Origin of the sequence: Rhodococcus sp. 14-2470-1a (assembly GCF_002259425.1) — a bacterium.
In the GTDB taxonomy this organism is placed as follows: domain Bacteria; phylum Actinomycetota; class Actinomycetes; order Mycobacteriales; family Mycobacteriaceae; genus Rhodococcoides; species Rhodococcoides fascians_E.
This window is the reverse complement of the sequence record NZ_NPFZ01000024.1, coordinates 1-230,686: the sequence shown is the minus strand read 5'-3', so window position 1 is coordinate 230,686 and position 230,686 is coordinate 1. Positions and strand designations below refer to the sequence as shown.

The 230,686-nt window shown below is 64.9% G+C and carries 210 protein-coding genes, 1 tRNA gene and 1 riboswitch (1 of these 212 cut by a window edge); of the genes, 107 read left to right on the top strand and 104 right to left on the bottom strand.

Going from position 1 to position 230,686, the window contains the following annotated elements:
• The 5 genes in view from CH292_RS12440 to merA are tightly spaced (at most 37 nt apart) and all read right to left on the bottom strand, a layout consistent with a single transcriptional unit that may run on beyond the window.
• Window positions 1-280 carry the 5' end (the start) of a cytochrome c biogenesis CcdA family protein gene (locus tag CH292_RS12440; RefSeq protein WP_048472691.1) on the bottom strand. 599 nt of this gene lie to the left of the window's left edge, so only the first 280 of its 879 coding nucleotides appear in the window; it begins with the start codon at window positions 278-280; its stop codon lies beyond the left edge, outside the window.
• Between the two features lie 3 nt (window positions 281-283).
• The gene (locus CH292_RS12435; RefSeq protein WP_006246580.1) at window positions 284-808 is read right to left on the bottom strand and encodes a redoxin family protein; all 525 of its coding nucleotides are present in this window, start codon (window positions 806-808) and stop codon (window positions 284-286) included.
• A complete protein-coding gene (locus CH292_RS12430) occupies window positions 805-1,110 on the bottom strand; it encodes a hypothetical protein (RefSeq protein ID WP_040538777.1) in 306 nt (101 codons plus the stop codon). The genes CH292_RS12435 and CH292_RS12430 overlap by 4 nt, the downstream gene beginning before the upstream one ends.
• A 19-nt stretch (window positions 1,111-1,129) precedes the next feature.
• On the bottom strand, window positions 1,130-1,789 hold the full coding sequence (gene merB / locus CH292_RS12425; protein ID WP_006246582.1) for an organomercurial lyase MerB: 660 nt from the start codon (window positions 1,787-1,789) through the stop codon (window positions 1,130-1,132).
• Window positions 1,790-1,826: 37 nt separating this feature from the next.
• The gene (gene merA / locus CH292_RS12420) at window positions 1,827-3,251 is read right to left on the bottom strand and encodes a mercury(II) reductase (protein ID WP_006246583.1); all 1,425 of its coding nucleotides are present in this window, start codon (window positions 3,249-3,251) and stop codon (window positions 1,827-1,829) included.
• Window positions 3,252-3,356: 105 nt separating this feature from the next.
• Here merA and CH292_RS12415 point away from each other — a divergent pair, with 105 nt between their 5' ends.
• Window positions 3,357-3,746 carry a heavy metal-responsive transcriptional regulator gene (locus CH292_RS12415; RefSeq protein ID WP_006246584.1) on the top strand — a complete coding sequence of 130 codons (390 nt, stop codon included), beginning with the start codon at window positions 3,357-3,359 and terminating at the stop codon, window positions 3,744-3,746.
• 125 nt (window positions 3,747-3,871) lie between these two features.
• On the opposite strand, the gene CH292_RS12410 is transcribed toward CH292_RS12415, so the two are convergent.
• Window positions 3,872-5,719, bottom strand: coding sequence for an HNH endonuclease signature motif containing protein (locus CH292_RS12410; protein ID WP_094654861.1), 1,848 nt, complete (start codon window positions 5,717-5,719; stop codon window positions 3,872-3,874).
• Between the two features lie 232 nt (window positions 5,720-5,951).
• On the opposite strand from CH292_RS12410, the gene CH292_RS12405 reads away from it, so the two are divergent.
• Genes CH292_RS12405 through CH292_RS12395 form a run of 3 tightly spaced genes read left to right on the top strand, consistent with a single transcriptional unit; the run spans window position 5,952 to window position 8,874 of the window.
• Window positions 5,952-7,226 carry a sensor domain-containing protein gene (locus CH292_RS12405; protein WP_256978071.1) on the top strand — a complete coding sequence of 425 codons (1,275 nt, stop codon included), beginning with the start codon at window positions 5,952-5,954 and terminating at the stop codon, window positions 7,224-7,226.
• A 4-nt stretch (window positions 7,227-7,230) separates the two neighbouring features.
• Window positions 7,231-7,884: a response regulator transcription factor gene (locus CH292_RS12400; protein ID WP_020112485.1), complete on the top strand. Its 654-nt coding sequence runs from the start codon at window positions 7,231-7,233 to the stop codon at window positions 7,882-7,884.
• A gap of 60 nt (window positions 7,885-7,944) precedes the next feature.
• Window positions 7,945-8,874: a TIGR03564 family F420-dependent LLM class oxidoreductase gene (locus CH292_RS12395; RefSeq protein WP_094654859.1), complete on the top strand. Its 930-nt coding sequence runs from the start codon at window positions 7,945-7,947 to the stop codon at window positions 8,872-8,874.
• Here CH292_RS12395 and CH292_RS12390 read toward each other — a convergent pair.
• Both CH292_RS12390 and CH292_RS12385 read right to left on the bottom strand, forming a co-directional pair.
• Window positions 8,861-10,381, bottom strand: a complete 1,521-nt coding sequence (locus tag CH292_RS12390) for a metallophosphoesterase (RefSeq protein WP_094654858.1) — start codon at window positions 10,379-10,381, stop codon at window positions 8,861-8,863. The two genes, CH292_RS12395 and CH292_RS12390, sit on opposite strands and share 14 nt — an antisense overlap.
• A gap of 72 nt (window positions 10,382-10,453) precedes the next feature.
• A complete protein-coding gene (locus tag CH292_RS12385) occupies window positions 10,454-11,251 on the bottom strand; it encodes an IclR family transcriptional regulator (RefSeq protein ID WP_019667005.1) in 798 nt (265 codons plus the stop codon).
• Between the two features lie 151 nt (window positions 11,252-11,402).
• On the opposite strand from CH292_RS12385, the gene CH292_RS12380 reads away from it, so the two are divergent.
• From CH292_RS12380 to CH292_RS12360, 5 genes are read left to right on the top strand one after another with little or no spacing between them, the layout of a single operon-like run.
• On the top strand, window positions 11,403-12,275 hold the full coding sequence (locus CH292_RS12380; RefSeq protein ID WP_019667004.1) for an oxaloacetate decarboxylase: 873 nt from the start codon (window positions 11,403-11,405) through the stop codon (window positions 12,273-12,275).
• A 29-nt stretch (window positions 12,276-12,304) separates the two neighbouring features.
• Complete coding sequence (locus CH292_RS12375) at window positions 12,305-13,549, top strand: aconitase family protein (protein ID WP_019667003.1); 1,245 nt, start codon at window positions 12,305-12,307, stop codon at window positions 13,547-13,549.
• A gap of 1 nt (window position 13,550) precedes the next feature.
• Window positions 13,551-14,135: a 3-isopropylmalate dehydratase gene (locus tag CH292_RS12370; protein WP_094626539.1), complete on the top strand. Its 585-nt coding sequence runs from the start codon at window positions 13,551-13,553 to the stop codon at window positions 14,133-14,135.
• The gene (locus CH292_RS12365) at window positions 14,132-15,457 is read left to right on the top strand and encodes an MFS transporter (protein WP_019667001.1); all 1,326 of its coding nucleotides are present in this window, start codon (window positions 14,132-14,134) and stop codon (window positions 15,455-15,457) included. The genes CH292_RS12370 and CH292_RS12365 overlap by 4 nt, the downstream gene beginning before the upstream one ends.
• Window positions 15,458-15,481: 24 nt before the next feature.
• Entirely contained in the window at window positions 15,482-16,321 is an 840-nt protein-coding gene (locus CH292_RS12360) for a DUF72 domain-containing protein (protein ID WP_094654857.1), read from the top strand.
• Here CH292_RS12360 and CH292_RS12355 read toward each other — a convergent pair whose 3' ends face one another.
• A complete protein-coding gene (locus CH292_RS12355) occupies window positions 16,322-16,906 on the bottom strand; it encodes a giguanylate cyclase (RefSeq protein WP_094654856.1) in 585 nt (194 codons plus the stop codon). It abuts the gene before it with no gap.
• 113 nt (window positions 16,907-17,019) lie between these two features.
• Window positions 17,020-17,775, bottom strand: coding sequence for a GTP pyrophosphokinase family protein (locus CH292_RS12350; protein ID WP_037140036.1), 756 nt, complete (start codon window positions 17,773-17,775; stop codon window positions 17,020-17,022).
• Window positions 17,776-18,270: 495 nt separating this feature from the next.
• Here CH292_RS12350 and CH292_RS12345 point away from each other — a divergent pair, with 495 nt between their 5' ends.
• From CH292_RS12345 to CH292_RS12335, 3 genes are all read left to right on the top strand, one after another.
• Entirely contained in the window at window positions 18,271-19,365 is a 1,095-nt protein-coding gene (locus CH292_RS12345; RefSeq protein ID WP_019666997.1) for a serine hydrolase, read from the top strand.
• Window positions 19,362-19,835 (top strand): helix-turn-helix transcriptional regulator, encoded by a 474-nt coding sequence (locus tag CH292_RS12340; protein WP_019666996.1) that lies wholly within the window; start codon window positions 19,362-19,364, stop codon window positions 19,833-19,835. Before CH292_RS12345 ends, CH292_RS12340 begins: the two co-directional genes overlap by 4 nt.
• A gap of 77 nt (window positions 19,836-19,912) precedes the next feature.
• On the top strand, window positions 19,913-20,344 hold the full coding sequence (locus tag CH292_RS12335; RefSeq protein WP_019666995.1) for a DoxX family protein: 432 nt from the start codon (window positions 19,913-19,915) through the stop codon (window positions 20,342-20,344).
• Window positions 20,345-20,390: 46 nt separating this feature from the next.
• On the opposite strand, the gene CH292_RS12330 is transcribed toward CH292_RS12335, so the two are convergent.
• Window positions 20,391-21,146 carry an SDR family NAD(P)-dependent oxidoreductase gene (locus tag CH292_RS12330; protein ID WP_019666994.1) on the bottom strand — a complete coding sequence of 252 codons (756 nt, stop codon included), beginning with the start codon at window positions 21,144-21,146 and terminating at the stop codon, window positions 20,391-20,393.
• 169 nt (window positions 21,147-21,315) lie between these two features.
• On the opposite strand from CH292_RS12330, the gene CH292_RS12325 reads away from it, so the two are divergent.
• Window positions 21,316-22,008 (top strand): hypothetical protein, encoded by a 693-nt coding sequence (locus tag CH292_RS12325; RefSeq protein ID WP_256978070.1) that lies wholly within the window; start codon window positions 21,316-21,318, stop codon window positions 22,006-22,008.
• On the opposite strand, the gene CH292_RS12320 is transcribed toward CH292_RS12325, so the two are convergent.
• Complete coding sequence (locus CH292_RS12320; protein ID WP_094654854.1) at window positions 21,998-25,309, bottom strand: BTAD domain-containing putative transcriptional regulator; 3,312 nt, start codon at window positions 25,307-25,309, stop codon at window positions 21,998-22,000. The two genes, CH292_RS12325 and CH292_RS12320, sit on opposite strands and share 11 nt — an antisense overlap.
• A gap of 45 nt (window positions 25,310-25,354) precedes the next feature.
• Window positions 25,355-25,780, bottom strand: a complete 426-nt coding sequence (locus CH292_RS12315) for a PPOX class F420-dependent oxidoreductase (protein WP_094654980.1) — start codon at window positions 25,778-25,780, stop codon at window positions 25,355-25,357.
• A 115-nt stretch (window positions 25,781-25,895) separates the two neighbouring features.
• Between CH292_RS12315 and CH292_RS12310 the strand changes: the two genes are divergently transcribed.
• Genes CH292_RS12310 through CH292_RS12300 form a run of 3 tightly spaced genes read left to right on the top strand, consistent with a single transcriptional unit; the run spans window position 25,896 to window position 32,679 of the window.
• Window positions 25,896-30,812 carry a DEAD/DEAH box helicase gene (locus CH292_RS12310; RefSeq protein ID WP_094654979.1) on the top strand — a complete coding sequence of 1,639 codons (4,917 nt, stop codon included), beginning with the start codon at window positions 25,896-25,898 and terminating at the stop codon, window positions 30,810-30,812.
• On the top strand, window positions 30,809-31,732 hold the full coding sequence (locus tag CH292_RS12305) for a protein NO VEIN domain-containing protein (RefSeq protein ID WP_094654853.1): 924 nt from the start codon (window positions 30,809-30,811) through the stop codon (window positions 31,730-31,732). Before CH292_RS12310 ends, CH292_RS12305 begins: the two co-directional genes overlap by 4 nt.
• Entirely contained in the window at window positions 31,729-32,679 is a 951-nt protein-coding gene (locus CH292_RS12300; RefSeq protein WP_094654852.1) for a restriction endonuclease, read from the top strand. Before CH292_RS12305 ends, CH292_RS12300 begins: the two co-directional genes overlap by 4 nt.
• A 112-nt stretch (window positions 32,680-32,791) precedes the next feature.
• Here the strand turns inward: CH292_RS12300 and CH292_RS12295 are convergent, their stop codons facing one another.
• The gene (locus CH292_RS12295) at window positions 32,792-34,711 is read right to left on the bottom strand and encodes a DEAD/DEAH box helicase (protein ID WP_256978066.1); all 1,920 of its coding nucleotides are present in this window, start codon (window positions 34,709-34,711) and stop codon (window positions 32,792-32,794) included.
• 87 nt (window positions 34,712-34,798) lie between these two features.
• Between CH292_RS12295 and CH292_RS12290 the strand changes: the two genes are divergently transcribed.
• The 5 genes from CH292_RS12290 to CH292_RS12270 all read left to right on the top strand — a co-directional run bounded on the left by CH292_RS12290 (window position 34,799) and on the right by CH292_RS12270 (window position 40,301).
• Window positions 34,799-35,557 (top strand): type 1 glutamine amidotransferase, encoded by a 759-nt coding sequence (locus tag CH292_RS12290; RefSeq protein WP_094654850.1) that lies wholly within the window; start codon window positions 34,799-34,801, stop codon window positions 35,555-35,557.
• On the top strand, window positions 35,544-36,704 hold the full coding sequence (locus CH292_RS12285; protein WP_037140027.1) for an alpha-hydroxy-acid oxidizing protein: 1,161 nt from the start codon (window positions 35,544-35,546) through the stop codon (window positions 36,702-36,704). Before CH292_RS12290 ends, CH292_RS12285 begins: the two co-directional genes overlap by 14 nt.
• Window positions 36,701-37,984 (top strand): alpha-amylase family protein, encoded by a 1,284-nt coding sequence (locus tag CH292_RS12280; protein ID WP_094654849.1) that lies wholly within the window; start codon window positions 36,701-36,703, stop codon window positions 37,982-37,984. Before CH292_RS12285 ends, CH292_RS12280 begins: the two co-directional genes overlap by 4 nt.
• Window positions 37,985-38,080: 96 nt before the next feature.
• Window positions 38,081-38,175: riboswitch (TPP riboswitch) on the top strand.
• Between the two features lie 99 nt (window positions 38,176-38,274).
• A complete protein-coding gene (locus tag CH292_RS12275) occupies window positions 38,275-39,030 on the top strand; it encodes a 3-oxoacyl-ACP reductase (RefSeq protein ID WP_037109586.1) in 756 nt (251 codons plus the stop codon).
• Window positions 39,030-40,301: an LLM class flavin-dependent oxidoreductase gene (locus CH292_RS12270; RefSeq protein ID WP_094654847.1), complete on the top strand. Its 1,272-nt coding sequence runs from the start codon at window positions 39,030-39,032 to the stop codon at window positions 40,299-40,301. The genes CH292_RS12275 and CH292_RS12270 overlap by 1 nt, the downstream gene beginning before the upstream one ends.
• Here the strand turns inward: CH292_RS12270 and CH292_RS12265 are convergent.
• Window positions 40,289-40,897 carry a TetR/AcrR family transcriptional regulator gene (locus CH292_RS12265; RefSeq protein WP_019666984.1) on the bottom strand — a complete coding sequence of 203 codons (609 nt, stop codon included), beginning with the start codon at window positions 40,895-40,897 and terminating at the stop codon, window positions 40,289-40,291. The two genes, CH292_RS12270 and CH292_RS12265, sit on opposite strands and share 13 nt — an antisense overlap.
• Before the next feature lie 112 nt (window positions 40,898-41,009).
• Between CH292_RS12265 and CH292_RS12260 the strand changes: the two genes are divergently transcribed.
• Window positions 41,010-41,942 carry a zinc-binding alcohol dehydrogenase family protein gene (locus CH292_RS12260; RefSeq protein ID WP_020112468.1) on the top strand — a complete coding sequence of 311 codons (933 nt, stop codon included), beginning with the start codon at window positions 41,010-41,012 and terminating at the stop codon, window positions 41,940-41,942.
• 23 nt (window positions 41,943-41,965) lie between these two features.
• On the opposite strand, the gene CH292_RS12255 is transcribed toward CH292_RS12260, so the two are convergent.
• Window positions 41,966-42,862 carry an alpha/beta fold hydrolase gene (locus CH292_RS12255; protein ID WP_094654846.1) on the bottom strand — a complete coding sequence of 299 codons (897 nt, stop codon included), beginning with the start codon at window positions 42,860-42,862 and terminating at the stop codon, window positions 41,966-41,968.
• Between the two features lie 70 nt (window positions 42,863-42,932).
• Here CH292_RS12255 and CH292_RS12250 point away from each other — a divergent pair, with 70 nt between their 5' ends.
• Window positions 42,933-43,415 (top strand): hypothetical protein, encoded by a 483-nt coding sequence (locus CH292_RS12250; protein WP_019666981.1) that lies wholly within the window; start codon window positions 42,933-42,935, stop codon window positions 43,413-43,415.
• 81 nt (window positions 43,416-43,496) lie between these two features.
• On the opposite strand, the gene CH292_RS12245 is transcribed toward CH292_RS12250, so the two are convergent.
• Window positions 43,497-44,048 (bottom strand): alpha-isopropylmalate synthase regulatory domain-containing protein, encoded by a 552-nt coding sequence (locus tag CH292_RS12245; RefSeq protein ID WP_020112465.1) that lies wholly within the window; start codon window positions 44,046-44,048, stop codon window positions 43,497-43,499.
• A 296-nt stretch (window positions 44,049-44,344) separates the two neighbouring features.
• On the opposite strand from CH292_RS12245, the gene CH292_RS12240 reads away from it, so the two are divergent.
• Window positions 44,345-45,535 (top strand): ATP-binding protein, encoded by a 1,191-nt coding sequence (locus CH292_RS12240; RefSeq protein ID WP_019666979.1) that lies wholly within the window; start codon window positions 44,345-44,347, stop codon window positions 45,533-45,535.
• 10 nt (window positions 45,536-45,545) lie between these two features.
• Here CH292_RS12240 and CH292_RS12235 read toward each other — a convergent pair whose 3' ends face one another.
• The gene (locus CH292_RS12235; protein ID WP_094626553.1) at window positions 45,546-46,664 is read right to left on the bottom strand and encodes an alkane 1-monooxygenase; all 1,119 of its coding nucleotides are present in this window, start codon (window positions 46,662-46,664) and stop codon (window positions 45,546-45,548) included.
• Between the two features lie 150 nt (window positions 46,665-46,814).
• Here CH292_RS12235 and CH292_RS12230 point away from each other — a divergent pair, with 150 nt between their 5' ends.
• Together CH292_RS12230 and CH292_RS12225 are read left to right on the top strand one after the other, a co-directional pair.
• Window positions 46,815-47,687, top strand: coding sequence for an alpha/beta hydrolase (locus CH292_RS12230; protein WP_037140009.1), 873 nt, complete (start codon window positions 46,815-46,817; stop codon window positions 47,685-47,687).
• 56 nt (window positions 47,688-47,743) lie between these two features.
• Window positions 47,744-48,607, top strand: a complete 864-nt coding sequence (locus CH292_RS12225; RefSeq protein ID WP_256978118.1) for a patatin-like phospholipase family protein — start codon at window positions 47,744-47,746, stop codon at window positions 48,605-48,607.
• Between the two features lie 22 nt (window positions 48,608-48,629).
• Here CH292_RS12225 and CH292_RS12220 read toward each other — a convergent pair whose 3' ends face one another.
• A complete protein-coding gene (locus CH292_RS12220; protein WP_179277959.1) occupies window positions 48,630-49,577 on the bottom strand; it encodes an amidohydrolase family protein in 948 nt (315 codons plus the stop codon).
• Window positions 49,564-50,244, bottom strand: a complete 681-nt coding sequence (locus CH292_RS12215) for a dienelactone hydrolase family protein (RefSeq protein WP_094654844.1) — start codon at window positions 50,242-50,244, stop codon at window positions 49,564-49,566. The genes CH292_RS12220 and CH292_RS12215 overlap by 14 nt, the downstream gene beginning before the upstream one ends.
• Window positions 50,245-50,338: 94 nt before the next feature.
• On the opposite strand from CH292_RS12215, the gene CH292_RS12210 reads away from it, so the two are divergent.
• Entirely contained in the window at window positions 50,339-51,328 is a 990-nt protein-coding gene (locus tag CH292_RS12210) for an NADPH:quinone oxidoreductase family protein (protein WP_179277958.1), read from the top strand.
• 19 nt (window positions 51,329-51,347) lie between these two features.
• Here CH292_RS12210 and CH292_RS12205 read toward each other — a convergent pair whose 3' ends face one another.
• A complete protein-coding gene (locus CH292_RS12205) occupies window positions 51,348-52,700 on the bottom strand; it encodes an AarF/ABC1/UbiB kinase family protein (RefSeq protein WP_094654842.1) in 1,353 nt (450 codons plus the stop codon).
• On the bottom strand, window positions 52,697-53,245 hold the full coding sequence (locus CH292_RS12200) for a TetR/AcrR family transcriptional regulator (protein WP_020112458.1): 549 nt from the start codon (window positions 53,243-53,245) through the stop codon (window positions 52,697-52,699). The genes CH292_RS12205 and CH292_RS12200 overlap by 4 nt, the downstream gene beginning before the upstream one ends.
• A 23-nt stretch (window positions 53,246-53,268) precedes the next feature.
• Between CH292_RS12200 and CH292_RS12195 the strand changes: the two genes are divergently transcribed.
• Together CH292_RS12195 and CH292_RS12190 are read left to right on the top strand one after the other, a co-directional pair.
• Window positions 53,269-54,180: a DUF998 domain-containing protein gene (locus tag CH292_RS12195; protein ID WP_094654841.1), complete on the top strand. Its 912-nt coding sequence runs from the start codon at window positions 53,269-53,271 to the stop codon at window positions 54,178-54,180.
• Between the two features lie 9 nt (window positions 54,181-54,189).
• Window positions 54,190-54,549: a helix-turn-helix domain-containing protein gene (locus CH292_RS12190; RefSeq protein WP_019666969.1), complete on the top strand. Its 360-nt coding sequence runs from the start codon at window positions 54,190-54,192 to the stop codon at window positions 54,547-54,549.
• A gap of 26 nt (window positions 54,550-54,575) precedes the next feature.
• Here the strand turns inward: CH292_RS12190 and CH292_RS12185 are convergent, their stop codons facing one another.
• Both CH292_RS12185 and CH292_RS12180 read right to left on the bottom strand, forming a co-directional pair.
• Window positions 54,576-55,166, bottom strand: a complete 591-nt coding sequence (locus CH292_RS12185; RefSeq protein WP_020112455.1) for a ClpP family protease — start codon at window positions 55,164-55,166, stop codon at window positions 54,576-54,578.
• Window positions 55,163-55,807, bottom strand: a complete 645-nt coding sequence (locus CH292_RS12180) for a ClpP family protease (protein ID WP_094654840.1) — start codon at window positions 55,805-55,807, stop codon at window positions 55,163-55,165. The genes CH292_RS12185 and CH292_RS12180 overlap by 4 nt, the downstream gene beginning before the upstream one ends.
• Window positions 55,808-55,967: 160 nt before the next feature.
• Here CH292_RS12180 and CH292_RS12175 point away from each other — a divergent pair.
• A tRNA-Met gene (locus CH292_RS12175) sits at window positions 55,968-56,041 on the top strand.
• 63 nt (window positions 56,042-56,104) lie between these two features.
• On the opposite strand, the gene CH292_RS12170 is transcribed toward CH292_RS12175, so the two are convergent.
• The 5 genes from CH292_RS12170 to CH292_RS12145 all read right to left on the bottom strand — a co-directional run bounded on the left by CH292_RS12170 (window position 56,105) and on the right by CH292_RS12145 (window position 64,070).
• Complete coding sequence (locus CH292_RS12170) at window positions 56,105-56,737, bottom strand: LON peptidase substrate-binding domain-containing protein (protein WP_094654839.1); 633 nt, start codon at window positions 56,735-56,737, stop codon at window positions 56,105-56,107.
• 2 nt (window positions 56,738-56,739) lie between these two features.
• Window positions 56,740-57,657 carry an alpha/beta fold hydrolase gene (locus CH292_RS12165; RefSeq protein WP_051127775.1) on the bottom strand — a complete coding sequence of 306 codons (918 nt, stop codon included), beginning with the start codon at window positions 57,655-57,657 and terminating at the stop codon, window positions 56,740-56,742.
• Between the two features lie 272 nt (window positions 57,658-57,929).
• Window positions 57,930-60,521 carry an alpha/beta fold hydrolase gene (locus CH292_RS12155; protein WP_094654838.1) on the bottom strand — a complete coding sequence of 864 codons (2,592 nt, stop codon included), beginning with the start codon at window positions 60,519-60,521 and terminating at the stop codon, window positions 57,930-57,932.
• Window positions 60,522-60,678: 157 nt separating this feature from the next.
• Window positions 60,679-63,186 (bottom strand): ABC transporter permease, encoded by a 2,508-nt coding sequence (locus CH292_RS12150; RefSeq protein WP_094654977.1) that lies wholly within the window; start codon window positions 63,184-63,186, stop codon window positions 60,679-60,681.
• A 20-nt stretch (window positions 63,187-63,206) separates the two neighbouring features.
• Window positions 63,207-64,070 (bottom strand): ABC transporter ATP-binding protein, encoded by an 864-nt coding sequence (locus CH292_RS12145; protein WP_256978065.1) that lies wholly within the window; start codon window positions 64,068-64,070, stop codon window positions 63,207-63,209.
• Window positions 64,071-64,141: 71 nt separating this feature from the next.
• Between CH292_RS12145 and CH292_RS12140 the strand changes: the two genes are divergently transcribed.
• Entirely contained in the window at window positions 64,142-64,906 is a 765-nt protein-coding gene (locus CH292_RS12140) for a deoxyribonuclease IV (protein WP_019666961.1), read from the top strand.
• Between the two features lie 3 nt (window positions 64,907-64,909).
• Here the strand turns inward: CH292_RS12140 and CH292_RS12135 are convergent, their stop codons facing one another.
• The 6 genes from CH292_RS12135 to CH292_RS12110 all read right to left on the bottom strand — a co-directional run bounded on the left by CH292_RS12135 (window position 64,910) and on the right by CH292_RS12110 (window position 70,691).
• Window positions 64,910-65,563, bottom strand: coding sequence for a hypothetical protein (locus CH292_RS12135; protein WP_033189029.1), 654 nt, complete (start codon window positions 65,561-65,563; stop codon window positions 64,910-64,912).
• Window positions 65,564-65,658: 95 nt separating this feature from the next.
• Entirely contained in the window at window positions 65,659-66,129 is a 471-nt protein-coding gene (locus CH292_RS12130) for a DUF309 domain-containing protein (protein WP_037159054.1), read from the bottom strand.
• A 7-nt stretch (window positions 66,130-66,136) separates the two neighbouring features.
• Window positions 66,137-67,492, bottom strand: coding sequence for a multidrug effflux MFS transporter (locus tag CH292_RS12125; RefSeq protein ID WP_094654837.1), 1,356 nt, complete (start codon window positions 67,490-67,492; stop codon window positions 66,137-66,139).
• Window positions 67,493-67,596: 104 nt separating this feature from the next.
• The gene (locus tag CH292_RS12120; protein WP_037139995.1) at window positions 67,597-68,538 is read right to left on the bottom strand and encodes an aldo/keto reductase; all 942 of its coding nucleotides are present in this window, start codon (window positions 68,536-68,538) and stop codon (window positions 67,597-67,599) included.
• Between the two features lie 98 nt (window positions 68,539-68,636).
• On the bottom strand, window positions 68,637-69,593 hold the full coding sequence (locus CH292_RS12115; RefSeq protein ID WP_371828037.1) for a DNA-3-methyladenine glycosylase: 957 nt from the start codon (window positions 69,591-69,593) through the stop codon (window positions 68,637-68,639).
• Window positions 69,594-69,653: 60 nt separating this feature from the next.
• Window positions 69,654-70,691: an acryloyl-CoA reductase gene (locus tag CH292_RS12110; RefSeq protein ID WP_094654836.1), complete on the bottom strand. Its 1,038-nt coding sequence runs from the start codon at window positions 70,689-70,691 to the stop codon at window positions 69,654-69,656.
• Between the two features lie 322 nt (window positions 70,692-71,013).
• Between CH292_RS12110 and CH292_RS12100 the strand changes: the two genes are divergently transcribed.
• Window positions 71,014-71,565: a ribonuclease H gene (locus CH292_RS12100; protein ID WP_094654835.1), complete on the top strand. Its 552-nt coding sequence runs from the start codon at window positions 71,014-71,016 to the stop codon at window positions 71,563-71,565.
• Between the two features lie 32 nt (window positions 71,566-71,597).
• Here CH292_RS12100 and CH292_RS12095 read toward each other — a convergent pair whose 3' ends face one another.
• From CH292_RS12095 to zapE, 4 genes are all read right to left on the bottom strand, one after another.
• The gene (locus tag CH292_RS12095; protein ID WP_094654834.1) at window positions 71,598-72,560 is read right to left on the bottom strand and encodes a pirin family protein; all 963 of its coding nucleotides are present in this window, start codon (window positions 72,558-72,560) and stop codon (window positions 71,598-71,600) included.
• A 13-nt stretch (window positions 72,561-72,573) separates the two neighbouring features.
• Complete coding sequence (locus CH292_RS12090) at window positions 72,574-72,957, bottom strand: MarR family winged helix-turn-helix transcriptional regulator (RefSeq protein WP_371828043.1); 384 nt, start codon at window positions 72,955-72,957, stop codon at window positions 72,574-72,576.
• Window positions 72,958-73,012: 55 nt separating this feature from the next.
• Complete coding sequence (locus CH292_RS12085) at window positions 73,013-74,104, bottom strand: LLM class flavin-dependent oxidoreductase (RefSeq protein ID WP_094654833.1); 1,092 nt, start codon at window positions 74,102-74,104, stop codon at window positions 73,013-73,015.
• 218 nt (window positions 74,105-74,322) lie between these two features.
• Window positions 74,323-75,255 carry a cell division protein ZapE gene (gene zapE / locus CH292_RS12080; protein ID WP_094654832.1) on the bottom strand — a complete coding sequence of 311 codons (933 nt, stop codon included), beginning with the start codon at window positions 75,253-75,255 and terminating at the stop codon, window positions 74,323-74,325.
• A 48-nt stretch (window positions 75,256-75,303) separates the two neighbouring features.
• Here zapE and CH292_RS12075 point away from each other — a divergent pair, with 48 nt between their 5' ends.
• A complete protein-coding gene (locus tag CH292_RS12075; protein WP_020112438.1) occupies window positions 75,304-75,825 on the top strand; it encodes a TetR/AcrR family transcriptional regulator in 522 nt (173 codons plus the stop codon).
• Window positions 75,826-75,865: 40 nt separating this feature from the next.
• Entirely contained in the window at window positions 75,866-76,936 is a 1,071-nt protein-coding gene (locus CH292_RS12070; RefSeq protein ID WP_037139988.1) for a glycerophosphodiester phosphodiesterase family protein, read from the top strand.
• 16 nt (window positions 76,937-76,952) lie between these two features.
• Here the strand turns inward: CH292_RS12070 and CH292_RS12065 are convergent, their stop codons facing one another.
• Window positions 76,953-77,855 carry an oxidoreductase gene (locus CH292_RS12065; protein WP_094654831.1) on the bottom strand — a complete coding sequence of 301 codons (903 nt, stop codon included), beginning with the start codon at window positions 77,853-77,855 and terminating at the stop codon, window positions 76,953-76,955.
• Between the two features lie 34 nt (window positions 77,856-77,889).
• On the opposite strand from CH292_RS12065, the gene CH292_RS12060 reads away from it, so the two are divergent.
• Window positions 77,890-78,090 carry a hypothetical protein gene (locus CH292_RS12060; protein WP_020112436.1) on the top strand — a complete coding sequence of 67 codons (201 nt, stop codon included), beginning with the start codon at window positions 77,890-77,892 and terminating at the stop codon, window positions 78,088-78,090.
• A gap of 40 nt (window positions 78,091-78,130) precedes the next feature.
• Here the strand turns inward: CH292_RS12060 and CH292_RS12055 are convergent, their stop codons facing one another.
• A complete protein-coding gene (locus CH292_RS12055) occupies window positions 78,131-80,173 on the bottom strand; it encodes an HNH endonuclease signature motif containing protein (protein WP_094654830.1) in 2,043 nt (680 codons plus the stop codon).
• Window positions 80,174-80,277: 104 nt separating this feature from the next.
• On the opposite strand from CH292_RS12055, the gene CH292_RS12050 reads away from it, so the two are divergent.
• The 4 genes from CH292_RS12050 (at window position 80,278) to CH292_RS12035 (ending at window position 86,265) form a co-directional block, all read left to right on the top strand.
• Window positions 80,278-81,135, top strand: coding sequence for a hypothetical protein (locus tag CH292_RS12050; RefSeq protein ID WP_094626569.1), 858 nt, complete (start codon window positions 80,278-80,280; stop codon window positions 81,133-81,135).
• An 11-nt stretch (window positions 81,136-81,146) separates the two neighbouring features.
• Complete coding sequence (locus tag CH292_RS12045) at window positions 81,147-81,920, top strand: putative protein N(5)-glutamine methyltransferase (RefSeq protein WP_094654829.1); 774 nt, start codon at window positions 81,147-81,149, stop codon at window positions 81,918-81,920.
• A 91-nt stretch (window positions 81,921-82,011) separates the two neighbouring features.
• Window positions 82,012-84,345, top strand: coding sequence for an endopeptidase La (lon, locus tag CH292_RS12040; RefSeq protein WP_094654828.1), 2,334 nt, complete (start codon window positions 82,012-82,014; stop codon window positions 84,343-84,345).
• A gap of 51 nt (window positions 84,346-84,396) precedes the next feature.
• Entirely contained in the window at window positions 84,397-86,265 is a 1,869-nt protein-coding gene (locus CH292_RS12035; protein ID WP_020112433.1) for an ABC transporter ATP-binding protein, read from the top strand.
• On the opposite strand, the gene CH292_RS12030 is transcribed toward CH292_RS12035, so the two are convergent.
• The 3 genes from CH292_RS12030 to CH292_RS12020 all read right to left on the bottom strand — a co-directional run bounded on the left by CH292_RS12030 (window position 86,266) and on the right by CH292_RS12020 (window position 91,070).
• A complete protein-coding gene (locus CH292_RS12030) occupies window positions 86,266-87,261 on the bottom strand; it encodes an iron-siderophore ABC transporter substrate-binding protein (RefSeq protein ID WP_019666938.1) in 996 nt (331 codons plus the stop codon).
• Window positions 87,262-87,384: 123 nt separating this feature from the next.
• Entirely contained in the window at window positions 87,385-88,599 is a 1,215-nt protein-coding gene (locus tag CH292_RS12025) for a lipase family protein (RefSeq protein WP_094654827.1), read from the bottom strand.
• Between the two features lie 170 nt (window positions 88,600-88,769).
• Window positions 88,770-91,070, bottom strand: a complete 2,301-nt coding sequence (locus tag CH292_RS12020; RefSeq protein ID WP_094654975.1) for an ATP-dependent DNA ligase — start codon at window positions 91,068-91,070, stop codon at window positions 88,770-88,772.
• Between the two features lie 49 nt (window positions 91,071-91,119).
• Between CH292_RS12020 and CH292_RS12015 the strand changes: the two genes are divergently transcribed.
• Complete coding sequence (locus tag CH292_RS12015) at window positions 91,120-91,548, top strand: SRPBCC family protein (RefSeq protein ID WP_026348109.1); 429 nt, start codon at window positions 91,120-91,122, stop codon at window positions 91,546-91,548.
• Between the two features lie 11 nt (window positions 91,549-91,559).
• Here CH292_RS12015 and CH292_RS12010 read toward each other — a convergent pair whose 3' ends face one another.
• Both CH292_RS12010 and CH292_RS12005 read right to left on the bottom strand, forming a co-directional pair.
• Window positions 91,560-91,994, bottom strand: coding sequence for a hypothetical protein (locus CH292_RS12010; RefSeq protein WP_019666934.1), 435 nt, complete (start codon window positions 91,992-91,994; stop codon window positions 91,560-91,562).
• Complete coding sequence (locus CH292_RS12005; protein ID WP_019666933.1) at window positions 91,987-92,367, bottom strand: hypothetical protein; 381 nt, start codon at window positions 92,365-92,367, stop codon at window positions 91,987-91,989. The genes CH292_RS12010 and CH292_RS12005 overlap by 8 nt, the downstream gene beginning before the upstream one ends.
• A gap of 261 nt (window positions 92,368-92,628) precedes the next feature.
• Here CH292_RS12005 and CH292_RS12000 point away from each other — a divergent pair, with 261 nt between their 5' ends.
• The 8 genes from CH292_RS12000 to CH292_RS11965 are packed head-to-tail and all read left to right on the top strand — an operon-like array spanning window position 92,629 to window position 99,955.
• A complete protein-coding gene (locus CH292_RS12000) occupies window positions 92,629-93,153 on the top strand; it encodes an MSMEG_0572/Sll0783 family nitrogen starvation response protein (protein ID WP_026348108.1) in 525 nt (174 codons plus the stop codon).
• A 9-nt stretch (window positions 93,154-93,162) separates the two neighbouring features.
• Window positions 93,163-94,218 carry an MSMEG_0568 family radical SAM protein gene (locus CH292_RS11995; RefSeq protein WP_094654826.1) on the top strand — a complete coding sequence of 352 codons (1,056 nt, stop codon included), beginning with the start codon at window positions 93,163-93,165 and terminating at the stop codon, window positions 94,216-94,218.
• Complete coding sequence (locus CH292_RS11990; RefSeq protein ID WP_094626624.1) at window positions 94,218-95,621, top strand: MSMEG_0567/sll0787 family protein; 1,404 nt, start codon at window positions 94,218-94,220, stop codon at window positions 95,619-95,621. Before CH292_RS11995 ends, CH292_RS11990 begins: the two co-directional genes overlap by 1 nt.
• Window positions 95,618-96,499, top strand: a complete 882-nt coding sequence (locus tag CH292_RS11985) for a carbon-nitrogen hydrolase family protein (RefSeq protein WP_019666929.1) — start codon at window positions 95,618-95,620, stop codon at window positions 96,497-96,499. Before CH292_RS11990 ends, CH292_RS11985 begins: the two co-directional genes overlap by 4 nt.
• On the top strand, window positions 96,492-96,782 hold the full coding sequence (locus CH292_RS11980) for an MSMEG_0570 family nitrogen starvation response protein (RefSeq protein WP_019666928.1): 291 nt from the start codon (window positions 96,492-96,494) through the stop codon (window positions 96,780-96,782). Before CH292_RS11985 ends, CH292_RS11980 begins: the two co-directional genes overlap by 8 nt.
• On the top strand, window positions 96,779-98,035 hold the full coding sequence (locus tag CH292_RS11975; protein WP_094654825.1) for an MSMEG_0569 family flavin-dependent oxidoreductase: 1,257 nt from the start codon (window positions 96,779-96,781) through the stop codon (window positions 98,033-98,035). Before CH292_RS11980 ends, CH292_RS11975 begins: the two co-directional genes overlap by 4 nt.
• A gap of 4 nt (window positions 98,036-98,039) precedes the next feature.
• The gene (locus tag CH292_RS11970; RefSeq protein WP_094654824.1) at window positions 98,040-98,894 is read left to right on the top strand and encodes a carbon-nitrogen hydrolase family protein; all 855 of its coding nucleotides are present in this window, start codon (window positions 98,040-98,042) and stop codon (window positions 98,892-98,894) included.
• A complete protein-coding gene (locus tag CH292_RS11965; protein ID WP_020112424.1) occupies window positions 98,891-99,955 on the top strand; it encodes an MSMEG_0565 family glycosyltransferase in 1,065 nt (354 codons plus the stop codon). Before CH292_RS11970 ends, CH292_RS11965 begins: the two co-directional genes overlap by 4 nt.
• Window positions 99,956-99,957: 2 nt before the next feature.
• On the opposite strand, the gene CH292_RS11960 is transcribed toward CH292_RS11965, so the two are convergent.
• From CH292_RS11960 to CH292_RS11945, 4 genes are all read right to left on the bottom strand, one after another.
• Window positions 99,958-101,001: an adenylate/guanylate cyclase domain-containing protein gene (locus tag CH292_RS11960; RefSeq protein ID WP_019666922.1), complete on the bottom strand. Its 1,044-nt coding sequence runs from the start codon at window positions 100,999-101,001 to the stop codon at window positions 99,958-99,960.
• Window positions 100,994-102,424 carry an HAD-IB family hydrolase gene (locus CH292_RS11955; RefSeq protein ID WP_094654823.1) on the bottom strand — a complete coding sequence of 477 codons (1,431 nt, stop codon included), beginning with the start codon at window positions 102,422-102,424 and terminating at the stop codon, window positions 100,994-100,996. Before CH292_RS11955 ends, CH292_RS11960 begins: the two co-directional genes overlap by 8 nt.
• Window positions 102,424-104,748 carry a glycerol-3-phosphate 1-O-acyltransferase gene (locus CH292_RS11950; protein WP_094654822.1) on the bottom strand — a complete coding sequence of 775 codons (2,325 nt, stop codon included), beginning with the start codon at window positions 104,746-104,748 and terminating at the stop codon, window positions 102,424-102,426. Before CH292_RS11950 ends, CH292_RS11955 begins: the two co-directional genes overlap by 1 nt.
• Window positions 104,749-104,937: 189 nt before the next feature.
• The gene (locus tag CH292_RS11945; protein ID WP_037159008.1) at window positions 104,938-106,080 is read right to left on the bottom strand and encodes an SGNH/GDSL hydrolase family protein; all 1,143 of its coding nucleotides are present in this window, start codon (window positions 106,078-106,080) and stop codon (window positions 104,938-104,940) included.
• A 72-nt stretch (window positions 106,081-106,152) separates the two neighbouring features.
• Between CH292_RS11945 and CH292_RS11940 the strand changes: the two genes are divergently transcribed.
• The 3 genes from CH292_RS11940 to CH292_RS11930 all read left to right on the top strand — a co-directional run bounded on the left by CH292_RS11940 (window position 106,153) and on the right by CH292_RS11930 (window position 109,954).
• Window positions 106,153-106,917, top strand: a complete 765-nt coding sequence (locus CH292_RS11940) for a DUF6319 family protein (RefSeq protein ID WP_094654821.1) — start codon at window positions 106,153-106,155, stop codon at window positions 106,915-106,917.
• An 88-nt stretch (window positions 106,918-107,005) separates the two neighbouring features.
• Window positions 107,006-107,662 carry a S1 family peptidase gene (locus CH292_RS11935; RefSeq protein WP_019666917.1) on the top strand — a complete coding sequence of 219 codons (657 nt, stop codon included), beginning with the start codon at window positions 107,006-107,008 and terminating at the stop codon, window positions 107,660-107,662.
• A 213-nt stretch (window positions 107,663-107,875) separates the two neighbouring features.
• Window positions 107,876-109,954, top strand: a complete 2,079-nt coding sequence (locus CH292_RS11930; RefSeq protein ID WP_256978061.1) for an MFS transporter — start codon at window positions 107,876-107,878, stop codon at window positions 109,952-109,954.
• Between the two features lie 91 nt (window positions 109,955-110,045).
• Here the strand turns inward: CH292_RS11930 and ilvD are convergent, their stop codons facing one another.
• From ilvD to CH292_RS11915, 3 genes are all read right to left on the bottom strand, one after another.
• Window positions 110,046-111,752, bottom strand: coding sequence for a dihydroxy-acid dehydratase (ilvD, locus tag CH292_RS11925; RefSeq protein ID WP_019666915.1), 1,707 nt, complete (start codon window positions 111,750-111,752; stop codon window positions 110,046-110,048).
• Between the two features lie 225 nt (window positions 111,753-111,977).
• Window positions 111,978-113,468: an MFS transporter gene (locus tag CH292_RS11920; RefSeq protein ID WP_094654819.1), complete on the bottom strand. Its 1,491-nt coding sequence runs from the start codon at window positions 113,466-113,468 to the stop codon at window positions 111,978-111,980.
• A 48-nt stretch (window positions 113,469-113,516) separates the two neighbouring features.
• Window positions 113,517-114,134 carry a hypothetical protein gene (locus tag CH292_RS11915; protein WP_019666913.1) on the bottom strand — a complete coding sequence of 206 codons (618 nt, stop codon included), beginning with the start codon at window positions 114,132-114,134 and terminating at the stop codon, window positions 113,517-113,519.
• Window positions 114,135-114,319: 185 nt separating this feature from the next.
• Between CH292_RS11915 and CH292_RS11910 the strand changes: the two genes are divergently transcribed.
• Complete coding sequence (locus tag CH292_RS11910; RefSeq protein ID WP_033189778.1) at window positions 114,320-115,363, top strand: ATP-dependent DNA ligase; 1,044 nt, start codon at window positions 114,320-114,322, stop codon at window positions 115,361-115,363.
• A 1-nt stretch (window position 115,364) separates the two neighbouring features.
• Complete coding sequence (locus CH292_RS11905) at window positions 115,365-116,444, top strand: DNA polymerase domain-containing protein (protein ID WP_094654818.1); 1,080 nt, start codon at window positions 115,365-115,367, stop codon at window positions 116,442-116,444.
• An 11-nt stretch (window positions 116,445-116,455) separates the two neighbouring features.
• Here CH292_RS11905 and nhaA read toward each other — a convergent pair whose 3' ends face one another.
• Window positions 116,456-118,351 carry a Na+/H+ antiporter NhaA gene (nhaA, locus tag CH292_RS11900; RefSeq protein WP_094654817.1) on the bottom strand — a complete coding sequence of 632 codons (1,896 nt, stop codon included), beginning with the start codon at window positions 118,349-118,351 and terminating at the stop codon, window positions 116,456-116,458.
• A gap of 288 nt (window positions 118,352-118,639) precedes the next feature.
• Here nhaA and CH292_RS11895 point away from each other — a divergent pair, with 288 nt between their 5' ends.
• Window positions 118,640-119,683 (top strand): putative zinc-binding metallopeptidase, encoded by a 1,044-nt coding sequence (locus tag CH292_RS11895; RefSeq protein WP_026348104.1) that lies wholly within the window; start codon window positions 118,640-118,642, stop codon window positions 119,681-119,683.
• 20 nt (window positions 119,684-119,703) lie between these two features.
• Window positions 119,704-120,510, top strand: a complete 807-nt coding sequence (locus CH292_RS11890; RefSeq protein ID WP_094654816.1) for a GAF and ANTAR domain-containing protein — start codon at window positions 119,704-119,706, stop codon at window positions 120,508-120,510.
• A 10-nt stretch (window positions 120,511-120,520) separates the two neighbouring features.
• Here CH292_RS11890 and CH292_RS11885 read toward each other — a convergent pair whose 3' ends face one another.
• The 5 genes from CH292_RS11885 to CH292_RS11865 are packed head-to-tail and all read right to left on the bottom strand — an operon-like array spanning window position 120,521 to window position 124,914.
• Entirely contained in the window at window positions 120,521-121,795 is a 1,275-nt protein-coding gene (locus tag CH292_RS11885; protein WP_020112413.1) for an EAL domain-containing protein, read from the bottom strand.
• Window positions 121,796-121,806: 11 nt separating this feature from the next.
• Window positions 121,807-122,481, bottom strand: a complete 675-nt coding sequence (locus tag CH292_RS11880; RefSeq protein ID WP_094654815.1) for an SAM-dependent methyltransferase — start codon at window positions 122,479-122,481, stop codon at window positions 121,807-121,809.
• Complete coding sequence (locus CH292_RS11875; protein WP_019666905.1) at window positions 122,478-123,254, bottom strand: PIG-L deacetylase family protein; 777 nt, start codon at window positions 123,252-123,254, stop codon at window positions 122,478-122,480. The genes CH292_RS11880 and CH292_RS11875 overlap by 4 nt, the downstream gene beginning before the upstream one ends.
• Window positions 123,248-124,210, bottom strand: a complete 963-nt coding sequence (locus tag CH292_RS11870; RefSeq protein WP_037139952.1) for an acyl-CoA/acyl-ACP dehydrogenase — start codon at window positions 124,208-124,210, stop codon at window positions 123,248-123,250. Before CH292_RS11870 ends, CH292_RS11875 begins: the two co-directional genes overlap by 7 nt.
• Window positions 124,207-124,914, bottom strand: a complete 708-nt coding sequence (locus CH292_RS11865) for a glycosyltransferase family 2 protein (RefSeq protein ID WP_371828327.1) — start codon at window positions 124,912-124,914, stop codon at window positions 124,207-124,209. The genes CH292_RS11870 and CH292_RS11865 overlap by 4 nt, the downstream gene beginning before the upstream one ends.
• Window positions 124,915-125,138: 224 nt before the next feature.
• Between CH292_RS11865 and CH292_RS11860 the strand changes: the two genes are divergently transcribed.
• From CH292_RS11860 to CH292_RS11830, 7 genes are all read left to right on the top strand, one after another.
• Window positions 125,139-125,669 carry a DUF6764 family protein gene (locus CH292_RS11860; RefSeq protein ID WP_094654814.1) on the top strand — a complete coding sequence of 177 codons (531 nt, stop codon included), beginning with the start codon at window positions 125,139-125,141 and terminating at the stop codon, window positions 125,667-125,669.
• Between the two features lie 16 nt (window positions 125,670-125,685).
• Complete coding sequence (locus CH292_RS11855) at window positions 125,686-126,357, top strand: HdeD family acid-resistance protein (RefSeq protein WP_094654974.1); 672 nt, start codon at window positions 125,686-125,688, stop codon at window positions 126,355-126,357.
• A gap of 133 nt (window positions 126,358-126,490) precedes the next feature.
• On the top strand, window positions 126,491-127,381 hold the full coding sequence (locus tag CH292_RS11850; RefSeq protein ID WP_020112410.1) for a L,D-transpeptidase: 891 nt from the start codon (window positions 126,491-126,493) through the stop codon (window positions 127,379-127,381).
• Window positions 127,382-127,493: 112 nt separating this feature from the next.
• A complete protein-coding gene (locus CH292_RS11845; protein ID WP_019666899.1) occupies window positions 127,494-128,402 on the top strand; it encodes a carbohydrate ABC transporter permease in 909 nt (302 codons plus the stop codon).
• The gene (locus CH292_RS11840; protein ID WP_019666898.1) at window positions 128,399-129,286 is read left to right on the top strand and encodes a carbohydrate ABC transporter permease; all 888 of its coding nucleotides are present in this window, start codon (window positions 128,399-128,401) and stop codon (window positions 129,284-129,286) included. The genes CH292_RS11845 and CH292_RS11840 overlap by 4 nt, the downstream gene beginning before the upstream one ends.
• Window positions 129,287-129,317: 31 nt before the next feature.
• Window positions 129,318-130,637, top strand: a complete 1,320-nt coding sequence (locus tag CH292_RS11835) for an ABC transporter substrate-binding protein (protein WP_019666897.1) — start codon at window positions 129,318-129,320, stop codon at window positions 130,635-130,637.
• Window positions 130,637-131,776: an ABC transporter ATP-binding protein gene (locus CH292_RS11830; RefSeq protein ID WP_094654813.1), complete on the top strand. Its 1,140-nt coding sequence runs from the start codon at window positions 130,637-130,639 to the stop codon at window positions 131,774-131,776. Before CH292_RS11835 ends, CH292_RS11830 begins: the two co-directional genes overlap by 1 nt.
• On the opposite strand, the gene CH292_RS11825 is transcribed toward CH292_RS11830, so the two are convergent.
• Together CH292_RS11825 and CH292_RS11820 are read right to left on the bottom strand one after the other, a co-directional pair.
• A complete protein-coding gene (locus tag CH292_RS11825; RefSeq protein WP_037184036.1) occupies window positions 131,754-133,064 on the bottom strand; it encodes a cytochrome P450 in 1,311 nt (436 codons plus the stop codon). The genes CH292_RS11830 and CH292_RS11825 overlap by 23 nt on opposite strands.
• 94 nt (window positions 133,065-133,158) lie before the next feature.
• Window positions 133,159-135,138 (bottom strand): M13 family metallopeptidase, encoded by a 1,980-nt coding sequence (locus tag CH292_RS11820; RefSeq protein ID WP_371828337.1) that lies wholly within the window; start codon window positions 135,136-135,138, stop codon window positions 133,159-133,161.
• A gap of 61 nt (window positions 135,139-135,199) precedes the next feature.
• Between CH292_RS11820 and CH292_RS11815 the strand changes: the two genes are divergently transcribed.
• The 3 genes from CH292_RS11815 (at window position 135,200) to CH292_RS11805 (ending at window position 138,809) form a co-directional block, all read left to right on the top strand.
• Window positions 135,200-136,084, top strand: coding sequence for an ABC transporter ATP-binding protein (locus tag CH292_RS11815; protein WP_094654812.1), 885 nt, complete (start codon window positions 135,200-135,202; stop codon window positions 136,082-136,084).
• Window positions 136,081-137,670 (top strand): ABC transporter permease, encoded by a 1,590-nt coding sequence (locus tag CH292_RS11810; protein WP_094654811.1) that lies wholly within the window; start codon window positions 136,081-136,083, stop codon window positions 137,668-137,670. Before CH292_RS11815 ends, CH292_RS11810 begins: the two co-directional genes overlap by 4 nt.
• Before the next feature lie 74 nt (window positions 137,671-137,744).
• The gene (locus CH292_RS11805) at window positions 137,745-138,809 is read left to right on the top strand and encodes a GGDEF domain-containing protein (RefSeq protein WP_256978057.1); all 1,065 of its coding nucleotides are present in this window, start codon (window positions 137,745-137,747) and stop codon (window positions 138,807-138,809) included.
• Window positions 138,810-138,845: 36 nt separating this feature from the next.
• On the opposite strand, the gene CH292_RS29335 is transcribed toward CH292_RS11805, so the two are convergent.
• Complete coding sequence (locus CH292_RS29335) at window positions 138,846-139,448, bottom strand: DUF4190 domain-containing protein (protein WP_256978056.1); 603 nt, start codon at window positions 139,446-139,448, stop codon at window positions 138,846-138,848.
• 48 nt (window positions 139,449-139,496) lie between these two features.
• Window positions 139,497-140,282, bottom strand: a complete 786-nt coding sequence (locus CH292_RS11795) for a pirin-like bicupin family protein (protein WP_037139933.1) — start codon at window positions 140,280-140,282, stop codon at window positions 139,497-139,499.
• Between the two features lie 212 nt (window positions 140,283-140,494).
• Here CH292_RS11795 and CH292_RS11790 point away from each other — a divergent pair, with 212 nt between their 5' ends.
• Window positions 140,495-141,874 (top strand): hypothetical protein, encoded by a 1,380-nt coding sequence (locus CH292_RS11790; RefSeq protein ID WP_033189951.1) that lies wholly within the window; start codon window positions 140,495-140,497, stop codon window positions 141,872-141,874.
• A gap of 7 nt (window positions 141,875-141,881) precedes the next feature.
• Here the strand turns inward: CH292_RS11790 and CH292_RS11785 are convergent, their stop codons facing one another.
• Window positions 141,882-142,841 (bottom strand): pirin family protein, encoded by a 960-nt coding sequence (locus CH292_RS11785; protein ID WP_020112398.1) that lies wholly within the window; start codon window positions 142,839-142,841, stop codon window positions 141,882-141,884.
• A 123-nt stretch (window positions 142,842-142,964) separates the two neighbouring features.
• On the opposite strand from CH292_RS11785, the gene CH292_RS11780 reads away from it, so the two are divergent.
• The 10 genes from CH292_RS11780 (at window position 142,965) to CH292_RS11740 (ending at window position 153,844) form a co-directional block, all read left to right on the top strand.
• The gene (locus CH292_RS11780) at window positions 142,965-143,561 is read left to right on the top strand and encodes an MSMEG_1061 family FMN-dependent PPOX-type flavoprotein (protein WP_094654810.1); all 597 of its coding nucleotides are present in this window, start codon (window positions 142,965-142,967) and stop codon (window positions 143,559-143,561) included.
• Between the two features lie 10 nt (window positions 143,562-143,571).
• Window positions 143,572-145,716 (top strand): molybdopterin cofactor-binding domain-containing protein, encoded by a 2,145-nt coding sequence (locus tag CH292_RS11775; RefSeq protein WP_094654809.1) that lies wholly within the window; start codon window positions 143,572-143,574, stop codon window positions 145,714-145,716.
• 45 nt (window positions 145,717-145,761) lie between these two features.
• Entirely contained in the window at window positions 145,762-146,220 is a 459-nt protein-coding gene (locus CH292_RS11770; protein ID WP_026348098.1) for a (2Fe-2S)-binding protein, read from the top strand.
• Window positions 146,221-146,322: 102 nt separating this feature from the next.
• Complete coding sequence (locus CH292_RS28890; protein WP_019666883.1) at window positions 146,323-146,493, top strand: hypothetical protein; 171 nt, start codon at window positions 146,323-146,325, stop codon at window positions 146,491-146,493.
• 72 nt (window positions 146,494-146,565) lie between these two features.
• Window positions 146,566-147,018 (top strand): GtrA family protein, encoded by a 453-nt coding sequence (locus CH292_RS11765; RefSeq protein WP_019666882.1) that lies wholly within the window; start codon window positions 146,566-146,568, stop codon window positions 147,016-147,018.
• A 44-nt stretch (window positions 147,019-147,062) separates the two neighbouring features.
• Window positions 147,063-149,294, top strand: a complete 2,232-nt coding sequence (locus CH292_RS11760; RefSeq protein WP_094654808.1) for a DUF2254 family protein — start codon at window positions 147,063-147,065, stop codon at window positions 149,292-149,294.
• Window positions 149,295-149,623: 329 nt separating this feature from the next.
• Complete coding sequence (locus CH292_RS11755) at window positions 149,624-150,586, top strand: acyl-ACP desaturase (RefSeq protein ID WP_026348097.1); 963 nt, start codon at window positions 149,624-149,626, stop codon at window positions 150,584-150,586.
• Between the two features lie 49 nt (window positions 150,587-150,635).
• Window positions 150,636-152,186 (top strand): acyl-CoA carboxylase subunit beta, encoded by a 1,551-nt coding sequence (locus CH292_RS11750; RefSeq protein WP_179277963.1) that lies wholly within the window; start codon window positions 150,636-150,638, stop codon window positions 152,184-152,186.
• Window positions 152,187-152,194: 8 nt separating this feature from the next.
• Window positions 152,195-153,094, top strand: a complete 900-nt coding sequence (locus tag CH292_RS11745; RefSeq protein ID WP_256978054.1) for a triacylglycerol lipase — start codon at window positions 152,195-152,197, stop codon at window positions 153,092-153,094.
• A gap of 45 nt (window positions 153,095-153,139) precedes the next feature.
• Complete coding sequence (locus CH292_RS11740; protein ID WP_019666877.1) at window positions 153,140-153,844, top strand: M50 family metallopeptidase; 705 nt, start codon at window positions 153,140-153,142, stop codon at window positions 153,842-153,844.
• On the opposite strand, the gene CH292_RS11735 is transcribed toward CH292_RS11740, so the two are convergent.
• The 3 genes from CH292_RS11735 to CH292_RS11725 form a co-directional block, all read right to left on the bottom strand.
• A complete protein-coding gene (locus tag CH292_RS11735; RefSeq protein WP_094654806.1) occupies window positions 153,789-155,240 on the bottom strand; it encodes an NAD(P)/FAD-dependent oxidoreductase in 1,452 nt (483 codons plus the stop codon). The two genes, CH292_RS11740 and CH292_RS11735, sit on opposite strands and share 56 nt — an antisense overlap.
• Window positions 155,241-155,473: 233 nt before the next feature.
• Window positions 155,474-155,785, bottom strand: coding sequence for a hypothetical protein (locus CH292_RS11730; RefSeq protein WP_230594019.1), 312 nt, complete (start codon window positions 155,783-155,785; stop codon window positions 155,474-155,476).
• A 90-nt stretch (window positions 155,786-155,875) separates the two neighbouring features.
• Complete coding sequence (locus tag CH292_RS11725) at window positions 155,876-156,658, bottom strand: SDR family NAD(P)-dependent oxidoreductase (RefSeq protein WP_094654805.1); 783 nt, start codon at window positions 156,656-156,658, stop codon at window positions 155,876-155,878.
• 68 nt (window positions 156,659-156,726) lie between these two features.
• Between CH292_RS11725 and CH292_RS11720 the strand changes: the two genes are divergently transcribed.
• The 3 genes from CH292_RS11720 (at window position 156,727) to fabG (ending at window position 159,238) form a co-directional block, all read left to right on the top strand.
• Window positions 156,727-157,662, top strand: coding sequence for a lysophospholipid acyltransferase family protein (locus CH292_RS11720; RefSeq protein WP_033190333.1), 936 nt, complete (start codon window positions 156,727-156,729; stop codon window positions 157,660-157,662).
• Window positions 157,663-157,676: 14 nt separating this feature from the next.
• Entirely contained in the window at window positions 157,677-158,411 is a 735-nt protein-coding gene (locus CH292_RS11715) for a 1-acyl-sn-glycerol-3-phosphate acyltransferase (protein WP_019666872.1), read from the top strand.
• Between the two features lie 68 nt (window positions 158,412-158,479).
• Window positions 158,480-159,238: a 3-oxoacyl-ACP reductase FabG gene (gene fabG, locus CH292_RS11710; RefSeq protein ID WP_019666871.1), complete on the top strand. Its 759-nt coding sequence runs from the start codon at window positions 158,480-158,482 to the stop codon at window positions 159,236-159,238.
• A gap of 43 nt (window positions 159,239-159,281) precedes the next feature.
• Here the strand turns inward: fabG and CH292_RS11705 are convergent, their stop codons facing one another.
• The 4 genes from CH292_RS11705 to CH292_RS11690 form a co-directional block, all read right to left on the bottom strand.
• Complete coding sequence (locus CH292_RS11705) at window positions 159,282-160,193, bottom strand: SDR family oxidoreductase (RefSeq protein ID WP_020112382.1); 912 nt, start codon at window positions 160,191-160,193, stop codon at window positions 159,282-159,284.
• Window positions 160,194-160,336: 143 nt separating this feature from the next.
• Window positions 160,337-161,182, bottom strand: coding sequence for a 3-hydroxybutyryl-CoA dehydrogenase (locus CH292_RS11700; RefSeq protein ID WP_026348093.1), 846 nt, complete (start codon window positions 161,180-161,182; stop codon window positions 160,337-160,339).
• A gap of 5 nt (window positions 161,183-161,187) precedes the next feature.
• Window positions 161,188-162,345, bottom strand: a complete 1,158-nt coding sequence (locus CH292_RS11695; protein ID WP_094626600.1) for an acyl-CoA dehydrogenase — start codon at window positions 162,343-162,345, stop codon at window positions 161,188-161,190.
• Between the two features lie 133 nt (window positions 162,346-162,478).
• Window positions 162,479-163,174: a TetR family transcriptional regulator gene (locus CH292_RS11690; RefSeq protein ID WP_020112381.1), complete on the bottom strand. Its 696-nt coding sequence runs from the start codon at window positions 163,172-163,174 to the stop codon at window positions 162,479-162,481.
• A gap of 123 nt (window positions 163,175-163,297) precedes the next feature.
• Between CH292_RS11690 and xylB the strand changes: the two genes are divergently transcribed.
• Window positions 163,298-164,686, top strand: a complete 1,389-nt coding sequence (xylB, locus tag CH292_RS11685; protein ID WP_094654804.1) for a xylulokinase — start codon at window positions 163,298-163,300, stop codon at window positions 164,684-164,686.
• Window position 164,687: 1 nt separating this feature from the next.
• Here xylB and CH292_RS11680 read toward each other — a convergent pair whose 3' ends face one another.
• From CH292_RS11680 to CH292_RS11650, 7 genes are read right to left on the bottom strand one after another with little or no spacing between them, the layout of a single operon-like run.
• A complete protein-coding gene (locus CH292_RS11680) occupies window positions 164,688-165,761 on the bottom strand; it encodes an SDR family oxidoreductase (RefSeq protein WP_037184070.1) in 1,074 nt (357 codons plus the stop codon).
• A gap of 35 nt (window positions 165,762-165,796) precedes the next feature.
• A complete protein-coding gene (locus CH292_RS11675; protein ID WP_170947496.1) occupies window positions 165,797-166,513 on the bottom strand; it encodes a sulfite exporter TauE/SafE family protein in 717 nt (238 codons plus the stop codon).
• A gap of 28 nt (window positions 166,514-166,541) precedes the next feature.
• Window positions 166,542-167,552: an ABC transporter ATP-binding protein gene (locus tag CH292_RS11670; protein WP_020112378.1), complete on the bottom strand. Its 1,011-nt coding sequence runs from the start codon at window positions 167,550-167,552 to the stop codon at window positions 166,542-166,544.
• Window positions 167,545-168,570: an ABC transporter ATP-binding protein gene (locus CH292_RS11665; protein ID WP_020112377.1), complete on the bottom strand. Its 1,026-nt coding sequence runs from the start codon at window positions 168,568-168,570 to the stop codon at window positions 167,545-167,547. Before CH292_RS11665 ends, CH292_RS11670 begins: the two co-directional genes overlap by 8 nt.
• Window positions 168,567-169,550: an ABC transporter permease gene (locus CH292_RS11660; RefSeq protein WP_019666861.1), complete on the bottom strand. Its 984-nt coding sequence runs from the start codon at window positions 169,548-169,550 to the stop codon at window positions 168,567-168,569. Before CH292_RS11660 ends, CH292_RS11665 begins: the two co-directional genes overlap by 4 nt.
• Before the next feature lie 8 nt (window positions 169,551-169,558).
• Window positions 169,559-170,488, bottom strand: coding sequence for an ABC transporter permease (locus CH292_RS11655; protein ID WP_094654803.1), 930 nt, complete (start codon window positions 170,486-170,488; stop codon window positions 169,559-169,561).
• Between the two features lie 9 nt (window positions 170,489-170,497).
• On the bottom strand, window positions 170,498-172,078 hold the full coding sequence (locus CH292_RS11650; RefSeq protein ID WP_037140225.1) for an ABC transporter substrate-binding protein: 1,581 nt from the start codon (window positions 172,076-172,078) through the stop codon (window positions 170,498-170,500).
• Window positions 172,079-172,421: 343 nt separating this feature from the next.
• On the opposite strand from CH292_RS11650, the gene CH292_RS11645 reads away from it, so the two are divergent.
• The 3 genes from CH292_RS11645 to CH292_RS11635 all read left to right on the top strand — a co-directional run bounded on the left by CH292_RS11645 (window position 172,422) and on the right by CH292_RS11635 (window position 174,959).
• Window positions 172,422-173,417: a 2-hydroxyacid dehydrogenase gene (locus tag CH292_RS11645; protein WP_027498917.1), complete on the top strand. Its 996-nt coding sequence runs from the start codon at window positions 172,422-172,424 to the stop codon at window positions 173,415-173,417.
• Window positions 173,414-173,809: a universal stress protein gene (locus tag CH292_RS11640; protein ID WP_037184075.1), complete on the top strand. Its 396-nt coding sequence runs from the start codon at window positions 173,414-173,416 to the stop codon at window positions 173,807-173,809. The genes CH292_RS11645 and CH292_RS11640 overlap by 4 nt, the downstream gene beginning before the upstream one ends.
• Window positions 173,810-174,113: 304 nt before the next feature.
• Window positions 174,114-174,959: a DUF559 domain-containing protein gene (locus CH292_RS11635; RefSeq protein WP_094654802.1), complete on the top strand. Its 846-nt coding sequence runs from the start codon at window positions 174,114-174,116 to the stop codon at window positions 174,957-174,959.
• Between the two features lie 67 nt (window positions 174,960-175,026).
• Here the strand turns inward: CH292_RS11635 and CH292_RS11630 are convergent, their stop codons facing one another.
• From CH292_RS11630 to CH292_RS11605, 6 genes are all read right to left on the bottom strand, one after another.
• Window positions 175,027-175,920, bottom strand: coding sequence for a LysR substrate-binding domain-containing protein (locus CH292_RS11630; RefSeq protein WP_020112370.1), 894 nt, complete (start codon window positions 175,918-175,920; stop codon window positions 175,027-175,029).
• Between the two features lie 84 nt (window positions 175,921-176,004).
• The gene (locus tag CH292_RS11625; RefSeq protein WP_094654801.1) at window positions 176,005-177,285 is read right to left on the bottom strand and encodes a glucarate dehydratase family protein; all 1,281 of its coding nucleotides are present in this window, start codon (window positions 177,283-177,285) and stop codon (window positions 176,005-176,007) included.
• The gene (locus CH292_RS11620; protein ID WP_020112368.1) at window positions 177,285-178,211 is read right to left on the bottom strand and encodes a 5-dehydro-4-deoxyglucarate dehydratase; all 927 of its coding nucleotides are present in this window, start codon (window positions 178,209-178,211) and stop codon (window positions 177,285-177,287) included. Before CH292_RS11620 ends, CH292_RS11625 begins: the two co-directional genes overlap by 1 nt.
• A gap of 31 nt (window positions 178,212-178,242) precedes the next feature.
• Window positions 178,243-179,841 carry an aldehyde dehydrogenase (NADP(+)) gene (locus CH292_RS11615; protein WP_094654800.1) on the bottom strand — a complete coding sequence of 533 codons (1,599 nt, stop codon included), beginning with the start codon at window positions 179,839-179,841 and terminating at the stop codon, window positions 178,243-178,245.
• A gap of 160 nt (window positions 179,842-180,001) precedes the next feature.
• Entirely contained in the window at window positions 180,002-181,018 is a 1,017-nt protein-coding gene (locus CH292_RS11610; RefSeq protein ID WP_094654799.1) for an ABC transporter substrate-binding protein, read from the bottom strand.
• A gap of 23 nt (window positions 181,019-181,041) precedes the next feature.
• Window positions 181,042-181,866 carry a siderophore-interacting protein gene (locus CH292_RS11605; RefSeq protein ID WP_094654798.1) on the bottom strand — a complete coding sequence of 275 codons (825 nt, stop codon included), beginning with the start codon at window positions 181,864-181,866 and terminating at the stop codon, window positions 181,042-181,044.
• A 192-nt stretch (window positions 181,867-182,058) separates the two neighbouring features.
• On the opposite strand from CH292_RS11605, the gene CH292_RS11600 reads away from it, so the two are divergent.
• Entirely contained in the window at window positions 182,059-183,408 is a 1,350-nt protein-coding gene (locus CH292_RS11600) for an enolase C-terminal domain-like protein (RefSeq protein WP_094654797.1), read from the top strand.
• A gap of 11 nt (window positions 183,409-183,419) precedes the next feature.
• Window positions 183,420-184,355 (top strand): 2-hydroxyacid dehydrogenase, encoded by a 936-nt coding sequence (locus tag CH292_RS11595; protein ID WP_256978115.1) that lies wholly within the window; start codon window positions 183,420-183,422, stop codon window positions 184,353-184,355.
• Window positions 184,356-184,368: 13 nt separating this feature from the next.
• Here the strand turns inward: CH292_RS11595 and CH292_RS11590 are convergent, their stop codons facing one another.
• From CH292_RS11590 to CH292_RS11565, 6 genes are all read right to left on the bottom strand, one after another.
• A complete protein-coding gene (locus CH292_RS11590; RefSeq protein ID WP_179277957.1) occupies window positions 184,369-185,172 on the bottom strand; it encodes an IclR family transcriptional regulator in 804 nt (267 codons plus the stop codon).
• 44 nt (window positions 185,173-185,216) lie between these two features.
• Window positions 185,217-186,377 carry an enolase C-terminal domain-like protein gene (locus CH292_RS11585; RefSeq protein WP_033190312.1) on the bottom strand — a complete coding sequence of 387 codons (1,161 nt, stop codon included), beginning with the start codon at window positions 186,375-186,377 and terminating at the stop codon, window positions 185,217-185,219.
• Window positions 186,378-186,389: 12 nt separating this feature from the next.
• A complete protein-coding gene (locus CH292_RS11580) occupies window positions 186,390-187,715 on the bottom strand; it encodes a sugar ABC transporter substrate-binding protein (protein WP_019667800.1) in 1,326 nt (441 codons plus the stop codon).
• 3 nt (window positions 187,716-187,718) lie between these two features.
• Entirely contained in the window at window positions 187,719-188,600 is an 882-nt protein-coding gene (locus tag CH292_RS11575) for a carbohydrate ABC transporter permease (protein ID WP_026348247.1), read from the bottom strand.
• A gap of 4 nt (window positions 188,601-188,604) precedes the next feature.
• Window positions 188,605-189,546 carry a carbohydrate ABC transporter permease gene (locus CH292_RS11570; RefSeq protein WP_033190310.1) on the bottom strand — a complete coding sequence of 314 codons (942 nt, stop codon included), beginning with the start codon at window positions 189,544-189,546 and terminating at the stop codon, window positions 188,605-188,607.
• 268 nt (window positions 189,547-189,814) lie between these two features.
• Window positions 189,815-190,885: a dienelactone hydrolase family protein gene (locus tag CH292_RS11565; protein ID WP_094654794.1), complete on the bottom strand. Its 1,071-nt coding sequence runs from the start codon at window positions 190,883-190,885 to the stop codon at window positions 189,815-189,817.
• Between the two features lie 45 nt (window positions 190,886-190,930).
• On the opposite strand from CH292_RS11565, the gene CH292_RS11560 reads away from it, so the two are divergent.
• Window positions 190,931-192,109 (top strand): hypothetical protein, encoded by a 1,179-nt coding sequence (locus CH292_RS11560; RefSeq protein WP_033190308.1) that lies wholly within the window; start codon window positions 190,931-190,933, stop codon window positions 192,107-192,109.
• Between the two features lie 82 nt (window positions 192,110-192,191).
• Here CH292_RS11560 and CH292_RS11555 read toward each other — a convergent pair whose 3' ends face one another.
• On the bottom strand, window positions 192,192-193,004 hold the full coding sequence (locus CH292_RS11555; protein ID WP_094654793.1) for an NAD(P)-dependent oxidoreductase: 813 nt from the start codon (window positions 193,002-193,004) through the stop codon (window positions 192,192-192,194).
• A gap of 161 nt (window positions 193,005-193,165) precedes the next feature.
• Here CH292_RS11555 and CH292_RS11550 point away from each other — a divergent pair, with 161 nt between their 5' ends.
• Window positions 193,166-194,245, top strand: a complete 1,080-nt coding sequence (locus CH292_RS11550; RefSeq protein ID WP_019667807.1) for an ABC transporter ATP-binding protein — start codon at window positions 193,166-193,168, stop codon at window positions 194,243-194,245.
• Window positions 194,246-194,406: 161 nt separating this feature from the next.
• Window positions 194,407-195,621: a mandelate racemase/muconate lactonizing enzyme family protein gene (locus CH292_RS11545; RefSeq protein ID WP_020112357.1), complete on the top strand. Its 1,215-nt coding sequence runs from the start codon at window positions 194,407-194,409 to the stop codon at window positions 195,619-195,621.
• A gap of 43 nt (window positions 195,622-195,664) precedes the next feature.
• On the opposite strand, the gene CH292_RS11540 is transcribed toward CH292_RS11545, so the two are convergent.
• On the bottom strand, window positions 195,665-197,137 hold the full coding sequence (locus CH292_RS11540) for a mannitol dehydrogenase family protein (RefSeq protein WP_094654792.1): 1,473 nt from the start codon (window positions 197,135-197,137) through the stop codon (window positions 195,665-195,667).
• Entirely contained in the window at window positions 197,134-198,156 is a 1,023-nt protein-coding gene (locus CH292_RS11535) for an NAD(P)-dependent alcohol dehydrogenase (RefSeq protein WP_033190329.1), read from the bottom strand. Before CH292_RS11535 ends, CH292_RS11540 begins: the two co-directional genes overlap by 4 nt.
• Window positions 198,157-198,248: 92 nt before the next feature.
• Here CH292_RS11535 and CH292_RS11530 point away from each other — a divergent pair, with 92 nt between their 5' ends.
• From CH292_RS11530 to CH292_RS11505, 6 genes are all read left to right on the top strand, one after another.
• Window positions 198,249-199,289 (top strand): sugar-binding transcriptional regulator, encoded by a 1,041-nt coding sequence (locus CH292_RS11530; protein ID WP_143545752.1) that lies wholly within the window; start codon window positions 198,249-198,251, stop codon window positions 199,287-199,289.
• A 14-nt stretch (window positions 199,290-199,303) separates the two neighbouring features.
• Window positions 199,304-200,638: a sugar ABC transporter substrate-binding protein gene (locus CH292_RS11525; RefSeq protein ID WP_019667812.1), complete on the top strand. Its 1,335-nt coding sequence runs from the start codon at window positions 199,304-199,306 to the stop codon at window positions 200,636-200,638.
• On the top strand, window positions 200,635-201,585 hold the full coding sequence (locus CH292_RS11520; RefSeq protein ID WP_019667813.1) for a carbohydrate ABC transporter permease: 951 nt from the start codon (window positions 200,635-200,637) through the stop codon (window positions 201,583-201,585). Before CH292_RS11525 ends, CH292_RS11520 begins: the two co-directional genes overlap by 4 nt.
• Window positions 201,585-202,466 carry a carbohydrate ABC transporter permease gene (locus CH292_RS11515; protein ID WP_019667814.1) on the top strand — a complete coding sequence of 294 codons (882 nt, stop codon included), beginning with the start codon at window positions 201,585-201,587 and terminating at the stop codon, window positions 202,464-202,466. Before CH292_RS11520 ends, CH292_RS11515 begins: the two co-directional genes overlap by 1 nt.
• Window positions 202,467-202,484: 18 nt before the next feature.
• Window positions 202,485-203,591, top strand: coding sequence for an ABC transporter ATP-binding protein (locus tag CH292_RS11510; protein ID WP_094626613.1), 1,107 nt, complete (start codon window positions 202,485-202,487; stop codon window positions 203,589-203,591).
• Window positions 203,592-203,706: 115 nt separating this feature from the next.
• A complete protein-coding gene (locus CH292_RS11505) occupies window positions 203,707-205,389 on the top strand; it encodes an AMP-binding protein (RefSeq protein WP_179277956.1) in 1,683 nt (560 codons plus the stop codon).
• Window positions 205,390-205,403: 14 nt separating this feature from the next.
• Here CH292_RS11505 and CH292_RS11500 read toward each other — a convergent pair whose 3' ends face one another.
• Window positions 205,404-206,555, bottom strand: coding sequence for an LLM class flavin-dependent oxidoreductase (locus tag CH292_RS11500; RefSeq protein ID WP_094654971.1), 1,152 nt, complete (start codon window positions 206,553-206,555; stop codon window positions 205,404-205,406).
• A 101-nt stretch (window positions 206,556-206,656) separates the two neighbouring features.
• Here CH292_RS11500 and CH292_RS11495 point away from each other — a divergent pair, with 101 nt between their 5' ends.
• Window positions 206,657-207,973, top strand: a complete 1,317-nt coding sequence (locus tag CH292_RS11495) for an MFS transporter (protein WP_033190304.1) — start codon at window positions 206,657-206,659, stop codon at window positions 207,971-207,973.
• Window positions 207,974-208,101: 128 nt separating this feature from the next.
• Here CH292_RS11495 and CH292_RS11490 read toward each other — a convergent pair whose 3' ends face one another.
• Both CH292_RS11490 and CH292_RS11485 read right to left on the bottom strand, forming a co-directional pair.
• A complete protein-coding gene (locus CH292_RS11490; RefSeq protein WP_094654790.1) occupies window positions 208,102-208,887 on the bottom strand; it encodes an alpha/beta fold hydrolase in 786 nt (261 codons plus the stop codon).
• Between the two features lie 4 nt (window positions 208,888-208,891).
• Complete coding sequence (locus CH292_RS11485) at window positions 208,892-209,785, bottom strand: NAD(P)-binding domain-containing protein (protein WP_094654789.1); 894 nt, start codon at window positions 209,783-209,785, stop codon at window positions 208,892-208,894.
• Window positions 209,786-209,863: 78 nt separating this feature from the next.
• Between CH292_RS11485 and CH292_RS11480 the strand changes: the two genes are divergently transcribed.
• Window positions 209,864-210,187, top strand: coding sequence for a helix-turn-helix domain-containing protein (locus CH292_RS11480; protein WP_230594018.1), 324 nt, complete (start codon window positions 209,864-209,866; stop codon window positions 210,185-210,187).
• Window position 210,188: 1 nt separating this feature from the next.
• On the opposite strand, the gene CH292_RS11475 is transcribed toward CH292_RS11480, so the two are convergent.
• On the bottom strand, window positions 210,189-211,874 hold the full coding sequence (locus CH292_RS11475) for a SulP family inorganic anion transporter (RefSeq protein ID WP_094654788.1): 1,686 nt from the start codon (window positions 211,872-211,874) through the stop codon (window positions 210,189-210,191).
• 9 nt (window positions 211,875-211,883) lie between these two features.
• The gene (locus CH292_RS11470) at window positions 211,884-213,446 is read right to left on the bottom strand and encodes an ABC-F family ATP-binding cassette domain-containing protein (RefSeq protein WP_094654787.1); all 1,563 of its coding nucleotides are present in this window, start codon (window positions 213,444-213,446) and stop codon (window positions 211,884-211,886) included.
• 269 nt (window positions 213,447-213,715) lie between these two features.
• Here CH292_RS11470 and CH292_RS11465 point away from each other — a divergent pair, with 269 nt between their 5' ends.
• The 3 genes from CH292_RS11465 to CH292_RS11455 all read left to right on the top strand — a co-directional run bounded on the left by CH292_RS11465 (window position 213,716) and on the right by CH292_RS11455 (window position 218,011).
• Complete coding sequence (locus CH292_RS11465) at window positions 213,716-215,515, top strand: penicillin-binding transpeptidase domain-containing protein (protein ID WP_094654786.1); 1,800 nt, start codon at window positions 213,716-213,718, stop codon at window positions 215,513-215,515.
• A gap of 124 nt (window positions 215,516-215,639) precedes the next feature.
• On the top strand, window positions 215,640-217,262 hold the full coding sequence (locus CH292_RS11460; protein ID WP_371828041.1) for an NTF2-like N-terminal transpeptidase domain-containing protein: 1,623 nt from the start codon (window positions 215,640-215,642) through the stop codon (window positions 217,260-217,262).
• Window positions 217,263-217,273: 11 nt separating this feature from the next.
• Complete coding sequence (locus CH292_RS11455; protein ID WP_020112342.1) at window positions 217,274-218,011, top strand: sulfite exporter TauE/SafE family protein; 738 nt, start codon at window positions 217,274-217,276, stop codon at window positions 218,009-218,011.
• Here the strand turns inward: CH292_RS11455 and CH292_RS11450 are convergent.
• From CH292_RS11450 to CH292_RS11440, 3 genes are all read right to left on the bottom strand, one after another.
• Complete coding sequence (locus tag CH292_RS11450; RefSeq protein ID WP_020112341.1) at window positions 218,008-219,456, bottom strand: peptide MFS transporter; 1,449 nt, start codon at window positions 219,454-219,456, stop codon at window positions 218,008-218,010. The genes CH292_RS11455 and CH292_RS11450 overlap by 4 nt on opposite strands.
• Before the next feature lie 45 nt (window positions 219,457-219,501).
• Complete coding sequence (locus CH292_RS11445; RefSeq protein WP_094620583.1) at window positions 219,502-219,885, bottom strand: DUF3054 domain-containing protein; 384 nt, start codon at window positions 219,883-219,885, stop codon at window positions 219,502-219,504.
• A gap of 157 nt (window positions 219,886-220,042) precedes the next feature.
• A complete protein-coding gene (locus CH292_RS11440) occupies window positions 220,043-220,594 on the bottom strand; it encodes a YceI family protein (protein WP_019667830.1) in 552 nt (183 codons plus the stop codon).
• A gap of 145 nt (window positions 220,595-220,739) precedes the next feature.
• Between CH292_RS11440 and map the strand changes: the two genes are divergently transcribed.
• Window positions 220,740-221,510: a type I methionyl aminopeptidase gene (gene map, locus CH292_RS11435; RefSeq protein WP_020112339.1), complete on the top strand. Its 771-nt coding sequence runs from the start codon at window positions 220,740-220,742 to the stop codon at window positions 221,508-221,510.
• Here map and CH292_RS11430 read toward each other — a convergent pair whose 3' ends face one another.
• Window positions 221,511-222,656 (bottom strand): YbhN family protein, encoded by a 1,146-nt coding sequence (locus tag CH292_RS11430; protein WP_371828036.1) that lies wholly within the window; start codon window positions 222,654-222,656, stop codon window positions 221,511-221,513.
• Window positions 222,657-222,686: 30 nt separating this feature from the next.
• Window positions 222,687-224,141 (bottom strand): adenylate/guanylate cyclase domain-containing protein, encoded by a 1,455-nt coding sequence (locus CH292_RS11425; RefSeq protein WP_019667833.1) that lies wholly within the window; start codon window positions 224,139-224,141, stop codon window positions 222,687-222,689.
• Window positions 224,142-224,427: 286 nt separating this feature from the next.
• Between CH292_RS11425 and CH292_RS11420 the strand changes: the two genes are divergently transcribed.
• The 4 genes from CH292_RS11420 to CH292_RS11405 are packed head-to-tail and all read left to right on the top strand — an operon-like array spanning window position 224,428 to window position 227,676.
• The gene (locus CH292_RS11420; RefSeq protein ID WP_033190294.1) at window positions 224,428-225,621 is read left to right on the top strand and encodes an AI-2E family transporter; all 1,194 of its coding nucleotides are present in this window, start codon (window positions 224,428-224,430) and stop codon (window positions 225,619-225,621) included.
• On the top strand, window positions 225,614-226,762 hold the full coding sequence (gene macS / locus CH292_RS11415) for a MacS family sensor histidine kinase (RefSeq protein WP_019667835.1): 1,149 nt from the start codon (window positions 225,614-225,616) through the stop codon (window positions 226,760-226,762). The genes CH292_RS11420 and macS overlap by 8 nt, the downstream gene beginning before the upstream one ends.
• Window positions 226,759-227,409 (top strand): response regulator transcription factor, encoded by a 651-nt coding sequence (locus CH292_RS11410; protein ID WP_020112333.1) that lies wholly within the window; start codon window positions 226,759-226,761, stop codon window positions 227,407-227,409. Before macS ends, CH292_RS11410 begins: the two co-directional genes overlap by 4 nt.
• A 42-nt stretch (window positions 227,410-227,451) precedes the next feature.
• On the top strand, window positions 227,452-227,676 hold the full coding sequence (locus CH292_RS11405; protein ID WP_230594016.1) for an autophagy-related protein 2: 225 nt from the start codon (window positions 227,452-227,454) through the stop codon (window positions 227,674-227,676).
• 38 nt (window positions 227,677-227,714) lie between these two features.
• Here the strand turns inward: CH292_RS11405 and CH292_RS11400 are convergent, their stop codons facing one another.
• A complete protein-coding gene (locus tag CH292_RS11400; protein ID WP_019667838.1) occupies window positions 227,715-228,104 on the bottom strand; it encodes a hypothetical protein in 390 nt (129 codons plus the stop codon).
• Between the two features lie 171 nt (window positions 228,105-228,275).
• Between CH292_RS11400 and CH292_RS11395 the strand changes: the two genes are divergently transcribed.
• The 3 genes from CH292_RS11395 to CH292_RS11385 all read left to right on the top strand — a co-directional run bounded on the left by CH292_RS11395 (window position 228,276) and on the right by CH292_RS11385 (window position 230,385).
• On the top strand, window positions 228,276-229,382 hold the full coding sequence (locus tag CH292_RS11395) for a glycosyltransferase (protein WP_218829499.1): 1,107 nt from the start codon (window positions 228,276-228,278) through the stop codon (window positions 229,380-229,382).
• A gap of 36 nt (window positions 229,383-229,418) precedes the next feature.
• Window positions 229,419-230,087 carry a DUF1707 domain-containing protein gene (locus CH292_RS11390; RefSeq protein ID WP_019667840.1) on the top strand — a complete coding sequence of 223 codons (669 nt, stop codon included), beginning with the start codon at window positions 229,419-229,421 and terminating at the stop codon, window positions 230,085-230,087.
• A 70-nt stretch (window positions 230,088-230,157) separates the two neighbouring features.
• On the top strand, window positions 230,158-230,385 hold the full coding sequence (locus CH292_RS11385) for a hypothetical protein (RefSeq protein WP_033190291.1): 228 nt from the start codon (window positions 230,158-230,160) through the stop codon (window positions 230,383-230,385).
• Window positions 230,386-230,686: the final 301 nt, after the last annotated feature.

Genomic DNA, 230,686 nt, shown 5'->3' with positions numbered 1-230,686 from the left:
CCACCAGCAGGATGCCGACGGCCAGGCCAAGCGACGGCGCGGCGCGAATCAGCCCTCGGGCGCCGGCGCTGACTACCAGGCCAGCTGCCGCGAGGGTGCCGGCGAACCCCACCGCCAACACGAGACCGGCCCGCAGCGCCCGCAGCAGCCGCACCGGGACCGTTGAGGCATCGGTGTCGCCGAGGGTGTGGGTGATCCAGGCCGGGAGTAGCGCGAACCCGCACGGGTTCACGGGCGCGACCATGCCGGCCGCGAAGGCGAGGGTGAGCAGTCCGCCCATGGGTCAGGCTCCGGCCTTTGCCAGTTCGGCGGTGATCGTCGCGGCGTCGGGGTCGGTGGCGCGGAAGGTCACCGTGCCGTCGGCGTCGACGACGATCAGGGTGGACAGAGCGGCCACCTCGAATCGCCGGGAGAGTGCCGCGCCATCGTCGATTGCGGCCGGTACGTGTTCGGCGTCGACGGACTCCATGAAGTCGCCGATCAGGGCCTTGGATTCGCCGGGGTCCATGTCGACGGCGAGGAAGCTTGCCACGGTGCCGGCGTTCTCGGCGGTGGTGGCGGCCTCGCCGAGGGACCGGACGCCGTTGACGCATTCGCCGCACCCGACGGAGAAGAAGAACACCGCGGTGGGCTTCCCGTTGGCGGGCAGGCTGATCTGCTGGCCATCGACGCTGGTCACGGTGGCGGGTGAACCGGAACCGGCGGTCGCGGGGTCGGCACTGTTGCCGCAGGCGGTCAGGGTCAGCGATCCGGCGGCGAGTACGGCGGCGATCGAGAGCGCGGCGTGGTGGCGGCGGGTGATTCTCATCGGTTCTGCTCGTCCTTCGGGTCGACGTTTTCGTTGGTGGGCATGGGCGGGCAGCAGCCGTGGCCGGCGGTGCCGCCGCCGCGGCGGGAGATGGCAATCAGCGCGAGGATCGCCAGGGCGATCCCGGCGCCGATGACCCACGGGTTGCGGAGGAACGCGCCGATACCGGCGATCGCGCCACCGGCGATGAGGATGGGGAGCAAGGCGCAACAGGCGACCATGAGCAGCGCGGCGCCGGCTCCGAGGAGCAGGCCGCTGCCTCCCGGGCGATCGTCGTGGTTGGACATCATCGGTGTTCTCATTCCCTTCAGTGGGTATGGGTCAGCAGCAGCTGTGGCTGTCGTCGGCCGCGGCGGGCGCCTGGAGGCGGTTGAGCAGGCCGGTGGCGAGGGCGGCCCCGATCCGGCACGCCTCGGCCACCGGGACCACCTCCGCGCCGGGGTGCTCGGCCAGCCAGCCCGCGGCGTCCTCGGGGGAGGTGAAGTAGTGCACCTGGTTGCAGAAGGAGGAACGGATCGAGGTGATCTGCTCCGGGTTCACCAGCGACACCACCGCGGTGGGCGGATCGACGCTGGTTGCACCTTCTGTGGGGTCGACGTTGACCCGAACCGGCTCGCCGCTGACCGGGGAGGCCGACTCCACCTTTGCCGGGCGGTCCAGCAGGGCGGGGAAGATCAGCGTGTCCAGCGCACACCAGGTGTAGAGCTCCTCACCGGCCACGGTGAACCGGTGCGGGGTGGGGCGCAGGGTGAGGCCCTGGCCGATGATCCGGCCCTGATCGTCGTACTCGGTGTCCGGCACCGCCGCGAGACCGCGCCGTACGTCATCGAGGGTGCGGCTCGCAGCCGCGGCGAGTTGCTCGACGGTGACGGGGTCGCCGTCGACGAGCAGCCGCAGCAGCGGGATCAGCAGGCCGGCGTCAAGGCCGGTCTCCTCGGGTCGGGTGAGTCGTTGGGGCAGTTGGGTGCTGAGGTCCGACATCGCGGATGCCTCCTTCGTTGAGTGGGGTGGGTGCGGGTCAGGCGCAGCAGGAGAGCTTGGAGACGTCGGTGGTGAAGGCCTTCGCGACGATCCGGATGCCCTCGGTCATGGTCAGGTAAGGCGCCCAGGCGTCGGCGACCTCGGCGATGGTCTTGCCGATGATGTGGACGCCCGCGGCGGCCAGTTCGCCGGCGTCCTTGGCGACCGCGGTCAGGCCGAGGATCTCGCCGGTGTCGGCGTTGGCGACCATCTTGATGAAGCCGCGGGTGTCCCGGTTGACCAGCGTTCGCGGCACGTATTCCAGCGGGAGCACCCGGCAGTCGCAGCGGATCCCGGCCGCGAGGACTTGGGCCTCAGTCATCCCGACTGCGCCGATCGCGGGACTGGTGAACGTGACCCGGGGCAGCCGCATGTAGTCCACCGACCGCTCGGCGTCGGTGAAGGCGTTCTCGGCGACCACGGTGCCGTGGTGGGCGGCGACATAGACGAACTCGGGGTGCCCGGTCACGTCACCGGCCGCCCAGATCCGCGGGTTGGAGGACTGCAGCTGGTCGGTGACCACGATCTCGCCGACCTCGCCAGTCTTCACCTCGACCGCGTCGAGGTTGAGCCCGTCGGTCACCGGTCGGCGGCCGAGAGCGACCAGAACCTCGTCGGCGCGGAACTCCTGCGCGCCACCGGAGACGTCCGCGGTCACCACCACCTGGCCGGTGGCGGCGTCGCGGGTCACGCGGGTCGGGACCGCTCGGCGGACCACCCGGATGCCCTCATCGGCGAAGACCTCCTGCAGTGCCTTGGAGACCTCCGACTCCTCCTTCGACGCGAGCCGGGACCGAACCAGCAGGGTCACCGTCGACCCGAGCCGGGCGAACAGCTGCGCCTGCTCCAGGGCCACGTAGCCACCACCGAGCACCAGCAGCGAGTCGGGGACCTCGGTCAACTCCATCGCCGTAGTCGAGGTCAGGTACCCGGCCTCCTCCAACCCTTGGATCGGCGGGGCCCAGGGACGGGACCCGGTGGCCACCAGGTACTGCGCTGCCTCGATGGTCTCGACGCTGCCATCCGCCGCGGCGACCTCGAGCAGGGGCGAATCCGGAGTGCCGGCGAACGCGGCGTTGCCGCGGCGGACCTGCCAACCGTAGGAGTCGGCGACGTCGACGTACTTCTCACCCCGCAGGGCCTCGACGAGATCCTGCTTTCCGCCGATCAGGGCCGGCATGTCCACCGCGCCCGCGACGCTGGCGATGCCCGGGAACCGGGTCGGCGCGTCCGCGGCCACGTGCCGGGCCTCCGCGGCTGCGATCAGTGCCTTCGACGGCACGCAGCCGGTGTTCACACACGTGCCGCCGAACGTGCCACGCTCGACCATCACCACCGACTTGCCCAGAGAGGTCGCACGAATGGCCGCCGCGAACGCACCGCCGCCGGATCCGATGATCGCGAGGTCGTACCTGGTCTGCATCCCGATTCCTCCCAGAACTGTTGGGAAACGCTCCTGATGCAGCGATACTGGACCTTCCAGTAAAGGGGAAGGTCAAGCGAGACCTGCGACACGATGGAGGCCGGGATGCGGATCGGAGAACTCGCCGAGGCGGCAGGCACGACCACCAAGACTCTGCGGTTCTACGAAGAGCAAGGGCTGCTGCCCCCGGCCGAACGCACACCGGCCGGCTACCGCGACTACACCCCCGACGCGGTCAGCCGGATCGACTTCGTCCACCGCGGCCAAGCGGCCGGGCTCACCCTCGCCCAGATCAAGCAGATCCTCGACATCCGCGACCACGGCCAAGCTCCCTGCGGCCACGTACGTGACCTGCTGGACGCGCGCCTTGCCGACATCGACGCGCAGATCGCCGACCTCACAACACTTCGCGACAACGTGGCTGCGCTCCGCGACGATGCAGCCCTCCCAGAGCCCGAAACCTGTAGCCCCGATCAGGTCTGCAGATACCTATAGCCCTCGCCACTCGGCAGTGACCACCGAGACCAAGGGCGTGATTAGCCGGTGCCAGGTGGGTCCCAGTCAGGCCGTCATCGTGGTCCCAGATCGGGTTGACACAGCCACTGGCAGCCTGCTGGTGGTCATCGACCTGGTGGTGGGTCCTGTTCCGGTGGGCTCGCTTCAGGGGTCCTTGGTGTGGGGGTCCTTGGTGTGGGGGTGCTTGGTGTGGGGGTGCTCGGTGTGGGTGGGTGTGTGGGTTGTCCATCCTGGGGTCGGATGGCGCCGTTTCGAGTGGTGCCGGTCGTGTCGGTGATGCCGGTGGTGTGGGTCGTGTTGTTTTCGAGTCCGGGTAGGGGTGTGTCGGAGGAGACGATGTACTCCCCCGGGTGATGGAAGTGATTGACCCGCCCGCGGCGCTGGGGGTCGACCGAGACCGGTGAATGCCACAGTGTCCGCCCGGGGTAGGGGTGATCGGGTCCGGCTTTCGTCGTCGCCCACTCGTTGTCTCCCGGTCCCACGAGTGGGTGGTGGATATCGCAGCCGAATGTCAGATCCCCGATGTCGGTGCGCCCGCCCTGCGCCCATTCTTCGATGTGGTGGGTTTGCGATCGCGTCGCCGGACGGGTGCAGCCGGGGAAACTGCAGCCGCGGTCGGCGGCGATGAGCACGATGCGTTGATCAGCGGAGGCGAGTCGTTTGGTGCGGGCCAGGTGCAGGGGCCGACCGTCGTCGTCGAAGAGCGCGAGGTACTGCTCCGCGTGGGAGGCCATTCGGATCGCATCACGCATCCGGATGGTGGTCCCGGCCGCGGTCACTGCATGCCCGGTACCCGCTTGCAGATCCTTCCACTGCATGACGATCACCGCGGTGACCGGCAGCCCGCGGTGACTACCGAGCTTGCCGGACGCCAACATCTGCCGCGTGATCGCCTTGAGCGCATCATGCTGTCGACGTCCCACACTGCGACGATCCCGCCGCGCCCGCTCGACCACCTCAGGATGGTCCTCCGAACTCGCCGAACCCTCGACGTTGCCGCCGCCGCCACTACCGCCGTCATCACTGCCCTCAGTGTCTTCGTCGCTGCCGCCGCCGAACAGTGTCGGTTCGGTCGATGCTGCGTCGGCTGTGCCAGCCGTTGGTGTGGGTTCGGGTGGGTCGGTGAGGGGTGAGGCGTCGTCGGGGTCGAGCATGCCGGGTTTGGCCCATTTCTCGAAGATCGCTTCCATGTACGCACCGGTTTCGGGGTCGACGACGAAGCTGCCTTTGCGTAGACCGTCGGGTCCGGGTTTGCCCATCTTCACGTAGCAGCGCTCGGCGAGAGTGCTCTCGTCGGTCAGATCCCCGTCCGGGTCGAGCAGGTCGTACAACCGGCGCGCGGCGGCCGCGAACTCGTCCGGACCGAGCTCGCGAGCCAGCTGCGCCAACTGCCGCTCCGCGCTCGCCCGCGTCTCGACATCGGTTTTGCTGCCCAGGCGCCGGAAGAACTTGCGGATCACCTCCTGCGGTTCCTCGTCGAGCACCCCCTCCTGCGCGGCAGCAGCTGTCGCGGGCAGTTCCGGGGCCAGACGTTCCCCCGTCATCGCTGTGCGGGTACCGAGGGTCTCCGCCAAACGGATACGCTGCCCAGCCCGCCTGCGGGAGATCCGCAGCAACACCGCCAGAGCGTCGGGGACCGATCCCCAGATGTCGTCGAGACCACGCAGATCCATCAGATCCGCCAGCCAGGTGTGCGACTGCCCGAACAACGACCGCGTCACCGCCTCGGTACGCACCAACACCGCACGCTGATCCGCCGTGCTGGCGCCGCGCATGTTCATCCGACTCAGAATCTCCACCTGACGCTCCAACGTCGCCACCACCTGAGCCAGATACGCCGCCTCGATCGGCAACACCGACCCCGTACTGTCGACCGCCGGGTCACCGACCGCCGAGTCACCGACCGCCGAGTCGTCGACTGCTGTCCCCGAACCCTCATCCCCCATGAGCATGACACCACGATAACCAGACCCACCGACAAGTTTTCGAACACACGTTCCCATGAATAACGCTGTGCAAGTTGAACTTTGAACGACCCGTGGTGTAGCTGGCCACACCTTCGGCATGGTGGCCCGCACCCTCGATTCGTCGGCCCTGACAGGCAAGGCTGAGTGCATGACAACTCTGGTGGAGATCGAGGCAGTGGATACTGAATCAGCCGGAACGGGAGAGAGGGCGAGATCGATGACGAGCCTGATACTGCGCGCGCCGATCGACGGCCGCACCTGGCGCGAGGGCGGCTATCTTCTGGTGAGCTCGATGCTGGGAGCGCTGGGTGCTGCGTATCTGTTCGTCGGGTTCATGTTCGGAACGGTCCTCGTCGTACTGCTGGTGGGTATTCCGATCTTGGCTGTGGTCATTGTCGGAGCGCGTGCGTGGGGTGTTGCGTTCCGTCTGCTGTCGGATCGACTTCTGGGTACGCACGTGCCTGCGCCGCAGCCGTTTCGGTGGCAGGGCGTGGTCGGGTCACTGGCCGCTGCATTGACCGATCGGGCGGGATGGCGCGCGATCTTGTTCATGGTCATTCAGTCGGTCGTGGCGCTGGCGAGCGCATTCGGAGCATTTCTCTTTCTTGTCATCGCGCTCGCGATGGCGTTGTCTCCGGTCGTCGGAGTTGTCTTCGATCCGACTCAGCTCGACAGCGACGGCAACGTGCGGCTTTCGTTCGTGTCGTTCGGCTCCGTCTACTTCGACACCTGGCCGCAGATGATCGTGCTCGTTCTGCTCGGAATCGTGTGCCTCTTCGTTGCACCGTGGCCGATCAGACTGCTGGCCGCTGTCGAGCGCTTCCTGATCGAGGCCTTGCTCGGTGAAAGCGAGTACGACGTACGGGTCGCACAACTGGAGACGACGCGCGCTGTGGCGGTCGATGATTCGGCCGCGACGTTGCGCCGGGTGGAACGAGATCTGCACGACGGAACCCAGGCACGTCTGGTGACGATGGCAATGGCCTTGGGGCGAGCAGAGGACAAACTCGCACGAGGCGAGGACGCGACAGAATTGATCACCGCCGCCCACGGCACGGCAAAGGACGCGCTTCGCGAACTCAGGGAGGTCGTTCGCGGTATCCACCCGCCGGCATTGGATCTCGGGCTCGAGGCGGCACTGAAGACACTCGCGGCTCGGTCGGCCGTGCCGACCGTGCTCTCGGTTCACCTGGGGTCCAGGCCCAGCAGGAGTGTCGAAACGATCGCGTACTTCAGTGTGGCGGAACTCCTGACCAACATCGTCAAGCACGCTCATGCGTCGACCGCATGGATCTCGGTCCGTGAGGAGCAGAACCGGGTTGTCGTCGCCGTGCGGGACAACGGAATCGGCGGAGCCGTACCCGGTGCCGGAACAGGAATCACCGGGCTGGAGTCGAGAGCATCGACGGTCGACGGAACGATGACAGTGGCCAGTCCGGCAGGTGGACCGACGGTCGTGACCCTGGTGCTGCCGATGACCGAGAAAGGATGATGTCGTGAGAATCGTCATCGCCGAGGACAACGTCATCCTGCGGGATGGTCTGGCGCAGCTGCTGATCGAACGTGGCAACGAGGTGTGTGCGGCAGTCGGAAACGCCGAGGCGCTGGAGGCCGCCGTCGACGAGCATCGTCCCGACGTCGCGATCATCGACATCAGGATGCCGCCGAGCTTCACCGACGAGGGTCTCGTCGCGGCAGTGGCACTTCGACGCCGACGCCCGGAGACGGGGGTCATGGTCTTCTCCCAGTGGGTCGAGACGCGCTATGCGGCAGAACTGTTGGCGGACAGGGCGTCGGGAGTCGGGTATCTGCTGAAGGATCGTGTCGCCGACGTCGGCGAATTCGTCGAGGCGTTGGCTCGCGTCGCGGCGGGCGGCACCGCTCTCGATCCCGAGGTGATCACCCAGTTGATGGGCGCCAGCAAGCGGCGGACGTCGTTGGACAGGTTGACACCCCGTGAACGGGAGGTGCTCGCATTGATGGCACAGGGTTTGACGAACTCTGCGGTGGCGTCCAAGCTGACAGTCTCCGAGCGGGTCGTCGAGAAGCATGTGGGCAATGTCTTCGCCAAGTTCGATCTGCCTCCCTCGGATGCGCAGCACCGTCGAGTGCTGGCCGTGCTCGAGTATCTGGACGGTGTTCGGACGTGAACGCGGATTGAAATCAGGCTGAGCGAAAGTCGCGAACCGGGAATCCAGGGGCCTCGCCGACTGGTTGTCGGAAGAAAGACTATCGGAGTTGCGCTCAGCACCAGTGACGAGGGAAATGCGGTCGACGACGTGGTCCGTCAGGCGACGGTCGCGGCGTCCGCGGGATTCGATTCCGCGTGGTTCGGGCAGAGGTTCGACTACGACGCGATCACCCTGGCCGGAATCGTCGGACGGGAGGTTCCCGCGCTGAAGGTCGGTACCTCGGCTGTCCCGATCTTCGCGCGTCATCCGCTGTTGGTGGTGTCGCAGGCGCAAACCGTACAGGCTGCGACTCAGGGGCGGTTCCAGCTCGGTCTGGCATTGGGCGCACCCGACCTCGTCGAGCGAGCGTTCGGCGTGACCTACTCGAAACCCGTCGACCGGGTTCGTGAATTCCTCACCGTCGCCAGATCGCTCGTGGAGACGGGAACCGCCGATCATCACGGCGAGTTCATCACCGCCGCGCCGCCGTTGCCGACCACCGTGGCCGGCGCCGGCACGGATCTACCATTGCTCGTCGCTGCGATGGGACCGCGGGCGCTACGGGCCAGCGGGGAACTCGCCGACGGCATCCTGCCCTTCCTGGCCGGTCCGCGGGTACTCGAGACGAGCATCGTTCCCCAGGTGAACAGGGCTGCCTCCGGCGCAGGCCGGAAACCGGTCCGCGTCATCGCGTTCGTTGCCGCGCTCGTCACCGACGACGTGGACGCCGGCCGGGCCGCCGCCGAGGATGCCATGTCCTTCTACGATGCCATCCCGTCGTATCAGCGGGTGGTGGCCGAGGAAGGGGTGGAGCGGGCGGCCGAATTGGTACTGGTCGGATCCGCAGCCGACGTGAAGGCAGGAATTCAGCGCTACTACGATGCAGGTGCGACGGAAGTCGTTGTCACGCAATCAGGTCTGCTCGGCCCACGTACACAGGAAGACACCTGGGCGGCTATCGCGCGCTGACGGCTCGGGGAACGTCGGCGCGGAGTGTGAAGTCGGTGACGAATTCTCCGTCCTCGGGGACGAATCGGCGTCGGGGATCGTAGTTCTCCGCGTCGAACCGATTCAGAGCAGGTGAATGTGTCGTGACGGCCATCTGTCCGCCGTCGACGTCGAATTGCAGGAGGCGTTGGAAGCCTGTGGCGCGTTCGCCGTCGACCTCGAAGTACTGGTAGTCGGCGAGGAGTTGGACGACGGTGCGGCCGGTGTCGTCGACCTCTCTGTCGACGACGGTGGCCTGCCCGTCGACATGCCCCGACAACACGAGGAACACCGATTCGTACGGCTTCACGAGGCGGTTCCAGATCTGTTGACCCGAGCTGGCGCCGATGTCGCCGAAGGCCATCAGCTTCTTCTCGCCGCCTTCTTCCAGGTAGTAGTGGGTGCCGATCACGACGTTCCGATCCGGATGATCGTCGAGAACCTGCTCGGCCCACTTCATGACCTTCTCGGGCGGGTTGTATCCGATGTAGAGCATCAGGAACTTCGCGCCTGCGATGTCGATCAGGTCGTAGTGTGCCGAATTGTCCTCGGCCGTGAACGAATCACCCCACCACGGCTGATCTCGGTATCGCTGAGGGCCGAAGTATTCGTTGTACAGAGCGTGGTTCTGCTCGTGCATTCCGGGCACCAGTTTGCCCGCGACATTCCACAGGTTGTCGTGGTTGCCGGGGAGCACCCCGTGCGGAACACCCGCATCCTCCAGCCGCTTCATGGACTCGCTCGCAGCCTCGAATTCGATGCGCGACTGCGCATCCGGACGGCCGGGGCTGATCCAACTCTGGATGATGTCCCCCGTGTGCATGCTGTAGTCGATGCCGTGCTTCTCGGCATTGTCGACGGTCCACTGCGTCATGTCGTCGTAGACGGTGGGATCGTCCCGCGAGATGTACTGGGTGTCACTGATGTGTTGCAGCGCGAAGTCGTAGGTGCCCGGCTCGGCGAAAGCGCCGTCGGGAGAGGCGTTGTCGTCGACGAAGGACCGATCGGCGCGGGGGCTGTCGATGATCATCACCTCGACGTCGCCGTCGATTCCCGTCACGGGCGCCGCGAGAGTGATGTCGCCCCCGCTGGTGTCGGGGCGGGCGACGGCGACGGCCTGCCCCCAGGAGTCCGACCCGGGTGCGCGCACATGCATTGCAAGATCGTTGGTGTTGACGGAGGTGCCGTTCCACGTGAGAACAGCGGATTCGACTCCGGGGGCGAACGTCGCGGTGTAGCGGAGGTACGGGAATTCGTCCCACGCCGATGTGCGGGAGGCGGAGCCCGACGACTCCTCGACACTCGCGGTGCCGTCGCCCACTCCGGCGACCATGTCGGCGGACACCGCCTCCGGAACGGAGGTGAGTCCGAGGGCGGGTACCGCCGTGGCGGGTGCCTGCGACCGGATCTCGCCGGGGGCGGACACGGCGTCGGCGCCGACGAGAGCACACGCGAGCAGGAGAGATCCGATGGTCGGGGCGGCCTTCACTCTGTCCAGGCTACCGACGCTCGGGAGTAGGTGTCGGGGGCGAGAGTGACGGCCCGATCACGGACCGAAACGTCACGTTCGCTGAGGTAACGCCTCGGCAGCACGCGTCAGCCGGGTGGCAGCGTCGCGAACGCGTTCGATCTTCCGGTCCAGGGCTTCGCCCTCGAATGCCTCGACTCGTCCGCCGATGCTGATGGAGGCCACGACGGCTCCTCCTCGTCCGAGGATCGGGGCGGCGACAGCGGCGACGCCGGTCAGGTAGTCGGAATTGCTCACGGAATATCCGGCAGTTCTGACGGCGTCGAGGTGCTCGCGCAGGCGGGTTGCGTCGGTGACGGTGTGTTCGGTGAATGCGTGCAGATCGCTCTGTATCCACTTGTCACGCAACGTGTCCGAGTTGGCGAGCATCACGATGGGGCCTGCAGCAGCGTGGTAGGGCAGCACCGAGCCGATGTTGATGCCCGCGACCACCAACGGATTGTTCCCTTCGAGCCGATCGATGCACACGGCACCTTCCTCGGCGGGAACCATCAGGTAGGCGGTGTCCCCGAATGCGTCGGCGAGTTGGGTCATGTACGGCCGCGCTGCCGTTCGGATGTCCAGGTTCACCAATGCCGCCGAGCCGATTTCGAACACCGGCATCGCGACGCGGTATGCCCCGTCCGCCGTCCGGTCGATCCACCCAGCGTGAACGAGAGTGGTCATCAAGCGATGCACCGTCGTCTTGTTCATCTCGCTCGCCGCTGTGAGATCTCCGAGAGTCCAGACCGGGCGGGAGGCGTCGAAATGCTCCAGCAGAGTGCATGCCTTGAGGACGGCTCCGACGATGTCCCGTCCCGCCTGGGTGTCGGACTGGAAGGGCGCAGCCACTGGTTACTCGCTTTCGGGGGTAGTCCGTGATCGGTCTGGCCATCATACGAACCGGCGTCTTCGGGGTGCCGTGTTGACATGTGACCCGGACCACTCTAGCTTCGTATCACGAAATACGGAACTCATTCCGCAATACGGAACGGACTCAGTGATGACGGCTTCGACTCCCACCCTCAAGGACCTCACCTCCGCCGGACTCGTCTACGCCCCCGGGGTGTGGGACGGTCTGACGGCCAAGCTCGCCGAGCAGGCCGGATTCGACGCACTGTGCGCGTCGGGATTCGCGGTGTCCGCTGCGCTCGGACTCCCCGATGCCGAGCTGTACACCATGACGGAGAACCTTCAGGCCATCAGGACCATCCGGGAAACCTCGAAACTTCCCCTGGTCGCGGACATCGACACCGGCTACGGCAACGCCGTCAATGCTGCACGAACCGCGACGAAGTTCGTCGACGCAGGCGTGCAAGGAATGTTCATGGAGGACCAGGTGTCTCCCAAGTCCTGCCCCATCTGTGTCGGCGACCCGGTGGCACTCGTCGACGTCGAAGAGGCGACGGGCAAGATCCGTGCCGTGCGAGACTCCACACCCGACACGGTGCTGCTCATCGCGCGCACCGATGCTCGGGGCGACGACGCGATCCGTCGTGCGCAGGCATACGTCGAGGCGGGCGCGGACATGATCATGCCCGTCACCAAGACGTTCGAGACCATCGAGGAATGGGAGCGTTGCCACGACGAGGTAGGCGTTCCACTGATGGCCACGCTGACGGCGTCGACCTGGACCGAACGCGACTTCACTCCGGAAGTGCTGGAGCGCATCGGAGTTCGACTCGCCCTCTTGCCGACGCAGGTTCTCATGGCGGCAACCGGCGCCGCGCAAACGGCACTGCGGCGCCTCGCCGGGGGCGAAGCTCCCGCCGCGGTCAGCGCCGACGCACTGTCGCACCACGAATTCGTCGACCTCATCGGCTTCTCCGACGTCGAAGCCAAACAGCGCAAATACCTCCCCGAGGCTGCCAAATGAGTCCCCACCCGACGAGTCCCGGCTACACCATGACCGAGAAGATTCTGGCTCGCACCTGCGACAGCGAGACGGTACGCGCGGGTGAGAATCACCCGGTCCGTCCGGCCCGCATGATCGCCTACGACTTCCCCGGGTACACCGACGTGATGTTCCGTCAGATGCGGGAGGACTTCGGCATCACCGAGCTCGAGGATCCGAGTCGGTACGTCGTGTTCATCGACCACATGTTGACGAAGAACAACGACAAAGAAGCCGAGGTCCACAAGGTCACGCGTGACTGGTGCGAGTTCTACGGGATCGAACTGCACGAAGGCCGCGGAATCGGCCACCAGCTGACGGCCGAACTGGGACTGGCGATTCCGGGCGACTTCCTCGTTCATTTCGACGGCCACATCAGCGGCGTCGGAGCGTTCGGAGCGCTCGGGTGGGGAATCCGACGCGATCTCATCGAGGCATGGGTGACCGGGAAGGTGTACGTCGACATTCCAGCCACCACACGGTTCGATCTCGTCGGTGAATTCTCCCCGGGCGTGGACAGCAGAGACCTCGTCCACACCATCATCGATCTCGTCGGCGCCGACGGATGCGCGCACCAGGTCATGGAATTCGGCGGTCCCGGCGCTCGGTCGATGAAGATCGATCACCGTCAAGGACTGTGCGGCATGGCAATGTTCACCGGTGCAGTGTCCGCTGTGTTCGAGCCGGACGAGACGTCGTTGGCGTACGCGAACACGGTTGCACGCCAGAGCTTCGAGCCGGTTCACCCCGACGCCGACGCCGTGTACGCGGCCCGGCACACCATCGATCTGTCGGAGGTCGTCCCCCGCGTCGTACAGCCAGGCTCGGCGCGCGCCGCGAACACCATGACCGCGAAGGAGGCCGCCGGAACGCCGATCACCAAGGCCTTCATCGGATCCTGTGCGAGCGGGCGTATCGAAGACCTTCGTGCCGCTGCCCTGGTGCTCGACGGCAACACCATCGCCCCCGGCGTCGAACTGAACGTCGTCCCGACCTCGCAGCAGGTACACGAGCAGGCCGAGCGCGAGGGAATTCTGGACGTACTCCGATCCGCAGGGGCCACCATCGCGGTGTCGAGCTGCGACTTCTGCTTCGGCTATCAGAAGCCACTCCAGGCAGGTGAGAACTGCATCTCCACGGGAGTTCTCAACATCTCCGGCCGGATGGGTAGTTCCGACGCGAACATCTACATGGGATCGCCGTACACGGTTGCGGCGAGTGCCCTGGCCGGAACCGTTCGAGAATGGAGTTCATGACGTGAGTGCCTATCCACCACCACCCGACGTCATCGAGGGACGAGTCGCCTGGATCTTCGGCGACGACTTCGACATCGACCTCGTCGTCGGGGTCTCCAACATCAAGTCCTACGACCCCGACCACCTCAGGTCCGTGTGCATGCACGCCTACGACCCGGGGTTCGTCGACCGAGTTCGGCAGGGAGACATCATCGTCGGTGGCCGGAACTTCGGATACGGTCACCCGCACTACCCGCCGATGGTCGCGCTGCGCAACGCCGGAATCGCAGCGATCGTCGCCGAGTCGTTCTCGCCCGGATTCTGGCGAGGCGAAACGTTCAACGGGATGCCGCTCATCACCGTTCCCGGAGTGTCCACCGCCGTGGCGACGGGTGAATCCGTGACGCTGGACTGGCGCTCCGCGACCCTCCGCACCGACGACGGAACCGAACTCGTCGGCTCGCCCCCGAACCCCAGGACCGTCGCCGTCATCGAGGCCGGCGGATCCTACGAACTCCTCATCGCCGAGCACCAACTCGCACAGCAGTCACTCGCACAGCAGTCACTCGTACAGCAGTCACTCGTACAGCAAGGACAGCCGACATGACCAATGCGCCGCACCCATCCACGAGGACCGACGTGGCAAGCCCCGGAAAGTCGAACACCACCGCCAGACGGGCCGCGATCGCCGGCGGCGTCGGAACTCTGATCGAGTACTACGACTTCGCGGTGTACGGGTTCCTCGCCGTCGTCATCGCTCCGCTGTTCTTCCCGTCCACCAGCCCGGGAGTGTCGATCCTGGCAACACTCGCCGTGTTCGGCGTCGCCTACGTCGCACGTCCCCTCGGCGGCATCTTCTTCGGCCGCCTCGGCGATCGACGTGGTCGGCGATCCGCTCTGGTCATCACCGTCGTCTGCATGGGCATCGCCTGCGGCATCCTCGGGCTGCTTCCGACGCACTCGTCCGTCGGCTACCTCGCTCCGGTTCTGCTGGTGATCATCCGCCTGGCGCAGGGGTTCTCGGCCGGGGGTGAGATCGGCGGCGCCGCAACGTACATCGCCGAGTCCGCGCCGCCCAACCGTCGGGGATTCTTCGGATCGTTCACGCCGATCGGTTCGACACTCGGATTCGCCGTCGCCGCAGCGGTTGTCGGTCTGGTCGCCCTTGTCACCACCGACGAGCAGATGTCGTCCTGGGGATGGCGAATTCCGTTCCTTCTCGCTCTGCCCCTGGCTGTCGTCTGCCTGCGGGTGAGGTTGAAGCTCGAGGACAGCCCCGAATTCGAGGAGATGGCCGAGAAGAACCAGGTCACCAAGAGCCCGCTGTCCGACGTGGTGAAGCGCAACCCGTGGTCGGTGCTGCGCGTCGTGGGTATCGCGATCGCGATGAACGGGTCCGGGTACATCGGCCTGACGTACTTCAGTGTGTACCTGATCAACGATCTGGGGTTCTCCAAGGACGCGGTGTACTGGACATCCGCGATCAGTATTGCGTTGGCGTGCGCCACGTTCCCCCTCAGCGGCATGATGACCGACAGATTCGGCCGCAAACCCGTGCTGCTCGCCGGATACCTCGCGTACATCGTGATCGCATTGCCCGCGTTCATGATTCTCGGTGCCACGGCCAGCATCGTCGTCGTCGGAATCGTGTACTTCGTCTACATGGTGCTCAACGGCGTCGTCCAGGTACCCGCGTTTCCTCTCTTCACCGAGCTCTTCCCGAGGTCCGTTCGCTACACCGGAGTCTCGCTCGGTTTCAACATCGGCACCATCGCTGCCGGTGGTACTGCTCCGTACGTCGCGGCGCAGCTCGTCGAATCGACCGGCAACGCCATGTCTCCCGCATACTGGGTCATGGGTGTCTGCGCGATCGGCGTCGCCACGGTTCTCACCATTCGCGAAACCGGAAAGACAGCCCTGCCGGTCTGATGCGGTGAGGGCATACTGATTCGCATGACGCGACGGGTACCGGACACATCGACGCCGGCGGTCAGGGTCGGCATCTCGGGTTGGACGTACGCACCGTGGCGTGGTGACTTCTACCCCGAAGGTCTGGCACACCGCCGAGAGTTGGAGCACGCGTCGGAACGGCTGTCCTCCATCGAGATCAACGGAACGTTCTACGCAATGCAGAAGCCGGCGAGCTTCGTGAAGTGGCGTGACGAGACGCCGGAGGACTTCGTGTTCTCCGTCAAGGGCGGGCGGTACATCACCCACATCAAGAGGCTCGTCGGCGTCGAATCCGCTCTCGCCAACTTCTACTCGACGGGTGTGTTGAGCTTGGGACCGAAACTCGGTCCATTTCTGTGGCAGTTGCCGCCCAACCTGCAGTTCGACGCCGGTGCGCTGGCTGCGTTCTTCGATCTACTGCCGCGCACGACCACGGAGGCCGTGGCTCTCGCGGGCCTACGGGACGACAAGCTGCCCGACGACAGGGTCAGTCTCGTGATCGACGGTGACCGCCCGTTGCGTCACGCACTCGAGGTACGGCACGACAGCTTCCGATGCGACGAGGCCGTCGAATTGTTGCGAGAGAAAGATGTTGCGTTCGTCGTCGCCGACACTGCCGGACGCTACCCGTTCATCGATACGCCGACGTCGGACTTCATGTACCTCCGATTGCACGGCGACGAGGAACTGTACGCGAGCGGTTACGACGATGCCGCCCTGGACAAGTGGGCTCATCGCATCGCGCAGTGGACGGCCACGGGCCGAGACGTCTTCGCGTACTTCGACAACGACGTCAAGGGCTTCGCTCCGTTCGATGCGATGAGGCTGCGTGAACGTATCTGACTACTCGAACTCCATTCGGACCGATCTGGCGCAGAAGTACAGGAGAAGCACGAATCCGTTGATCGACACGACGATCGGGGCCCATACGAACACGGTCATCATGGGGCTGAGACCGTCTTCGACCACCACCCAGACGGCAATCACCGTCGTGAACAGTGTGCAGAGCGCGACGTGCGTCGCGAGCATCCACCGGCCCAGGAAGAAGCCGACGAACATGCCGATCTCGATGAAGAACGCAGTCTTGGCCAGGGTGATCGCGGGTGGTGTGGTCGAGGAGAAGACTGCGAGGAAGATGGCGATGTCGGATCCGATGACGAATACGAAGGCCGGGCCGATGCGAGGCCACGGCGACACCCACCACCACACTGCGGCGGCGAAGGCGAACAGCATCGATGCCCACGTGACGGCTACTCCGGCCGTGGTGGCGGGGGCGTACCCCGACGCGAGTTCCAACGCCGGGATGATAGCCATGCTCAGGGTCGCGAACGCCAGCACACGTTTGACGATCGTCGTGATCGCGAGCGACGCCATCGCGTCGACGACCCACTCGTACCGCTCTTCCAGCGTGTCGCCGGCTGCCGACATCCCGATCCCCCGATTCTGTACGGTCCCGCGATCGGAGTCTGACACACCAGGAGGGGGTCCTACGGCGAAACCGGTTCGGTATCAGTCGATCACGTCCACGATTCTGTGACGTGTCACAGTGATCGGGTGCCGTCGAGCATGGCGATCAACAGTTCGCGGGGCAGAGCCAACGGCGGCATCGAGTTGAGGTGGATGGCGTCGTCGGACTTGTCGTTCTTGAACTCGGCCACCTCGTCGTGCAGCCGCTCCATTGTGACGTCGAGGCGGTTGGCGCTGTCCGCGGCCTCGGTGAGCTCGGCCAGCAACGGCGCCGGAATGGTCCCGGAGTACTTGTAGAAGATCTTGTGTTCGAGGCTCGCCCAGAAATCCATCGCGATGGTACGGATCTGCAGCTCCACCGGCACCGGTTGGATACGGTCGCTCATGAACACCGGAATCTCGACGATGAGATGAAGGCTCTTGTAACCGTTCGGTTTCGGCGTCGCGATGTAGTCCTTGACCTCGAGTACACGCACGTCGGTCTGGCTGCCGATCATGTCCGCGATGCGGTACGTGTCGGAAATGAAGCTGCACGTGATGCGAATGCCCGCGATGTCGACGATGGTCGACCGGATGTCGTCGAGGGTCAGCGGGCAGTTCTTTCGTCGAGCCTTGGTGATGATGCTCTCGGGGGTCTTGAGCCGTGAACCGACGTGTTCGATCGGACTGTACCGATGGATGTGGGTGAACTCCTCCTTCAAGATGTTGATCTTGGTCATGAGTTCGTCGATGCCGAACTTGTACCCCATCATGAATCGGGTGAAGTCGTTCCGGAGCCGGTCGAAATCCGGCACCGCCTGGGGTTCGTCGCCCGTGGCATCGCGTTCCATGCCATCGATTGTCCCTTACCGGGCCGGCGGCCCTAGGTGCGGTGGGATCCGCGTGAGTCGAAGCTCGCGTCCGCGCATCTCGGGCCGAGTGGCGGGCTGAAGGTGACATCTCCGCAGGTGCGGCACGCGTGGGTTCGGTGGTGCCCTCGTCCGCAGGAACACGCCCTCGACCCGACCAGTACGGTCCGTGGGCCGAGGGCGTGACCGCGAGCGCACCTGCACGGTGCGTTCTCGACCCATCGATCGCCCAATCGATGGAGGGTTCCGCTGCCGTCATCACCCTCCGCTGTCGTCATGCGCCGCCGCGTTCTTTCCGGGTGAATCCATGCTTGCCACCGCCTGCTCGACGTTTGGACCGTCCGGAGCCGGGGGACTCCAGGACGGCCTACTCAGAGTAACACGCATTCGAACATATGTTCCCATTGAACTCGCCTTCGCTGTGTCCTAGTCTGAAATTACGAAATTACGAAATTACGGAATCACAGAGGGGTCACGATGCGTCGAACCATTGCTGTATCCGCGAGCTGCCTGGCTCTACTCGTGTCGACGGGGTGCACATCCACATCCGGCACCGACAGTGCGCCGGAGCCGGACGAGTGCACGCCGGTGACGTCGACGGATCTGAACACCGAAGACGGGTGGTTGGGTCTGATCGGTCAGGCGCCGGAGTCCGTGAGCCTGCTGGTCGACGACGGCAGTGGACGCACCGTCGAACATCGCGCAGAGGAGCAGCAGCCGCTGGCATCGGCCGTGAAAGTGGTCCACCTCGGCGCCTACGCTCGCGCAGTCGCCGCAGGGGAACTGGACCCGGACGAGCAAGTGCCGCTGTTGGATTGGGAGCGGTGGTACGTACCGGGAACGGACGGCGGAGCGCACCCGGCGGCGCTGGAACGGCTGGGGATCGCGAGCGACGGCACCAGCGCGACCGATCTTGCCGGCACCGTTCGGCTGGACGACATCGTCTCCGCGATGATCCAGGAAAGTGACAATGCCGCGCCGGACTACCTGCGCTATCGGCTGGGTGACGACGCGCTCACGCGTGCTGCCGCGGCCGGAGGGTGGGAGAATTTCCAGGCTCCGACACTCGTGACGCAGACGCTGTCGTTGTTCGATCCCGCGTTGGGCGACGGTGACACGTGGGCGACGGCGGAGAGGTGGGCCTTCGATCAGCAGTTCCGTGTGGACGTGAGCGCAGGCCTCGAAGTGCCGTCGTACGATCAGCAGGTCGACGGGGTGCAGGAGCGGTCGGCGCAGGGATCGGCTGCCGAACTCGCCGGGTTCTATCGCGCGATCGCCGACGGAACCTTCGGTGACGGTAGCGATGTCGCACTGCGGCAGCTCGAACACCGACCCGCGCCCGACGGTGCCGCCGGAATCGGGTTCAAAGGAGGAAACCTGCCGGGCGTCCTGACGCAGGCATTCGAGCTACGGCGGGACGACGGCACCGTGGCGACGGCGGTGTGGCTGATCGACTCGTTGCCTGCCGATCGGTACGAGGCAGCTCTCGCCGGCTTCGGGAACCAGCAGACGCTGATCGTCGACGCGCTGAGCTCACCGTCGGGCTTCGACCGAATTGCCTGCGCAGTGTGAGCGGGGAGTTCGAGGCCAGACTCGCCGAGTTGGAGGCCAGGGTCGCGGAGCTGGAACGCCGCGAAGTCGGTGCTCCGACAGAGAAAGCTGCCCCGACGGGCGGTGAGATCGCGTACCGCGGCGACGTCCATCTTCACGGGGACGTGACATGGGACATCGGGTATTCGCCCGACGGGGTCCTGGACCTCTCGGTCGCGCGTACGACTGATGTGCTTGCTGCCCTTGGCCATCCCGTCCGATTGCAGATCGTGAAAGTGCTCCTGCGGGGACCGGCCAACGCGTCGGAACTGCAGGAGGCCGTCGGGCTCGGGTCGACGGGGCAGGTCTACCACCACCTCAAGGTGCTGGGCTCGGCCCACATCGTCGAACAGCATGGGAGAGGTGAGTACCGAGTCGGAGCGAAGAAGGTTGTGCCTCTGCTCGTGTCGATGCTCGCCGCGGCGGACATTTCGGGCGAACTGGGTACCTGACCGCGTCGTGCGATGAGTTTCCGAGCCGGGCGGTGTCGGTACGGGCACACACTCCCCCGCGGGCATCGGAGAAGACAATGGCCTCGAACAACACACAGACCGAGAACGTGACACCGACCGTCCCGTCCGGCTCCCGCACTGCCGCACGCGCCGGGTGGGTGCTGACGGCACTCCTCGCGATCTTCCTGATCTTCGACGGAGTGACCAAGTTGATCAATGTGCAGCAAGTGCGGGACGCGACGGTCGATCTCGGTCTACGCGAGGAGATGACGCCGGTCATCGGTGTCGTTCTGCTGGTCAGCCTTGCATTGTTCCTGGTGCCGCGCACGGCATTTCTCGGCGCGGTACTGCTCACCGGCTACCTCGGTGGAGCGGTCCTGACCAATTGGAGGGTCGACAAGCCACTGTTCAGCACGGTGTTGTTCGCGGTGTACTTCGGGGTCGCGGTGTGGGCGGCGCTCTACCTCCGCGACCCCAAGGTGCGTCAGGTCATGCCGTTCGTGCGCTGATGCACCGTCGAGCGGACGGAATCGACTGCGGTGACACGGCCCGGAGCTACTGGGCTGCGTAGCCGCCGTCGACGAGGTGGTAGCTGCCGGTGATGAAGCCTGCGGCGTCGCTGGCAAGGAAGGCAACGAGGCTGGACACCTCTTCGGAGGTGCCGAGACGACCGAGAGCGTGTTTGGCCTCCAACGCCTTTCGCGCATCCTCGTCCATGTTGGCAACGAGGAGCGGCGTGCGGATGAAGCCGGGGCCGACTGCGTTGACGCGAACGCCCTGTGCGCCGTACTCGAGCGCAGCGTTCTTCGTCAGACCGAGCAGGCCGTGCTTGGATGCGACGTAGCTGGCCGAGTTGGCAATTCCGACGCTGCCGAGGACCGAGGCCATGTTGACGATGGATCCACCGCCTGCTGCGGCGATGGCCGGGATCTGGGCCTTCATTCCGTAGAACACCGCGTTGAGATTGACCTCGATGACCTTGCGCCAGCTGTCCACCGACACGTCGCCGACGGGGAGGGGTTCGCCTCCGATGCCTGCGTTGTTGACGGCGATGCGAAGCGGAGCCAGGTCACCGGCCGCAGCGACCATGGCCTTCACGTCGTCCAGGTTCGCAACGTTGCCGACGAAGGCTGCCGCGGTGCCTCCGGCTGCAGTGATCTCGTCGGTGACGGCCGTGGCGTGGTCTCCGTCGAGATCGGCGACCAGTACCGATGTTCCGTTCGCCGCCAATTCCAGTGCAACCGCGCGGCCGATTCCGGAGCCTGCTCCGGTGACGATCGCCGAGCGATCTGCTACATCGTACGTGGCCATGACAACCCATCTCCTCGTGAATCGAAACTAGTGGTAGTTGAACCTAGAACTACCTTTCTGTAAAGGTACAATAGTTACGTCGGCTTACTTATTCCGGGTTGCGGCTGACGTGAGCTGCCGAAAGTTCTCGCCAAGTGGCGACCAAGTGCAGTGGGCGACGCTGTCGACCATGAACATCACACCTTCGCTCCTGTACAGGCTGAGCGGTATCGCCGTCGTCGTCGCCTTCGTCTTCAACTTGATCGGCGGAACACTGCATCCGGTCGTCGGCGGATGGGCGCATTCGGTGGAAGCGCTCAGCGAACCCTTCAACCCGTACGCGCAGTACTTGCTGCTGATCGGGACGCTGCTGCAATTCCTCGGGCTGCCCGCCGTCTACGTCTGGGTGTCCAGGAAGACAGGACTGCTCGGCCTGATCGGCTTCGCTCTCTACTTCTTCGGTGGGATGCTCGTGATCCTCCCGCATCTGACCGTCGAAGCATTCGTCTCGGTACCGATAGCCGCCAAGCACGAGACCGCTCATTTCCTCATCCCGACGGACGATTCGCTGTTCGCCGATCCGGCATTCCAGAACCTGCAGTTGTTCGCGGGCCTGGTCTTCATGGTGAGCATGCTGATCATCGGAATCGCGCTACTGAAGTCTCGTGCAGTACCGCTGTGGATCGGTGCGGTGATGACGCTCGGCGGACTGATTCTCCTGACGCCGATCCCTCAGGCCCCGGTTCTGTCCGGGCTCGTCATCGAGATCCCCCGGGGCCTGGCCATCGCAGCAATCGGAGTCCTGATGATCAAAGGCAACAGCTCAGGAGCGGACACACGCAGCCTGCAGGCGAGTTCACGAGTCGACATAGCTACCCGATGACATAGCTACCCGATGACGTAGCTACCCGATGACGAAGTGACTCGAGGAGGGCATCGGAACGCGCTCGGAGTTCCTCGGCGGCAGCGGTGTCGCCGAGGGCTTCGGCCGTTGCCGCCAGGGCGGAGTCGACCGTGCCCGCGTAGAAGGCGCCCGAGTCGAACCCCGCGATCCGACCCGAGAACGGTGAGAGCTCGTCGTGCAGTTTCGTGGCCGCCTCCAGGTCACCGAGCCTCGCTGCGGCGCGGGCCGCGTGGGCGGTCATGCCGAGCCAGTAGTAATCCCTGTCGTACGGCTCCGCGTCGAGCCAGAGTTCGCGTGCCCTGTGCTTGTCGCCCGAGTCGAGCAATGCCACGATCAGCGGGTACCGGACGCTCTGGGGGCGCATGTTCTCGATGGCGCTCAGCTCGTCGACCATCGGTGCCAGATCGCCCAGATACGTTGCCACGCCCAGTCGTCCGATCATGGTGATCAGATGGGCGATCGCGCTGCCGCCGGCGACCATCTGGGCCGCTGCCTCGGAGTATCCGCGCAGCGCACTGTCGGTGCGGCCGGACGCGATGTCGCAGGCGGCTCGGTAGATCCGGACGACGCCCAGCATCTCACCCAGCTGCTGCCCGCTGGCGTGGATGATGACGGCGGCGGCGCTCGCGTCTGCTTCATCCAGTTCCGTTGCGGCACAATGAGACAAGAATGCATAGTAGTGACCGAGAGATTGATATGCCGGGTCGGCTACCGCCGCACGCAGCAGTTCCTCGCTCGTCGCGAACAGAGTGTGCGCCAGATCAGGACCGAGGGTTGCGTAACCGTACGCATTGAGTGCCCGGCACAGAACGGCGTCGTTCTGGGACAGTCGGGCGTGACGCAGCGCATCCGACGCCGCGGCGACTGTCTCGGCGACATCGTTGCCCTCTATCTCGAACACGAGCGTGCTCAGCAACAGTGCGCGATCAGCCACACCGATATCGGCATCCAGCAACAACGCTCGAACGGGGTCGACGATGGACGCATCGACGACGACATCGGGCCGGATGGACCACACGACCGGTGCGGACCAGGATGTGAGAGCGTCGATCGACCGGCGACGCCCGAGGTGCGTTGTGGTCCCCGGTGCCGACGCGATGTCCACCGCTCGGCGCCGTCGACGTCGCGCCGACGCCGTATCGCCCGCCCGCGCCAACGACCCGACGTAGGGAATCAGGATGTCCAGCAGGTCCGTCTCGGACCCGTCGACGGCGCTCTCGTGCAGTTCGACGGCGGAGCTCCACAGTGCGAGCGCCTCTCGGTGCGAACCGAATGCTGCAGCCCGCCTGGCCGCGTCCACGACGAAGGGCACGAGCGTGAGTGCTGTTGTGGGAGTTGCGGACAGTGCAGCATGGTGAGCGAGAAGTGCGGGATCGTGTGGTGTTCGGGCTGCGAGCACTTGTAGCGCATTGCCGTGGAACCGCGTGCGTCGCATCAGCGGCAGTTCCGTGTACAGCGTGTCGCGGACGAGCGCATGGGTGAAACGTAGTCGCTCCGAGTCGGTCTCGGTGAGAAGGCCGGCAAGGACTGCCGGCTCCAGTGCGTCGATCAACTCGTCCTCGGTCCTGTCGCTCATCGCCGAGAGCACGGAAAGATCGACGTCGCGGCCGAGAACCGATGCGCGCCTGAGTGTCAGCACGCTGTTCTCGGGAAGTCTGGTGATGCGCCGCCGGAGGACTTCACCGATCTCCACCGGAATCGAGGAGCGCGCCGCGGCTGCACCTTCCGACACGATCAATCGAGCGAACTCACGGACGAACAGTGGATTGCCGTCCGTTCTTTCGGTGAGCACGTCGAGTACGTCCGCGTCCATGTCCGTGTAGCCGGATTGCTTCGCGACTTCCGCTACACCACCGGGAGTCAACCCCGTCAAGCGCATCTTGGTCGACGGAGTGCCCGCCGTTGCTGCCCACACCGTGTCCAGCTCGGCCGATACCTCGGAGGTTCGATACGTCGCGACGACGAGCACCCGCGCACCCCTCGGAGCGAGAATCAGGTGCCGGAGCAACTGCATGGTCAGCTCGTCCGCTCGGTGGCAATCGTCGACGACGAGTACGAGCGGTGCAGTTGCCGAGAGACGGGTCAGATAGTCGATGAGAGCCCGTGCCAGCCAGAATGTCTCGACGGCGACATCATCGGACGCCGAAGCGGGATCGAGTATCTGCCGCAGCTCTCCGGGGACTGGCGCCTGCGACCGAAGGGACGCGAGAACTTCGGACCACGGCCAGCCCGGCGGTGTCCCGTCGACCTCCGGGCACGACCCCCATGCCGCTGTCCATCCGCGGGCAGCCAAGTGGTGCGCGACGGTGTCGGCAAGTGTCGACTTGCCCTGGCCCGGCTCGCCTCCCAGCCAGACGATGTCGAACGAGCCGTGTTCGACACCACGGGCAGCATCGAGGACGACCTGCGTTTCCTCCGGTCTGCAGTTCACCACCGGGGCCTTGGGCGCGGGCGCAGGGAACGACACACGGGCGGTAGCGGCGTCGACCACGTGCGGTGCATCGAGCGCGGGATCCTGGGCAAGGATGGCGCGTTCCAGTGTGCGCAACTCGGGGCCGGGGTCGATGCCCAGTTCGTCGGACAGGTATCTCCTCGCCCGGCTCAGGGTATCGAGGGCGTCGGCCTGTCGCCCTGCGCGGTACTGCGCCAGAGCGAGGATGTGGACGGGGCGCTCACGTCCTGGACTGTCGGCGACGTGCCTCCCGAGATCGGCGATGACGACCGTGGGTGCAGCACCGAGATTCAGCAGCGTATGCGCCCGTTCTTCGACTGCCGTGCTTCGTAGTTCGTCGAGACGTGCGATCTCCACTGCAGCCCAGTGCGTGTCTGCGAGACCCTGATACGGGCTACCCGACCACGACGCGAGCGCACGATCGAACCTTCCGAGCCGAGATGTCGGGTCGCTCTCGCGTATGCCGCCGACGACCAGGGATTCGAAATGCCAGACGTCGACCTGCTCGGTCGGAAGGACCAGCCTGTATCCCGGCGCGGAGCTGACCAGAACCGTCGCCGGCGTGCGAGGCCTGCGGTCGGGCTCGAGGGTCCTGCGAAGATTCGACACGTGAACCTGCAGGGCTGCCAGCGCTTTGGGGGGAGGTTCACCCGACCACAGATCCTCGATCAACAGATCCGTCGACACCACCGAACCCCTGGCGAGGACGAGTCGCGCCAGTACTGCGCGTCGGCCGGGGCCGGCGAGGTCGATGTCGCGATCGTCGAGGCGCGCATGCATCGGACCCAGCACGCCGATTGTCAGCGTGTGGGTGGGCACAAGACTCATGTCGCGGAAGTCAACGCAGCCGGTTCCCGACGGGCAGCTGGTTCGTCAGCCGATTCGCTGGCCGTAGACGTGCTCGACGGCAAGCTTCAGCAGCACGCGGCGGTCGGACACCATGACGGACCGGTACTCGTCCCAATCGGGGTGCTCTCCGGCGGCGGCTCGGTAGTAGTCGACCAGTGCGTCGACTTCTGGGCTCGACGCGTCCGCTCCCGGCCCGACCAGCGTCCCGGTCCCGTCCACCGTGGCCCACGACCTGCCGTCGGCGCTGGTGACCTCGATGGACACCCGAGCATCGCGCCGGATGTTCTTGGTCTTCGCGCGACCGTCGGTCATCGACACGTAGACGATTCCGGCGTCGCGGTCGTAGTACGGCGTCACCGGCGACAGCTGCGGCCTACCGTCGGACTTGATGGTCGCCAGGACGCCGAGACGTGCCTCGGCCAACAGATCGTGCGGATCGAACTCGCTCATTCTCACTCCCCTGTAGACGGTCATCCCTGCGCAGGGTAGTACGGAAGTAATCGGTGGGGTGGCCGAGTCGGAGGGAGCCGGAACAACCGCAGTCCACGTCTGGCAGATTGTTTATATGGCATCAGTTCATCAGGTGATCGAGGCATTCCGCGACGAGCGCACGAATTCCGAGCGAGGCACGCGATTCGAAGAGCTGATGGTGCGATATTTCCAACTGGATCCCACGCTGCGCCAGCAGTACGAGGATGTCTGGCGCTGGACGGATTGGCCGGATCGCGGAGGAAAGACCGACACGGGCATCGACCTGGTAGCACGTGAACGTGAGACGGGTGAGCTGACCGCCATCCAGTGCAAGTTCTACGAGCCAGAGCACACCCTGTCGAAGGGCGATATCGACTCGTTCTTCACAGCGTCCGGGAAGGGTTCGTTCAAGAATCGCGTCATCATCTCCACGACGGACAAGTGGGGTAAGAACGCAGAGGATGCGATCGAGGATCAGCAGATCCCGGTGCAGCGCATAGGTTTGGCCGAGATCGCCGAGTCGCCTATCGACTGGGACATCGCCTGGCCGAACCAGAGACTCCAGGTCGAGCTGAGTCCGGCTGTACGCCACGAACCACGTCCGCATCAGCAGCAGGCAATCGACGCGGTGTTCGACGGATTCGCGGCGGGCAACGACCGCGGCAAATTGATCATGGCCTGCGGCACCGGCAAGACCTTCACCGCATTGAAGATCGCCGAACGCACCGCTGCCGAGAACGGCGGTTCCGCCCGCATTCTGTTCGCGGTGCCGTCGATCTCGCTCCTCAGCCAGACACTGCGTGAATGGACTGCGCAGACCCAGACCGATATCAGGGCATTCGCAGTGTGCTCGGACACCAAGGTTTCGCGCGCAGCCGAGGACGTCAGCGTCGTCGATGTCGCCATCCCGGTGACAACCGATGGCGCCACGCTTGCGCAGCACATGGAGTACCGCAAGCGCGCCAAAGGTTTGACTGTGGTCTTCACGACCTACCAGTCGTTACCAGCTATCGCCGACGCGCACGTAAACGGCATCGACCCGTTCGATCTGATCATCTGCGACGAGGCACACCGTACGACGGGCGTCACGGTCGCGGGTGGCGACGAGTCGAACTTCGTCAAGGTCCACGACAACGACTTTGTGAGGGCGTCACGTCGCCTGTACATGACGGCTACTCCCCGCATCTTTGCCGACGCAGTCCGCGAGAAGGCGGACGAGCATTCGGCCGAAATCACGTCGATGGACGACGTGGAGGTCTACGGGCCCGAATTCCACCGCCTGTCGTTCGGGGATGCTGTCGAACGCGGCCTGCTCACCGACTACAAGGTCATCGTGCTGACCGTCGACGAAGAACTGATCGCAGCGCCGATGCAGCAACAGCTCGCCGGTCACTTTTCCGAGCTTCAACTCGACGACGCCTCTCGCATCGTCGGTTGCTGGAACGCGTTGGCCAAGCGAGCAGGCACTGCAGCTGACGGCACAGGCTTTGCCGCCGGTGAGCCTCCGATGAGACGAGCCGTCGCCTTCGCAAAGGATATTGCCGCCTCGAAACAAGTCTCCGACGTCTTTCCGTCCGTCGTCGACGCCTACCGAGACATCCTGCTCGACGAGGACGCCTTCGGTGAACCGTCGACCAATCGCAGCTTGCAGGTCGAAGCGCGGCACGTGGACGGCACGATGAACGCGTTGCAACGCAATGCGGCGCTTCGTTGGCTGCGCGCCGGTTCGATGACAGACGACGAGTGCCGCATCCTGACGAATGCGCGTTGTCTGTCCGAGGGCGTCGACGTCCCCTCCCTCGACGCAGTGCTGTTTCTGCACCCACGTAATTCGGTGGTCGACGTTGTTCAGTCAGTCGGGCGCGTGATGCGCCTGTCACCCGGCAAGGACTACGGCTACATCATCCTGCCCGTCGCGGTACCCGGCGGAGTCAGCCCATCACAAGCGCTGAGCGACAATCGTCGGTTCAAAGTGGTATGGCAGGTCTTGAATGCGCTTCGCGCGCATGATGATCGGTTCAACGCGATGGTCAACTCGATTGCGCTGAATGCCCAGACTCAGGAAGCCAAGCTGGGCAAGGGAAACGACCGGCTCCTCGGTGGACACCTCGGGGCCGTCGCGGGTGGCGATGAAACAATCGCCGACGGCGCCGAGGCCAGTCCCGCGGGCGAGCAGGGTGCGGGCAACGACACCGCGACCCAGATGGCCTTGTTCTCGCTGTCCGAGTGGCAGGAAGCCATCTATGCGCGCATCGTCGACAAGGTCGGCACCCGCGTGTACTGGGAGCAATGGGCCGAGGATGTCGCCGACATTGCAGCCGCGCAGATTGCACGAATCAACGTTCTGCTAGCCAACGCCTCATCCGCAGTGGCGGAGCAGTTCGAAAAGTTCGTTACGGGGCTGCGAGACAACCTGAACGACTCCATCGTTCGCGACGACGCAATCAGCATGCTGAGCCAGCATTTGATCACCAAGCCAGTGTTCGACGCCTTGTTCGAGGGGCACGACTTCGCCTCGCACAACCCAGTTTCGATCGTGATGCAGCAGATGGTCGACGCACTGAACGATGCGAACCTCGAATCAGAGACCGCAGGTCTGGAGAAGTTCTATCACTCGGTGCGTGTCCGAGCATCAGAGGTGAACAGCGCCGAGGGCAAACAGCAGGTCATAGCGGAGCTGTACGAGCGGTTCTTCCGCGTCGCGTTTCGCAAGCAGTCCGATCAGCTCGGAATTGTCTACACACCAACAGAAATCGTTGATTTTATCCTTCGGGCAGCGGACCACGTCTCGAAGGAGACCTTCGGACGTGGGTTGACCGACGAGGGTGTGCATGTTCTGGACCCGTTCACCGGGACTGGCACGTTCCTGACGCGTCTGATGCAATCAGGACTGATTCTCCCGGAGGATCTCTCGCGCAAGTATCGAGATGAGCTGCATGCCAACGAAATCATGCTGTTGGCCTATTACATTGCTGCCGTCAACATCGAGACGACATACCACGCGCTCACGACTCCCGACGGCGAAACGGGCGTCTACGAGCCGTTCGAGGGCATCGTCCTCACTGACACATTCCAGATCACCGAAGGTGGTGACTCAATGGATTCGATCATGTTCCCGCAGAATAACACTCGGATCAAGAAGCAGCTCGACGCGCCGATCAACGTCATTGTCGGTAACCCGCCTTACTCAGTGGGGCAGGACAGTGCCAACGACAACAACGCGAACGTCAAGTACCCGACCCTGGACGGCCGGATCGGGGAGACGTACGCGGGCCGTTCCACAGGTACGAACAAGAACAGCCTCTACGACTCGTACTACCGCGCATATCGTTGGGCCACCGACCGCATCGGCGATACCGGCATCGTCGCCTTTGTGTCGAACGGTGGGTGGATTGATGGCAACACCGCCGATGGGGTCCGTCTCACCTTCGCCGACGAATTCGCGCACCTGTGGATCTACAACCTCCGAGGCAATCAGCGAACAGCGGGTGAGCTGTCCAAGAAGGAGGGTGGCAAAGTCTTCGGTAGTGGAAGTCGTTCCACTATCGCGATTTTCGTGGGCGTGAAAGACCCCGCACATTCTGGACCTTGCCGAATCCATTACCGCGACATCGGTGACTACCTCAGCCGTGAGCAGAAGCTTCACATTCTCGAGGTTGATCGACTCGACACCGTCGAGTGGGAGTCGATTACACCCAATGCGGATGGTGACTGGACCAACCAGCGGAACGAAGAATTTGGAACCTGGCCGGTGATCGGTGATCGGGCGCATCCGTCGAATGCAGTCTTCCGGACGTATTCCGCCGGTCTCCAAACTAACCGGGACGCGTGGGTGTACAACTACTCTCGCGACACGCTCGGTGAGTCTGTTGAGCGGCTGATCGGCAACTACACTGCGCTGCATGAGCCGTTCTCACGGTACGTTGCAGAGAACGGCATTACCCGCCCGGCCGAGGCCGATGTCACCAACTTTCTCGCTGAGAATCCGGACGCCGCTGCAAGTAGCCAGATCAAATGGTCCGCCTCGCTGAAACAGCATCTCGCCCGCCGCACGCACTCACGGTTCGCGCAAACCCAGGTCGTGCGTGGAAGCTATCGACCGTTCGATTCAGAGAACGTCTACTTCGACCGGTTGTTGAATCATCGACGCGGCGAGCTGCCGTCGATGTTCCCGACGCCGCAGCACTTGAACTACGGATTTTATGTGGTCGGCACGGGGTCGGATAAGCCGTTCTCGGTAATTGCAACGCAATCAATTCCTGATCTGTCTTTCTGGGGTTCGGGAAGTGGGCAGTACTTCCCGCGTCATACCTATCAATGCCTCGACGCCGGCGGCGATTCGAGTGAACTCGACTATGGCATTAACACCGACGTTCTCGACCCCGACGAGCATTGCTATCGACGGCTCGACAACATCACCGACGAGATCCTCGATCGCTATCGCACCGCGCTCGGTGATTCGGTGACCAAGGATCAGATCTTCTGGTCTGTATATGGGCAACTACATGTACCGAGCTATCGCAAGGCGTACGCAGCGGACCTGAAAAAGATGTTGCCTCACATCCCCACTCCGGGCTCCGCTGAGAGATTTACACAACTCGCCACTGCGGGTGAACGCCTCGGCTACCTTCACATGCGGTACGAGGAGGTGGACCCGTATCCACTCGATGTTGAACTGAAGCCAAACGTGGATCCGGCTGACCGTGAAACCTGGCGAGTTCAGAAGATGAAGTGGCGCAGCCGCACCGACCACACCGCAATCGTCTACAACCCCAAGGTGACGATTTCCGGTATCCCCGCGGAAGCCGAGGAGTACATGCTCGGATCACGAACTGCGCTTGCATGGATCATCGACCGATACCAGTTCAAGACCGACAAGGCGTCGGGCATCGTCAACGACCCCAACCTGTGGTGCGACGAGCACGATGACCCGACCTACATCATCGACCTGATCAAGAAGGTCACCACGGTCTCCGTGGAGACGATGAAGATCGTGAAGGAGTTGGCATGACTGAACGGCGGGTGACGTCGGAGACTCTCGGCGCCTGGGTTTTCAAGTGCAACCCCGAGGTCTACGATCTGCCAGCCGAGATTGCCGATGGCGAAACCTTCGTCGACAATTGGAGCGTCTTCGACAATTATCGCTCGGAAATGATCAAGGCGGGTGAGAGGGCAGTTCTGTGGATGTCCGGTTCCCGCGACGGGTCCGCGCCCAGGGGGATCTGGGGAATTGGTTGGACGGCAGGTCGACGATTCGACGTCAACGGTTTAAGCGGTGGTTACTGGATCGACGACTCAGATGCGGCTGCGGTTAGATGGATGGCTCCACTCTCCGTCCACCTCCTCGAAGAACCAGACCGTCTTCGCGTGGACGACATCGAAGCAGTGTCTGCACTTCGGGATCTGGAAGTCTTGACTCAACCGCAGGGCTCGAACCCATCCTGGTTATCACATGGTCAGCTTGCGGCGATCCAGAGGCTACTTCCTGCCTGGCCGGACCCTGAGGATGTCCCAACCACCACCGTTACGATCGGTAAGCACGGTGCCGGGTATGGGTCGCCGGAGCAAAACGCGGAAGTAGAGTCGGCTGCGATGTCGGCGGTTGAGAACTATTACGAAACGCGACTGCAGGCAAAAGTTGAAGATGTCTCGAAACAAAATCTCGGCTGGGACATTACGGCCACGCTGCCGGATGGCGAGGTCTGGCACGTCGAGGTGAAAGGCGTCAGCGGTTCGCGGCCGATCGTGTTGCTGACGGCGAACGAGATGCGCGCCGCGCAGAGCGACAGCTCGTGGGAGTTAGCCACTGTTACAAGTGCCTTGAGTGATTCTCCGATGGTCACAGTCTATTCGTCCGAACAGACGCTGCGACAGGCGTCGCCTCATACTGTTCGAGTTGACTTCCGTAGTGAGAAAGGTTGGACAGCATGACAATTCCCGATTATCAGACTTTGCTGCGTCCGGCCTTGGTGGTACTGACGGACGGCCGAACCCGTACGATGCGCGAGATGCGCGAGCAGCTGGCCGGCGAGTACAACCTGACTGACGAAGAGCGAGCAGAGTTCCTACCCAGTGGCAAGGTCCGCACGTTCGACAGTCGGGTTGGTTGGGCCTTGACGTACCTGTTTCAAGCGGGACTCACCGAACGCCCTTCGCGGGGATCCGTGCGGATCGCTGATGCTGGACGCGCGTTTCTCAGCACGCATCCGGTGTCGATCTCGACGCAGAATCTGCAAGAGATCGGTCAATTCCAGGACTTCCAGGCCAGAGGACGTGATCAGCCTCGCTCGAAGAACGACCTCACTGCGTCAGGCGACGATGACGCAGGCAACCACGAACTGGATGATCACGACTCTGTGTCGACACCCAACGAACTTCTGGAGCGTGCTGTTTCGGCCAATCGCGCCACCGTCGTCACAGACCTCCTCGATCGGCTGCAATCGGTGACTCCGTACGAGTTCGAACGAATAGTTCTCGATCTGCTCAGTGCTATGGGATACGGGCAGTCGGGCTCGATAGAAAGGACCTCCGCGTCCGGTGATGCAGGTGTAGACGGGATTATAAGTCAGGATCCGTTGGGTCTTGACCGGATCTACGTACAGGCCAAGCGATATGCAGACCACCGCACAATTCAGCGGCCTGCGATTCAGGAGTTTGCCGGGGCGCTCCAGTATCGGCAGGGCGATCGCGGAGTGTTCATCACTACTTCGTCGTTTACGAAGGGCGCGGCAGAAGCTGCCGAGCGAATTTCTGCCCGCATCGAGCTGATCGACGGTATTCGACTGGCTGGGTTACTTGTGGACCACGGCGTCGGGGTGCAAGAAGAGCAGACAGTCACCTTGTACCGGATCGACGAGGACTACTTCGAACTGCCGTAACTCCATCCGAGACTAGGGACGCACGAGGTACTGGTGGGGCAACCAGGGTGTGCCGTGGTTCAACCGAAGTTCTCAAACCACGATCATTTTGTTTGCGTCGGTCGATACCGGACTAGCTCCCCTCCGCCCGCGCCGCCAGGAATGCTTCCGGGTCGATGAGGTCGGCCTGACCGACGATGGAGCCCAGGTCCGCGATGCGCTCGATCCCGGTGAGCACCATTTCCTCCTCGACGGTGCCCTCGGCGTAACCGTAGTAACACGTCGACGTCGTGTGCTCGTGGTCCTTGTCGATGCGGTTGGCCCGTCCTTCGATCTGACGAATCTCGATCGGTGTCCATCGTGGATCGTGAATCAAGGTCACACGCGGCGCCGACGTCGACACCGTCCGTTCCGGAAGCAACAGCTCGTTCGAGTGCAGGTTGATCGCACTCGTCGTGGTCGAGATGATCACGCGGGCGGCGCCGGTCTGGAAGCGTCGGATCTCGTGCTCCTGGTCCTGACTGCTCATGCTGCCGTCGACGACGGCGACCTCCTGGCCTTCGTCGCGGAGCGCCTCCGCGAGGCCGGCGACCGACTCGCGGTAGAACATGGAGACGAACACCTGGTTGCCGTCGCGAATCCACGCGCGAACCTGATCGGCCGTCGACGGGATCCGCAGGTAGGAGCATTTCTGACGGAACCGCAGTGCCGCAGCTCTCGTGCTCGGGTTCTTCTGCAGCACACGCTTGCCGCCGACGGACTTCCACAGTGGTAGGCCGAGCTCCTTGCGGTAATCCACCCACGCCGAGTTGTACAGGCGTTTCTGCGCGGCAGTGAGTTCCTGGCCGAGCGGCTCACGCGGCGTCGGGGGCGAGGGCCGCGAGATCGACCACGGCACAGCACCTCCGGAGAGCCACCGGTGAATGGTGTCGATGTCGCGCGTACGCTGCGCGGCGTCCTCCGGTTCCCACCTCCACGTCTTCAGCCCGGTGGTCGCCTTGCCCTCCTTCAGTGCGAATCCCTGCTCGATCAGGAATTCTGCCCACTTGGTGGTCACGCCGTACCCGAGGACCTCCTCGTCGCCGACGATGGGACCGGCCGCCCGGCTCTGCTCGATCGCGCGAGCCATGTACGCGAAGTGCATCGGCTGATACCCCGGTGTCGCCGACATCCACACGACCGCACGCGCGGCCTCCTGATACCGCCACAGAATCTGCGACTGTTGCGACTCGATGTTCATCAGCGCATGCGACTCGTCGGCGATGACGACGTCGATGTCGAAACGTAACTCGCCCAATGTGATCGTGCGTTTGTTCTGAGTCTTCTTGCGCTTGCCCAGGTCCGTGTCCTCGGGAACCGTCAACAACTTCTTGGTGGACTGATACGTCACCAGCAGCCAACGCTTGCGATCCGCGGGATCGAGATCCGCCTCGGTATCGGCGATGGTCCGTCGCCAGCCCGGAAGCGCGCCCTTGGGTGCGACGACCAGAACCGTGCCGATGTCCGGAGTGGAGCCTGCCTGCCGGACGGCCTCGCAGACGGCGAGAGTCTTACCGAGACCCGTCGAGTCCATCTGCGCGAAGTACGGGAACCCAGCGTTCATCGCGCCCAGCTGCCGGCGCACCGATTCGAGTTGCGTCTCGCGAGGCGTCAACGACCGTTCGTGGACGACCTCCGGTCTCCACTCTTCGTTCGCGTCGTCCTCCACCCACCGCTGGAGGCTGTACGGCATGGACTCGAACGAGGCCAACCCGTCGGGCAGATCGGTTCCGTAGTACGCGAACACGCGTGGGCCCGGATACCAGCGGGCGCCCGACGCCGATGCCAATGCGCGATCCTCGAACGGGACGTCGAGTACCCAGACGCGCTCGCCTGGATCGGGAAGGGGCAGATCCGGCGACGCCGTCTTACGGACCGGCTTCTTGCGTGTGGTGGTGCGTTTCTTCGCGGTGGTGGTTCCCGACGACGCCTTGAACTTACGTGCGGCAGCGCTCTTGCCCGCGCCGACCGTGCGGGCAGTGGTGGAAGCGGGTTTGCGTCGACGTGGTGGCACGGAGAACAACCGTAGAGCACACGACCGACACGGCAGTATCGGTACAGAGGACGTCCCGTTCGGCACCGTGTCCTAACCTCGTCCCTCATGACGTTCGATTCTCGACAGGATTCCGCGACCGACAAGCGCGCAGTCGTTCTGGTCCACGATCGTGACCCGGCGCTGGGCCGACGCAACATCGGTACGCTCGCGCCCGAGTTGGAGAGTCGCGGATACCGACTCGCCGTGCATTCCTTCGACTACAGGCACGCCGATACCCCGCCGTCGCTGGACGACGCCGGGATGGTGGTCGTCATGGGATCGCCGGACGCCGCTTACGGAGAGTCGTCGTGGATCGGCCCGGAGATCGACTATCTCGAGCGTGCCATCGAGAAGGACGTACCGATTCTGGGTGTCTGTTTCGGTGGGCAGTTGCTGGCGCGAATCCTGGGCGGAACCGTCACGCGGTCGCAGTTCCCCGAACACGGCCTGACCGAGACCCGCTCGACGCGCCCGGATCTGGTCGGGCCCGGACCGTGGATGGAGTATCACGACGACACCTTCGTCGCGCCGGACACCGCGACGGTGATCGCGAGCAACAGTGCCGGCCAGCAGGCTTTCGTGCACGGCAGGCACCTGGGACTGCAGTTCCACCCCGAGATCGACGTCGACGTCTTCGACTCCTGGGCCGACGCGTGGGTGCGCGACGGTATCGAGCAGGACCAGGACATGGTCGATGCCATCAGGAAAGACCTGGTGGATAACGAAGCCGACCTGCGTGCACGCTGCGCTGCGCTGCTCGACGGGTGGATTTCGTGCCGTCCACTTCCCGCCGCCCACTACGGTGGGGAGCATGAACTTCAGTGACCATCAGATCGGCATCTATGCCCAGGGCATGTTCACCGATCAGAAGCCGAAGATCACCACCAACCTCGCGAAACTCGAGGATCAGGCCGCGGCGAGGCTGACGCCCGAGGCGCTGGGGTACATCGTCGCCAGCGCCGGTAGTGGTTCGACGGCCCGGGCCAATCGAGAAGCGTTCGACCGGTGGCGCATTGCACCGCGTATGTTGCGTAGTGCGGCCGAGCGGGATCACTCGGTCACGGTGCTCGGTACGGAACTACCCGCGCCTGTGTTGATCGCTCCGGTGGGAATTCAGACCCTCGCCCATCCGGACGGTGAGCTCGCCACCGCACGAGCCGCAGCGGCGCTCGGCATTCCGTACATCCACTCGACGCAGGCGTCGCACTCGTTCGAGCAAGTGGCGGAAGCCGGTGGCGACGCACCGCGGTGGTACCAGTTGTACTGGCCCACCGATGAATCGGTGCTTCTGAGCTTTCTGGATCGGGCCAAGACCACCGGGTTCACGACGCTCGTGCTCACCCTGGACACGACCCTGCTGGGATGGCGTCCGGCGGACCTCGACCGCGGTTATCTCCCCTTTCTCGCCAACCTCGGCATCGAGAACTATCTCACCGATCCGGCGTTCAAGGCCGGTCTCGAGCAGCCCGTGGAGACCAATCCCATTGCTGCGGCGATGCACTGGGCCAAGATGTTCCCCAATCCGGGGCTGAACTGGGGTCAGCTGAAGTTCCTGCGGGATCACTGGGACGGTCCGATCGTCCTCAAGGGGATCTGCACCGTCGGAGATGCGAGGTCGGCCGTCGAGCACGGAGTCGACGGCATCGTGGTGTCCAATCACGGTGGGCGCCAGATCGACGGCGCACGAGCATCGTTGGACGCGCTGCCTGCCATCGTCGACGCCGTCGGTGACCAGGTGACGGTCTTGTTCGACTCCGGTGTGCGCACGGGTGCGGACATGGCCAAGGCGCTTGCGCTCGGAGCGGACGCGGTACTGCTCGGCCGGCCGTTCCTGTACGGCCTTGCGCTCGGCGGGCAGGAGGGCGTGGAGCACGTACTACGCTGCATCCTCGCCGAATTCGATCTGGTCACCAGCTTGTCCGGGCACACCGGTGCCGGCGAACTCGGCCGCGAATCCGTGGTGCGCGCATGAGTCCGTCCTGGGTCGAGCACGCAATCTGGTGGCATGTCTATCCTCTCGGATTCGCCGGTGCGCCGGTGCGAGAGTGGGACGGAACCTCCTTGGCCGAGGAGCATCGGTTGCTCAAGGTGGTCGAATGGCTCGACTACGCACTGGAACTCGGGGCATCCGGTGTCGCACTCGGTCCCATCTTCGCCTCGGAAGGCCACGGGTACGAGACCGTCGACCACCTGCGCGTCGATGAGCGGCTCGGTACCGACGAGGACTTCGACACTCTGATCGACCGAGCGCACGGCCGGGGAATCAGGGTCATGCTCGACGGTGTCTTCAATCATGTGGGGCAGAGCTTTCCACGGTTCCAGAGCGCTCTTGCCGGGGACTCCGACGCGGCATCCTGGTTTCATCTCGACGCCTCCGGGCGTCACCGCAACTTCGAAGGTCACGACGAACTCGTCGCGCTCGACCACAGCAGCGCGGCAGTGCAGGACTACGTCGTCGACGTCATGCAACACTGGCTCGGCCGCGGCGCCGACGGATGGCGTCTGGATGCGGCATATGCTGTGCCGCCGGAGTTCTGGGCGACCGTACTACCGCGGGTCCGCGAACGGTTCCCCGACGCGTATTTCCTCGGCGAGGTCATCCACGGTGACTACGCACAGATCGTGCAGCGGAGCTCGCTGGACTCGGTGACCCAGTACGAGCTGTGGAAGGCGACGTGGAGTGCAATCGCGGAGCAGAACTTCTTCGAGCTCTCGCACGCCCTCGGTCGCCACAACGAGTGGCTCGACACCTTCGTGCCCGCCACGTTCGTGGGCAACCACGATGTCAATCGCATCGCCAGCACCATCTCCGACGAACGGCATCTCCCCCACGCGCTCGTCACGCTGTTCACCACTGGTGGAACACCGATGATCTATTACGGCGACGAGCAGGGATTCCGCGGCGTCAAGGAGGAGCGCGTCGGCGGCGACGACGACGTCCGGCCCGAGTTCCCCATGACCCGTGAGCAACTCGATTCGGCGGGATGGTCGACGTTCCACCTGCACCAGGAACTGATCGGACTACGTCGACGCGCTCCGTGGCTGCACACTGCGAAAACCGAGACCGTCGAGCTGGCCAACACCGCGATGCTCTATCGGGTCCACAGTGGCGACAACGCACTGCACGTCGCGCTCAATCTCGGCGACGACACCGTCGACTACCGCATCTCCGGTGAAGTCCTGGTAGGTGTTGCCTCCGTGGACGGGGGACGGACGATGGTGCCGGCACACGGATGGGCGGTCATCGGCTAGCTCGACCGTAGGACGATCTATAACTCTCTACAAATTTCGATAGATGTCCGTAGAAGCAGTGATAGACGGTAGTGCCCAGCGAAGGGACTACAGTGTGCAGTCGACACGGGGTGCCGCACCGATGCGGCTGAGAACACACCCGTCGAACCTGATCTGGTCAGCACCAGCGGCAGGCGTGGAGCCTGCGGAATGCCCCGGTATTCCTAGGGATGTCAGCGCGGATCGAAAGTGGTATCTGGGTGTCCGTGCATCCTCACGTTCGTGGTGTCCGCCGAGCGAGAGGCACACGCATGAACTTCGATCGTCAGACCGTCGTTGTCACCGGAGCCGGACGGGGCCTGGGAACTGCAGTGGCCCGCGCGTTCGCTGCGCAGGGAGCACACGTCGTCGTCAACTATCGGCGTAGCCGCGAGGCTGCGGAGGCACTGGCGTCGGAGATCGGCGGTATTGCGGTCGCGGCTGACGTCACCGATCCTGCCCAGGTCGATGCCCTGTTCACGGCAGCCGAGCAGCATTTCGGCACGTCGGTCACCACCGTCGTCAACAATGCTCTCGCCGATTTCTCGTTCGACGGTGACGCGCGCAGCAAGGCGGACACCATCTCCTGGGCCCAGTTCGACGCCCAGTTCCAGGGCGCAGTGCGCGGTGCTCTCAATACGACTCAGCGCGCGGTGCCGGGTATGCGGGCCGCCGGATCGGGCCGGATCGTCAACGTCGGCACCAACCTGTTTCAGAACCCCGTGGTGCCGTACCACGACTACACAGCGTCGAAGGCCGCTCTTCTGTCGCTGACCAGGACGCTTGCGGCCGACCTCGGCGGCGACGGCATCACCGTCAACATGGTGTCCGGCGGCCTGTTGCGCACGACCGACGCGAGCGCCGCGACGCCGGAGGAGGTCTTCGACTTCATCGCCGCCTCCACTCCATTGAAACGTGTGGTGACGCCCGAGGAGTTCGCCGATGCGTTGCTGTTCTTCGCATCGCCGTGGTCCCGTTCGGTGACCGGCCAGAATCTCGTCGTGGACGGTGGATTGGTCAAGGACTGATGATGCATCTGAACGCCTTCCTGTACAACTGCGGTCACCACAGCGCCGCCTGGCGACATCCGCGTTCGCGCGTCGAGGACCTGGGCGATATCGGGTACTACGAGAAGCTCGCACGGACGGCGGAGCGCGGCAAACTCGACGCGGTGTTCTTCGCCGACGGCCACTCGGTGCGTGACCCGGCAGGAGCGGGAACATGGTTTCTGGAACCGATCACCGCGCTGACGGCGATGGCGCGGGCGACGACGCACATCGGCCTGGTGACCACGGTGTCCACCACGTTCTACACACCGTTCCACGCCGCGCGGCTGCTCGCCTCCCTCGACCACATCAGCGGCGGACGGGCAGGATGGAACGTCGTCACCTCGATGTTCGACGCCGAAGCGCGCAATCACGGCTTCGGCGAGATCCCGCCTCGGGGTGAGAGATACGCGCGTGCCGAGGAGTTCGTCGACGTCGCCCTCGCTCTGTGGGACACGTGGGACGCCGATGCTCTCGTACTCGACCGTGGCGGCATGTACGCCGATCCGGACAAGGTGAATCGGATAGACCACTCGGGCAAGCATTTCCGGGTCGACGGTCCGCTGACGGTCCCTCGTTCACCGCAGGGCCGGCCGGTGCTGTTCCAGGCAGGTGCGTCGGGGCAGGGCCGGGATCTGGCCGCCCGCTACGCAGAGGCGATCTATGCAGTCGCCTACGATATCGAATCCGGCGCAGCGTATTACGCGGATGTGAAGGCTCGGATCCGCAGTGCTGGACGGGAACCCTCGTCCGTCGGCGTCATGCCCGGCCTCGTGACCTACGTCGGATCGACCACAGCCGAGGCGAGAGCGAAGAAGGACGAGCTCGACGCCTTGTTGCCGGTGGAGCAGTCGTTGAAACAACTGAGCACGTTCATCGAACAAGACTGCAGTGCGTGGGAACTCGATGCTCCTGTCCCTTCACTGCCTCCCATCGAGGAATTCACCGGGCCCCACGGACGGTACGAGACCATCCTTCGGATCATCGCGAAAGACTCTCCGACCGTCGGTGAGCTGCTCGGCACGCTCGCCGCGGGCGGCGGCCATGCGACGATGATCGGCACTCCCGAGTCCATCGCCGACGAGATCGAGGCCTGGATCGACGGCGGTGCAGCGGACGGCTTCAACCTGATGCCCCCGCTGTATCCGGACGGTTTGGATGACTTCGTCGACCATGTAGTACCTGTCCTGCAGTCGCGGGGGCTCTTTCGTCGGGACTACACCTCCGACACGCTGCGTGGTCACCTCGCCTGATCGGGGCGTGTGTTCACGAGTGGACCGAAGACTGCGCGATCGACGAAGTCGACGAGCGCATCGAGTCCGTGCGACGGTTCGCCCGTCCATCGGCGTGCGAACGACTCGGCGGCGCCGGCTACGAGCTGCGCCGTCACCGCGGGTGACGCCGGCAGCTCGACGCCGTCGCTCTCGAATCCGCGCAGTCTGTCGACCCACGGCTCGAACTGCAGGATGGTGAATTCTTCGACACGGGAGGAGAGTTCGTCGTTGACGAGGGCTGCGTCGCGGAGCGCGTCGATGACTGTTCGATTCTCGCCGAAGATCCGCCAGAACACCTCGAGGTGGGGACGCATGGTTCGCGCGGTTCGTGCGACCGGATCCTGCGCGGCGACTATCGCGTCGGCTTCCTCGCCGAGCCGTTCGGCGAGGGCGAGCAGTAGTGCGTCCTTGCTGTCGAAATGGTTGTAGAACGACCCCGTCGACCGGCCGGCCTCGCGCGTGATGTCGGTGATCTTGGCCGCGAGGTATCCCGTCCGCGCGAACACGACGCGCGCGGCGTCCTCGAGTTCCGTGCGGGTTCGGGCGGCTTGAAGCTCGCGTGAAGTGGTCGGCACATGCGCCCTTTCGGTTGACAGCTACGTGTGTAGCGTACAGACTGAATCTAGATTCAGTGAATACCGATTCAGTCACCCGCGTGAGGGTGCGGACGATGGGTGGAGGCACGTCGTGAAAGCAGCAGTTCTGACCGAGTACGGGATTCCGAGGTTCGCCGATCACGAGGACCCGACGGGTGCGGAGGGCATCGAGGTGCTTCGGGTGGAAGCGGCCACGATCAATGCCGTCGATATTGCCATCGCCTCGGGCGGGCACTACCTGAGCCCGCGAACCCTGCCCGTGATCGCAGGCATCGAAGGCGGTGGCGTCACCGCCGACGGACGTCGGGTGTACTTCTCCCTGCCGCGGGCTCCGTTCGGTTCGATGGCCGAGTTCGCGCCCGTACCCGTGGGCAACCTGATCGACATTCCGGACGGCCTGGACTTCGGAACCGCCGCGACCTTGGGAAACGCAGGCCTGGCGGGAAGTATGCCGCTCGTCGAGGGGGCGCACCTGAAGGCAGGCGAGAGCGTCGTCATCCTGGGCGGCACCGGCGTGGTCGGGCGCATCGCCGTGCAGGCTGCGTCCTTGCTCGGCGCCGGGTCCATCACGGTCGTCGGACGCGACCGGCAGGCATTGGAGGCGACGCTGGAACTCGGCGCCACCGGTGTGGTCGCCGTCGGCTCGACCGAAGGCGACCTGACGGCAGCGATCCGCGACGCGTCCGGAGGCGTCGACGTGATCCTCGATTACACCTGGGGGACTGTGGCACTCGCCGCGCTTCGGGCGGGAAACCGAGGCGTGCGGTCCATTCAGATCGGCGACCGAGCCGGAGCCGACATCACGATCCCGGCACAGCTCATGAGGGCACTGGGAGCGACGGTCGCAGGGTTCATGCCGATTCACCACGGGCCGCAAGCGGTGGTCGACGCCTACCGTCGGATCAGTGACTGGGCAGCCGAAGGCAAGCTTCGGATCGAGTACGAGGAAGTTCCGCTGTCCGACGTCGAGAAGGCATGGAGCCGAGCATCATCGGTGCGGCACAAGCTGGTTCTCGCGCCCTGAGATGTTCTTCGGTCGACGGCCGGCTACTCAGCGGCCAGTCCGGCGATGTATGTCTTGGTGAGTTCCGCGATGTCGCGCGCGTGGGAGATCGGCGACCAGTGGCCTGCTGGAATGTCGTTGCGAGTCAAGTTCTTCACCCACTTGCCTGTGTCCGCGTAGTGGTACGGGCGCACGGCGACGTCTTCGGTGTTCACGATCAGTTGGACGGGGATGTCCACGTAGCGTTCCCGCGGCTTCGTCAGTCGTGGAACGATGTTGGCGCGATAGAGGTTGGTGCCGTTGGTTGCATCGGACCACAGGGTCGAATTCTGTGTCACCAGAGCAGGATCGACGCCCGAGAACTCCTGCAGGAACGCGGGCCACCCTTTGGCGAACTGGCGTTTGATTCGCAGCGTCGACAGTCCGGGGATGTGGAACGTGACCGTGTACCAGGAGGCGCGCACCTGGGCGAGGACGTGTCGGATGCCCTCCGCCGTCGGTTTCGCGAGGCGCGAGCGCGACCATTTGCCGAGGTGGTCGAGGTTGGGACCGGAAATGGATGTGTAGGAGGCGATGCGGTCGATGGCGTGTGGCTCGGCCGCTGCTTCCCAGGCCTGGACTGCGCCCCAGTCGTGCGCGAGGACGTGGACTTTCCGGTCCGGGCTGACGGCGTCGATCACTGCATAGAAGTCGGAGGCCAGGTTGCGGAGCCGGTATGCCGACCGCTCCTGAGGAATCGTGCTCTCGCCTGCTCCGCGCACGTCGTAGGACACGACGCGATAGTCGTCTTCGAGGAGCGGGACGATGTGGCTCCACAACTCGTGCGTGTCGGGCCAGCCGTGAACCAGCACGATCGTCTCGCCGTCCGGTTTGCCGGTCTCGAACACGGCGAGGTGCATACCCTCGTTGACGACGATTCTGCGGTCCATGGCGGTGCTCATTCAGTCGACTTTAGTATGAATCCGGGTTACATGTACACGAACTGTCGGTCCTGCCTGCGAGAATCGACCGGTGATCGAGAACTCCGACTGGCCGCCGACCGTACGCGCGATCGCCGACGCAACCGATGACGCAATCACCGCGGCACGCGCCCGCTCGAAAGGCGACTTCGACGACGCCGCGCGGAGTCTCGACTCCGAGGACAGAGCCCAGGTCTCCTCGATCCACGCCGAGATGGTGCGTTCGCTACTCGAAGAATTGCATCCCGACGGTCTCACCGGCGAAGACGTCCAGGATGCGTTGACGAGCGCGGTCCGGGCGTCGGCCGCGTGGTACGAGGATCTGGACGTTCCCGGCTTCGTCGAGGTGCTGACGGGGGCGCTCGGCGTCGCCGATCACATGCAGGAGGCCGCGGAGCAACGGCCGTTTCCCCGGCCGGAGCACGCGATCCTGATCATCACCGACTTGCTGGTCAGGCGAAAGGTCGCGGCCCAGGGCTACATCCAACGCGCGGTCGGCGAGATTCGGCGGGCCCAGACGATGGAAATGCCGTAGCGCTTTCTACATGTTTCTAGTGTCCATGGAAGAAAGCCGTAGAAGGCGATAGTGAGCGTTGCTATCGCCTTCTACGCATATCTAGCGCGCAGCCGATAGAGGTGTAGAACCATCCAGAGACGGACGTGCAGCCCTGCGCCGGTCGAGTAGTAGGTTGGCTGCGCCGATGACGGCCCTGATCGATGATTCGACGCTGCTCGCGTCGATGGCCATCGCCCATTCGCGTCGACCGTCGATGTCGCACTGGACGAAGGTCGCCGTCGAGCCGTGCAGAAGCTCATGCAGGCCCAGCGGTTGCTGGTGGAACGCGGTGATCTCGATGTGGATGCCTGCGTCGTAGAGCATCGACGTCAACGCGTCGATCGGGCCGAAGCTGGTTGCCGTCGTGGAGTGAATGGAGTCGCCGATCCCGAAGGTCGCATCGAAGGTCTTCCGGCCGCCTCGCGCGTCGGATTCCTGCCAGCTGCCCAGGCGGATCGGACCCGAGGCGCCGCTGAACTCGGCACGGAACTCCGACCAGGTCATGGCCTGCGCGGAGGCCGTCAGTTCCGGCGGGAGAATGCCGCCGAAACGCGACGCGAAGGACTCGCTGGCAGACGACGGGGCGGAAGAGGTGCAGGGGAGAGCGTTCATGGAAGTGGTCTTTCCGAATGTGAAGGAAGGACCGAGATAGGTAGCACAACGACCCGCAGCGGGGGTCGGTCCGAATCAGACCCCGCTACGGCGGTGTACTACGAGAAACTTCTGCACGAGTGTCAAAGTACTCTCGCCTGCCCGTGCAGAGCAAGAATTCGGTCGTCTAACGGTGTCTAGCGGCCAGCCGATAGTGCCCGATACGGCGCGATGAAGTTGCTAGGCCTCGATAACACTCTCTAGGACACGGCCTAGATGTACCCATAAAGTGCAATCCCACTTGTTACTTTGACCCCATGGACCCCGTGCGTAACCCCTACGCTCCCGGCGCAGGTCAACGTCCGCCCGAACTCGCCGGGCGAAAGAAGCAACTCGACGCCTTCGACGTCGTACTCGAGCGCATCACCCGTGGCCGTCCGGAGCGAAGCGTCGTACTGACGGGTCTGCGAGGCGTCGGGAAAACGGTATTGCTGAATCACTTGCGTTCGGCGGCCGTCGCGCGAGGATGGGGCACCGGCAAGATCGAAGCGCGGCCGGACCAGGAGCTGCGACGGCCACTGTCGTCGGCACTACACATGGCCGTCCGAGGAATCGCCGCGTCGCACCGGGATCCCGAGCGCGTCGACGAGTTTCTCGGAGTGCTCAAGGCGTTCGCGCTCCGAGCGTCGGCGGACAAGGGCATGCGCGAGCGTTGGCAGCCCGGCATCGACGTTCCGGCGAAGACCGGACGAGCCGACTCGGGTGACATCGAGATCGACTTGGTCGAACTGCTGCTCGACGCGTCGGCGCTGGCCGGGGACGTCGGCGTAGGCATCGCCATCTTCATCGACGAAATGCAGGATCTCGGGCCTGCCGACATCTCGGCGCTGTGCGCGGCCTGCCACGAGCTGAGTCAGGACGCGGCGCCGCTGATCATCGTCGGCGCAGGGCTGCCGCATCTGCCTGCAGTCCTCTCCGCGTCGAAGAGCTATTCGGAGCGGCTGTTCAGCTATCACCGCATCGGCAGGCTGGAACGGACCGCGGCTGATCTTGCGCTGATCGCTCCTGCGGATCGCGAGGACGTCGAGTTCACCACCGAGGCACTCGACGCGCTGTACGACGCCGCGGACGGATACCCGTACTTCGTGCAGGCGTACGGCAAGGCGACGTGGGATCTCGCGGCCGAAACACCGATCACCGCCGAGGACGTTCGTGTCGCGGCGCCGACCGCGGAGGAAGAGCTGGCGGTCGGATTCTTCGGTTCGCGGTACGAGCGGGCAACCCCAGCGGAGCGCGAGTACATGCGCGCGATGGCCGATCTTTCGGGCGACGATGCGTCGGTGCCGACATCCGCGGTGGCCACCGAGCTGGGCCGCAAGCCCGCGTCGTTGTCCCCCGCACGGGACGGGCTCATCAAGAAGGGCCTGATTTACTCCGCCGAGCGGGGAACCATCGCCTTCACGGTCCCCCACTTCGGGCGGTACCTCCGGGCGCAGACAGACGACTAGGGCACTCCACTCACAAGGAATTGATGCGCGACATGTCCCCGTCGTAGTAGTCGATCAGCCTCTGATCCATCACCTTTCGCCACAGCGGAGGCACGAGTGCGCAGAAGATCATCACTGCGTACCCGGCTGGGAGCTGCGGGGAATCGTCCATGCTGCGCAGGGATTGGTACCGCCGCACCGGGTTGGCGTGGTGGTCGCTGTGCCGCTGGAGGTGGTACAGAAACAGGTTGCTCCACAGGTGATCGCTGTTCCAGCTGTGGGTGTGGTTGGTGCGCTCGTACCGCCCGCGCTTCGTCTTCTGCCGCAGCAGCCCGTAGTGCTCCAGGTAGTTCGCGGCCTCGAAGAGAATCACCGCGATCACTGCCTGCAGCACCAGGTACGGCGCCACGATCCAGCCGAAGCCTGCGATCAGAGCCGCGAACAACACGACCGAGATGGCCGCCGCGTTGAACAGGTGATTGTGTGCGGTCCAGCGTGACTTGCCGATGCGATGGAGCCGTCGCTGCTCGAGCTCCCAGGCGGAGACGATGCCGCCGATCATGCTCCGCGGAAGAAACCTCCAGAAGCTTTCGCCGTACTTGGCCGACGCAGGATCCTCCGGCGTCGCGACGCGTACGTGGTGACCGTGGTTGTGCTCGACGTAGAAGTGCCCGTAGAACGACTGCGCCAATGTCACCTTGGACATCCAGCGCTCGACGTTCTCACGTTTGTGGCCGAGCTCGTGGGCGGCGTTGATTCCGACTCCGCCGACGATTCCGATGGTGATCGCCAACCCGATGCGCTCCGGTACTCCGAGAGGTCCGTGCGCCCACAGGTAGCAGGCCAGGACGAGTCCGGCGTACTGCAGCGGAATCAGCAGATACAGGCACCAGCGGTAGTACTTGTCCTTCTCGAGTGCCTCGGCGGCTTCGACGGGCGGGTTACGACGGTCGACGCCGGAGAAGGCGTCGACGAGCGGGATGACGATGCCCATGATCACCAGGCCCAGCAGCCAGAACGCGCCGGGACCGAGCCAGCTGACCAGGCCCCAGGCCATGAACGGGCTGAGCGGGATCACGAGACCGAGAGGCCACAGGTATCTCTTGGGATCGCGCCACGTGAGCGGCACGCTCGGAGTCGGCTGGGTCATGAGGGTCGTATACCCCCTCTCGAAAAAACGACCGCAAGAAATTTACTCTGACTAAAGGTAACAGTTATTTTCGGGCAAAGATGCTCACGACTGTTCTTCGAACCCGCCACGTGATCGGATGGGCCCACACCCGACGTGAGGAGCACCACTGTGGACAGAGCCGAGTTCTCGCTCGTTGGCCGGCACGGAACCGACATCGTGTACGACGTCTGGACGCCCGATGCCGAGATCACCGGGCTGGTGGTGTTGTCCCACGGACTGGGTGAGCATGCCCGACGCTACGACCACGTTGCCGCCGTCCTCGGCGACCTCGGTCTGGTCGTGTACGCGATCGACCACCGAGGGCACGGGCGGTCGGGTGGCAAACGGCTCGAGTCCAAGAGCTGGTCGGACTACGTGAGCGACCTGCACGAGCTGTTCCGCATCGCCCGCGCCGCGCACCCGAACACCAAGACCTTCCTGCTCGGGCACAGCATGGGCGGCGCTATCGCGCTGTCGTACGCACTCGAGCATCAAGCCGAGCTCGACGGTCTGATGCTGTCCGGACCGGCCGTGGTGCTCGGTGACGGAACACCCAAGATCCTCGTCCCGATCGGAAAGATTCTCGGCAGAATCGCGCCTTCCGTTCCGGTTCAGGCACTCGACTCGGCCGACGTCTCGCGCGACCCCGCCGTCGTCGCCGCGTACGACGCGGATCCTCTCGTGCATCACGGGAAGGTTCCTGCCGGGTTGGCCAGCCACCTCGTCGGCGCGATGGACAGTTTCCCGGCGGCTCTGCCGTCGTTGACGCTGCCGGTGCTGCTGCAGCACGGCAGCGAGGACAAGCTCGCCGACGTGGCAGGCAGCCGGATGATCGCCGAGAGAGCCGGCTCCACCGACCTCACCCTCGAGGTGTACGACGGCTTGTTCCACGAGGTCTTCAACGAACCCGAACGTGAGCAGGTCCTCGCCGATCTGGTCGCTTGGCTGGCTCCGCGGGTGAATCGACAGTCTGGCTCCGCGAGTGAGTCGACACCGAGGTAGTAGGTTCTGTGCCTGGGGCTCGAAGAACGTAGCCGGGGATGTTCGTATCGAAGGGGATGAATGTGTCGCGCACAGCGTTGGTTCTCGGCGGCGGTGGGGTCGCCGGAATCGCATGGCAGACGGGACTGCTTCACGGACTGGCCCACGCCGGCGTCGACGTGACCGGCCCCGACTGGTCGGACATGCTGCTCGGCACCTCGGCGGGCGCAGCCGTCGCAGCCCAGGTCAGCAGTGGTGTGTCGCTCGCGGACCTCTACGACAAGCAGGTTCGGCCCGAATTGCAGATCGACGAGCCGCGCCCGAACGTGTCGATCGATTCGTTGAACGAGCTGCTCGACACGGCAGCCGAGCGGGCCGCCGGCGACCGTCAGCGCTTCGCCCGCTACGTCGGTACCGCCGCACTGGCGGCGTCGACACCGTCCGAAGCCGAACGGCGTGCGGTGATCGCACACCGGCTGCCGTCGCACGAGTGGCCGGACCGCGATCTCAGGGTCGTGGCGGTGGACGCGGAGTCGGGCCGACACCGCGTGCTGAACCGTGATTCCGGAGTGCGATTGGTCGACGCTGTCGCGGCCAGCTGCGCCATCCCGGGAATGTGGCCACCGGTGACGATAGGCGTGCACCGTTATGTCGACGGAGGCGTTCGATCCAGCGAGAACGCCGACCTCGCAGTCGGTTTCGCGAAAGTCCTGATCCTGCAGGTCGGCGTCATCGATGCCGGGCAGGATCCGTCGGCGGCCGAGCGTGAACGCTTGATCGCGGGAGGTTCGAGCGTCGAGGTCATCCGGCCCGACGCCGAAACCCTGTCCGTCATCGGACCCGACCCCACGGACCCGGCTGTGCGTTCTGCAGCCGCCGAGGCGGGCTTCCGTCAAGGCAGTGCGGCCAGCGAGGCGCTTCGCAGTTTCAAGCGGGCCTGACCTTCGGTTCAGGTGCTTCGGCTCAGGCGTCGTGCAGTCCGAAGAGGGTTGCGCCGTTGTGGTAGCAGACATCTCGAACCCAGTCGTCGCCCAGATCGAGTCGACGGACGGCCCCCAGCGCATCGAGATACGGGTACGGGATGTTGGGAAAGTCGCTTCCGAACAAGATGCGGTCCTGCAGATCCAGTAGACGCGATCTCTCGGCGACCGGAAACGGCCACGCCGACTCGGAGAAATCGGTGAAGGACATGGTGGTGTCCAGCCGTACCTCCTGGTGAAGCGTCGCGAGATCGAGGAATTCGGTGTACTCGGGCATGCCCATGTGCGCGATGATCAACGGCAAGCGCGGAAAGCGTCGAAGCAGTGCCGCGATCGGCTCAGGCCCGGTGTGATCGCCGGGTGCAGGGCCGGAACCGCAGTGGATGACGACGGGTATCGCCGCATCCTCGATGGCGCCCCATACGGGATCCAGCATCGAATCGCCGGGAGAGTAGTTCCCGACCTGGATGTGCGACTTGAAGATTCGGGTCCCGGAGGCAATCGCGTCGGCGACATACCGTCCCGCGTCGGGCTCGGGATAGAACGTTGCCGTCCGAAGGCAATCCGGTGTGCGTTGCGCAAAATCTGCACCCCACGAATTCAGCCACGCGGCCATCCCCGGCTTGTGCGGATAGATCATCGACGTGAAACCGCGTACGCCGAACTCGCGCAGCCGGTTCAGCCGCACCTCCTCGTCCTCGCGGTAGGTGATCGGCCAGTCCATGCCCACGAGCGGCCCCGCACTGTCGAAGTACGCCCACACCTTGTCCATGACGTTCTTCGGCATGAAGTGGGTGTGGACGTCGAACAGCCCCGGAAGTTCGAGCTCCTGCCAGAACGCTCGGACCTGCTCCGTCTCGTCCGTTCCTGGTTCGTCCGTTCCTGGTTCGTCCGTTCCTCGTTCGGTCGAGCTCGGTTCAGTGGGCGACATGGCCGTCGAACCAGTCGAGAGTGCGGACCCAGGCGTCGGCGGCGGCGTCGGGGTTGTAGACCGCGGGCCGGTCGTTGCAGTTGAAGCCGTGCCGGCCTTCTGCATAGCGAGTGATCTCGGTCGACACAGGGGCCGTTGCTGCGGCGGCACGCAGTTGTTCCACCTGTTCGACGGGAATGCCGGTGTCCAGGCCGCCGAAGAAACCGTGCCACGGTGTCTGGAGTGCGTCGGCGACGGACAGCATTGTCGGATAACCGAAGCGGGCTTTGTCGATACCGCCGCCGTAGTAGGTGGCGGCTGCGCCGAGCGTGCGTCGAACAGCGGTGTGGAAGGCAACCGATCCGCCCATGCAGAACCCGATGATCGCGGACTGGGCCGGTTCGAAGCCTCGGGCGGCGATGTCACCGAGGGCCGCGTCGACGTCGGCATCGACCTCGGTGGCCTGCAGCGCGCCGATGGACGCCATCGCCGAGTCCATGTCGGTGTAATCGTGAATCTGCTTGTCCTGGCGGTGGAAGAGATGGGGTGCGACGGCTACCCAGCCGGCGTCGGCGAGGCGCCGGCAGATGTCGACGATGTGGGTGGTCACTCCGAAGGCTTCCTGGACGACGACGATGCCTCCGCGCGCCGGCCCGGACGGTGTTTCGACGGTGAGGGGGGTACTCATGAGTCGATTCGATCACATCGACTTGTACGGTGGGATCGAGGTACGTAGATCGTCGGCATTCCCCCTGGCAGCAGATCTTCCGAGAGGACAGCACATGCGCGCGGTACACATCACGAGTCTCGACGGCCCGGAATCGGTGCAGATCGTCGACATCGACGAACCCGCGGTTCGCGACGACGCGTTGGTGATCGACGTCGAGGCGGCGGGCGTCGCGTACCCGGATGCGCTGCTGACCAGGGGGCTGTACCAGTACAAGCCGGAACTACCGTTCGTTCCCGGCAGCGAGATCGCCGGGATCGTGCGCTCGGCGCCGGAGGGATCGGGGTTCGCCCCTGGCGACCGTGTCGCCGCGCTGACCGGACTGTCCGACGGTATGGCGGAGGTCGCCGTCGTCTCGCCCGACACCGTGTTTCCACTACCCGACGCCGTGTCGCTCACGGCAGGGGCGGGTGTGCTCTTCAACGACCTGACGGTGCACTTCGCGCTTCGCGAACGAGGGCGATTGGCCGAGGGCGAGACCGTGCTGGTGCACGGCGCTGCAGGCGGTATCGGAACGTCTGCGCTGCGGTTGGCGCCGGTACTCGGAGCGTCGCGCGTGATCGCGGTCGTCAGCACCGAGGCAAAGGGTGAGATCGCGAGGGCTGCAGGCGCCACCGACGTCGTGCTCACCGCGGACGCGGACGGAACAGGATGGAAGGACGCCGTCAAGAAGCTGACCGACGGCAGAGGCGTCGACCTCGTCGTCGATCCTGTCGGCGGTGATCGGTTCACCGACAGCATCAGGAGTTTGGCGCCGTCGGGACGCATCCTGGTGCTCGGTTTCACGGGCGGCGAGATCCCGACAGTGAAGGTGAATCGCCTGTTGCTCAACAACGTCGACGTCGTCGGTGTCGGTTGGGGCGCATGGTGGATGACGCGGCCGGGGTACCTCGCGACTCAGTGGGCGGAGCTGGAACCGCTGCTGGCGTCGGGAGAACTGACCGCCCCGGAGCCGACGGTGTTCTCGATCGACAAGGCATCCGATGCCATACTGTCACTCGAAAATCGCACCGCCGCAGGAAAAGTGGTTCTACAACTGAAGTAGCCGGCAGTTCCACTCCGGTTCAATCGGGAAGTTCCACTCCGCGTGCTGTGGACAACGCAGCGATCTCCGCGGGGAAGACGTTCTTGAAGACGAACGGGTCGGTCCCGAGCGCCCAGTTCGGGGCCAGTTCGATCGCGTACCGCTCGAAATATCCGAGTTGCTTGCCGACGAGAATGAGTTCCTCGGGACTCGACGTTCGGTACTGCTTGCCCATTCCGACGAGAGCCTTGATGAAATCGGTCAGGCTGAAGTGCGCCAACGTGTCCGACAGCATCGGTGCGAACACGGCCTGAAGGATGAGTCCGACCTCGGCGTCGGTGCCCACGTCGTCGGTGACGATGCCGAGACGCTTGACGCTGCCCGCGAGGCGGGTGAAATCGCCGTCGACGACAGTGGCGTGGAACAAGTCCTGCAGGAGCATCCGCCACTGTTCGTCGAGTTCGCCCATCACGCCGAAGTCGAGGAAGGACACGCGTCCGTCGTCGAGCACCCAGACGTTGCCCGCATGGACGTCGCCGTGGAAGAGGCCGTGCAGCACAAGCGCTTCCATCCACACCTTCGCGGCTCGCCGGACGACGAGTTCCGACGCGTCGCCCGGCGTGCACTGGTCGAGCGGTGAACCGTGCATTCGTTCCATGCAGATCACGCGGCTGCCGCAGTATTCGGTGAACACCTCTGGCGCGGTGACGTACTCGTTGTCGCCGAACGCGGAGATCGATTCGCGGAAGCGTGCTTGCCTGCGCGCTTCGACCACACTGTCCAACTCGGCGAATGTGGCGGCGTGGAGGTCGACGATGATCGCGGATGCGTTGGCGGTCTTGAAGAACACGATGAACTTCTCGAGCGCCCGGGCGAAGATGTAGGCGATGCGCAGGTCCACCTTCATGCGGTGGTAGATACCCCGGCGCTGGACCTTCATGATCACTTCGCGGCCGTCGCGCAGGACGCACAGATGCACCTGCGCGACCGATGCAGAGGACAGCGGGACGTCGTCGAAGCGGCTGAACAGTTCCGCCGTCGGCCGTCCCAGGTCGGACTCGATGGTGGCGCGGGCCTGCGCACCCGGGTAGGGCGGGACCTCGTCGAGACATCGGAGGCAGGTGTCGGCCAGGACCTTGGGAAACAGTCCCGGGGACGAGCCCATCAACTGCCCGACCTTGACGAACGTCGGTCCCAGGACGAAGAAGGCGTCGACGACGCCCTCCGAGGCGTGAAGCGGCCAACCGCGACGCGGTGCGATCGCCCACTTTCCGACAGCCAGCACCTGATAGAACACCAGGACCGCGCCGATGACGAGCAGGCGCAGAAATTCGCGAACTCCGAATGTGCGCAGCGGCGGAGCAGGTCTGGTGGTGATGGGTCCGGTGGTCATCGCGCCATCTCCAGCGAGCCCGTGCCGAGCGCGGCGGTCTCCAGGCGGGACATGAGACGCTCGAAGCTACGGGTGTCGCCGGACGTGCGGGAGAGCACCAACGCTCCCTGTATCCCGGCGACGATCTCCTCCGCCAAACCCTGGGCGTCGTCGCCGTGTCCGAGTTGCCGCAGCACCGGCGTCAGCGCGTCGATCCAATCGCTGAAGTACTTGGCGACGCGGGAGCCGAAGAGTGCCCGCTCCTCACCGAGCGAGAACGCCGCGAACAAGCAGACCCGACGGCCTGACTGGAAGTACTTCGAGGTCTGCGCAAACATGTCGTGGGAGCGCGCGCGGGCGTCCGTCGCGGCACGCAGCGGTGCGAACACGTTGCTCTGGAACCACCGCTCGACCTCGTCGAGAACTGCCTCCGCCATCTCGGTCTTTCCGCGGGGAAAGAAGTGGTACAGGCTGCCCTTGCCGAGCCCGGTTCGCTTGCTGATCACCGACAGCGAGGACCCGTTCCAGCCCAGGTCTCCGAAGACACCTGCCAGGACGGGCACCACGTCCCGCCTGTCGGCGGTGGTTCGTGACGCTGCTGTTCGTGACGCTGCTCTTCGTGACGCTGCTGTTCGTGGCACAGTTGCTCCTCGAGGGGGTGCTCCCGCGCCGCGCTGCGTGGGAACGACCCCGACTGTACCTACCGGTACAGGCTGTTCACCCGGACCCCTTGGTTCCGGATCGTTCGTACAGGGAGACAGTCATCGGGACACTGCGTACTGCCTGGGCACGCGGCGCATCGGTAGGTCGACGATGCCGCATTGCCGGCGCTCTGTTCGGAGTGGCCGGTGTGCAATATCTGCTCGCGGAGGCGGCTACAGCTCTCCGGTTCGACGGCTACAGCCCACTGCACGACACCGTCAGCGAGCTCGGGGTGCCGGAGGTGTCCGAGTGGCACGGACTGATGAACGCCTCGTTCTGCGTGTCCGCGGCGTCGGTGCTCACGGCGGGACTCGTCGCGGCTCCCCTGCTGAGAAGGGGACGGGCGCAGCTGATGCGTGGCAGTGTCCTCGCCTACGCGGTCGGGAGTGTGCTGGTTGCCGTGGTGCACACGGGCGAGGGCAACCTGCACACCCTGGGGGCGGTTCTGGCCATCGGCGCAGGAAACGTCATCGCCCTCACTGTCGGTTCGGCACGGACTGTCGGTTCGGCACGGACTGTCGGTTCGGCACGGACTGTCGGTTCCGATGCGACGAGATTCCCGCGCTGGTACTCGCGCGCTTCCGTCGGGCTGGGGACGGTGGGGTTCGCGGCGTCGGCGTTGCTCCTCACGGGTATCGGGCCGGTCGGCGCGGTGGAGCGTGGCTCGATCTACACCTTCGTGGCGTGGGAGCTCATGACCGCGGCGACAGTATGGCGACGACCAGGACGGACGGGACCGATTTCTGCCGACAGCAGAATAGGTTCGGAAGATCGAGCGAAGGGTCCACACAGCTCCTAGCCTGGCTGCATGGCAGACGAACGAGCTATCGCGAAGGTTCTCCCGCTGCGCCCCGCCGCAGGTCGTACGCCGCCCGGCCCCGAACCGCTGGTCCGTGAGGGTATGGGCCGGGTTCTGCGTCGAATCCGCACGGAACAGGGCCGCACTTTGCAGGAGGTCTCGTCCGAGGCGCGGGTGTCGATGCCCTACCTCTCCGAGGTCGAGCGGGGACGAAAGGAAGCGTCGTCCGAGGTGCTCTCGGCTCTGTGCGGCGCGCTGGAGATCGCCCCGTCTCGCCTGCTGATGTTGACCGGGCGAGAACTCGCTGGAACGAACTCCGTCCAACGAGTCTCGCGCGGTCCCGCTCCCGTCACCATGCTGGCCGCCTGACCGGGGCGGAGTGGTCTGCAGCGCAGTCAGTTCCGATTGGTCGCGATCAGGTCTGCCAACCCGTAATCGACTGCCTCGGTGGCGGTGTAGATCCGATCGCGGTCGGTGTCGAGCCGTAGTGTCTCGGGTTTCTGACCGGTGTGATGGGCGAGGATCTTCTCCATCTCCGAGCGCACGCGCACTATCTCGTCGCGTTGCAGCGTGAGATCGGAGATGGTTCCCTCACCTCCACCTGACGGCTGGTGAAGCAGAATCCTGGCGTGGTTCAGCATGATTCGCTTACCTGGTGCTCCCGACGCCATCAGCACTCCCGCGGCCGACGCTGCCTGCCCGACGCAGAAGGTGGACACGTCGGGTTTGATGTATTCCATCGTGTCGTAGATGGCGGTCATCGCGGTGAACGATCCGCCGGGTGAATTGATGTACAAGCTGATGTCGGCATCGGGGTTGTCCGATTCGAGGTGGAAGAGCTGCGCGATGACGACGTTCGCGACGCCGTCGTCGATCTCGGTTCCGAGGAAGATGACGCGTTCGGACAGGAGTCGGCTGTAGATGTCGTAGGCGCGCTCGCCGCTGTGAGTCCGTTCGACGACGGTGGGGATCGTGTACTGGCTCATGATTGCTCGACTCCCAGTCCTACCTTGTGGTGCGGTGCCGATGGTCGTATGTCGTCGAGGGTGGTGACGATGTGGTCGATGAGGCCGTAGTCCCGAGCCTGCCCGGCCGTGAACCAACGGTCGCGTTCGCTGTCCGCCGTCACCGTGGACACGTCGTGGCCGGAGTGTTCGGCATTGAGGCTGTGCATCAATGCTTTCGTGTATTCGAGGTTCTGCGCCTGGATCTCGATGTCGACGGCGGTGCCGCGGATGCCTGCGGACGGCTGGTGCATCATCACGCGGGCGTGCGGGAGGCTGTAGCGTTTTCCCTTGGTGCCCGCGGTGAGCAGGAACTGGCCCATGCTGGCGGCGAAACCCATTGCGAGGGTGGATACGTCGTTGGGTATGAGCCGCATGGTGTCCATGATCGCGAGGCCCGCGCTCACCGAACCTCCAGGTGAGTTGATGTAGAGGCTGATATCGCGGCGAGAGTCGTTGGCGGACAGGAGGAGCAGCTGCGCGCAGATCCGGCCGGCGATGGCGTCGTCGACGGCGGCCCCCAGTACGACGATGCGTTGATCGAGCAGTCGGGACGCCAGTTGGTCGTCGAACGGTGACACCGCGGCGGTGTCGCGTTCGTTCATGGTGGTGTACATGTGCATTCCTCACTCGTGAGTGTCGTCGGTCCCCATCAGGCTGCGCGGTGGGTCGGCGGGAAGAAAGGATTCTCTGCTCCGAGCAGAGATCGCTGTGGGCATAATGCGTCTGACCAGGCGATTGGGTGTTCGGGCCCGTGGAGAGGTACGGTAGTGAAGCACCCGACGCGGGGTGGAGCAGCTCGGTAGCTCGCTGGGCTCATAACCCAGAGGTCGCAGGTTCAAATCCTGTCCCCGCTACTGAAAGAAGAACCCCCAGAAAGCACTGCTTCCCGGGGGTTCTTCCTTTGTGCGCTGAATGTGCTACTGCAGTCGAAACCGGACTATGTCGCTGACGTTGTCGATGGCGTCGGTCAGGGCCTGCAGTCGATCCGACGCGCCGAGTGCCTCGAGGACGTCCTGGCGGTCGGATTGGCCCATGGGAACCTGTGCGGCGAGGCGGAACAGGCGTTCCCCCGACGCGGCGGGAAGCTCGGAGAATTCGGGATCGTCCGGCGGCGTCGAGCCTTCCGCTTCGGCGAGAGTGCCGATCAGTCGATACAGCGCCCTGATCTGCTCCTGGAGTTCGGCGAACTCGGATTCGGCGACCGAATCCTCGGGATGATCGGGCCACGGCCGTACGTCGGCACGAGGGTACGGGTCGTCCTCGAGCCAGGCGTCGACTCGGATTCTTTCCCCTCCTACGCATTCCACGAGAAAGCGGCCGTCGCCGATGTCCTGGTGCGCGACGATGTGCGCCCTGGTGGCGACATCGTGCCGAACGTCTCCGCCCCCGGCCTCGTGGCCGCGGGCGATGAGCACCACCCCGAAGCTCGGGTCCTCGGTAGCGAGGCAGTCTCGCAGCATCTCCTGGTAGCGCGGTTCGAAGATGTGCAGAGGAAGCGGCTCACCCGGGAGCAGAACGCTTCCCAGGGGAAACATCGGAATCACTGCCACGGTCAGTCCGACGAGGCCGGCCGCGTCGACTGCGGAATCGGTGCGAGCTCGGACACCGCTGCCGTGCCGAGGAACTGGTCGAGCACCCGGAAGAACAGATCGGGCTCGTCCAGTTGTGGGAAATGCCCTGCATCGGAGAAGATCTCGACGCGCGAGTTCGGAACCTCGCGTCGAATGTTGTCCGCGTGCGACGCTGGGATCATGCGATCCTTCCCGCCCCAGACCAGGAGCGAGGGCAGCGATTCGAACTTCTCGAAATGCTGCTTGGCGCTGACGGTTTGACCGCGTGGACCGACGACGGCGCGGGTCGACGCCAGGAAAGCGGAGCGGGAGCCGTGGTCCGCCACCGTCTTGAACGCGCGCCACGTCTCGGTGGTGCTCTTACCGGGACGCACAGGCAGCCCCCATTTACCGAGCTGAGTCACCACGTTCTCGGTGTTCCTACGGACCCAGTCCGACGCCAACACCGGCAGCACCAGTTCGCTGCCCGGCAGAGTCGCAGCCTTCAGGAACAAGCTGACTTCGCGTCCGAGGCCGCCACTGCTGACGAGGGCGATCCGCTCCACGCGCTCGGGGAACAGGTAGACGGTCTGCATGACGATTCCGCCGCCGAGCGAATGCCCCACCATCGGTGCCGAACGAATGTCGAGGTGGTCCAGTAGATCGCGGATGGTCGCCGAGTGCGCACTGAGCGAGTAGTCGCCGGGTGGCTTGTCCGAGTCGCCGTGGCCGAACAGGTCCGGTGCGATGACGCGGTACTTCTCCGACAGCCGCTCGATCTGACCTGCCCAGGACTCGTGCGAGCCGAGAAGGCCGTGAACTAGGACCACAGGTGGACCGTCCCCGGCGTCGACGTACCGCAGGGTGTCCCGATGGAACTCGACCGACTCGAGCTCGTAGGGCGACGTTCGGTCTGGCATCGATCCTCCTCGCGCAGTGACTCTGGTCGTTCCGCCGGCTCCACTCCTGCCGACTCTGGTCGTTCCGCCGGCTCCACTCCTGCCGACTCTGGTCGTTCCGCCGGCTCCACTCCTGCCGACTTGGGTCGTTCCGCCGGCGGCTTCGATGCCCAACGTACGCGGATCGGCGTCCTCGGGACAGTCGATGCCCCGGTGAGCAGCGATGGAGGCCGTCAGTGACCGTGAGGCGGCACGACGAGAGGAGTGTCGTCGTTCCGGGTCGAGGTGCTGCACTAGTGGATGATTCCCTCGGTTGCTCGGCGTAGTTCGTGGTCGAGGATTCGAGCGACGTCCTCGGCGACCGGTTCGCGGACCATGTCGACGTGGCGGCCGTCGACATGTGTGATGGACAGGTCACCGGTGGCTATCGCGGCCCACGACCGGCGATCGTCGGTGTTCTCCGCCGTGACGATGACGCTGACCGGCCCGTTCCATGGCTTCGGACGATGGAAGCGCAGAGCGAGCGAGCCGATCGCCGCGAATGCCAGCCACCTCTCGGTCGTCGAATAACGTGCGATGCCCGCGGTGACCACCCGCGCTGCGATACCGACGCGGGTTGCGACGGTGATCTTCGGCGACGCGGCTGCACCTACGCCCGCCGGTGCAGCTTCGAGGGAGCTTCCGCCAGGAAAGCGGTCGAGCAGATGGCGGTACAGGCGGGGGTCCAGGAGAGTCAACCGCGCCACCGATCCGCCGCCGGCCCGAAGCTGGTGTGCCATCTCGAGTGCGATCCATCCGCCGAGCGAGTGCCCGGCGAGAAGGTACGGGCCCGTCGGCTGGATTCGCGTGATCTCTCGTACGTAGGTGCGGGCTGCGGCGCGGATGGTGCGGTCGGGAAGTGCCCGGGTGTCCATTCCCTTGGCCTGGATCACGTAGACGGGACGGTCCGGATCGAGCCGCCGAGCAAGCGCGGCCAGACCGACGGCGGGCACCCCACCACCTGCGACGACGAAGAGAGGCGTGAGCGCACCCGCGGTGCGCAGTGGCACCGCGATCGACTCGGCTCTGGAACGGGCCGAGTTGTTGTCGATGGACGCGAGCTTGGTGTCCACGATCGAGGCCAGACGGCGGACGCTCATGGCCCCGACCAGTTCCTCCGCCGACAGCACGATGTGGAAGGCGCGCGCGACCCCCACCGAGATACGAGTCAGAGCAAGCGACGTAGCGCCCATGGCGGTGAAGTCGGTGGTGGACCCGATGTCGTCGATCCCGTCGACCTCGTCCCGAAGGGCATCGTGGACGATGTTGGCGATCCACATCTCCGTCGCGCCGCGCGGCGCTTCCGTCACCGTGGCGGACTCCAGGTCTGCACCCTGCTCCGGCAGCCGCTGCCGGTCCACTTTGCCGCGTTCGTTGCGTTCGATCGTGTGTGTGCGCGTGATGTTCCGGGGAACCATCCACGTGGGGAGCTGGTCCTGAATGCGCGCCCGGACGTAGGCACTGTCCCGTGTGTCGCTGACGAAGAACGCATCGAGGTGAGGTTCGTCGTCGGTCGAGCGGGGAACGATCGCCACGTCTCGGACGCCGTCGAGTCCGCGGATTGCTGCTTCCACCTCGGCGGGTTCGACGAGGTATCCGCGGATCTTGACGGCGTCGTCGGCTCGGCCGAGCAGGTGCAACTGTCCGGTCTCGTCGAATCGGCCGAGATCGCCGGTTGCGTAGCGCATGAGCGGCCCGTCGCTCGCGAAGCGGGATTCCGTCAGGTCCGGGAGACCGAGGTAGCCGTCGGACAGGCATTCCGCGGAGACGCGGATCTCCCCGGCCACTCCGGCCGGTGCGAGCGTGCCCGCCGGGTCGACGACGTCGACGATCTTGCCCTTCGGAAGGGTCGTCGCGGTGAGGAAGCCCGACGGCAGGGGGTGGTCCGATCGGTACTCGCCGTACGCCACGCCGCCTGCTTCCGTGGTTGCGTACCAGTTGACGAAGGTGGCGCCGCTGCCGAGTGCGCTACGGAATCCGATGACGTCCCGCGAGTGCAGGGCTTCGCCGTAGGTGGTCACGACGCGCAGCGACGGCACGGCGTTGTCCGGGAGCGGGACGATGGCGTCGGACGGGCTTTCCCCTGCTCCCCCTCGGAAGCTCCGTACCAGCGACGGTGAGCAGTGCAACGTCGTCAACGACGACCGTTCGATCCACTCGGTCAAGGTGGTGGGCAGGACGGTGCGTGGGTCCGTGCAGTAGACCGTCGCACCGCTGAGGATGCCGGCGAACAACGTGTTCAGGCCCGCGCCGAAGCTGACCGGCAGGGCGTTGCCGACGCGATCGCGGGAGGACAGGCCGAGTGCCGAGCTGACCTCGTACGCCTTGGTCAGGCACATGCGGTGGCTCAGCAGCACGCCTTTGGCGGCACCGGTGGAGCCCGAGGTGTATGCGATCAATGCCGTCCGGCTGCCGGTGAGGGAGGGCAGCGGCATCGCGGAATCCTGCGTGGTCGCCAGGTCCGCCCGCTCGAGGCGGAGCGCCGCTGCCGACTCCACGATGCGATCCGCGCGGTTGGCCGGCAGGTTGGAATCCAACGGAACCAGAGCGTGGCCCGACGCCATCACCGCGAGCATCGTGGCGATCGACTCCGACGTGGAGGCGGCCTCGACGGCGATCGGGCGAGGATCGTCCCCTGCGAGCTGCGCGATCTTCCTCGCCGACGCATAGGTGCGGTGCAGGAGTTGGTCGAACGTGACCGCCCCGTCCTCGGTGTGGACGGCGACGGCGTCGGGCACCGCGTGAGCGACCTCGCAGAGTCGGTCGAGAAGGGTGTCCCTGGTGCCGGGTTTGCACAGCGGTGCGAGCGGCGCGTGGGCGGGCGCTTCCAGCTTGTGCACCGACATGGTTGCTCCTCGAGTACGGCGTTCCTTGCGATCGCTCTACCGGGAAACCACCCTGAAAACAATCGTAAAGTCTGTTTTACTCCGTACAAGGTAACTCTGCGGTCCTTTTGGCTGCAACTTTTCGTTCGATCGACCGACGAGGCCGCCACGACCCGTCTCATGGTTCCGTGATTGCCTCCAGAGGTCGGGTGCGGGCGGCGCGCACCGCCGGCCAGAGTGCCGCGAGGACTCCGACGACGGCCGAGCCGAACAGCATGGCCACTATCTGGCCCCACGGAACGGTCAGGAGACCGAGACCTTCGTCGCGCAGAGTTCTGACGAATCCCCATCCGAAGGCCACTCCGAGGCCGAGACCGACGATGGCCCCGAAGAGCGCGATGAGCAGCGACTCCAGATAGATCGTGCGCCTGACCTGGGGGCGCTGCATGCCGACGGCCCGGAGCATTCCGATTTCACGGCGTCGTTCTACGACCGACAGAGCGAGAGTGTTGACGATTCCCAGCACGGAGATGACGACGGCGAGCGCGAGCAGCCCGTAGAGGACGGCGAGCAGTGTGTCGATCTGCTGGCCCTGCGACCCCTTGAATTCGTCGCGATCCTGGACCTGAACGACTACGAACGGCTTGGTGGCGGCTTCCAGGTCGGTCCTGAGCACGTTCAGGTCGGTTCCCGGAGCGGCGCCGACGAGCACGACGATGTCCGACCGGACGATGCTCGGAGTCACCTTCTGGTAGACGTCGTTCGAGATCATCCACTGCCCTACCAGCGGGTTGTCCTCGTAGACGGAGGTGACCGTGACGGGAACCTGCTGCCCGTCGACCGACGTCATGTTCACGATCGAGCCGAGCGCCCACCCCTCGTCGCGCGACGCGGAGGACGACACTGCGATGCTGTCGCCTTGCAGCTCCGGCGACCCGGCGACGACGACGCTGTCGAACAATCCTTCCGGGCTCCCTTCGAGCGCGACGCCGAAGGCGGGCTCGTCGTCGATGTCCACCGACACCGGGTGAAGTACGGCGACGCGGTCGACCCCGTTCACTTCCCGGGCGGCTGCGGCGGCTCCCGTCGGGATTCCGATCGACGGTGGGCCGCTGAAGATGTAGTCGGCTTCGATTCCGTTGTCGACCAGGGCGTCGACGCTCGCTTTGGCGGTCGAGCCGAGGACGCCGATGACCGACACCAGCATCAGCCCGAGCATGAGAGCGAAGGCAGTGGCGGCCGTACGCCGGGGATTGCGGACCGAGTTGGTTCGGGCCAGGCGTCCGATCGGGCCGAACGGCCGCGTCAGAACCGAACCGAGGGCACCGACGACCGGCCGGGACAGTGACGGTGCCGCCAGCGCGACGGCGACGATCACGGCCACGGCACCTGCGCCGACGGTCGCTGCGGCAGCGCCGCCGGTGGATTGCGCTCCGATGACGACGGCAGCGGCGCCGATCGCGCCGATCACGACGCCGATCCAGGTGCGCACGCGCAGACTGTCACCGGCGGAGGCGAACTCCTCGCGCATCGCCGCGATGGGTGGCACCTTGGCGGCACGACGAGCGGGTGCGTATGCGCTGAGCACGGTGACGACGATGCCGACGGCGAAAGCGACGACGACGGTTCGAGGTTCGAGTGCCAGTGCCCCCGAGGGCAATCCGAGGTCGAACGCGTTGAGCAGTGCGCGCAGGCCGTAGGCGAGACCGATACCGCCCGCGAAGCCGATCGCGCTGCCGATGACACCGACGACGAGAGCTTCCAGCACCACGGAGCGGCTGACCTGGCCGCGGCTGGCGCCGATCGCGCGGAGCAGAGCGAGCTCGCGAACGCGCTGGGCGACGATCATCGAGAAGGTGTTGTAGATGATGAACGTGCCCACGAGCAATGCGATCGCGCCGAATGCGAGCAGGAAGTAGTTCACGAAGGACAGGGCTTGTTCGATCTCGGCCTGTGCTTCGTCCCGGACGTCGTCCGCGGTCTGCACCTTCGAGTCGGGTAGGGCGGCGGCGATCTCGTCCCGAAGCTCCGTCTGCGACACGCCTGTTCCGGCGATGTCGTAGTACTGCACGTGCTCGCCGTCGGAGAACAATTCGTCGGCCTGGCCCTCGGTGAACTGGATGCCGATGTACCCGCCGGATTCGACGGCGGTGTCGTAGATCCCGGTCACGGTGACGTCCACGGTGCCTTTCGACGGCACGAGAACCTGCGTGGTGTCACCCACGCCGAGCCCGGAGCGCGTGGCACCGCCCTCGTTGATGACGACGTCGCCCGGTGCCGTGGGCGCTGAACCTGCGATGAACACCGCGTCCTCGTCCAGTCGCCGCTCGGGCGGTAGGTACGCCTCGCCGATAGTCGGCGCGCCACCGGTCTGCACGGCAGCGCCCGAGGAATCCAGTACGACGATCTGACCGCTGACATACGGTGCGACGGCACGAACGTCGGGTAGGGACGAGATGACGTCGGCTGCGGAGACAGGGACGCCGCTCGAGCGTGCGTCCTCGGCACTGACACGGACGTCGGCGCCCTGGGCGGTGTCGGAGAAGATCGACGAGAACGTTCGTTGCAGTGTGTCGGTGAACACGAAAGACCCTGCAACGAAGGCGGTTCCGAGCACGACGGACAGGACGGTCAGTGCGAGTCTGACCTTGTGGGCGGCGAGATTGCGCAGTGAGACCTTGCGCATGGGATTGGTCGAAGGCATGGTCAGGCCGTTTCCAGACGCTTCATGCGGTCGAGCACGTTCTCGGCGGTCGGGTTCGCGAGGTGATCGATGACCGAACCGTCGGCGAGGAACACGACCCGGTCGGCGTAACTGGCGGCGCGGGGATCGTGCGTGACGATCACGACGGTCTGGTCGAACTCGTCGGCGGCAGCGCGGAGGATGCTCAGCACCTCACCGGACGAGCGGGAATCGAGGTTGCCGGTCGGTTCGTCGCCGAAGACGATATCGGGTCGTCCGGCGAGTGCACGTGCGCACGCGACGCGTTGCTGCTGGCCACCGGACAGTTCGCTCGGCCGGTGGCCGAGACGGTCACGTAGGCCGAGTCGGTCGACGACGGTGTCGAGCCACTGCGGGTCGGCCTTGCGCCCCGCGATGTCCAGCGGCAACGTGATGTTCTCCAACGCCGTCAGCGTGGGCACGAGGTTGAACGACTGGAACACGAAACCGATTCTGTCCCTGCGCAGTCCGGTCATCTGCTTGTCGTCGAGATTGGTCAGCTCGGTGTCACCGATCGTGACCGTTCCCGAGGTGGCCGTGTCGAGACCTGCGAGGCAGTGCATCAGCGTCGACTTGCCCGACCCCGACGGGCCCATGATCGCCGTGAACTCGCCGCGGGCGAACTCCACCGTCACGTCCCGCAGCGCATGGACCTGAGTGTCGCCGGAACCGTAGGTCTTGGTGAGGGCGCTCGCCCGGGCGGCAGGAGTGGAGCCTGCGGAACGACCCGGGTGGCCAGGAGTGGAGCCTGCGGAACGACCCGGGTGGCCAGGAGTGGAGCCTGCGGAACGACCCGGGTGGCCAGGAGTGGAGCCTGCGGAACGACCTGAGGGTCCTGTGTCAGTCATGGCATCAGTGTTTCAGTGTTTTCTGCATTTCCATATCGGGGAGACCACCCATCCGCCCCTAGTATGGAGAGATGCGCATCGGAGCACACGTTCGCGACAGTGCCGACCCGCTCGGTTCTGCGGCAAGCCTCGGGGTCGATTTCGTTCAGATGTTTCTGACCGACCCGCAGAAGTGGAACAAGCTGACACCGCATCCGCAGGGTGAGGAGTTGAAGGCGAGTGACGTCGACGTCGTCGTACACAGTTCGTACGTTCTCAACGTCGCCAGTCTGAACAACCGGATCCGCATTCCGTCGCGTAAAGCGGTGATCGAGCAGGCGTCCGCTGCGGCCGACATCGGCGCCATCGGATTGGTCGTCCACGGCGGACATGTCCGCGACGGTGAGGACACCGCCAAAGGATTCGAGAACTGGCGCAAGCTTTTCGAGCGTCAGGCCGACGACGGTGGTTTCGCGGTGCCGATCTTCATCGAGAACACTGCCGGCGGGGATTTTGCGATGGCCAGGCATTTCGACGACATCTCTCGTCTGTGGGATGCCGTCGGTGAATTCGGTGCAGGTTTCTGCCTCGACACGTGCCATGCGTGGGCGGGTGGGGAGGAATTGGTCGGTGTGGTCGATCGGATCAAGGCCATCACCGGACGAATCGACCTGGTGCACCTGAACAATTCACGCGACGAGTTCGATTCCGCTCGTGACCGCCATGCGAATCTTGCCGACGGAACCATCGACGCCGACGTTCTGGTCGCGGTCGCGGAGGCATCGGGTGCGCCGGTGATCCTGGAAACTCCAGCGGAGGGACTCGCGGCCGACGTGCAGTACCTGAAGTCGCTCTGAGGTTCAGGACCGAACGAACGCCGAGACGGTCTTCTCCCAGAACCTCTCGAAGTCGTCGACGTCCGCGCGAGTGAAAACTCGGCTGTTCCAGCGGAACTCGGCGTCGACCATGACCACTCCGTCGAGTTCGGACACGCTGCACGTGACCGAGAGGTTGTGGCGAAGGGGATCGTCGTCGCCGGGCGCGGTGATCGCGGCGGCGTCGGGCTCGAACGAGAACGCGATCTGCGCGCCGTGCTTGCGGGCGAGGGCGGGGGCTCGCTTCGCGGTGACGTAACCTGCGCCGCCGTCCGGGACGGCGGCGATGCGGCGTCGAACTTCGGTGAGAATCGTGCTCGGCGCACCGGTCACCGGGAGCCGAACCGGGTACCGGGCATGGTCCTGCCCCACGGTGCTGCACGGAAGATCCACGAGAACTCCGGACGAGGAGCAGCGGCACCGGTCGCTCTGCCACGCGCCGACGGTGGCGGCGAGGACGGCCAGGAGCGTCGCGGACGTCGGGTGCTCCGGCGCGGCCCATTGCGTGTGCGTCTCGGTGACGACGGACGAGAAGACGGTGTCGATTCGTTCGTCGGTACGCCTGCTGCCGAAGGTGCGTTCCTCGGGCGTGAGGACGGCGACCCAGTACGGAGCCTCCACTGCAGATTGCCCGAGCATGCCGACACCACCTCGAAGTTTCCGTCTTACTGTCGCAAGCCTTACCTAACCTTGCGCCACTGTAGCCAAAGCGGCGCGCATCGCCAAACGCGGGCTCAGGAGAGTAGACGAGGAACGGTGGGATCAGGCGGAAGAGCGCCGGCGTCGAGCTGGTCCTGTATGCCTTCCGACCAGCTGAGCAGCCCCGAGATGTTCAGCCCGTGCGGTGGGTCGAGTTCGTAGTCGCGGATTCGGTCGTGCCCCTGTCTCAGCAGGGACTTCGCGCCGACGACGTTGCCGCGGAGCACATGGGTCAGCCCGACGGCGAGCTGGGCGAGGCCCTGCCAGAGTCTGCGTTCCGGCTCGGGCGCGTCCTTCCACGTGCCTTCGAGGATTTCGTGAGCGTGGAACGGCATCGACGCGTCGAGCAGCTCCTGCGCTCTCGTGATGGCCTCGTCGGGAGGCAACCTCAGATCGTCGGGAATGCGTTCGACGCCGACGGCGCCCCGCGCGAGCGGCCTTCCCAGGCCGTCACGGGGGCGCCCGTTGAGCGGTTTGCCGGTGGCGTCGCGTTCACGGTCCGGCACTCGACTCTCACACCTCGCTGGTAGACGTTTCCACGGACTTCGCTCGTGCCGTCTGGGCTGCCCCCTCAGGAGACTTTCGGTCCTCGCTCGCGTGGACCGTCCGACTTGCCTGGGCTTCCGGCTCGGACCGGCGTCCGGACTGTCGTGCGGAGGTGACCGTCACGCCGATCAGGGCCAGCAGGGCGATGGCCGACACGGCAACCATCGTCAGCGATACTGCCACGTTGTCGTTGCCGAGCGCACCCACGACGGGAGCGATGATCGCACCGGAACCGAACTGTGCGGCGCCGAGGAGTGCGGCTGCCGTTCCGGCTGCTTCGCCGTGTCGCGACAGCGCGAGGGCAGGCGCGTTGGGCATCACGAAGCCGACGGCACCGAGCACGAACCACAGTGGGACGAGGAAGCCGAAGATCCCGCCGATCCCTGCAACCGCCAGGATCGTCATGACGAGAGCCGACACCACAGCTGCCGACAGTGCGCTGATCACGATGCGTACGGGAGTGAAGCGTCCGAGCAGCACGACATTCAACTGCGAGGCGCCGATCAGCGCGATCGCTCCGAGCGCGAACACGATCGCGAACTGCTGCTCGCTGAGACCGAACTCGTCCTGCAGCACGAAGGACGATCCGGCGATGTACGCGAACATTGCCGACATCGCGAGGGCGGCGACGAGGACGAGTACGACGAACTGGCCGTCGCGCAGGAGGCCGCCGTACGTGCGCACGACGGGCATGACGCCTCGGCTGCGACGACGCTCGGGCGGCAGGCTCTCGCGCAGAGCGAAGACAGCGAGAATCAGCAAGGCGACGCCGAGTACGGCGAGGACACCGAACACCCACCGCCACGTTCCGACGATGAGGATGCCGCCGCCGATCGACGGTGCAAGTACGGGTGCGACGCCCATGACCAGCATCAGACGAGACAGGACGGTTGCCGCCGCCCGACCGGTGAAGAGGTCACGAACGACTGCCATGGCGACGACCGCCGCCGCTGCCGCACCGAGTCCTTGCAGGCCACGGAACAGTCCGAGGACCGGGACGTTGGGAGCGATGACACAGAGAAGGGATGCGCCGATGTGCACCGCGGTGCCGACGATCAGCGGAAGGCGTCGCCCCACGATGTCGGAGACAGGTCCGATGACGAGCTGGCCGAGCGCGAGCCCGATCAACGTTCCGGTGAGCGTGAACTGCACGGCGGCTGCCGACGAGTTCAGATCGTCGACGATGGACGGCAGAGCGGGAAGGTACATGTCGATCGTCAATGGACCGAGCGCGATCAATGCGCCGAGCACCAGAATGATTCGCAGGCGCTCGGCGGAGGTCGGTTCTGTGGATGCCGACACGGCATCGGTTGCTTGCGTCACCCAACCGTCAGCAACCGATGCCGGCGCGTTGTTCCCGACTCTGCGGAAAAGTTCCCGGTGTGGCAGAGGTTACGTATCCGAGAAGGCCGGGAGCGGAGCCCGGCTCAGATTCGTCCGGACACCTCGGTGAGTCGTGCGATTTCGTCGGAGGCGAGCGACAGACGTGGTGCGTCGAGCAGTGCGGGTAGTTGAGAGATCTTGCTGGCGCTGGCGATCGGTGCGGTGACCGTCGGCTGTGCGAGAAGCCAGGCGAGTGCGACGGTGGAGATCTCCGCGTCGTGAGCATCGGCGATCTCGTCGAGTGCGGTCACGACGTCGAGGCCTTTGTCGGTGAAGTATCCCGTGGCGAGCCGCTCGCGTGCCTGTCCTTCCAGGTCTTCGCGAGTGCGGTACTTGCCTGTCAGGAAGCCCGCTGCGAGCGAGAAGTACGGGAAGACGCCCAGGTTGTTGTCGGTGGCGAGTGGTGCGAGTTCGCTCTCGTACTCGCGGCGCGTGACGAGGTTGTAGTGCGGCTGCAGCGCGATCGGCTTGGCGAAACCGTGCTCGTCGGCGAGCGACACCCACTCGCGGATGCGGTCGGCCGAGTAGTTCGAGATGGCGACGTACCGCACCTTCCCGTCTTTGACGAGTTGGTCGAACGCGGCGAGGGACTCGACGAGCGGGGTGGACTCGTCGTCGTAGTGGGCGTAATAGACGTCGATGTGGTCGCTCTGGAGTCGCTTCAGCGAGGCCTCGGCTGCAGCGGCGATGTTCTTCGGGGCGAGGCCCTTGAACTCGGGGTGCTGGCTCACCTTGGTGGCGATCACGACGTCGTCGCGGTTGCCGCGTGCGGCAGTCCACTTACCGATGATGGTCTCGGATTCGCCGCCCGAATTACCTTCGGCGAAGGCGGAATAGGAATCGGCGGTGTCGATGAAGTTGCCTTCACCTGCCGTGAACGCATCGAGGATCTCGAACGACGCTTTCTCGTCGCTCGTCCAACCGAACGTGTTTCCGCCGAGAGCGAGGGGGAAGATGTCGAGGTTCGAGTTTCCGATGGCAACCAAGATGACTCCTTATCTAGGCGAACTATTCCTGTGTGGCAACGCGGGGAGGTCGCCGGATTGTTCCCGCGGGGTGCTCCGGAGGCCCTTGGCTTGCGTATCTAGTGCCAGGTGTGGTCGACGAGCGGGGTGCGTGGACCGAATTTCGGTTTGATTGCCCGGCCGCTGATTTGAAGTAGCTTGACGGCACGAAAGCGATGCGGTGCAAGCGGTTTCATGTATTCGATCATTCCGGCGTCGTCGAGGGGGTGACCGAGTAGCGACCACCCGACCACAGCGGCCAAGTGGTAGTCGCCCACGGACAAGGCGTCGGGATCGCCGAAGGCACGTTGCGCGACTTCCGCTGCCGTCCAGATGCCGACGCCGGGGACAGCCCGCAGGCGACGTGTCGCATCCGCGAACGGCATCGAGGCGGCTTCTTCCATCCGGTGCGCCACCTGTGCGCATCGCACGATGGTCTTGGAGCGAGCAGGATCGACGTTGGCGAGGTGGTACTCCCACGAGGGAATGCGGCGCCAGACGTCCGGAGGGGGCGGAACGAACATCGGCTTTGGAGTCGGGCCCGGTGCGCGCTCGCCGAATTTCGTGACGAGCCTGCGCCACGACGAGAACGCGGACAGCCCGTGGACTCGCTGCTCGAGTACCGCGGGCACCAGGGCTTCCATGACGAGCCCGGTCCTGCCGAGGCGAAGGTGCGGATGCTGTCGGTGAGCTTCCTTCAGGGTCGGATGCTCCGGCGCGAAGCCCGACGAGTCGTCCTCACTGCCCAGCAGCGCGGGCAGAAATCCGGTGAACTCCTCGGCACCGGGACCCCACGCCTGGCTCCGGACGGCGGTGCGCGAGATAGGGGTGATCCTGTATGTGACCGGACCGGACGGAAGACGCGACGCTCGCCAGACGCTGCCTGCGCTGTCCCGCTCGAACGTGGGGTCTCCCTTGCCCCTGCGTAGATCCCGAAGGCACGCCATCGGGTCCAGCGGGGACGCCGACTCGAACACCGTCGAGACATCACTGTCTCCGGCGGCGGATGGAGAGCCTGGCGTGGTCTTCGGGAACATCGTGCCGCCGACTTTATCCCCTCCGACCGACACGCCGGAACTGGATCCGAGCGCCGCGGCCTACGCGAAGCCTCCGGAGACGGCGACGACCGTTCGGCCGGTGACGCCACCGCCGGAGATCGAGTCGAGAGCACTCGCGACGTCCGCCACGGGCACCTCGGTGGTGAGCGCCGACAGACGCTGCGGGCGCAGATCGGTTTCGAGTTTCTGCCACAGTGCCCGGCGCTTGTCGATGGGGAGTAACACGGAGTCGATGCCGAGCAGAGACACGCCGCGCAGAATGAACGGAAGCACCGTCGTCGGCAGCTGCGCGCCTCCGGTCAGACCGCTCGCGGCGACAGCGCCGCCGTACCGGACCGTGCTCAACGCATGTGCCAGCGTCTTGCCGCCTACGCAGTCGACGACGCCGCCCCACTCCGCCTTGCCGAGCGGACGCGGCTTGGCATCGGGATCCTCCGGCAGCCGGCCGACGACCCGCGATGCACCCAACTCTGTCAGCACTTGCGTGGCGCCTTGCTTGCCGGACGATGCGACCACGTCGTAGCCTGCGGCCGAGAGGAGGTCGACGCTGACCGTCCCCACTCCGCCGCTGGCACCCGTCACCAGCACCGGCCCGTCGGACGGAGTCACGCCCGCCGCCTGCAGCGCACGCACGCTCAGTGCCGCGGTGAAGCCCGCGGTGCCGATGGCCGCGGCCTCACGGGTGGACAGGGTGGTCAACGGCACCACCCACTCGGCGGGAACGCGCGCGAACTCGGCGTAACCACCGTGCTGCGCAGTACCGATGTCGTACCCGTGCGCAACGACGCGCTGACCCACCTCGAACTCCGGCGATGTGGACTCCGCAACGGTTCCCGCGATGTCGATGCCAGGGACGATGGGGTACTCGCGGACGACTCCACCCTTCGGCGTGATCGCGAGAGCATCCTTGAAGTTGACCGACGAATACTCCACGGCAATCGTCACCGACGGACCCGACACCTCCGGCAGAAACGACGCGTCGACGCGTTCTCGCGTGAGCGTGATGCCGTCGGCCTCCCTCGCCACCAATGCTTCGAACGACGACGGGATGGATTCTCCTGGCGCTGCAGTTGTCACGATTCGAGTCCTCGGTGAGTGCGAATGTGTGATCGACCCTGTCGGGTGCGTTCTCGGATGCTTTCCCACACTACCCATTCGGACACCCACACAGCCTCGAGAGGTCCTCGGCCCCGAATTCCGAGGCCCGCAGGCTCCACTCCTGCCTCCTCAGGTCGTTCCGCAGGCTCCACTCCTGCCTCCCCAGGTCGTTCCGCAGGCTCCACTCCTGCCTCCCCAGGTCGTTCCGCAGGCTCCACTCCTGCCTCCCCAGGTCGTTCCGCAGGCTCCACTCCTGCGCGGCGCCTGTTGTTTGTCGGTGGGGCGAAGTAGGGTCCTTCCCGTGATCATCGTGAGTACTGACGGTTCGTGTCTGCGGAATCCGGGTGGCGCCATCGGCTGGGCCTGGGTCAACCACACGGGGCCGTCCAACTCCGGTGGAGAAGCGTCGGGAACCAACCAGATCGCCGAGCTTCGAGCGCTTTTGGAGGCAATCCTCGCGCACCCCGGTGACGAGCCGATGCTCATCGAGTCGGATTCGCAGTACGCCATCAAGTGTGCTTCGGAATGGCTGCCGGGGTGGAAGCGTAAGGGCTGGAAAACCGCGGGCGGATCGCCGGTACGCAACCTGGAATTGGTGCAGAGCATCGATCGAGCAATCGCGGACCGCAGCGGACCTGTCCGATTCCGCTGGGTCCGTGGACATGTCGGCAACCACTTCAACGAGGCAGCCGACGCGCTCGCCGGTGAAGCTGCTCGCGCCGTCGCCTCGGGCAAAGCGGGCCCCAGCAAACCTGTTGCTACCGCTGCCAGCACGCCTGCCGCTGCCAGCACGCCTGCCGCTGCCGCACCTTCCCGTAGCGAATCCCTCGACGAGGTCGCTACTCTTTTCTGAGGCTCGAGCCGAACGCTCGCAGCGCCCGCACCTCAGTGTTTCGGGGCGATGCGAGCGTTCGGTAGTTCGGGCGCAGGAAGTCTGAACCCCGGTATCCGGTACCCATCGACCGTGCCGAACTGCCCGTCACGCTCCGCATGCTCCGCTCCTTCCCAGGCCTCGCGATAGGCCACGATGTCGTCGTGGGTGCGGCCCATGAAGTTCCACCACATCACTACTTCTTCGCCGAACGGTGGCCCGCCGAGCAGCAGCATTCGTGCATCGTCGGTGCCCGAGTTTCGCAGGGTGATGGCGCGATTGCCGGGCTGGAGGTATCCCAATTCGGCTCGGGCAAGGGTGCCGGATTCCGCGTCCTCGGGATCGGCGTCGTCAGCTGGGGGAAGGGTCTCGACGTTCACCGAGCCCTGGTCGACGATGATGCCGTGCTCGAAGGCCTCGTCGACGTCGAGTTGAACGGCACTCCCTGCGGGAAGGACGATCTCGGCGCCGAGGAGTGGTGTGAAAGTCGAGACGGGGGATGTCCGGCCCGCGAGAGATCCCAGGAACACCCGCAGCTCTGCGCCGCCCGTCGTCACGGCGACGGGGACGTAGTGCTGAAAGGCCGGCGCAGTGAATCGAGCGGACCCGGGCAGGGCGACCCACAGCTGCATGCCGTGCAGGATTCGGGTGTTGTCGGTCGAGACTTCCGAGTGGGAGATTCCGCGGCCCGCGGTCATGAGGTTGAGCTCGCCGGGGTGGACAAGTGCGTGCGAGCCGATGCTGTCGCGGTGTTCGATCTCACCGGTGAACAGCCAGCTCACGGTCTGCAGCCCGGTGTGGGGGTGCGGCGGGACGTCCATGCCTCCGGACGCGGATACGTCGTCGGGACCGTAGTGATCGGCAAAACACCACGCGCCGATCAGGGTTCGCTGTTTCGTCGGTAGCGTCCGCCGGACGTTCATGGCGCGAGGGCCGCCGAGTGGAACGTCGCGTGGGGTGATGATTTCGAGGTTCATGGGAAACCGCCTGTCATGAGATGTCCTTCTGCGCGAGCCTCAGTTTGGTGCACAGTGCCGTCAGTGTTCGCAGTTCCTCGTCGGTCAACGCGTCGCCGACGTATCTCCTGATGCGCGACGCGTGCTTCCGTCCGATCTCCCGTTGCACAGCGAGGCCGTCGTCGGTGAGGCCGACGACGGTTCCGCGTTTGTCGTTCGGGTCCGGCGTGCGGGTGACCAGTCCGAGCTTCTCCAGCCGTTCGCAGAGTCGACTGAGCGAGGGCTGGGTCAGCAGGATCTCGGCGTTGAGGTCGTGCAGACGCAACGTTCGCGTCGGGCAATTGCCGAGCGTGAACAGCACGTCGTACTCGCGCAGACTGATCGGGCCCCAAATGTCGTCGGCGGTGAACTTGCGCATCAGCGCCACCTGGGAGCGAAACAGCGCCTCCCAGGCGACAACCGACAGTTCGGTGCTAGACGGCAACAGCCGTCTCCTTCTCGGCAAGCATGCTCGCGTGCGTCGGCGGGTTCTCGGGAACCCCGGCCGGGCGTCGTGCGGCGAACTCCGCGCGCAGCGTCGGTACCACTTCCTCGCCCAGCAGATCGAGCTGCTCGAGGACCGTCTTCAGCGGGAGACCGGCGTGATCCATCAGGAACAGTTGGCGCTGGTAGTCGCCGAAGAAGTCCGCGAACGCGAGTGTCTTCTCGATGACCTGCTGTGGTGAGCCGACGGTCAACGGTGTCTGCTCGGTGAATTCTTCCATCGTCGGGCCGTGTCCGTAGACGGGTGCGTTGTCGAAGTACGGCCGGAACTCGTTCACTGCGTCCTGGCTGTTCTTGCGCATGAACACCTGACCGCCGAGGCCGACGATGGCCTGGTCCGCGCGGCCGTGCCCGTAGTGCTCGTAGCGTTGGCGATAGAGGTCGATGAGCTGAATGTAGTGCTCTTTGGGCCAGAAGATGTTGTTCGCGAAGAATCCGTCACCGTGGTACGCGGCGATCTCTGCGATCTCGGGGCTGCGGATCGAGCCGTGCCATACGAACGGCGGGATGTCGTCCAGCGGGCGAGGCGTGGAGGTGAAGCTGTCGAGCGGAGTCCGGAAGTTGCCCTTCCACGTCACGACGTCCTCGGTCCACAGGCGTCGCAGGAGTTGGTAGTTCTCGAGCGCGAGGGGAATGCCCTGACGGATGTCCTTGCCGAACCACGGGTAGACCGGCGCGGTGTTGCCGCGGCCCATGATGAGGTCGACGCGGCCGTCGGACAGATGCTGGAGCATCGCGTAGTCCTCGGCGATCTTCACCGGGTCGTTGGTCGTGATGAGTGTCGTCGACGTGGACAGGATCAGCTTGTCGGTCTGGGCGGCGACGTACCCGAGCATCGTCGTCGGTGACGACGGCACGAACGGCCGGTTGTGGTGCTCACCGGTTGCGAACACGTCGAGACCGACTTCTTCGGCATGCTTGGCGATGGTGACCATCGCCTTGATCCGCTCGTTTTCGGTGGGTGCGCGACCTGTGGTGGGGTCGACTGTCACGTCGCCGACGGTGAAGATTCCGATCTGCATGGTGTGCTCCCTGGCCGAATCCCTCGAACGCATTTTCATGCGTTTGCATTGACTTCTACTCTAACGGGAGTTTGCCGGGTGGTATTCCATGCCGGTGCCGAGAAATTTCCGAAAAACTTTCCATCCGGACCCATCCAGCCTTTCACCTGCGGCGAATGATGGATGAGACGCCCGCGGCTGCTGTCGCCCCCGACCGCCGTCAGCTGTGGGCGTCTCCCTTACTTCTCGGCTCCGGGACGTGTCGACGCCCGCGAATGCCGAAGCTGATGGAGCCTGCTCAGCGTCCTCTTCAGATCGACTCCTCCCGACGAGACCGAGCCGAGGCCTTCCCGGTGACCGTCGGCGAACTCCTCCAACGGCACCCGTGCGTGAAATCGAGTCCTGATGTCCGCGTCGTACAGGATGTCCACGAGATTCGAGAATCTGCGCACTGCGTCGTCCGACGCCTGGGCAAGTGCTGGTATTTCCCTGATCGTCAGTTCTGCGCCCGCGTCGAGCCGATCGACGATGGCCAGGTAATCGCCCGTCGACCTCGGGGCCTCGCACAGGTCCGCGAAGGACTCGCCTGCGGCAGTTCCGGTGGTGGACCAGGTTCCCGCGGAGAATCCCGAGGTCTTGGGGTTCGCGTCGCCCAGGGTGCGGTAATCCACGGGTCCGTCGACGCACACCACTCGGAGGTTCGCTTTCAGAACCTCGATGGTCGGGAGGAATGCGTCGTGAAACAGCGGATTGGGCAGCAAGCCGTCGGGTGGGTAATTGGACGTCGCGACCACGGCGACAGCTCGTGCCCACAGGGCGTCGAGCATCCGGGCGATGAGCCGTGCGTCGCCGATGTCGTGCACGTGGAATTCGTCGAAGCAGAGCAATCGGGTGGGGCCGATCAACGCGTCGAGCGTCGGTTCGAGCTGGAACCGATGAACGAAGTACGACGCGTGCAGGTCACGGAAAAAGGTGTGGAAGTGCAGGCGTTTCTTGGGCTCCGGTGCGGCGCCGAAGTATCTGTCCATCAACCAGGTCTTGCCTCGCCCGACGGGTCCCCACAGGTACAGGCCGAGCGTGTCGGCCTCGGTGAGAAGGTCGACGACGGAGTGCTGCGACGGGTCCAGGTCGAAATCGGCGGCGAACGCATTCCGGGGTACTGGTGGCCTCATGGGCGCCCACTCTACATATGTAGAGGAAATTGGCGTATGATCCACGTCATGGACAGAAGAGCTGCGATCGCGGACGCGGCGATCGACGTCATCGCCGATTCCGGACTCCGGGCACTGACCCACCGCAAGCTCGACGACGCCCTGACGCTGCCGGCCGGCTCCACGTCGTACTACTTCCGATCGAAAGCCGATCTGTTCGCCGCCGTGATCGCCCGGATCACCGAGACTTCGCGTGCCGAGTTCACCCACCTGTCGACCATCGAGGGTGATCCGGTCGAAGTGACGGTGCGGTACCTGGACCACCTCGTCACGGAGAGAGCCGCCCAACTACGCGCCCGGCACGTGCTGATGCTCGACCCGACGGTGTCCGACGCCGACCGCGCCGCGCTGGCGGGCAGCCTGTTCTCGGGGCCTGGTGCCGTCGAACTGTTCGGCGACGCCGAGGTCGGAGCCGGCTACATCGCGTTGTGCGAGGGGTTGGTGACCTCTGCCCTCGGGGCCCGCGCCGCACGCACGGAAATGTTCCGAGCGCCTGTTGTCACTTATCTGAAGGGTGCGGGGAAGCTCTAGTTCACGGAGTCGACGCTTCTCACCCCTAGCGTCGAACGGCATGCGACGACTACCAGGTGCCGCGCTCGTCTTGACCGTGCTCGCAGCGGTCACGTTCACTGCATGTTCGTCGGCCGAAGCGGACCGGTCGCCGGATCCTCGACCTCAGCCGTCGAACGGCGAGTTCGATCTACAGGCGCACCGGGGTGGACTCGGCCTCGTCTCCGAGAGCACCCTCGAATCGTTCACCACTGCACTGGAGCTCGGCGTGACCACGCTGGAACTGGACACGCAGATCACCGAGGACGGGATTGCCGTCGTCACCCATGATCGGCAGGTCTCGTCGAAGAAATGTCTGGACACGGCACCTGTCGTCGAGCAGGATCCCGAGTTCCCCTACGTCGGCAAGTACGTGAACACGTTGACGCTGGCGCAGATTCGGACCCTGGACTGTGGGACGTTGCGGCTGGCGGACTATCCGGAGCAACGAACGGTGCCGGGTGCGCGGATGCCGACGTTGGCCGACGTTCTCGAACTTGCCGCCAGTGCCCCTGGGATCAAGCTGAATGTCGAAACCAAGGTCGAAGCGGCAAGCCCGACGGAGACGGCACCTCGTGAGCAGTTCGTCGACACCGTCCTCGGCACCATCCGTGCCGCTGGGATGCTCGACAGAGTGACGATCCAGAGCTTCGACTGGGGCGCGCTGCAGCGGGTCCGGGAAGTGGAACCCGCACTACCGACCGTCGCGCTGACGAACGGTGAGTTTCTTCAGATCGGTCAGTCCGGGAGGTCGCCATGGCTCGGTGGCGTGGACATCGACGATTTCGACGGTGACCCGATTGCCGCGATCCGCTCGTTCGGCGCATCCGGATTCTCACCGGTTCAGGGAAATCCGCAGAGCGGCAAGGTAAGTGACCCGGACTTCGAGCTGTACGTGACCCAGAAGATGATCGACGACGCCCATGCCGCTGGAATTCGGGTCATTCCGTGGACAGTCGACGACCCCGAGACCATGAACGTCCTGCTGGACATGGGAGTCGACGGGATCATCACCGACTACCCGGACCGGCTACGCGCGGTGCTGAGCGACCGGGGTATGCCGCTACCCGCTTCGGTCACGGTAGGCGGCTGACCCGCATGTCGGTGCGTCAGCCGAGGTCGTACACGACTCCGGTGAGTCGTTCACTTGCTTCCCAGAGCTTTTCGGCGAGCTGGCGGTCTTTTGCCTTGCCGGAGAGCTTTGCCGGAGCGGGAGCGCCACGGGACTCGAACAACCACTTCGGGCCCGTGTACGACCCCGGTCCACCCTTCTCGAGTGCGTGGAGGGTAGGAAGTGCGCCGGCTTTCGCGGACTGCGAGATGATCGGCAGCCCGACGGCCGCGACGAGGGACGCAATCTTGGAACTCCCCAGGCCGTCGGGACTCGAGTACAACTCGGTCGACGAGATGCCGGGGTGGGCGGCGTTGCTCGTGATGTCGATCTTCGCGGCATCGAGACGGCGCTGAAGTTCCAGTGCGAACAACAGATTCGACAACTTGGAATTGGCGTAACCCCGCTGTGGGTTGTACCCGCGCGTGGCCTGCAGATCGTCGAAATCGAGTTTCGGTGCTTGCTTGTGGGCGACCGAGGAGACGGTGACGACGGTGGCCTTGTCCGACGCGCGAAGCTTGGGGAGCAAGTGGCCGGTCAACGCGAAGTGGCCGAGGTGATTGGTACCGAATTGAAGTTCGAAGCCGTCGACGGTCGCGCGCCGCGTCGCAGGCATCATGACGCCTGCGTTGTTGATGAGGACGTCGACGCGGTCGGGAGCCGATGCCGCGAAATCACGCACCGAGCTCAGATCGGCCAGATCGAGTTCGGCAGTGTCCACGACGCCGCCGGTGCTGTTGGTTTCTGCGGCAATCTTGTCCGCCGCTGACTTGGCCTTGTCCAGGTTGCGGCAGGCCAAGGTCACGTGGTCGCCTTGCTTCACCAACTGGAGCGCGGTGAAGTAACCGATTCCGGTGTTTCCGCCGGTGAGGATGACGCGTCGCTGCTTGTTGTCTGGCACCCGACCAGGTTACCGGCGAGTTTAAGATGTGGCCATGAGTGAGCCGATCGACCATTTCCCCGCAGGCACCGGACGCCCCGCAGCAGGCGCATTCTTCGCCGCCGGCTTCACATCGCTCGAGGCGTTGGCCGGGCAGTCGGAATCGGCGCTCGCACAGCTCCACGGCGTCGGACCCAAAGCGCTCGGCATCGTGAAGGCCGCCTTGGAAGCAGAAGGACTCGGGCTCGAACCCTAGTACGAGTCATTACGCAGGCTCCACTCCTGAATCCTCCTGCTCAGAACGGCGGTGGCCGGTACTTCTCGCGTTCGGCGACCACGGCGCGATGCTCGAGGAACTTCTCGCGGAGGTATAGCGCGTCGGCTCGGCACTGCGGATCGTCGAGTCTTGCGATGTCCGCCAGACTTGGTGCGCCGCCGTCGGTGCGCGGATTCAGGAGCCTCCAGAGTTGGCAGTCCTCGTCGGTGATGTTGGCTTCCCACCACGTGGGTTCGTACAGCTCGTCCGGCGGGTCGGTTAAGTCGTCGTGGCGGTCGATGTTGTTGCGGGTGTCGGATCGACGGGATGCGCCCCTCGACGTCGGTCGGGACGGCATGCGGAATCGACGGACGTGGACGAAATCCCCGGGGATGTCGACTGTTCCGAACGCGGGTGGGGTTATGTGCTGCAGCCCAGCCCCTGAGTGCCAATAGATTCCGTCTCCGTCGAGCTTGGTGCACGCCCACAGTCGCAGAGTCTTGGCCTGATGGTGGTACGGGCACAGTGGATGCAGATTTCCGAGAACGGTCCAGCCTCCGGAAATCGGATCTCGATGATCGAACGGAACGATGTGGTCGATGTCGCAACGGGCAGCCGGTACCCCACAGTTCGGGAACGTACAGGTGTGATAGCTCGCGCGAACCAGCGCGACCAGAGCAGCGCTCGGCCGGTAGGTGAGGGCTCCGGGCGGAGGCGTGCAGAATCCACCGTGTCCGTCGGGGTGCGGGCCCTCGGCGAGCGACGGGTCGAGTGCCACAGCGTCCATGAACGCAGCAATCGCCGCGGACAGCGCCGCTTCTTCCCCGATCGCCGATGCACGCGAATTGTCCTTGGCCCGCTGCGTAGTAGTCGGCAGAGGCGCTGGAGGCCGTGTTCGGCCGCGGGCGACAACCCGCCGAGCACGAGCAGCCTTACGCCGACCGCGCCGTACTGGATGTTGCGCCGGTGGTCTGGGATTCGGTGCGTCAGTAACCTTGGTGCCGCCATCGTCGTCGTCACCCCCGTCCGAACCCTCGTCCGAGTTGCCGGCACCGTCGTCGTCGAGATCGTCGGCCGATTCGTCGTTGTCGAGGCCACGGCGGTCACGTGCGGCGGTCAGGGTTTCGGTGAGCAGGACCTGCCAGCGGGAGTCGGTGGCGAGGAGTCGCACGGTTTCGGCGTCCAGAACTGTGCCGTCGGACAATGTGGCCGGCTCTTCGTTCAGCCCGAGAATGGTTTCGATGTCGATGTGAATGTTCAGCAGGTACGGTCGCCGGTTTGGGTTCTTGGCATCGACTCCGCGAAACGGGCATTCCTCGCTCCCGCAACGGCATTGGAGCGCATCTTCTCGGTGGATCAACGCGAGTAAGGCATGTCCGCGTAGTTCTTTCTTGGTTCGTGGATCTTTCGGGCAGACGGTCGCTACGTACTCGTCGAGGAGGGCGTCGCATTCAGCGCCCTCGAGCACGCTCATCTTCGACACCAGGGTGGCGATGCCGGAGTCGTTGCGGCGAATCTCGGCGCATCGTTCGTCGGCGAGCGCAGCTTTCTGTGCAGCCGCGGCTTCGTCCGGGTCGTATTGGAACCAGCGGCGCCAGATGTTCTCCCGCAGCGCTTTCGGAGCGCATCGCTGTGCCGCGGCGAGAATATCTGCCTCCAGAGCCGACACAGTCTCGTCGCTGGCGCGGAGCAGGGTCAGAACTACCGTTCGGACACGGCCGTAGTCGAGGTCCCCGGCCGTGAAGGCGGCATCGATTGCCGGCAGACGCCAGAACAGATGGTTGGCGACAACGATCATCTGGCGCGCAACAGTCCGTGTCGTCGACATGGACACTGCTGCTTCGTATTCGACTGTGTGTCGGGCGCGATCGACGTTCGGTTCCTCACTGCCGTGCTCTGCACCCAGTGCATGCACGTCCATCTCTGCGCACAGCCGTATCTCGTAGAGATCTTGCAACTCGTGGATCACCACTGCCGACGCTCGGTTCTCCGCCCGCCGTCCATCCGACAGGCGCGTCAGTGACCGCGATGCCGCACTGTCTGCATCGGATCGAACCTGCGTGGAGCCCCCCGGCTGTGCCATGCCACCTAGAGTAATCGAACATCAGTTCGAACGCAACAGCGAACGATTCCGGTTGTGTTGTCGCAGTGGTCGCTGCTGAGGAGCCGGTGTGAGACGCTGGGTGCATGGTGAGCGTGGGGGCGTGGTCGCTTGCGGACAAGGCGTCGAGACTGGGGTGGAAGACGGTCGGAAGACGTGTCGACCTCGACGGCGACCAGTCGTGGTTGCGGGGGCCGGTATCGGGTCCGGGCGTCGTTCGGGACAGGTGGCTGCAGCAGGAGGCGGAGCGCATCGGTGGGCGCGTCGTACCCGGTTCCTCGTCGGACGGTTTGCTGCACAGCTTCGATGCGCTGGCCGGTCCGGAGTTCGACCCGAGCGCGATCGACCCTCGCATTCGCGAATTCTACGAGCACACTGCTCGGTGGCGCATGGATGCGTGGACGCAGTGGACGACGGGTTTCGGGCTACCCGGCGCGGCCATCGAAGCGTTGTACGGCAAACGCGTGCAGCAGCTTGCTCTTCCGGTGCAGCCTCTGGCGGTGGCACACGGTGTGGACAGTGAGGTCACGGAGATCGTCGACGCCGGCGGCCGGCATGCCGGCTCTGCCTGGTTGCGAACTCTGCGGAAGACCGGCGACTACATGTACAGCGGTTACTACCGCGCTTCGACGCTTCCCTCGGCGTCGGGTCCGAGCGTCCATGTGACTTTCCCGTTGGAGGACGGCAACGTCCAGGTTTTCCTGAAACCGACAGTGGGCGAAGGAGGTTCGCTCGTTCTGACGTCCCCGTCGGGTAGGTTCGGGCAGGACGGCGCCTACACGGTCGTGTTGGACAAAGGTGCATGGTACGCGGCCAGAGCGCCGATCCACGAGGTCTTCCATGTCTACGTCGACGACGAGGGGGTGCTGCGGACCGATCATGTGCTGAAACTGTGGAACGTGACCGCTGTCCGGCTGCACTACCGCCTCACGCCCCTCGGCTGATCTCGGGTCCGATGTCCGCGCCTTCCTTCGACGAGATCGTCCGGGTGTTGCGCGCCGCGGGCTGCGTGTTCGCGGAAATCGAGGCTCGGCTCCTCGTGGAGGCGTTCGGCGGAAGCGCTCTGGAAAAGGCTGTCGCACAGCGAGTCGACGGCACTCCACTGGAACAACTTCTCGGGTGGGCGGAGTTCGCTGGTCTGCGGATATCGGTCGCGCCCGGAGTGTTCGTCCCCCGTCGCAGAACCGAACTCCTCGTGCACGCCGCGGTCGACGCGGAGCCCGGGGTTGTGCTCGACATCTGTTGCGGATCCGGGGCAGTCGCCGTTGCGATCGCACACGAGCGGCCCGGGGTGGCGCTGCATGCCTCCGACATCGCACCCGCTGCAGTCCGCTGTGCGCGTCGGAATCTGGAGCCCGTCGGAGGTCACGTCTATCGAAGTGACATGTACAGCGCTCTGCCGCACAGTCTTCGGGGAACCGTCGACGTCGTGGTCGCCAATGCCCCGTACGTTCCGACCGGGGCGATCGGTTCCATGCCGTCCGAGGCGAGGGACCATGAGCCGAGAGACGCTCTCGACGGAGGTGTCGACGGCCTCGACCTCCAGCGCCGAGTGGTCGAGGGGGCGGGGGAGTGGCTTGCTCCTGCGGGCCGCATCGTGGTCGAAACCAGCGTTCGGCAAGCGCAGGGCACCGCGGCGCTCGTCGCGGCGTCGGGTTTCGAAGCGGAGATCGTCAGATCCGAGGAACTGGACGGGACGGCAGTCGTCGGGCGCAGTCGCGGACGCTGATTCTGCCCACGGAGAACACGCTCACCACGGGGAACACCCGGAGCACACGTGAAGTTGAGTCCACATAGCTCAACCGACCGGAGGTGCTGTAATGCCCGAACCCATCCGCCTACCTGTTCTCTTTCTGACCGACCCCGTCGTTCTGCCCGGGATGGTCGTCCCCGTCGAACTCGACGAGTCCGCGCGCGCTGCCGTGGACGCAGCACAGGCTTCCAACGACGGAACCTTGCTCGTTGCTCCTCGGCTCGAGGACCGATACGCCGCGTACGGCGTGGTTGCGTCCATCGTGCAGATGGGACGGCTCGCGACCGGGGAGGCTGCCGCAGTCCTCAAGGCCGAGCGCCGCGCTCACATCGGTCACGGTGTCAGCGGGCCCGGTGCTGCCCTGTGGGTCGAGGCCGAAATCGTCGACGAATCCGCCGTCGACGGTAGTGGTGGAACTGCCGAGAGCACCCGAACGCTGGCCACCGAGTACAAGCAGCTCGTCGTCGCGATGTTGCAGCGCCGCGACGCGTGGCAGGTCATCGAGTCCGTCAACAAGCTCACCGATCCCGGCGCGATCGCCGACACCGCGGGGTACGCGTCGTACCTGACCGATGTGCAGAAGAGGCAGCTGCTCGAGACCCCGTCCGTGCACGATCGTCTGACACTGCTGATCGAGTGGACCCGGTCCCATCTCGCGGAGGTCGAGGTCAACGACAAGATCTCGAACGATGTGCGCGACGGTATGGAGAAGACCCAGAAAGAGTTTCTGCTGCGGCAGCAGCTCGCCGCGATCCGCAAGGAGCTCGGCGAGGACGAACCAGACGGCGCCGACGACTACCGCGGCCGCGTCGAATCGGCAGATCTCCCGGATGCGGTGCGCGAGGCCGCACTTCGTGAGGTCGGAAAGCTCGAGCGGGCGAGTGATCAGAGTCCCGAGTCCGGGTGGATCAGGACGTGGCTCGATACCGTCCTGGACCTGCCGTGGTCGGTCACCACGACCGACACGACCGACATCGATTCGGCACGAGCGATTCTCGATGCGGACCACCATGGTCTGGACGACGTGAAGGATCGTATCGTCGAGTATCTCGCCGTGCGGGCGCGTCGAGCAGAGCGCGGCATGGGCCTCGTCGGTGGACGCGGATCGGGTGCGGTCATGGTGCTCGCGGGGCCGCCCGGAGTCGGTAAGACGTCGCTGGGCGAATCCGTGGCGCGTGCGTTGGGCCGCAAGTTCGTTCGTGTCGCACTCGGTGGCGTTCGAGACGAAGCGGAGATTCGCGGACACCGGCGTACCTACGTGGGTGCGTTGCCCGGGCGAATCGTCCGCGCCATCGGTGAGGCGGGTTCGATGAACCCCGTGGTGCTGCTCGACGAGATCGACAAGGTCGGTTCCGACTACCGCGGCGATCCCAGTGCCGCTCTGCTCGAAGTTCTCGATCCGGCGCAGAATCACACTTTTCGGGATCACTACCTGGACCTCGATCTCGACCTCTCCGACGTCGTGTTTCTGGCGACAGCCAATGTGGTCGAACAGATTCCGGGACCTCTGCTCGATCGGATGGAGCTCGTCACCATCGACGGGTACACCGAGGACGACAAGGTCGTGATCGCGCGGAACTATCTGCTGCCGCGTCAGTTGGAACGTTCTGCGCTCACGTCCGACGAAGTCGACGTCACCGACGATGCGTTGCGAAAGATCGCTGCCGACTACACCCGTGAACCAGGTGTGCGTCAGTTCGAGCGTCTGCTCGCCAAGGCTCTGCGGAAGTCCGCGACAGCACTGGCAGGGGGAAAGGCGACGGTGCGTATCGACGAGGCGGGACTCGTCGAGTACCTCGGCCGACCGCGTTTCACTCCCGACGTTCACGAGAGAACCGAAGTGCCGGGTGTGGCAACCGGTCTCGCCGTGACGGGACTCGGAGGCGACGTGCTGTTCATCGAGGCGTCGTCGACGGAGGGCAAGCCCGGACTTGCGCTGACGGGTCAGCTGGGTGACGTCATGAAGGAGTCGGCGCAGATAGCCCTGTCCTACGTGCGATCTCACGCGGCACGATTCGGCATCGATCCGCAGGTGTTGGACCGCAGCATCCACGTCCACGTACCGGCAGGTGCCGTACCCAAGGACGGTCCGTCGGCAGGCGTCACGATGGTCACGGCACTGGTGTCGATGGCGACGGGACGGCCGGTGCGGTCGGATGTGGGAATGACCGGCGAGGTCACGCTGAACGGTCGGGTCCTGCCGATCGGCGGAGTCAAGCAGAAGTTGCTGGCCGCGCAACGGGCAGGTCTGAAGACCGTTTTCGTTCCCGCGAGGAATGAACCGGATCTGGACGACGTGCCGGCCGAGGTGCTCGCCGCCCTCGACGTACGTCCGATGACCGACGTCGCGGACATCGTGGATCTCGCCCTGGAGGAGGCTGCTGTGTCCGCAGTGGCGTGATGTGGCGCGTTCCTTGACCTCTACCTACATCGAGGTTCTAGCGTTGCCGGTATGAGCATGGAAGTCACGGCCTGGAATCAGCTGTATCGGACGATGCATGCGTCCGAGCAGAGCACGCAGTTCTCGTCGGTCACGGCTCGGCGGATCCTGAGGTTCGCCGAGCCGCACCGCAACAAACTGATCGGGTTCGTCGTTCTGAGCGTCGTGCTCGCAGTTCTGGCGGTCGCGACGCCGGTACTGGCGGGACGCGTCGTCAATGCCATCGTCGACGGCGACTCGTTCGATGTCGTGCTGTGGCTGTCGGTGGCGATCGCACTGATCGCCGTCGTCGACGCGGCGTTCGGTTTGGTGAACCGGTGGCTGTCGTCGAGCTTGGGTGAGGCGTTGATTCTGGATCTGCGCACCGCGGTGTTCGACCACGTTCAGCGGATGCCGATCGCGTTCTTCACCCGGACGCGCACCGGTGCTCTCGTGAGCCGGTTGAACAACGACGTGATCGGAGCGCAACGCGCCTTCAGCGACACGCTCTCGGGCGTCGTGAGCAACCTCGTCACGCTGATCCTGACGCTCGTCGTGATGATCGGGATTTCCTGGCAGATCACGTTGCTCGCGTTGATCATCCTTCCGGTCTTCGTGATACCGGCCAGCCGGATGGGCAGGCGACTCGCGAGGCTGCAACGTGAAGCAGCCGAACACGATTCCGCGATGAGTACGCAGATGACGGAGCGGTTCTCCGCGCCGGGTGCGACTCTGGTCAAGCTGTTCGGCCAACCGGACTTCGAGTCGCGCGAGTTCGCGGTTCGCGCAGCTCGGGTCCGGGACATCGGCGTTCGGAGCGCCATGGTGCAGACGGTGTTCGTGACTGCGCTGACGTTGGTGTCGGCCCTCGCGCTCGCCGTCGTCTACGGTCTCGGTGGTTTCTACGCGCTGAAGGGACAGTTGGATCCGGGTTCGGTTGTGTCGCTGTCTCTTCTGTTGACCCGGTTGTATTCACCGCTGACGGAGCTGGCCAGCGCACGCGTCGAAGTGATGAGCGCTCTCGTCAGCTTCGAGCGTGTCTTCGAAGTCCTCGACCTCGTACCGCTCATCGAGGACAGTCCCGACGCCGTGGACGTCCCCGACGGGCCTGCTGCCGTCGAACTACGCGACGTCAGGTTCGCCTACCCGTCGGCGGACAAAGTGTCGCTTGCCTCGTTGGAGGAAGTGGCGACGCTGGATTCTCGTGGCGGCGACGAAGTGCTGCACGGCATCTCGTTCGTCGCCGAACCTGGGCAGATGATTGCCCTGGTCGGTACATCGGGCGCGGGCAAGTCCACCGTCGCGCAGCTCATCGCTCGGTTGTACGACGTCGACAGTGGATCCATCCTGCTGGGCGGCAAGGACGTCCGTGATCTGAAAGCGGATTCGATCAGAGGTGCCGTCGGGATGGTGACGCAGGACGGACATCTCTTCCACGACACGATCAGGTCCAACGTTGTGCTGCCCCGGCCGTCGGCCACCGACGACGAAGTCTGGGACGCGTTGCGTCGGGCACGGCTCGAAGATCTGGTGAAATCTCTGCCCGACGGGCTGGACACCGTCGTCGGAGAGCGCGGTTATCGGTTGTCCGGAGGTGAGCGGCAGAGACTGACCATCGCTCGGCTGCTGATTGCTCGGCCACGGATCGTGATTCTCGACGAGGCGACGGCGTCGCTGGATTCGACGTCGGAGTCAGCGGTCCAGGCTGCGCTGTCCGAGGCGCTCGCGGGCAGAACCTCGGTTGTGATCGCGCACCGACTGTCGACGATTCGGGCCGCCGACGCCATCCTGGTGGTGGAGGCAGGTTCGATCGTCGAGCGGGGAACACACGAAGAGCTCCTCGCAGCGGGTGGCCGCTACGAGGAGCTGCATCGAACTCAATTCGCTACCAGTGGATCGTGATCACCCTGCAGGAGCGGGCACGACCGTCGCCGGGTCGTTGTCCGCAGCGGCGGCGAGCATCGGGGTGAAGCCGTCGATCGCGTAGTCGAGCGAGAGCGGGCTCGAATATCCGAGAGCGGACGGAAGGTCCTGATCGAACGAACCGATGTAGGCGGTGCGGTCCTCGGCGACGGCGGGCAGCTGCGCGAACAGTGGGTTGGCGGTGAGCTCTTCTCGGCTCTTGCCGGCGACGACGATCACGTCGGAGTTCAGCTGGGTGAGTCCCTCCAGGCTGACGGTCTCGGTCTTCTCCGGAACCTGGAAGCCGAGGTCGGTGAAGAACAGCGCACGGATGTCGTCGGAACCGAGGATCATGTAGCTGCCGTCGTCCATGAGGAACGTGAGTGCGAGCGTCTTGCCGGCGAACTGCGGGTTCTCGTCCTGCGCCGTCTGGAATTTCTGTTCGAGTTCGGCGGTCTTGTCCGCGGTTTCCTGCTCCTTGCCGAGGGCCTTTCCGATGACCTCGAACTCCTGCTGCCAGGTGGCAGCGGGTACGTCCTCGTACCCGCCGATGTCGGCGATCGTCGGAGCCATCTCGGACAGCTGGTCGTACTGGCCCTTCTCGATGAAGGAGTACGGCCCGAGGATCAGATCCGGACCGGCCGCCGCGATCTGCTCGAGGTTGAGGTCGGTGCTGCCGACCTCGGGGATCTCGGTGCCACCGAGTGCGTCCTGTGCCCAGGGACGCTGGCGGTAGTCGTAGCTCAGGTTGCCGCGGGTGGCCACGGGCTTCACGCCGAGCGCGAGAACGAAGTCCTGCTCGTTGAACCCGATCGTCACGACGTTGGACGGTTCGCTCTCGATGGTCGTCTGGCCGAACGCGTGGTCGATGGTGACCGGAAACGCCCCGGACTCGCCGCCCGACTCGGACGACGACGAACTGTCGTCCGAAGAGCACCCTGCGGCCAGGGCGATGGCGGCCGCACCTGCGGCTAGCTTGAGAACACTGGAACGCACGGAAAACTCCTCGCATCGACAACGTTGTGCGAGGTAAGGCTAACAAAATCGGATGGTCGTCCCGCGGGCTCCACTCCCGGGCCTCGAACCGATCGAACGTTCAAGGCCCGGTTCGGCCGGCCGTCAGCAGTTGCTGGGAGCGGGCACGCCGTTGAAGCGTGCGTCGATCCATTCCAGCGCCTGAGGCAATCCGAGAACTGCAGCGGTGAGGTGATCATTGCTGGGAACGAGCACTTCGGTGACCGGAACGCCTGCGGCGCAGTAGCGGCCGACCGTGTTGCTGATGGCCGAGACAGGAATGAGCGCATCCGTCGGGCTGTGCCACTCGAAGTACGGGGCCTTGGGGACACCGGGGTAGAGCTCGACGCTGTTCTCGTTGACTGCGGCAACCATCTCGGGGCTGTCGATCAAGTCGATGGAGTTGGCCACCTGCATCGCGCTCTTGCCCGCACCGACGGCGATGATGTCGTTGGTGCACGCATTCTGCAGCTGCGCTGCCATCTGCTGACCGAGCGGGTTGAGCTGCTCGCTGATCGGAATGCGCGTCGGGTACTCACGCTCGAGACCCAGAGCCGCCGCGAATGCGAGTCCGAAGACCGGGTGCGGGTTGAATCCGAGGTCGCGTGCCATGCGCTCGAGGTTCATCGGTGCGCCGCCCGCTGCGCTTCCGACGATGTTCAGCTCGGGTGCGTAGTCGTTCTGCAATGCCGCAGCCCACGCGGTGGCCATGCCGCCGCCCGAGTAACCGGCGAGTGCAACCGGGCTCTGCTGAACCTGCAGCGGATCGAAACGCTGGGTCGCCCGAATGCTGTCGAGGACGATCTGCCCGCCCATCTTGGCCGCGCCGTACGCGCTGTTCGGTCCCAGATGGTCCGCCATGTTGATGGTCCAGCCACGCTGCAATGCGACGTTCAGTGCAGGAGCCTCACGGATCATCAGGTTGGGGTCCTGCGTCCACAAGGCCTGCGACGGCGCGCACTGCAGACCGAGTGCGTTGATGATGTGCTGGTAGGACAGCAACGGCCCGTTCGGAACCTTGTTCCGCGGTGAGAATACCGTCGTCACCGCCGCGATGGGATCGCCGGCAGAGTTGGTCGAGCGGAACCGGATCTGCCACACGTCGGTGTCGAGGAAACCGGCGGGAGGCGGCATGGGCCGACTGGAGATGATGTCACCTGGATTCTTGGCCTCCAGGTCCGGCACGGGCGCATAGAAGACGTCGGAGATCGGCGTCGGTTCCAGAGGATTGGCCGCTGCGGTGCCCGTCGATATCACCGCGGAACAGGCGATCGCCGCTGCCGTGATACTGGCAGCCCCGACCAGTTTGAGTGCGCGCATGACGTTGGGTTCCCTCCCGAAAGCTCTGATTACTCGAGCGAATGTTGCTGTCCTTCTACCCCACCGAATGCGATATAGGGAAAAGCAGTCCGCTCGTTACGCCGCCCCCCGGCAGCGATCACCGAAGACTCCGAGATTTTATGGCACGCGGCTACAAACTGACCAGTCGGCTAGGGATCGTTCTCGAGAACCACGTCAGTCGGCTGTTTGTCGTCACGAACGCCACGCCAACTCGGGTGCCTGAGGTGCATGGAGTCCGTCCATTCGTAGAACCGAACCTCGCCGACGAGCGACGGTGTGACCCATACCGCATCTTTTCGGTCGGCGGTCGGGAGCCGTTCCTCGAACGGCGACTCGTCCGACTCCAGAGGCGAGAGCAGCGCGGCCAGAGTGTCGAGTGCAGAGTCGGTGAACCCCGTTCCCACCCGGCCCAGATACCTCAGTCCGTTCGGGCCGGGAATGCCGACGAGCAGAGAACCCAGACCACCGCCGCGCCTACCTTTCCCGCGTCGCCACCCGCCGACGACGACTTCTTGTGTTCGCCAGTTCTTCGTCTTGATCCAGGTGTGCGCGCGTCGACCTGGCTGGTACACGGAGTCGACACGCTTGGCGACGACGCCCTCCCAGCCACGCTCGACGCTGGTGGCCAGAGCTTCTTCTGCCGTGCCCGTGAGCGCCTCGGGCACCAGGACCGACTCCAGGCCGGTCGTGAGGAGTTCGAGCAGCTTGCGCCGGTCCGAGTATTTCTTCTTCACCAGAGACGTGCCGTCGAGGTGCAGTAGATCGAACGCGATGAACTTCACGTCGGTACCGGAACTCGATTGCAGCAGCTCGAAACTCGTCGATCCGTCGGCAGCGAACACCACGGCCTCGCCGTCGAGGACGGCCTCGTGGTCGGCAAGATCCGCGGCCAGCGCCGAGAAGGCGCGGAACCGCTCGGTCAGATCCTTGCCGGTCCGAGACTCCAGTTTCATCTCCCCGTGGGACATCCGCGCGACGACCCTGAAGCCGTCCCACTTGCCCTCGAACGCCCATTCGCCGTCGGGCAGGTCGGTCACGTCGCCTGCCGTCGCCAACATCGGCTGAACGCTCTTCGGTAGCTCGGGTGCATCCTTTTCTTTCATCAGGTGCATGAGCCACTGGTTTCCCTTGGTGCGGATCAACGCGAAACGGCCCTGTGCCCGAGTGCCTTTCAGAACGACGATGACCTCGTCGTCACGCCACTTCTCGAGTTCGTAGGTGCCCGAATCCCAGATGGTCACCTCGCCGCCCCCGTACTCGCCCTTGGGGATGGTGCCCTCGAAGCGTGCGTACTCCAGTGGGTGATCCTCGGTGTGCACCGCGAGGCGGTTCTGAGCCGGGTCGTCGGGAATGTTCTTGGGCACGGCCCACGAGACCAGGACACCGTCGTGCTCGAGGCGAAAGTCGTAGTGCAGGCGCCTCGCATGGTGTTCCTGGATGACGAACGTGTCGTCGTGGTCGTGGTCGTGTTCGTGTTCGTGTCCAGGGGTAGTGCCGCGAGGTTCGGCGGCGTCGGGCACGGGTTCGGGCGTCTTCGACGCGCTGCGCATGCTGCGGTACTTGGTGAGCTTGTCCGGCTCGCGGACCTCCAACGGCGGATCGAGGTCGGCAAGCAGATCGCCGTCGTCGTGGTACCTGCGCAGGACCTCCTCGAACCGAAGCTGGTGCAGACCAGGTGATTCCAGCTCGTCCCAGGAGCGCGGGGCGGCGACGGTCGGCTCAGATCTGCCGCGCATCGAGTACGGCGCGACGGTCGTCTTCTTGCCGTTGTTCTGCGACCAGTCGACGAACACCCGTCCGGTTCGCTTGGCCTTGGCCATCGTCGCCGTGATGCGGTCCGGTGAGCGCTCCTCCAGCAACGTCGCCACACGCTTGGCGACGGTCGACGCCCCCGATGTCGTGAGCGGCTTCTCCAGCGGCACGTACAGGTGGATGCCTTTGCTCCCGCTCGTGACCGGAAACGCCGTGAACCCGATCTCGGCGATCAGATCGCGGATCTCGCAGGCCACCTCGGCGCACCGGGCCAGGTCGACGTCGTCCCCGGGATCCAGATCGAACACCATGCGCGTCGCCGGTCCGGGCTGACTGCCGTCGAACCGCCATTGCGGGACATGGGCCTCGATGGCAGCTTGCTGCCCGAGCCACGCCAAGTCCGCCGTGGTGGAGAACAACGGATACGTCACCACCCGATCGGAATGCTGCATGTCCCGGCGATCCAGCCATTCCGGCGCCGACGACGCGAGATTCTTCTCGAAGAACGACGACTGCTCCACACCGTTCGGCCACCGCTTCCGAGTCACGGCTCGACCGGCCAGATGAGGAAGCATCGCAGGCGCAATCGTCGTGTAGTACTCGATGACCTGACTCTTGGTGGTGCCCGTCTCCGGGAACAACACCTTGTCCAGGTTGGTCACCGAGACCTTCCGACCTGCGATGTCGAGCGTCGCCATGATCGCCACCATAGTTTGGCCGTCGCCGACGTGGGACATGATGGAAGGTATGGCGACGATCAGTGTGACCGTGCAGATGCCCGAGAACCCGCAGGGCGCGTGGGACAAGGCGTCGGCCCTGGACAGGTTCGACGAGTGGATGACCATCCACGGTGGATGGTGCAGCCCGCCGCCGAAAACGCTGTCCAAGGGCACCGAAGTCGAATCCCTCGTGAAGGTCAAAGGCTTCAAGAACACGATCCGATGGACGTTCACCGAGTACAAGGAACCCGAGCTCATCGAAATGTCCGGCAGCGGAAAAGGCGGCGTCAGGATTTCCCTGACGATCCACGTCCGCGAAAGCCCCGGCGGTTCCGAACTGACCCTCGACGCGGAATTCGGCGGCGGCGTCCTCTTCGGTCCCGTCGGAAAAGTCGTCGCCAGAGCACTCGATTCGGATGTGAAGAAATCCGTCGCCAACCTCGCGGCGCTGAAGTAGAGGACTCCGGTTTACTGCGGAGTGCGCGGCTGCCGGGTGCGACGCAGCCACCACAGTCCGGCGATGGGAAGTACGACGGGGATGAAGACGTATCCCTGGCCGAAGTGAGACCAGACCGTTGCGTCGGGGAAGTCGTCGGGCTGGATGTAGCTGAGGGCGCCGATCGCGAGGACGCCGACCAGTTCGATGATGCACGAGACCGTCACCACCTTGCGTGATGCCTCGGTGGCACGAGCGAGCCCGACCGTCGCGACGATGTAGACCACTGCAGCGACGGCCGACAGGATGTACGCGAACGGTGCGACGTCGAACCGCGTCGTCAGCTGCACGATCGATCGGGACGTTGCAGCCACAGCGAACACCGCGTAGACGGCGATCAGGAATCGGCCGAATCCGGTGCGTGTCGCCTGCTGCAGGTTGTCCCGGGGTGACGAGGTATCAGGCATATCCGGCCCATATCTGGCTGAGGCGCAGCACCATGGCTGCGAGGGTGACGACGGCGACGAGCAGCACTGCTGTACCGCCGCGTGAGCGATCGCCGAGCGACCACCAGGTGCCGATCGGCAACAGCAGCAGGAGCCCCACGAGGTACGAGCCGAACGTGAGGCGATGTATCTCGCGGTCGCTGGTGAACATCATGGCGAATCCGATGACTGCTTGAGCGAGCACGACGGCCTCGGTCGCGGCGATCGTCCAGAACAGCGCCCGGTTGGATCGGTACTTCAGGAGTACCGGGCTCCCCATGACGAGTTTGACCAGAACCCACACGCCGACGATCAGGGACATCACGTACAGCAAGCCTGTGACGGCGCCGATCATCGTTTCCTCGTTCGAACTAGGCAGTGGTGCGGGTGGTCAGTAGGACTCAAGGGTATCGGTCCGCGCAGGTGCCTGGATGTGAGCCCTTCGAAACAGTGCGTTATTCCGCGCGTGACCATTCGGAAATGGATGGGGCTTGTACTTGTCTCATGGCCGAAGAGCATCTCCGGCTTCGATTCTTCTCTCCACCGGTGGCCAACGATTGCCCACTCGGTTCTCAGTCACCCGCTGATCGACAACCTCTCATCCCAGGAGCACTACGTGTCCGATATCGACAACGCCATCGCCGAGAACATCGCCAAGTCCCTCTCGGAGATCCCGCACCCCTCGCTCCCCAAGGGCAGCAACATCTACGGTTCCACCAAGATCTTCCCCGACTACAAGGCCGAGAACGGCGAGAGCTACTTCACGCTCGTGCACGGTATCGCCCACGAATCATCCGTCAGTTTCGTTGCCGTGCTGCAGGCAACGCGGGCACTGCGCAAGGGCTTCGAGTCGGCCATGTACTTCTACGGTCCCGGCGCTATCAATTGCCTTGCCACGCGCGGCTTCCCGACGACCGGCGACTCAGGGTTCCCGGGCGAGCAGAACATCAACGACTCGCTCGCGACGTTCATCGCCGAGGGTGGCACCGTGTTCTGCTGCCGCTTCGGCCTCGCGCTGCACGGTGGCCGCGAGGAAGACCTGATCGAGGGCGTCATCCCGGCGCATCCCCTCGACGTCCAGGACGCCCTCATTCACTACGCACGCAAGGGCGCCATCATCAACTCGACCTACATGGTCTAGGAGCCTGACATGTCTGTCAGTGCGCGTGTAGACCTGGCGTTGCTCGGAGTTCGAGGGACGCCGCCGGTCAACAGAACGGCCGGCGCCGGGCCCAGCGACGACGGGCATGTTCGAATCGATGGTCTCGGCGCAGCCATCCCTCGTAATCCGTTGAGTCCGTACGTCCTCGAAGAGGGGCGAATCCTGTTCGACGGATCGGACATCGGTCTCGACGTCCAAGCAATCGACCGGCCGAAATTCTACGACCTGAAGACTGCCGACGGAATCGCCTACGAGAAGATCGCCAAACTCCACGGAACCAGTGTTCTCGCAACCACCGTCGTGCAGACGTGTATCAGGTACGGCGCAGACCAGCGCTGCCGGTTCTGCTCCATCGAGGCATCGCTGGAAGCAGGAGACACGATCGCTGTCAAGACTCCGGCGCAGCTCGCCGAGGTTGCCGAAGCTGCAGTCCGACTCGACGGTGTCACCCAGATGGTCATGACGACGGGTACCTCCGCGGCGAAGGATCGCGGAGCGCGGCACCTCGCACGGTGCGTCAAGGCCATCAAGGCCGTGGTCCCGGATCTGCCGATCCAGGTGCAGTGCGAACCACCCGGCGACCTTCAGACCATCACCGATCTCTACGACGCCGGTGCCGAATCCATCGGCATTCACGTCGAATCACTCGACGACGATGTCCGTCGGAAATGGATGCCGGGTAAGGCCTCGGTGTCGATGGACGAATACCGAGCGGCGTGGAAGGAAGCGGTTCGCGTCTTCGGGCGCAACCAGGTCTCGACGTACATACTTGTCGGCCTCGGTGAGGATCCGGACGAATTGGTTTCGGGTGCAGCCGAACTCATCGAGATGGGTGTCTATCCCTTCGTGGTTCCGTTTCGGCCGCTCGGTGGCACGCTGGCTGTCGATGTGGATCATGCGGTCGCTCCGAACCGAGATGTGCTCGAGAACGTGACGCGCCGGGTAGCCAAGGAGTTGCAAGCGGCATCGATGCTCGGTGCGGATCAGAAAGCAGGCTGTGCTGCGTGTGGAGCGTGCAGCGTATTGCAGAATGCGGGTGGCTGATGTATGCGAGTGACTTGGCCGGTCTGTCGGGAACGGTACCTACCGAGGCCGATTCGCACTTCTTGATCCAACCGTGTTCGAGCGCTTCGCAGCTCGGCACCTACCGCCGATTGAGACGCGACATCTTCGTCCGAGAGCAGGGGCTGTTCGCCGGGTCCGATCACGACGACGTCGACGACGACCCGCGCACGGTAGTACTGGTCGCCACTGCGCCCGACGGCAGCGTGCTGGGCGGAGTTCGGTTGGCTCCCTGCACATCGACCGATCTGGGGTGGTGGGCCGGCAGCCGGTTGGTGGTCTCGTCGGCGGCGCGCACGTCCGGGGTCGGGCCGGCGTTGGTGCGGGCCGCGTGTGCGCACGCCGAAAGTCGCGGCGTACTGCGTTTCGACGCCACCGTGCAGAAACAGAACGAGACGCTCTTCACCAGGCTGGGATGGGTCAGACGCGCCGACGTCGACGTGCACGGCGCGCCACACGTCGCCATGTACTGGCCGATCGATCGAATCGAGCGGCTCGTGGTCTCGACCAAGGCGATGCTCGCGGGTGTGCTCGCACCCTTGCGTGCTCAACCACTCGGTCTCGGTGCCAAAGGATTCCGTGGCGACGACGGAGTCCCCGTTCCGGGGAGCGACATCATCGCCGCGTGCGACGCCATCCTGCCTTCCATGGTCGACCGCGATCCCGAATGGGCGGGCTGGTGTGCCGCACTGGTCAACCTGAACGACCTGTCGGCAATGGGGGCCCGGGCCGTCGGAATGCTCGACGCGGTCGGTGCCCCGACACAGTCGAGGCTCACGCGCATCGTCCGAGGGTTGGCCAACGCGTCACAGGCCTGGCAAGTACCGGTCCTCGGTGGTCACACCCAGGTCGGGGTGCCGTCGTCGCTGTCGGTCACGGCACTCGGAAGTACCCCGCGCCCCGTTCGCGCCGGCGGCGCGTCCGCCGGAGACGTCCTGACTCTCACCGCGGACATCGAAGGCAACTGGCGACGGGGTTATCAAGGTCAGCAGTGGGATTCGTCGTCCAGACGAAACTCCGAGGAGCTCACGCAGATGGCGTCGTTCGTCGCTCGGACGGCGCCCCGAGCCGCGAAGGATGTCTCGATGGCCGGCCTCGTCGGCACTACCGGAATGCTCGCCGAAGCGAGCGGAACCGGAGCCGTTCTCGACGTCGCCTCCATCCCCAAACCCGACGCCGCCGCCATGGGCGAGTGGGTCACGTGTTTTCCAGGGTTCGCGATGATCACCGCGGACCGTCCCGATGCGCAGTGTGCACCGTCGGGACCAGCAGTATCCGCTCGATGCGGCCAGCTCACCGACATTCCGGGCGTCGCTTTGCGGTGGCCCGACGGAATCACCACGTCAGCGGTCACGTCCACCGTGACCGGATTGGGAGAAGCATGAACGACACGACCATCTCCGTGGCCGCAGCCGAATTCGGCCGCGACATGGAACAGGGATACCGGACCATTGCCGCGTTGCTCGAAGAGGCGCGCAACCGCGGAAGTCAGCTGCTGGTGCTGCCCGAGGCCTGCCTCGGCGGGTACCTCCCTTCGTTGGGTGGCGGTGACGAATCCGAGGAAGCGCGCCGACGCAGGCTCGAAAGCCTTCCTCCTGCTTTGGAACTGGACGGACCGGAGTTGAAGCGGGTCATCGACATGGCGGGCGACACCGTGATCACCCTCGGATTCTGCGAGAAGGACGGCGGCACACGCTACAACGCGGCGGTCACGCTGCACGGCGACGGAATACTCGGTTCGTACCGCAAGGTGCATCAGCCGCTCGGCGAAAACCTCTGCTACGACGCAGGCGACAGCTACGCTGCCTTCGATACTCCGGTCGGCCGGATGGGTATGCAGATCTGCTACGACAAGGGATTCCCTGAAGCCGCACGTGAACTTGCGCTCGACGGCGCGGAGATCATCACCTCCATCTCCGCGTGGCCGACCGCCCGTACCGCGACAGTCGAGAACATGGAGGACGACCGCTGGAAGCAGCGCTTCGACATCTACGACCGCGCCCGCGCACTGGAGAACCAGGTGGTGTGGGTGGCAGCCAACCAGTCGGGCACCTTCGGATCCTTGCGGTTCGTGTGCAGCGCCAAGATCGTCGGACCCGGTGGCGAGATTCTCGCGGGCACCGGCGTCGAACCCGGTTTGGCGACGGCGACGGTGGATGTCCAAGGGTTGATGGCGGCTGCACGCGGAGGCGGAATGTACAACCTGCGCGATCGTCGGCCCTCGGTGTACAAGACCATCACGAAAGAGCCAGTTCATGCCTGAGATGCGATTTCTCGTGCAGTGGCCCGACGGCCGCGAACAATCCTGTTATTCACCGTCTCTGGTGATGCACGATTACCTGACACCCGGAGCGGAGTACTCGGTCGAGGAATTCGTGAAGCTGACCTCGGAAGCGTTGACGGTGGCCAGCGATCGCGTGCTGGCGAAATTCGGAATGCGGTGCACCTCCGCCGCCCAGCAGATGGAAGAAATTCACGACGTCGGCGCCGGGTACTCCTCGGGCGCAGTTCGTGTCCTGAGTATGTCGGGAGCTGAATTGTTATGAGCGAACATCACTCCGTGATCGTCGTCGGCGGTGGACAGGCGGGACTGTCCATCAGCTGGCATCTGACGCAGCGAGGAATCGACCACGTCGTCCTCGAGGCCGAGACCGTCGCGCACGAGTGGAAGGATTCCCGCTGGGACAACTTCACCCTCGTCACGCCGAACTGGCAGTGCGCCTTGCCCGGATTCTCCTACGACGGTGACGATCCCGACGGCTTCATGAAGCGCGACGAGGTCTACAACTTCGTCCGGCGGTACGCAGACACCTTCGACGCACCCGTCCGCGAACACGTCTCGGTGGTGAACGCACTCCAAGGCACCGAGGGCGGCTTCGATCTCGAGACCACAGCCGGGCCGATGCACGCCGACCACCTCGTCGTTGCGGTCGGGGGATATCACATCCCGACGATCCCGCGTTTCGCCGAGAAGCTGCCGAGCGACATCCTTCAGATCCACTCGTCGGAGTATCGCGGGTCTCATCAGTTCCCGGACGGTGACGTGCTGGTCGTGGGTACCGGACAATCGGGTGCGCAGATCGCCGAGGACCTGCACCTGGACGGCAGGAGCGTGCACCTGGTCGCGGGGACCGCTCCGCGCGTCGCACGGTTCTATCGTGGCCGTGACTGTGTCGCCTGGTTGCACGACATGGGCGTCTACGATGTGTCCATCGAAGATCAGCCCGGTGGCGTCGGAAAACGCGAGAACACGAACCACTACGTGACGGGACGCGACGGTGGTCGTGACATCGACCTGCGCGCGTTCGCGACCGAGGGCATGCAGCTCTACGGCCGGCTCCTCGGCGTCGACGACGGGGTGTTGCGGTTCGCGCCGACGCTCGAAGCGTCACTCGATGCAGCCGACGCCGTCGCCGAGTCCATCAAGGACAACATCGATGCCTACATCGAGCGTGAGGGTATCGATGCACCCACCGAGAAGCGCTATGTTCCGGTGTGGCGTCCGGAGCAGGAGACCACGGAGCTCGATCTGGCAGACAGCGACGTCACGGCAGTGATCTGGTCCGTCGGCTTCCGTACCGACTACCGGTGGCTGAAGGTCGGTGCGTTCGACGGCGAGGGCCACCCGACGCACAACCGCGGTGTCACGTCGGTGTCGGGTCTGTACTTCCTCGGGCTGCCGTGGCAACACACCTGGGGGTCGGGACGCTTTGCTTCCGTAGCCCGCGACGCCGAGTTCCTGGCCGAGCAGATCGGCTTGGAAATCAGTGCTGCTCAGCCGGAGAAGGTAGTGGTCTAGCTTCGTGACATCCATCAGGATAGGCGCTCTGGCAGCACATTTCGGTCGAGACGTGGATCGCGCGGTGTCCAAGATCGTCACGATCGTCGACAGCGCCAAGCGAGACGGACTCGATCTTCTCGTGCTGCCGGACGCCTCCCTCGGTGGGTACATCGACAGTCTCCGCAATCCCGACGTGTCCGAACTGCCGCCGACTCTGGACATCGACGGACCGGAGATCGCCGCCATCATGGCCGCGGCCGGGGATCTGACCGTGTGCGTCGGGTACACCGAGCTGGCCGGCGGGCTTCGCTACAACGCCGCGGTGTGTCTTGCCGGCGATGGTGTGCTGGGTAGTCACCGGAAGGTGCATCAGCCGCTGGGTGAGTCGCTCGCCTACGCTGCGGGGGACACATTCTCGGCCTTCGACACTCCTGTCGGTCGGATGGGCATGCTGATCGACTACGACAAGACGTTCCCGGAATCCGCTCGCACGCTGGCGTTGGACGGTGCTCGCATCATCGCTGCATTGTCCGCGTGGCCTGCGAGTGTGACCGACCGGGCGTCCAGTCTGCCCAACGATCGCCAGTCTCGGTTGTTCGATCTGTACGACGCAGCACGTGCCGCGGAGAACCAGGTGGTCCTGGTCTCGTCCAACCAGACCGGGGTGATGGGTTCGCTCCGATTCCTCGGACAGGCCAAGATCGTCGGTCCCGGCGGCGACGTGCTCGTCAAGACACGCGACAAAGGAGGCCTCGCCGTCGTCGACATCGACGTCGACGCCGAAGTCGACCGTGCGCGCCGGGGTCTGCACCACCTGGAAGAGCGGCGAGTGGATGCGTACCCGAATCTGTTGAACGAGAAAGGATCAGGAAGTTGAAGGTGGCACTCCTGACGTACTCGTCCAAGCCGCGCGGCGGAGTGGTGCACACGCTTCATCTGGCCGAAGCGCTCGCCCGCGCCGGCGAGGACGTCACCGTGTGGTCGCTGGGTCGAGGCGGCGATGCGGCATTCTTCCGTCCCGTCGATCCGTCGGTGACGGTCAGAATGGTTCCGTTCGAGGCCCGCGAGAACGAAACCGTCGGAGACAGGATTCTTCGTTCGATCGACGTTCTGGGGCAGGCATTCTCGCGCGAGGAGTACGACATCGTCCACGCGCAGGACTGCATCTCGGCGAATGCCGTGGGGCAGTGCATCCGGACTATCCACCACCTCGACACGTTCACGACCCCCGCGCTGGCTGCGTGCCACGAGCGCGCGATCACGGAGCCTCGTGCGCGGATCTGCGTATCGGCCGCCGTGGCCGAAGAAGTACGAGCCGGTTGGGGTTTCACACCCACGGTGATTCCGAACGGAGTGGATGCGCAGCGCTTCGACGCCGCAGCGAGGTCGAGGGGAACCCAGTGGCGGGACAAGCTCGGGAAGTACGTCCTGGCGGTGGGCGGCATCGAGCCTCGAAAAGGGTCACTGGACCTGCTCGACGCCTTCTCGTTGCTGAACAGGCCGGACTTCTCGCTCGTGTTCGCCGGAGGGGAAACACTGTTCGACTACCGCGACTACCGGCATGAATTCGATTCGCGGGCAGCAGAACTGGGAATCGAACCGGTCGTGCTCGGCGTCGTCGACGACGAGGAACTGCCGCACCTGGTCGCGCAGGCGAGCGTTCTTCCGTTCTTCTCGACGAAAGAGGGCTTCGGTCTGGCCGCCATGGAAGCGCTCGCGGCAGGCACACCCGTCGTCGCCCGCGACCTGCCGGTACTGCGTGAGGTGTTCGCGGACGCCGTCACGTACGCGACGAGCCCACAGGACATGGCGTCGGGACTGGCGGATGCGATCGATCACGGCCACGACCCGGACGTCGGTCGCGCCCTTGCGCGCAGCCTGACGTGGGACGAAGCAGCACGCAGGCACCTCGACTTCTATCGGTCGGTCCTCACATAGGGTCAGTCTCTTCTGTTCCTTCGCAGTGCGTGCGGCTTGAGCTTGTGGAAGCCGCGAACACGAAGGGAGCGAAGAGACTTGAGGTAGAACTCGGAATCTTCCCTCAGCAGTTCCGTCAGCGTCGTGTCCACCAGGATGGTTCCCGGGTGCGCCGAGCTGGTCAGGCGCGCAGCCATGTTGACGACCGAACCGTAGAGGTCGCCGTAACGGGCAAGCACCGGTCCCCAGGCGATTCCGACGCGGAGCTCGGGCATGTCCTCGTAGGTCGCGAACGCATCCTGGAGATCGAGGGCGATGTGGGCGGCGTCCTCGGGCGTCTGCGCACTGAACATCACTTCGTCGCCGACGTTCTTGATCACCGAACCACGACCGCGCGCAATGATGTTGGTGGCCACGGACTCGAACTGCTCGAGCAGTTCGGTGAGCTCGTCGATGGCGAGGCGTCGCGTCAGGCTGGTGTATCCGACCATGTCGGCGAAACCGACGGCCAAGGTACGGCTGGTGGTCTCCTCGCCCGGATCGGCGATGGCGCGGCCGGCGGTGGCCGCCAGATGCCTGCGCCAGGTGTAGGACTGTAGGGCTTCGAGCGTCGGCACCGTCTGCGCCGCGATCTCGCGCGCGTCGCGGCGGATGGCGTCGAGGTCTGCGGGGCTCGCGAGCTCGTCCGCGTCCCGGCCCTCGGCGTCACGTCCCTCGGCGACGCGGTCGTGTATGTGACTGTTCACAACGCCCACTTGCCATTCGGTGAGCCTGGACATCGTCTGACCGAGGGTGCGCGCGATGGCGACCTCCATGTCCGGACGGATGACCTTCTGCTCGGTGAGACCGGTGATCATGCGCAGAGCATCGAGGTCCGCGTCGGTGTACACGACGGCATCGGCGTCGGTGTGAACCGGGAAGCCCATCGCGATCCACAATTGAATGACTCGCTCGAGCGGTATCCCGGATTTCTCGACGATATCCGTGCGCGTGTATTTCGGTGTTCCCCCCAGCAGATTTTTTTCGATTTCTCTCTGCACGACCGAGTTGATCTGTTCTTCAGGCATATCCCAGCGTTCTGTCGAAAAAGGACCGGACGTCGTCGATGTAGTTGTCGATCTTCTCGGGAACCCAGTCCTCGGTGGAGATGGGCTCGCCGACGGTGACATCGACCGTACCGGAGTGCGCGGTGAAATCCTTCTTCCACATCACGTCGCCTGCGTTGTGGATGACGATGGGAACGATGGGTACGCCGGCCTGCATCGCGAGGTGGAAGCCGCCCTTCTTGAACCGGCCGAGCCGCGACGTCGGCATCCGGGTGCCCTCGGGCGCGATCGCCACGGAAATGCCGGAATGCAACTTCTCGATGGCCGGGGCCATGGCCTCTCTGGCCTGGGCTGGATCGCCGCGGTCGATGTAGGCGACGTCGAAGATCTTGCCGAGGAGAGCGAAGCGCGGGTCGCGTTCGAGTTCCCGCTTGGCGACGGCGGTGATGTCGCGACGGAGGATCGACGCCACGATGATCGAATCCGCGGTGCTTTGGTGATTGAACATGAACACCGCAGGCCGAGCGGACCACGCGTTCTCGGTGCCGACGACGTTCAACTTCACGCCCGCGAGCGTCAGCGCGATGTCCGGGGCGATGGAGGAGGTGATGTTGGCGCCGGTCCGCCTGCTGCGGGTCAACAGGCCGAGACCGAGCCCGATCCCGGCACTGGCGAGGACGGAGCCCAGGGCAGCGGTACTGCGAACAGCCGACGCCAGGTCGGTGCCGCGCTTGGGGTTCTCGAGCCTCAACGACGTCCAGCCGGCCTTGTCCGCGTGCCGGGTGAGCTCCTCGTCGGGGTTGAGTGCGACGGGTCGGCCGACCTCCGCCAGAAACGGCACGTCCTCGCCGCCGTTGGAGTATCCGAAACAGCGAGCCAGGTCGAGGCCCTCCCGGTCCGCGTAATCCGCGACGGCCTTCGCTTTGCGCGGCCCCCACAACGACGTCCCGACGAGTTCGCCGGTGAGGACGCCGTCGACGACGACCGGTGTGGTGCACAGCAACTCGTCGAACATCAGGTCCTGCTCTACGGGAATGGCCTGATACGGGGTCGCGGAGGTAGCCATCACCAACCGGTGCCCCGCGTGTCGGTGTGCTTCGACGAGCCTGCGGGCCTGCGGGTAGATCATCGGTGCGATCTCGTTGCGGAACAGGGTGTATGCCTGCTCCATGAGGTCCTCCTCGCGCCGTCCCTCTAGACCCTTGACGGCCTTGCCCATCAGGTTGTCGACGGGGGAGTTGCGCATCCGCATCTCCACGACGGCGCTCGAGATCTCCCACAGTTCGTGAACGGTGACATCGAAAGTCTTCAGTCGTTCCAGGAACACGGCTTTCGCGGAGAAGCCGTTGATCAGCGTGCCGTCGAGGTCGAAGAACGCCGCAGTGTCCGGGCCTTCGGGTGCCTCGGCGATGGCCTGCAGCTGGAGGTCGAGAGGGCTGGTCATCAGGCGTCGTCCTCACGTTCGTCGGTGCTCGCGACAGGGGCCGGGAGGGTCAACGGATCCACCTCGTCGAGCATGCGGTGGGCCATGTCGCGGACGATTCTCGCTTTCCGTGCCCATTCGTTGATCTCGCGGGCGAAGTCCCGTCGGCGCTGCGCAAGGTTTTCCCCGCCCGGATCGACGAGGTTGCGATTGTCGGCCAATTGCAGTGCAGTGTCGAAGAGTTCACCCGAGATGGCTTCGCTGTGGTCGAGTTGTTGCCGAAGCCTGCGGGCCTGAGCTGCGCCGAGGCAATGCGTGACGAACGACGCCTTGTCGAACTCGACTCCGGTGGGCTGCAGCATGAGCTGATCCGCCACCACCTGATAGGCCTCCAGGATGGGCTGCAACACGCGGTGAGCGAGATGCAGGTCCTGGGACTCGAGCTGCCGCGAGGAGTACTCGGGATCGTCCAGATTGGCGCGCCAATCCGGATCGATCAGTGCCACTTCGGCTTCGAGGCGATCACCGAAGTCCTTCTTGTCGCCGAAGAAGAACTCGAATTTCAGCAGGTCGCGGAGCTCGAGCGCCGACTTCCACAACGATTCGGGCGTCGACGGTGTGCCCTGGCCCAGGTCGGGCAGGACGACCAGTTCGCCGATGGCGCGCATCACGAAGTAGTGAATTGCGTTGTTGCGGAAGAACGCCGCAACCAGGTGCTTGTCCTGGGCGAGATAGAACACCGGCTCGGGTCCGTCGTCGAAGCGCTTGACGACGCCCGCATTCACCTGCGCGATGACGGCGGATCGCACCACGTCGACCTCGCTGATGTCGATGCCGCCCGCCGTCGGGAGACCGCGTCTCTTGATGTAGCTCGCAAGAGGCGAGATGATGGCCCACATCTCGTGCACGTTCAGGGCGCGGTCTTCGATACCGAGCAGTGCCATCGTCACCAGCGCGGCAGGGGTCACCGGCGTCGTGTCGTTGATTGCGTGCGACACCGTCAGCGCAATCTTCTGCACCGCAACGCGTTTGTCCTCGTTGTCGTCGAGTATGGACCGCACCGAGACGGGCTCGGCGAAGTTGAGGTACACGTTGCCGCGCAGTTTGCCCTGGGCGCGGATGTAGCCGATGGCCATCCGTATTCCCTCGGCTTGCTTCTGCGCGCCGTGGGATTCGGCGGCCATGGCGCCGACCTCGTGGAGTCGGTCGTACGTGATGGCCGTCGGCACCAGATAGACATCCTCGGCGTCGCTGGACTCGAGGGCGTCGACCAGATAGGTCAACAAGCCGAAGCGCGGCGGACGGAGTTTGCCGGTGCGGCTACGTCCGCCTTCGATGTACCACTCGAGATTGAAGCGCTTGCTCAGCAGGAAGCTCATGTACTGACGCAGCGTCCACTTGTAGATCTCGTCGGAGAACTTGCGTTGGATCAACACGACGCCACTGCGTTTCGCGATGGGGCCGATGGGCCAGAAACCGACGTTGATGCCGCCCATCACGTGGTTGAGTGGCAGCCCTTCGGCAAGCAGTGCGGGCCGCAGGACCAGAGGATCGAGGTACGAGCGATGGTTGGGGAGGAAGACGAGAGGGTGCTTCTTGTTGAGTTCACGCACCTTCTGCAGTTGAGCTCGGTCCACGTCGACCTTGTACGCGCGAGAGAAGTAGGCGCCCAGGGTGCCCCACATCTCGACCGCCCGCCTGGTCTCGGTGGCCACCATCTCGCCGAGGATGGTGTGTACCCGTCGCTCCACCTCGGGTACGTCCTCGCCGACCTGTCGCGCGAGCTCCGCGATGCCGTCGTGGAACTTCTTCTGTTCGGTCATGTCCTCGACGACGAAGCGCGGAATCTTGTACTCCGAGCCGATGACGTCTCGCTCGGCCCGGTCGAGGGCAAGAGTGGCCTGGCGGGCGATGAACGAGGACAACGACCTTCCGCCCGACTTCTCGAACTTGGCCGACAGATCGCCCAGCGTCGCGGGTTCGCCGACCAGGACGGCGGACCTGTCCGGGTCGTCGCCTTGGACCCATCGTTGCCAGGTCTTCGTCGGGAGCGAGTTGCCGCGCGGTGCGAGTGCCCGACGGAGGAATCCGGGTCGCTTCTTGGCCGACAGGGTCACGCGAAGCGGAATCAGCAGGGGGTCGTCACCGATCCCGCGTACCAGCTCGGCCACCTGCCCCGACGAGTCGCCGGACAGCGCGATCGACGGAGGACGAGTTTCACCGTCGGGCGTCGTCGCGTCGATCCACGAGTTGAGTGCCTGGATCTCGAGAGCCCCCGCTGCGTCGAGCAAATAGACCTGCCGGCCTTCGGTTGTTCGCTGATCACTCGCTTCGACGTGGTACATCGAGTCCTCCCGTTTCCCGTACCGCACGCAGGTACTCGGCCAGGCTACGGGGGCGAAGCGGCCTATATGCGGGTTTGGGGTCGGCTATCTCACAATGCTCTCGCCATGCCCCTCGGGCTGCCGCGCAGTAGGCTGGAGGACGTCGTCGAGTGAAGCTCCGACAAAGCCAAATCTATCTGTTACTTCGAGTTACACATAATTCTGTGCGGCGGGGAACGACTCGACGAACCGTTCGGCAATCCGACGATGAGCACGGGCGTCCGGGTGCAAGGCGTCGGGCAGCGGGAACTCGTCGAAGTCGCTCGGACCGTACAGATCCAGACCGTCGACGAGATACAGGTTCGGATCCTCCCGCTGGTCGAACACGCGCCGCAGTTCGTCCCGGACCACGGTGAGCGTCAGCTTCCCCGGCCCCGGATCACCTGTCGCGACGAACCGCACGGCGCCCTCGGCCAGTGCGTCGGGGTCGAATGCGCCTGGCCCCGGAGTGTTCTCGTGGATCGGGCAGTAGAACGGTGACACCACCACGATCGGTGTGCTGGGGTGCCCGTCGCGAATCGTGTCCAGAAACCCGTGGACCGCGGGCGTGAACGCGCGCGTCCGCATGACGTCACCGTTCACGAGGTTGATGCCGACCTCGAGGCTGATCACCTCGGCAGGCTCGTCGCGCATGACCCGGGCGACGAACGGATCCAGCATCGCGCTGCCCGAGAACCCGAGGTTCGTCACGGAAAAACCCATCGCCGACGAGCTCAGTCCCACCCAGGTCGTGCTGGGACTCGTCGCGTTCGATCCCTGGCTGATGGAACTGCCGTAGTGGATCCACCTCGGCCTCGCCTGCCGCTCGGAGGTGGATGCGGCGACGATCGGAGAGTCGCTGCGCAGCGCGATCAACTCGACGTGCTGATTGTGCGGCAGCCATATCTCGACGTCCTTGGCGCCGGGTGTCATCTCGAATCGCACCGGGACCACCGGGCCGTCCGTTCGATCGACACTGCCGGTCACCATGTCGACCGACAGCACGTTGCCACCAGCCGACGCCACGCTGTGCACGAGTTCGCCGTCGATCGTCATGTCGAACATCCCCGACGGACGGGGCGGGAGTCCGACGAACTCCTGCCGCGTCGGAAGGGCGTCGAGTTCGACGACTGTCGCATCGGTGCGGAAAGCCAGCCGAACTCCCGCCGGTTGCACCTCGGCCCCGGCGATCCGGTCGTCGGGAAACCGGCTGCGAGTCCACGCGGGCAGCCGGTGCGGAATCAGGCCTCGTTCGGTGACCTCGACATCGAGTGCGCCGAGAAGAAGGTCGGAGGTGACGGGTGTCGATCGCATGCACGGATTCTGCGTTCCGGGGGACAAGTATGCGACAGTATTCGCAAACACTTTCGAGAGAGGTATGCACCGATGCCACCGCGTAGACGTTCGACGCCCACCGGTTCCCTGACGCCGGAGAATCTCGACACGCTGGCCACGGCCCTCTCCGAGGGGCGGCGCGCGACGGTGTACCTCATCGAGCCGACGCCGAGCCTGGGCCTGCCCGAGGGAACGTCGGCGAGGGTCGTCTCGATCGACGGAAACACCGTCACCATCAGCCCCAAGGGCGTCAACGACGAGCTCCCGTTCGAAGCGGAGGAACTCCGGATCACCCGGAACCCTCCGGGCGGTGCACCCAAACCGGCACCGAAACCGGCGTCGACGCCGGGGCCCGAGGTGGCCGAATGGACCGAGCCGGCCCCAGCACCCAAGCCTGCGGCCACCAAATCCGCAGCTCCGAAGTCGGAGGTGACGACGCCCGCCACGCCCAAGACTGCCACGCCCAAGACTGCCGCGCCCAAGACTGCCGCGCCCAAGCCTGCTGCGCCCAAGCCTGGCCCGGCGAGGAAGGGAAAGAAGGGGCCGGACAGCGTCAGCGTCACCATCCACGCCGGGCCGGACAACGACTGGTCCGTGACGGTCACCCACGGTGCCCGCAGGCCAGGAAAAGCGCAGTCGGTGTCCCCCGAGTCCGTCTCCCGCGCGGTACGCGAACTGGGCGACGATTCGGCACGCGACGCCGTGGAAGCCGTGATCTCGTACGCGCGAGAAGAGGCAGCATCGCGTGTGGAGGAGCTCAGCCGCCAACTCGAGGAAGCCCGGTCCATGCTGGCCGCTCTGGAATCGGACCTTTAGTACTCGTGCGTACTTGTTGACGTCAGGTACTCGTCCATCGGTGCTTCTTATTGCTAGGGTTCTGCGGACACCGCTGGAGAGGGAATACATGTTGAAGAAGTTCATGCTCGTCGCCGTGGCTGCTGCCGCTGTTGCTGCGAGCTTCGGCGTCGGAACTGCGTCAGCTGCGGCTCCGGCGGTGCTGGGGGGCGGATCCGGAATCATCGTCGACGATGCTGCCGAGTGCACTCTGACGACCATCGGCAACGACCGCGAAGGCCGCCTCGTCGGTATCACCGCCGGTCACTGCGGTGGAGCAGGCGCCACGATCGTGCCGGAGTACGACCCGTCGGCAGGCGTCGTCGGACGCATCGCGTTCTCCAACCCCGAGTACGACTACGCGGTGATCGAGTTCGATCGCGCCAAGGTCGTTCCGGTCAACCGGGTGGGCAACGTGACCATCACGCAGGTCGGTCCTCCCGCCTCGTTCCCCAACATCGTCTGCAAGGAAGGCCGCACCACCGGTAACACGTGCGGCGTCGCCTACGGGGACGTTCTGCAGTCGCAGGAGACCTGGTCGCAGCTGTGCGTCGTCGAAGGTGACTCCGGTAGCCCGGTCGTCGTCGGCACCACGCTCGTCGGCATGGTGAACGCGTACCTCGGTGTGGCGTGCTTCGGACCGCAGGTCGGTACCAACATCGACGCGATTCTGCGCCACATCGACGCAGGCAACGCCGTCGGAGCAGGTTTCGCCCCCATCCCCTGATCGGACTCTTCGAGTCACCGATCGCGTCATCAGCGTTACAGATCATGCCACCGTGTCAGTTCGATTGACACGGTGGCATTTTCGTTCGTTGGGATCTCTCCCAGTCGCTTGTGTAACGACCGCCACAAAGAATTGCGTACCCTAACGCATCCTTCCTAGGCTGCACAGCACTGCGCGCGGTGTGTCGCGTGTGGTGCCTAGGGGGGAACACACATGACATTGCTTGCGATGACTCCTGTTCAGGAGATGGAAAAGCCGTACGCGAAACGTTGGGCAGCGCTGGGGGTGCTGTGCCTGAGCCTGCTCGTCGTCGTCATGGCGAACACGTCACTGTTGGTGGCGGCGCCTGCGATGACGCTGGATCTGAACCTGTCGAGCAGCGACCTTCAGTGGGTCATCGACGGATACACCGTGCCGTACGCGGCCTTGATGCTTCTGTTCGGCGTCATCGGCGATCGGTATTCTCGCAGAGGCGCACTCATCATCGGCCTGCTGATCTTCACGGCGGGTTCTCTCGCCGGCGCGCTGACCGGCGCCACGACAGGCGTGATTCTCGCTCGCATCGTCATGGGCGTCGCCGCTGCCATCGTCATGCCTGCCACGCTGTCGCTCCTGGTGGCGACGTTCCCCAAACGCGAACGGGCCACGGCCGTCACCATCTGGGCCGCCACGTCGGGTCTCGCCATCGCGATGGGTCCGCTGCTCGCCGGCTGGCTGCTCGAAAGCTATTGGTGGGGTTCGAGTTTCCTGATCGACATCCCGTTCACGATCATCGGGATCGCAGGCGCCGTCGCTTTGGTGCCGCCGTCACGTGCGGTGAACCCGGGCAGGATCGACTGGCTCGGAGGGCTGCTCTCCGTGCTCGCAGTGTCCACGGTGGTCTACGCGATCATCGAGGGCATGCACTTCGGTTGGAGCGTCGGACCCACGTACTTCGCGGTGGTGGGCGCGCTCAGTACCGCGGCGTTCGTCGCCTGGGAGCTTCGCCACCCGAGCCCACTTCTCGACGTCCGAGCGTTCTCCTCCCGCATCCTCAGCGGTGCCGTACTGGCCGTCCTGCTGTTCTTCCTCGTCACCTTCGGCGCGATCTACTATGTGGCCCAATATCTTCAGTTCGTACTCGACATGGGCCCGGTCTCGACCGGGGTGCACCTGCTCCCTCTGGCGGTCGCCGTGTTCGTCGGCTCGGGCATCACACAATGGCTGACGCCGCGAGTGGGCATGAAGTACACCGTCACGGCCGGCATGGTCGTCGGCACGCTGGCCGTGGTCTCGATGCTCGGAATCGACACCACCGCAACCTACGTCGACTTCGTTCCGGTTCTGGCACTACTGGGCCTCGGCATCGGCCTCAGCGTGTCGCCGTGCACCGACGCCATCATGGCCGAATTCCCCGAGAGCAAGCTCGGCGTCGCCGGCGGGCTCAACGACACTGCGCTGGAACTGGGCGGATCTCTCGGAATCGCCGTTCTCGGTTCGGTTCTCGCAACGACGTACCGCGGCGGCATCGTCGACTACCTCGCGGACTTCCCCGGCAAAGGGCCCGACGGCCAGCCGACCGCGCAAGCCGCACAAGCGATCGAAGCGTCCGGCGACTCGGTCGCCGGGGCCGTGATCGTCGCAGACATCATGCGCGAGAACACCTTTCTCACCGGATACGCCGACAACCTGGTGATCACCGCGGTGAGCTCGTTCGCGAACGCCGTCGTGCACACGTCTTTGATCGCAGCCGTGGTCTTCGCCATCGGGACCGTCGTGGTCGGCGTGTTGCTGCCCGGCCGCACCCCGCGCGTCGTGCCTACCGTCCGCACTGCATTCGATCCCGACGCAGCCAAGGAAGTTGCCGAGCTGGAGCATCTCCTCGAGCAACCGTCGGCCCCGGATGCCGTGGTGAAGAAACCTCGGAAAGAGGTTGCGCCCGAGGCGTCGACGCAGGATCCGGTGGCAATCGAAGTGGTCGACGACGAACTCACCCGACCCAGCATCTACCAGCTCGCCGCCAAGGTCTACGAGGTCCAGGCCGCCACCGAGAAGGAAGCTGCCCTCGCAGCGTCGGACCATCTCACCATCCACCACCTCGCCCTGGCCGACATCGCTCGCAAGCGCCGCGAAACCGCAGAAGAAGAACTGGACGCGGCGCTGGACCTCGCGGAACTTCCGGTCATGAAACGGGCACCCAAGCCCGTCGTCCGGGAAGATCAGCTGAACTTCTACCAGTACGGCGACTCCGTCCGCCGCAAGTGCACCGACCTGAAAGAGCGCTCGAGCTCCGTCTGGTCCATGCCGCTCTAGTACAGGGATTGCGTCCCACCCCCATCGCTCGAAAACGCCTCACACGCTGTCTGTTCGTGTGAACGGACGATTCGAGCGATGGGGTCACGCGCTAGATCAGTACCGCACCATCGGATGCGGAACCGACGAGCTTGGCGTACTTGGCCAGGACACCGCGGGTGTAGCGGGGCGGTAGAGGTGCCCAACCTTCCTTGCGGGATTCGAGTTCAGCGTCGTCGACGAGGAGGTCGAGGGTTCCCTTTCCGACGTCGAGGCGAATCCGGTCACCGTCACGAACGAAGGCGATGGGTCCGGCGTCGACGGCTTCCGGCGCGACATGTCCGACGCACAGTCCCGTTGTACCGCCGGAGAATCGGCCGTCGGTCAGCAACAGGACGTCCTTACCGAGTCCCGCGCCCTTGATGGCACCGGTGATCGCGAGCATTTCTCGCATTCCCGGTCCGCCCTTGGGGCCTTCGTATCGGATGACGACGACATCGCCCGCGGAGATCGTGCCGTCCTCCAACGCATCCATCGCGGCGCGTTCGCGCTCGAAAACTCGTGCAGTGCCGACGAACACGTCCGAGTCGAAACCTGCCGACTTGACGACGGCGCCGCCCGGGGCCAGCGAACCTTCGAGGATGGTGATGCCGCCGGTCGGGTGAATCGGCTCTTCCAGCGCACGCAGGACCTTGCCGTCGGGGTCCGGCGGCGCAATGTGAGCGAGGTTCTCGGCCACGGTCTTTCCGGTGACCGTCAGGCAGTCTCCGTGCATGAGCCCGGCGTCGAGCAGCGCCTTCATGACGACGGGAACTCCGCCGATGGCGTCGACATCGGTCATGACGTGCTTGCCGAACGGCTTGACGTCCGCGAGGTGCGGCACCTTGGAGCCGATGCGCCGGAAGTCGTCGAGCGTCAGTTCCACTTCGGCCTCGTGGGCGATGGCGAGAAGGTGGAGCACGGCGTTGGTCGATCCACCGAAGGCCATGACGACGGCGATCGCGTTCTCGAATGCCTTCTTCGTCATGATGTCTCGCGCAGTGATACCGCGTCGGAGAAGTTCGACGACGGCTTCGCCGCTGGCACGGGCGTACCCGTCGCGTCGACGATCGGGTGCAGGCGGAGAAGCGCTGCCGGGCAACGACATTCCCAAAGCCTCAGCGGCACTGGCCATGGTGTTGGCCGTGTACATGCCGCCGCAGGCGCCTTCGCCCGGACAGATTGCGCGTTCGATGGTGTCGACATCCTCGCGGGACATCAGGCCACGAGAGCACGCACCGACAGCCTCGAACGCGTCGATGATGGTCACCTGGTGCTCACTGCCGTCGGACAGCGTCGCGAAACCCGGAAGCGTCGAACCGGCGTACAGAAACACACTCGCGAGATTCAATCGCGCTGCGGCCATCAACATTCCGGGAAGCGACTTGTCACACCCGGCCAGAAGCACCGAGCCGTCGAGGCGCTCCGCGCTGACCACCGTCTCCACACTGTCCGCAATGACCTCACGCGAGACCAACGAGAAATGCATTCCCTCGTGACCCATCGAGATACCGTCGGAGACGGAGATGGTGCCGAACTCGAGCGGATACCCGCCCGCCGTATGGACCCCCTCCTTGACCGCCTTCGCGAGGCGCTCCAAGGACAAATTGCACGGAGTGATCTCGTTCCACGACGACGCGACGCCGATCTGGGACTTCCCCCAGTCCTCGTCACCCATCCCCACCGCGCGCAACATTCCTCGCGCAGCGGTCTTCTCCAAACCATCGGTGACGTCGCGGCTCCGCGGTTTGACGTCCGGCGAATCGTTCTCGGTCGACATAGCTCTCCTGACCTGATCTCGGATATGGGCTGTATCCGTAACGGTCAGCCTAATCCGGGTCGTTCCGCAGGCTCCACTCCTGGCCTGATCCGGGTCGTTCCGCAGGCTCCACTCCTGGCCTGATCCGGGTCGTTCCGCAGGCTCCACTCCTGGCCTAATTGGGGTCGTTCCGCAGGCTCCACTCCTGGCCTAATTGGGGTCGTTCCGCAGGCTCCACTCCTGCCCCTAAATCTGCTCCCTCGGGCTCAGCGCCGGGGACGACGGGTCGCAGCTGTAGGTGGGGTTCTTGCGAGAAGGACTCCTGACCATGACTGCGGCGATGAGGGAACCCACGACGAGCAGGCCGGCGCAGACGATCATGGCCGTGTGGAAGCCGTCGGAGAAGGTCTGGGGCTGGTCGTAGTCGGCGCCCGCGATTCCCACGAGGCCAGGTAGAGCGGCCACGGCCAGGAGCTGGCTGGTTCTGGCGACGGCATTGTTGACACCGGATGCTGTTCCTGCGCGGTCAGTGGACACGGCTCCCAGGACGGCGCCGGTGAGCGGCGCGACCAGGATCGACAAGCCGAGGCCGAAGACGACGACGGCAGGAAGCACGTCGACGAGGTATGTCGATGCCGGCCTAACTCCCGCCCCTGATCCGGTCGTTCCTGCAGGCTCCACTCCCGCCCCGCCCGGCGAGATACGGAGCATCAGCAGCAGTCCGGCGGCGGCGACCAACGGCCCGACAGTCATCGGCACACGGGGCCCGATGCGCTGCGCCACCCGTCCGGCCCGCGCGGAGAGCACGAGCATCAGAGCGGTGATCGGCAGAGTCGCCACACCTGCGGCGATCGGCGAATAGTCGAGCGCCAACTGAAGTTGCAGAATCAGCAGGAAGAACACTCCGCCGAGCGCCGCATACACGGCGAACGTCACCAGGTTGGCCGCCAGGAAGACACGGGACGCGAACAACGACGGCGGAATCAGCGGATTGGATGTCCGCAACTCGACGACGACGAACGCTCCGACCGCGAGTACGCCCGCCGCCACGACCCACCACGATGCGTCGATGAAGCCGTAGGTGAGCAGGCCGAGCGCGAGGGCGACGACACCTGCACCGGGGAGATCGAGTTTCCCCTCCGCGTGAGGGTCGCGGCTCTCGGGCACGTGCTTGACGGCCACCAGGACGACGGCGACAGCCAGCGGAATGTTCAGCAGGAAGACCGATCGCCACCCGGCCACGTCGACCAACCACCCGCCCAGCAGAGGCCCGACGGCGGACGCGACACCGCCGAGACCGGACCACAAGCCGATGGCGGCGCCCCGGTCGTCGGGATGAATGGACGCGGAGATCAACGCGAGGCTTCCCGGCGTCAGCAACGCCGCGCCGACGCCCTGCAGCAATCGCGCGGCGACGAGTACCTCGATGTTCGGCGCCAGACCGCACAGGACCGAGGCGACGGCGAACCAGATCGTGCCCCAGACGAAGACCGTCCGTCTGCCGAGGCGATCGCCGAGCGCACCGCCGAGCAGGATGAACGACGCCAACGTCAGGGTGTAGGCGCTGACGGTCCACTGCAGTCCCGAGACGCCGGATCCGAAATCCCGGCCGATGTCGGGCAGCGCCACGTTCACGACGGTCGCGTCGAGCATCGCCAGCGAGGACCCCAGAACCGTCGCGGCGACGATCCAGCGTCCCCTCGGAGTCTTCAATCGGACCGAATCGGACCCCGTCACGGAAGCACCGTCATGAAAGCACCGTCATGACGGAAGTCTTGCACCGATCTACAGATCTTCCACGCAGACGACGAAGTTGCGTTCCGGATAACGGAAACCGCTCGTCGCCTGGAGATCGCAGGAGTCGACGTCGGTGGTTCCACTGAGGATCTCCACGACGCGGACGGAATCGAACCCGGGCGATCCGCAGTCGATACGCTCGGGATCGTCGTCCATCGGAATGTCCATGCAGCCGCCGATGACCCAGTCGATGTCCAGGCACAGTGCGCCCTGCTCGATGTCCGCGTACGTCTCGTAGTAGTACTGGTCGGCGTCGGAGATGCACTCGGCGTTTGTGGGAGCCTTGCCGATCACCTTGTAGTTCGAGTCGGCGCTTCCGCACGCGGCATTGTCGATGGTGGCGTCGTCGACAGTTCCCCCGAGGTCGACGCATTCACCGATCTCGACGTCGATGTCGACGTCACCGCCCATGTCCTCACCTTCCTGCGCCGGCGCTTCGCCCGTCGTGGGCGCAGACGAGCTGGTCTGGGTGGTCGAGGTGACGAGTTCGTCGGCGGCCGGGATCGCCCGCGGAGTGACGGTGCTGCTACAGCCTGCGAGCACGACAGCGCTACATGCCAGCACAGCAATCGCTGCGCCGCGAAACTTCTCACTGAGGGAGAGCATTGACCGTTCCTTAGTTCTATGAAGGTGAGGACCCGAGCACGACAAGAATCGGATCAAAAATATCCCGTCCGTCCCGATTTCGTGAGACCAGGTGTGGCTCGAGTGAACGCTGAGGCGGACATTCACGATTACCTGCAGCGAAAGAAGGTACTCCTCGGCGGTTCCACTAGGGCAGTATTGCTCTCGTGGACCTCCCGATCGCGTGGCCGCTGCAACCGATGCTGGCCAAAGCCGCCAAGACCGTCCCCGCACAGCCGGAGGGCGGAGAGCCCGCATGGTCGTACGAGCCCAAGTGGGACGGCTTCCGTGCCATCGTCTTCCGCGACGGCGACGAGGTGATCCTCGGGTCGCGTGGCGGCAAGGACCTCGCCCGCTACTTCCCCGAGCTGGTCTCGGCCGTCCTGGCGGAACTGCCGGACAAGATCGTCGTCGACGGTGAGATCGTCGTGCCGCGGGAGCGGGACGGGCGTACGAGGCTGGACTGGGACGCGTTGTCCGAGCGCATCCACCCCGCCGATTCGCGAGTGCGCATGCTCGCGGAGAAGACACCGTCGATGTTCGTCGCGTTCGATCTTCTGGCGATCGGTTCGACCGACCTGACGGGTGAGCCGTTCTCCGTCCGTCGGGCAAAGCTGCTCGAGGTGATGGCAGGCGGTGATCGCTGCCAGGTCACCAGCACGACGGACGACGCGGCGACCGCGCAGGATTGGTTCGAGCGTTTCGAAGGCGCTGGGCTGGATGGAGTCGTTGCCAAGAAACTGGACGGGCTGTACCTGCCGAACAAGCGCGAGATGATCAAGATCAAACACGCCAGAACGGCCGACTGCGCGTTGATCGGATACCGAGTGCACAAATCCGGCAACGGAATCGGATCGTTGCTGCTCGGCCTGTACGACAACGGCGAGCTTCGGATGATCGGCGGCGCGTCGGCGTTCACCGACAAGCGGCGCGTCGAAATCCTCGAAGAACTGCAGCCGTTGCGCACCGGGGAAGAACCGAAATCGGCCGAAGCCAACCGGTGGACGTCGAACAAGGACCGCAGTTGGGTGCCGCTGCGCATCGAGCGGGTCATCGAGGTCGCCTACGACCAGATGGAAGGCGAGCGTCTGCGGCACGCCGCACGCTTCCTACGGTGGCGACCGGACCGGGATCCGAAGTCCTGCACCTACGAACAGCTGGAAGTGCCCGTCAGCTACGACGTGGCCGACGTGATCGCCGGGGGCAAATAAGATGGCAACGAAGACACCGCCCGCGTTCGTGCAGGCAGGTGACCGCGAGGTACGAGTCTCGAGCCCCGACCGCGTGATCTACGAGGCAACGGACATCACGCCGGAGATCACGAAACTGCAGGTGTGCGAGTACTTCGCCGCCGTCGGTGAACCACTGTTGAGAGCGATCGGCACTCGACCGACCGCGATGGAACGGTGGCCCGACGGTTTCCGCGACGGGATGCGTCTCGCCCTCGGCCCGCAGGACAAGGAGGGCGACGGCTTCTATCAGAAGCGGCTGCCCAAGGGCGCTCCCGACTGGATCGAGACCGTGAAGATCGCCTTCCCCAGCCGCCGGACCGCGGAGGAACTGTGCCCCGGTGAACCGGCGTCCGCAGTGTGGGCCGCGCAGATGGGCACGTTGACGTTCCATCCCTGGCCGGTGCGACGCCCGGACGTCGACCATCCCGACGAGTTGCGGCTCGATCTCGACCCGCAGCCCGGGACGACGTTCGCCGACGCGCAGCGCGTGGCCGAGGTGACCCGTGAACTGCTGGAGGAGTTGGGGCTGAAGGGATACCCCAAGACCAGCGGCAACCGCGGCATCCACATCTACGTCAGGATCACGCCGTCGTACACGTTCGAGCAGGTGCGGCACGCCGCCATCGGGCTGGGACGTGAGCTGGAGCGCCGCGACGACGGGGTCACGACCAACTGGTGGAAGGAAGAGCGCGGGGAACGGATCTTCCTGGACTTCAACCAGAACAACCGGGATCGGACCATCGCGAGCGCGTGGAGCCTACGGGCGAAGACCGGTGCGCCCGTGAGCACGCCGATGACGTGGGCGCACCTGGCCGGGATCTCCGACCCTCGCGAGTACAACCTGGTGACGATCCCCGACTACCTGTCCGACGGCGATCCGTGGGCGGACATGGACGAGCAGGCCTACTCGCTGGACCCGCTGCTGGAACTCTGGGAGACCCTGCCGGGCGGCGAACTCAACTTCCCGCCCGACTACCCCAAGATGCCCGGCGAACCTCCTCGCGTTCAACCGTCGAAAAAAGTTGCCGAGCACTGGGACGACGACGGCAACCGTCTGTGAGTGGAGCCGCGTCACGTCGAGGAGGTGCGGAGCTGCGTCAGTTCCCGGATGAGCGAGGCGGCATCGTAGGGCCCGGTGTGCCGGATCAAGTCGGTGTCCCCGCGGCCGAGATAGAACGTCGGCGTGCCCTCGACGTCGCTCGACGCGGCGTCGAGCTCGTCGTCCTCCACTCGAACCACGTAATCGCCGGTACGTAGGTCCTCGGAGAACCGGTCCATGTCGAGACCGAGATCCTCGGCGTAGTCGTCGATGTCGTCGGGGGTGAGTGCGTCGCTGTTCGCGAACAGGACGTCCGCCATCTCCCAGAACTTCCCCTGCGCCGACGCGGCTTCGCTGGCGTGGGCTGCGTAGCGCGCGTGCGGGTGGTAATCGTCGAGGGGCAAGTGCCGGAAGATGTATCGGACGTCGTCACCGAAGTGGGCTCGGACCTCCTTGATGCTTCCGGTTGCCTTGCTGCAGAACGGGCATTCGAAATCGCCGTACTCGACGATGGTCAAGGGTGCATCGACGGGACCACGGATGTGATCGCGCTTGGCGTTCACCGGTCGCAGGATCCGATGCGACACCTCCTGCTTGGGCGGATGGATGCGCGCGTCGATACGGAACAGCAGCCAGCCGAGCAGCGCCGCCACCACGGACGCGGCCAGCACGCCGACGCGTGCCTGGTCGGCGAGGAATTCGTCGTCGAGGGCGAGGTCGACGATGAACAGCGAGATCGTGAATCCGATTCCGGACAGTGCAGCACCGCCCGCGATGTGCGAGATCGTCAGACCGGGCGCCAGCGCCGACGGTTTCATCCTAGCGAAAACGGCTGCTGCAGCGGTGATTCCGATGAGCTTGCCGACGACGAGTCCGACGACGATGCCCCACGTCAACGGCGACGTGGCGGCGGCACGCAGGGTCTCGCCGCTGAGGACGACGCCCGCATTGGCGAGCGCGAAGATCGGCACGATCAGGAACGCGGTGTAGGGCTGATACAACCGCATCAGACGCTCGTTGACGGACACGGCCTGGTCCAGGCCCAGCCTCGCGGCGCGGGCGTACTCGGGATTGGGTGACTGGCGGAACGCTCGGGTGAGGTCGGCTGCGCGTTCCACTTCGCTGCGCCTCGGCGGGTAGACCGGCAGGATGAGTGCGATCATGACGCCGGCGAGAGTGGCGTGCACGCCCGACTCGTGGAAGGCCACCCAGGTGGCCAGTGCGACGACCAGATAACCGATCCCGCGCCACACCTGCATGCGTCGGAGCAGCGCGATCGCGGCCAGACCGACGAACGCCAGAATCAACGGAACGATCTCGACCTTGTCGGTGTAGAAGAACGCGATGATGGCGAGCGCGCCGACGTCGTCGGCGACGGCGAGCGTCAGCAGGAAGATGCGTAGGCGGGCGGCCTTCTTCGGTCCGATGACCGCCAGTGCGCCGAGAACGAACGCGGTGTCGGTGGAGATGACGACGCCCCAGGCGCCTGCGGCCTCACCGGATGGATTGAGGATCAGGAACAGAACAGCGGGGATGGCGAGACCCGCGAGCGCCGCGACGATCGGGATGCTCGCGCGTGAGCGATCGGTGAGCTCGCCCATCGCGAATTCGCGTTTGACCTCCAGGCCGACGACGAAGAAGAACAACGCCATCAAGCCGTCGTTGACCCAGTGCGCGAGGTCGAGCGAGATGCCGTGGCCACCCACGGTGATCGAGAGTTCGGTGTGCCAGAAGCTCTGATAGGTGTCGCCGAAGGGCGAGTTGGCCCACAGGAGTGCGAGTAGGGTCGCCCCGAGAAGGAAACCCGCGGCAAGGGTCTCGCTACCCCCTGCACCGCGAGTTGCGGCACCGTGTCCCGGGCCGAGGGAGTCGGTGATGCGCTGGGCCAACCGTCGCACGGGTGAGACGGTCGGTGTCATGTCGGCCATCAGGCGCGGGGTCCGGGGATTGCAAGCGTGCTCATCGGTTGAAGAAATCCCCTCGATCGGTGGTCCAGCTGGTGGACCTGACTCTCCGCAGCGTGTGTTCGGTCGCTGCGCACACCACGCAACGCGCCGACGGTAGGAAAGCTTCCACCGTTACGGCACCTCGTGACCGTATCGTGACTACTCTGTTATCTCCGACGTACCGAAACCGACGGGATACCGTCATATTCGCAGTCGAGCATTGGTGGGCCTGAAGTCGACCAAGGCACCTGAGCAATGAAAGTCGGGATCATGCGTGCTTTGATCTGCCGCAAATGCGGTCAGAAACTCTCCTTCGAGAATTCGCTGTGCCTCAGCTGCCACAGTGCGCTGGGATTCCACCTTCCCACCCGCGCCCTGCTGCCGCTCCCGGACACGGACGGTGACGGCGCCGCCGAGATCGACATCACCACACCCGGCAGCGATGTCGATGTCACCTGGAAGGTGTGCGCCAACCTGAGCACGGCCAGGTGCAACTGGCTCGTCGACACCTCGACCGGCGAGGAACTCTGCTTCTCGTGCCGACTCACCAGGACGCGCCCCGCGGACGACGACGTCGACGCGATGGTCGCCTACGCCGACGCGGAGACGAACAAGCGTCGGGTCATCCTCGAGCTCACCGAGCTGGGTCTCCCGATCGACGGGCGTGACAAGGACCCGGAGACCGGTCTCGCATTCGACCTGCTGTCGAGCGCCAACACGCAGGTGATGACCGGCCACGCCAACGGACTGGTGACGCTCGACCTGGCGGAGGGCGACGACGTCCACCGCGAACAGCTCCGAGTGTCGATGTCCGAGCCGTACCGCACTCTCGTCGGACACTTCCGGCACGAGATCGGCCATTACTTCCAGATGGTCCTCGTCGGAACGGGCGAACACCGACCGCGGTTCGAGGAACTGTTCGGCGACCCGGACACCGACTATCAGGCCGCCCTGGACCGGCACTACAACGAGGGTGCGCCGGAGAACTGGGAGGACGATTACGTCTCGTCCTACGCGACGATGCACCCGGCGGAGGACTGGGCCGAGACGTTCGCCCACTACCTGCACATTCGTGACACGCTCGACACCGCGGCAGCCTTCGGTATGGCCCCGGCCGGATCGACGCTGGACAGCCCACTGCCGGGCGACGTCGGCTTCGACCAGATCGTGGAGTGGTGGCTACCGTTGTCCTGGGCGCTCAACCAGATCAACCGCTCGATGGGCCACCAGGATCTGTACCCGTTCGTGTTGCCGCCCACAGTGCTGGACAAAATGCGATACGTGCACCAGCTCATCGCGCCCAGCGAACTCTGAGTCGTAAAATCTCGGCGGAGGTGGTTCTCATCAGTGAGCAGGTTCTCGGCGCGGACGTCACCACGACGACCGGAGCCGACTTCGATCTGAGTCAGCGCCTGGCGGCGGTGGCCAGGGAACTTCGCCGCGAGCACGGAGACCCCGACCGGACACTGGCGGCCATCACCGAATCGGCCGTCATGAACGTCCCGGCCGCCGAAGCAGCGAGCATCACGACGGTGCTCCGCGGCAAATTCGTCCACAGCGCCGCACTGACCGGTGACCTCGCCGGTCAGTGCGACGCAATTCAGCAGCAGATCGGCGAAGGGCCGTGCCTGGAGTCGGCCGTCGAGCAGCGGACCATCCGGATCGACGACATGGATTCCGACCGACGCTGGCCACGGTTCGCTGCCGCCGCGTCGGCGCTGGGAGTGCGCAGCATGATCTGCTTCCAGCTGTACGTCGAGGGCTACAACTTCGGTGCGCTCAACCTGCACTCCACCCGTCACGACGCGTTCGGGGAGGACGCCGAGTCGATCGGCTCGCTGTTCGCCGCGCACGCTGCCATCGCGTTCTCCAGCGCCAAGGAGGAACAGCAGATTCGTGCCGCGCTGACCTCACGCGACATCATCGGCCAGGCCAAGGGCATGCTGATGGAGCGCTACAAGTTGGGTGCTCAGGAGGCGTTCGCGCTGCTCTCCAGACTCTCGCAGGAGACCAACACGCGTCTGGCCGAACTGGCAGGCAAGGTCGTCGCCGACGCCGAGAGCTACACAGGAGTGGAGCCAGGAGCGACGCGGAAGAGGGCCGTGGAGCCTGCAGGAACGAAAAAGAAGGCCGAAGGCTGATCGGTATCGGTCAGAGCCCGGTACGTTCCACCGGAAGCCGCAGCAGCAGACTTCGCGCGCAGTCGACCGTCAGCTGCGGGTCGTGGCTCAGGACGTAGGAGAATCGCCGGTTCATGTCCGGTCCGGTATCTCCCATGTCCTTGGCCGCCAGTACCGCCGAGAAGTGCGGCGACAGCACCACCACCACCCATTCGAGCCGTACCGGGTCGTCGGGGTCGAGGTCCGCTCCGCGCACGCGCGGCGCGGGCTCGGGATCGATGCCCGCGGCGAGTGCGCCGACGAGGGCTGCCCTCGTCGCCATGACCTCCCAGCGACGTGCGGTCAGCGGCGTGAAATGTTCCCGGCTCTCGAACGAGCCGAGGATGACGGCGGTCTGCAGGCTCTGGCCGGCAATGGACTCCAGCCCCTTGCTGACCTCCACCAGAAGACGCTTGGTCGACGGCTTGGAATCGCGTCCCGCCGCGGCCAGTTGGTACGGCGAGGAACGTGGAAGCGAGCCGCGCTCGGGTGACGTGCGGAAATCCAACGGTGACAGTCGCTTCGACGGCTCCACCGGAACGGGGTTCTGCTCGGTGAAGAACCGGCCCTGCCCGACGCGTGCGCCCAGCGCGATGGCGGTCCCGACGGCGTCCTCGGTGTCGATTCCTTCCGCCATGACGATCGCGCCCGTGCGTTCGGTGTACGCGGCGACGGCGTTGACGACTCGGGCGGTGAACCGGCTCGGACGCTGGGTGATCAAGCTGCGATCGAGTTTGACCACGTCGGGTTCGAGGAGCGGCAGCAGTGCCAGCGATTCCGGCTTCACACCGACATGGTCGACGGCGATTGCCCATCCGAGCTTGCGGACGTCGGCCACCGCGCGCAGCAACTGCGCGGGTCGACGAATCAGTGAGGTCTCGTCCAGCTGCAGGACGGCGGAACCTGCGTCGACGTCTCCGCGGTCGGGGAGGTACGGCAGTGTGTCCGGGTCGATGGCGATGAACAGCGGCAGACCCTGAAGCGAATCGAGGCGTGCGGCACCCTCGACGGCGCCGGCCCAGCGAACGAGGTCGAGGTCGACGGTCATGTCCATCGCCCGCGCCGCGGACGCGAGGGCCGCAGGCTCGCGGAACGCCGAATCCTCGGGTCCCATGACGATGGCTTCGTAACCGATCACCTCACGGGTCATCAGGTCGACGATGGGGGCGAAGTCGGTGTGCAGACTGTCCGGTCCGAGCAGATCCTCGAGTGCGCCGCCGCGATAGGTGCGCGTCGCGGTCTCACCGCTGGTCATTCTGTCGCTCATCTCAGTCCCACTCATATCAAACCCTCACGTCGTGCGACCGATTCCGGTCTTCCGGTCGGCTCCGCCGACTCGCTCCGTGCGGACGACTCCGCAGCGAACACTTCGAGTATCACATCTTCGTCGACGTAACCGCCCATACGGACCAGTCCGTCGGTGGCTCCGATGGCGTCGTGCACCTGGTCACCGGTCTGTGGATAGTCTGCGACGAGGTGTCGCCAGTGCACCGCGAGGAGCGTGCCTCCCGGCTCGAGATGCGCCACTGCCTTGCCCAGGGCAGCGCGTAGGTCAGCAGGGCCGAGGTAGTACCCGACCTCGCTGAGCACGATCAGATCGAACGGGCCGATCTCGTCGAACTCGTCCCACGAGTCCGTGAGCGACCATTCGCGCAGCTGCACCCGGCCGCTGGACTCGCCGGTGCGCGCGTCGAGACGAGCCCTGGTGGTCTCCAGCGCCGAGGTGACGATGTCGGTGGACGTCAGGTCGTCGCAGCGGCTGGACAGCTTCTCGGTCAGTATTCCGACGGAACAGCCCGGTTCGAGCGCGCGGCGATATCGCGGTTCGGTCAGCGCAGCCAACGTCAGAGCGTATTTACGCTCCTCGTACCAGTTGTCGCCCAGCCGGAACGGATCGACGTTGCCGTCGTAGACGTCGTCGAAATAGTCCTTCTGCAGAGTGCCGTCCGTCATGCGAACACCACCTCCTCGGATCGAAGCAAACGCGCCAGAATGTGCGGCGGAAGTACCGCCCGGTCGGCGGGATCGTCCGACAGATCCTGGATCTGAGACGTGAACCGGTGTGCCGCGGCTTTTTTCGCCTGGGCAGTGCGATCGTCCAGAGTGATCCCCAGCGCGCGACCCCAGGGAACCTCGGGATGATCCGGCCACGCCCAGTGCCACATCCACACCGGGTACTCGAGCACCGCGATCCCGACGCGTCTCGACGCCGTCAGGCATGCCCGCGCCGTCGCCTCGTGATCGGGATGACGATCGCCGCGCCACGGCGTCAGGCACCAGGTGCCCTGTCCACCGGACAACAGCTCGGTGAGCGCCCGCGCGAGCTCGTCCTCGTGCGCGGCGACGTCGCCGTCGGGAAAGCCGAGCCGGATCGGGTCGACGTCGAGACCGAGTTCGGTCAGAGCGCGCCTCGCTTCACGCGGCCGCTCGTCGATCAGTTGCGCCTCGGACATCGTCGGAGACCCGGGATGCGACGCGCCGCCGTCGGTGACGGCCACGACGGACACCCGGATGCCCGACGCGGCGGCGAGCGACATCAGGCCACCGACACCGAGCACTTCGTCGTCGGGATGGGGCGCGACGACGATCATCTCGCGGCATCGACCGAGATCGAGTGGCGGGAACGACGGTGTCCACTGCTGCCACACCTCGAGCGGTGTGCCCGGGTCGACGGTGTCGAACGTTCTGGTTTCCTGCGTGTCGGTGTGTTCGGCGGCGGCTACCATGGCGACTCTTCCTTCGCGATCTCCTGGCCCAGCGCTGCGAGATCGCGCTCGGCATGGCTCTGGCGTAGAAAAACGGTCAGATCGGCGACGCGGCGTGCATGCTCACCGTTCGCGCACAGCGGGGCGGCGCCCAGCGCGCGGCCCACGCGGTCGATGGTGTCGGTAGCGGCGCTCTCGACGATCGCGCGGACGGTCCGTGCCCTGGTGCTGCCGCGGGCCTCCGAGTCGGTCGGATCGGCGTCGATCTCCGCAGCGGCGGTGGTCAACGCGGCCGACGCGGCGCCGAGCGATGCCGCCACGGCGCCGAGATGAGCCATGGTGTGCGGATCGGAGCTCGACTGCGCTGCCGCGTGCAACGTGTCGGCGACAGCGCAGGCACTGCCGAACCACACCGCTGCCACGCCGAGCCCACCATGCCAGAAGCCCGGGCGTTCGACATACGACCCGACTTCGCCGACGGGAACGGCGTGCGCACCGTCGAAACGCACTGTCCCGGAATCGCTTCGAGACATGCCGACGGCGTGCCACGTGTTGGGAATCGGCGAGCACCAGTCCTGGGTCATGTCGACGGCGAACAACCGCGATCGATCTCCGACGCGGGCGGTGACGAGGGCATTCGTGACGATATGAGCGCCCGAGCACCACGGTTTGACGCCGGTGAGCTTCCACCCGTTCTTGCCCTGCGCCGCCTCGAGCACCGGCGACGGTGGTTCCGCCGCCCAGACACCCCAGATCTGCCCGCGGCTCGGAGCAGGGCCACCCAGTTCGGCGAGAATGGCCACTGCGTCGGCGTGGCCCTCGGCCAGACGCCCGAGAACCGTGTCCTCGCGGCCGAGCCCGGCGAGCGTCAACCAGCGAGTGTCGGTGAAACCCGAACCGGGGAGCGGCATTCCAGGTGCCTCGTCGGCGACGAATCGCTTGAGACGCTCGACGAGCGAGCTACCGTCGACCGTCATCGGGCGATGGCCAATTCGAGATCCTGCAGGTGAGCGGCAAACCCGTCGGGTGCCCGGCCGGAGCGCCTCGACGACGTCAGCACGGGCGAATCGCACGAGTACAGAACCGGTACGCCCGCGCGTTCGACCCGAGCCATCAGGTCGACGTCCTCGCCGGTGGTCAGTGCGCCGAATCCGCCGACGGTCCAGTACAAATCCGCGCGCAGTCCGAGATTGGTGCCGTGCACGTGGCGATGGCCGGACGTGTGGCGGTAGCCGGCGTCGTACACCAGAGTCAACGCGGGCGAATCCAGCTCGGTGACGACGGTCCCCGCCACGGCGTGCGCACCCTGCGCTGCGTGAGCGAGGTGCGATGAGATCCACTCCAGTCCGACGGTGCTGTCGGCATCCGTCGTCGCGAACCAGGTGTTGTCCTGTGCTCGGCCTGCTGGTCCGGTGGCCGACAGGAAACCGGCTGCGCGGGCTGCTCCGACGTTGCGTCGCGCGACGGTGAGGACGGTCGCGTCGACCTTGTCGGCCCACGTCGCGGCGATATCGGCGGACGTGTCGGTGCAGGAATCGAGAACCACGACGAGGTCGACGTCGATGTCGACCTGCTCACACGACCTGACCAGCGCAGACAGGCACGAGTCCAGAAGTGCTTCCTCGTTGTGAACCGGCACAACCACCACAGCGCGCTCGATCGGCGCTTGCTTGTCGAACACTTCGACCCCCATCCGCGGAAGCCGTTCCGTCCCCATACGAGAGAACAGGCCCCGGGCCGCGGTGACCAGGGGCAACGATTCGTACAGGCGTCGGAGGCGGCATTGTGTGAGCCGCCGGTGGCTCGACGGAGAACTGACGGGTCGGATAGACCCGCTAGATGGTCCCCCGTAGTGGCACAATCCAAACATACGATCTCCGATCACGCTCACAGAAAGGTGCTCCGGTGGCAGGGTTCGGCGGATACTGGCGATATCGATCGACAGCGCTGCCCACGGGCTGCGTCCTCGCTGGAGCAGCGGTGGCTCTCGTGTCGCCGTCGCACGCGTCGGCCGCCGAGTTGTCGTGCACAGCGCGACCCGGCGTCGACACCGTCGTCGTGGACGGCACCGCTGCGTGCGGATCGACCGTCGACGAGTTCTCCCGCGCTCTCGCACACGCACTCGACGCGGTGTCTTTCGCCCGCGCCGACGCGGGCGGATCCGCGCTGTCCGTCGCCCGGTCCGGTGGGGTGGCCGCCGCGGAAACGACGGCGGGCACCGTCGGCGCCGTGTCGATCGGCGGGGACTCCGTGTCGATCGTCTCTCCCGATCCAGGCGCTCTCGCGTTTGCGTTGTCGCTGACGAGGGGACAGACGTTCGTCGGAACAGTTGCCGAAGGCGTCAGCTGCCAGGCGGGCGCCGGATTCGCCGTCAACCTCAGCACCGGCCAGATCTGTGTTTCCGACGGGTCCACCACCTGGACCTCGATGCCGTGAGGCGTCGACAACCGCTATTTACTGCGATGAACGAGGGAGAACCGACGTGACCACCGAGCCTTCGGGACGCTACGAATTCTCTGAACGCGACGGGGCCGATGCGTTGCTGAGGATCGGCAAGGACCTGTGGTGGGCGGTGCTGCTCAGGGGCATCGTCGCCGTGATCTTCGGCATCGTGGCCCTCGTGTGGCCCGGCGTCACCGTCTGGGCACTCGTCGTCGTCTTCGGTGCCTACGCGATCGTCGACGGCATCTCCGCGATCATCCGAGCCGTCCAGTCGCGCCGCGTCGAATCCGGATGGGTGTGGTGGCTGCTCGGCGGCGTCGTCTCGCTCGTCGCCGGAATCGTGGCGTTCGTCTGGCCGGGCATCACCGCACTCGCAGCTGTTTTCGTCATCGGTATCTGGGCGATCATGGGTGGAATTCTCGAAATAGCCGGATCCATCCGCCTGCGAAAGGTCGCAGGCACATCGCCGGGCGCATCTCACTGGGGAATGCTTCTGTTCGCCGGCATCGTCGAGCTCCTGTTCGGCCTCGTACTGGTGTTCTCCCCGGTCAGCGGCATTCTGAGCATTGTGTGGTTGATCGGCGTATTCGCGGTACTGTTCGGCGTCCTGTTCGTCGTATCTGCATTTCAAGTACGGTCGGCGGCGAAGAAAGCGGGACTCCTCGGTCAGCCTGCAGAATGACCGTGCAGTCACCGCGACGATTGGCACTCGGTGGTACGGGTGTGTGTTAATTGCGGCGAGGACGTCGCGCGCCGGCACAGCACGGGCGCCCAGCAGAAGCCTGCACAGCACAGAAGGATGGATCGGAATACTCATGGCATTTCGTCGAACTGTCACACGCATCTCTCTGACAGCGGTGATCGCGGCCGTCGGTGCGGCCACCCTGGTATCGCCCGCCACCGCAGCGCCGTTGTGGCCCGGCGGCCCCGAAATCCCCGGCGTCGGATCATCCGATCAGGTTCTTCCTGTTGTTCCTGAACCGCAGATCCAGCGCCTCGCGCCCGCCAACTTCTCCGATCCGTCGATCACGCCCAACGGCGAGGTCGTCGGAGTCGCGCAGCCCATCGCCATTCGGTTCAACGAGGCCATTGCGGACCGCGGCGCCGCCGAGGCCGCCATTCGGGTCACCACGAGCCCATCCGTCGACGGCCACTTCTACTGGATCAACGACACCCAGGTGCGGTGGTTGCCCAACGAGTTCTACCCGGCGCACACCCAGGTGACCGTCGAGGCCGGCGGTTCACGCGCGGACTTCTCCACCGGCGACTCGGTGATCACCACAGCCGACGACGCCACCAAGACCATCACCGTCACCCGCAACGGTGAGGTCGTCAGGACCATGCCCACCTCGTTCGGCAAGCCCGGTCACGAGACACCGAACGGCACCTACATCGTCGGCGAACGTGTCCGCGAGATGTACATGGACTCCTCGACCTACGGAGTGCCGGTGGATTCCCCCGAGGGATACCGCACCTACGTCGAGTACGCCACACGTATTTCGTACAGCGGCATCTTCGTCCACGCAGCACCATGGTCGGTGGATTCCCAGGGCTACGAGAACGTCAGCCACGGCTGCCTCAACGTGAGCACCGAGGACGGCAAGTGGTTCTTCGAGAACTCGCAGAAGGGTGACCCCGTCGTCGTCACCGGCACGGCAGGCGGCACCCTCAGCGGCTCCGACGGCCTGGGGGACTGGAACCGTTAGCCCCCCACAGTGGGTTGTTTTCTTTTCGACGACCGACTGAGTTAGGGATTCGTTCACCAACCGTTCTCGGTAGGTGAGCACAGTCCCCGCAGTGAGTACTACAACGGAACGAGTGCTGCCCACAGCACGCCGGAAATCGTTCTTCGGCAGACCGTGGAGTGATTACGCACTCTTCCTGATTCTGCTGGGGCCCAACCTGGCCCTGCTGGTGGTGTTCACCTACCGGCCGCTCGTCGAGAATTTCCAGTTCAGCTTCTACGACTGGAATCTGTCCTCGCCTACGTCGACGTTCATCGGATTCGCGAACTATCGAGAATGGTTCTCGCGGGACGACACGTGGACCATCGTGTCCAACACCGTCATCTTCACCATTGCCGCCGTCGTCGGTTCACTGGTACTCGGCCTGGTGCTGGCCATACTTCTGGACCGAAAGCTACGGGGCCGCAATTTCGTTCGGTCTGCCGTGTTCGCGCCGTTCGTGATCTCCGGCGCGGCGATCGGTATCGCCTTCCAGTTCGTGTTCGACCCCAACTTCGGCCTGGTGCAGGATCTGCTGCAGCGCATCGGATTCTCGTCACCGGACTTCTATCAGGACCCCACGTGGGCACTGTTCATGATCACGGTGACCTACCTGTGGAAGAACCTCGGCTACACCTTCGTCATCTACCTCGCCGCGCTGCAGGGGACACGCAAGGAGTTGATGGAGGCCGCCGAGATCGACCGCGCGTCGAAGTGGACGACGTTTCGCAAAGTTCTGCTGCCGCAACTGCGTCCGACGACGTTCTTCCTGTCCATCACCGTGCTCCTGAACTCGCTGCAGGTCTTCGACATCATCAACGTCATGACCCGAGGTGGGCCGCTCGGCAACGGCACCACGACGATGGTCTTCCAGGTGTACGAGGAGACTTTCCGCAACTTCCGAGCGGGTTACGGTGCGACGGTCGCGACGATCATGTTCGTGATCCTCCTGATCGTCACGCTCGTGCAGGTTCGCATCATGGATCGAGACGATCAGCGATGACCGTGACATCGAAACCCGACACCTCCCAGGCGCCTCGTAGTGCACCGAAGGATCCACAGCGGCAGCGCAGCCTGTCGACGGTGTTCGGTTACATTGCAATGGTTCTCGTGCTGTTGATGATCGGGCTGCCGCTGTTCTGGATCCTCGTCACCTCGTTCAAGGAACGCGGCGACATCTACGTCCAACCCGTCACCTGGTGGCCGGGTTCCTTCCGGCCGGAGAACTACACCGAGGCGACGACGGAGGTTCCGTTCTTCACGTACCTGCGCAATTCGGTGATCATCACCAGTGTCGTGGCATCGATCAAGTTCGTTCTCGGCGTTCTCAGTGCATACGGCTTGGTGTTCCTGCGATTCCCCGGCAAGAACATCGTGTTCCTGGTGATCATCGCCGCCCTCATGGTGCCCAATCAGATCACCGTCATCTCCAACTACTCGCTGATCTCCGAGTTGGGATGGCGAAACACATTCCAGGGCATCATTATCCCGCTTGCCGGCGTCGCTTTCGGGACCTTCCTGATGCGCAATCACTTTCTGTCGCTGCCCGCCGAGATCATCGAAGCGGCACGAATGGACGGAGCAGGCCCTTTCCGGCTGCTGTTCCGGGTGGTGCTCCCACTGTCCGGACCGACCATGGTGGCGTTCGCGATCATCACGATCGTGAACGAGTGGAACGAGTACCTCTGGCCGTTCCTGATGTCCGACGATTCGTCCGTCGCACCGCTACCGGTGGGCCTGACGCTTCTGCAGAACAGTGAGGGATACACGAACTGGGGCGCAGTGATGGCGGCGACCATCCTGACCATCCTTCCGATTCTCGTCGTTTTCCTTGCCCTGCAACGCCACATGATCAAAGGCCTCACCTCCGGTGCGGTCAAAGGTTGATTCGCTCTACCTCTTCAGGAGAAAGAAACACATGGCCAACATCAATCGCCGCGGATTCCTCACGCTCACCGGTGCAGCGGCTGCTGCCGCCGCCCTGGCTGCGTGCAGCAGCCCGGGAACCAGCTCGTCCGGATCCGAAGGTTCGGGCGACGCGAACACCATCAACTTCTGGTCCAGCCACCCCGGCAAGTCGCAGGAGTTCGAGCGCGAGCTCATCTCCCGCTTCCAGGCCGAGAACCCCGGTCTGACGGTCAATCTCATCGATGGTGGCAAGAACTACGAGGAAGTGGCGCAGAAGTTCAACGCCTCGCTGTCCGGCAACGACGTCCCCGACGTGGTGGTCCTCTCCGACGTGTGGTGGTTCAACTTCGCGCTCACCGGCGCCATCGAGCCGCTCGATCAGCACTTCTCCGCCGCGGGTGTGGATTCCAGCGACTACGTCGATTCCCTTCTTGCGGACTACAACTGGAACGGCAACCACTGGGCGCTGCCGTACGCACGCTCGACCCCGCTGTTCTACTACAACAAGGATGTCTGGGCGCAGGCGGGACTTCCGGATCGCGGACCGGCCAGCTGGCAGGAATTCGACGAGTGGGGCCCGCGCATCCAAGCCGTCGTCGGGGGTGGCAAGCTGGCCCACGGCTGGGGCAATGCGGTGGACTACCTGGGGTGGACATTCGAGGGCCCCATCTGGACGTTCGGTGGTGCGTACTCCGACGGCTTCACCCTGAAGTTCGACGACCCCAACACCATCGCCGCCGGCCAGTTCCTCAAGGACATGATCCACACCAAGAAGTACGCGGCCGTCTCCAACGACATCGCCAACGACTTCGGTGCGGGAATCATCGCGTCGACGATCGCGTCCACCGGCGACCTGTCCGGCATCACCCAGAACGCGGCGTTCGACTTCGGCACGGCATTCCTGCCTGCAGCCGACGGACAACCGGGCTGCCCGACGGGTGGAGCCGGCCTCGCCATCCCGTCGAAGATCTCGGAGGAGCGCAAGGTCAATGCGCTGAAGTTCATCGACTTCTTCACCAATGCAGCGAGTACGTCGTACTTCTCGCAGAACACCGGGTACATGCCGGTCCGTAAGTCCGCGCAGGAGGATCCGAGCGAGATCGAGTTCCTCGCCGCCAATCCGAACGCCAAGACGGCCGTCGACCAGCTCGCTCGGACGCGGTCGCAGGACTACGCACGTGTCTTCGTTCCCGGTGGTGACAAGATCATCGGCACGGGCCTCGAGCAGATCGCGTTGCAGAATGCCGATGTCGCAACGACGTTCGCCGGTGTTCAGGATCAGCTGCAGCAGATCATCGACCGCCAGATCACCCCGAACCTCCCGTCGTAATGGCAGGGGTTCACTACGCGGGCGTATCGCACCGCTACCCGGGGGCGGACACGCTGGCCGTCGACTCGCTCGAACTCGACATCGCCGACGGTGAATTCATCGTTCTCGTCGGCCCGTCGGGGTGCGGCAAATCGACGAGCCTGCGGATGCTGGCCGGTCTGGAATCGGTCGAGAGCGGCCACATCGACATCGGCGGCGTCGACGTCACGTCGCTCGCTCCTCGTGAGCGGGACGTGGCGATGGTGTTCCAGAACTACGCGCTGTACCCCAACATGACCGTCGGGGACAACATGGGTTTCGCGCTCCGCAACGCGGGAATGAGCAAGGCGGACACAGCTGCTCGTGTGCTCGACGCGGCGAAGATGCTGGAACTCGAGCCCCTGCTGAACCGTAAACCCGGCAAGCTGTCGGGTGGTCAGCGTCAGCGGGTGGCGATGGGCCGTGCGATCGTCCGGCAGCCCAAGGTGTTCTGCATGGACGAGCCGCTGTCCAACCTCGACGCCAAACTGCGCGTCAGTACCCGGGCGCAGATCGCCGGATTGCAGAAGCGGCTCGGCACCACGACGGTGTACGTGACGCACGATCAGGTCGAGGCCATGACGATGGGTGACCGAGTCGCGGTACTGCAGGCAGGCAAGTTGCAGCAGATCGCGTCGCCGCGGGAGCTGTACGACAACCCCGTCAACACGTTCGTCGCGTCGTTCATCGGCTCGCCCGGGATGAACCTGATCGACGCCCCGGTCGTCGACGGCGCCGCCGTGGTCGGCGACGTGCGCATCCCTGTTCCCACGCAGGATCCCCGCGTGACGGTCGGAATCCGGCCGGAATCGTGGAGCTTGCGGGAACGATCATCGGCGCAGTCGTGGAGCTTGCGGGAACGATCATCGGCGCAGTCGTGGGATCTCGTCGGGAAGGGGGTTGGGGCTGTTGCGGTGGCGGTCGAACTGATCGAGGAGCTGGGCGCCGAGTCGTTCCTGTACGGCGCTCCACCGCTCGGTTCGGACTGGAGCACGCAGTCCGGCCGGGTGTCGGTACGCGTCGACCGCCGGTTGTCCGTCGGGTTGGCCGAGACCGTTCGGCTCGTCCCGAAGCTCGACGAGGTGTTCTTCTTCTCCGCTACGACGGGTGATCGGCTGTAGCGGGCTGCCCCAGATCCACCGGCAGCGACGCCCAGCCGTGCAGGACTCGGGTGTCGCGGCGAATTCCCTCACCTGCCAGCCGCAGGTGAGGGAATTTGTCGAAGAGGGTCTTCAGGCCGACTTCGGTTTCCGCCTTCGCCAAGGACGCGCCGAGGCAGTAGTGCCTGCCGCCGGAGAACGAAAGATGCTTACCTGCGTTGGCTCGGGTGACGTCGAAGCGGTACGGGTCGTCGAAGACATCGGGGTCGCGGTTGGCGCCGGCCAGGACCAGAATCACCAGCGACCCTTCGGAGATGGGGACGCCTTCGATCGTCACGTCGTGCCGTGCCATGCGGGCGGTGAGCTGCACCGGGGATTCCAGCCGGAGCATCTCGTCGACGGCCGTCGGCCAGTGCGACGGGTCGTTGCGCAGAATCTCGAGTTGGTCCGGGTTGTCGAGCAGGAGCCGGATCCCGCTGCCGAGTAGGTTCACGGTCGTTTCGAAGCCCGCTGCGAGTACGAGGCCCGCCGTTGCCCGCAGTTCTTCGTCGTCGAGTCCGACGCCGTCCTCCTCGGCCCTGATCAGCTGGCTCATCAGGTCGTCGCCGGGGTTGCGGCGCAGTTCCGCGAGGTGCCCGGCAAGCCAGGCGTCGAACTGCGCCAGGCCGTCCTCGACGCGGTTGAACTGCTCCCAGGACAGCCCGATGTCCAGGCTCGGGGCGGCCATCTCCCCGAATTCGAGCACCCGTTGCCGGTCCTCGTCGGGGACTCCGAGGATGGTGCTGATGACGGCGACGGGCAGCTGCGCGCAGTACTCGTGCACGATGTCCACCTGTGGACCTGCCGCGGCGAGCTCGGTGAGCAGACTGTCGGCCTTCTCCTGCACCATCTCTCGCATACGGGCGACCGCACGAGGGGTGAACACCGAGGTCACGAGCTTTCGGTACCGGGTGTGCTCGGGCGGTTCGACCGACAGCAGGGAGGGCGGTTTCAGCGGATGAAGAGCCTTGGACCTGGTTCGCTTCTCGATCCACCGAAGCGGACTCGGCAGGCTGGCGCCGATCTCGGTGACTCGGAGGTCGTCCGAGCGCAGCAGGTCGTGGACCACGCGGTGGGTGACCGTGATGTTGGAGATTCGCGTCTTGACGAGGGGACCGGTGGCGCGAATCTTCTCGAACACCTGCCGCGGATTCGCGCGGGTCTCCGGATCGACGACCAGCTTGGCCTGCAGGTCACCGGCCTTGGCGGCCTTCTTGGCCCCGTACCGCACGAGACCGTGTGCTGCGATCCACCTGATTCTGTTCTTCACGTCGTCCCCCTCCGTTGTGAGTGGAAATGTAGGCCAGGGGGCAGGAGCGGAGCCTGCGGAGCGACCCGAAGGCACTACATTTCCACTCACGTGGTTACCAGATCCTGACCCGCTCCTGTGGATCCAAGTACAACGCATCGCCCGGCTTCACATCGAACGCTTCGTGAAAACTGTCCAGATTGCGCACTACGCCGTTGCAGCGGAACTCGGGCGGCGAGTGCGGATCGACCGCAAGCCTGCGAATCGCCTCCTCGTCGCGTGCCTTCGTTCGCCATACCTGCGACCAGCCGAAGAACACTCGCTGCAGACCGGTCAGCCCGTCGAGCACCGGAGCGTCCTTGCCGTCCAGCGCGATCTTGTACGCGGCGACAGCGATGGACAGGCCACCGAGGTCGCCGATGTTCTCACCGATCGTGAACTCGCCGTTGACCTTGTGGCCGGGGAGCGCTTTCGGTTCGAACTGGTTGTACTGGTCGATCAGCGCGGTGGTGCGCTTGCCGAATTCGGTTCTGTCCGAATCGGTCCACCAGTCCACGAGGTTGCCGTCGCCGTCGTACTTGGCGCCCTGGTCGTCGAAACCGTGGCCGATCTCGTGGCCGATGACGGCTCCGATTCCACCGTAGTTCGCGGCGTCGTCGGCACCGGAGTCGAAGAACGGGGGCTGGAGAATCGCTGCGGGAAAGACGATCTCGTTGAGGCCGGGGTTGTAGTACGCGTTCACGGTCTGCGGCGTCATGAACCACTCGTCGCGATCCACCTCGCCGCCGAGCTTGTCCAGATCACGTTGGTATTCGGCGACGTATCCGCGTCGGTAGTTGCCCACCAGGTCGCTCGCGTCGATCTCCACGGCGGAGTAGTCGCGCCAGCGATCCGGGTACCCGATCTTCGGGGTGAACTTCTCGAGCTTGTCCAGTGCCTTCTGCCTGGTCTCCGGGCTCATCCACTCGAGATCGGTGATGTTGCGACGGTAGGCCTCACGCAGATTCGCGACGAGAACCTCCATGCGCGCCTTGGCATCCGCGGGGAAGTGACGCTCGACGTAGAGCTTGCCGACGGACTCGCCGAGCAGGTCCTGCACCAGCGAGACACCGCGCTTCCAGCGCTCCCGGTTCTCCTCGGTGCCGCTCAGCTTCTTTCCGTAGAACGCGAAGTTCTCGTCGACCAGCGCGGCAGTCAGGTACGGCGCACGGCCGTGCACGATGCGCCAGGCGAGCCACGCTTTCCAGTCCTCGATGTCCTCGGACACCCACAGTCCGGTGAACGTGGACAGGAACGGAGGCTGCCGCACGACGATCTCGGCGAACTGCTCCGTGGTACCGCCGAGTCCGGAAATCCATGCGGTCCAGTTGAATCCGGGTTCGTTCTTCACGAGAGTGTCGAAGTCGACCAGGTTGTAGCTCTTCTCCGCGTCACGACGCGCGACGACGTCCCAGTGGCCCGCGGCGAGCTTCTTCTCGAGGTCGACGACCTTCCGGGCGTCGTAGGAGAGCCCGGCGATCGAGAACATCTTCTCGATGTGCGCGACGTAGGCGTCGCGGATGTCGGCGTACCCCTCCTCGCGGTAGTACGACTCGTCGGGCAGACCGATGCCGGACTGCGAGAAATGCACGAGGTATCGGGAGGAATCCTTGGCGTCGGTGTCGACGTAGTGGCCGATGGCGCCGCCGATCCCGGTGCGCTGCAACGAACCGAGTACCTCGGCGAGGGTGACCAGGTCACCCGCATCGGCGACGGCAGCGAGCTCGTCGGCGATGGGCGTCAGGCCGGCTTCCTCGACGGCGTCGGCATCGAGGAAACTCGAGTAGAGGTCACCGATCTTCTGTGCGTCGGTTCCGACCGGGGGGTGCGACGCCGCGCTCTCCTGGATGATCGTGCGTACGTCCTCTTCCGCCTTGTCGTACAGCGTCCGAAACGCGCCGTCGACGGCCCGGTCCGCAGGAATGGCGTACTCGTCCAGCCATTTGCCGTTGACGTGAACGAACAGATCGTCCTGCGCGCGAGTGCCCGCGTCCGTGTAGCTGAGGTCGATACCAGAGTTCGCCTGTCCAGAATCCACAACTGTCATGCATTCCATCTTTACACTCATCGCCAGAAAGTGGCCTTCGAGTCGTGACTGCAGAGGCAGGAGCTCGTCCATGGTGGTGCACGTCAAGGAACTGCGGAAGACCTTCGGCGCGTCGCTCGCCCTGGCGGGCCTGGATCTGAGTGTCGAGCAGGGCGAAGTGCACGGCTTTCTCGGACCGAACGGTGCGGGAAAATCGACCACCATCCGCGTGTTGCTGGGGCTCGTTCGTGCCACCTCCGGGGAGGTGTCGGTGTTCGGGAAGGACCCCTGGGCCGACTCGGTGGAGTTGCATCGCCGCCTGGCGTACGTTCCGGGGGACGTCACGCAGTGGCCGTCGTTGACCGGTGGTGAGGTGATCGACGTCCTCGCGCGGATGCGCGGTGGCCTCGATCCACGGCGACGTGCGGACCTGCTGGAGCGGTTCTCGCTCGATCCGACGAAGAAGACCCGCACGTACTCCAAGGGAAACCGCCAGAAGGTCGCGCTCGTCTCGGCGTTCTCGTCGAACGCAGAACTGCTTCTGCTCGACGAGCCCACATCCGGTCTGGACCCGCTCATGGAGCAGGTCTTCGCCGAATGCGTCGCCGACGCGTCGGCCCGCGGCGCGACGGTGCTGCTGTCCTCGCACATCCTGTCGGAGGTCGAGAAGCTGTGCGAGCGAGTGACGATCATCCGTGAGGGCAGAACGGTCGACACGGGATCGCTGAAGGACATGAGGCATCTGACGCACACGACGGTCACCGTCGTCGTCGAGACCCTGCCCGATGCTGGTCTGCCCAATGCCGGTGTGCCCGGCGTGATCGAGGTCGACGGGCACCGCCTGACCTGCCGGGTGACGTCCGCTGAACTGCCGGAGTTGATGACGAGGCTGGCTGCGCTGGGGATCACCAGCATCGTCAGCTCGCCGCCCACGCTGGAGGACCTGTTCCTGAAGTACTACGCGGCGCAGTCGTGAACGGGACGGCGGCGCTGCTCCGGTTGTTCGCCCGACGCGACCGGGTGATCCTGCCGCTGTGGGTGCTTGCCATCGGCTTGGTGCCGTTGCTCTACGCCGTCAGTTTCGAAGGCCTCTACCCGACGGCGGCAGATCGGCAGGCGTTCTACGAGGCAACCGCACACACACCCGCCGAGCTGGCGTTGGTCGGACCGATCTTCGGCGACGATCTGGGCGCGCTGGTGACCTGGCGCTCCGGAATTCTGTTGACGCTCGTCCCTCTCGCAGCGCTGCTGACGGTCGTCCGGCACACCCGGGCGGAAGAAGACACAGGCCGCACCGAGCTGGTGGGTTCGACGGCGATCGGCCGACGCGCCGGGCTGTGTGCGGCGATGGCCTTGGCGACGACGGGTGTGGTGCTGACGGCGGCGATCGCCGCGACAGCGCTCGCGGCCTCGGGATTCCCGGTGGGCGGCAGCGTCGCGTTCGGGCTGTCGATCGCCGCGGTGGGCGTCGTGTTCGTCGGGGTCTCTGCCGTTGCCGCGCAGGTCGGCTCCAACGCGCGTGCGGCGCGCGGTTATGCGATCTCGGTGCTGGCGGCGGCGTTCGTGCTGCGGGCCGTCGGTGTTGCGGGAGCGTCAGGAACTTCAGGGTCTTCCGGGACGCTGTCGTGGCTGTCGCCGATCGGGTGGTCGTCACAGGTACGACCGTTCGCCGACGAACGGTGGTGGGTACTGGTGCTCCCCGCTGCAGCGGCGACGGTCGCAGCCGGGCTCGCGTTCGCGCTGGCACTTCGGCGTGACCTGGGCGCCGGTCTGGTGGCGGTGCGCGACGGCAAGCCGTCAACGTCGATGCAGGGTGTGTTCGGCTTGGCGTGGCGCGCGCAACGCGGCACCCTGCTGGCGTGGACCGTCGGACTCGCGGTGATCGCGGCCGTGCTGGGCAGTGCGGCGGACAGCGTGCAGGGCCAGCTGGGTGAAAGCGCGGCAATCGGCGACGCGCTGAGCAAGTTCGGTGGGTCCTCTCTGGTCGACTCGTTCCTGGCGACGGCCCTGAGCATCCTCGGAATCGGTGCGGCGGCCATGTCCATCTCGTCGGTGTTGTGCGTGCACGCCGACGAGGAGTCGTCGATCGCGGAGGTGGTACTGGCCGGGAGTGTCGGGCGCACTCGGTGGCTGGTGAGCACACTCGTGTTCGCGCTCGGTGGCCCGGCCGTCGCGATGACGGTCGTCGGCTTCGCGGCAGGGGTTCCGTACGGGATGTCGGTGGGCGACGTCCGGTCGGTGCTGCCGGGAGTGCTCGCCGGGGCGGTGAGCCAACTGCCCGCAGTGTGGGTCCTGACGGCGTCGGGCATCGTTCTGTTCGGGTTCGTCCCTCGGTTCTCGGCGGCCGTCTGGGGTCTGTTGGCTGTGTTCGTGATGCTGGGGCAGGTGGGAACGGTGGTCGGTCTTCCCCAGCTGGTGCTCGATCTGTCTCCGTTCACGCACCTGCCGCATCTTCCCGGCGGTGCCGTCGAGGTGGTGCCACTGGTGTGGCTCGTTGCCGTGTCGGCAGTCGGCCTCGTGGCCGGGGTCGTCGCCTTCGAGCACCGCGATCTTCGTGGTTGAGCCCGAGCGGTTACCATCTCTCGCAACCGGACCGCGGAGTTGGTTCCAAATTCGGGCGCAAAGGAGACGTGCTGGTGACGTTTCTGCGCAGATGGTGGCGTCAGTCCTACAGCTACGACTGGATGGTCCATTACTTCGACGGGCACGGTGCACTCACTGCGTACCGGGTGGGCGTCGGTTTGAGCTGTTTGTGTTTCGGCCTCGCCGCCATCACGACGTACCTCACTACGGTTCCTCCCACCTCGACGGTGGCCGATGCCGTGATCATCGGTGGAACCGTCTCGTCTTTCGCCTTGGGGCTGCTCTGGATTCGCGGGCCGTGGCCGTACGAGCACCGCTCGCTGATGTTCGTGATCTACGCCGACGTCGGGACCACTCTCGCGTTGCTGTCCTACGGCTCGATCCAGATGTCGTTTCCCGGATGCGCGCTGTTGGCCGCCACCGGTGTCTACGTGCAGATCTTTCACAGTCCGCGGGTGCTGTTGATGCATCTCGGATGGTCGGCGTGCACCGTCGCGCTGATGTTCGTGCTGATCATGACGACCCCGCACTTAGACCACGGTCTGGCGGTATCGCAGCTGGTGGTGTTGCTGCCGGTGATGTTCGCGGCGCCGGTGTTTCTGCAATCGGTGTTGCTCAGTCTTCGGATCGACGCCGACGGCGCCAGAACCGACCCGTTGACCGGGCTGCAGAACCGGCGCGGGCTCGACGAGAAGGTCGCTCAGTTCCTCGGTGCTGCACCCGACGTGTCCGTGATGGTCATCGACGTCGACCGGTTCAAGTCGATCAACGACCGGTTCGGCCACCAGGCGGGCGACGTGGCGTTGCAGCTCATCGCCCGGCGGCTCCGCGTCGACGATCTGCTCGTTGCGCGTACCGGCGGTGAGGAGTTCGCCGTGGTCGCCAAGGTGAGTCTGGAACAGGCCAGATCGATCGCCGAGTGGTTGCGCAGTCGACTGCACTCACCGCAGGACGCATGCCCTCTGACGGTCAGTGTCGGGCTCGCACATGTCCGGCCCACCGAATCCGACCCGGTTCGGACCGTCACCGGGTTGATGCGCCGGGCCGACGTCGCGATGTACGAGGCGAAGCATCGGGGCGGCAATCAGGTCGTGGACATCGGTTCCCTCCGCACGTGAGCACCCGGCAGGGGAACCGACGTGCGGAGAGACTCGCTAGCGGTATCGGTCCTCGATGTTCTGCTGGAATCTGTCGCTGCACTGGTCCTTGGCGGACTGGCTGCTGCCTGCGTCGTTCATGCAGTCGACGAACTCCTGCCCGCCGACGTTGCTGAACCAGCTGACACCGAAGGCGATCAGCGCAACGGACAGCGCTGCAGCGACGAAACCCAGAATGATCGCGACCAACGACACGGTTCCGTTGGTCGCGGCGCCCTTCTTCACTCGCGATCTCGCCACGAACCCCAACGCCACCGCAAGCAGGCCGAGAATGATCCCGCCGACGACCGACCAGAACGTCAGTACGCCGATGATCGCCGCGACGAGCGCCACCGTGCCCAGTGTGTTCTTCGGCGTCGACGGCGGGTACTGCCCGGGCTGCTGGTAGCCACCCGACTGGTAGCCACCCGACTGGTAGCCCCCCGACTGGTAGCCACCGGGCTGATACTCACCCGTCGGGTAGTTGCCGGGTGGCGGGGGATATCCGCTCGCCGGTGGTGGGTAGTTGCCGGGCGGTCGCGGGTAGTCACCGGGCGGTGGCGGGTAGTCACCGGGCGGCTGATTGCCGGGTTGCTGGTCTCCAGGTGGCGGATAGGTCATGTGGTGTCCCCCCGTTGTGGTTGCGTGAATGGTGTCGAAGGCAGCGTGTCAGAAGCCGAGGCGGGAGTGCATTTCCCAGACCAGGATTTCCGCGTGTTCGTACGACTGGATGCGCTGCCCACCGGAATCGCTCATCCGTACTGCGTCCCCTTCGTACAGTTCCCCGACTCCCTCGACCTGCACGGTGCCCTGTGCGACGAAGACGTGGAGGAACGGGGCTTCGGGGAGCGTGATGGGCCGTTCGGGTTGTAGGCGAGCGACGTGCAGTGCTGCCGCCTTCTGATTGATTCTGATCGCGGCGTGGCCGTCGTGCTTCTTCATTCCGGATGCGACGGGTACCAATCCGCCGCGTAACAATTCGTCGTCCACCTCGAGTTGCTCGTAACCGGGATCGAGACCGGGCGTGTCCGGAACAACCCACATCTGGACGAATCTGACCGGCTCCTGGTGGGTGTCACCGCTGATGCGCCAGGAATCGTTCTTCTCGGAATGCATGATGCCGCGGCCTGCGCTCATCCGTTGCGCCAGACCGGGATAGATGACGCCGGAGTGTCCGATCGAATCCTGGTGAACCAGTGACCCTTTTGTCACCCAGGTCACGATCTCCATGTCCTTGTGTGGGTGGCTGTCGAATCCTTGCCCGGGAGAGACGATGTCGTCGTTGTTGACGAGCAGCAGGCCGTGGTGGGTGTTGTCCGGGTCGTAGTGCTGGCCGAAGGAGAAGGAATGTTTCGAGTCCAGCCATGCCACACGGGTTTTCAGGCGATCACCGGCGCGATGGATGTCGATGTGCGGGATCGAGGGTTGGTGCGGACTACGTCGTGGAGCGGACATGAGACCACTCTACGGAGCGCGCTCGAACCTCGGAACTGTCCTCGCATAACTTTCGCGCGACGAAAGGGGCCATGTGTGAGCGAATGCGACGCCGGGTAAGGGTCGATAGGGTTCGGGTGCATCGAACTGCGGTGCACATCGAACTGCGGTGCACATCGGACTGCGGGGCACATCGAACTTCGGGCATACCGAGCGAAGGCGGCACACTTTTCATGATCGAGTCGACGGGCGTGACCACGGTGGATCTCGAGACGGCACTGCTCACCTGGATTCCGCAGCAGCGTTGGTTCGCCGCGAAGGGCACACCGGTCGTTTCCCTCGACATCGTCGAACGCGTGCGCATCGGCGCCCGTTCCGACGTGACGGCCGAGCATCTGCTGGTGGACATCGGGCTCGACGCTCCGCTCGCGCAGAGTCCACAGGTGCAGCGGTATCAGGTTCCGTTGGGGTTTCGCAGCAGCGCCCCCGACGAGGTGGCTGCCTGGCAACTTCCGCTTCCGGATTACGACGTCGTCGTGTACGACGGTTTGCGGGATCCGGCGATCATCTCGCTGTACGGTGACGCGCTTGCGGACTCGGCGTCGATCGGGCGCATCGAATTCGAGACGCTCGCCGACGATTCGGTGGATTCCGGGTTGGCCGGTCGAGTACTGGGTGCAGAACAGTCCAATACGTCGGTTGTGCTCGGCGAAGTGCTGCTGCTCAAGCTTTTTCGTCGTATTTCACCGGGTGTGAACCCCGATATCGAGCTGCATCGAGCGCTGGCGGAAGCCGGCTGCGGCAACGTCGCGCCGCTGCGTGGGTGGATTCAGACGGAAGAGTTCGGCGATCTGTCGATGCTGGGGATGGCGCAGGATTTCGTCGTCGACTCGGCCGAGGGGTGGACGACTGCCCTTGCGTCCGTCGCGGATCTGATCGCCGGGGGCGAGTCCGACGGATTCGCGGTGGAGTCGTTCGAACTGGGCAAGGCCGTTGCGCACGTCCACGCGGATCTGGCGACGGAGTTGGGAACGTCGAGGCGTCCGGCAGCCGAGGTGGTACAGGAGATCACCGAGCGGGTCGAGGCGGCGGCGCTGGTGGTGCCGGAGTTGGCCGAGTGCCTGCCTGCAGCCCGTGAACTGATCGCTCGCGCTCGCTCGGGTGAGACGACGGTGCAACGCATCCACGGCGACCTTCATCTCGGTCAGGTACTGCGGACACCGCTGACGTGGCTGCTGATCGATTTCGAGGGGGAACCGTCCAAGTCGCTGGAGGAACGTCGACGGCCGGACAGTCCGTTGCGGGACGTCGCGGGCATGCTGCGGTCCTTCGACTACGCCGCACACCATCTGCTCGTGGATGGTGCCGGGCCGGACGGAGCCGGGCTGGACGAGGCAGTTGCGTCGAGGTGGGTGGAGCAGAACTCCGCTGCGTTCTGCGAGGGGTATGCCTCGGTGACCGGGGAGGATCCGCGCGCCACCGAGGCGCTGCTGGGTGCGTACGAGTTGGACAAAGCCGCCTACGAAGCGGTGTACGAAGCGCGCAACCGGCCTACCTGGCTGGAGATCCCGATGCGGGCGGTACGACGACTGGCGCCGCCCGCCCGCACCTGACGATCCTTTACTCGGTCGGTGCGCCCAGTCGCCCGGCCTGGTAGTCCTCGAACGCCTGCACGACCTCGGACTTGGTGTTCATGACGAACGGTCCGGCCATCGCGACGGGCTCACGGATCGGCTTGCCGCCGAGCACGAAGATCTCCATCGACTCTCCACGCGGATCGGCGGCGAGGTCGATGACGTCGCCCCTGCCGAACAGCGCGGTCTGGCCCATGCGGATCGGCCTGCCTGCCGATGCACTCCCGACGGATCCGTCCCCGCCGACGGTGCCCGAACCGGCCAGCACGTAAGCCAGTGCGTTGAACTCCGGGTTCCACGGGAGGGACAGTGCTGCGCCCGGTGCGACCGTGATGTGCGTGAGCGCGATCGGGGTGTACGTCGAGCCCGGACCCGGGTGTCCTGCCACGTCACCGGCGATCACGCGGATCAGCGCTCCGCCGTCACTGCTGGACAACAGTGCGACCTTGTTGCCCGTGATGTCCTGGTACCGCGGAGTCGCCAGTTTGTTCGCTCGCGGAAGGTTCACCCACAACTGCACCCCGTGGAACAGTCCACCGGACATCACCAGGTGCTCCGGCGGCGCTTCGATGTGCAGGATGCCCGCACCGGCCGTCATCCACTGGGTGTCGCCGCCGCCGATGGTTCCGCCGCCGCCGTGGGAATCCTTGTGTTCCATGATCCCGTCGATCATGTACGTAACCGTCTCGAAACCACGGTGCGGGTGCCACGGAGTTCCCTTCGGCTCACCGGGCGCGTAATTCACCTCGCCCATCTGGTCCATGTGAATGAACGGATCGAGCGAAGAAAGGTCGATACCCGCGAACGCCCGACGAACCGGGAACCCTTCACCCTCGAACCCTGTGGGCGCCGTGGTGACGGTCTTGACCGGCCGGGCCACCGCCGTGGCGTCGGGAAGGGGGATGCGGGGGAGGGCAAGGATGTTGTCGACCGTGACAGCGGGCATGGTGGGCTCCTCGACGATGCAGTCGGCTGGTTTTCCGCCGGCTGGATTTAGTTGCTTAGTCAACTACTGCTGCCGAGTGTAACGGCCACGAAGGCGATCTATTCCCCCGCTACCCTGTACTGCATGTCGGCACTTCGAGACGCTGCGTTCGCAGCCACCATCGCCTCGGTTCCGGATCTCGAAGACCTCGTCGGCGAGCCGTCGGAACTCGTACGAACCAAGGTCGGGCACGTGGTCACCCTCGGGGTCCGAGCGTTCCTGGACGACGCCCGCTTCCTGCTCTTCGCGACGTCGGATGCCGACGGCAACTGCGACGTCAGTCCGCGGGGAGATGCGCGCGGCGCTCTGCTGCATCTCGACGACCGGACGTTCGTGATCGGAGATCGTCCGGGCAACCGGCGAGTGGACAACTTCCGCAACGTCCTCGCCAACCCGCACGTCGGAATGCTGTTCGTGGTGCCTGGTGCATCGCACACACTCCGGGTCAACGGCCGCGCCACGCTGACGGTGGCGCCCGAGATCCTCGACCTGCTCGAGGGCGAGGAGGCACGGCCCAAGCTCGGTGTGGTCGTCGAGGTAGAAGAGATATTCGCGCACTGCCCCAAGGCTTTCCAGCGTTCAGGGCTCTGGGACAGCGCGCAGTGGGTCGACCCGTCGACCCTTCCCAGCTCCCGCGACATGACTGCGGAACTCAAAGCGGCAACACGCGTTTCGGCGTGACCGTTCAGGCATGCGTGACGAGAAGGGGGAGTCGGTGTGGAGTAGGCGAGCGTTTCTGACGACTCTGCTCATCGCTCCGACGCTCACCGTTGCGGTGTCGCCGTCCGCCTCGGCCCAGGATGCGACGGGTCTCGGTGACAGCATGGATCTGGGTGACGTCTTCATCGCGGCGGGCAAGCCGACGGAGCATCTGCTGGTCGTTCTGGATGTACGCGCCGACGGCACCGTCGGTCTTGTCCTTCCTCGCGCCGAGGTGGGGCAGGGTCTGACGACGTCGCTGGCGATGCTCGTCGCCGACGAGCTCGACGTACCCGTTTCGGCCGTGCGCGCGACCCTTGCCGATGCCCGTCCCGAACTGCTGTTCGGCCAGATGACCGGTAGTTCCAACTCGATCCGCTCGATGTACTGGCCGGTGCGTCATGCGGCAGCGGGTGTGCGGGCACGTCTGATCGCGGCGGCCGCGGCGGCGTGGACGGTGCTTCCCGACGCGATTTCGCTACGCGAGGGTGTTCTCACCGCTCGGGACGGTCGGTCGATGGGGATCGGATCCGTTGCCGTGGCCGCCGCCGACCCGTTGCTGCGTGTCGTCTCCGGTCCGCCCAAGCCGCAGAAGAGTCTCGCCGGGACAGGCAGGCTCGACGCACGCGCCATGGTGACGGGCGCGCACGAGTACGCTCTCGACCTCGACGTGCCGGGCGCACTTCCCGTTGTCGTCAAGCGTCCCCCGACGATCGGCGCCCGCGTGGACGGCGTCGACGAAGCGAACCTGCGAGGACTTCCCGGTGTGGTCGACGTCGCCGTGATCCCGACGGGTGTCGCGATCATGGCCGAGACCTTCGGCCAGGCCATCGACGCCGCCGCGGCGGCGCAGGTCACGTGGACGGCAGGCACCGTCGACGACGAGAACGACGAGTCCATCCGAGCTCGGCTGCACGGCGCCGTCGAACCGTTCGACACGGCAGGTGATCTCGAGGCCCGTTTCGATTTCGCGTTCGTGTCGCACGCGCCGATGGAAACCAATTCTGCTGTAGCAGATGTGCGTTCGGATTCGGCCGAGGTCTGGGCCTCGATGCAGACACCGATCATCGCGAAGCAGACCATCGCCCGCGCGCTCGGCCTGCCCGTGTCGAGTGTGACCGTGCACGTGGTTTCCGGGGGTGGATCGTTCGGTCGCAGACTGTTCTTCGACGCGCCGTTGGAGGCCGCTCGAATCTCGAAGGCCATGGGCAGGCCGGTTCGGTTGATGTGGACGAGGGTCGACGACATGCGTCACGGCCGGGCCCGTGCGGCGTCCCATCACAGGTTCGCCGTCCGCACCGACGGTCGGACGGTATCGTCGTTCGATCATCGAATCGCTTCTGTTGCAACGGACTTCTCGCACGGGTTCGGTGAGGCGTTGACCGCCGGAAGCGGTGGATCGGGACGGTCGGTGTACGCGCGGACCGTGGTCACCCCCTACCGATTCGGCGGGGTGCAGGAGTCACTGCGTGAAGTGGACCTGCCGATGAACACCGGCAGTTGGCGATCGGTGTTCTCCGCCACCAGTCGAGGCGCCGCGGAAATCGTCGTCGACCGGGTCGCGGCGCGACTGGGCATCGACCCGGTCGAGTTCCGTCGCGCACACCTCGAGGATCCACGCCACAGAGCGGTGCTCGACGCCGCCGCGTCCTCCAGCGGGTGGGGTGACCCACTACCCGCAGGAGTGGCTCGGGGAATCGGGTTCCATGCCGAGTACCGGTCGTGCGCGGCGGTCGTGGTGGAGATCGATGCGGTGGATCCGGAGCGGCCACGCGTCCGGCGTGCGGTGATCGCTGTGGACGTGGGTACGGTGATCAATCCGCTCGGATTGGAGGCGCAGATGCTCGGTGGGCTCACCGACGCCATCTCGACGACACTGTCCGCGGGCCTGCACATCGAGGCCGGGCTTCCGTTGGAGGGCAGCTTCTCGCAGTTCCACTACGCCAGGCAGCGGGATTCGCCGCTGGACGTTCAGGTCGTCGTCGTCGACGGTGGCGGCGAGCCAGGAGGTGCAGGCGAGCTGGGGGTGCCTCCCGCCGTCGGGGCCGTCGCGAACGCCTACGAGAAGGCCACCGGACGGGAAACAACATCGTTTCCTCTGCGGTTCGCCGTCGACTTCGAACCGTTCCCCCGATGACTACCGCTGCCACGGAAGGTGCACCTGTATGACGGACTCTCGCTCATGACCGACTTCGTGGTGAACGGTCGACCGGTGTCCGTCGATGCCCCGGGCGATCTTGCGTTGCTGTGGGCGCTGCGGGACAAGCTGGGCATCAGGGGACCGAAGTACGGGTGCGGCATCGGGGTGTGCCACGCCTGCACGAGCCACCTCGACGGCGAGGAGATCCTGCCGTGTGTCACGCCGCTGGCCGAGGCCGAGGGCCGCGAGGTCACCACCATCGAAGGTCTGGCCGACGGCGACCGCCTGCATCCGGTTCAGCAGGCATGGCTGGACGAAGACGTGGCCCAGTGCGGCTACTGCCAGCCGGGGCAGATCATGGCCGCGGTCGCTCTGCTTCGTCGTACTCCCGAGCCGACCGACGAGGACATCGACCGCATCGAGAACGTGTGCCGCTGCGGCACGTACTTCCGGATTCGACGCGCCATCGCGCGAGCCGCCGAACTGGGTGGAGAAGGGTGAGAGGGTGGCACAGCGTCGGTCACGGATGTCCGATTCGGGGTGGATTCGACCCGCACTTCGGCTGCCCAGTACGGTAAGGGGCGACACGGGAGGTAGGCAGTTATGGAAAGTATCGGCGCGTTCATCGGAATCGTCGTGGTCGTTCTGACGATCGTCTTGGTTGTTTTCGGGTGCGCGATGCTGTTCCTGGCGTCCGTGAAGCCTGATCTGTTCAACTTCGATCTCACGCGTGGCAAGCGCGCCAAGGCGGAGAAGAACACCCGTTCCAAGTAATTCGGGCCCTTCTACGGTGACATAGGCCATAGTGCGGGACTGAATGTCGTAGGTCTGCGGTTGTATGGATTCATGAGCAGCAGGGTCGACACGCATACCGGAGTCGATACCTGCGGGCCGCGGCTCAAGGCCAGGTTTCTCGGTGAATCGGCCACCGCGCAATTCGTCAGATTCGTTGTCGTCGGCGCGTCCAGCAATGCGCTGTATGCCGCGCTGTTCGTGGCTCTCGCGACGTTCGGGTCGTTCGTCGCCAACATCGTCGGTATCGCCGCCAGCACCGTGTTGGCCAACGAACTGCATCGTCGCCACACCTTCCACGCCGCGGAGCGTGTCGGCTGGTTCCAGACTCAGTGGGAAGCAGGCGGCCTCGCGCTCGTCGGGTTGGCACTCGGTACTGCCGCACTCGCCGCGGTGCACGTGCTGTTCCCCGGCTCGTCCGCTCTGGTCCAGATAGTCGCGGTCGTCGCCGTGAGCGCAGCCACCGGCGCTCTCCGCTTTCTCGCCCTCCGCGGGTGGGTTTTCTAGCTCTCACCACGTAGTTCACCTGCCCGGCTATAGGCTGGCTGGCCATGAGCAGGTGGTTCACCGAGACGATCGTCGACAACGGTCGATTACCGCTGTTCTTCCTGCTCGTGTCGTTTCTGCTGGCCTTCCTGTTCATCCGCTTCAGCGTTCGCATGATCCGGGCCGAGGTCTCCTGGTGGCCGGGCAACGTCACCCCGGGTGGGATGCACATCCACCACGTGATGTTCGGGCTGATCATGGTGCTGATCTCGGGTTTTTCGCTGGTCGCGATCGCGAACTACCACACCCCGGTCGCCAACTGCATCCTCGCGAGCGTCTTCGGCGTCGGTAGCGCGTTGATGCTCGACGAGTTCGCACTGATCCTGCATCTGCGTGACGTGTACTGGGCGGAGGAAGGTCGAGCGTCGATCGACGCGGTCTTCGTTGCGGTCGCCATCACCGGGCTGTACCTGCTGGGGGTGCATCCGATCGGTTTCGCCGGCGACTTCGACGCCTATCAGCAGGATCGTTCGTTGGTCACGCTCGCTCTCGTGCTCGGCGGGCTCGCGTTCCAGTTGGCGCTCGCCGCGGTCACGTTGCTCAAGGGCAAACTGTGGACGGGACTCGTCGGGTTGTTCTTCGTGCCGTTGTTGATCGTCGGCGCGTCGAGGCTCGGGCGGCCGGGTTCTCCCTGGGCGCGGTGGAGGTACGCGGACAAGCCGAGCAAACAAGCCAAAGCGTGGTCGCGTGAGAAGCGATTCCGTGAGCCGATGATCCACGCGAAGATCGTTGTGCAGGAGGCACTGTCCGGCCGCTTCGGAGTCCCGGTGAACATCGCCCCGGTGGACATCGCCCCGGTGCAGGAACTGCCTGTCGCGGCGACGCCCCAGGCGCCGAAACCCCCGTTGCCGAACCGAGTGTTGGCGACGATCCGGTGGCGCAGCACGCGCCGACGTCTGCGCAGGCCTCCGGTGTGGCGCCTTCCGACCCTGCTGGTGCTGTTCTTTCTGATCCTCGCACTCGTTCTCGTCGTCGTCGACGCCGAACTCGCGGGCAGCGACGGAAACGTCACGGTCGATTCGAGTCTCGACATCGGTGCGACGGCAACACTTCTGGCCGTCATCGCGGGAGGAATGATCACCCTCACCGGTCTGGTGTTCACGGCCATAACCCTGGCCATGCAGTTCGGCGCGTCACAGATCTCGGTGCGTGTGGTTCCGATGCTTCAACAGGAAGCCATCATGCGATGGTCCATCGGAATGTTCCTGTCCACCTTCGTGTTCGCCATCGTCATCGCCTCGGACATCGCGCTGTCCGGTCAGTCGTCGTCGCCGGTACTGTCGACGTCGATCGCGATTCTGCTGTCGTTCGTCAGTGCGTTCCTGTTCATCGGGCTGGTGGCCCGGGTCGGGATGATCCTGAACTCGTCCCGGTTACTGCGCTGGCTCGCTGCCCAGGGCAGAACCTCGATCGTTCGAATGTATCCGGCAGTCAGGGAATCAGCCCCGACGACATCGGCAAACAGTGCAGTGGTGCCGGAGCCGGACGATGGAGCGTCCTCGCCCGAGGAGACGTCGACGGTGAGGTTGACGCAACTCTCACCGGACGGACGAGTGCTGCTGGCGGTGAACCTGGCCGGCATCCAACGCATGGCATCGTCCTGGGGAGTGACCGTGCAGCTGATGCCGACCATCGGCGAATTCGTCGCCCAGGACGCCGTCCTGTTCCGCGTCGAAGGACCGCAACTGCGGGTTCGTCCGCACAAGCTCATGGCGGCCCTCGTCTTCGGAGACACGCACAGCCCGACGGTCAGCCCTGCTGCCTCCCTGCAGGCCATCGTCGACATCGCGTTGAAAGCCTTGTCCCCAGCCATCAACGACCCAGGACGTGCGGTACAGGCAATGGATCACCTGGAGGACCTGCTGATGACACTCGCACCGCGAGTGCACGCAGAAGCCGAGGACTCTGCGCTCACCCGCGTCCGAGGAACGCGTCGGACATGGGGTGATTACGTCGCGGTCGCTACCGACGAGATCCGACACTTCAGCCGCGGTTCGACCCAGGTGCAGCGTCGACTCCGGTCGTTGTTCGAAACCCTGAGGGCCGCATGCCCGCCGGATCAACACCCACCGCTGCTCGCGCGGCTGAGCGCGCTCGACGCTCAGGTGGCGCGCGAGTGGTCGGGCAGTCTCGACGTCGGCCTCGCCAGCGTGGCCGATCCCCAGGGCTTGGGTTCGGAGATGGGGGCGATGGGCCGAATCCTCCCGCTGAGGCTGGGAGTGGAGCCTGCGGAATGACCCGGGGGGGGCTGGGAGTGGAGCCTGCGGAATGACCCGGGGTTGGCTGGGAGTGGAGCCTGCGGAATGACCCGGCGGGGCACCTGCCACCCTTTTTACGAACTCCGCATACTCGTTCAAAGCTGAACAGGCGTGGCAGGTCGATAAAAAGGGTGCCAAGTCGCGCAGACGGGGTGTCGGTGTCGGGTGGCGCCGGCACGACGGTGTGAGCCTGCCCAAAGTCCCCACGGGCAGGCTTGCTACATCTAACAGAATTTCCGGCAGCTGACGTTTCGACCGGTCGAGCACACCTACGCTCTCGTAGGTATTCGATTCGAGGAGGCATGTCCATGGTCAGGGAACTGACACAGCTGGAGCTGCTGCAGGAGCTGGTTCCGGTTGCGGAAGACAACGTGAACCGGCATCTGTCGATGGCGAAGGAGTGGCATCCCCACGATTACGTGCCGTGGGACGAGGGCCGCAATTTCGCGGAGTTGGGCGGCGTCGACTACGACCCGGAGCAGAGCAGGCTGTCGGACGTGGCCCAGGCCGCGATGGTCACCAACTTGCTCACCGAGGACAATCTGCCGTCGTATCACCGCGAGATCGCCGAGAACTTCTCGCAGGACGGCGCCTGGGGTACCTGGGTCGGCCGGTGGACCGCCGAGGAGAACCGTCACGGCATCGTCATGCGTGACTACCTGGTCGTCAGCCGAGGCGTGGATCCCGTCGCGCTCGAAGAGGCTCGCATGATCCACATGACCAACGGGTTCGCCTCTCCCGCCGGTTCGCACACGGGGCTGCTGCATTCGGTGTCCTACGTGACGTTCCAGGAGCTGGCGACGCGCGTGTCGCATCGCAACACCGGCAAGGTCTGCGAGGACCCCATTGCCGACCGCATGCTGCAGCGCATCGCGGCGGACGAGAACCTGCACATGATCTTCTACCGGAACATCTGCGGCGCCGCGATGGACATCGCGCCGGATCAGACGTTGAACGCGGTGTCGGACATCGTGACGAACTTCCAGATGCCCGGCGCTGGGATGCCGAACTTCCGCCGCAACGGTGTGTTGATGGCCAAGCACGGCATCTACGACCTGCGCCAGCACCTCGAAGAGGTCGTGTGGCCGGTACTGCGCAAGTGGCGAGTGTTCGAGCGCGAGGACTTCACCGGCGAGGGCGAGAACAAGCGTGAGGAACTCGCTGTGTTCCTCGACGACCTCGAGAAGCAGGCGACGAAGTTCGAGGAGATGCGCGACCGTTCGCTGGCTCGTGATGCGGCCAAGGCGGAGAAGGCACAGAAGGCGTCCTGATCCCCCGCACGCGTGCACCCTGGGGCCGTACCGAACACGGGAGTTCGCACTGAACACGACAGCCGAGAAACTGTCCAGCCTCGCCGAGAAACTCGACCGGGCGCACAGTCCAGGTAGCGAGAGGGCGATCGCCAAGAGAGCCGCTGCCGGTTTACCCGGTCCCCGAGATCGCATCGACGCGCTCCTCGACCCGGGCAGTTTCATCGAGTACGGCGCGTTGATGCGGGCTCCGGGCAGCCCGAAGAATCCGTACGGCGACGGCGTCGTCACCGGCCGCGGAACTGTCGGGGGCAGGCCTGTTGTCGTGTATTCGCACGACAACACCGTGTTCGGTGGCTCGCTCGGAGAGATGTTCGGCCGCAAGGTCGTTGCGATGATGGAGTTGGCCGCGAAGACGGCGTGTCCGATCATCGGTATCAACGATTCCGGTGGCGCCCGGGTGCAGGACGCCGTCACGTCGTTGGCTTTCTACTCCGAGATCGGGCGCCGCCAGCGGTTGCTGTCCGGATTGGCTCCGCAGATCTCCATCATGCTCGGCAAGTGTGCTGGTGGTGCCGCGTATTCGCCGGCGTGCACCGACTTCGTCGTCGCAGTCCAGGACCAGTCGTACATGTTCGTCACCGGACCGGACGTTCTGAAAGCGGTCACCGGGGAGGATATCTCGGCGGAAGACCTCGGTGGCGCGAGGAAGCAGGCCAGCTACGGCACGGTGCATCACGTCGCCGATTCCGAGGCCGACGCGTTCGTGTGGGTGAAGACGCTCCTGGGCTACCTGCCGAGCAACTGCCACGAGGGCGCACCCGTCGTGAACCCCGGTCTGGAACCGACTGTGACGGAATCGGATCTGAGCCTCGATTCCTTTCTGCCGGAATCGGACAACACCGCTTACGACATGCACGACGTCATGATGAAGGTCTTCGACGACGGCGAGTTTCTCGAGGTCGGTGCGCTGTACGCACCCAACGTCATCACTGCGTTCACCCGAGTGGACGGCAGAACCGTCGGCGTCGTCGCGAACCAACCGACGTATCTCAGTGGAGCACTGGACATCGCCAGTTCGGAGAAGGCAGCGCGCTTCATCTACATCTGCGACGCCTACGCCATCCCGATCGTGTTCCTCGTCGACATCCCCGGCTATCTGCCCGGCTTGGAACAGGAGCGAGCCGGCGTCATCTATCGGGGCGCCAAACTGCTTGCCGCAGTGATCGAATCGACCGTACCGAAAGTGACCGTCGTCATCCGAAAAGCCTACGGAGGCGGGTACGCAGTCATGGGTTCGAAGAACCTCGGTGCCGATCTGAACTTCGCCTGGCCGACGGCACGGATCGCGGTCATGGGTGCCGAGGGTGCCGTCGGGTTGCTGAAGCGCCGGGAAATCGAGGCAGCGGGCGAGGACGGCCCGCGGGTGCGTCAGGACTTCATCGATTTCTACAACGAGTACGTCGCGACGCCGTACACCGCTGCCGAGCGTGGGTACATCGATGCCGTCATCGAACCGTCGCAGACCCGGCTCGACATCAGGCGCGCGCTGAAACTGCTCGCGGACAAGACTCCCGAGCCACTCCCGCCTCGGCGTCGATCGCTGCTGCGGCCGGTGTGAGCACGAACATGAGTGGAGGGACCCGCATCGGAGCGTCGGCGATCGTCGTTCTGGCGTTCGTGTTCGGCGCGGGCACTGCCGGGATCTCGGGAGCGGCCCCTTCTCCGGACGTTACGACGGAGACCGTCGGTGTCGGACCCGAGGCGTCGACGCGGAACGAAGCGTTGCTGTACGCCCAGCTGCATCCCGACGCCGCACCGGCGGGGTCCAACGACTTCGGCTGCGTTCCGTCCGAGGAACATCCGGAACCCGTTGTGCTGGTTCACGGCACGTACAGCACTGCGTACGGAACCTTCGCGTCGTTGTCACCGGCACTGAAGGCGCAGGGCTACTGCGTGTTCGCTCTGAACTACGGGGAGGAGGCGACGAGCGCGGCCGGACTTCTGCAGCGACGTGGAGTCGCTTCTGTGGCCCGGTCCGCACACGAGCTGAGCGTCTTCGTCGACGGTGTCATGGAACGGACCGGGGCAGAGAAAGTCGACATCGTCGGTCATTCGCAGGGTGCACTGGTGGCTCGACAGTATCTCCGGTTCGGCGACGGAGCGCCCAAAGTAGGTTCGGTGGTGAGTCTTTCGGGTTCCAATCACGGGACCACCCTCGGTAGCCGAACGGACCTGGCGCCCGACCCGAACCTCGGCGCCGTCCTCGGCCAGGCTGCAGTGGATCAGACGCGAGGATCACCGTTCCTCGAGGCGCTCGACGCAGGTGGCGACACCGAACCGGGCGTCGACTACACGGTCGTCGCCTCTACCGGCGACACAACCGTCACCCCGTGGGAGTCGACGTTCCTCACTGCAGGACCCGGTGCAACCGTTCGGAACATCACCCTGAACGAACCAGTGGATCATTCCTCTGTTCCGTACTCTCCGGAAGTTCTGGCAATCGTGCTGGTTGCTCTTCAGGGCTGAGTGCCCGTGCGGTAGCGATGGCCCGGCCCACGGCCATAATGAAGAGTGACCGAATTCTGGGACCGCATTTCCGCGGTGAGTCCTGATCCACCCGTCTGGATCGTCCAAGTGGCAGCGCTGGTCGCTCTGGCGATCGTGTTGATTCCGCAGACGTGGAGGGTTGCGCGCAATGTCGTGACGATCGCCCACGAGGGTGCTCATCTGTTCGTTGCTCTGATCACCGGCAGGCAACTGGTGGGACTGCGATTGCACTCGGATACGTCGGGCGTCGCGATTTCGAAGGGCAAGCCGACGGGCCTCGGGGTCATCGCGATGACCTTCGCGGGATATGTCGGGCCGTCGCTGCTCGGCCTCGGGGCGGCGTTCGTACTGGGCACGCAGCGCGCGTCGGCGGTGCTGTGGATCGGAATCGTCTCGATCGCACTGATGCTGTCGATGATCCGCAACGTCTACGGAGCGTTGTCGTTGGTCGTGGTCGGTGCGGCGCTGTTCGCGGTGTCCTGGTGGGGAACCGGCGAGCAGCAGGTGGCCGCCGCGTACTTCATCACCCTGTTCTTGCTGATCGCCGGACCACGGCCCGTCCTCGAACTGCAACGCTCACGCAGTCGAGGACGGGCACGCGATTCCGACGCCGATCAGTTGGCTCGCCTGACGTTCCTACCGGGAATCGTCTGGGTGGGCCTGTTCCTGCTGGTTACGTCCGGCTGTCTTGCAGTGGGCGCGTGGCGGATTCTGGCTCCGGTGCAGTGACCGGGGCGTCGCTTCCTGGGGTTTCCGGTGCGGTGAAGTAGAACATCGCGCGCCTGGCGTCGACTTGCTGCTCGGTCATCGCCAGCTGGCCTCGTCCGCGGGAGAAGAACGCGGTCAGCCAGGAGATCACGGTGGTGAGGCGGCTGCGGAAGCCGACGATGTAGAGCAGGTGCACCAGCAGCCACATGATCCAGGCGATGAAGCCGGTGATCTTGATGGGGCCGACCTGCGCGAGGGCGGAGAAGCGGGACACCGTCGCCATCGAGCCCTTGTCGAAATACTTGAAGTCCTTGCGCTCGGGTATCTGCTTGCCCGCGCGCACTGCTTCGACGCCGTCTTCGATCACGCGTGCCGCGTAGCGGCCGCCCTGGATCGCGACCTGTGCGACGCCGGGGAGCTTGTCCAGTGCCATCATGTCGCCGACGACGAATACTTCGGGGTGGCCGGGGAGGGTGAGGTCCTTGTTCACCAGGACGCGGCCTGCGCGGTCGATCTCGGCGCCCGACTGTGCGGCGAGGGTCTTGCCGAGTGGGCTCGCGGCGACACCCGCAGACCAGACCTTGGTTCGCGAGGCGATGCGTCGGACGGTTCCGTCACTGTCCTTGACGGTCAAGCCGCCCGCGTCGACCTCGGTGACCATCGCGCCGAGCTGGATGTCGACGCCCATCGTGGTGAGCCGTTTCGCGGCCGCCTGACCGAGGGAGTCGGCGAACGGGGGCAGAACCTTGGGTGCGGCGTCGAGCAGGATGATCTTCGCTGATCGCGAGTCGATGTGCCGGAAGGTGCCGTCGAGGGTCTTGTTCGCGAGTTCGGCGATCTGGCCTGCCATTTCGACGCCGGTAGGTCCGGCGCCGACGACGACGAAGGTCAGCAGCTTCTCGATCTCGGCCGGGTCCGTGGCGAGTTCGGCCTGATCGAACGCTCCGAGGATGCGGCCGCGGAGCTCGAGGGCGTCGTCGATGGTTTTCATGCCCGGTGCGTATTCGGCGAAGTGGTCGTTGCCGAAGTAGGACTGGCCGGCGCCTGCGGCGACGATGATGCTGTCGTAGCTGGTTTCGGTGATGCGCTCGAGGAACTGGGAGGTGACGACTCGCTTCTCGAGGTCGATGGCGTTGACCTCGCCGAGGATGACCGAGGCGTTGTGCTGGTCCTTGAGGATCATGCGGGTCGAGGGGGCGATCTCTCCTTCGGAGAGGATGCCGGTGGCCACCTGGTACAGCAGTGGCTGGAAGAGGTGGTGTGTGGTCTTCGCGATCAGCGTGACGTCGACGTTGGCCTTGCGCAGTTGTTTCGCCGCGAAGAGACCGCCGAACCCGGAGCCGATGATGACGACGTGATGCCGATGTACTCGCTGGGCGAGTGCGGGAGTCAGGTCAGGCGTGGTGGATGCGGACATTGGTTGTGTCCTTCTTCGGTTCGGGACGGTCGGGTGTGAGGCCGTCATGTGTGCTGTGTCACTATGGTGCTTGAAGACTACACCAGTCCATGTGCGAATGTTAAGACAATATCGCCCGCCACTTTCGACCGTTTCGCCGAGGCGGTGGATGGGACATCCGGACACAGCACACAGCACACAGCACACAACGCCATCCGCGGTTCGCGGACGGCGCTGTGGATCGTTCGGGTGAATCAGTCCTTGTGCGGTGTCCGTTCACCGGTGTCGGGATCGATGTCGAGCACCACGTCGGGAGAGTCGGGATGGTAGAGGACGGGCCGAGCCGCCGTGGCGCGCTTCGCGCCGGCGCGTAGTAGAAGGACGCCGGACGCCACCAGCACGATCGTTGCGATACCGGCGATCCATACCCATCCCTCGAAGCCACCTGCGAGTGCGGTGATGAACAACGCGGCAGCGACGATGCCGGACATCACCAGGATGATTCCGGTGCGGTTCTCTGCGGTCTTGATCCAACGCGGACCGGGCGCGGTCTTGTTCTTGGCCATGACGAGTAGTCCCTTCGGGTTGCCTGGGCCTGAGATACCCGCTGGGAGATCGTTCACACAACCTGTGCTCGATTGCGGACGAGTCGATCGTCAGGCCGGCGGCCGGGGAGTCCCGACGGATGCAGTGGTGCCGCCGTCGACCGGGACGATCACGCCCGTCATGTAGGCGGCGTCGGGTGAGGCGAGGAAGAGTGCCACGCGCGCAATGTCTTCCGGCTCGCCGACGCGGTCGAGGGCGATGCGGTCCATCAGTGCGCCGCGGAATGTGGGGTCGTCGAGGCGGGACTTCGTCTGTTGGGTCGCCGTGAACGCGGGGGCGATGGCGTTCACCCTGATCCCACGTCGTCCCAGATCCAGAGCGAGGCTCTGCACCAAGGTGTTCACGCCGCCCTTCGTCGCGTTGTACGCGAACTGGCCCCAGTCGCCGCCCAGGCCGGCGACCGACGACATCGCGATCAAGTTGCCTCCCGATCGTTCGAGGTGGGGAACCGTGGCTCGGGCGACGTGGATGAGCGCGTCGAGATTCACCGCCCGCATCCGGTCCCACGCCGAGTGGTCGAAGTCGTCGATGACCGTGGGTTCGCTGAGTCCCGCGTTGTTGACGACGACGTCGATTCGGCCCTGTCGCGCAACGATGTTCGCCACGACGCGGTCGACTTCGTCGCGTTGCGTCACGTCGACGACCCACGCCGATGCTCGGTCTTCCCAGTCGTCGACGGTCTCCCGCAGTGTGGCGTCGGACCTGCCGAGGACGCACACCGTCGCACCCTGTTCCAGGAACGCGACAGCGACGGCTCGGCCGATACCCGAGCCACCGCCGGTCACGACGACCACGTGCTCGGCGTAGGGATTCGACGCCCATGCGATGGCCATCGGTAAAACCTCCCGATCCGTGTTTTGTACGGACATTAGTTCTTGACGAGGTGGAGTACGGTTCGGGTATGAGTGATGCAGATCACCGGAGTGAGGAACTGCAGGAGCAAGCTCAGCGGCAGGCCGCGGCGGCACGGGTGAAGATGAAGCACCGCCGCGACCGGCAAGAAGGGGGATTGGGGGGATACGTCGCCGAACGGGCGGGGGACTGGGACCTGGACGACCAGAACACGGCTGCGATGGATCGGCAGGTGCGGTTCTGGCGGTTCGTCACCGACAAATGGTTCCGGATGGAGATCGACGGATGGGACAACATCCCCGACCCTCCGGTGCTCGTCGTCGGAGTCCACACCGGAGCACCGTTCGTGTGGGACGCGTGGACTGTCGGTGCCCAGTGGTGGCGACGCTTCGGCGAGAAGCGGACTCTGCACGGCACAGCGCACGACGCGCTGATGGCGTTCCCCGTCATCGGAACGGTGTTTCGCGCGATGGGTGTGCTTCCGGCCGCCCCGGACTCCATGGCGACCGCACTGGCCGAGGGCCGCGACGTCATCGTCTGGCCGGGCGGCGAAGTGGACTCGCTGCGGCCGTGGAGCGAACGCGATGTCGCAACCCTCGGCGGGCGAACGGGTTTCGTCAAGATGGCGATCCGCATGGGCGTTCCGATCGTCCCGGTCGCGACGGTCGGCGGGGCCGACGCGATGCCCGTGCTCGTTCGAGGTGACAGGCTCGCGCGAGTGCTGGGACTCGACCGGATCGCACGGCTCAAGGTGTTCCCGATAGCACTGTCTCTGCCGTGGATCATCGCCCCCGCGGCGCTCCCTCAGATTCCGCTTCCGGCGAAGATCCGCACCAGGTTCATGCCGGCGATCACCGTCGACCACGACCCGACGCGGTGCGAGGACGAGGACTACGTCGACGCGAAATACGAGGAAGTGCGCGCGCTCATCCAGAGCGGAATGGACGACCTCGCGACGAAGCGTCGGTTTCCGATCTTCGGGTAGCTAAGCTTCCCTCCATGGATCGACCCGCGGTAATTCTGGAGAACGACACCACTGTTTACGACTTCTATCTGCGCCACCAGCAGAACCGTCAGGTCGCGAGATTGGCCTACGCAACGCTGGCCAGGCGCTTCAAGCCGCGCGTGAGCTACCCCGAGGGCGCGCGGGAGGAACTGCGTCGCCTCGTCTACGACGACACGCGCCTGATCATTGCCGTCAACCACCTGTCGGAGACGGACCCGTACACCGTCGCCGCGACGGCATGGGCGTCGCCGCTGCGCCCGGTCATCGGACGGACACGGGTGCTGGCCAAGGACGAGCTGTTCCAGGAACCCAAGCAGCGCAGGCGGATCGACATGATGGGCGGAATACCGGTGTTCCGCGGCAAGAATCACGGAATGCGGGCCGTCAGCGCGGCAGGCAACCGCATGATGGACGTCAGTGCCGAGCGGGTGCGACGCGGTGACGACTTGGCGATCTTCCCCGAAGGAACCTGCAACCTCGAGGATCCGACGAAGGTGCAGAAGGTGGGCAGCGGCATCGGCCACATCGTCTCGCGCGTTCGTGCGCTCGGCGTCGAGCCGGTTCTGATCTGCATCGGGCTGAGCTACGGCGACCCGCAGAAGCTCAAATCGGCGAGCGTGTACATCGACACTCCGATCACCGATCTGCCGGAGAAGCCGTTGCACATCACGCGCACCGTGTCCGACGGTATGCAGCAGGCCCTCGACGGCGCGGTGGCCGCTTACTGAGCGGTCACTCGGTTGTTGGTAGAACAGGTGACAGAGGTTTCATCCATCGCAACTTCAGGGAGACGCACGTGAGTGATGCAGTCAAGACCGCAGTGGTGACCGGAGCAGCACGGGGAATCGGCGCGGCGGTAGCGAAACGCCTGGCCAAGGACGGATTCGGCGTCGCCGTCGTCGACCTCGACGAGGCAGCATGTTCCGATACCGTCGGAGCGATCCAGTCTGCGGGCGGGCAGGCTGTTGCCATCGGTGCGAACGTCGCCGACGAGGAGTCGGTCAAGACCGCGGTGGACCGCATCGCCACCGAGTTCGGCGCACCGACCGTGCTGATCAACAACGCCGGAATCACGCGCGACAACCTGCTGTTCAAGATGACCGTCGAGGACTGGGACTCCGTACTGGGCGTGCACCTGCGTGGTTCGTTCCTGATGACCCGTGCAGTTCAGAAGCACATGATCGACGCGAAGTGGGGTCGCATCGTCAACCTGTCCAGTACCTCCGCTCTCGGTAACCGCGGGCAGGCCAACTATTCGGCCGCCAAGGCAGGCATGCAAGGGTTCACCAAGACCCTGGCCATCGAGCTCGGCAAGTTCGGCGTCACCGCCAACGCCATCGCTCCCGGTTTCATCGAGACCGAGATGACGGCTGCCACGGCCGAACGCGTCGGCGTGCCGTTCGAGGACTTCAAAGCCGCTGCAGCGTCACAGATTCCGGTCAACCGAGTCGGCAACCCCGACGACATCGCACACCTCGCGTCGTTCTTCGTGAGCGAGGGCGCAGGATTCATCTCCGGTCAGGTCGTCTACGCCGCCGGCGGCCCGAAGGACTAGCGGCCGTGGGAGGTCTGCCTACCCGGCAGACCTCCCCTCCGCTCTACGGCGTCGGCATTCCGCCGTTGACGTTGAGGGTCTCACCCGTCACGTAGCCCGATTCCGCGGACGACAGGTAGACGTAGGCCCCAGCGAGTTCGGCGGGCTGACCGGCGCGGCCGATCGGGGTCTCCTTGCCGAACTCCGGCAGAGCCGACGTCGGCTGCCCGCCCGACGCCTGCAACGGCGTCCAGAACGGGCCCGGCGCCACAACGTTCACTCGAATTCCCTTGGGCGCCAACTGCTGCGCGAGGGCCTTGCTCATCGTGTTGATGGCCATCTTGGTCGTGGCGTAATCCACCAGGCCGGGCGAGGGGGTGTACGCCTGGATGGAACTGGTGTTGACGATGGTCGATCCCGGCGGCATGTGCGGAACAGCCTCCTGAATGGTCCAGAACAGTGCGTAGACGTTGGTCTTGAACGTCGCATCGAACTGCTCGGAGGTCAGGTCGGCCAGATCCTCGACGAACTGCTGCTTCCCGGCCACCGTGACGAGCAGGTCCAGCCCACCCAGTTCCTCGACGGCTGTCCGGACTATCCCGCGGGCACCCTGCTCGTCGGTCAGATCGGCAGGCGCGAGTACTGCAGTGCGTCCGGCGTCGCGAATCAGCTGCGCGACTTCCTGCGCATCCTTCTCCTCGGACGGCAGATAGTTGAGCACGACATCCGCGCCCTCACGCGCGATGGCAATGGCCGCAGCGCGTCCGATGCCCGAATCGGCACCGGTGACAAGGGCTTTGCGTCCCGCCAGCCTGTTCGTGCCACGGTAGGTGTCCTCGCCGTGATCGGCCTTCGGTTCCAGATCCGAGGCCAGACCCGGCGGATCCTGATGCTGCTCGGGGTACCCCTCCTGACGGTACTGCGTCACAGGATCGGTGAATGTGTATTGGTCCGTCACGGTGAATGCGTCTCCCAAACGTGGAGTGTGAATGCGAACCGGTGTCTCGATTCAGTACTCCCGCTGCTTTCCCTGCAGTCATGCGTCGCAAACGCATGACTGCGCCACAGCAACCGTCTGAGCGTTGCCATGGCGCAGTCATGCCCCGTTGGAGCGGTGGATCAGTAGGTGTAGAAGCCTTGACCGGTCTTGCGGCCGAGCTGCCCGGCTTCGACCTTGCGTCGAAGCAGCGGAGGCGGTGCGTAGTGGGTCTCGCCGAACTCTGCGTACAGCGATTCCGCGACGGCCAGGGTGACGTCGAGACCGACCGTATCGGTCAGGCGCAAGGGTCCCATCGGGTGGGCGCACCCGTTGACCATGCCCTCGTCGATGTCCTCGGCGCTGGCGAAGCCGGATTCGAACATCCTGATCGCGGACACCAGGTACGGGATGAGCAGAGCGTTGACGATGAACCCGGCCCGGTCTCCGGAGCGGATCGTCTTCTTGCCCAGCGTGTTCCCCGCGTACTCGGTCACGGCGGCGACGGTGTCTTCGCTGGTCACCAGGCTCACGACGATCTCCACGAGCGGGAGCACCGGAACGGGATTGAAGAAGTGCACGCCGACGACCTGGCCCGGCCGCTTCGTGGCGTTCGCCATCTTGATGACCGGGATCGACGACGTGTTGGTCGCGAGGATGCCCTCGGGCTTGACGATGGAATCGAGCTTGCCGAACAGCTCCAGCTTGAGCGACTCGATCTCCGGTGCGGCTTCGACGACCAGGTCACGGTCCGCGAAGTCCTCGATGTCCAGCGTCAACGAGATTGCCGCACGGGCTTTCTCGGCTGCGTCGGCCTCGATGCGTCCGGATTTGACTGCGCGAGCGAAGGACTTGTCCAGGCGTGCCTCGGCTGCGTCGGCGGCTGCCTGGCTGGTCTCGAGAACGATGACCGACGAGCCCGCACGCGCAGCGACCTCGGCGATACCGGCACCCATGGTGCCGCCGCCGATGACTCCTACCAGTTCGATGGTGCTCATTTCAGCAGCGCCCGGGACATGACGACACGCTGGATCTGGTTGGTGCCCTCGTAGATCTGCGTGATCTTGGCGTCGCGCATCATGCGTTCGACCGGGAAGTCGGTGGTGTATCCGGCGCCGCCGAACAGCTGAACGGCGTCGGTGGTGACCTCCATCGCGACGTCGGACGCGAAGCACTTCGATGCGGCGGAGATGAATCCGAGGTTCTTCTCGCCGCGCTCGGCGCGGGCAGCCGAGGTGTAGACCATGAGGCGCGCTGCTTCGACCTTCATCGCCATGTCGGCCAGCATGAACTGCACGGCCTGGAAGCTCGAGATGGACTGGCCGAACTGCTTGCGGTCCTTCGTGTATTCGATCGCAGCGTCGAGTGCGCCCTGTGCGAGGCCGACAGCCTGAGCGCCGATCGTGGGACGCGTGTGATCGAGAGTCTGCAGCGCAGTCTTGAAGCCGGTGCCGGGCTCGCCGATGATGCGGTCGCCGGGGATCTTGCAGTTCTCGAAGTAGAGCTCCGCCGTCGGCGAGCCCTTGATGCCGAGCTTCTTCTCCTTCGGGCCGACGACGAAGCCCTCGTCGTCCTTGTGCACGATGAACGAGCTGATGCCGTTGGCACCCTTGTCGGGGTCGGTGACGGCCATGACCGTGTACCAGTCGGACTTGCCGCCGTTGGTGATCCAACACTTCGATCCGTTGAGGATCCAGTCGTCACCGTCGGCTGCGGCGCGAGTCCGCATGCTGGCGGCGTCGGAACCCGCCTCACGCTCGGACAGGGCGTAGGACGCCATGGCGCCGCCGGCGAGCGACGGCAGGACCTGCCTCTTCAGCTCGTCGGAGCCGTTGAGGATCAGGCCCATGGTGCCGAGCTTGTTCACTGCGGGGATCAGCGACGAGGAACCGCAGACGCGGGCGACCTCTTCGATAACAATGCAGGTGGCAACCGAGTCCGCTCCCTGGCCTTCGTATTCCTCGGGGACGTGGATGGCGTTGAAGCCGGAGTTGTTGAGAGCCGTCAGCGCCTCCTCCGGGAAGCGAGAATCCTCGTCGACCGCCTTCGCGTGCGGGGCGATTTCCTTCTCGGACAGCGCGCGGATGGCTGCGCGCAGCTCGTCGTGCTCCTCCGGAAGGCGGAAGAGGTCGAAGTCCGGATTACCGGCCATGGTGCAACTCCTACGGCATAGATCGGTAGGCACTCAGTGCCACGTATGAGTCGAGACTACGGCAGACTTGGACATTCGAGCAAGGTTTCCTGGCACTGGGTGCCAGGTTCCGCTCGCCCGACAAGCCGAGATGTCACCCGTCCAGGTGCTCCCCGAGTGCGTCGACGACGGCCTCGGTCGATGTTCCCCGCCGGAACACGGCCACCACGACGTCGTCGGATCGGCCCTCGGAGTCGGCAGAGTCGGTGCCTGCCCCTCTTGCCGAGGACCCGTATCCCTCGCGCACCGTGCTCAAGGCGGCGCGCAGGTCGCCGGGCGCGGTGTCGATGCCGTCGCGAATCATGCGCCGGAGTACGTAGTTGTGGGTGGCTGTGACCGTCGCGCAGAACTGGATCGTTTCGAGGTGCGAGTGGTCGGGGGCGGCGCTGCGCAGGTAGTCGACGAACAATCGCTCGTACTTGAACACGGTCACGATCTCTCGGTCGCGGAGCGCCGGATTCTGGTGAACCACCTGGTAGCGGAGTCGGGCGTACTCCTTCCAGTCGGTGAAACGATCGAAGACGAGCTGGGCGGCGTCGCAGACGGCAACCCAGGGATCGTCGTGTTCGGCGTCGAGGAACGCGGCGGCCTGAGCGAGGAGGATCTCGTGGTCGACGAAGATGACGTCGTCCTTGCCTTTGAACTGACGGAAGAACGTACGACGCGAGATGCCCGACGCCTCGGCGATGTCGTCCACCGAGGTGGCGTCGTATCCGCGGACGGAGAACAGGTCGAGTGCGGCCTTCGCCACGGTCAGACGAAAGGCCTCGGAGTCCTCGGTGTCACGCATAGCTGACGAAGGTATCCCAGTTTCGCGAGTGTCGAGAACTCCTACCTACGGAATCGGCTGTGTCGTTCGTCCGGGCCGGTAGAGTCGACTGAACCGTTTCTCGCGCTGGAAGGATCTTCGATCTTGGCTCTCGTCGCAGGTATCGACTCGTCCACTCAATCGTGCAAAGTCTTTGTACGCGATGCGGATTCGGGAGAGCTCGTTCGTAGTGGGCGGGCGTCGCACCCGTCCGGAACCGAAATCGACCCGGCCGAATGGAAGAAGGCGCTCGACACCGCTGTCGCCGACGCGGGTGGACTGGAGGACGTCGACGCCGTGTCCGTCGGCGCTCAGCAGCACGGGATGGTCTGTCTGGACTCGTCGGGCGACGTCGTTCGGCCTGCCCTTCTGTGGAACGACACACGGTCGGCGCCGTCGGGTGCCGACCTGGTGAACGAGTTGGGCGCGCAGGGGTGGGCCGACGCGGTCGGCGTGGTTCCGCTGGCGTCGATCACGGTGACGAAGCTTCGGTGGCTTGCGGACAACGAACCGGAGAACGCAGATCGCACTGCAGCGGTGTGTCTTCCGCACGACTGGCTGAGTTGGCAGCTTGCCGGCGCCCCGGGTCTGGACGCGCTCGCCACGGACCGCGGCGACGCCAGTGGTACCGGGTACTTCTCAGCGGCGACCGGACAGTACCGACACGATTTGCTGGAACTGGGATTCCGCGGACGGACGCCCCGATTGCCCCGAGTTGCAACGCCGTTCGAGCGTATCGGCGAGACGGCAGGCGGTGCGGTGATCGGTCCCGGTACCGGTGACAATGCGGCAGCCGCACTCGGATTGGCTGCTCGCCCAGGCGACGTGGTGGTATCGGTCGGCACGTCGGGTGTCGTCTCGGCGGTGACCGACGTCGCCGCGGCCGACCCGTCGGGAATCATCGCCGGTTTCGCCGACGCGACCGGACGTCAGCTGCCGTTGGTCTGCACGTTGAACGCAGCCAGAGTGCTCGACGCGACGGCGTCGCTGCTGGGCGTCGACCATGCAGAACTGTCCCGGCTCGCATTGGCGACGCCGAGTGACGGCCTCGTTCTCGTTCCGTACCTCGAAGGCGAGCGGACTCCCAACCGGCCGGACGCATCCGGGGCCGTTCACGGTCTGCGCCTGGGTAATTCGACGCCGGGTCACCTGGCCCGCGCAGCCGTCGAGGGCCTGCTGTGCGGGCTCGCCGACGGCATCGACGCACTCCGGGATGCCGGAATCGAGACCACGCGAGTCCTGCTCGTCGGCGGCGGTGCCAAGTCGGCAGCACTGCGTGAGCTGGCGCCTGCCATTCTCGGTATGCCCGTCGTGGTTCCGGAGCCGGGCGAATATGTCGCCGACGGCGCCGCCCGCCAAGCTGCATGGGCGTTGGCGCAGACTCCCGAGCCGCCGCAATGGGAGTCGGCGCCCGCCCGCACCTACGAGGCCGATCCGACGCCGTCGATCCGCGCACGGTACGCAGAAGTCAGGGACCTGACCGAAGGGGTGTAGGTCAGGGGATCAGTCGGGCGTCGCGGTAGCGCTGCACCACCGATGCGATGCCGTCGGGTGTAGATCGGAAGCCGAGGAATCCGGCCTTCTTGGACTTGTTCATGTCGGTGAGGCATTCCATGTCGCGACCGAGATCGCCGTCGGTGTGCCACCAGGAGGCGAGCTTCGTGACGTCGGGTTCGACCAGGTCGTGCGTCGCGGCGATACGTGCCCACGTCTCGGCGGCATCCGCCATCCGAGGTTCGAGCGGGCGCGGTTCGCCGTCGTACCCTTCGGGCTCGACACCGAACATCTCCGCGAACTGCGGCCACATCCAGCGCCAGCGGAACACGTCGCCGTTGGCGATGTTGAACGCTTCGTTCCTACCGTTGTCGTTCGACGATGCCCACACCATCTGTTCGGCGAGCAGGTCCGCGTCGGTGAGGTCGGTCAGGCCGTTCCACTGGGTGTCCGACCCGGGAAAGACGAAGGGGGTGCCCGACTCGGCGCAGATCGAGGCGTAGACGGACAGGGTGAGCACCATGTTCATCGCGTTGCCGACGGCGAAGCCGGAGATCGTGTGCGCACGGTGCACACTCCACGTGAAGTCGTACTTGTCCGCTCCGGCGAACAATTCGTCTTCCTGGGCGTAGTAGAAGTTGGGTGTGTCGAGTCGCTCTTCCGACTCGTGGAACGGGGTCTCGGCCATCACGGCTTCGCCGTAGGCGTCGAACGGCCCGAGGTAGTGCTTGAGGCCGGTCATCAGCGCGACGTGTTTCACCGTTCCGGACGGCCCGAGCACGTCGAGGACGTTACGCAGTGTGGCCGAGTTGACCTCGATGTTCTCTTTCTCGGAGTCCTTCTTCATCCATGCCGTGAAGAAGACGATGTCGGGGTTCACCTCGGCGAGAGCGTCGGTCAGGCTTGCGGTGTCGAGCAGGTCGGCCGCCACGGGCGTGACGCCGTCGACGGGGGTCTTTCCGCTGCGGCTGAGCCCGTAGGTGGTCCAGCCTTTCGCGAGGGTCTCGCGGCACAGTGCTTGACCGGAGATTCCGGTGGCACCGACGATCAGGGCGCGGTGTCGGGGTTCGCTCATGTCCCGTAACTACCCAGTTGGTGAGTAGTTGACACTCACAGGGTGACGAGCTGCTGTCCGATCAGGACGACAGCACCGATGGTCGACACCGCGATGGCGGTCAATCTCAGCCGCCTCCGGTCCATCAGTCGGTTGACGAAACGAGACAGTACGTAGCCGAGGATCGTGGCCGGCGCGAGCAGAACGAACAGCCAGGCCGTGTGGCCGTCCACCGCCCCGGCGGCTGCGAGAGCGACCAACGACATGACGGATCCGACGAGGAAGAACGCGCTCATGGTGCTGCGGAGCTTGGCACCCGTGTTGCGCTGCCACACCAGCGCCATGGGCGGACCGCCGATCGACGTGGCGGTGCCCAGCAGGCCCGAAGCAGCTCCCGCCACCATCAGATTCCGCCTGCGCGGCAGGGGAATCCATCCGAACGACGTCAGCGCGATTCCGAGGAGAACAACACCCGCGAGCATCAACGCCAATCCACGCTCCGGCAGTGCCACCAACAGCAACGCCCCGAGAATCGTGCCGGGAACCCGGCCGGCGAGCGCCCAGCTGGCGCCGGAGAGATCCAGTGACGTTCCCTCCTTGATCAACACCATGGTGCTGACCAGAATCGCCAGCATGATCAGGGTCCCGGGCACGAGGCCCGGGTCGACGATCGCGACGATCGGCGCCGCGAGCATTCCCATGCCGAATCCGATCGACGCCTGCATGCACGACGCGAACAGGATCGCGCACGCCACCACGGCGAACCCGGACAGCGGCAGATCACCGATCACCGCACACCTCTCATGTTCCGGCCGCGACGAGGCCCAGATCGTTCTCGACGAGTGGGTAATGGCATTCGGCCATGTGGTCGACTTCGTTGCGGTCGCGGGCAACCGGTGGTGCGTCCGAGCTGCACAGTTCGGTCGCCTTCCAGCAGCGGGTGCGGAACCGGCATCCCGACGGTGGGTTCAGCGGAGACGGGACCTCGCCCTTCAGCAGGATGCGCTCTCCGCGTGACGCAGCGTCGAGCTTGGGCGCTGCGGACATCAGTGCAGCCGAGTAGGGGTGGCTCGGCCTGTCGAAGACGGCGTCGGTGGCCCCGGATTCGACGATGCGGCCCAGGTACATGACGGCCACCCGGTCGGCGACGTGTCGGACGACCGACAGATCGTGCGAGATGAACACGTAGGAGATCCCGAGTTGCTTCTGCAGATCGTTGAGCAGGTTGAGTACCTGTGCCTGCACCGAGAGGTCCAATGCCGACACCGGCTCGTCGCAGATGATCACGTCGGGGTTCAGTGCCAGTGCGCGAGCGATGCCGAGACGCTGACGCTGGCCGCCGGAGAACTCCTGCGGGAAGCGGTGCTCGTCGCTCGGGCGTAGACCGACCAGGTGCAGCAGCTCTCGGACTCTCGCGGACCGATCCCGGCGAGTCTTGTACAGGGTCTTGTGGCTCCGCCACGGCTCGCTGATGATGTCCGCGGCCGTCATTCGTGAGTTGAGGGAACCGTACGGGTCCTGGAACACCATCTGGACGCGTCGGCGAAACCCCAGGAGATCCTTGCCTTTCAGCGAGAACGGGTCGACACCGTCGAAGTCGACGGTTCCGGAGTCCGGCCGCTCCAGCATCATCAGCGTGCGGGCGAGTGTCGACTTACCGCAACCGGATTCGCCGACGAGTCCGAGGGTCTCGCCTCGACGCAGATCCAGATCGATGGCATCGAGTGCGCGGAGATCACCTCCGCTCACCTTGAACGTCTTGTTCAATCCGCGGACCGTCAGAAGCTGTTCTGCTCGGGCTGTTTCAGACATGAGACACCTCGTTCGAAAAGTGGCAGGCGGAGAATCGGCCGTCTCCGACGGGTTCGAGGGACGGGCGTCGGTCGATGCAGATGTCCCGGGCGAGCGGGCATCGAGCTTGATAGACGCATCCGTCGGGCACGGAGTGCAGATCCGGCGGAGTGCCACCGATGGACTTGAGGTCCTCTCCGCGCACCGCGTGTACGGGAACGGAATCGAGAAGTCCCTTGGTATACGGGTGGCGAGGATCGGCGAACACCTCGGACACCAGGCCCGTCTCGACGACGTTGCCCGCGTACATGATCGCCACTCGGTCGGCTTCCTCGGCGACGAGTGCGAGGTCGTGCGTGATGAGCACGACGGCCATGTCGTGTTCGGTCCGTAGCTCGCGGAGGAGGGTCATGATCTGTGCCTGCACCGTCACGTCCAGAGCCGTGGTCGGCTCGTCGGCCAGCAGCACCGACGGGCTGAGGGCCACGGCCATCGCGATGAGCAAACGCTGACGCATACCACCGGAGAACTGGTGGGGATAGGAGTCCGCTCTCGACTCCGGCTGCGGAATCCCGACGCGGCGCATCAGCGAGATGGCCTCCACTTTGGCTTCTTTCGCACTCAGTCCGCGGTGGATGCGGAACGGCTCGGCCAGCTGGGTGCCGACGGTGTACACCGGATTGAGTGCGGTGAGGGCGTCCTGGAAGACGATCGCCAGCTCCGTTGCGGCGATGTGGCGTCGCACCTTGGACTTCGCGGACACCAGGTCGACCTTGCCGAGATCCGAGCTGTCGATCTCCACGGAACCGTCGGTGACGTCGGCGATCGGTTCGAGGAGGCCGACGACGGCCTGTGCCGTCATCGACTTACCGCAACCGGATTCACCGAGCAGAGCCAGGGTTTCACCACGCCGCGCACTGAACGTGACGTGGTCGACCGCGCGAATGACGCCCGAGGGGGTGCGTAGATCGACCGTCAGGTCTCGCACGTCCATGGCGATGCGGTCGGTGTCCGGGCGTGCTGGGGCAGGTGCACTCATGAGACGACCTTTCGGACGGGGAGAAGGCGGGACTTGGCCGAGCGCGGGACGGTCAGACGCCAGCGCTGAGCGGGATCGGTGGCGATGCGTGCCCAGGCTGCGAGCACGGTGGCCGACACCGTGGTGATGACGATGGCGAGGCCGGGGAAGAACGACAGCCACCAGGCGGTCTGCAGGTACGTGCGGCCCTGCGCGACCATGAGACCCCAGCTGACGTCGGGTGGCTGAATTCCGATGCCCAGGAAGCTCAGTGACGATTCCGCCAGCATGACGAAGCAGAAGTCCAAGGTGGCGACGGTCAGCAGCGTCGGCAACAGGATCGGTGCGACGTGCCGACGAATGACCGACCCGCTCGACGCACCGAAGGTACGGGCGGCGTCGACGAACAACCGGCTCTGCAGTTCCGCGGATTCGGCACGGGCGGTACGCAGGTAGATCGGAATGCGGGTGATGGCAAGAACCAGAACGATGTTCGCGGCGCTCGGGGAGAAGACGTACAGCACGACGACGGCCATCAGCAGCGACGGGAAGCTCATGATGACGTCGGCGACGCGCATCGCCGTCGTCTCACGCCACCCGCGGTGGTAGCCGGCCCACATTCCGATGATCGAGCCGATGATGGCGGACAGGATGACCGCCGGGATCGCCACCGACAGCGTGGTCTGGCACGCGACGATCAGACGAGCGAGCATGCTGCGGCCGAGCGGATCGGTCCCGAGGATGTTCATCCAGCCGGTGTCGAGGGAGAACGGTGCCAGGTTGGAGCGGTTCAGGTCCTGCGCGGTGGCGGCGTCGCCGACGAGCATCGGCCCGAAGATCGCCGTCAGGAAGACCAGGACCAGAATGCCTGCTGCGACGGTCGCGACGCGGTCGCGGAGAAGGAGCTTCCACAGCGGCGCGGAGCTGGTGCGCGACGCCGGCGTCGGATCCGGAACATCCTCCGGCTCGGACGTTTTCGGGGCTTCGAAATCGAGTGACATGGTGGCTCCTAGGCCTTCGCCTTGTCGCGGACACGGGCGTCGAGCAGTGCGTAGCAGGCGTCGATGACGATGTTGAGCACGAAGATGCTGATGGCGGTCAACAGCACGGCCGCCTGCAGGACCGCGAAATCACGCTGCAGGATGGCGTCGATCATGAGCTTGCCGATACCGGGCCATCCGAAGATCGCCTCGACGACGACTGCTCCGTTGACCAGACCGACCATGAGGTCACCTGCAACGGTCAGCGCCGGTGCCGCTGCGTTGCGCAGTGCATGGTGGGTGACCACTCGGATGTCGCTTGCGCCCTTGCTGCGTGCCAGCCTGACGTACGGCGCGGACAGCGCGGCCACCATCGCGCCTCGCACGACCTGCGTCAGTACACCCAGTGGGCGGATGAGCAGTGTCGCGATCGGCAGGATCCACGACAGCATGCCTGCACCGGTTCCCGACGTCGGGAGCACTCCGAAGGTCACGGCGAAGAGCCAAACGCCCATGATCGCGAACCAGAAATCGGGGATGCTCGCCGCCGTCATGGACAGCAGGCTCGAGATCCGGTCGGCGAGGGAGTTGGGTCGGTACGCCGCCCAGCACCCGATGACGATGGCACCGACGATCGCCAGGAACATCGTCATGAACGCCAACTGCAGCGTGGCGGGGAACGCGCGAAGGGCCATCGTCGACGCGGCTTCACCGGTACGCAGCGAGTCACCGAAGTCGAGGTGGACGACGCCGCTGAGGTAATCGAACAGCTGCGTCAGGAGCGGCTGGTCGAGCCCGTTCGACGCCCGGAACGCCTCACGCTGGGCCTGGGTGGCGGACTCCGGCAGGTAGAGACTCGTCGGGTCGCCGGTGAGACGGGCCAGGAGGAATACACCGAGAAGCACGACGATCAGCGGAACCAGGCTGGTGTAGATCCTTCGTCGCAGAAATCTGAACATGATGGGCCTCTAGTCCGTTTCGGGTGAGTCGGCGCGGGTCATCGCGGCGAGATGCATCTCGTCGACAGTGGCCGAGTTGGGGGTGTAGTCGACGGAATCCGCCTTGGCGAGAACACCTTCCATGTGGGCGATGAACGCCATCTGCATGATCTCCTTCGGCTCCTCCGCGAACAGCTGTGCGTATGCGTCCTGCCGAGCGTCGCCGGTGAGAACAGCGGCCTGACGGACGCGCTCGTCGAACTCCGGTGTTCCGCCTGCGCTCTGGAACCCTTCGCTCATGAGGTACTGGTCGGCGGTGAACGCGGCGTCGCCTGCTTGATTTCCGTGCTGAATGACCAGGAGGTACGGGCCGACCTTGGGGAACGGGCGTTCCTGGTACTCCGCTGTTCCGGCGGAGTCCGTCATCTCGATCGACACGTTCATCCCCAGCTGAGACAGGGCGTACTGCACGACCTCGAGGGTTTCGTTGACCTTCGGGAACTGACCGGTACGGCCGATGAGCCGGATCGGGGTGTCGACGGGTACGCCGTCCGCACGCGCTTCGTCGATCAGCTCCTGGGCGCGGGCGGGGTCGTACGGCCACGGTGAGAGTTCGTCGTTGTATCCGATCACTCCGTCCGAGACCAGCTGTGCCGCAGGCTTTCCGAGTCCCTGGAACAGGGCGTCGACGATTCCCTCGCGGTTGATCGCGTAGTTGATCGCCTGACGTACCCGCATGTCGTCGAGCGGAGTCTCCTCGAGCTGGATGCGGACCGCCGTCGTCTCGTTGTTCGGGTAGGCGACTCCGAGGTCTCCTGCACCGTCCTCCGGTCCGAGCGAGGTGGCGATCTCGGCTTCCCCGTTGGACACCATCGACGCGCGGACGCTGCCCTCGCTTCGCCACTGGTACGTCGCGCGGGCGTAGTCCGGCTTGTCGCCCCAGTACGTCTCGTTGCGGACGAGCGACAGACGCTGACCGTAATCCCAGTTGTCGATCGCGAACGGTCCGGTGCCGATCGGCTCCCGCACGCGTTCGGTGAGGCTGTAGGTCCTCGGCACCATTTCGACGAACGAAAGCTTCAGCGGAAGGATCGGGTCCGCACTCGGTGCCGCGACGCTGACGGTCAGTGGATCGATGATCTTCACGTCCAGGTCGGCGTCGCCGAAGACGTATCCCTCGACGTTGCATCCGAGGTCCGAGTTCACGGCTCGCTCGATCGAGTGCGCTGCGTCCTCCGCCTCGAACGGGCTGCCGTCGCTGAAGGTGACGCCGGGGTGCAGCTGGAAGGTCCATTCACGGTCCGACACCTGGGTCCAGGAGTCGGCCAGCTTCGGCTCGAGTGTTCCCTCGCTCGGGTTCCGTTCCATCAGGGGTTCGGTGATGTTGGACCGCGTGACGACTCCGACCGATGTGAGGGAGACGTCGCACGCTTCGAGGGTCGGCGGCTCTTCCTGCAGGACGATGCGGAGGGTGTCCGCGCTCGCGGCGGTACCGCTGCCGGAGTTCGCCACCGTGCAACCGCTCGCGATCATCGAAAAGCTCAGTGCGCCAGCGATGATGATCGCGCTGCGCGTGGTCCGTCCCTGCTGCACTGCTCGTGCAGGGCTCATGGTGACCTCCAAGTGGATGGGGAGTGCGACTGCACCGGGTGCAGCGCATATCTGTGACGGTAGACACACGGTAGGAGTGGCGCATATCGGCGTCAACACGACAATCGGCCGTAACAAGGGAGTTTTGTGGGTCACATCGAGTCAAATCGAGAGGTGTGAATCACAGTACGATGCGTCTGACCTGGTCGGACGGCATCGAGCAGCAGGAGATAGGGTGTAGTAAGTGCGTCGACAATGCCGTTTGAGTATCAATCCATGTTATTTACGTGTTGGACAGGTATCCGAAAAGCGGCATAGCGTACTGGAAAACGCGCACGCGGCGAGTCCTGTGAGGAGCTGAGTTATGGCAACGGTTGGAGCCACGGAATCATCTGCGGTGCAGAGTGATTCGAAGAAATCCGGACGGGTGCTTCGGGTCGGGCCGCTCAAGCCGTCTCTGATGGACACCCTCGCCGGCGACTACGACGCCCTCGTGCTCCCCGATGCGGCCGAGCGTGACGAGTTCCTGGCTCGGCACGGCGAGTCGATCACCGCAGCGGTCACGTCCGGCCGAACGGGAGTGGACGCGACACTCATCGAGCAGCTTCCGAACCTGGGTGCGATCGTGCACTTCGGCGTCGGGTACGACACCACCGACGTCGACGCTGCCTCCGCGCGCGGTGTCGTGGTCAGCAACACCCCCGATGTCCTGACCGACTGCGTTGCCGACCTCGCGGTGGGCCTCGTGATCGACGCACTCCGGCAGGTGTCGTTCAACGACCGTTACGTCCGCGCAGGCCGCTGGGCCGCCGAGGGCAACTCGCCGCTGACGTCGCAGGTCACCGGAAAGCGAGTGGGAATCATCGGTCTCGGCCGCATCGGAAGCGCAATCGCGGACAGGCTCACCGGGTTCCGCTGCTCCATCGGCTACCACAACCGCAACGAGATCGCCGATTCCCCGTACACGTATTCGCCCACGGCCGCAGGACTTGCCGGGAGCGTGGACATCCTGATCGTCGCTGCCTCGGGAGGTTCGGGCACCAAGCATCTCGTGGACAGTGACGTGCTCGACGCACTGGGCCCCCAGGGATACCTCGTCAACGTCGCCCGGGGAAGCGTCGTCGACCAGGACGCGTTGGTGGAACGGCTCGCCGACGGCAGGCTGGCAGGCGCCGGGCTCGACGTCTTCGCCGACGAACCGTCGGTACCGGAGAAGCTTCTCGGCCTCGACAACGTGGTCCTGCTGCCTCACGTCGGCAGTGGAACGGTGGAAACACGCGCAGCCATGGAAGCGCTGACGCTGCAGAACCTGGACCAGTTCCTGGCGAACGGAACTCTCACGACGCCGGTGACCCGATGACCGTCGTGGTCGGCTACTCGCCGACTGTCGAAGGTAGAGGCGCACTGCCCTTCGCGTTCGGCGAAGCCGTGCAACGCGGCGTCGACCTCGTCGTCGTCGCCGAGGAGGACAGTGCCTCGGAAGAAGGTTTCGGCGCTGCGATCGAATCCGCGCGCGACGAGGCAGGAGCCGGCGGCGTCGTGGTGAAGGTGCACGACAACGAACCCGGGCGCTCGCATGCCGACAACCTGATCGACCTGTCCTACGCGGAGGGAACCGACCTGGTGGTGATCGGCATCAGGCGCCGATCACCGGTCGGAAAACTGTTCCTGGGCAGCATCTCTCAGCGAGTACTGCTGGAAGCTCAGTGCCCGGTGGTTGCGGTCAAACCAGCAATAGGTCTGCCCCGCTGATCCGACGGATCACCAGAAGCCGAGGCTCTGTCCGTTGGAGAAGATGTTGAACGCGTCGCTGAACAGGGAGAACAAAATTCCGAGCATGTGAGATCCACTTTCCGAGATTGTGTGAGGACACATCAGTTTAGAGTCTCGTGGGTGAGATGTCACAATTCCGCTCATCTCAGGCGGGATCCCGCCCGAGACGCGCGGAACTGCTACACCACGCCCGTTGTCCACAGTCTCCGAGTTGTCCACAGGCTTCTCGAAACACCAGGTCGACGACGAATCATGGGTAGCCGGGTGTCCGACACTTCGGGTCATGCACCCTCACGGACTGGCCACCAGAGACCAATTGCTGGCGTCGGGTATCTCCAGTAGCGCCATCTCCCGTAGGTTTCGACGGATTCTGCCGCGGATCTACTGTTCCGGTGAACCCACCGTCATTGCCCGGTGTCATGCCATCACGCTGTGGCAACCCCGGGCTGTGCTCAGTCATCGCACTGCGGCGTGGCTGTTCGGGTGGATCGATGCGCCCGAGCAGCACGACTTCACGGTGCCCATCGGAATCACCGCGCGAACGCCGGACTGGCTGACTGTTCATCGACGCACGCTGGAGATCGGGGAGCTGTCCGAATGCCAGGGGCTCCCGGTGGTCGCTCGGCCCCGGACGCTGATCGACTGCGTTTCGGTGATGGAGCCGGAGGTCGTGGCACGCATCGTCGACGAGCGCCTCACGGGCGACGTTCCCTCCGAAGAGGTGCTCGCCTTGTTGGACGAGTTCCCGAGGCGCAAAGGTAACGGTCGCGCGCGCCGGCAGCTCGAGTCGGCGGCAACCGGGTTCGCATCCGAGCCCGAGCGTGTGCTGGATCGCCGGCTCATCGTCCTGGGCCTGCGCCTCGAGACCAACTACTGGGTCGGCCGGTACCTGTGCGACTTCGTGGACGTCTGGGCAATGGTGATCGTCGAGGTGGACGGCCGAGAATTCCACAGTGCACCGGATGTGTTCAGCCGGGACCGTCGACGCCAGAACGACTTGGTCCTGGAAGGCTGGCTGGTCCTTCGGTTCTCGGCCGTGGATGTGTTGTCGAACCCGGAAGCGGTCGCTCGTCGGATCGTCGAGGTGGTTCGACGACGCAGGAAGTCGCGCCGTCCGGGTGTCGTGTGACAATTCCGCGTTTTTCGGACGGGATCCCGCCTGCCGAGAGCGGAACTGTTACATCACGCCCGCCGACCTACTGCCATTCCCGGGACGGAAGGACGTCGGACATGAAGCGGTGCAGGGCGGGGTTGTCGTTGTCCACGCGCCAGGCTGCGTTGAGTTCGACGGGGCGTCGGGGGGTGGTCTCGACGGGACGGAAGACGACGCCGCTCGGTTGCATGGTCGTGGACGATTCGGGCACCAGTGCCATTCCGATTCCCGAGCGCACGAGGACCAGCATCGTGTGGACCTGTGTCACGTACTGCACGTATCGGGGCGTGACGCCGACGACGGTGAACGTACTGATCAGCAGTTCGTGGAAGTACCGGGCGTCGACGGGTGAGTACATGATGGTCGGCTGGTCGTCGAAGTCGGCGATGGTGAGCTTGTCGAGTTCAGCGAGGGGATGGTCGGCGGGCAGCGCAGCGACGAGTGACTCGTGCAGGACCGGCCGGGAGGCGATGCCGGGACGTTTGAGCGGTGGTCGAGCAAGACCGAGGTCCAGGTCTCCGATGGCGAGGGATTCCATCTGCACCGCGGACACCATCTCGCGCAGAACGATTTTGACGTCCGGTAGCTCGATGCGTGCCTTCTCCAACAGCTGCGGCAGCACTGCGTGCGCCGACGCTCCGGTGAAACCGACGACGACGGTACCGAGGTCTCCGGTGGGCACGCGCCGGACGGTGAGTACCGCGCCTTCGGCGAGGTCGAGGATGCGTCGGGCGTCGGGGAGGAAGGCGATTCCTGCCGCGGTGAGCATCACCGATCGGCTGGTGCGGTCGATCAGCTGCACGCCGAGTTCGTTCTCGAGCTGCTGGATCTGACGGCTCAGCGGTGGCTGAGTCATGTGTAGGCGTTCCGCGGCGCGACCGAAGTGCAGCTCCTCGGCGACGGCGATGAAGCAGGTCAGGCGATTGAGGGAAAACAACCCATTCACTCCCGATATCGAAAAAGGCCACTCGCGGTCAGGTCGGGTATCAACCTAACCCACGAGTGGCCTTGCTCGATGTAGTTACCAGCGTGGACTGGTGTTCACGAAACTGGGATCGATGCTCTGCATGTACCCCGTGTCGTCGCGGTCGCGGAGTCCGCAATCGAGGTACTGCTGATGCAGCGCGGCGAGTGCGTCCTCGTCGATCTCGATGCCAAGCCCGGGACCGGTGGGAACGGCGACGGATCCGTCGACGATCTTCAGGACACCGGGCTTGATCACGTCCTCGTTTTTCCACGGCCAGTGGGTGTCGCAGGCGTAGGTGAGGTTGTCCGTCGCGCCGGCGAGATGGACCATGGCGGCCAGGCTGATCCCCAGATGGCTGTTGGAATGCATGGACAGTCCGAGGTCGAACGTGTCGCAGATCCCGGCGAGCAACCGAGACCGCTGCAGCCCTCCCCAGTAATGGTGGTCCGACAGAACCACTTTCACCGAGTCCTTCGACACCGACGGTGCGAGCTGGTCGAACGCGACGACACACATGTTGGTCGCGAGAGGCATCTTCGCCTCCCGAGCGACCTCGGCCATGCCGTCGAGTCCCGGCGTCGGATCCTCCAGGTACTCGACGATGCCGTCCAGCTCGGACGCCACGCGAATCGACGTGTCGACCGTCCACGCGGCGTTGGGATCGAGCCGCAGGGGAAGGTCGGGGAACGCTTCCCGCAGCGCCTTGATTCCGGCGATCTCCTCGTCGGGCGGGAACACGCCTCCCTTGACCTTGATCGCGCCGAAGCCGTACTCGTCGATCATCTTCCGTGCCTGACGAACCAGGCCGTCGGGATCGATCGCTTCGCCCCACTCGTCGGGCTCGCGGCCGGGATGCGCGGCCCACTTGTAGAACAGGTACGCGCTGAACGGGACGGTGTCGCGCACTTTTCCACCGAGCAGATCCGACACGGGACGCCCGAGGGCCTTGCCCTGCACATCGAGGCATGCGACCTCGAAGGGTGAGAAGACGCGATCGGTGGTGCTCGCGGTCGTGATCATGCCTGCGACGCCGTCGCCACCGGTGATCGTCGACGTTGCCAGTTGCGTGTCGATGGCCGTGCGAATCGCGTTGAGTGCGAACACGTCCAGGCCGGTGATGGCGTCGGCGGCTGCTTCGAGCCTGGCGACGTGCGCTGTGTCGGCGTAGGTCTCACCGAGGCCGACGATGCCGGCCTCGGTGTCCAACTGGATGATCGCGCGCAACGCGTACGGCTGGTGCACACCCACGGTGTTGAGCAGGGGCGGGTCGACGAACGCGACGGGCGTGATCCGTGCGCCGGTGATGCGGACGGGTCCGCGAACACTGCCGGGCATCAGTGGACCGCGAGCTCGTTCGCCAGAACTGCACGACCGGCCGCGACGATCTCGGTGAGCTCGCTCAGATGCGGTGCGCTGATGTCGACGAGCGGCGGACGGACAGGTCCTGCCTCGATGCCTTCCATGGTGACGCCTGCCTTGATGAGGGAGACGGCGTATCCGGGAACCTGGTCGCGCAGGCGCACCAACGGGTGGAAGAACTCACGAAGCAGCGCGGCCGTGAGCTTGTCGTTGCCGCTCTCCATGGACTGGTAGAAGGCCAGTGCCAGTTCGGGCGCGAAGGCGAAGGTCGCGGAGGAGTACAGCGTCACGCCGATCGCGCGGTACGCCTGCTGCGACACCTCGGCGGTGGGCAGGCCGTTGAAGAACTGAAAAGCCTTGCCCGACGGTTCGAGCGAGTCCAGAACTGCACGAACGATGCGTCCGACCTGGTCGAGATCGCCGGTGCCGTCCTTGAATCCCACGACTGTCGGGAACTGTGCGACCTCGACTGCGGAGGCTTCGGTGAAGCGCGCGTTGCCGCGGTTGTAGACGATGAGCGGAAGATCCGTGGTCTCGGCGACGGCCTTCGTGTAGCTGACGAGCCCTGCCTGCGGCATCGTCACGAGGTAGGGCGGGAGCAGGAGAATGCCGTCGGCGCCGTTGATCTTCGCGCTCCGGGCGAAAGCCTTTGCCTGCGCGACGGATCCGCCTGCACCGGCATAGACGGGGACGCGTCCGGCGACGACGTCGACTGCGGTGCGGACGATCTTGCCGAACTCCTCGGCTTCGAGGGCGTGGAATTCGCCGGTGCCGCAGGCGATGAAGACTCCACCCGGGCCGGCGTCGACGCCCTTGGCGACGTGAGCGGCGAGCAGGTCGTAGTCGACCTCGCCGGATGCGGTGAACGGGGTGACTGGGAAGAAGAGGACTCCGTCGAGCATTTCGTATCTCCTGTGTGGTGAGGGAAAGGTGTCAGTCTTGGGTGAGTCGGCCGTCGATGCGGCGCCAGATTCCGTCCGGATTGCCGTCCGCGACAGCGCTGGGGAGCAGCGAGTTCGGAACGTCCTGGTACGCAACGGGCCGAAGGAAGCGTTCGATCGCGAGCGAGCCGACGGACGTGGTGGCCGAATTGGACGTCGCGGGGAACGGGCCGCCGTGCACCATGGCGTGTCCGACCTCGACGCCGGTGGGCCATCCGTCGAACAGGATCCGACCGGCTTTGAGCTCGAGCTCGGACAGGAGCTTGCCGGCTTCGGCATGGTCGGTGTCGTCGGCGTGGATCGTCGCCGTCAACTGGCCTTCGAGAAGGGCCGCGACGTCCCGAACCTGCTGCGCGTCGGTGCACTTGACGACGAGGCTCGATGCACCGAAGACCTCCTGCTGCTCCACCTCGGACGCGAGGAAGGAATCTGCGTCGGTCACGAACAGCGCTGCGCGGCAGGCGTTCGGGGCGTCGGTTTCCGTCCCGCGCGCGACCTCGGTGGCCGACTGTGCGAGTTCCTCGACGCCGCTCGCGTAACTGGCGGCGATGTTCGGTGTGAGCATGGTCGTCGGGGCGGTCTCGGACACTGCTGCACGCGCGGCGTCGACGAACGAGTCGAGGCCGGGGCCGTCGACGGCGATGACCAGGCCTGGGTTGGTGCAGAACTGGCCCGATCCGAGTGTCAGCGATGCGACGAACGCGCGGCCGAGGTCGGCGCCGCGGGTCTGCAGCGCGTGGTCCAGAACGAACACCGGGTTGATCGAGCTCATCTCGGCGTACACGGGGATCGGTTCGCGGCGTCCTGCTGCAGCGGCGACGAGAGCCGTTCCACCCGAACGTGATCCGGTGAATCCGACTGCCTTGACGCGGGGGTCCGTCACCAGCGCCGTACCGAGCCCGCGACCGGAGCCGTAGAGCAGCGAGAAGGTGCCCGACGGCATTCCGGTGGAGGCCACCGCGTCGGAGATCGCGCGTCCGACCAACTCGGACGTTCCTGGGTGTGCGTCGTGCGCCTTGACGATGACGGGGCAGCCGGCGGCGAGTGCGGATGCGGTGTCTCCGCCCGCGACGGAGAAGGCGAGAGGAAAGTTGCTGGCGCCGAACACGACTACCGGTCCGAGTGGGATCTTCCGCTGACGGATGTCGGCGCGGGGGAGCGGAGCGCGATCCGGCTGAGCGGGGTCGATGCGTGCACCGTTCCAGCTGCCCTCGCGGAGTACGGAAGCGAAGAGTCGTAGCTGGCCCGTCGTGCGGCCGACTTCGCCGGTGATGCGTCCGACAGGCAGTCCCGATTCTGCGGCTGCACGCTCGATCAGGGTGTCGCCGAGTGCGGCGATGTTGTCGGCTATCGCGTCGAGGAACTGGGCTCGGGTCTCGGAGGAGGTGGCGCGGTAGTCCGCGAACGCTGCCCAGGCGGCAGCAGCGGCAGCGTCGACGTCGCCCAGATCGCCGTGGTGGTAAGCCGGTTCGAGCGACTGGCCCGTACTCGGATCGATGCCGTAGATGGCGGTTCCGGAACCCTGCACCGCCTTGCCCGCAATGATCGACTTTCCGGTGAGTTCGGTGGACTGCGTCAGTGATGCTGTCATGGGTGACTCCTTGTACTCGACTCGATCGGCGACACCGCGTGAGGGTGTGGCTCGGACTCGACATCAACGTTAGGAGTCCGATCGATACGTGTCCAAGTCAAAAAGTCTTACCTTCGATACCTGAACGGCATCGATCGACGAGGGCTACCGAAGAGGTCAGCTACGAGAGCAGGGTGCGTCGAAGATCGTCGATGACCGCAGTGGCGGCCGTGAGGTTGTACCCGTCGAACCACGGCGCGGAGTCGACCTTGTAGGCGCGTCCGGCCTGCACTGCGGACAACGTCGACCAGAGTGGACTGGACACCAGTGACTGCTCCACCTCGTCGCCCGCGTCGGCCTGACCCCCCGCGCCGACGTAGTAGAGGATCACGTCCGCGTCGATCATCGGTAGGTTCTCCGAGCTGACGGCGACGTTGACCTTGGTCGGATCTGCACCGGGCGCGGCGTCGGCCGTCGGGGTGATCCCCGCGCCGGACAGGATGTCCGCGTACAGGAACGTCGACGACGCCGCGAGGGTGTTGTACGACCGGACGTCGCCCGACGTGTCCGAGACGCGCACCACGGACAACCTGAGTCCGTCGGGCCACGCCTGTGCGATGTCGGCTCGGAGATCGGCGATGCGATCGTCGAGCCCGACGAATGCACCGACGGCGTCGTCCTTGCGGCCGACCGCGTCGGCGACGTCGATGTACTGGTCACGCCAGTAGGTGAACGGAATCAACACGGTGGGGGCGATGGTCGACAGTTCGGAGTAGAACGGCTCGCCGATGGGCTGACGTCCGACGATCAGATCGGGATTCGCTGCCGCGATGGCCTCGAGTTGGACGTCGCCGAGAGCGGTGACGCCGATGGACGGCAGTTGCTGCGATGCCTCGCCGACCAGCGTGCGGACACCTCCACCCAGCGTACCCGTGGCGACGACGGGAACGTCGAGTTCGTCGAGCGTCTGCAGGCCCACATAGGCGTCGAGGCTGACGATTCGCGTCGGGCCGGCCGGAACGACGACGTCACCCATGGGCGTCGAGAGGGTCCGTGTCCCGTCGTCTGCAGCGGGTGTGGTGTCGCTGTCGGGTGCGCAGGCCGCGAGCAGCGACGCGAGCGCGAGGCCGGCCGCGGCTCCGAAGTGCCTACGCGAGAGATCGTCGGTGAGGGGTGTGTGGGCGGTGAGGGTGGTCATGTCTTCTCCTGGTGGTGTGGTGGTCAGAGTCCGGATTCTTCGAGGGCGGTGTCGACGACCTGGGTCAGTTCGTGTCCGCTGAGGCCCTCGGCGAGTGCGCGGTCACGAACGGAATCGATGTGCTCGCGGACCTCCGCGAACCGTTGCTGCCAGGTCTCCTTGTCGCGTCGCCAGTAGCCCTTGATCTCGAATCGGTCCGGAGTCCACCCCAGTTCGCGGTGGTAGAGCTTCCGGATCGCCCGGGCGTCGGACGCTTCGGTCGCCGCCCACAGATAACCGGTGCCGCTGGGTCTGTCGAAGGATCGAACTGCCGCGAGCAACTCCTGGTCGGTCGTCCACTCGTACGTGACGGTGGCTGCGCTCGGCACCTGCTGTTCGTCCTCCCGGCTCGGCACCGACGCGATGACGTGCGCTGTGGCGCCCCGGGGGAGCTGTTCGACGGCACGGGTGAGAGCAGGTAATCCGGTCATGTCGGCAACCAGCAGCTGCCACTCGGTGTCGATGGGCGGCCGATACCATCCGTGCGGCTCCGATACGCGGATGCGATCGCCCGGCTGCGCCTGTGCTGCCCACTGCGCGGCAACGCCGCCGTCGTGCACCACGAAGTCGATGTCGAGGTGAGGGCCGGCCGGATCGAACCGGCGGACGGTGTAGCTGCGCAGGGTGTCGTCCTCGAAGATCAAGCGAAGACGCTCGTCGGGGACGCCGGTGGTCGCGAAGCCGGACAGATCGGCACCGCCCAGGCGTACGCGGAGCATGGAGGGCGTCACGTACCACGACGACAGGGTCACGGCGTCGAACGTCCTCGGTTCCGACGGGCTGCGTTCAGCGGGAACGGTCGGGGGCATCCGGGCAGCTTTCTGTCGAGACCTGTTCAACTTTGGACCCTTCGATATTAGGGTAGCCATACTTCGCTATTCCATAGCCCCCGCATCGATACCCTCGAGGTATCGATCCATGCCTATCTCGTTTTGGACACGCATAGGTACGGAACCATAGGGTTCGTGTGAGCCGAGTCACGACCACGGAAGGTTCCACCGATGAACGCGCGCACCACCGCCACCCCCGTCGTCACCGAGATGCGAGTGATCCCCATTGCCGGCCACGACGGCATGTTGCTCAACCTCAGCGGTGCGCACGCACCGTATTTCACGAGGAATCTGGTGGTGCTCACCGATTCGGACGGCCACACCGGCGTCGGCGAGGTCCCTGGTGGGGAGCCCATCCGGCGGTGCCTCGAGGATGCGCGGTCTCTGGTCGAAGGCCAGTCGGTCGGCGCATATAACGCGATCCTGCAGTCGATGCGAACAGCGTTCTCGGACCGGGACTCCGGCGGTCGAGGCGCGCAGACGTTCGACCTGAGGATCGCTGTCCACGCAGTCACCGCGGTCGAATCGGCCCTGCTGGACCTGCTCGGACAGCATCTCGGAGTCACCGTCGCCGCGCTGCTCGGCGAGGGACAACAGCGAGAGAAGGTCCAGGCCCTCGGCTACCTGTTCTTCGTCGGCGACTCCGCCAAAACGGATCTGGCGTACCGGACGGCATCCGACGAGCCGGCCGGCGCCGACGAGTGGGCTCGCATCCGTCATTCGGAGGCGCTCACCCCCGATGCCGTCGTTCGACTCGCCGAGGCCGCTCAGGCGCGCTACGGATTTCAGGACTTCAAGCTCAAAGGCGGCGTACTTCCCGCTGCCGAGGAGGCGGCTGCCGTGACGGCGCTGCACCGACGCTTCCCTGACGCTCGAATCACGTTGGATCCCAACGGTGGATGGTTGCTGAAGGACGCGATCGAGACCTGCCGCGGATTGCGCGACGTCCTCGCCTACGCGGAGGATCCGGTCGGCCCCGAGGGCGGATTCTCCGGCCGAGAGGTCATGGCGGAGTTCAAGCGGGCGACCGGGTTGCCGACCGCGACCAACATGATCGCCACCGACTGGCGGGAGATGGGCCACACCATCCGCTCCGGCGCCGTCGACATTCCGCTGGCGGACCCGCACTTCTGGACGATGAGCGGTTCGGTGCGCGTCGCGCAGCTGTGCGACACCTGGGGGCTGACGTGGGGATCGCACTCCAACAACCACTTCGACGTATCGCTCGCCATGTTCACCCACGTTGCCGCCGCTGCACCGGGGCACATCACCGCAATCGACACGCACTGGATCTGGCAGGACGGTCAGCGAGTGACCGAGGAGCCCTTCGAGATCGACGGCGGATACCTCACGGTGCCGGACAAGCCCGGCCTCGGTGTCGAACTGGACTGGGCGCAAGTCGATGCCGCGCACGAGCTGTATCAGCGTGAAGGACTCGGTGCTCGCGACGACTCCATCGGAATGCAATATTTGATCGACGGATGGGCCTTCGACAGCAAGCGACCGGCACTACTGCGATGACTGCACACGCGCTGAAAATCGTCGTCGGTGACCGAAACGTACTGCCGCACAGGGCGGAGTTCGAGAAGGCATTACCCGTCGGGGTCGAAGTGGTCTGGGTGGTTCCGTTCGACGAATCGCGTGTCATCCCCGAGTTGGCGGATGCCGATGTGTACGTCGGGGGTAAGTTCAGTGCGGCAATGGGTGAATCGGCGCCGAGGTTGAAGATGATCCACGTGGCAGGTGCTGGAACCGACAACGTCGACCGATCCGGACTGAGCCCGGACGTAGAGGTGTGCACCACCTTTCACCACGAACGGTCGATAGCGGAATACATCGTCTCCGCGACGGTGATGTTGCGTCGCAACTTCCTGGCGCAGGACCGGGCGCTGCGGACCGGCGTGTTCCGCACCTCCGTCTACGACCCGTCGATTCCGCAACCACTGTCGCTCGTGGGTGCCCGTATCGGCTTCGTAGGCTTCGGGCACATCGGTCGCCAGGCATGGAGGGTGTTCGACGCCTACGGAGCGCACGGAGCCGCAGTGACCGGTAGCGGTACAGCAGCCGACGTCGGCCTCGAATGGTTCGGCAGCACAGCCGAACTCGGAAAACTGATGGAATGGTCCGACGTCGTCGTCGTGTCGGCGCCGCTGACCGACGCGACGCGCGGCATGATCGGTGCGGACGAGTTGTCCGGGCTGGGCAGTAGCGGCGTCCTCGTCAATGTCGGCCGTGGTCCACTCGTTCAGGAGCAGGCACTGTTCGATGCATTGTCCCGGAATGTGATTGCCGCTGCCGCGATCGATGTGTGGTACCGGTACCCCGGCCCCGACGGCGTCGGTCAGCCGAGCACGCTGCCCTTCGCGGATCTGGACAACATTCTGATGACCCCGCATTCCTCCGGCGTCACCCACCACACGTTCGTCGGGAGAGTCGCGGACATCGCCGCCAACATCTCACGCCTGTGAACGCTCGGCCGGGTCAGCGCACGCCCTCGGCGCGGAGCTCACGAGCCCAGGCGTCGGCATGCTTGGTCAGAACGCCTGCAATACGTTCCAGCTCGCCCGGATACGACGCCACCTCCGCGGGCATCGACACACTGAGCGCGTCGGTTGCGGGAATGCGGTAGGGCACCACCGTCGCGATGCAGACCACGCCGACCGTTCCCTGTTCCTGCTCCAGTGACCACCCGCGCTTGCGCACCTCGGCCAGCTCCGCGATCAGTGCGTCGCGGTCGACGATGGTGTTGTCGGTGTACCGCTCGAGCTGCTGGGACAGGAGCTGAGTCACCTCGTCGGTGGTCAGCTCCGCCAGCAGCGCCTGGCCCAGAGCGGTGACGTGGCACGGCAGCTTGCGTCCGACGCGGTGCATACGCCGGACTTCCAGCTTCGAGCCCCGGCTGGCGAGGTAGATGACGTGGTCCTCGTCGCGTCGGGCGAAGTGAACGGTGTGCCGGACGTCCGATCGCAGCGCCTCCAGTACTGCGGCGGCACGCCCCACGACGGAATCCTTGTCGAGGTAGGACGTGCCGGTCAGCAGTGCGTGAGTGCCGATGCCGTAGCGCGAACCCGATTCGTCGGCCTCGATCCACCGCAGTTCCTTCAGGGTGCGCAGGAGGGCGTGCAAGGACGACCGTGGGTACTTGCACGCCTCCTGCAGCTCGCCGAGACTCATCCGGGTCGGCGAGGCGGCCAAGGTCTCGAGGATGTGAATGGTCCGTTCCGCAGACTTCACCGGCTGGGAGTCGGAAGCAGCGGGTGCGGGAGCCTTGACATCGTTCACCATGAGGACAGTGTCCCTCATCTGGAACGCAGTTTCACCCACAGACATCAGTATTCTTCGACGAGGTTTTCCGAGACGTACTCGTGGTCGATCTCTTCACCGAGGCCGGGGCGGTCCGGCATGTGCACGATTCCGTTCTCGTCGATGGGATCGACGATGGACTTCAGGTGCGGGGGAACCCAGTCGTAGTCGGTGTGCGGGTGCAGCAGCCCCCGCTCGTACCAGTGAACGTTGGGCGCCCCGCCGACGAGCGCGAGGTTGGGGGCACCGTTGCCGTGGATCTCGCACTCGAGCCCGAACCCGTCGGCCATGTGCACCGTCTTCATCGCCGGCGTGATCCCGCCGCCGTTCATCGCGCCGACCCGCAGGATGTCGCAGGCTTCGTTGGCGATCCACTCCGACCTCGACTTGTGCCGTCCCGGAGTGGTCTCGGGACCGATGACGGGGGTGTCGATCTGGTCCGCGAGCCACTTGTACGAACGCAACGAGAACTCGTCCATCGGTTCCTCGAACCAGGCGAACTTCAGCCGGTCGAGTTCGCGGCCCAACGTGAGGGCTTCGGTGCGCGAGTACCAGTGGTAGCCGTCGAGCATCAGTGAGAAGCCGGGGCCGACGGCGTCGCGTACCGCGGCACAGGCGTCGATGTCGCGGTGGAGGTCGGGGGCGCCGGGGTGCGGCGGCATCCAGGTGTGCAGCTTGATGCCCTGGTAGCCGCGTGCCTTCAGATCGCGAGCGAAGGACGCGAAGTCCTCCGGTGAGGACAGGCCGCCCTCGATGTCGTCACCGCACATGGTGCTCGCGTACGCCTTCACCTCGGAGCGGGCTCCGCCCAGCAACTTCCACACCGGTGTGTCGAACTTGTTGCCCGCCAGATCCCACAGAGCCTGGTCGACGTAGCTGAGGGTGTGCTCGGGCAGTTCGACGGCCTTGGTGCGTTGACGGATCGCGAACTTCTTCTCGACGGACTCGCGGGCGAGCGGATCGGTGCCGATCAGGACCGACTGGAAGTACTGCTCCACCTGGTCCTGACGCAGGTAGTTGGGCTTGCCGAGAACGTAGCCGCTGGCTCCGTCGGAGTCGGTGATGCGCAGCAACGCCTGGGTGGACTGGCTGGACGGGCCGGGGTGACGGTGTCCGTAGGAGTCGACCGACGTGCGCGCCTCCGTCTTGAACACCTGCACGGCAACTTCCGTGATGACGCTGGACATGGTGCTTATCCCCTATTTGCCCTGACGGGCATCGTATTTGGCCTTGGAACGATTGAGCTTCTCGGCGAAGTCGTCGGCGAAGTCCTGGGCGCTGAGCTGCCCGATCAGAACCTTCTGCCACTGGCCCAGCATCTGCACCTGGACGATCTTGCCGAAGTCCGGCAGGTAGTCCGGCGGCGTGACCAGGACGGTCTTCGGGTCGTCGAGTGCGGCCTGAGCGGCCTGTACGGACGGCATGTCCTGGAACGACGGCGCCGATCGCGCAACGGTGTTGACCGGAATCTGGCCGACGTTCTCGTTCCAGTACGCCTGCGACTCCGGAGACGTCATGAACTCGAGGAACTTCCAGGCTGCAGCCTGGTGCTGACTGGACTTGAAGACCGTGTACGACGGGAACGGGTCGGTCATCACCGTGCGGACGCCGTTGTCCGCGAGCGGAAGTGCGACTGCGCCGACCTTGTCGCCGAGCGCCTTCCTGTGGTTGCTGAGCGAGCCGAGGTTGTGCTGCATCATCGCAACCGACCCGCCCCCGAAGCTGGCCACCATCTGCGGAAATCCGTTGTTGACGTCGGCGGTGGGAGTGTCGACGTCGTACAGAGCGGCGAATCGTTCGATGGCCTCGACCATCTCGGGGCGGTTGACCGTCGATTCGCTGCCGTCGAAGAAGTTCTCGATACCGGTCGTCGCGAACATGTGCTGCAGGAGCGGATAGATCGATCCCGCTCCGCCGCGGATGGTGAATCCGTACCGGCCGGCGGCCTTGTCGGTCAGTGCGTCCGACGCCTCGTAGAACTCGTCCCAGGTGTCCGGTGGTTCCAGGCCTGCCTCGTCGAACCAGTCGGCGCGGTACCACAGCGTTGCGTTGTTGCTGGTGAACGGCAGACCGTAGAGCACCTCTCCGCCGCCGGACTCACGCGCGGATTCGATGATCTTGGGGTCGTAGTCCGCCTTCTGAGGCGAGGCGTCGAGGAACTGGTCCAACGGAATGACGGCGTTCTGAGCGACGAGCGGAGCCAGGTAGGCCGTCGATACGATGCCGAGATCCGGGGCCGAGCCGCCGGCCAGTGCCGTCTGGTACTTCTGCTGCGCACTGTCCGACGGCAGACCGACGTACTCGATGTCGATACCGGGATTCGCAGCTTCGAAACGGCGAATCAGCTCCTCGTACAGCGGAGTTCGATCCGGTCCGGCATTGTTGTCCCAGAAGGTGAGGGTGCCGCTGTTCGGGTCGCCCAGTGCGCCGTCGGGCAACGATGTTTCCGAACTGCATCCGGCGAGGACGAGTGCGGTGACGGCGCCGACGAGGAACGTTCTTCTGGCGAAATGTGTGGTCGTCATTGTTCAGCCCTTCACCGCTCCGGCGCTGAGGCCCTGGACGAGGTATTTCTGGATGACGGCGAAAACGGCGACGACGGGCACTGCAGCGATGAGACCGCCGGCCGCGAGGACGCCGAAGTCGACGTTGTAGGAACCGATGGTGTAGCTCAATCCGACTGGCAGCGTGAACTTCTCCTGGCTGCTGATGAACATCAGACCGAACAGGAAGTTGTTCCAGCTGCCGATGAAGGCGAACGAGCCGACGGCGATGAGGCCGGGCCGCAGCAGCGGCAGCATGATGATACGGAACGCTTTCATGCGGGAGCATCCGTCGACCATCGCTGCTTCCTCGAGCTCCACGGGGATCTGGGAGATGAAGCCTGCCATCAGCATCGCGGCCAAAGGTAGTTGGAACACCGTGTCGGCGACGATGAGGCCGAACAGGTTGTTCACCAGACCCATCTCGCGGAACACCTGGAACAGCGGGATGAGCAGCATGGCGCCGGGCACGAACTGGCTGCACAGCAACGCCATGACGAGGGGGATCTTGGCGCGGAACTTGAAGCGAGCCAACGCGTATCCGGTTGCCAGGGCCACGAAGGTCGTCAGGACCAAGGACAATCCGGCGACGATCAGGGAGTTCTTGAAGAAGAAACTGAAACCCAGTGTGTTCCACACGGTGTCGAAGTGATCGAACGTGATGGGCCAAGGAAGCATCGAGTTCGATCCCGCGGGACGGAACGCGAACACGATCATCCAGTAGAACGGAACGAGCGTGAAGAGAAGGTAGAGCGCGAGCGGAAAGCCGACACTGAAGAAACGCGGTTTGGTCTTGTGCACGCGCAGTTCGGTGTGGGAGTCGGGTGCCGGGGTGGTGATCACCGGTCGATCGGCGGTAGTGGTCATGTTCTCAGGCCTTGTCGCTGTTGAACTTGCTCAGGCGCAAGTAGAGGATCGAGCAGAAGAGCAGGATCACGAATGCCACGGTGGTCAGTGCCGAGCCGTATCCGAAGTCCTGGGCAGTGGTGGCGAGTTGCGAGACGTAGAGCGGCAACGTCGTCGTGACGTCTGCCGGTCCACCGGCGGTCAGTGTGTACAGCAGGTCGACGTTGTTGAACTCCCACACGCCGCGAAGCAGCGTCGAGAGAATGATGACGGCCTTGAGGTGCGGGAGGGTGACGAAACGGAACCGCTGCCAGCGGTTGGCGCCGTCGACGTTCGCAGCCTCGTACAGATCCTTCGGTGCGCTCTGCAGTTCCGCGAGGATCAGGATCGCGAAGAACGGGACACCACGCCACAGTTCGGCGACCGACGTGGCCCAGAACGCGGTGTCGGGATCGGCGATGGGCGCGGCCGTGCCGTCGCCGATGCCCATGTCGCCGAGTAGCTTGAACAACCCGGTCGACGGGTTGTAGATGAGCAGCCAGATGCCGGTCGTCAGAACTCCGGACACGGCCCACGGCGAGAACACCAGCGCGCGGGCGAGTCCGCGACCGCGGAAGACCTCGTTGACCAGCAGTGCCAGCCCGAGTCCGAGGATCAGCTGGAAGACGACCTGCACACCGACCCATTTGGCGGTGACGACGAGGCTGTTCCAGAACGCGTCGTCGGCGAACATGAGCTTGAAGTTCTCGAGGCCGGCAAAACCGTTGTCCCACGGCGTCGTCGGGTTGTAGTACTGCAGGCTGTAGTAGAAGACACTGCCCACGGGGTAGAAGATGAAGACCACGAGCAGTACGACGACGGGTGCGATGAGGATGTAGGGCGCCGAGATGCGGCGCTTCTTCCGGATCGGGGCAGCTGCGGTGGACGCAGCCGTTCCTCCCGATCTGGGTTCGGTGGTGGTGACCATGGGTGACGCTCCGAGGGTGACGGGCCTGTGCGGCATGGGTTCCGGTGGGCGTGAAGAGGAACGGTTCAGGTAAGTCCGGGTGACGGGGTTCCGGGTGACGGGGCTGGGCGAGCGAGCCGCAGACGCTGCGGTACGGGCGCGTCGTTCAGGCGTCGTTCTAGGGTCGCTCGATCGCTCTCATCCGTTCACGTACATGAACTCACGTCTTCTATGTGAATTGCTGTGACTTACTATGACCGCAGTCACAAGCCGTGTCAAGCGTGACGGGTCATACCATTCTGCCCAACCACGCAGCTGCGGCGTCCTGCATGTCCGAGGTGAACACGTGGCCGCCCTCGAACCACTGGGTGGTGAGCGCGTCGGATCCTCCGTACGCGTGCTGAAGTGCAGCTTCTGCGTCGGACATACCCTTCGGCCCGAAATGGCTGTCACGCCGGGCGAATTGAACCAGCAACGGCGTCGGGAAACCGGAGGCGACCACGTCCGGCCAATCGCACACGGCCGGAAGGCCTGGGGTGATCATCAGCCAGGTGGTGTCGTCGGCGTGACCGTCCGCGACGTCGGCGAACGTGCTCATCATCGCGGTGATCACCGCTGCCTTCACCTCCGCCGCGGCGAGCAGATGCGCGACCCTGGCGCCTCCACCCGAGAACCCGGCGACACCGATTCTCGACGCATCCACACCAGGAATCCCCCGCAGCACCTCCAGCGCCACCAGGTCTTCCCGGAGAACCTGTCGAGCCAGCGAAGACCCGGTCAACGCCGCTGTCTTCGCCAGTCCGTGCTCGTGCTCACGAGCCGCGACCTCGTACCGAGCGCTCGAATCCAGCGCCGATGCGCCGGCTGCCTTCTTCGCTCGCTCGGGAAAGTCCTCCCACGCCACCCGGCGACTGCCCCAGGGAAAAACGTCGTGCACGAGGACGGCAAAGCCGGCGGCGACGAGTCCCGCCGCCACGGACCTACCGTCGTACCCGCGTCGTCGCATGTCGGACAGGGCGGCGATCGGTCCGTCCGGACCGTCGGCCACCTTCTCCTTGCCGTGGAACTTGATCCCGTCGTGCGCGTGGAGGAGCAGAACGGCGGGTAGGTCACGGTCCGTGCGGTTCGCAGGCGTCAGCAGCCAGGCCTCGGTCGGAGCCGTCTCCCCGGGGACCGTCCAGGTCAACTCGATGCCGTCGACGCCGGAGTTCTCCGTGTCTGCGGCTGTGTCGACGTGCCACGTGCGGCCGAAGGCGACGTGGGGAGTGCCCTCGTGCAGGTCGGGTGTGGACCCCAGGGCGCGGAGGATCGCTGCTCGACGGTCCGATCGTGGACAGCCGCGCTCGTCATGTGTTCCCATGTGTGAACTCCGTCCCATCTGTTGAATCCATCCTGAGGGGTTTGAATGTCCGAGCACACCGTCGACCGCATCGTCGCGCACGCCTACCCGTGGGACGTGCTGGGCGACCCGCACTTCGTCCAGCGCGCCCTGGACCTCGGCGTTCGAGAGGTCGCGCTCGCCGCGAGCTACCACTCGACCCGCGCAGCCACCCCCCTGCATCCGCAGCACAAAGTGGTCGACGCCCACCACGCGGCTCTGTACCGGCCCGTGCGCGGCGACGCGTGGGACGGCCTTGCGATCGCCGCCCCGACGGCATCATGGGGTGGCTCCGAGGACGCATTCGGCGACGCCGCCGCGCTTCTCGTGGCAGCCGGAATCAAGGTGCACGCGTGGATCGTGCTGTCTCACAGCACGATCATCGGCCAGGCCAACCCGGGCGCAACCGTCGTCAACGCATTCGGCGACCGGTACCCGTACGCACTGGCACCCGGCCACCCGGACATCGTCGCGTACGCACGCACCCTGGCAAGCGAAGCGATCCGCGGTGTCGACGTGTACGGCGTGTCGGTCGAAGCCGCAGGTCAGCTGGGAATCGCGCACGTCGGGCCGCACGAGAAGACCGACGGGGCCTACCCCGGAATCGGGGACACCCTGATGTCGATCAGCTGCACTCCCCGCGAGCTGTCCGCCTGGGCCGAACACGGCGTCGACTCGGACAAGATCGTCGCGAAACTGCGCGACGGAATCGACGCATTGTCCGCGGGAACGTTGGCGCCGTCGTCGACGATCGAGGACGTACTCGACGGCGTGGAAGCCGACGCCGTGTTGACCGTGCGCCACGCCGACGCCGACCGGCTGCGCGGAGCAGTACTCGCCGCCGTCCGAACCGAGTCGCCCGACGTCCGCGTCACGCTGCACGGCCACCCCGATCCCTGGAAGACCGGCCCATCGCCTGCCCTGACCAGCACCGCCGCCTCCGACGTCGACGCCGTCCTCGTCTCGGCCTGGCCCGGAACCGCCGAAACCGTCTCCGTCGTGCAGCGCACCCGAGCCCTGGTGGGAGAGAACACCGCCGTCGGCGCCTACGTCTCCGTGTTGCCGCCGAAGAAACTCGACGACACCGGCGCCCACGTCGCCGCCACCGTCGCAGCCGGGGCGAACGAACTCCACCTCTACCACCTCGGACTGGTCAACAAGCCACAGCTGAACGCCCTCGGCTCCGTCATCGCGGACTACTCCTAGCTGCCACCCCCGTCGCACCGAACGTGACGTTCGGTCACTTCAAGTGACCGAACGCCACGTTCGGTGCGAACAGGGCAGCCCACTAGTGCATGCGTGTGCCCAGTGGGTGGTCGCAGAAGGCACCACCGACGCGCTGGAGGATCGGGTCGTCGAAGGTCCATTCGTGGTCGGCGAGGAATTCGTCGGCGAACTGCTCGGCGTCGTCCTGGGGCTCGTATCCGATGGCGGCGCCCTGTTCGCCCGACCACCAGGCGCGGGAGTTCTTCGAAATTCCCCAGACGGTGTGAAATCCTTTGGCACTGTCGGAGAGTGAGGCTTCGATGAGGCGGGCGGTGTCGGCCGGCGACATCCAGCTGGCCAGGCCGCGGTAGTTCGGTGGCTTCTCGAAGCTCGATCCGATGCGCAGATTCACCACGTCGATTCCGAAACGATCGTGATACAGCCGTCCGAGTGCTTCGACGGCAGCCTTCGACCAGCCGTAGAAGCCGTCGGGACGCGGGCCGACGTCGCCGGGCAACGGCTTTCCGCCTGCCTCGTCGTGCGTCCAGAAGCCCACCGCGTGATTGCTCGACGCTGCCACCACCCGGGTCACTCCGTGGGTCACGGCAGCGTCGAAGATCGCCTGGGTGCCGTCGACGTTGACCGAGAGGATGTTGGCCCAGGAGTCCTCGGTGCTGAGGCCGCCGAGATGCAGGATGGCGTCGATGCCGTCGACCGCACGCGATACGGCGTCGCGATCCGTGACCGATCCTTGGACGAATTCTTCTGTGGCGGAGTCGATATCGGTTATCTCGGCGATGTCGAACAACCGCAGTGTCCGGTCCGGGCGACGTAGCAGTGGCCGGAGCATCTTGCCCATGTTTCCGGCCGCGCCGGTGATCAACAGCGTCGTCATGTTTCCTCGTTTCCGTCGAAAAGTCTTGTGCTGCGCATCACGTTAGTGCATAGTTCGAAACGAAGTCACCATCTTGACTCAAGTTCACATACATGAACAATACGTTCAACTCCCACTCGGATCGTCCGGCACGTTCCTGCCGGTGAAGGAGCACACCCATCATGGCAACAGTTGCGTTCGAGAACGTCACCAAGTTCTTTCCCGGCGGGGACAAGCCTGCCGTCGATCAGCTCGATCTGGCGATCGAGGACGGCGAGTTCCTCGTCCTCGTCGGCCCGTCCGGCTGCGGAAAGTCGACGTCGCTCCGCATGCTCGCGGGGCTCGAGGACGTCGACCGCGGCGCGATCACCATCGGCGGCAACGACGTCACCGAGTTCCAGCCGAAGGACCGCGACATCGCGATGGTGTTCCAGAACTACGCGCTCTACCCGCACATGACCGTCGGCGAGAACATGGGCTTCGGCCTGCGTATCGCGGGTGAGGACAAGGGCGAGATCAAGCGGCGCGTCGAGGATGCGGCCAAGATTCTCGACCTCACCAAGTTCCTCGATCGCAAGCCCAAGGCGCTGTCCGGCGGTCAGCGTCAACGTGTCGCGATGGGCCGCGCGATCGTCCGGAAGCCGCAGGTGTTCCTCATGGACGAGCCGCTGTCCAACCTCGATGCCAAGCTGCGTGTGCAGACGCGCGCGCAGATCTCCGCGCTCCAGCGTCGCCTCGCCACCACCACCGTCTACGTCACCCACGACCAGGTCGAGGCCATGACGATGGGCGACCGCGTCGCGGTGCTCAAGGACGGCGTGCTGCAGCAATGCGACACTCCGCGCCGGATGTACGAGCACCCGAACAACGTGTTCGTCGCCGGGTTCATCGGGTCGCCCGCGATGAACCTTCTGGAACTTCCGCTTGTCGACGGCGGCGTCAGCTTCGGCGGGGAGATCGTGCCGGTCCCCCGCTCGGCTGTTGCGAGCATCGGGGAAAGCTCGGTCACGCTCGGCGTACGTCCCGAGGATCTGGAGATCACGACGGGAGAGGGCCTGGAGGTCACCATCGACGTCGTCGAAGAACTCGGCGCCGACGCCTACGTCTACGGCCAGGCCGACGTGAACGGAGCCAAGCAGCCCATCGTCGTGCGCGCCGACGGTCGCATTCCGCCACGTCGGGGCGAGAAGATCACCTTGTCCTATGCGGCGGAGCGGACGCATCTGTTCTCGACCGTGACCGGCGAACGCCTCGTCGACTGACGGGCTTTCGGGATGGAGATGCATGCAGTCCGGTGTATTTCCATCCCGCGTCGGCGATGCTGAACCAGTATCGATGTATCCACAAATAGTCTTGGACTTGAATGAATGGACCCCCTAGCGTGTGAGGTACACCACCAGCCGTTCAAGGGAGATCAGTCGCAGTGTCCATCGACGTAGAGACAAGAACCTCGAAGCCCACCAGCGGCCTCACCGCACCCGACGCGGCGATCAAGGCCCTCGCGGCCGGCGACGCGACCATCGACCGGATCGCACACGTCACGCTGAAGTCGATCACGCTGCCGCTGAAGAACCCCATCAGCGATGCCAAGGTTCTGACCGGCAGGCAGAAGGCCATGACCGAGGTCGCGTTCCTGTTCGCGGAGATCAGAACCGAGCAGGGGCACGAAGGAATCGGTTTCAGCTACTCCAAGCGTGCCGGTGGACCGGCCCAGTTCGCACACGCGAAAGAGATCGCACCGGTGTTGATCGGCGAGGATCCCAGCGACATCGCCAAGATCTGGACCAAGCTGCAGTGGGCAGGGGCGTCGGTCGGGCGCAGCGGCGTTGCCACACAGGCCATCGCGGCCGTGGACATCGCACTCTGGGACCTCAAGGCCAAGCGTGCGCAGCTGCCGCTCGCGAAACTCATCGGTGCGACACGCGATTCCGTGCAGACGTACAACACCTCCGGCGGGTTCCTGCACACCCCGATCGAAGAAGTCCTGGACAATGCGACGGCATCCCTCGCGGCCGGAATCGGCGGCATCAAACTCAAAGTGGGTCAGCCGGATTGGCGCACCGACATCGCCCGCGTCACAGCTGTCCGCGAGCACCTCGGCGACGACGTCCCGCTCATGGTCGACGCCAATCAGCAATGGGATCGCCCGACGGCGAACCGTATGTGCCGCATTCTCGAACAGTTCGACCTCGTCTGGATCGAAGAACCGCTCGATGCCTACGACGCCGAAGGTCACGCGATGCTCGCGCGCACCTTCGACACGTCCATCGCGACCGGTGAGATGTTGGCCAGCGTCGGAGAGCACGTCCGCTTGATCGAGGCAGGTTCGGTCGACATCATTCAGCCCGACGCCCCGCGTATCGGCGGAATCACGCAGTTCCTCAAGTTGGCCTCGCTGGCCGAGCACCACAACCTGCAGCTCGCACCGCACTTCGCGATGGAGATTCACCTCCACCTCGCGGCGGTGTACCCGTTGCAGACGTGGGTGGAGCACTTCGACTGGCTCGATCCGCTGTTCGACGAGCACCTCGAAACCCGCGACGGCAGGATGCATCTCTCCGACCGCCCGGGCCTCGGCTTCACGCTCAGCGATCAGGCCAAGGCCTGGACCGTCGGAACGGCGGAGTTCGGCAAGTAACCCCTGTGCGAGTGGAGATGTAGGCCCTGCCCTACATCTCCACTCACGTGTGGCGGAGGCGTTCCAGGGTCGCGCGGGCGCCTTCGGAGTGCAGAGAGTCCAACTGCGTGCGGTATTCGGTGACGAAGCGTTCGTTGTCGATCAGGTCGCCGAAGACTGCGCGGTTGGCGATGAAGGCCGTGGGATCGTCGTGCTGCTTCCGGGCAATCGGAATCAGGGTGTCGGCGAGCTGGTCGACGATCTCGATCGGCTGACCCTGCTCGTCGACACCTTCGGCGTACCGTGCCCAGCTGGCGACGACAGCAGTGGACAACCTGATGTCTCCGCCGGTTTCGAGATTCTTGCGGATGACGGGCAACAGCCACTTGGGAATTCGGTCCGACGACTCCGCGCACAGCCGCGCGACGGTGTCGCGGATCTCCGGGTTGGAGAAGCGTTCGATCAGTGTCTTCTTGTAGTCACCCAGATCGATGCCGGGGACCGGCTGCAGCGTCGGAGTCGCTTCGTCGTTCATGTAGGCCAGCAGGAACTCGGAGAACAGTGAGTCCTGGGCTACCTCGTGCACCAACCGGTAGCCGCTGAGGTAGCCGAAGTACGCGAGTGCCTGATGGCTCGCGTTCAACAGTCGCAGCTTCATCAGCTCGTACGGCGTGACGTCCTCGACCACCTGTACTCCGACGTCCTCGAACGGAGGGCGACCGAGCGTGAACTTGTCCTCGAGGACCCACTGCGTGAACGGCTCGCCCGCGACAGGCCACTGATCGTCCAGCGCGTAACGCTCCGAAAGGCTCTGCACCACTTCGGGAGTGGTCACCGGCGTGATGCGATCGACCATCGAGTTGGGGAATGCGCCCTCGGCGGTCAGCCACTGCGCCAACTCGGGATCTTTCAGGTGCGCGAACGCAGTGAACGTCGACTGCGCGATGTGCCCGTTGTCCTCGATGTTGTCGCAGGACATGATGGTGAACGGCTTCAGTCCGCGGTCCTTGCGTCGCGCGAGAGCGGCGACGACCAACCCGAACGTCGTCGACGGAACGGCCCCGTCCATCAGATCGGCCTGGACGGACGGATTCTCGGCGTCGAACTCGCCCGTCGTCGCGGAGAAGTTGTATCCGCCTTCGGTGATGGTGAGCGAGACGATACGCGTCGACTCCGCGGCCATCTTCTCGATCACGGCCTCGGGATCGTCCGGTGCGAAGAGGTACTCGACGATGGACCCGATGACTCGGGTGTCCCAGGTGCCGTCCGCGTGCTTGAGCGCCAGCGTGTACAGGCAGTCCTGGGCGTCCATGACGTCCTTCATCTTCCGGTCACCGGGGAGGACGCCGACACCGCAGATTCCCCACTCCGACGCCTCGCCCTGCTGAAGCAGTCGGTCGACGTACATCGCCTGGTGGGCGCGGTGGAACCCGCCGACACCGAAATGCACGATCCCGGCCGTCACGTCGGACCGATCGTAGGTGGGCACTGCGACGTCCTCGATGAAGTCGTCGAGTGTGCGCGAGTTCAGCTTCATACGTCGGTCTCCTTCGAGAGTCCTGGGATGACAACAGCTTTGATGCTTCCAGCGACCTTGTCCGCGTTCAACGCGTCCTCGGCGTGAGCGAGATCGAACCGTGCGGTGACCATTGCGTCGAGGTCGACCAGTCCGCCGAGAACCAGTTCACGAGCGATGGGCCAGGTGTTGGCGTAGCGGAACACTCCGGTCAGTACGAGTTCGCGGTTCTGGATCAACGAGATCGGCAACGCGTAGTCGGATCCACCCATACCCACCAGCACCACGGTACCTGCGGGCCGAACCGCATGAATGCCGTCGACGACGGCCCTGGCCGCACCGGACGCGTCGATGAACGCGTCGACCTCGAGCTCTCGAACATCGTCCGTTGCAGGGTCGAGGACCTGCGTCGCGCCGAAGGTGGATGCGTTGACCCGACGAGCCGCGTCGATGTCGCTGACGATCACGGTCGTGGCGCCGAATGCGCGGGCGACCTGTGCGGTCACGAGGCCTACCGGGCCCGCGCCCGCGATCAACACGCTGGAACCCGCCGTGATCCGTGCCTTCTGGGCCGACGCGATGCCGACCGACAACGGTTCGAAGAGGGCAGCGGCTTCGTCGGAGATCTCGTCGGGAATCGTGTGCGCGAAGACCGACTGGATCAACACGTACTCGGCGAGGGCGCCGTCGATCGGCGGCGTCGCGAAGAACTCCATGGACGGGCACAGGTTGTATCGGCCGGCGCGCGACTGTGCGCTCGTCGGATCCGGGCGCTGAGGTTCGATCGAGACGCGCTGGCCGATTCGGGTGTCGGCCACTGCGGAACCGACTCCGACGATCACGCCTGCTGCTTCGTGTCCGAGTACCAGTGGGCCGTTCACGACGTGGTCGCCGATTCGGCCTTCCCGGTAGTAGTGCGCGTCGGATCCGCAGACTCCGACGGCGGTGACCTGGACCAGAACCTCGTCGGCCGCCGGGGTGGGAACCGGTCGCTCCTCCAGTCGAATCTCGTGGGGTCCGCTGAGAACGCTGACCTGCATCGACTGTGGCACCTGAAACTCCTCTTGGGTTGGTGTTGTGTAGATCACACCTGAATGTTAGCTTAATGAGCAGAAGAACACACCCTGAGCATATGTTCACCGTCCGCAGGAGAGTCGTGACAATTTCGGTCCCCGAGGTTCCGGGACCGCAGCGTTCGTCGAAAACCACCGACGACCTGCGGCTCGCCCTCCGTGCGGCGTCGATGTATCACGTCGAGGGGGCGACGCAGGCGGAGATTGCCGCCAAGCTCGGGGTCTCCCGCCCCACCGCAGGACGGCTGGTCGCCAAAGCGCGAGCGCTCGGGCTGGTCACCATCGAGATCAACGTGCCCGACGAGTTGCAGGGCACCGTGCACGCCGATATCGAGCGCGATCTCGAGCGAACCTTCGGGCTGACGGAAGCTCTCGTCGTTCCCGACGTCATCGACGGCACCGACCGGGGGTACGGATCGCTGGGGCGTGCCGCGGCCGCGGTGCTGTCAAGGCGGTTGGCGTCGACCGACACACTCGGATTCACGTGGGGCCCGGAAACCGTGGCCGTCGCACACTCGCTGAAGTCGAGGGGCGCGAAATGCGCCCAGGTGGTCCAGCTCGACGGGTCGATGAGTTCGGCCGACTACCAGACCGGTGTGGAGTACACCCTGGGCCGCTGCGCGGAATATCTGCAGGCGCGGCCCGTCCGTCTCAACGCGCCGCTGTACGCCGATCCGGCGACAGTGACGGCGTTGCAGCAGGATTCGGTGATATCCCGCGCCCTACAAGCCGGGACCGAGGCCGAAGCGATGATGTACGGCCTCGGTCCCGTTTCCACGTCGACCACGCTGTTCGAGGGCAGCTTCATCGACTTGGAGATCATCGACGAGCTCCGCAGTCTCGGCGCCGTCGGTGAAATCGGTGGACGATTCTTCGATGCCGACGGGACCCCGACGGGCGGTTCGCTTCCGGACCGAACGGTGTCCGTCGGACTCGACGCCATTCGGTCGTGCGACCGGGCAATTCTGATCTCCGGTGGTGTGAAGAAACACCAGGCAATACTCGGTGCACTTCGCGGTGGCTTCGCCTCCGTACTCGTCACCGACATCGAAAGTGCGCGTTGGTTGATGGCGCATACAACGGAAGGTGTGTCCCAGTGAGGTTATTACCCAAGGTGGTCGTCGCGGCTTCGCTCGCGACGACCCTGACGCTGTCCGGCTGTGCCGGCGCAGGTTCGATCGGTGGTGACGGTGACGGCACGACGATCACCGTCGCCATCGTGTCGAACTCGCAGATGTCCGACGCCATCTCGTTGGCGCCCGAGTTCGAGGCCGAGAACCCGGGTATCAATCTGAAGTTCGTGTCTCTGTCGGAGAACGAGGCTCGTGCCAAGATCACCGCGTCCGTCGCCACCGGTGGCGGTGAGTTCGACGTCGTGATGATCAGCAACTTCGAGACCCCGCAGTGGGCCGAGAACGGCTGGCTCACCAACCTGTCCGAGTACGCCGACGCGACGCCTGGCTACGACGAGGACGACTTCATTCCGACGCTGAAGGAGTCACTGTCCTACGAGGGCAGCATGTACTCCGTCCCGTTCTACGGTGAGTCGTCGTTCCTGATGTACCGCAAGGATCTGATGGAAGCGGCAGGCATCACGATGCCGGAGGAGCCGACGTGGCAGGAAGTCGCCGACGCCGCCGCGAAACTCGACAGCCCTGACGTCTCGGGAATCTGCCTCCGCGGAAAGCCCGGCTGGGGAGAGGTTCTCGCCCCGCTGAACACCGTCATCAACTCGTTCGGTGGACGCTGGTACGACGAGGACTGGAACGCACAGCTCACCAGCCCGGAAACCGAAGCCGCCGTTCAGTTCTACGTCGACACCGTCCGCGAGCACGGCCAGCCCGGCGCCGCAACCAGCGGATTCAGCGAGTGCGGAACGCAGCTCTCGCAGGGCAACACCGCGATGTGGTACGACGCCACCTCCGCCGTGTCGGTGCTCGAGGATCCGACGTCCAGCAACGTCGTCGGCAAGATCGGATACGCCAAGGCCCCGAGCGAAGCCAAGGGCGACAACGGCTGGTTGTACTCCTGGGCGCTCGGAATCCCCACCACCTCGGAGAATCCCGACGACGCATGGAAGTTCGTGTCGTGGATGACCAGCAAGGAGTACCTGAACAAGGTCGGAAACGAGCTGGGGTGGGAGCGCGTTCCGCCCGGAAGCCGCCTGTCCACCTACGAGATTCCCGAGTACAAGGAAGCGTCTGCGGCGTACGGCCAGGTGACGTTGGACTCGATCAACGGTGCGGACCCCAACAATCCGACGGTCGACCCCGTCCCGTACACGGGCGTGCAGTTCCTGACCATTCCCGAGTTCCAGGACCTCGGAACTCGTGTCAGCCAACAGATCAGTGCAGCAGTAGCAGGACGAATCAGCGTCCAGGACGCGCTCGAACAAGCGCAGCAGTACGCCGAAGTGGTCGGTAAGACGTACCAGGAGGGCCAGGGATGACCACCACCGAAACGCGATCGGCGGAAGCCGATTCCGAGAAGTTCGTACCGAGACCGAGAACCATCTCCAAGGCCGAGGGGTGGCGTCGACGCGGCCCGCTCCTGCCCGCGATGGTGTTCGCTATCGTCGTCACCCAGATCCCCTTCCTGTTCACGCTGTACTACTCGACTCAGTCGTGGAACCTCGTCCGACCTGGTTCGCGAGAGTTCAACTGGCTCAACAACTACGTCGACGTGTTCCGCGACAGTCAGTTTCGTGAAGTCGCACTGAACACGGTGATCATGATCGTCGGCACCGTCATCATCTCGGTGATCCTCGGTCTGTTCCTGGCGTTGCTGCTGGATCGAAAGTTCATCGGCCGCAGCCTGATCCGTACGCTCTTGATCACACCGTTCCTGATCACTCCGGTCGCCGGTGCGCTGATCTGGAAGACCACGATGTTCGATCCGGTCTTCGGCCTGATCAACTTCGTGCTCAGCCCGTTCGGCGTGGACCAGATCGACTGGGTCTCTCGCTACCCGCTGCCGGCCGTCATGGCCAACCTGATCTGGCAGTGGACGCCGTTCATGATGCTGCTGATTCTCGCCGGTCTGCAGTCGATGCCCAAGGACATCTCCGAGGCGGCGCGAGTCGACGGCGCAGGGCCCTTCAAGCTGTTCCGGGAGCTCACCCTCCCGCACCTGCGGCGGTTCATCGAACTCGGTGCCGTCCTCGGTGCGATCTACCTGGTCAACACCTTCGACGCGGTGTACATGATGACCTCGGGCGGCCCGGGTGTCGCCTCGGCGAACCTGCCGTTCTACATCTACCAGCGCGCCTTCCTCGGATTCGACATCGGGCAGGCCGCGGCCATGGGCGTGGTCACGGTGGTGGCCACCATCATCGTCAGCACCTTGGCGCTGAGACTGATCTTCAAGAGCTTCAGTGGAAACGAGGAGGCTGCGTGATGAGTACCGCTACCACGAACAAGAAAGCAGTACCGCAGACATCCGACGGTGTCGCCATCAAGCGCAAGAGCAAGTGGGGCCCGGGCACCATCTGGTCGTTCGTCGCCTGGGTCGCGGGCATCACGTTCTTCTTCCCCGTGCTGTGGATGGTGTTGACCGGTTTCAAGCAGGAGGCCGACGCCTACTCGGACCCACCGAAGCTGTTCTTCACCCCGACGCTGGATCAGTACCGCGGAGTGCTCGAGAGCGGTATCGGCACCACCCTGCTCAACTCGGCGTTCGCGACCGTGGTCTCGACGCTTCTCGTTCTGCTGCTGGGTGTTCCGGCCGCGTTCGCTCTGTCGCTGCGGCCGGTGAAGAAGACGAAGGACGTGCTGTTCTTCTTCATCTCCACCAAGATGCTCCCGGTGGTCGCGGCAATCGTTCCGCTGTACGTCATCGTCGGCGACATCGGCATGCTGGACAACATCTGGACACTCGTGATCCTCTACACCGCAATGAATCTCCCCATCGCGGTGTGGATGATGCGGTCGTTCTTCCTGGAAGTTCCGAGCGAGTTGCTCGAGGCCGCCAGCATGGACGGTGCATCGCTGTGGACCTCGGTGCGTGAGGTGATCCTGCCGCTCGTGTCTCCCGGTATCGCCGCGACGTCGCTCATCTGCGTCATCTTCTCGTGGAACGAGTTCTTCTTCGCCGTCAACCTCACCGCCGTTCAGGCACAGACCATTCCGGTCTACCTCGTCGGCTTCATCACCGGACAGGGCCTGTACTGGGCACAGCTGTCCGCCGCTGCGACCTTCGCAGCCCTCCCCGTCGTCCTTGCCGGATGGTTCGCGCAGAACAAGCTCGTGCGCGGTCTGTCCTTCGGCGCCATCAAATAGGTACAGGAGCTCACTGAAATGGCTGCAATCACGTACAAGAAGGCATCCTGCGTCTACGAAGGTGCCGACAAGCTCGCCGTCGATTCACTCGACCTCGACATCCAGGACGGCGAGTTCGTCGTCCTCGTCGGACCGTCCGGTTCCGGCAAGTCCACCGCGCTGCGCATGCTCGCCGGGCTCGAGGAGATCGACGGCGGCGCCATCGAGATCGGTGGAAAGAACATGGTGGGCGTGCCGTCCAAGGACCGCGACATCGCCATGGTCTTCCAGAACTACGCGCTCTACCCCAACAAGACCGTCGGGGAGAACATGGGCTTCGCGCTCAAGATGCGCGGCGTCCCGCTGGAGGAGCGCAAGGCGAAGGTCGCGGAGGCCGCCAAGATCCTCGACCTGACGGAGTACCTCGACCGTAAGCCGGGCAAGCTGTCCGGTGGTCAGCGTCAGCGAGTTGCCATGGGCCGCGCCATCGTTCGTGAGCCCCAGGTGTTCTGCATGGACGAGCCGCTGTCCAACCTCGACGCCAAACTGCGCGTGCAGACGCGTACGCAGATCGCGGCCCTGCAGCGTCGTCTCGGCACGACGACCGTGTACGTCACCCACGATCAGGTCGAGGCCATGACGATGGGCGACCGGGTTGCCGTGCTGCGCGGTGGCAAGCTGCAGCAGTTCGCGTCGCCCACCGACCTCTACGACAATCCGGTCAACGCCTTCGTCGCCGGCTTCATCGGCTCGCCCGCGATGAACCTCATGACGGTGCCCATCGGGTCCGGCGGAGTGCAGATCGGCAACTTCCTGTTACCTCTCGAACGCGATGAGCTGACCAAGCTCGCCTCGCTCGGACTGGACAACGTGACCGTCGGGCTTCGGCCCGAGCAGCTCGGGATCACGCGTGGAAGCGGGGAAGGTTTCGAGGGCAAGGTCGACCTCATCGAGGAGCTGGGCAGCGAATCGTACGTCTACGCCCACCTCGACGACCCCAAGGTCAAGGGACTCGACGGTGGACCGGTGTCCCTCGTCGCACGCTCGGCCGTTCGCGCTCCCGCGAAGATCGGCGAAAGCGTCGCCCTCACACGGCTGGACGGTGCACTTCACCTGTTCCACCCGGAATCGGGTGAGCGGATCTGAGCACCCCCGGAACCAAGCGGCTACCCCCGTACCCCTGTTCGGGGGTAGCGCGCTTACCACTCGACTCAATAGCGTGAAGAGTAAGTGAGATGTGCGCCACAGCTAGGGAGTGATCATGACGGACGGAACGGCCTACACCGCGTTCAAGCAGGCCCGCGACGTACTGCTGGATGCCTACGGCGATTACGACGCTGCGACGGAGAACTTCCAGTGGCCCGCCTTCGGTGAGAAGTTCAACTGGGCCATCGACTGGTTCGACGCGTACGCACGAGGCAACGACGGCACCGCCCTGTGGATCGTCGAGGAGGACGGGTCCGAGGGCAAGTACACGTTCGACGCCATGTCGCGGCGTTCCGACCAGGTGGCGCGGTGGCTGGAATCTCTGGGCATCGGCCGAGGCGACTCGGTGATCCTGATGCTCGGCAACCAGGTCGAGCTCTGGGAGTCGATGCTGGCCGTCATGAAGCTCGGCGCCGTTCTGATGCCGACGACCACGGCGATCGGCTCCGCGGACCTGACCGACCGCCTGCAGCGCGGGAAAGCCAAGGCCGTCGTCGTCAACCCCGCCGACGCACCGAAGTTCGACGAGGTGCCGGGTGAGTATCTGAAGCTGTCGGTCGGTGCGCACGACGGTTGGACAGACTTCCGTTCGGCGTACGACGTCCAGGACGCGCAACCGTTCGAGACGGTGACAGCCCCCGACGATCGCCTTCTGCTGTACTTCACTTCGGGAACGACGAGCAAGCCGAAACTGGTCGAGCACACCCAGGTGTCCTACCCCGTCGGCCACCTCAGCACGATGTACTTTCTCGGTGTCAGGCCGGGCGACGTCCACCTCAACATCAGTTCACCCGGGTGGGCCAAGCACGCGTGGAGCTGCTTCTTCGCACCGTGGATCGCCGAGGCGACGATCTTCGTCTACAACTACACCCGGTTCGACGCCAAGGCTCTGCTCGCGCAGATCCGTCGCGCCGAGGTGACGACGTTCTGCGCCCCGCCGACGGTGTGGCGCATGCTGATTCAGGCCGACATTTCCGGTGGCCGGGGTGCGCTGCGTGAGGCCATCGGTGCGGGCGAACCGTTGAACCCGGAAGTCATCTCGCACGTGCAGAAGCAGTGGGGCCTGAACATCCGTGACGGTTTCGGTCAGACGGAAACCACTGCGCTGGTGGCGAACACGCCGGGCGCGGAGCTGAAGTTCGGTTCGATGGGTCGACCGCTCCCCGGTGTGCCCGTCGTGATCATCGATCCGGTGACCGGTGAGCGCGCGGACGAGGGTGAAATCTGCCTGGACCTCGAGCAGCATCCGTTCAACCTCATGACCGGCTACCTGGACAACCCGGCTCGCAACGCCGAAGTCATGTCCGGCGGGTACTACCACACCGGCGATGTGGCATCCCGTGACGAACGCGGCTACATCACCTACGTCGGACGCACCGACGACGTGTTCAAGGCATCGGACTACAAGGTCTCGCCCTTCGAGCTCGAAAGCGTGCTCATCGAGCACCCAGCCGTGGCCGAAGCGGCCGTCGTCCCTGCTCCCGACGAGACGCGCCTGGCCGTGCCGAAGGCCTACGTTGCCCTCGCCGCCGGCTGGGAACCGAACGAGGACACAGCAATCGAGATCCTGAAGTACGCCCGCGAACATCTGGCGCCGTACCTGCGGGTGCGTCGAATCGAGTTCTTCGAGCTTCCCAAGACCATCTCCGGCAAGATTCGACGCGTCGAGCTTCGAGCCCGCGAGAACTCCGGTGAAGTCCTGTCCGGGGAGTATCGAGACGACACCATCCGCATGTGATGCTCATAGGAGCATCACAGGAAAGGTGTTCCGACCGAAACATTTCTCGAGTCACGGGCCCGTGTGAGACCGCGCTTCTCGAGGATCGGCCGCACGCCTTCACCGAAGTGGTAGGCCTCTTCGAGGTGCGGGTAACCGGAGAGAACGAAGTGTTCGAGCCCGATCGACGCGTACTCGGCGATGCGATCGGCCACTTCCTCGTGTGAGCCCACCAAGGCTGTGCCCGCCCCTCCGCGGACCAGGCCGACTCCCGTCCACAGATTGGGCGCGATCTCCAGTGAGCGGGCGTCGGCGCCTGCCGTGTACGCGCTGCCGCCGCCGTGCAGTTCACGCATACGACGCTGGCCCTCGGACACCGAGCGGGACAGGCTTTCCTGCGCCGCTTCGATGGTCTTGGGATCGAGGGCACCGAGCAGACGGTCCGCCTCTGCCCACGCCTGCTCGGACGTGTCTCGTGAGATGACGTGCAGCCGGATGCCGTAATCGAGGGTGCGGCCCTGCACCTCCGCCAGGTCCCTGATCCACGCGATCTTCGATGCGACCGCCGCTGCTGGTTCCCCCCACGTCAGGTAGGTGTCCGCGAACTGCGACGCCACCGTTCCCGCGGCCGGCGACGAACCACCGAAGAAGATCGGCGGCACCGGATCCGGATGACGCTGCAGCGCAGCTTCTTCCACCTTGATGTATTTGCCGTCGAAGGACACCGGCCCGTCGTTCGCCCAGAGGCGACGGGTGACGTCGAGGAATTCACCGCAGCGCTCGTAGCGCTGGTTCTTGTCCAGAAAATCGCCGAACCGTCGCTGCTCGTGGTCCTCGCCACCGGTGACGACGTTCAGCAGGAGACGTCCGCCGGACTGCCACTGGAACGTCGCGGCCATCTGAGCGGCCAACGTCGGACTGAGCAGACCTGGCCGTAGGGCGACAAGGAACTTGAGGGTTTCGGTGGTGTCGATCATCATCGCCGTCGTCAACCACGCGTCCTCGCACCACGCACCCGTTGGCGTCAGGACCGCCTCGAATTTGTTGCTCTCCGCTGCGGCGCCGATCTGGTTGAGATACTTCAGCGTCGCGGGTCGATCTCCGGACATCGACGATCCATGTCCGCCCGCCATCAGATTGCGGGAGTCGCCGTACGTGGGCAGGAACCAATGGAAGCGTAGAGACATGTTGTCCGATTCTGGCAACGTCCACAGACGGTGTCCAGGGTTGCAATCAGGCTGATTCGAATCCATGACCTGCTGTCGAGGCAGGCTTACTCTGGCTCCACATGACTGCATTCGCCGAGGCCGCACCGGCCGAATCGGACCCGGCCAGACGCAAACGACTCCGCACCGTCGTCGCGGCGAGCCTCCTCGGAACGACAGTCGAATGGTACGACTTCTTCCTCTACGCCACCGCCGCAAGCCTGGTGTTCAACCGACTCTTCTTTCCCGATCAGAGCTCGTTCGTCGGCACGATGCTGTCGTTCGCGACCTTCGCCGTCGGATTCGTCGTCAGACCCATCGGCGGCGTCGTGTTCGGGCACTTCGGCGACCGGATCGGCCGGAAGAAGACGCTCGCTCTGACGATGTTCATCATGGGCATCGCCACGGCACTGATGGGCGCGTTGCCGACGACCGAACAGATCGGCGTACTCGCACCGATCCTTCTGCTCCTTCTTCGGATACTCCAGGGCTTCGCACTCGGTGGCGAATGGGCCGGCGCCGTACTGCTCGCCGTCGAGCACAGTCCGGCGAAGAAGCGCGGCCTGTTCGGAAGCATCCCGCAGATCGGACTGGCACTCGGCTTGGCGCTCGGCACAGCGGTGTTCGCGCTTCTGCAAACAGTGTTCGACGACGCCGCCTTCCTCGCCTACGGATGGCGCATCGCGTTCCTGCTCAGCTTGGTGCTCGTGGCAGTCGGCCTCGTGGTACGCCTGAAAGTGGAAGAGACACCGGCGTTCCAGGAAGTCACCGACCTGAAGCAACGCTCGTCGGCACCGGTCCGTGAGGTGTTCGCGCGCAAGTCCATTCGAGGAACCGTGCTCGGTCTTCTCTCGCGGTGGGGTGAAGGCGCTGCCTTCAACACGTGGGGTGTCTTCGCCATCACCTACGCAACGACACAACTGGATTTCGAGAAGGTTCCAGTGCTGCTCGTCGTCACCGTCGCAGCCGTCGTCATGGCACTGCTGCTCCCGCTGTCCGGACTGCTCGTCGACCGATACGGCGCCAAGAGGATCTACGTCATCGGCATCGCACTCTACGGAGCGGCAGTGTTCCCGGTGTTCGCCCTCTTCGATACCGGAAGCCTGTGGCTGTTCGGCCTCGGCCTCGTCCTGGTCTTCGGATTCGTCCACGCCCTGTTCTACGGCGCACAAGGAACGCTGTACGCAAGCCTCTACCCGACGGAAATCCGCTACACCGGACTGTCCATCGTCTACCAGTTCTCCGGCATCTACGCCTCGGGCGTCACACCGTTGATCCTGACCGCCCTCATCGCAGCAGGCAGCGGATCACCCTGGCTGGCCTGCACCTTCCTCGTCGGAACCTCCGTCATCAGCGTCATCGCCACAGTCCTCGTCCGTAAGCGGGATCTGTACCTCTGACCGTGTCTTTTCCGGACCGAACGTGGCGTTCGGTCACTTCAAGTGACCGAACGGCACATTCGGTCCCGAAAAGCGGGAGCCCGAAAGGCGGGAGCCCGAAAGCGGGTGTCCGAAAAGCGGGTACGACGCTAATGCTTCAGGAACGGTTCGACGACGGCGAGGACTTCGGCGCTTGCGGCGGGGGTGGTCGAGTGGTCGAATCCGCGGATGGTGTGCAGTTCGGAGTTCTTCACGAGTGCGGCTGCGGATGCGGTGTCGTCGAGTCGCGTGGTGTCCTGGGATCCGACGTAGAACAGTGACGGGATCTTCAGGCCGCGCAGGTCGGCGTCGGACAGTCCGGGTTCTGCGTCGGATGCCCGGAAGTAGGCCGCCATGGCGTCGGAGTCGTTGGCGGAGAACACAGCACGTGTAGCGGCGTCGACGGGGAACAGTCGGTGCTTGTTCCACTCCTCGATGAATCCGTCCATTCCTCGGTCGGCGAGGACGTCGGCGCAACCGGGGAAGAACAGCCGGTCGAAGGCGCCTTTCTGTGGTCCGTGCGAACCGCCGCCGGAGATCAGCTTGGTCACCTTCTCGGGTGCGCGTGCTGCCAGGGTCAGGCCGGCTCGGGCGCCGTAGGAGTAGCCCCAGTAATCAGCGCTGGGGACGCCTACCGCGTCGAGGACTGCCACGAGGTCGCCGACGATGGAGTCCATCGTGTACGCCTCGATCTCGTGCGGCTTGTCGCTTCGCCCGTGGCCGCGCATGTCGACGAGGATCAACGTCCGGCTGGGTCGAAGTGCCTTGACGTATCCGAAGGTTCGCCAGATCGTGTGCGTCAGCAGGCTGCCGTGCACCAGCAGCAACGGTGGTCCTGATCCCACGACCTGGAAGGCGATGCGGGTTCCGTCGGCGGGGTTGGTAGCGAAGTCCACCGCATCATTGTCCTGTATCGGCCATACGTGGTCGGGAGCGGGATTCGCCCAGGAACTTCTCTGCCACCACATCCCAATCCGTGGCAGCGGGCCAATGGTCCAAAGCCCGTGCGGACGCTGCTCTGACGTGTTCCGCCAGACCGGGGTCGATTCCCGCTTGGTGACTCGATTCGACGATGTGCGTCAGGAACGACAAGCACATGTCCAGCCGGGCGTCGCCCTGGTCGTACCGACGGTGTCGAAGCGACGTCGTCGACGCGGGCAGGGAACCGCCGAGAGTGTCGACGATCCCCCGGGCATAGGGCAGAAACGCTGCAGGCTCGACACCGTGAGCTGCGGCCAATGCAGCTGCGTGCAAGTAGGCGTACATGCCGGAGAAGTAGATGTCGAGCATCGCGAGATCGAGCGCCGGTGGCATCGAATGATCGTTCCCGACGATGTCGCTGCTTCCTCCCAGTGCGTCGAGGATCGGCTGTGCGGCGGTCAAGTCCTCCTCCGCGCCCGCGTAGAGCGCCGAGCAGTGCTCGGTTCCCACCATCGAAGTCGGCACCATCATCGCGCCGGTCACGTACCGGACTCCTCGGGCAGCGGCCAGCGCAGCCGAGTCGACGGTGTCGGTGGGAGTACCTGTCGAGAAGTTGATCAACACTCCGCTGGTGTTCGTTGCTGGAATGCGATCGATGACGGTTCGGCTGATCTCGTGGTTTCGCACGCACACGACGACGATGTCGGCATTTCGCGTGGAGTCCTCCACCGTGGCCGACATCTCGACGTCGATTCCATCGATCGTCCTCGGGGTTCGGTTCCATGCGCGAAGGTGATGTCCTTTGGCCGCCGCTGCGCGTGTGATTGCTTCACCCATCGCGCCGAGGCCCAGAATTGCTGTCGACTTGGTCATGATCGGAATGATTCCCGGGTGCAGCGTTGCCGTCGAGTACGCACAATGAAGTAAGTACAGCCGCGGGAGGGGTGCGTCGTGAACGATCCGAATCCATGTGGAGTGAATGTGGTCTTCGGCTTGATCGGGTCGAAGTGGAAGCCGACGATTCTGTGGCGGCTCGCGGAGGGCGATCGTCGTTTCGCGGAGCTGCGCACACAGATCGGTGGGATTTCCGAGAAGGTGCTTGCCGACCAATTGCGCGAGCTCGTTCGTGACGGTCTCGTGGTGCGCACCGCAGCCGACGGGTTTCCGTTGCGCGTCGACTACCGGCTCAGCACGGACGGGAGCGAGCTCAACTCACTTCTCGATCCCCTGTCGGAATGGGGTGATCGCCTGTTCGCGCGCAGATCGCGGGAGTAGTTCAGCGGCGATGGAAGGCATCGACGGCGGCTTCGACGGTGTAGTGGAATCTGGACCCGTCGAATCTGCTGCCCACGCCGAAACGGATGAGCCGATCCTTGATCGGGCCTTTCATCTCGGCGAAGGCAAGGCGAATTCCCTTGTCCTCCAAGAATTGATCGAGCTCGACGAGTTCGTCGACGGCTGTGGTGTCGAGCCCGGTGATGGGTTCGGTGGCCACGACCACCCATTCCACCGGGACCGGAGCATCTGCGACGGCAGTGCGAATGTACTGGTCGAAGATGTCGCCGTTGGCGAAGAAGAGCGGCGCGTCGAATCGGACGAGAAGCAGACCCGGGATCCGTTCACCGTCGGGATGCCGGTCGATGTCGTGGAAGCCAGGACGGTCCGACGTTCGGACCAGCTCGGTGCGGTACGGCTGCCAGGCGCGCGCGACGACGGCGAAGAACGACAGGGCGATCGCGACGAGTATTCCCTGCAGCACCCCGACGAGGGCGACGCCGAGGAAAGCGGCTGCCGCCAGCCCGAATTCGACCCGGCTCATGTGCCACATCCGTACGAGACCGGACACGTCGATCAACGACGTCGCGGCCACGATCACGACGGCACCGAGCGCCGCGTCGGGGAGGTAGGCGGTGACCCCGGGTGCGGCGAGGACGAACGCGAGGACCGCGAGGGCTCCCACGACGCCGGTCAGTTGAGTTCGAGCACCGTTCTGTTCGGCGACCGGTGTTCGAGATCCACTCGCCGAGATCGGGAATCCGCCGAACAAACCCCCGGCGACGTTGGCCACGCCGATGGCTTTCATCTCGGTGCTGCCGTTCACCTCTTCGCCGTGTCGGGCCGCGAAAGTGCGGGACAGAACGCCCGTGTCGGCGAACGCCAGCAGGGCTATCGCGGCGGCGGGCCCGATCAGCGACACGACGTCACCCCAGTCGACCCCTCCGAACGAGGGGAGAGGCAGTCCGCGGGGTAGCTCGCCGACCATCGACAATCGATCGGTGAGATCGAGAAGCGCGGCTGCGGCCATCGCGCCGACGACCGCAACGAGAACGCCGGGAATGCGCGGGATCCACCGTCGGAAAGCGGGAATGACGAGGAGACATCCGAGTCCGACAGCAGCGGTGACCGGGTCGATGTCGCCGCCCAGAACGGAACGGACGATCTCCGTGAACTGCCCCGTCACACCGTCTGCATCCACGGAGAACCCCAGGACCTTCGGCAGCTGGCCGACGATGACGATGAGCGCTATCGCGTTCAGATAACCGAGCCTGATGGGTTTCGACAGCAGCTGGGTGACGAACCCGAGCCGAAGATAGCCACCCGCGATCAAAATCACGCCGACGAGCACGCCGAGGATCCCCGCCAACGCCAGAGCGCTCGCCGGGTCGTCGGTGACGGCCAACGGGATGACGGCGGCGGCGATGAGTGGCGCCAGCGACGAATCCGGCCCCAGGACCAGAATCTCCGACGGACCGACGACCGCGTACGCGAGCAGCGGAACGATCGTGGCGTACAACCCGGCGTACGCGGGCAACCCTGCTGCCTGCGCGTATCCCATTCCGGCTGGAATGAGAAGAGCTGTCAGTACCAGGCCTGCCGTGATGTCGCTGCGCAGCCACTCGCGGCGGTAACCGCGGGCAGTGACTACTCCGGGCAGTCGGCCGACGATTCCCGCTACGGTCATCGCTCGAACCTACAGTGACTCCGGCAAATCGGTCTCCTCGTCTCGGCCCAACTCCACCCATCTCGTCGGCTGGAGGTCTCGTAGGAACGGCAGATCATGGCTGACGACGACGAGTGCGCCCCGGTAGCTCGCCAGCGCCTCGGTCAGATGCTTCTTGCTGGCGAGGTCCAGATTGTTCGTCGGTTCGTCGAGCATGAGCAGTTTCGGTGCAGGGTCGGCAAGCAGGATTCGGGCGATCGCCGCCCGCAGGCGCTCCCCGCCCGACAACGTCGACACCACGGCGTCCGCGTCGCTGCCGCGGAACAGGAATCTCGCGAGTTGGGCGCGGATCTGCTCGTTGCTGGCGTGAACGGCCACATCGGCGACATTCTCTGCCACCGTCCGTGATTCGTCGAACACATCGAGGCGCTGCGGCAGGTACCGCCACGGTACCGATGGTCCCGCCTTGTCGATCGCACGCAGCAGGGTGGTCTTCCCGCTGCCGTTCGGCCCGATCAACGCGATCCGCTCCGGACCGACGATGGCGAGTTCGTTGACCGCCGTGATCTGCTGTCCGGCAAACACTTCCGTGTCGGGAAGGTCGACGCGAATCTCCTTGTCGTCACGCAGCCGTTCCTCGGCAGCGGCAAGTACCTCCTGAGCGTCGTCGACCTTCTCGATGTGGTTGTTGCGTAACTTGCCCGCCGAAACCTGAGCTGCCCGTTTACGCGCGCCCATGACGATCTTGGGCTCGCGCTTCTGCTCGTACATCTTCTTGCCGTACCGCGCCCGTCGATCGATCTTCGTTCTGGCCTCGACCAATTCGCGTTCCTGTTTGCGAACGTCGTTCTTGGCATCGTGCAGTGCGGCCCGAGCAGCCTCCTGCTCGGCATCGATCACCGATCGATAGTGCGAGTAGTTGCCGCCGAACATCCGCAGCCGAGTCGGCCCGGATCGGTCGGCCCTCAGCTCGGCCGTGGAGTCCATGAGATCGAGGAGTTCGACGTCGTGACTCGTCACCACCAAGACGCCGTCGAACGACTGAACAGCCTGGTAGAGCCGGGCGCGAGCGTGCAGATCCAAGTTGTTCGTCGGCTCGTCGAGCAGCAGTACGTCCGGCTCCGCCAGCAACTGTGCGGTCAGAGCCAACAGCATCGATTCCCCGCCCGACAGGGTTCCGATGACACGGTCCAGATCGGTTCGGACAGAAACGATGTGGCCAAGACCGAGTTGCCCGAGCAGTGCGACGGCCTGGTCCTCGGCGTCCCAGCGGTTGCCGACCACGCCGAAGTCGTTCTCGGATCCGTCACCGGATTCGATGCGATGCAACGCTTCTCGGAGAGCGCGAAGCCCGAGGATGTCGTCGACCCGGCGATAGGTGTGCAGGGCGATGTCCTGTGGAAGGTAACCGACGACTCCGTCGACGGTGGCCGAACCGCGGGTCGGTGTGTACTGGCCTGTGACGATCTTCAGCAGGGTGGACTTACCGGCCCCGTTCGATCCGACGAGTCCTGTTCTGCCGGAGGAGAACACAGCGTCGAGTCCGTCGAAAACGGGATCGCCGCTCGGCCACGCGAAGGTGAGATCGGACATGCGCAGGGAAGGGGATGTAGACATGATTGCTCCAGAGGTGTGCGTGCAGGGATGCAGGCGAGAAAACCTCTAGAAGAGCAACGGCCTCTCCGATTCTGTTGGCAGCAAGGCGAGAACCACGATAGACCCGCTTCGGGTCCCCCGCAACCCATTTACGTGAGTGGAAATGCAGGCCCTGGGACAGGCGCGGAGCCTGCGGAGCGACCAGAAATCACCTGTCATTTCCACTCACGTAGGAATCAGGCATGATCGGACGGGTGCGCACATCCATGAAGACGGTTCCCGCTCTGTGTGCTGTGGTGGCACTGGTTCTTGCCGGCTGCGGGGACGACGGTCCACCGGAACCCATGACCACCGCGCAAGCATTCGTGGACGCGATCAACAGCGGGTCGGCCGACGCGGCGGCCGCGCTCACCACCGACCCTGCCGCCGCGACAGCGTCGCTGAACGGCCTGTACGACGGTTTGAGCGGGGGCGGCACCGTGACGGCGACTCCCGATTTCGAGGTCGCCTCGGCATCCGAGGAGGGCGGCGCGGTGACCCTCGACGCCACCTGGCGGTTCTCGACGACCAACGACGGCACCGAGGAACCCGACGGCGAACCGAAGCAGTGGCAGTACGACACCTCCGCCACGGCAACCGAAACCGACCAGGGCTGGCGCATTCAATGGGACCCGGCCGTACTGGCACCGGGACTGTCCGCCGACACCACCGTCAGATACACCCCGACCGACGCGCTCGTCGCTCCCCGAGTGTTCGACCGAAGCGGCACCGAGTTGATGTCGCAGCAGACGGTCACCCTGGTGAACGTCGATTCCACCGCCGACCCGGCGGCCGTCGCGTCGTACATCACGCCGATCGTGCCGACCATCACGGCGGAGTCGATCGCCGCCGATCAGGCTGCTTCTCAGGGGAATTCCACAACGGTGGTGTCGCTCCGGCAGTCGGACATCGATCCGATCGCCGCACCCCTGGCCGCGACGCCGGGCGTCACGCTTGCCCCGCAGCTTCGACTGCTCACCACCGACCGAGCGTTGACGTCGCCCGCGCTGACCGGGGTGTCCGAGCTGTGGCAGTCCCAGGTCGACGACAACAAGGGCTGGTCCGTTCAGTCGGTGAACGCCGACGGTACGGTGACGCAGCTCGCCGGGCTCGACGCCGCCCCCGCGCCGGACATCTCGACGACGCTCGACACCGGCCTGCAGCTGAAAGCAGAGAACGCGCTTGCGTCGATCCCGCAGCAAGCGGCGATCGTCGCACTGCAACCGTCCACCGGCAACGTTCTGGCGGTCGCGCAGAACTCGGCCGCCGATGCGCAGGGGCCGATCGCGCTGACCGGCCTCTACCCGCCCGGGTCGACGTTCAAGACGGTCACCACGTCCGCCGCCCTCGAAGCCGGAACAGCGACCCCCGACACGATCCTGCCGTGCCCCGGCACCGAGAACATCGAGGGCAGGCAGATACCCAACGACGACAACTTCGATCTGGGCGACGTGCCACTGCACACGGCATTCGCTCGCTCGTGCAACACGACGATGGGACGACTCGGCGTCGGCCTGCCCGCCGACGGACTCCAGCAGACGGCACTGCAGTACGGCCTCGGCGTCGACTACGTGACTCCTGGGCTGACCTCCGTCACCGGCAGCGTCCCTCTCGCGGACACCCCGGCTGCACGCGTCGAGTCGGCCATCGGTCAGGGAGCCGTCACGGCAACACCGTTCGGGATGGCGCTGGTGGCGTCGTCGATCGCCGGTGGATCCCTGAAGCCCCCGACCCTGGTCCAGGGTCAACCCGGTGTCGCCGACACGACGGTGGCGCCTGTCGATGCCACCGTCGCCGACCAGGTCAAGACGATGATGCGAGAAACAGTCACCGCCGGAACGGCCACTCAGCTGCAGGACATCCCCGGCCTGCTCGGCAAGACCGGCACCGCCGAATTCGGTCCCAGCAACGAAGGCGCACACGGCTGGTTCGTCGGCATTCAGGACGACCTCGCCTTCGCAGTCTTCGTGTACGACGCCCAGAGTTCCGCACCCGCCGTCGACGCTGCAGGTCGATTCCTGCGCTGAGCGTCGGGCGGTGCATTGACCGAAGAGGGAGCCGGCGACGCCGAATCGTGACCGGAGCGAGTGAATACCGTGCTTGTTACTCGTGTGACTCTAGTGAATATTGTGACTCATGAGTTCTGTGGGGATGCCGGTTGTGCGCCGGATACGCGGCCGCTACGTGGTTGCTGTGGGGGCAAGTCTTGCTGTGACGTCGACTGTTGCGTTCTGGGCGCTGGACAGTCCGCCCAGTGAGGGCGAGCGCGTCGTGGACCAGTTCGTGGCGGCGCTGAACGACCGTGATGTCCAGGCTGCGGCGGCGCTGACCACGTATCCGAACGCTGCGGCTGCGAGTCTCCAACAGATGTTCGACGGTTTGGCGGCGGGCGGGCAGTCGACGGGGGACTTCGAGGTCGGCCAGTTCATCGATCTGAGCGGCGACTCGGGATTCTTCACCGTCGATTCCGACTGGCATTTCCGTGACGGTCAGGATTGGGCCTACGACACCCGCGGCACGGCGAAGAAGCTCAGTGTCGGGTGGCGCATCGCGTGGGAGCCGGCTGTGGTGGCGCCGGACATGGTGCCGGGTGGTTCGGTCCGGTACGTACGCACCGATGCAGCGCCGCCGTTGGTCTTCGATTCGGCTCGGAACGTGCTGATGAACGAGCGGACGATCAACGCCGTTCTGCTCGACCCTGCGCAGATGCCGGACCCAGCGGCGTCCACCGCGCAGCTCGCCGATGTCATCGACGTCGTCGCCCCGCTGATCACGCCGGACTCGTTGCTCACCGAGTTGGCGGCGACGCCGGGCAGTTCGGTGCTCGCCGTCAATCTGCGCGACGACGACTTCGCGGTGCTCGAGGATGATCTCAGGGCCATTCCCGGTGTTGTCATCACGCAGACGCCGAAGCTGATCGCGGGGGACCGCCGGATCACGTCGCCGCTGCTGGACTCGTTGCGCGACGCGTGGCAGCAGAACCGTGACGCGACGGCAGGTTGGGCCGTCGACGTCATCGGGCCCGACGGCACCTACGTTCGGCAGGCAGGCTTCCAGGGGCCTGCCGGTCCGGATCTGCAGTCGACGCTCGATCCGCGGGTCCAGCTCGCGGCCGAGGAAGCGGTGGTCAGTGCGCCGTCGTCGGCCTCGATCGTGGCCATCGCACCCTCGACCGGTGCGATAGTCGCCGCTGCCCAGAACAGTTATGCCAACGAGCAGGGCCAGATCGCGTTCTCGGCGATGTATCCCGTCGGATCGGCTGCCGATCTGCTGGCGGTCGACGATGTGGATCCGACGAGTCTCGGTTTCGGCGTGGATTATTCGATGCCGGGCCTGAACGCCTACACGGGGCAGTTCCCGTCGAGCAGCAGTTCCATCGATCGCTTCCGGAACGTCGGGAACACGTCGTCCGACGTCACGGTCACCCCGTTCGGTCTGGCCCAGATGGGTGCGGCCGTGGCGAGAGGCGGCGCGACGCTGCCGTCGATCGTGGCAGGTCAGACGGCGACCGCGAGCAAGGAGACGGCAGCGATTCCCGAGTCTGCGTTGCAGCGTCTTCGGGAAATCTTCCAGAACTCCGCGCAGGACGAGGGTTTTGCTGCCTACGACGGCTTGACCGGTTTCGCCGGCAATTCGGACGACGACCGTTGGTTCATCGGCACCCGAGGTGACCTGGCGTTCGCGGTGTACATCGAGGATGCGTACGGCACCGATCAGGCCGTGAAGATGGGCACACAGATGCTGACTGCATTGGACTCCGGCACCACCGAGTAGCTTTACCCTTCGTGACTCTGCTCGAATTCGGACTACTCGTCGTCGCCGGTTTCTTCGCCGGCCTCGTGGGTTTCGTGACCGGGTTGGCGTCACTGGTGTCCTATCCGGCGCTGTTGATGGCAGGCGTACCGCCGGTCGCCGCGAATGTCACCAACACGGTGGCGATGGTGGCGGTCGGAGTCGGGGCCACCACCAATGCGTCGAGCGAGATCGCCAAGGACGGAAAGAAACTCGTCCGATTCGCGGCGATCTCCGCTGCCGGTGGGCTCGCGGGTGCACTGTTGCTGCTGTTCGCGCCCGAGGATTCCTTCGAGGCCGTCGTGCCGTTTCTGGTCGCCTTCGCCGCAATCGCGCTGCTGGCTCAGCCGCGTATCCGGAAATTGGCTGCCGGAGGCGAATTCCCGCGTTTGTACCCCGTGTCGCTGTTCTTCGTGGCGATCTACGGGGGTTACTTCGGTGCAGGAGCGGGCGTGATCTTCCTGGCGCTGGCGTTGATCTGTACGTCCGATTCGATCTGGCGCGCAAGCATTCTGAAGAGTTTCTTTCTCGGCATAGCGAACGCAATCGCTGCTCTGGTCTTCGTGTTCTCCGGTGACGTGCACTGGCTCGCCGCGCTTGCCCTCGCCATCGGGGCGTTCGCCGGTGGCTACTGCGGACCCCCGGTGGTGAAAGTCATTCCGCCGACGGTGTTGCGGATCACCGTCGGCGTGCTCGGACTCGGCTTGGCCGCCTGGCTGTACCGGGGTTAGCGAACCCCGCTCATCATCTTCTTGATCCACGGCGTGAGGGCGACGAGGACGACACCGACGGCAATGGAAGCACCGCCGACCGTGTAGAAGAACGGATTCGGGTTGTCCTGATCGTAGTAACCCGCAAGCGTGCCTGCCATGGCCGAGCCGAGCGCGACGGACAGGAAGAACAGCGCGACCATCTGCGTGTGGAAGTTCTCCGGTGCGAGCTTCGTGGACAGCGAAAGCCCGACGGGCGAGAGGAAAAGCTCCGCGAACGTGAACAGCAACAGAATGCCGATGAGCGCCAGCAACGGCATGGATGCACCCGCGAGTGAGGGCACGAACGCCAGGAAAGCGAGACCCATGATGGACACGCCCGCTGCGAATTTCAGCGGCGTCGACGGCTGACGGTCACCCAGCTTGGTCCACACAGCCGCGAACACACCGGCGAAGATGATGATGAAGACCGGGTTGATCGACTGCACCCAGTTGGGTGGGAACTCCCAACCGAACAGGTTGCGGTCCAGCTTGGAATCCGCGATGAGCGGGACGGTCGTGAACTGCTGCTGGAACAGCGACCAGAACGCGGCGCTCGCGATGAACATCGGAATGAACGAGATGACGCGTCGGCGTTCGATCTTCGTGATCTGCTTGCTGGAGAGAATGATTGCGAAGTAACCGATCGCGGCGACGACGGTCACGCCCACCACTACGTCGGACAGGTTCGACGCGGTGAGTGCGCCGAAGATCGCGAGTAGTGCGACGGCAACGATCGCGACGACTGCGATGATCGCCCACCGTGCACGCTCGGCGCCGGGAAGCGGATTCGGAGGCGTGGCTCCGATGGTGCCGAGGTGCTTGCGGCCGAGGGTGTATTGAATCAGTCCGAGCGCCATACCGACTGCCGCCAAGCCGAATCCGGCATGGAATCCCGCGGTGTCCCACGCCAGACCGGTCAGCAGTGGGCCGACGAACGCGCCGAGATTGATGCCCATGTAGAAGAGCGAGAACCCGGCGTCTCGACGATTGTCGTGCTCGTCGTACAGATCGCCGACGAGGGACGTCGCGTTCGCCTTGAGGCCGCCGCTACCGAATGCGACGAGGACCAGACCCACTCCGACCCCGAGGAAACCGGGAAGAAGTGCCAGGGCGATATGGCCGAGCATGATCAGGACCGCGCTGTAGAACAACGTGCGCTCCGAGCCGAGGAGCCTGTCCGCGATCCATGCGCCGAGGATGGTCGAGAGGTACACCGTTCCGCCGTAGGCGCCCACGATCGACGTCGCCGAACTCTCCGCAATTCCGAGTCCGCCGTCGGCCACCGAGTAGTACAGGTAGTAGATGAGGATGCCTTGCATCCCGTAGAACGAGAACCGCTCCCACATCTCCACGCCGAAGAGGTTCGCCAGCGCGAACGGCTGCCCGAAGAACGCTGTGTCTTGCTTGCTCTGAACATCGGCCATTAGTGAACTGTCCCATGCTCAGGCGGCGAATTGGGGGAGATACGGTCAGTTTTTCGGGGTCGGCAACAACTTCGCGAGTGCGCGCCACCCGAGCAGGAAAACAGCAAGCACCGTCGACGCGACGAGAACGAAGCTGAAGGCCGTTCCCTGCCCACTTATCACCCTGAGAATCATCCCGACGACGACCGTCGACACCCAGACGACGATGCCCGTCGGGACAATCAGATACGCGTCGAACTTGTCCCGATACAGCGCCCACGATGCAGCCCAGCCGACCGCGGCACCTGCCACGAACGGCCACGCCGTGTGCACGAGACCGGTGATGGCACCCGCCTCGTCATGGCTGCGCCGGCCGATCGCGCAGAACACGATCACGAGAATCAGATCGACGACGGCGGCGAAAATCGGGCTGCGCTTGGTCACCCACACAGAGTAAATGGGTCGTTCCCGCCGGCTCCACTCCCGTCCACATGGGTCGTTCCTGCCGGCTCCACTCCCGTCCACATGGGTCGTTCCTGCCGACATACGAGAGCACCGGGCGACCGAAGAGGTCACCCGGTGCTCAGGTGGAGAGAGGCGGGCTGCATCAAGCAGCGAGGCCTGCCTCGATCTCGAGGGTCAGTGCGATCTTGTCGCCGACGACTGCGCCGCCGCCTTCGAGGGGCATGTCGATGGAGATGCCGAAGTCGCGACGGTTGATGGTGGTGCTGGCCTCGAAGCCTGCGACCGGGCCTGCGCCCATTCCGGGGTTGACGCCGTTGAACTCGAGCTTCAGGTCGATGGACTTGGTGACACCGTGGAGGGTGAAGTCACCGGTGACCACGAAGTCGCCGCCGTCGGCCTTGACGGAGGTGGAGGTGAACGTAGCGGTGGGGTACTTCTCGACCTCGAAGAAGTCGGCCGTCTTGAGGTGGCCGTCGCGCTGCTCGTTGTCGGTGGTGATGGAGGTGACGTCGATTTCGGCGTTGACCGAGGGGGTGCCGTCCTCCGCGACCGTGATGGCGCCGGAGAAAGCCTGGAAGCGGCCGCGAACCTTGCTGACGACGAGGTGGCGTACCGAGAATCCGACGGTGGAGTGCGCCGGGTCGATGTTCCAGGTGCCTGCGGACAGTTCGGGCAATGCGATGGCGGTGGTCATGACAACTCCTGTTTGATTGAAGGTTCAACACGCATAGTACATAAGCGGACCGCGGTCCGCATCTATTCCCGGGAGACTTTTTCGATTTGTCGACCGGTATAGTTCGGCCGGTATAGTTATTGGATTGTTTCGGGAAGGCCCTACCGTGATCGAGATTCTGAACCCCAGCCAGGTCGCCCTGGCGCGCGAGACCGGCGCACTCGTCGGTGAGATCCTGCAGACCATGAAGAGCCGTAGCGTCGTCGGAACCAATCTGCTCGACATCGACCGGTGGACCAAGGAAATGATTCTCGGGGCAGGTGCCGAGTCCTGCTACGTCGACTACGCGCCGTCCTTCGGTAGCGGCCCGTTCGGTCACTACATCTGCACGGGCGTCAACGACGCTGTTCTGCACGGCCGCCCTCACGACTACACCCTCGCCGACGGCGACCTGCTCTCGCTCGACCTCGCGATCCTGCTCGGAGGTATCGCCGCGGACTCCGCCATCAGCTTCGTCGTCGGCGAGACGAAGCCCGCGGACAGCGTCGCGCTGATCGACGCCACCGAGCGCGCGTTGGCCGCCGGAATCGAGGCCGCGGGTCCGGGCGTGAAGATGGGCGACATCTCCCATGCCATCGGGTCGGTCCTCACCGGTGCCGGCTACAAGGTCAACACCGAATTCGGTGGGCACGGAATAGGTTCGACGATGCATCAGGATCCGCACGTCTCCAACAGTGGCCGCAAGGGCCGCGGCTACACGCTCAGGCCGGGTCTGCTGCTCGCCCTGGAGCCGTGGGTGATGGCCGATACCGACAAGTTGATCACCGACACCGACGGCTGGACGCTCAAGAGTTCCACCGGATGTCGCACCGCGCACAGCGAGCACACCATCGCCGTCACCGACGACGGAGTCGAAATCCTCACGCTCGCACGGTGATCAGGCAGGTTCCGGATCCGACCTGTCGATCTTCGGCTGGACGTCGAGGTGGAGGTTCCTGGCCTCCTGCTTCTCCAACGCGATGTCGTACCCCAGGTCCTCGTGCTGGTGTTTACGGAACAGCACGAGAAAGACGATCCAGCCGACGACGGCGACGAGGATGAAGCTGACGGCGCGGTAGACGAACGCCGCTGCCACGGCCTGCGACGCGCTGATCGACGCCGCGCTGGTCAGCAGCGCGATCAGGGTGGCGTCGACGATGACGAGTCCGCCGGGAGCAAGCGGCACCGACCCGACGGCCTTGGCGGCGGCGAACGCGAACAGCAACCCGGACAGGCGGGGATCTGCGCCGACGGCGAAGCACGCGAAACCGAGGCAGGCGACGTCGGCGAGACGATGCACCGCCGACCAGCCGAGCGTCAGGCCGGCGTCTCGCTTACCGAGCTGTACCGATTGAACCTGTTCGATGATCTCGTCGATCCGCTCCTGCCCGGCATCGGCAGGCTGATTGCGAAAGTCGTTCACCTTGTGCAGAACCCACCGCGCCGCACTGCGGATGGACCGAGGGTGCGCCGAGACGTACCGAACGGCAAGAACGATCGCCAGCACACCGGCGATCGGAAGCACCAGTGTGAAGGTGTTGACCGATCCGCCGACGAGCAACGCGCCCGCGACGCCGAGGACGGCCAGCCCGGCAGCGGCGATGACACCCGAAATCGCGAGCTGCCACGACGCGACGACGGGACTCGCACCCCAGCGTCGGGTCTGGCGGTACGTGAACGCCGTCGAGAACACCTGACCGGCGGGCAGCGTCAGAGACATCGCAGTGCTGCCGTAGATGACGGCGACGGACTTGGCCTGACGAACCCGCACACCGCCGGCCTGAAGCAACTGCTTCTGCACCCGCCCGAACGCGCTCAGCGACACGGCTTGGGTGAACACACACGCGGCGAGCCAACCCCAATGGATCTCGGTGAGCGCCTGCCAGGACTCGTGCAACCGCGGCCACAGATAAATGCCCTCGCCGACGAGCAGAGCGATCAACGCGACCCCGGCGATCCACTTCAGCCAGCGGAGGCGGTTTCTCCGGCCTCGGTTGCCTGCCTCAGGAGCGCCGGCCACATGCTCGGGTCTCGGTTCGGCCACCTTCACAGGGTAACCACACGAGTCGAACGTTCACGGGTGCTCCACGGGCCATGCGAGGTGGGTGAGGCGTCGTCTGCCGCGTAGTTGGACCTGATCTCCGAGCTCCCAGTGTTCCTGTTCCTCGTCACTTGCGAAGTACAGAGCGGACGTCGACGCCAGCACGCGGCCGGGCCGAAGTTTGGACAATTCGGTCAAACGAGATGCCTCGTTGACCGGGTCTCCGATGACGGTGTACTCGAAGCGTTCCTTAGCGCCGATGTTTCCTGCCACCGCAAGGCCGGCCGACACACCGATGCCGATGTCGAGTCCGACGATGTCGTCGAGGGCAAACCGCAGGTCACGTGCGGCAGCCAATGCTGCCGTCGGAGCGTCGGGCCGGTCCAGCGGCGCCCCGAAGATCGCGAGGGCGGCGTCGCCCATGAATTTGTTGACGAAACCGTGGTGCTGATCGATCACGTCGACCACCACACGGAAGAACTCGTTGAGAAGCTCGACGACTTCACCGGGTGGGCGCTCCGACGCCGTGGCCGTCGATCCGACCATGTCCACGAACAGCACCGCCACGAAGCGAGTTTCCCCGCCCAATTCGGTACCGAATTGCAATGCGCGTCGGGCCACGTCCTCGCCGACATGCTGACCGAACAACTCCCGCAGCACTCGACGCTCGGCCGATTCCTCCATCATCCGGTTGAAGCCGACCTGCAGTCGACCGATCTCGCTGCCGTCGAACACGTCGACCTCGACGTCGTTGTCCCCACGCTGGACACGCTCGATCGCCCGGCGAAGCTGGCGAATGGGATCGGAGATCTGACTCGCCGTCAGCATCGACAGAATGAACGCCTGACCGATCGCCAGGACACTGAGCAGGATGATCGCCACCGCGAACGAATCGGTGGAGAACACCAGATCCGTCGTCAATTGCGTCGCGCACAGCAAGATGATGCCGATGACGGGCATCAACGTGCCCAGACCCCACGTCATCGCCATTCTGGTCCCGACGCCCGGCGTCATCGTCCGGTCGAATCGGCCCTCGCTGAGAGCCATCGCAGCCACCGGCCGCAGAATTCTCTCGCCGAGCATGTACGTGAAACCGAACGTCACCGTCGCCGCCATGACCACCGTGACGATCACCGCCACCGCCAGCGACGGCATCTCCGTCACCGTGAGCAGCACGAACAGGACGCCGCCGATGACCCACAGGACGAGATGCACGATCGCCTGTCGCAGCGGCGCATGCAGCGTCGCCATCTGCTCCTTGCGGTTCGGCGGGCCACCGCGCAACTGCCACCGAATCACACTCCGCAACGTCCGAGCTGCGTAATACAGACTCACCGCACCGGCTGCGACCAGATACGCCCCGAACACGTACACATTGCGAACACGATCCGCGACGATCGACTGCGACTCCTCGATAGGAAGCCCGTACCGCACGAACGCGAACACCAACACCGCGCCGAACAGATTCGACAGCAACATCGACAACATATAGAGAGGCCAGCGACTCTTCAGGGTGAGCGAGACCGCTCTCAAAGATGCCAGCACGGGTTAAATTTACCGGGTGACCGAACGCGAGCCGCAGGCAGAAGCGTCAAAGGTACTTCCCAGCCGTCCAGCACCCCCTCCAACAGCGGCCCCCTCCGGTCATTCCGCAGGCTCCACTCCTGGCCTATCTGGTCATTCCGCAGGCTCCACTCCTGGCCTATCTGGTCATTCCGCAGGCTCCACTCCTGGCCTATCTGGTCATTCCGCAGGCTCCACTCCTGCCGATTCGGTGCATCCCCTCGTCCGGATCGGCGCCGAATGGACCTGGCGTCTGCTGGTCATCTTCGCCGGCTTCATCACGTTCTGCTACGTCGTCGCACGGCTGGACACCGTGGTCATCCCCCTCGGCCTCGCGTTACTCGCGTCGGCGATGCTGCTCCCGCTCGTCGACTGGATGCAGCGACGCGGCGTACCGAGGGCCGCGGCCGTCGTGATCGTCATCATCGCGAGCATCGGCGTCGTCGCCGGGATCATGACGTTCGTCGTCGAGCAGTTCATCGAGGGGCTACCGCAGTTGGGTGACCAATTCACCACGTCGATCAACGACGTCCAGCGGTGGCTGGCCGACGGGCCCTTCCACATCTCGCAGGATCAGATCAGTCAGGCGAGCGAGAACCTCGTCAAGGTCATCCAGGACAACCAGGCCGCAGTGACGTCGGGCGCCTTGACCACTGCGACCGTAATCGGCGAAATCCTCACCGGCGCCGCGCTGACGCTGTTCATCCTGATCTTCTTTCTGTACGGCGGAGACCAGATCTGGGAATTCGTCACCAGACTCGCCCCCACCGGAGCGCGACGGCGGATCCGCCTCGCCGGCAGTCAAGGCTTCGGATCCCTCGTCGGATACGTGCGCGCGACGGTCGCCGTCGCCGCAGCCGACGCCATCGGAATCGGCGCGGGTCTGGCCATCCTCGGCGTACCGCTCGCACTTCCGTTGGCATCGCTCGTGTTCATCGGAGCGTTCATTCCGATCGTCGGTGCGTTCGTCACCGGATTCGTGGCCGTGTTCATCGCTTTGGTGACCAAGGGCTGGCTGACGGCGCTGATCACGCTGGGTATCGTCGTCGCCGTCATGCAGCTGGAAGGGCATGTGCTGCAACCGTTGCTGCTCGGCCGTGCAGTGCGATTGCACCCGCTCGCGGTGGTACTGGCCATCACCGTCGGCATTCTGCTGGCCGGAATCGTCGGTGGCCTGCTGGCCGTCCCCATCGTCGCCGTCCTCAACACTGCGGTTCGGTCGTTGCTCGCCGACGATCCCGACGAGGTCTACGAGGAACTGGAAGAACACGATCCAGGGGAGCCTCTGTTCCCGGCCGAGGCCGACAGCCCGCATCCCCACAATCGCGAACTCGACCCGGGCAGTCTGAGCACCCCGAATCTGTCGAAAGAGACCGGCTCGGAACGGAAGCCGACCGATGGGTGACGCTGTCACGCCGCTGTGGCGGGCCTCGCAGGCGTTCCGTCTGATCACGTTGATCTACGCGATCAGTTATCAGGTGGCCTCGATGTCCTACTACAGCAATGCTCGGCTGAGCTGGTTCTTCGTGGCGTTGATGGCGGTGTGGACCGGTCTGTCCGCGGCGCTGCTGTCGAGGGCGACGCTCCCGCGGTGGAAGGTGGTGCTCGCCGATCAGATCGTCGTGATCGGGCTGATGGCGTCGACTCGCCTCGTGTCGGAATACGAGTGGTACAGCACTCACCAAACCCTCCCAACCACGCTGTGGGCGACCAATGCGGTCATTTCGGCGGCAATCCTGTTCGGGCCCAAGGGCGGTATCGCGTCAGGCATCCTGTTGTCGGTGGTCAGCGCCGTGGTGCGCGATCAGATCGATCTGGATCTGTGGACCGATGCGACCGCACCGGTTCTGGTGTCCGTCGGTCTTGCGCTCGGGTTGGCGAGCAACACCGCCCATCGAGCGCACGCCGAACTCCAGCGCGCGGCCCGACTCGCGGCAATCACCGAGGAAAGAGAACGTCTCGCCCGGCAGGTGCACGACGGTGTGCTGCAGGTCCTCGCGCTCGTTCGCCGTCGTGGATCGGAAATCGGTGGTGTTGCAGGCGAACTCGCCGAGCTGGCGGGTGAACAGGAAGTAGCGTTGCGAATGCTCATCTCCGAGCAGGGGGAGCCGAGCCGAGTCGACGCCACCCAGGCTGAAGTGGACTTGCGCAGCCTTCTTCGTCCCTACGGCAGCACCACTGTCTCGGTGTCCTCCCCGCCGGATCCGGTGTTGCTCGACAGGTCGGTGGCCGAGGAACTCTCCGCCGTGGTCGACACTGCACTGTCCAACGTCGCGCTTCATGCAGGCGAGGGTGCTCGAGCCTATGTCCTGCTGGAAGACGTCGACGACATGGTCATCGTCAGCGTGCGCGACGACGGCGACGGTATCGCTCCCGGCCGACTGGCGGCTGCGGAAGCCGAAGGGCGGATGGGCGTGTCGAAGTCGATACTGGGCAGGGTCTCGTCGATCGGCGGAACGGCTGTGCTGGACACCGACGTCGGCGTCGGAACCGAATGGGAGATCAAAGTGCCGAAACAGCGGAACGACCCGAAGGACAAACGATGACGCAGGAGCAGATCACCGTCATGGTCGTCGATGACCACCCCATGTGGCGCGACGGCGTCGCACGGGATCTGGAGGCCGCGGGATTCGACGTCGTCGCGACGGCGGACAGCGTCGGCGCCGCAGGAAGGCGGGCGAAGGCCACACAGCCCGACGTCGTGCTGATGGACATGCATCTGCCGGACGGAAACGGAGCCGACGCGACGAGCAAGGTTCTCGAGGGCTCGAAGAACAGTCGAATTCTGGTGTTGTCCGCGTCGTCCGAACGGGAGGACGTACTCGACGCCATCAAAGCGGGTGCGACGGGGTACCTGGTCAAGAGCGCGTCGGCCGACGAACTGTACGAGGCCGTCCGTTCCACCGCTGCGGGGCAGGCGGTGTTCACGCCCGGACTCGCGGCGTTGGTTCTGGGTGAGTACCGGCGGATGTCGAGCGCGCCGGAGGGAGAGCGAGACTCTCGCCCGACGTTGACCGAACGCGAGACCGAGGTTCTTCGTCTGGTCGCAAAAGGGTTGAGCTCCAAGCAGATCGCCACGAAGCTGACGCTCAGTCATCGAACCGTCGAGAATCATGTGCAGGCCACGTTGCGCAAGCTGCAACTCGCCAATCGAGTCGAATTGACGCGCTACGCGATCGAACAGGGTCTGTAGCCGAGTGTTTGCGTGCCCGCGCGGACGGGCACACCTGAACGCATGACCGATACCGACAAGCCCGTCGACACCACCGTCGATCCCACCGAGAAGACGCGCGGTCAGGATGCCGACACCGGGCAGAGCGCGAACGAACGCGGACGCGCAATCGAGGAGTTCGACGAGCACATCGACGGATCCGGTGATTCACCGTCGTTCCCGACGCCCGATCCGGACGACGTGACGGACACTCCGACGGACCCGAAGACCACCACCCGCACCGAGTGACGCCCAGGCTGGGCAGGCGGAAGTCCTGGCCAGCCTGTTCAGCGCCGGACGAGGCGCCCGATGGCGCACCGCGCGTACGGCAGGTACGGGAGCACGAAGGCCGGCGGTCCGTCCAGGGTCAGCCAGGTGCGGCTCCCGTCCGGCCGAGACGCCACCCCGTGGGTGAGCGTCAACCCCAGCTTGCGATTCTTGAACCAGACTTTCGACGTCCACGTCCAGCCCGCTTCGTCTACTTCGGTCACCTCGAAGTCGAGTCGAAGCCACAGTGGGCCTTCGAGCCGGCCGAACGACTGCGTGCACACGCGCGACATGGAGTATTCGACGGACACGATCTGCGTTGCCCACGACGACCACTGGCGTGGGTCCATGTACCGCTCCCACACCGCACCGGCTCTCGCCTCCCCAACGGCATCGATCGTGATCTCCATCTCCACGGATTTACCCGGCGATTCGCCGAGAAAAACGTGGTGAGCGGTCTATTTGGCCGTTAGGTAGTGCGGGGAAGGTCGTTGTCCGGACTTCCGACGTTCAGAGTCCTCCTACTCGTCGTTCTCCTACTCGTCGACGAACGGTCACGGCGCGCGGTCACACTCGACGCAGTGCGCATCGTGCAGCTTGCGAACTTCTACGGACCGCGTTCCGGCGGTCTTCGAACCGCCGTGGATCAATTGGGTGCGGGCTACACGGCGGCCGGCCACGAGGTGATTCTGGTCGTGCCAGGAGAGCGAGCGACCGAGACGATCCTGCCGTCGGGGGTTCTGCGCATCACCCGTCCTGCAGGCAAGATCCCCTTCACCGGTGGCTATCGCGCGGTCAATCCTCGATCCACAGCCGGACTCCTGAGTGCGCTGCGTCCCGACGTCGTCGAGGTGTCGGACCGCCTCACGCTGAGAGGGATGGGGAAGTGGGCAGCCCGGCGCGGAGTTCGAAGCGTGATGATCTCCCACGAGCGCCTCGATCGCCTACTCGGGCAGATGATGCCCGACGCGACGGCACGAGCACTCGCCGACGTCGCGAACCGTCGCACAGCCGAGACGTACGACGCCGTCGTGTGCACCACCGCTTTTGCACGACGCGAGTTCGAGCGCATCGGCGCCACCAACGTCTCGCAGGTTCCACTCGGCGTCGACCTCGACATGTTTCATCCGGGCCGACGCGTCGGCGATTCCGCGTCGCCCTGGCATCGGGGCGCTGGGCGCCTGCTCGTCCACTGCGGTCGATTGTCGGTGGAGAAACGGGTGGATCGCAGCATAGATTCGGTTGCTGCGCTTCACCATTCCGGATTCGATGTCCGATTGGTGATCGCAGGCGACGGACCGAGGCGCGCCGGGCTCGAACGGAGAGCCCGAGGGCTCCCCATCGAGTTCCTCGGATTCGTCGACGGGCGTGAGGAACTCGCCGCCCTGCTCGCTTCGGCGGATGTCGCGGTGGCGCCGGGCCCGCACGAGACATTCGGGCTGGCCGCACTCGAATCGCTTGCCACCGGAACCCCCGTCGTCGTATCGAGGTCGTCCGCGCTGGCCGACATCGTGACCACCGACTGCGGTGGGCGCTTCGACGACACCGCAGATGGATTGGCGACGGAACTGTCGAGGGTGTTCGACCTACCCGCTCCAGCCCGACGGACGGCCTCGCGGGCCAGGGCGGAGCAGTTCGGCTGGCCGCTGTCGGTGGCGGGGATGCTGAGCGTGCTCGAATCCGCATGATGGCCAGGTTCGGCGTCGACACCTATCCTGGAACGCATGGAGGCGAGGGATCTACGAGTGTCCGACGCAGAGAAGGAGCATGTGGGTCAGCTCCTGCAGCGCGCAGTAGGGCAGGGCATGCTGTCACTGGGCGAATTCACCGAGCGGATGGACACGGCGCTGGCCGCCAAGACCCGCGGTGAACTGAACTCCGTCCTCGCCGACCTACCTGGCATGCAAATCGCCGAGGAGCACCGCCCGCCCAGTCCCACTCCGTACAACGCCGTCCCGGCGCCTGCCTATCAACCGCCGACGCATTCGCCCTGGCAGGGGCACGCAGGAAACGCTCACGGCGGTCCGGGCGACGTGGTGCGCGGAACGATGTCCACGGTGTCGCGCAAAGGGCCGTGGCACGTGCCGCCGAAGTTGTCGATCCAGAGCAAGATGTCGACGATCACGCTCGATTTCACACAGGCGATCATGTCGACCCAGGTGGTCGAGGTGACCGTCGACGATTACTGCAGCACAATCTCTCTCGTTGTCCCCGAGGAGGCGACGGTCGACCTCAACGGCCTCGACACCGTGGGCGGCAGCGCCAACAACAAGGTCCGCACCGGCCCGCCCATCGGCCGATTGCACGTTGTCGTGCGCGGCAAAGTCCGCTTCGGCTCCGTCACCGCCAAACACCCACTCGGAACGTCGTTCCGGCGGATGTTCGGACACTGATCGCGCTTCGGGGTGAATCTCACGGTCGACCCCGATTGACGACGCCCGTACCTGGCGAAACGATGAAGTGATGCAGATCCAACAAGTGTGGCCATTACTGGCAGTCCGTACGCGATCGTGGTTGATCGAACACAACGGTGAGCCGCTCGACCCGTATGTTCAAGCCGAACTTCTCTCCGTCGCGGGAGATTCGCCCGACCCGGCGTGGTGGGCCGGGCATTCTTCGGCAGATCAGTCGGAACTGACCGACGCCGCCGTCGACTGGATCGAGTCGGTGGCAAACGACGAATTGGATTGATCGACCGTAAGTTTCAGGCTGTTGCTCGATCAGCTGTCTCGTCCGGTTCGCTCGAGTTCGCGGACGATCGAAGTATCCAGCAACTCCGACGGTATGGGAACGTGTGTTCGAAAACTTGGCGGTGGGTCTGGTTATCGTGGTGTCATGCTCATGGGGGATGAGGGTTCGGGGACAGCAGTCGACGACTCGGCGGTCGGTGACTCGGCGGTCGACAGTACGGGGTCGGTGTTGCCGATCGAGGCGGCGTATCTGGCTCAGGTGGTGGCGACGTTGGAGCGTCAGGTGGAGATTCTGAGTCGGA

Excerpts from the sequence above, each read along its gene's own strand:
- CH292_RS12435 (WP_006246580.1), bottom strand. The coding sequence starts at position 808 with ATGAGAATCACCCGCCGCCACCACGCCGCGCTCTCGATCGCCGCCGTA.
- CH292_RS12430 (WP_040538777.1), bottom strand. The coding sequence starts at position 1,110 with ATGAGAACACCGATGATGTCCAACCACGACGATCGCCCGGGAGGCAGC.
- merB (WP_006246582.1), bottom strand. The coding sequence starts at position 1,789 with ATGTCGGACCTCAGCACCCAACTGCCCCAACGACTCACCCGACCCGAG.
- merA (WP_006246583.1), bottom strand. The coding sequence starts at position 3,251 with ATGCAGACCAGGTACGACCTCGCGATCATCGGATCCGGCGGCGGTGCG.
- CH292_RS12415 (WP_006246584.1), top strand. The coding sequence starts at position 3,357 with ATGCGGATCGGAGAACTCGCCGAGGCGGCAGGCACGACCACCAAGACT.
- CH292_RS12410 (WP_094654861.1), bottom strand. The coding sequence starts at position 5,719 with ATGCTCATGGGGGATGAGGGTTCGGGGACAGCAGTCGACGACTCGGCG.
- CH292_RS12405 (WP_256978071.1), top strand. The coding sequence starts at position 5,952 with ATGACGAGCCTGATACTGCGCGCGCCGATCGACGGCCGCACCTGGCGC.
- CH292_RS12380 (WP_019667004.1), top strand. The coding sequence starts at position 11,403 with ATGACGGCTTCGACTCCCACCCTCAAGGACCTCACCTCCGCCGGACTC.
- CH292_RS12375 (WP_019667003.1), top strand. The coding sequence starts at position 12,305 with ATGACCGAGAAGATTCTGGCTCGCACCTGCGACAGCGAGACGGTACGC.
- CH292_RS12365 (WP_019667001.1), top strand. The coding sequence starts at position 14,132 with ATGACCAATGCGCCGCACCCATCCACGAGGACCGACGTGGCAAGCCCC.
- CH292_RS12360 (WP_094654857.1), top strand. The coding sequence starts at position 15,482 with ATGACGCGACGGGTACCGGACACATCGACGCCGGCGGTCAGGGTCGGC.
- CH292_RS12355 (WP_094654856.1), bottom strand. The coding sequence starts at position 16,906 with ATGTCGGCAGCCGGCGACACGCTGGAAGAGCGGTACGAGTGGGTCGTC.
- CH292_RS12350 (WP_037140036.1), bottom strand. The coding sequence starts at position 17,775 with ATGGAACGCGATGCCACGGGCGACGAACCCCAGGCGGTGCCGGATTTC.
- CH292_RS12345 (WP_019666997.1), top strand. The coding sequence starts at position 18,271 with ATGCGTCGAACCATTGCTGTATCCGCGAGCTGCCTGGCTCTACTCGTG.
- CH292_RS12335 (WP_019666995.1), top strand. The coding sequence starts at position 19,913 with ATGGCCTCGAACAACACACAGACCGAGAACGTGACACCGACCGTCCCG.
- CH292_RS12330 (WP_019666994.1), bottom strand. The coding sequence starts at position 21,146 with ATGGCCACGTACGATGTAGCAGATCGCTCGGCGATCGTCACCGGAGCA.
- CH292_RS12325 (WP_256978070.1), top strand. The coding sequence starts at position 21,316 with ATGAACATCACACCTTCGCTCCTGTACAGGCTGAGCGGTATCGCCGTC.
- CH292_RS12320 (WP_094654854.1), bottom strand. The coding sequence starts at position 25,309 with ATGAGTCTTGTGCCCACCCACACGCTGACAATCGGCGTGCTGGGTCCG.
- CH292_RS12315 (WP_094654980.1), bottom strand. The coding sequence starts at position 25,780 with ATGAGCGAGTTCGATCCGCACGATCTGTTGGCCGAGGCACGTCTCGGC.
- CH292_RS12310 (WP_094654979.1), top strand. The coding sequence starts at position 25,896 with ATGGCATCAGTTCATCAGGTGATCGAGGCATTCCGCGACGAGCGCACG.
- CH292_RS12305 (WP_094654853.1), top strand. The coding sequence starts at position 30,809 with ATGACTGAACGGCGGGTGACGTCGGAGACTCTCGGCGCCTGGGTTTTC.
- CH292_RS12300 (WP_094654852.1), top strand. The coding sequence starts at position 31,729 with ATGACAATTCCCGATTATCAGACTTTGCTGCGTCCGGCCTTGGTGGTA.
- CH292_RS12290 (WP_094654850.1), top strand. The coding sequence starts at position 34,799 with ATGACGTTCGATTCTCGACAGGATTCCGCGACCGACAAGCGCGCAGTC.
- CH292_RS12285 (WP_037140027.1), top strand. The coding sequence starts at position 35,544 with ATGAACTTCAGTGACCATCAGATCGGCATCTATGCCCAGGGCATGTTC.
- CH292_RS12280 (WP_094654849.1), top strand. The coding sequence starts at position 36,701 with ATGAGTCCGTCCTGGGTCGAGCACGCAATCTGGTGGCATGTCTATCCT.
- CH292_RS12275 (WP_037109586.1), top strand. The coding sequence starts at position 38,275 with ATGAACTTCGATCGTCAGACCGTCGTTGTCACCGGAGCCGGACGGGGC.
- CH292_RS12270 (WP_094654847.1), top strand. The coding sequence starts at position 39,030 with ATGATGCATCTGAACGCCTTCCTGTACAACTGCGGTCACCACAGCGCC.
- CH292_RS12255 (WP_094654846.1), bottom strand. The coding sequence starts at position 42,862 with ATGAGCACCGCCATGGACCGCAGAATCGTCGTCAACGAGGGTATGCAC.
- CH292_RS12245 (WP_020112465.1), bottom strand. The coding sequence starts at position 44,048 with ATGAACGCTCTCCCCTGCACCTCTTCCGCCCCGTCGTCTGCCAGCGAG.
- CH292_RS12240 (WP_019666979.1), top strand. The coding sequence starts at position 44,345 with ATGGACCCCGTGCGTAACCCCTACGCTCCCGGCGCAGGTCAACGTCCG.
- CH292_RS12235 (WP_094626553.1), bottom strand. The coding sequence starts at position 46,664 with ATGACCCAGCCGACTCCGAGCGTGCCGCTCACGTGGCGCGATCCCAAG.
- CH292_RS12225 (WP_256978118.1), top strand. The coding sequence starts at position 47,744 with ATGAATGTGTCGCGCACAGCGTTGGTTCTCGGCGGCGGTGGGGTCGCC.
- CH292_RS12220 (WP_179277959.1), bottom strand. The coding sequence starts at position 49,577 with ATGTCGCCCACTGAACCGAGCTCGACCGAACGAGGAACGGACGAACCA.
- CH292_RS12215 (WP_094654844.1), bottom strand. The coding sequence starts at position 50,244 with ATGAGTACCCCCCTCACCGTCGAAACACCGTCCGGGCCGGCGCGCGGA.
- CH292_RS12210 (WP_179277958.1), top strand. The coding sequence starts at position 50,339 with ATGCGCGCGGTACACATCACGAGTCTCGACGGCCCGGAATCGGTGCAG.
- CH292_RS12205 (WP_094654842.1), bottom strand. The coding sequence starts at position 52,700 with ATGACCACCGGACCCATCACCACCAGACCTGCTCCGCCGCTGCGCACA.
- CH292_RS12190 (WP_019666969.1), top strand. The coding sequence starts at position 54,190 with ATGGCAGACGAACGAGCTATCGCGAAGGTTCTCCCGCTGCGCCCCGCC.
- CH292_RS12185 (WP_020112455.1), bottom strand. The coding sequence starts at position 55,166 with ATGAGCCAGTACACGATCCCCACCGTCGTCGAACGGACTCACAGCGGC.
- CH292_RS12180 (WP_094654840.1), bottom strand. The coding sequence starts at position 55,807 with ATGCACATGTACACCACCATGAACGAACGCGACACCGCCGCGGTGTCA.
- CH292_RS12165 (WP_051127775.1), bottom strand. The coding sequence starts at position 57,657 with ATGCCAGACCGAACGTCGCCCTACGAGCTCGAGTCGGTCGAGTTCCAT.
- CH292_RS12155 (WP_094654838.1), bottom strand. The coding sequence starts at position 60,521 with ATGTCGGTGCACAAGCTGGAAGCGCCCGCCCACGCGCCGCTCGCACCG.
- CH292_RS12150 (WP_094654977.1), bottom strand. The coding sequence starts at position 63,186 with ATGCGCAAGGTCTCACTGCGCAATCTCGCCGCCCACAAGGTCAGACTC.
- CH292_RS12145 (WP_256978065.1), bottom strand. The coding sequence starts at position 64,070 with ATGACTGACACAGGACCCTCAGGTCGTTCCGCAGGCTCCACTCCTGGC.
- CH292_RS12140 (WP_019666961.1), top strand. The coding sequence starts at position 64,142 with ATGCGCATCGGAGCACACGTTCGCGACAGTGCCGACCCGCTCGGTTCT.
- CH292_RS12135 (WP_033189029.1), bottom strand. The coding sequence starts at position 65,563 with ATGCTCGGGCAATCTGCAGTGGAGGCTCCGTACTGGGTCGCCGTCCTC.
- CH292_RS12115 (WP_371828037.1), bottom strand. The coding sequence starts at position 69,593 with ATGTTCCCGAAGACCACGCCAGGCTCTCCATCCGCCGCCGGAGACAGT.
- CH292_RS12095 (WP_094654834.1), bottom strand. The coding sequence starts at position 72,560 with ATGAACCTCGAAATCATCACCCCACGCGACGTTCCACTCGGCGGCCCT.
- CH292_RS12090 (WP_371828043.1), bottom strand. The coding sequence starts at position 72,957 with ATGCGCAAGTTCACCGCCGACGACATTTGGGGCCCGATCAGTCTGCGC.
- CH292_RS12085 (WP_094654833.1), bottom strand. The coding sequence starts at position 74,104 with ATGCAGATCGGAATCTTCACCGTCGGCGACGTGACAGTCGACCCCACC.
- zapE (WP_094654832.1), bottom strand. The coding sequence starts at position 75,255 with ATGAGGCCACCAGTACCCCGGAATGCGTTCGCCGCCGATTTCGACCTG.
- CH292_RS12075 (WP_020112438.1), top strand. The coding sequence starts at position 75,304 with ATGGACAGAAGAGCTGCGATCGCGGACGCGGCGATCGACGTCATCGCC.
- CH292_RS12070 (WP_037139988.1), top strand. The coding sequence starts at position 75,866 with ATGCGACGACTACCAGGTGCCGCGCTCGTCTTGACCGTGCTCGCAGCG.
- CH292_RS12060 (WP_020112436.1), top strand. The coding sequence starts at position 77,890 with ATGAGTGAGCCGATCGACCATTTCCCCGCAGGCACCGGACGCCCCGCA.
- CH292_RS12055 (WP_094654830.1), bottom strand. The coding sequence starts at position 80,173 with ATGGCACAGCCGGGGGGCTCCACGCAGGTTCGATCCGATGCAGACAGT.
- CH292_RS12050 (WP_094626569.1), top strand. The coding sequence starts at position 80,278 with ATGGTGAGCGTGGGGGCGTGGTCGCTTGCGGACAAGGCGTCGAGACTG.
- CH292_RS12045 (WP_094654829.1), top strand. The coding sequence starts at position 81,147 with ATGTCCGCGCCTTCCTTCGACGAGATCGTCCGGGTGTTGCGCGCCGCG.
- lon (WP_094654828.1), top strand. The coding sequence starts at position 82,012 with ATGCCCGAACCCATCCGCCTACCTGTTCTCTTTCTGACCGACCCCGTC.
- CH292_RS12035 (WP_020112433.1), top strand. The coding sequence starts at position 84,397 with ATGAGCATGGAAGTCACGGCCTGGAATCAGCTGTATCGGACGATGCAT.
- CH292_RS12025 (WP_094654827.1), bottom strand. The coding sequence starts at position 88,599 with ATGCGCGCACTCAAACTGGTCGGGGCTGCCAGTATCACGGCAGCGGCG.
- CH292_RS12020 (WP_094654975.1), bottom strand. The coding sequence starts at position 91,070 with ATGGCGACGCTCGACATCGCAGGTCGGAAGGTCTCGGTGACCAACCTG.
- CH292_RS12015 (WP_026348109.1), top strand. The coding sequence starts at position 91,120 with ATGGCGACGATCAGTGTGACCGTGCAGATGCCCGAGAACCCGCAGGGC.
- CH292_RS12010 (WP_019666934.1), bottom strand. The coding sequence starts at position 91,994 with ATGCCTGATACCTCGTCACCCCGGGACAACCTGCAGCAGGCGACACGC.
- CH292_RS12005 (WP_019666933.1), bottom strand. The coding sequence starts at position 92,367 with ATGATCGGCGCCGTCACAGGCTTGCTGTACGTGATGTCCCTGATCGTC.
- CH292_RS11995 (WP_094654826.1), top strand. The coding sequence starts at position 93,163 with ATGTCTGTCAGTGCGCGTGTAGACCTGGCGTTGCTCGGAGTTCGAGGG.
- CH292_RS11990 (WP_094626624.1), top strand. The coding sequence starts at position 94,218 with ATGTATGCGAGTGACTTGGCCGGTCTGTCGGGAACGGTACCTACCGAG.
- CH292_RS11985 (WP_019666929.1), top strand. The coding sequence starts at position 95,618 with ATGAACGACACGACCATCTCCGTGGCCGCAGCCGAATTCGGCCGCGAC.
- CH292_RS11980 (WP_019666928.1), top strand. The coding sequence starts at position 96,492 with ATGCCTGAGATGCGATTTCTCGTGCAGTGGCCCGACGGCCGCGAACAA.
- CH292_RS11975 (WP_094654825.1), top strand. The coding sequence starts at position 96,779 with ATGAGCGAACATCACTCCGTGATCGTCGTCGGCGGTGGACAGGCGGGA.
- CH292_RS11960 (WP_019666922.1), bottom strand. The coding sequence starts at position 101,001 with ATGCCTGAAGAACAGATCAACTCGGTCGTGCAGAGAGAAATCGAAAAA.
- CH292_RS11955 (WP_094654823.1), bottom strand. The coding sequence starts at position 102,424 with ATGACCAGCCCTCTCGACCTCCAGCTGCAGGCCATCGCCGAGGCACCC.
- CH292_RS11950 (WP_094654822.1), bottom strand. The coding sequence starts at position 104,748 with ATGTACCACGTCGAAGCGAGTGATCAGCGAACAACCGAAGGCCGGCAG.
- CH292_RS11945 (WP_037159008.1), bottom strand. The coding sequence starts at position 106,080 with ATGCGATCGACACCCGTCACCTCCGACCTTCTTCTCGGCGCACTCGAT.
- CH292_RS11940 (WP_094654821.1), top strand. The coding sequence starts at position 106,153 with ATGCCACCGCGTAGACGTTCGACGCCCACCGGTTCCCTGACGCCGGAG.
- CH292_RS11935 (WP_019666917.1), top strand. The coding sequence starts at position 107,006 with ATGTTGAAGAAGTTCATGCTCGTCGCCGTGGCTGCTGCCGCTGTTGCT.
- CH292_RS11930 (WP_256978061.1), top strand. The coding sequence starts at position 107,876 with ATGACATTGCTTGCGATGACTCCTGTTCAGGAGATGGAAAAGCCGTAC.
- ilvD (WP_019666915.1), bottom strand. The coding sequence starts at position 111,752 with ATGTCGACCGAGAACGATTCGCCGGACGTCAAACCGCGGAGCCGCGAC.
- CH292_RS11915 (WP_019666913.1), bottom strand. The coding sequence starts at position 114,134 with ATGCTCTCCCTCAGTGAGAAGTTTCGCGGCGCAGCGATTGCTGTGCTG.
- CH292_RS11905 (WP_094654818.1), top strand. The coding sequence starts at position 115,365 with ATGGCAACGAAGACACCGCCCGCGTTCGTGCAGGCAGGTGACCGCGAG.
- nhaA (WP_094654817.1), bottom strand. The coding sequence starts at position 118,351 with ATGGCCGACATGACACCGACCGTCTCACCCGTGCGACGGTTGGCCCAG.
- CH292_RS11895 (WP_026348104.1), top strand. The coding sequence starts at position 118,640 with ATGCGTGCTTTGATCTGCCGCAAATGCGGTCAGAAACTCTCCTTCGAG.
- CH292_RS11885 (WP_020112413.1), bottom strand. The coding sequence starts at position 121,795 with ATGAGCGACAGAATGACCAGCGGTGAGACCGCGACGCGCACCTATCGC.
- CH292_RS11880 (WP_094654815.1), bottom strand. The coding sequence starts at position 122,481 with ATGACGGACGGCACTCTGCAGAAGGACTATTTCGACGACGTCTACGAC.
- CH292_RS11875 (WP_019666905.1), bottom strand. The coding sequence starts at position 123,254 with ATGGTAGCCGCCGCCGAACACACCGACACGCAGGAAACCAGAACGTTC.
- CH292_RS11870 (WP_037139952.1), bottom strand. The coding sequence starts at position 124,210 with ATGACGGTCGACGGTAGCTCGCTCGTCGAGCGTCTCAAGCGATTCGTC.
- CH292_RS11850 (WP_020112410.1), top strand. The coding sequence starts at position 126,491 with ATGGCATTTCGTCGAACTGTCACACGCATCTCTCTGACAGCGGTGATC.
- CH292_RS11840 (WP_019666898.1), top strand. The coding sequence starts at position 128,399 with ATGACCGTGACATCGAAACCCGACACCTCCCAGGCGCCTCGTAGTGCA.
- CH292_RS11835 (WP_019666897.1), top strand. The coding sequence starts at position 129,318 with ATGGCCAACATCAATCGCCGCGGATTCCTCACGCTCACCGGTGCAGCG.
- CH292_RS11830 (WP_094654813.1), top strand. The coding sequence starts at position 130,637 with ATGGCAGGGGTTCACTACGCGGGCGTATCGCACCGCTACCCGGGGGCG.
- CH292_RS11820 (WP_371828337.1), bottom strand. The coding sequence starts at position 135,138 with ATGGAATGCATGACAGTTGTGGATTCTGGACAGGCGAACTCTGGTATC.
- CH292_RS11815 (WP_094654812.1), top strand. The coding sequence starts at position 135,200 with ATGGTGGTGCACGTCAAGGAACTGCGGAAGACCTTCGGCGCGTCGCTC.
- CH292_RS29335 (WP_256978056.1), bottom strand. The coding sequence starts at position 139,448 with ATGACCTATCCGCCACCTGGAGACCAGCAACCCGGCAATCAGCCGCCC.
- CH292_RS11795 (WP_037139933.1), bottom strand. The coding sequence starts at position 140,282 with ATGTCCGCTCCACGACGTAGTCCGCACCAACCCTCGATCCCGCACATC.
- CH292_RS11790 (WP_033189951.1), top strand. The coding sequence starts at position 140,495 with ATGATCGAGTCGACGGGCGTGACCACGGTGGATCTCGAGACGGCACTG.
- CH292_RS11785 (WP_020112398.1), bottom strand. The coding sequence starts at position 142,841 with ATGCCCGCTGTCACGGTCGACAACATCCTTGCCCTCCCCCGCATCCCC.
- CH292_RS11780 (WP_094654810.1), top strand. The coding sequence starts at position 142,965 with ATGTCGGCACTTCGAGACGCTGCGTTCGCAGCCACCATCGCCTCGGTT.
- CH292_RS11775 (WP_094654809.1), top strand. The coding sequence starts at position 143,572 with ATGCGTGACGAGAAGGGGGAGTCGGTGTGGAGTAGGCGAGCGTTTCTG.
- CH292_RS11770 (WP_026348098.1), top strand. The coding sequence starts at position 145,762 with ATGACCGACTTCGTGGTGAACGGTCGACCGGTGTCCGTCGATGCCCCG.
- CH292_RS28890 (WP_019666883.1), top strand. The coding sequence starts at position 146,323 with ATGGAAAGTATCGGCGCGTTCATCGGAATCGTCGTGGTCGTTCTGACG.
- CH292_RS11765 (WP_019666882.1), top strand. The coding sequence starts at position 146,566 with ATGAGCAGCAGGGTCGACACGCATACCGGAGTCGATACCTGCGGGCCG.
- CH292_RS11760 (WP_094654808.1), top strand. The coding sequence starts at position 147,063 with ATGAGCAGGTGGTTCACCGAGACGATCGTCGACAACGGTCGATTACCG.
- CH292_RS11755 (WP_026348097.1), top strand. The coding sequence starts at position 149,624 with ATGGTCAGGGAACTGACACAGCTGGAGCTGCTGCAGGAGCTGGTTCCG.
- CH292_RS11745 (WP_256978054.1), top strand. The coding sequence starts at position 152,195 with ATGAGTGGAGGGACCCGCATCGGAGCGTCGGCGATCGTCGTTCTGGCG.
- CH292_RS11735 (WP_094654806.1), bottom strand. The coding sequence starts at position 155,240 with ATGTCCGCATCCACCACGCCTGACCTGACTCCCGCACTCGCCCAGCGA.
- CH292_RS11730 (WP_230594019.1), bottom strand. The coding sequence starts at position 155,785 with ATGGCCAAGAACAAGACCGCGCCCGGTCCGCGTTGGATCAAGACCGCA.
- CH292_RS11725 (WP_094654805.1), bottom strand. The coding sequence starts at position 156,658 with ATGGCCATCGCATGGGCGTCGAATCCCTACGCCGAGCACGTGGTCGTC.
- CH292_RS11720 (WP_033190333.1), top strand. The coding sequence starts at position 156,727 with ATGAGTGATGCAGATCACCGGAGTGAGGAACTGCAGGAGCAAGCTCAG.
- CH292_RS11715 (WP_019666872.1), top strand. The coding sequence starts at position 157,677 with ATGGATCGACCCGCGGTAATTCTGGAGAACGACACCACTGTTTACGAC.
- CH292_RS11695 (WP_094626600.1), bottom strand. The coding sequence starts at position 162,345 with ATGGCCGGTAATCCGGACTTCGACCTCTTCCGCCTTCCGGAGGAGCAC.
- CH292_RS11690 (WP_020112381.1), bottom strand. The coding sequence starts at position 163,174 with ATGCGTGACACCGAGGACTCCGAGGCCTTTCGTCTGACCGTGGCGAAG.
- CH292_RS11680 (WP_037184070.1), bottom strand. The coding sequence starts at position 165,761 with ATGAGCGAACCCCGACACCGCGCCCTGATCGTCGGTGCCACCGGAATC.
- CH292_RS11670 (WP_020112378.1), bottom strand. The coding sequence starts at position 167,552 with ATGTCTGAAACAGCCCGAGCAGAACAGCTTCTGACGGTCCGCGGATTG.
- CH292_RS11665 (WP_020112377.1), bottom strand. The coding sequence starts at position 168,570 with ATGAGTGCACCTGCCCCAGCACGCCCGGACACCGACCGCATCGCCATG.
- CH292_RS11660 (WP_019666861.1), bottom strand. The coding sequence starts at position 169,550 with ATGTCACTCGATTTCGAAGCCCCGAAAACGTCCGAGCCGGAGGATGTT.
- CH292_RS11655 (WP_094654803.1), bottom strand. The coding sequence starts at position 170,488 with ATGTTCAGATTTCTGCGACGAAGGATCTACACCAGCCTGGTTCCGCTG.
- CH292_RS11650 (WP_037140225.1), bottom strand. The coding sequence starts at position 172,078 with ATGAGCCCTGCACGAGCAGTGCAGCAGGGACGGACCACGCGCAGCGCG.
- CH292_RS11645 (WP_027498917.1), top strand. The coding sequence starts at position 172,422 with ATGGCAACGGTTGGAGCCACGGAATCATCTGCGGTGCAGAGTGATTCG.
- CH292_RS11640 (WP_037184075.1), top strand. The coding sequence starts at position 173,414 with ATGACCGTCGTGGTCGGCTACTCGCCGACTGTCGAAGGTAGAGGCGCA.
- CH292_RS11635 (WP_094654802.1), top strand. The coding sequence starts at position 174,114 with ATGCACCCTCACGGACTGGCCACCAGAGACCAATTGCTGGCGTCGGGT.
- CH292_RS11625 (WP_094654801.1), bottom strand. The coding sequence starts at position 177,285 with ATGCCCGGCAGTGTTCGCGGACCCGTCCGCATCACCGGCGCACGGATC.
- CH292_RS11620 (WP_020112368.1), bottom strand. The coding sequence starts at position 178,211 with ATGCTCGACGGAGTCCTCTTCTTCCCAGTCACCCCGTTCACCGCATCC.
- CH292_RS11615 (WP_094654800.1), bottom strand. The coding sequence starts at position 179,841 with ATGACAGCATCACTGACGCAGTCCACCGAACTCACCGGAAAGTCGATC.
- CH292_RS11610 (WP_094654799.1), bottom strand. The coding sequence starts at position 181,018 with ATGACCACCCTCACCGCCCACACACCCCTCACCGACGATCTCTCGCGT.
- CH292_RS11605 (WP_094654798.1), bottom strand. The coding sequence starts at position 181,866 with ATGCCCCCGACCGTTCCCGCTGAACGCAGCCCGTCGGAACCGAGGACG.
- CH292_RS11600 (WP_094654797.1), top strand. The coding sequence starts at position 182,059 with ATGAACGCGCGCACCACCGCCACCCCCGTCGTCACCGAGATGCGAGTG.
- CH292_RS11590 (WP_179277957.1), bottom strand. The coding sequence starts at position 185,172 with ATGGTGAACGATGTCAAGGCTCCCGCACCCGCTGCTTCCGACTCCCAG.
- CH292_RS11585 (WP_033190312.1), bottom strand. The coding sequence starts at position 186,377 with ATGTCCAGCGTCATCACGGAAGTTGCCGTGCAGGTGTTCAAGACGGAG.
- CH292_RS11580 (WP_019667800.1), bottom strand. The coding sequence starts at position 187,715 with ATGACGACCACACATTTCGCCAGAAGAACGTTCCTCGTCGGCGCCGTC.
- CH292_RS11575 (WP_026348247.1), bottom strand. The coding sequence starts at position 188,600 with ATGACCACTACCGCCGATCGACCGGTGATCACCACCCCGGCACCCGAC.
- CH292_RS11570 (WP_033190310.1), bottom strand. The coding sequence starts at position 189,546 with ATGGTCACCACCACCGAACCCAGATCGGGAGGAACGGCTGCGTCCACC.
- CH292_RS11565 (WP_094654794.1), bottom strand. The coding sequence starts at position 190,885 with ATGGGAACACATGACGAGCGCGGCTGTCCACGATCGGACCGTCGAGCA.
- CH292_RS11560 (WP_033190308.1), top strand. The coding sequence starts at position 190,931 with ATGTCCGAGCACACCGTCGACCGCATCGTCGCGCACGCCTACCCGTGG.
- CH292_RS11555 (WP_094654793.1), bottom strand. The coding sequence starts at position 193,004 with ATGACGACGCTGTTGATCACCGGCGCGGCCGGAAACATGGGCAAGATG.
- CH292_RS11550 (WP_019667807.1), top strand. The coding sequence starts at position 193,166 with ATGGCAACAGTTGCGTTCGAGAACGTCACCAAGTTCTTTCCCGGCGGG.
- CH292_RS11540 (WP_094654792.1), bottom strand. The coding sequence starts at position 197,137 with ATGAAGCTGAACTCGCGCACACTCGACGACTTCATCGAGGACGTCGCA.
- CH292_RS11535 (WP_033190329.1), bottom strand. The coding sequence starts at position 198,156 with ATGCAGGTCAGCGTTCTCAGCGGACCCCACGAGATTCGACTGGAGGAG.
- CH292_RS11530 (WP_143545752.1), top strand. The coding sequence starts at position 198,249 with ATGTTCACCGTCCGCAGGAGAGTCGTGACAATTTCGGTCCCCGAGGTT.
- CH292_RS11520 (WP_019667813.1), top strand. The coding sequence starts at position 200,635 with ATGACCACCACCGAAACGCGATCGGCGGAAGCCGATTCCGAGAAGTTC.
- CH292_RS11515 (WP_019667814.1), top strand. The coding sequence starts at position 201,585 with ATGAGTACCGCTACCACGAACAAGAAAGCAGTACCGCAGACATCCGAC.
- CH292_RS11510 (WP_094626613.1), top strand. The coding sequence starts at position 202,485 with ATGGCTGCAATCACGTACAAGAAGGCATCCTGCGTCTACGAAGGTGCC.
- CH292_RS11505 (WP_179277956.1), top strand. The coding sequence starts at position 203,707 with ATGACGGACGGAACGGCCTACACCGCGTTCAAGCAGGCCCGCGACGTA.
- CH292_RS11500 (WP_094654971.1), bottom strand. The coding sequence starts at position 206,555 with ATGTCTCTACGCTTCCATTGGTTCCTGCCCACGTACGGCGACTCCCGC.
- CH292_RS11495 (WP_033190304.1), top strand. The coding sequence starts at position 206,657 with ATGACTGCATTCGCCGAGGCCGCACCGGCCGAATCGGACCCGGCCAGA.
- CH292_RS11485 (WP_094654789.1), bottom strand. The coding sequence starts at position 209,785 with ATGACCAAGTCGACAGCAATTCTGGGCCTCGGCGCGATGGGTGAAGCA.
- CH292_RS11475 (WP_094654788.1), bottom strand. The coding sequence starts at position 211,874 with ATGACCGTAGCGGGAATCGTCGGCCGACTGCCCGGAGTAGTCACTGCC.
- CH292_RS11470 (WP_094654787.1), bottom strand. The coding sequence starts at position 213,446 with ATGTCCGATCTCACCTTCGCGTGGCCGAGCGGCGATCCCGTTTTCGAC.
- CH292_RS11465 (WP_094654786.1), top strand. The coding sequence starts at position 213,716 with ATGAAGACGGTTCCCGCTCTGTGTGCTGTGGTGGCACTGGTTCTTGCC.
- CH292_RS11460 (WP_371828041.1), top strand. The coding sequence starts at position 215,640 with ATGCCGGTTGTGCGCCGGATACGCGGCCGCTACGTGGTTGCTGTGGGG.
- CH292_RS11450 (WP_020112341.1), bottom strand. The coding sequence starts at position 219,456 with ATGGCCGATGTTCAGAGCAAGCAAGACACAGCGTTCTTCGGGCAGCCG.
- CH292_RS11440 (WP_019667830.1), bottom strand. The coding sequence starts at position 220,594 with ATGACCACCGCCATCGCATTGCCCGAACTGTCCGCAGGCACCTGGAAC.
- CH292_RS11425 (WP_019667833.1), bottom strand. The coding sequence starts at position 224,141 with ATGTTGTCGATGTTGCTGTCGAATCTGTTCGGCGCGGTGTTGGTGTTC.
- macS (WP_019667835.1), top strand. The coding sequence starts at position 225,614 with ATGGGTGACGCTGTCACGCCGCTGTGGCGGGCCTCGCAGGCGTTCCGT.
- CH292_RS11410 (WP_020112333.1), top strand. The coding sequence starts at position 226,759 with ATGACGCAGGAGCAGATCACCGTCATGGTCGTCGATGACCACCCCATG.
- CH292_RS11405 (WP_230594016.1), top strand. The coding sequence starts at position 227,452 with ATGACCGATACCGACAAGCCCGTCGACACCACCGTCGATCCCACCGAG.
- CH292_RS11400 (WP_019667838.1), bottom strand. The coding sequence starts at position 228,104 with ATGGAGATCACGATCGATGCCGTTGGGGAGGCGAGAGCCGGTGCGGTG.
- CH292_RS11390 (WP_019667840.1), top strand. The coding sequence starts at position 229,419 with ATGGAGGCGAGGGATCTACGAGTGTCCGACGCAGAGAAGGAGCATGTG.
- CH292_RS11385 (WP_033190291.1), top strand. The coding sequence starts at position 230,158 with ATGCAGATCCAACAAGTGTGGCCATTACTGGCAGTCCGTACGCGATCG.